This is a genomic window from Burkholderia alba (assembly GCF_034721475.1).
Taxonomy (GTDB): domain Bacteria; phylum Pseudomonadota; class Gammaproteobacteria; order Burkholderiales; family Burkholderiaceae; genus Burkholderia; species Burkholderia alba.
Genome location: NZ_JAWJWL010000019.1, coordinates 1 through 162821, shown reverse-complemented (window position 1 = coordinate 162821; position 162821 = coordinate 1). Strand labels below are relative to the sequence as shown.

General features: G+C 68.0%; 140 protein-coding genes, 1 tRNA gene, 2 pseudogenes and 1 riboswitch. Of the genes and pseudogenes, 70 read left to right on the top strand and 73 right to left on the bottom strand.

Annotated features, from left to right (window positions below; all coding sequences use genetic code 11):
- Positions 1–440, bottom strand: a 440-nt coding sequence (locus tag RZR99_RS21820; protein WP_323121853.1) for a paraquat-inducible protein A, incomplete at its 3' end; no start/stop codon positions are given.
- A gap of 258 nt (positions 441–698) precedes the next feature.
- Here RZR99_RS21820 and RZR99_RS21815 point away from each other — a divergent pair.
- From RZR99_RS21815 to RZR99_RS21800, 4 genes are all read left to right on the top strand, one after another.
- The gene (locus RZR99_RS21815; RefSeq protein WP_323121852.1) at positions 699–1256 is read left to right on the top strand and encodes a cytochrome b; all 558 of its coding nucleotides are present in this window, start codon (positions 699–701) and stop codon (positions 1254–1256) included.
- Between the two features lie 8 nt (positions 1257–1264).
- Positions 1265–1825 carry a YceI family protein gene (locus tag RZR99_RS21810; RefSeq protein WP_323121851.1) on the top strand — a complete coding sequence of 187 codons (561 nt, stop codon included), beginning with the start codon at positions 1265–1267 and terminating at the stop codon, positions 1823–1825.
- A gap of 57 nt (positions 1826–1882) precedes the next feature.
- Positions 1883–2461, top strand: coding sequence for a YceI family protein (locus RZR99_RS21805; protein ID WP_323121850.1), 579 nt, complete (start codon positions 1883–1885; stop codon positions 2459–2461).
- A 203-nt stretch (positions 2462–2664) separates the two neighbouring features.
- Positions 2665–3945: an MFS transporter gene (locus tag RZR99_RS21800; protein WP_323121849.1), complete on the top strand. Its 1281-nt coding sequence runs from the start codon at positions 2665–2667 to the stop codon at positions 3943–3945.
- Positions 3946–4186: 241 nt separating this feature from the next.
- Here the strand turns inward: RZR99_RS21800 and secF are convergent, their stop codons facing one another.
- From secF to queA, 5 genes are all read right to left on the bottom strand, one after another.
- Complete coding sequence (gene secF, locus RZR99_RS21795; RefSeq protein ID WP_323121848.1) at positions 4187–5137, bottom strand: protein translocase subunit SecF; 951 nt, start codon at positions 5135–5137, stop codon at positions 4187–4189.
- A 15-nt stretch (positions 5138–5152) separates the two neighbouring features.
- The gene (gene secD / locus RZR99_RS21790) at positions 5153–7186 is read right to left on the bottom strand and encodes a protein translocase subunit SecD (protein ID WP_323121847.1); all 2034 of its coding nucleotides are present in this window, start codon (positions 7184–7186) and stop codon (positions 5153–5155) included.
- Positions 7187–7294: 108 nt separating this feature from the next.
- Entirely contained in the window at positions 7295–7621 is a 327-nt protein-coding gene (gene yajC, locus RZR99_RS21785) for a preprotein translocase subunit YajC (RefSeq protein ID WP_323121862.1), read from the bottom strand.
- A gap of 272 nt (positions 7622–7893) precedes the next feature.
- Positions 7894–9075, bottom strand: coding sequence for a tRNA guanosine(34) transglycosylase Tgt (gene tgt, locus RZR99_RS21780; protein ID WP_323121846.1), 1182 nt, complete (start codon positions 9073–9075; stop codon positions 7894–7896).
- A 166-nt stretch (positions 9076–9241) separates the two neighbouring features.
- The gene (gene queA / locus RZR99_RS21775) at positions 9242–10294 is read right to left on the bottom strand and encodes a tRNA preQ1(34) S-adenosylmethionine ribosyltransferase-isomerase QueA (protein WP_323121845.1); all 1053 of its coding nucleotides are present in this window, start codon (positions 10292–10294) and stop codon (positions 9242–9244) included.
- A 156-nt stretch (positions 10295–10450) separates the two neighbouring features.
- Here queA and recG point away from each other — a divergent pair, with 156 nt between their 5' ends.
- The 8 genes from recG to ubiA all read left to right on the top strand — a co-directional run bounded on the left by recG (position 10451) and on the right by ubiA (position 18177).
- On the top strand, positions 10451–12700 hold the full coding sequence (recG, locus tag RZR99_RS21770) for an ATP-dependent DNA helicase RecG (RefSeq protein WP_323121844.1): 2250 nt from the start codon (positions 10451–10453) through the stop codon (positions 12698–12700).
- A gap of 146 nt (positions 12701–12846) precedes the next feature.
- Positions 12847–13806 (top strand): hydrogen peroxide-inducible genes activator, encoded by a 960-nt coding sequence (locus RZR99_RS21765; RefSeq protein ID WP_323121843.1) that lies wholly within the window; start codon positions 12847–12849, stop codon positions 13804–13806.
- Positions 13807–13985: 179 nt separating this feature from the next.
- Positions 13986–14123: a hypothetical protein gene (locus RZR99_RS21760; RefSeq protein ID WP_323121842.1), complete on the top strand. Its 138-nt coding sequence runs from the start codon at positions 13986–13988 to the stop codon at positions 14121–14123.
- A gap of 68 nt (positions 14124–14191) precedes the next feature.
- On the top strand, positions 14192–15634 hold the full coding sequence (locus tag RZR99_RS21755) for a catalase (protein WP_323121841.1): 1443 nt from the start codon (positions 14192–14194) through the stop codon (positions 15632–15634).
- A 96-nt stretch (positions 15635–15730) separates the two neighbouring features.
- Positions 15731–15886 (top strand): hypothetical protein, encoded by a 156-nt coding sequence (locus RZR99_RS21750; RefSeq protein ID WP_323121840.1) that lies wholly within the window; start codon positions 15731–15733, stop codon positions 15884–15886.
- A 163-nt stretch (positions 15887–16049) separates the two neighbouring features.
- Positions 16050–16538, top strand: coding sequence for a non-specific DNA-binding protein DpsA (gene dpsA / locus RZR99_RS21745; RefSeq protein ID WP_323121839.1), 489 nt, complete (start codon positions 16050–16052; stop codon positions 16536–16538).
- A 229-nt stretch (positions 16539–16767) separates the two neighbouring features.
- On the top strand, positions 16768–17232 hold the full coding sequence (locus RZR99_RS21740) for a winged helix-turn-helix transcriptional regulator (RefSeq protein WP_323121838.1): 465 nt from the start codon (positions 16768–16770) through the stop codon (positions 17230–17232).
- A gap of 81 nt (positions 17233–17313) precedes the next feature.
- The gene (gene ubiA, locus RZR99_RS21735) at positions 17314–18177 is read left to right on the top strand and encodes a 4-hydroxybenzoate octaprenyltransferase (protein ID WP_323121861.1); all 864 of its coding nucleotides are present in this window, start codon (positions 17314–17316) and stop codon (positions 18175–18177) included.
- Positions 18178–18519: 342 nt separating this feature from the next.
- Here the strand turns inward: ubiA and proC are convergent, their stop codons facing one another.
- The 6 genes from proC to RZR99_RS21705 all read right to left on the bottom strand — a co-directional run bounded on the left by proC (position 18520) and on the right by RZR99_RS21705 (position 25563).
- Complete coding sequence (gene proC, locus RZR99_RS21730) at positions 18520–19335, bottom strand: pyrroline-5-carboxylate reductase (protein WP_323121837.1); 816 nt, start codon at positions 19333–19335, stop codon at positions 18520–18522.
- A 31-nt stretch (positions 19336–19366) separates the two neighbouring features.
- Entirely contained in the window at positions 19367–20065 is a 699-nt protein-coding gene (locus RZR99_RS21725) for a YggS family pyridoxal phosphate-dependent enzyme (protein WP_323121836.1), read from the bottom strand.
- A 108-nt stretch (positions 20066–20173) separates the two neighbouring features.
- Positions 20174–21400, bottom strand: a complete 1227-nt coding sequence (gene glcF, locus RZR99_RS21720; protein ID WP_323121835.1) for a glycolate oxidase subunit GlcF — start codon at positions 21398–21400, stop codon at positions 20174–20176.
- Positions 21401–21407: 7 nt separating this feature from the next.
- Entirely contained in the window at positions 21408–22496 is a 1089-nt protein-coding gene (glcE, locus tag RZR99_RS21715; protein WP_323121860.1) for a glycolate oxidase subunit GlcE, read from the bottom strand.
- Between the two features lie 90 nt (positions 22497–22586).
- Complete coding sequence (locus RZR99_RS21710; RefSeq protein ID WP_323121834.1) at positions 22587–24080, bottom strand: FAD-linked oxidase C-terminal domain-containing protein; 1494 nt, start codon at positions 24078–24080, stop codon at positions 22587–22589.
- Positions 24081–24147: 67 nt separating this feature from the next.
- The gene (locus tag RZR99_RS21705; protein WP_323121833.1) at positions 24148–25563 is read right to left on the bottom strand and encodes an FAD-binding oxidoreductase; all 1416 of its coding nucleotides are present in this window, start codon (positions 25561–25563) and stop codon (positions 24148–24150) included.
- A 143-nt stretch (positions 25564–25706) separates the two neighbouring features.
- Between RZR99_RS21705 and RZR99_RS21700 the strand changes: the two genes are divergently transcribed.
- Positions 25707–26258 carry a cob(I)yrinic acid a,c-diamide adenosyltransferase gene (locus RZR99_RS21700; RefSeq protein WP_323121832.1) on the top strand — a complete coding sequence of 184 codons (552 nt, stop codon included), beginning with the start codon at positions 25707–25709 and terminating at the stop codon, positions 26256–26258.
- A 115-nt stretch (positions 26259–26373) separates the two neighbouring features.
- Complete coding sequence (gene hmpA / locus RZR99_RS21695; RefSeq protein WP_323121831.1) at positions 26374–27582, top strand: NO-inducible flavohemoprotein; 1209 nt, start codon at positions 26374–26376, stop codon at positions 27580–27582.
- Positions 27583–27730: 148 nt separating this feature from the next.
- Here the strand turns inward: hmpA and aroG are convergent, their stop codons facing one another.
- From aroG to RZR99_RS21675, 4 genes are all read right to left on the bottom strand, one after another.
- Positions 27731–28804 carry a 3-deoxy-7-phosphoheptulonate synthase AroG gene (gene aroG / locus RZR99_RS21690; RefSeq protein WP_323121830.1) on the bottom strand — a complete coding sequence of 358 codons (1074 nt, stop codon included), beginning with the start codon at positions 28802–28804 and terminating at the stop codon, positions 27731–27733.
- Positions 28805–29208: 404 nt separating this feature from the next.
- Positions 29209–30675, bottom strand: a complete 1467-nt coding sequence (gene tldD, locus RZR99_RS21685) for a metalloprotease TldD (protein WP_323121829.1) — start codon at positions 30673–30675, stop codon at positions 29209–29211.
- A gap of 102 nt (positions 30676–30777) precedes the next feature.
- Positions 30778–31605 (bottom strand): carbon-nitrogen hydrolase family protein, encoded by an 828-nt coding sequence (locus RZR99_RS21680; protein WP_323121828.1) that lies wholly within the window; start codon positions 31603–31605, stop codon positions 30778–30780.
- Positions 31606–31654: 49 nt separating this feature from the next.
- A complete protein-coding gene (locus RZR99_RS21675) occupies positions 31655–35857 on the bottom strand; it encodes a YhdP family protein (RefSeq protein ID WP_323121827.1) in 4203 nt (1400 codons plus the stop codon).
- Between the two features lie 181 nt (positions 35858–36038).
- Here RZR99_RS21675 and glnE point away from each other — a divergent pair, with 181 nt between their 5' ends.
- A complete protein-coding gene (gene glnE / locus RZR99_RS21670) occupies positions 36039–38819 on the top strand; it encodes a bifunctional [glutamate--ammonia ligase]-adenylyl-L-tyrosine phosphorylase/[glutamate--ammonia-ligase] adenylyltransferase (protein ID WP_323121826.1) in 2781 nt (926 codons plus the stop codon).
- A gap of 39 nt (positions 38820–38858) precedes the next feature.
- Here glnE and recN read toward each other — a convergent pair whose 3' ends face one another.
- Together recN and RZR99_RS21660 are read right to left on the bottom strand one after the other, a co-directional pair.
- Positions 38859–40508, bottom strand: coding sequence for a DNA repair protein RecN (recN, locus tag RZR99_RS21665; RefSeq protein WP_323121825.1), 1650 nt, complete (start codon positions 40506–40508; stop codon positions 38859–38861).
- A 22-nt stretch (positions 40509–40530) separates the two neighbouring features.
- Positions 40531–41433, bottom strand: coding sequence for an NAD kinase (locus RZR99_RS21660; RefSeq protein ID WP_323121824.1), 903 nt, complete (start codon positions 41431–41433; stop codon positions 40531–40533).
- Between the two features lie 127 nt (positions 41434–41560).
- Between RZR99_RS21660 and hrcA the strand changes: the two genes are divergently transcribed.
- From hrcA to pabB, 8 genes are all read left to right on the top strand, one after another.
- On the top strand, positions 41561–42583 hold the full coding sequence (gene hrcA, locus RZR99_RS21655) for a heat-inducible transcriptional repressor HrcA (RefSeq protein WP_323121823.1): 1023 nt from the start codon (positions 41561–41563) through the stop codon (positions 42581–42583).
- A gap of 128 nt (positions 42584–42711) precedes the next feature.
- A complete protein-coding gene (hemH, locus tag RZR99_RS21650; RefSeq protein WP_323121822.1) occupies positions 42712–43779 on the top strand; it encodes a ferrochelatase in 1068 nt (355 codons plus the stop codon).
- A gap of 5 nt (positions 43780–43784) precedes the next feature.
- The gene (locus RZR99_RS21645; RefSeq protein WP_323121859.1) at positions 43785–44192 is read left to right on the top strand and encodes an RNA-binding S4 domain-containing protein; all 408 of its coding nucleotides are present in this window, start codon (positions 43785–43787) and stop codon (positions 44190–44192) included.
- 508 nt (positions 44193–44700) lie between these two features.
- Complete coding sequence (gene grpE / locus RZR99_RS21640) at positions 44701–45237, top strand: nucleotide exchange factor GrpE (RefSeq protein WP_323121821.1); 537 nt, start codon at positions 44701–44703, stop codon at positions 45235–45237.
- Between the two features lie 7 nt (positions 45238–45244).
- On the top strand, positions 45245–45649 hold the full coding sequence (locus RZR99_RS21635) for a thioredoxin family protein (protein ID WP_323121820.1): 405 nt from the start codon (positions 45245–45247) through the stop codon (positions 45647–45649).
- 144 nt (positions 45650–45793) lie between these two features.
- Complete coding sequence (dnaK, locus tag RZR99_RS21630; protein ID WP_323121819.1) at positions 45794–47740, top strand: molecular chaperone DnaK; 1947 nt, start codon at positions 45794–45796, stop codon at positions 47738–47740.
- Between the two features lie 250 nt (positions 47741–47990).
- Complete coding sequence (dnaJ, locus tag RZR99_RS21625; RefSeq protein WP_323121818.1) at positions 47991–49127, top strand: molecular chaperone DnaJ; 1137 nt, start codon at positions 47991–47993, stop codon at positions 49125–49127.
- 24 nt (positions 49128–49151) lie between these two features.
- Complete coding sequence (gene pabB / locus RZR99_RS21620; RefSeq protein ID WP_323121817.1) at positions 49152–51020, top strand: aminodeoxychorismate synthase component I; 1869 nt, start codon at positions 49152–49154, stop codon at positions 51018–51020.
- Between the two features lie 85 nt (positions 51021–51105).
- Here pabB and panB read toward each other — a convergent pair whose 3' ends face one another.
- The 7 genes and pseudogenes from panB to RZR99_RS21585 all read right to left on the bottom strand — a co-directional run bounded on the left by panB (position 51106) and on the right by RZR99_RS21585 (position 57300).
- The gene (gene panB, locus RZR99_RS21615; RefSeq protein WP_323121816.1) at positions 51106–51921 is read right to left on the bottom strand and encodes a 3-methyl-2-oxobutanoate hydroxymethyltransferase; all 816 of its coding nucleotides are present in this window, start codon (positions 51919–51921) and stop codon (positions 51106–51108) included.
- Positions 51922–51964: 43 nt separating this feature from the next.
- Positions 51965–52648 carry a deoxynucleoside kinase gene (locus tag RZR99_RS21610; RefSeq protein WP_323121815.1) on the bottom strand — a complete coding sequence of 228 codons (684 nt, stop codon included), beginning with the start codon at positions 52646–52648 and terminating at the stop codon, positions 51965–51967.
- Positions 52645–53190, bottom strand: a complete 546-nt coding sequence (gene folK / locus RZR99_RS21605) for a 2-amino-4-hydroxy-6-hydroxymethyldihydropteridine diphosphokinase (protein ID WP_323121814.1) — start codon at positions 53188–53190, stop codon at positions 52645–52647. The genes RZR99_RS21610 and folK overlap by 4 nt, the downstream gene beginning before the upstream one ends.
- 36 nt (positions 53191–53226) lie before the next feature.
- Positions 53227–54783, bottom strand: coding sequence for a polynucleotide adenylyltransferase PcnB (gene pcnB / locus RZR99_RS21600; protein WP_323121813.1), 1557 nt, complete (start codon positions 54781–54783; stop codon positions 53227–53229).
- Positions 54780–55466, bottom strand: a complete 687-nt coding sequence (locus tag RZR99_RS21595) for a histidinol-phosphatase (protein WP_323121812.1) — start codon at positions 55464–55466, stop codon at positions 54780–54782. Before RZR99_RS21595 ends, pcnB begins: the two co-directional genes overlap by 4 nt.
- Before the next feature lie 21 nt (positions 55467–55487).
- A complete protein-coding gene (hda, locus tag RZR99_RS21590) occupies positions 55488–56213 on the bottom strand; it encodes a DnaA regulatory inactivator Hda (protein ID WP_323121811.1) in 726 nt (241 codons plus the stop codon).
- Positions 56214–56221: 8 nt separating this feature from the next.
- Positions 56222–57300 (bottom strand): annotated as a pseudogene (locus RZR99_RS21585) (AI-2E family transporter).
- A gap of 92 nt (positions 57301–57392) precedes the next feature.
- On the opposite strand from RZR99_RS21585, the gene purM reads away from it, so the two are divergent.
- Entirely contained in the window at positions 57393–58448 is a 1056-nt protein-coding gene (purM, locus tag RZR99_RS21580) for a phosphoribosylformylglycinamidine cyclo-ligase (protein ID WP_323121810.1), read from the top strand.
- Between the two features lie 293 nt (positions 58449–58741).
- Here purM and miaA read toward each other — a convergent pair whose 3' ends face one another.
- On the bottom strand, positions 58742–59716 hold the full coding sequence (miaA, locus tag RZR99_RS21575) for a tRNA (adenosine(37)-N6)-dimethylallyltransferase MiaA (protein ID WP_323121809.1): 975 nt from the start codon (positions 59714–59716) through the stop codon (positions 58742–58744).
- On the bottom strand, positions 59713–61704 hold the full coding sequence (gene mutL / locus RZR99_RS21570; protein ID WP_323121808.1) for a DNA mismatch repair endonuclease MutL: 1992 nt from the start codon (positions 61702–61704) through the stop codon (positions 59713–59715). Before mutL ends, miaA begins: the two co-directional genes overlap by 4 nt.
- 183 nt (positions 61705–61887) lie before the next feature.
- Here mutL and RZR99_RS21565 point away from each other — a divergent pair, with 183 nt between their 5' ends.
- Positions 61888–62577 carry a VTT domain-containing protein gene (locus tag RZR99_RS21565; protein WP_323121807.1) on the top strand — a complete coding sequence of 230 codons (690 nt, stop codon included), beginning with the start codon at positions 61888–61890 and terminating at the stop codon, positions 62575–62577.
- A 90-nt stretch (positions 62578–62667) separates the two neighbouring features.
- On the opposite strand, the gene RZR99_RS21560 is transcribed toward RZR99_RS21565, so the two are convergent.
- The 5 genes from RZR99_RS21560 to RZR99_RS21540 form a co-directional block, all read right to left on the bottom strand.
- The gene (locus tag RZR99_RS21560; protein WP_323121806.1) at positions 62668–63480 is read right to left on the bottom strand and encodes a mechanosensitive ion channel family protein; all 813 of its coding nucleotides are present in this window, start codon (positions 63478–63480) and stop codon (positions 62668–62670) included.
- 173 nt (positions 63481–63653) lie between these two features.
- Positions 63654–64490 carry a class II glutamine amidotransferase gene (locus RZR99_RS21555; RefSeq protein ID WP_323121805.1) on the bottom strand — a complete coding sequence of 279 codons (837 nt, stop codon included), beginning with the start codon at positions 64488–64490 and terminating at the stop codon, positions 63654–63656.
- A gap of 113 nt (positions 64491–64603) precedes the next feature.
- Positions 64604–65413, bottom strand: a complete 810-nt coding sequence (locus tag RZR99_RS21550) for a phytanoyl-CoA dioxygenase family protein (RefSeq protein ID WP_323121804.1) — start codon at positions 65411–65413, stop codon at positions 64604–64606.
- 8 nt (positions 65414–65421) lie between these two features.
- Positions 65422–66000, bottom strand: a complete 579-nt coding sequence (locus RZR99_RS21545) for a class I SAM-dependent methyltransferase (RefSeq protein ID WP_323121803.1) — start codon at positions 65998–66000, stop codon at positions 65422–65424.
- A gap of 53 nt (positions 66001–66053) precedes the next feature.
- Positions 66054–66746, bottom strand: a complete 693-nt coding sequence (locus tag RZR99_RS21540) for a class I SAM-dependent methyltransferase (RefSeq protein ID WP_323121802.1) — start codon at positions 66744–66746, stop codon at positions 66054–66056.
- Positions 66747–67467: 721 nt separating this feature from the next.
- Here RZR99_RS21540 and RZR99_RS21535 point away from each other — a divergent pair.
- The 4 genes from RZR99_RS21535 to RZR99_RS21520 all read left to right on the top strand — a co-directional run bounded on the left by RZR99_RS21535 (position 67468) and on the right by RZR99_RS21520 (position 69909).
- Positions 67468–68145, top strand: a complete 678-nt coding sequence (locus tag RZR99_RS21535; RefSeq protein ID WP_407655486.1) for a CsgG/HfaB family protein — start codon at positions 67468–67470, stop codon at positions 68143–68145.
- Positions 68146–68241: 96 nt separating this feature from the next.
- Complete coding sequence (locus tag RZR99_RS21530; protein ID WP_323121857.1) at positions 68242–68595, top strand: DUF4810 domain-containing protein; 354 nt, start codon at positions 68242–68244, stop codon at positions 68593–68595.
- Positions 68596–68605: 10 nt separating this feature from the next.
- Entirely contained in the window at positions 68606–69280 is a 675-nt protein-coding gene (locus RZR99_RS21525; protein ID WP_323121801.1) for a DUF799 domain-containing protein, read from the top strand.
- A 302-nt stretch (positions 69281–69582) separates the two neighbouring features.
- Complete coding sequence (locus RZR99_RS21520) at positions 69583–69909, top strand: H-NS histone family protein (protein ID WP_323121800.1); 327 nt, start codon at positions 69583–69585, stop codon at positions 69907–69909.
- A 282-nt stretch (positions 69910–70191) separates the two neighbouring features.
- Here RZR99_RS21520 and RZR99_RS21515 read toward each other — a convergent pair whose 3' ends face one another.
- The 10 genes and pseudogenes from RZR99_RS21515 to RZR99_RS21470 all read right to left on the bottom strand — a co-directional run bounded on the left by RZR99_RS21515 (position 70192) and on the right by RZR99_RS21470 (position 77119).
- On the bottom strand, positions 70192–70422 hold the full coding sequence (locus tag RZR99_RS21515; RefSeq protein ID WP_323121799.1) for a hypothetical protein: 231 nt from the start codon (positions 70420–70422) through the stop codon (positions 70192–70194).
- 190 nt (positions 70423–70612) lie between these two features.
- Positions 70613–70688 (bottom strand) — tRNA-Lys (locus tag RZR99_RS21510).
- A gap of 58 nt (positions 70689–70746) precedes the next feature.
- Entirely contained in the window at positions 70747–71496 is a 750-nt protein-coding gene (gene ybgF / locus RZR99_RS21505) for a tol-pal system protein YbgF (RefSeq protein ID WP_323121798.1), read from the bottom strand.
- A 25-nt stretch (positions 71497–71521) separates the two neighbouring features.
- Positions 71522–72034: a peptidoglycan-associated lipoprotein Pal gene (gene pal, locus RZR99_RS21500; protein WP_323121797.1), complete on the bottom strand. Its 513-nt coding sequence runs from the start codon at positions 72032–72034 to the stop codon at positions 71522–71524.
- A gap of 17 nt (positions 72035–72051) precedes the next feature.
- On the bottom strand, positions 72052–73347 hold the full coding sequence (gene tolB / locus RZR99_RS21495; protein WP_323121796.1) for a Tol-Pal system beta propeller repeat protein TolB: 1296 nt from the start codon (positions 73345–73347) through the stop codon (positions 72052–72054).
- A gap of 97 nt (positions 73348–73444) precedes the next feature.
- Positions 73445–74428, bottom strand: a complete 984-nt coding sequence (tolA, locus tag RZR99_RS21490; protein WP_323121795.1) for a cell envelope integrity protein TolA — start codon at positions 74426–74428, stop codon at positions 73445–73447.
- Complete coding sequence (tolR, locus tag RZR99_RS21485) at positions 74425–74874, bottom strand: protein TolR (protein ID WP_323121794.1); 450 nt, start codon at positions 74872–74874, stop codon at positions 74425–74427. The genes tolA and tolR overlap by 4 nt, the downstream gene beginning before the upstream one ends.
- A 10-nt stretch (positions 74875–74884) precedes the next feature.
- Positions 74885–75562: a protein TolQ gene (tolQ, locus tag RZR99_RS21480; protein WP_323121793.1), complete on the bottom strand. Its 678-nt coding sequence runs from the start codon at positions 75560–75562 to the stop codon at positions 74885–74887.
- Between the two features lie 192 nt (positions 75563–75754).
- A pseudogene (gene ybgC, locus RZR99_RS21475) lies at positions 75755–76246 on the bottom strand (tol-pal system-associated acyl-CoA thioesterase).
- A 126-nt stretch (positions 76247–76372) separates the two neighbouring features.
- Positions 76373–77119 (bottom strand): SDR family NAD(P)-dependent oxidoreductase, encoded by a 747-nt coding sequence (locus RZR99_RS21470; protein WP_323121791.1) that lies wholly within the window; start codon positions 77117–77119, stop codon positions 76373–76375.
- Positions 77120–77302: 183 nt separating this feature from the next.
- Positions 77303–77402: riboswitch (ZMP/ZTP riboswitch) on the top strand.
- Between the two features lie 139 nt (positions 77403–77541).
- Between RZR99_RS21470 and glyA the strand changes: the two genes are divergently transcribed.
- The 7 genes from glyA (at position 77542) to RZR99_RS21435 (ending at position 82231) form a co-directional block, all read left to right on the top strand.
- Positions 77542–78789, top strand: coding sequence for a serine hydroxymethyltransferase (glyA, locus tag RZR99_RS21465; protein ID WP_323121790.1), 1248 nt, complete (start codon positions 77542–77544; stop codon positions 78787–78789).
- 12 nt (positions 78790–78801) lie between these two features.
- Positions 78802–79281 carry a transcriptional regulator NrdR gene (nrdR, locus tag RZR99_RS21460; RefSeq protein ID WP_323121789.1) on the top strand — a complete coding sequence of 160 codons (480 nt, stop codon included), beginning with the start codon at positions 78802–78804 and terminating at the stop codon, positions 79279–79281.
- A 152-nt stretch (positions 79282–79433) separates the two neighbouring features.
- On the top strand, positions 79434–79991 hold the full coding sequence (locus RZR99_RS21455) for a GspH/FimT family protein (protein WP_323121788.1): 558 nt from the start codon (positions 79434–79436) through the stop codon (positions 79989–79991).
- Positions 79988–80386, top strand: a complete 399-nt coding sequence (locus RZR99_RS21450) for a type IV pilus modification PilV family protein (protein WP_323121787.1) — start codon at positions 79988–79990, stop codon at positions 80384–80386. Before RZR99_RS21455 ends, RZR99_RS21450 begins: the two co-directional genes overlap by 4 nt.
- A gap of 5 nt (positions 80387–80391) precedes the next feature.
- On the top strand, positions 80392–81168 hold the full coding sequence (locus tag RZR99_RS21445; protein ID WP_323121786.1) for a PilW family protein: 777 nt from the start codon (positions 80392–80394) through the stop codon (positions 81166–81168).
- 56 nt (positions 81169–81224) lie between these two features.
- On the top strand, positions 81225–81752 hold the full coding sequence (locus tag RZR99_RS21440) for a hypothetical protein (protein WP_407655487.1): 528 nt from the start codon (positions 81225–81227) through the stop codon (positions 81750–81752).
- Between the two features lie 32 nt (positions 81753–81784).
- Positions 81785–82231 (top strand): type IV pilin protein, encoded by a 447-nt coding sequence (locus tag RZR99_RS21435; protein WP_323121785.1) that lies wholly within the window; start codon positions 81785–81787, stop codon positions 82229–82231.
- Between the two features lie 60 nt (positions 82232–82291).
- On the opposite strand, the gene RZR99_RS21430 is transcribed toward RZR99_RS21435, so the two are convergent.
- From RZR99_RS21430 to RZR99_RS21420, 3 genes are all read right to left on the bottom strand, one after another.
- Entirely contained in the window at positions 82292–82687 is a 396-nt protein-coding gene (locus tag RZR99_RS21430; protein WP_323121784.1) for a DUF3318 domain-containing protein, read from the bottom strand.
- A 97-nt stretch (positions 82688–82784) separates the two neighbouring features.
- Positions 82785–83174, bottom strand: a complete 390-nt coding sequence (locus RZR99_RS21425) for a phage holin family protein (protein ID WP_323121783.1) — start codon at positions 83172–83174, stop codon at positions 82785–82787.
- A 116-nt stretch (positions 83175–83290) separates the two neighbouring features.
- Complete coding sequence (locus RZR99_RS21420; protein WP_323121782.1) at positions 83291–83593, bottom strand: DUF883 family protein; 303 nt, start codon at positions 83591–83593, stop codon at positions 83291–83293.
- Between the two features lie 317 nt (positions 83594–83910).
- Here RZR99_RS21420 and RZR99_RS21415 point away from each other — a divergent pair, with 317 nt between their 5' ends.
- Positions 83911–84549: a peroxiredoxin gene (locus RZR99_RS21415; RefSeq protein ID WP_323121781.1), complete on the top strand. Its 639-nt coding sequence runs from the start codon at positions 83911–83913 to the stop codon at positions 84547–84549.
- Between the two features lie 365 nt (positions 84550–84914).
- Here the strand turns inward: RZR99_RS21415 and RZR99_RS21410 are convergent, their stop codons facing one another.
- Positions 84915–86102 carry an acyl-CoA dehydrogenase gene (locus tag RZR99_RS21410; RefSeq protein WP_323121780.1) on the bottom strand — a complete coding sequence of 396 codons (1188 nt, stop codon included), beginning with the start codon at positions 86100–86102 and terminating at the stop codon, positions 84915–84917.
- Between the two features lie 76 nt (positions 86103–86178).
- Between RZR99_RS21410 and RZR99_RS21405 the strand changes: the two genes are divergently transcribed.
- Both RZR99_RS21405 and RZR99_RS21400 read left to right on the top strand, forming a co-directional pair.
- Positions 86179–86970: an IclR family transcriptional regulator gene (locus RZR99_RS21405; protein WP_323121779.1), complete on the top strand. Its 792-nt coding sequence runs from the start codon at positions 86179–86181 to the stop codon at positions 86968–86970.
- A gap of 102 nt (positions 86971–87072) precedes the next feature.
- Complete coding sequence (locus RZR99_RS21400; protein WP_323121778.1) at positions 87073–87483, top strand: GFA family protein; 411 nt, start codon at positions 87073–87075, stop codon at positions 87481–87483.
- Between the two features lie 72 nt (positions 87484–87555).
- On the opposite strand, the gene RZR99_RS21395 is transcribed toward RZR99_RS21400, so the two are convergent.
- Positions 87556–88365: an EAL domain-containing protein gene (locus RZR99_RS21395; RefSeq protein WP_323121777.1), complete on the bottom strand. Its 810-nt coding sequence runs from the start codon at positions 88363–88365 to the stop codon at positions 87556–87558.
- 260 nt (positions 88366–88625) lie between these two features.
- Here RZR99_RS21395 and RZR99_RS21390 point away from each other — a divergent pair, with 260 nt between their 5' ends.
- The 6 genes from RZR99_RS21390 to fahA all read left to right on the top strand — a co-directional run bounded on the left by RZR99_RS21390 (position 88626) and on the right by fahA (position 95595).
- A complete protein-coding gene (locus tag RZR99_RS21390; protein ID WP_323121776.1) occupies positions 88626–89582 on the top strand; it encodes an MBL fold metallo-hydrolase in 957 nt (318 codons plus the stop codon).
- A gap of 18 nt (positions 89583–89600) precedes the next feature.
- Entirely contained in the window at positions 89601–91268 is a 1668-nt protein-coding gene (locus RZR99_RS21385; RefSeq protein WP_323121775.1) for an FAD-dependent oxidoreductase, read from the top strand.
- 77 nt (positions 91269–91345) lie between these two features.
- Positions 91346–91576: a DUF2783 domain-containing protein gene (locus RZR99_RS21380; protein ID WP_323121774.1), complete on the top strand. Its 231-nt coding sequence runs from the start codon at positions 91346–91348 to the stop codon at positions 91574–91576.
- A 77-nt stretch (positions 91577–91653) separates the two neighbouring features.
- Positions 91654–92928: an MFS transporter gene (locus RZR99_RS21375; protein WP_323121855.1), complete on the top strand. Its 1275-nt coding sequence runs from the start codon at positions 91654–91656 to the stop codon at positions 92926–92928.
- Between the two features lie 16 nt (positions 92929–92944).
- Positions 92945–94279, top strand: coding sequence for a homogentisate 1,2-dioxygenase (gene hmgA / locus RZR99_RS21370; RefSeq protein WP_323121773.1), 1335 nt, complete (start codon positions 92945–92947; stop codon positions 94277–94279).
- Complete coding sequence (fahA, locus tag RZR99_RS21365) at positions 94276–95595, top strand: fumarylacetoacetase (RefSeq protein WP_323121772.1); 1320 nt, start codon at positions 94276–94278, stop codon at positions 95593–95595. Before hmgA ends, fahA begins: the two co-directional genes overlap by 4 nt.
- A 217-nt stretch (positions 95596–95812) precedes the next feature.
- Here fahA and RZR99_RS21360 read toward each other — a convergent pair whose 3' ends face one another.
- Positions 95813–96982, bottom strand: coding sequence for an MFS transporter (locus RZR99_RS21360; protein WP_323121771.1), 1170 nt, complete (start codon positions 96980–96982; stop codon positions 95813–95815).
- A 471-nt stretch (positions 96983–97453) separates the two neighbouring features.
- Here RZR99_RS21360 and RZR99_RS21355 point away from each other — a divergent pair, with 471 nt between their 5' ends.
- The 5 genes from RZR99_RS21355 to RZR99_RS21335 all read left to right on the top strand — a co-directional run bounded on the left by RZR99_RS21355 (position 97454) and on the right by RZR99_RS21335 (position 107578).
- Positions 97454–98668, top strand: a complete 1215-nt coding sequence (locus RZR99_RS21355) for an efflux RND transporter periplasmic adaptor subunit (RefSeq protein ID WP_323121770.1) — start codon at positions 97454–97456, stop codon at positions 98666–98668.
- 18 nt (positions 98669–98686) lie between these two features.
- Entirely contained in the window at positions 98687–101803 is a 3117-nt protein-coding gene (locus RZR99_RS21350) for an efflux RND transporter permease subunit (RefSeq protein WP_323121769.1), read from the top strand.
- Entirely contained in the window at positions 101800–105111 is a 3312-nt protein-coding gene (locus RZR99_RS21345; RefSeq protein ID WP_323121768.1) for an efflux RND transporter permease subunit, read from the top strand. The genes RZR99_RS21350 and RZR99_RS21345 overlap by 4 nt, the downstream gene beginning before the upstream one ends.
- Positions 105108–106568: an efflux transporter outer membrane subunit gene (locus RZR99_RS21340; RefSeq protein ID WP_323121767.1), complete on the top strand. Its 1461-nt coding sequence runs from the start codon at positions 105108–105110 to the stop codon at positions 106566–106568. The genes RZR99_RS21345 and RZR99_RS21340 overlap by 4 nt, the downstream gene beginning before the upstream one ends.
- Positions 106569–106636: 68 nt before the next feature.
- The gene (locus RZR99_RS21335) at positions 106637–107578 is read left to right on the top strand and encodes a hypothetical protein (RefSeq protein WP_323121766.1); all 942 of its coding nucleotides are present in this window, start codon (positions 106637–106639) and stop codon (positions 107576–107578) included.
- A gap of 155 nt (positions 107579–107733) precedes the next feature.
- On the opposite strand, the gene RZR99_RS21330 is transcribed toward RZR99_RS21335, so the two are convergent.
- The 4 genes from RZR99_RS21330 to RZR99_RS21315 all read right to left on the bottom strand — a co-directional run bounded on the left by RZR99_RS21330 (position 107734) and on the right by RZR99_RS21315 (position 112172).
- On the bottom strand, positions 107734–108903 hold the full coding sequence (locus RZR99_RS21330) for an MFS transporter (protein ID WP_323121765.1): 1170 nt from the start codon (positions 108901–108903) through the stop codon (positions 107734–107736).
- A 490-nt stretch (positions 108904–109393) separates the two neighbouring features.
- On the bottom strand, positions 109394–110068 hold the full coding sequence (gene bluB, locus RZR99_RS21325) for a 5,6-dimethylbenzimidazole synthase (protein ID WP_323121764.1): 675 nt from the start codon (positions 110066–110068) through the stop codon (positions 109394–109396).
- 91 nt (positions 110069–110159) lie between these two features.
- Entirely contained in the window at positions 110160–111161 is a 1002-nt protein-coding gene (locus RZR99_RS21320; RefSeq protein ID WP_323121763.1) for a 2-hydroxyacid dehydrogenase, read from the bottom strand.
- A gap of 27 nt (positions 111162–111188) precedes the next feature.
- A complete protein-coding gene (locus tag RZR99_RS21315) occupies positions 111189–112172 on the bottom strand; it encodes a LysR family transcriptional regulator (RefSeq protein WP_323121762.1) in 984 nt (327 codons plus the stop codon).
- Positions 112173–112980: 808 nt separating this feature from the next.
- Here RZR99_RS21315 and RZR99_RS21310 point away from each other — a divergent pair.
- Positions 112981–114189: a pyridoxal-phosphate-dependent aminotransferase family protein gene (locus RZR99_RS21310; protein WP_323121761.1), complete on the top strand. Its 1209-nt coding sequence runs from the start codon at positions 112981–112983 to the stop codon at positions 114187–114189.
- Between the two features lie 165 nt (positions 114190–114354).
- Here the strand turns inward: RZR99_RS21310 and RZR99_RS21305 are convergent, their stop codons facing one another.
- Positions 114355–115569 carry an MFS transporter gene (locus RZR99_RS21305; RefSeq protein ID WP_323121760.1) on the bottom strand — a complete coding sequence of 405 codons (1215 nt, stop codon included), beginning with the start codon at positions 115567–115569 and terminating at the stop codon, positions 114355–114357.
- A 261-nt stretch (positions 115570–115830) separates the two neighbouring features.
- Between RZR99_RS21305 and xdhA the strand changes: the two genes are divergently transcribed.
- The 9 genes from xdhA (at position 115831) to RZR99_RS21260 (ending at position 127168) form a co-directional block, all read left to right on the top strand.
- Positions 115831–117369, top strand: a complete 1539-nt coding sequence (xdhA, locus tag RZR99_RS21300; protein ID WP_323121759.1) for a xanthine dehydrogenase small subunit — start codon at positions 115831–115833, stop codon at positions 117367–117369.
- 30 nt (positions 117370–117399) lie between these two features.
- Complete coding sequence (gene xdhB / locus RZR99_RS21295) at positions 117400–119763, top strand: xanthine dehydrogenase molybdopterin binding subunit (RefSeq protein WP_323121758.1); 2364 nt, start codon at positions 117400–117402, stop codon at positions 119761–119763.
- A 4-nt stretch (positions 119764–119767) separates the two neighbouring features.
- Positions 119768–120316: a xanthine dehydrogenase accessory protein XdhC gene (xdhC, locus tag RZR99_RS21290; protein WP_323121757.1), complete on the top strand. Its 549-nt coding sequence runs from the start codon at positions 119768–119770 to the stop codon at positions 120314–120316.
- A gap of 250 nt (positions 120317–120566) precedes the next feature.
- The gene (locus tag RZR99_RS21285; protein ID WP_323121756.1) at positions 120567–121349 is read left to right on the top strand and encodes a substrate-binding domain-containing protein; all 783 of its coding nucleotides are present in this window, start codon (positions 120567–120569) and stop codon (positions 121347–121349) included.
- 82 nt (positions 121350–121431) lie between these two features.
- A complete protein-coding gene (locus RZR99_RS21280) occupies positions 121432–121836 on the top strand; it encodes a nuclear transport factor 2 family protein (protein WP_323121755.1) in 405 nt (134 codons plus the stop codon).
- Positions 121837–122085: 249 nt separating this feature from the next.
- Positions 122086–124308: a TonB-dependent receptor gene (locus RZR99_RS21275; RefSeq protein WP_407655485.1), complete on the top strand. Its 2223-nt coding sequence runs from the start codon at positions 122086–122088 to the stop codon at positions 124306–124308.
- Positions 124309–124332: 24 nt separating this feature from the next.
- Positions 124333–125124 (top strand): ABC transporter ATP-binding protein, encoded by a 792-nt coding sequence (locus tag RZR99_RS21270; RefSeq protein ID WP_323121754.1) that lies wholly within the window; start codon positions 124333–124335, stop codon positions 125122–125124.
- Complete coding sequence (locus RZR99_RS21265; RefSeq protein ID WP_323121753.1) at positions 125118–126110, top strand: ABC transporter substrate-binding protein; 993 nt, start codon at positions 125118–125120, stop codon at positions 126108–126110. The genes RZR99_RS21270 and RZR99_RS21265 overlap by 7 nt, the downstream gene beginning before the upstream one ends.
- A complete protein-coding gene (locus RZR99_RS21260) occupies positions 126107–127168 on the top strand; it encodes a FecCD family ABC transporter permease (protein WP_323121752.1) in 1062 nt (353 codons plus the stop codon). The genes RZR99_RS21265 and RZR99_RS21260 overlap by 4 nt, the downstream gene beginning before the upstream one ends.
- 13 nt (positions 127169–127181) lie before the next feature.
- Here the strand turns inward: RZR99_RS21260 and RZR99_RS21255 are convergent, their stop codons facing one another.
- From RZR99_RS21255 to RZR99_RS21245, 3 genes are all read right to left on the bottom strand, one after another.
- Positions 127182–128129, bottom strand: a complete 948-nt coding sequence (locus RZR99_RS21255) for a LysR family transcriptional regulator (protein WP_323121751.1) — start codon at positions 128127–128129, stop codon at positions 127182–127184.
- A gap of 85 nt (positions 128130–128214) precedes the next feature.
- Complete coding sequence (locus RZR99_RS21250) at positions 128215–128853, bottom strand: 2-hydroxychromene-2-carboxylate isomerase (RefSeq protein WP_323121750.1); 639 nt, start codon at positions 128851–128853, stop codon at positions 128215–128217.
- Positions 128854–128952: 99 nt separating this feature from the next.
- The gene (locus RZR99_RS21245) at positions 128953–130350 is read right to left on the bottom strand and encodes a TAXI family TRAP transporter solute-binding subunit (protein ID WP_323121749.1); all 1398 of its coding nucleotides are present in this window, start codon (positions 130348–130350) and stop codon (positions 128953–128955) included.
- 470 nt (positions 130351–130820) lie between these two features.
- Here RZR99_RS21245 and RZR99_RS21240 point away from each other — a divergent pair, with 470 nt between their 5' ends.
- The 3 genes from RZR99_RS21240 to RZR99_RS21230 all read left to right on the top strand — a co-directional run bounded on the left by RZR99_RS21240 (position 130821) and on the right by RZR99_RS21230 (position 135845).
- Positions 130821–131189: a BON domain-containing protein gene (locus RZR99_RS21240; RefSeq protein ID WP_323121748.1), complete on the top strand. Its 369-nt coding sequence runs from the start codon at positions 130821–130823 to the stop codon at positions 131187–131189.
- A gap of 121 nt (positions 131190–131310) precedes the next feature.
- On the top strand, positions 131311–133410 hold the full coding sequence (locus RZR99_RS21235; protein WP_323121747.1) for a D-(-)-3-hydroxybutyrate oligomer hydrolase: 2100 nt from the start codon (positions 131311–131313) through the stop codon (positions 133408–133410).
- A gap of 602 nt (positions 133411–134012) precedes the next feature.
- Entirely contained in the window at positions 134013–135845 is a 1833-nt protein-coding gene (locus tag RZR99_RS21230) for a S10 family peptidase (RefSeq protein WP_323121746.1), read from the top strand.
- Between the two features lie 176 nt (positions 135846–136021).
- Here RZR99_RS21230 and RZR99_RS21225 read toward each other — a convergent pair whose 3' ends face one another.
- The 6 genes from RZR99_RS21225 to RZR99_RS21200 all read right to left on the bottom strand — a co-directional run bounded on the left by RZR99_RS21225 (position 136022) and on the right by RZR99_RS21200 (position 141929).
- Positions 136022–136810, bottom strand: a complete 789-nt coding sequence (locus RZR99_RS21225) for a sulfite exporter TauE/SafE family protein (protein WP_323121745.1) — start codon at positions 136808–136810, stop codon at positions 136022–136024.
- Positions 136811–137218: 408 nt separating this feature from the next.
- Positions 137219–137947, bottom strand: a complete 729-nt coding sequence (locus RZR99_RS21220) for a class I SAM-dependent methyltransferase (RefSeq protein ID WP_323121744.1) — start codon at positions 137945–137947, stop codon at positions 137219–137221.
- A gap of 13 nt (positions 137948–137960) precedes the next feature.
- Complete coding sequence (locus tag RZR99_RS21215) at positions 137961–139403, bottom strand: MFS transporter (protein ID WP_323121743.1); 1443 nt, start codon at positions 139401–139403, stop codon at positions 137961–137963.
- A 117-nt stretch (positions 139404–139520) separates the two neighbouring features.
- The gene (locus tag RZR99_RS21210; protein WP_323121742.1) at positions 139521–140657 is read right to left on the bottom strand and encodes a glycerophosphodiester phosphodiesterase; all 1137 of its coding nucleotides are present in this window, start codon (positions 140655–140657) and stop codon (positions 139521–139523) included.
- A 154-nt stretch (positions 140658–140811) separates the two neighbouring features.
- Positions 140812–141348 (bottom strand): GNAT family N-acetyltransferase, encoded by a 537-nt coding sequence (locus RZR99_RS21205; protein WP_323121741.1) that lies wholly within the window; start codon positions 141346–141348, stop codon positions 140812–140814.
- Positions 141345–141929, bottom strand: a complete 585-nt coding sequence (locus tag RZR99_RS21200) for a helix-turn-helix domain-containing protein (RefSeq protein ID WP_323121740.1) — start codon at positions 141927–141929, stop codon at positions 141345–141347. Before RZR99_RS21200 ends, RZR99_RS21205 begins: the two co-directional genes overlap by 4 nt.
- Before the next feature lie 121 nt (positions 141930–142050).
- On the opposite strand from RZR99_RS21200, the gene RZR99_RS21195 reads away from it, so the two are divergent.
- Positions 142051–142965, top strand: a complete 915-nt coding sequence (locus RZR99_RS21195) for a LysR family transcriptional regulator (RefSeq protein ID WP_323121739.1) — start codon at positions 142051–142053, stop codon at positions 142963–142965.
- Positions 142966–143031: 66 nt separating this feature from the next.
- Here RZR99_RS21195 and RZR99_RS21190 read toward each other — a convergent pair whose 3' ends face one another.
- The 3 genes from RZR99_RS21190 to RZR99_RS21180 form a co-directional block, all read right to left on the bottom strand.
- Entirely contained in the window at positions 143032–144369 is a 1338-nt protein-coding gene (locus tag RZR99_RS21190; RefSeq protein ID WP_323121738.1) for a dihydroorotase, read from the bottom strand.
- 2 nt (positions 144370–144371) lie between these two features.
- Positions 144372–144932, bottom strand: a complete 561-nt coding sequence (locus tag RZR99_RS21185) for a gamma carbonic anhydrase family protein (RefSeq protein WP_323121737.1) — start codon at positions 144930–144932, stop codon at positions 144372–144374.
- Positions 144933–145105: 173 nt separating this feature from the next.
- Positions 145106–146338 carry an MBL fold metallo-hydrolase gene (locus RZR99_RS21180; protein WP_323121736.1) on the bottom strand — a complete coding sequence of 411 codons (1233 nt, stop codon included), beginning with the start codon at positions 146336–146338 and terminating at the stop codon, positions 145106–145108.
- A 230-nt stretch (positions 146339–146568) separates the two neighbouring features.
- On the opposite strand from RZR99_RS21180, the gene RZR99_RS21175 reads away from it, so the two are divergent.
- On the top strand, positions 146569–147015 hold the full coding sequence (locus RZR99_RS21175) for a winged helix-turn-helix transcriptional regulator (protein ID WP_323121735.1): 447 nt from the start codon (positions 146569–146571) through the stop codon (positions 147013–147015).
- Here the strand turns inward: RZR99_RS21175 and RZR99_RS21170 are convergent, their stop codons facing one another.
- Positions 147016–147888, bottom strand: coding sequence for a LysR family transcriptional regulator (locus RZR99_RS21170; protein WP_323121734.1), 873 nt, complete (start codon positions 147886–147888; stop codon positions 147016–147018). It abuts the gene before it with no gap.
- 157 nt (positions 147889–148045) lie between these two features.
- On the opposite strand from RZR99_RS21170, the gene RZR99_RS21165 reads away from it, so the two are divergent.
- A complete protein-coding gene (locus tag RZR99_RS21165; protein ID WP_323121733.1) occupies positions 148046–149068 on the top strand; it encodes an NAD(P)H-quinone oxidoreductase in 1023 nt (340 codons plus the stop codon).
- 26 nt (positions 149069–149094) lie between these two features.
- Here RZR99_RS21165 and RZR99_RS21160 read toward each other — a convergent pair whose 3' ends face one another.
- A complete protein-coding gene (locus RZR99_RS21160) occupies positions 149095–149955 on the bottom strand; it encodes a LysR family transcriptional regulator (protein ID WP_323121732.1) in 861 nt (286 codons plus the stop codon).
- Between the two features lie 140 nt (positions 149956–150095).
- Here RZR99_RS21160 and RZR99_RS21155 point away from each other — a divergent pair, with 140 nt between their 5' ends.
- Both RZR99_RS21155 and gloA read left to right on the top strand, forming a co-directional pair.
- Complete coding sequence (locus RZR99_RS21155) at positions 150096–150392, top strand: putative quinol monooxygenase (RefSeq protein ID WP_323121731.1); 297 nt, start codon at positions 150096–150098, stop codon at positions 150390–150392.
- Positions 150393–150408: 16 nt separating this feature from the next.
- Positions 150409–150804 (top strand): lactoylglutathione lyase, encoded by a 396-nt coding sequence (gloA, locus tag RZR99_RS21150; protein WP_323121730.1) that lies wholly within the window; start codon positions 150409–150411, stop codon positions 150802–150804.
- Between the two features lie 20 nt (positions 150805–150824).
- Here gloA and RZR99_RS21145 read toward each other — a convergent pair whose 3' ends face one another.
- A complete protein-coding gene (locus tag RZR99_RS21145; protein WP_323121729.1) occupies positions 150825–151313 on the bottom strand; it encodes an Lrp/AsnC family transcriptional regulator in 489 nt (162 codons plus the stop codon).
- 162 nt (positions 151314–151475) lie between these two features.
- On the opposite strand from RZR99_RS21145, the gene glmS reads away from it, so the two are divergent.
- Complete coding sequence (gene glmS / locus RZR99_RS21140) at positions 151476–153305, top strand: glutamine--fructose-6-phosphate transaminase (isomerizing) (protein ID WP_323121728.1); 1830 nt, start codon at positions 151476–151478, stop codon at positions 153303–153305.
- A gap of 183 nt (positions 153306–153488) precedes the next feature.
- Here the strand turns inward: glmS and RZR99_RS21135 are convergent, their stop codons facing one another.
- The 5 genes from RZR99_RS21135 to RZR99_RS21115 form a co-directional block, all read right to left on the bottom strand.
- Entirely contained in the window at positions 153489–153842 is a 354-nt protein-coding gene (locus RZR99_RS21135) for a copper-binding protein (RefSeq protein WP_323121727.1), read from the bottom strand.
- Positions 153839–157045 (bottom strand): efflux RND transporter permease subunit, encoded by a 3207-nt coding sequence (locus RZR99_RS21130; protein ID WP_323121726.1) that lies wholly within the window; start codon positions 157043–157045, stop codon positions 153839–153841. Before RZR99_RS21130 ends, RZR99_RS21135 begins: the two co-directional genes overlap by 4 nt.
- Entirely contained in the window at positions 157042–158577 is a 1536-nt protein-coding gene (locus tag RZR99_RS21125; RefSeq protein ID WP_323121725.1) for an efflux RND transporter periplasmic adaptor subunit, read from the bottom strand. The genes RZR99_RS21130 and RZR99_RS21125 overlap by 4 nt, the downstream gene beginning before the upstream one ends.
- Positions 158578–158588: 11 nt before the next feature.
- Complete coding sequence (locus RZR99_RS21120; protein WP_323121724.1) at positions 158589–159881, bottom strand: TolC family protein; 1293 nt, start codon at positions 159879–159881, stop codon at positions 158589–158591.
- Between the two features lie 91 nt (positions 159882–159972).
- Positions 159973–160338 (bottom strand): hypothetical protein, encoded by a 366-nt coding sequence (locus tag RZR99_RS21115; RefSeq protein ID WP_323121723.1) that lies wholly within the window; start codon positions 160336–160338, stop codon positions 159973–159975.
- Between the two features lie 977 nt (positions 160339–161315).
- Between RZR99_RS21115 and RZR99_RS21110 the strand changes: the two genes are divergently transcribed.
- On the top strand, positions 161316–162821 hold a 1506-nt coding region (locus RZR99_RS21110; protein ID WP_323121722.1), incomplete at its 3' end, for a DUF2957 domain-containing protein.

Sequence of the window (162821 nt, the reverse complement as noted above, 5' to 3'; positions counted from 1 at the left end):
TCGATCATCCCCCACGGCCGTACCAGCTGGATCGCGCGCAGCACCCGGTTGAAGCCGGGCGGCACGTAGCCGGCGCGCAGCGGGAACAGCACGTAGAGCAGCGCCGCCATCTCGACGAGCGGGAACAGCAGCGTCGAGCAGAACACCATCATCGCGACGATCCGCATGTCCTGATCCCACAGCGATTGGAGCGCGCCGAGCAGGGTGGTCTGCACCCGGATGCCGTTCACGTCCATTTCGAGGATCGGGAAAGCCTGCGCGATCAGAAACGTGATCAGCGCGGCGAGCGTGAGCGCGCAGATGCGTTCGATCTGCGCCGACCCGCTCCGGTAGAGCAGCGCGTCGCAGCGCGGACAGCGCGCGGTGTCTTTGCCGCTCATGCGCGGTTTGTGCAACAGTGCGTCGCACTCGTGACAGGCAATCAGGTCGTTTCGGTCCATATCGAGAGTAGTGGCACGACGTCGTGGGCGACATGCGGACAGGGCCGGAACCCGCGCCAATCTTACCAAAAGGCGATTTTTGCGGTGTCAATCCCTGCGGGACGCTGCCGGGCCGGGCCGCCGGGCGGTATGGGCCAGATGACAGATCCGTCATTTTTCAGTGCCTGCCGGGCGCCGATTGTTGCGGTAGCATGGCGGCCTTGGTCATGCGCGTTGTCCCCACGGCGCCGGCCGGCTTTTCGCTCAACTGAGGAACCCATGGCATCGAGCTCTCCGTCCCTGCCGACATCGTACACGCGCACCGCCATCGCGCTCCATTGGCTGATCGCGCTGCTGATCGTGTGCGGTTTCGCGCTGGGCTGGGTGATGACCGACATCCCCGGCTTCACGCCGACGAAGCTGAAATACTACTCGTGGCACAAGTGGATCGGCGTGACGGTGTTCGCGCTCGCGATCCTGCGGATCCTGTGGCGCGCGACCCACGTGCCGCCGCCGCTGCCGAAGGCAGTCTCGGCGCCGCAGCGATGGGCGGCGCACGGCGTGCACATGCTGCTGTATCTGCTGATGTTCGCGATTCCGATCACCGGCTATCTGTACAGCTCGGCATCGAACATCCCGGTCGTCTATCTGGGTATCGTTCCGCTGCCGCGCCTGATCGATCCGGATCCGGCGCTGAAGGACGTGCTGAAGACGCTGCACGTGACATTCAATTACGGTTTGCTGGCGCTTGTCGTGGTGCATGCGGTGGCGGCCGTCAAGCACCAATGGCTGAACCGCGACGGCGTACTGTCGCGCATGCTTCCCTTTCTCAAATAAGGACCGTTATGAAAATCTCGTTTCACCGCTCCCTGATCGCGGCGTTCGCCGCCGCCGCGCTGACCGTGTCGGGCGCCGCGCTGGCTCAGGTCGACCTGGCGAAGAGCAAGGTCTCGGCCATTTCCAAGCAGATGAACGTGCCGACCGAAGGCGTGTTCAAGAAATTCTCCGCGCAGATCAAGTTCGATCCGGCCAAGGCGGCGCAAGGCAGCGCGCAGGTGTCGATCGACATCGCGAGCTACGATCTCGGCGACAAGATGTACAACGACCAGGTCGCGGGCAAGGAATGGTTCGACGCGAAGGGTTTTCCGCAAGCAACCTTCGTGTCGTCGGCGATCGCCCCCGCGGGCGGCAACAAATATAACGTCACCGGCAAGCTGACGATCAAGGGCCACGCCGAAACCGTCACGGTGCCCGTGACCGTCACGCAAAACGGCGCGACGCAGACTTTCGACGGCGTGCTGCCGATCAAGCGCTCGGTCTACAGCATCGGGACCGGAGAGTGGAAGGATACGTCGGTCGTTGCCGACGAAGTCCAGATCAAGTTTCACATCGTCGCCGCGAAGTAAGCGCGCGGCACTCGTTCGCGCCGCTCGAGAGTGCGGCGCTGCCATAAGGAGATTGACTTGAAGAAACATCTGATGCTTGCGGCCGGTGCGCTCGCCGCCACGCTGTCGTTCCCGGCGTTCGCCGAATCCGCCACGTACCAGTTCGATCCGAGCCATACGTATCCGAGCTTCGAAGCCGATCACTTCGGCGGCCTGTCGGTCTGGCGCGGCAAGTTCGATACGTCGAGCGGCACCGTGACGCTCGACCGCGCCGCGAAGACGGGCACCGTCGACGTGACGACCAAGATCGCGTCGATCCACACCGGCAGCGCGAAGCTCGACGAGCACCTGCAGACGGCCGATTTCTTCGACGTAGCCAAGTTCCCCGACGCGAACTACAAGGGGACGATCAAGTTCGACGGCGACAAGCCGGTCGCCGTGGTCGGCAACCTGACGCTGCACGGCGTCACGAAGCCGCTGACGCTCAAGATCGAATCGTTCAAGTGCATGCCGCATCCGATGCTGAAGAAGGAAGTGTGCGGTGTCGACGCAGAGGGCGAATTCAACCGCGACGATTTCGGTCTCGACTACGGCAAGCAATACGGCTTCAAGATGAAGACCAAGCTGCTCATCACGGCCGAAGCCGTCAAGCAGTAACGGCACCGCCGGCGCGCCCGTCGCGCCGTTCGCAGGCCAGCCGCCGCGCCCGGAAACGGTCGCGGCGGTTTGTTTTTGCGGCGGCGAATTTTGGCGAGTGGACCGGCGGCGGCGCGCGCCTATAATTTTCCGCACGCGCGACCGCGGGCGGCGCTCCGAGCGGCACCGGCCCCGACAATAAATCGAATCGTGAGGAGACATCCATGCATGCTGCGCCGGCTGCCTTACCGTCCGTCGAATCCAGCCCGCGCGTCTGGCGCGCGGTCGTGGCCGCGTCGATCGGCAACGCGCTCGAATGGTTCGACCTCGTCGTCTACGGCTTCTTCGCGGTGACGATCGCGAAACTGTTCTTCCCGGCCGGCAACGATACGGTGTCGCTGCTGCTGACGCTCGGCACCTTCGGCGTGTCCTTCTTCATGCGGCCGCTCGGCGCGGTCGTGCTCGGTGCCTACGCGGATCGTGCCGGCCGCAAGGCGGCGCTCACGCTGTCGATCCTGCTGATGATGGCGGGCACGCTGATCATCACCGTGCTGCCGACCTACGCGACGATCGGCATCGCCGCGCCGCTGATCCTGGTGTTCGCGCGGCTGCTGCAGGGTTTTTCGGCGGGCGGCGAGTTCGGCAGCGCAACCGCGTTTCTCGCCGAGCACGTACCGGGGCGGCGCGGGTTCTTTGCGAGCTGGCAAGTCGCGAGCCAGGGGCTCACCACGCTGCTCGCCGCGCTGTTCGGTACCGTGCTGAACGCGCAGCTGTCGACCGGACAGATGATGGCGTGGGGCTGGCGCGTGCCGTTCTGCTTCGGGCTGCTGCTCGGGCCGGTCGCGTATTACATCCGCAGGAAAGTTGACGAAACGCCCGAATTCCTCGCGTCGGCGGGCACCGCGAATCCGTTGCGGGACACGTTCGCGTCTCACAAGGGGCGGCTCGCGGCCGCGATCGGCGTCGTCGTGCTCAGCACGGTGGCCACCTATGTCGTGCTGTACATGCCGACCTACAGCGTGAAGGAGCTGAAGCTCGCGCCGTCGTCGGCGTTCGCGGCGATCCTGGTCGTCGGCGTGATTCAGATGCTGTTCGCACCGCTCGTCGGCCACTGGTCGGACAAGCACGGCCGCGTCGCCGTGATGGTCGCGCCGGCGCTCGCGATCCTCGTGCTGATCTATCCGGCGTTCGCCTTTCTGGTCGCGCATCCGACCTTCGGCACGCTGATCGCGGTGCAGGTGGTGTTCGCGCTCCTGCTGACCGGATACTTCGCGGCGCTGCCCGGCCTGCTGTCGGAAATCTTCCCGGTGGCGACACGCACGACCGGCATGTCGCTCGCGTACAACATCGCGGTCACGCTGTTCGGCGGCTTCGGGCCGTTCATCATCGCGTGGCTGATTCGAGCGACCGGCGCGAAGACGGCGCCCAGCTTCTACCTGATGTTCGCGGCGCTGCTGAGCCTCGCGGCGCTGGCCGTGCTGCGCCGGCGGTTCGGGTTCCGGTGAGACGAAACCGCGCCGGCGGCGGGTCGGCCGAGCGTTGCGCGGGGCGATCCGGCTGCGGGTGACGGCGGAGGGATCGTGGAGGGCGGATCCGGCTTTCGCGCGGCAGCCGTCCGCGCTGCGTGTCCGGGCGCGGCCGCCCCTGGTCGCCGGCGCATGCCGCAGCGCCTGCGCCGCGCCGGCCGCCATGAAAAAAGGCCGGTTCGTATCGAACCGGCCTTCGGCGTGCCGAGGGGCAGAGCGCTTAAACCTGCGCGCCCGCGTTCGGATCGCTCGGATCGTGCGAAGACTTCTTGTCCTTCAGCAGATCCTCGCGCTTGATGCCGAGCCACATCGCCAGCGAACCCGCGACGAACACCGACGAGTAGATGCCGAACATGATGCCGACCGTCAGCGCGAGCGCGAAGTAGTGCAGCGTCGGGCCGCCGAAGAAGAACATCGACAGCACCATCATTTCCGTCGACGTGTGCGTGATGATGGTCCGCGACATCGTGCTCGTGATCGCGTGGTTGATGACTTCCTGCACCGTCATCTTGCGTTCCCGGCGGAACGTTTCGCGGATCCGGTCGAAGATCACGACCGATTCGTTCACCGAGTAGCCGAGCACCGCGAGAATCGCCGCCAGCACCGACAGCGAGAACTCCCACTGGAAGAACGCGAAGAAGCCGAGAATGATCACCACGTCGTGCAAGTTGGCGATGATGCCGGCAACCGCGTACTTCCATTCGAACCGGAACGACAGGTAGATCACGATGCCGATCACGACGCACGCGAGCGCGAGCAGGCCGTCGGTCGCGAGTTCCTTGCCGACCTGCGGGCCGACGAACTCGACGCGCTGCAGCTGCACGTTGGCGTCCTGCGCCTTGAGGCCCGCCATCACCTGGTCGCTCTGCTGGGCCGAGGTCAGGCCCTGCTTGATCGGCAGCCGGATCAGCACGTTGCGCGAGGTGCCGAAATTCTGCACCTGCGCGTCGGGGTAGCCGAGCGAGCCGAGCGTCGCGCGCACCGGTTCGAGCTGGGCCGCCTGCTGGTACTGCACTTCGATCACCGTGCCGCCCGTGAACTCGACGGACAGATGCAGCCCGCGATGGAACAGGAAGAACACGGCGGCAAGGAACGTCACAAGCGAAACCACGTTGAAGATCAACGCGTGCCGCATGAACGGGATGTCTTTACGGATGCGGAAGAATTCCATGATCGTCTCCGGGGCTTATTGGGACGAGCCCGGGTTTTTCGGGGGCTGGCCCGGCTCCGAACGGCGCCGCACCACCGGCTTGCCGGTGCGTGCAGCGGCCTTCTTGCCCGCGGCGGCAAGCGTCGTCTTGCTGATGTCGGCGGTATCGGTGTGCGCGTCCTGGCCGAGATAGGCGCTGCCGGCGCCCGCGGCATCGGCCGGCTTCCACACCTGGCCGATCGCCAGCGACTTCAGCTTCTTGCGGCCGCCGTACCAGAGATTCACGAGGCCGCGCGAGAAGAACACCGCGGAGAACATCGACGTCAGGATGCCGATACAGTGCACGATCGCGAAACCGCGCACCGGACCCGACCCGAAGGCGAGCAGCGCGAGGCCGGCGATCAGCGTGGTGACGTTCGAATCCAGGATGGTCGCCCACGCATGCGCGTAGCCCTGCTGGATCGCGAGCTGCGGCGGCGCGCCGTTGCGCAGCTCCTCGCGCACCCGTTCGTTGATCAGCACGTTCGAGTCGATCGCCATGCCGAGCGCGAGCGCGATGGCGGCGATGCCCGGCAGCGTCAGCGTGGCCTGCATCATCGACAGCACCGCGATCAGCAGCAGCAGGTTCACCGACAGCCCGATCACCGACACGATGCCGAACAGCATGTAGTACGCGATCATGAAGATCGCGATGGCAACGAAGCCCCAGATGACCGAGTGGAAGCCCATCCGGATGTTGTCTGCGCCGAGGCTCGGGCCGATCGTGCGTTCCTCGATGATTTCCATCGGCGCCGCGAGCGAGCCGGCGCGCAGCAGCAGCGCGAGGTCGGCCGCGGCCTGCGGGGTCGGCTGGCCGGTGATCTGGAAGCGGTCGCCCAGTTCGGACTGGATGGTCGCCACCGTCAGCACTTCGCCCTTGCCCTTCTCGAACAGCACCATCGCCATCGGCTTGCCGATGTTGTCGCGCGATACCGTGCGCACCGCGCGGCCGCCGGCCGCGTCGAGGCGGATGTTGACGGACGGACGCTGGTGGTCGTCGAAGCCGGCCGACGCGTCGATGATGCGGTCGCCGGTGAAGATCACCTGCTTGCGCAGCAGCACCGGCGTCTGGTTGCCCTGCATGAACATTTCGTCACCCGGCGGCACCGGGTCGGTCACGCTCTTCGGGTAGGTGTTGAGCGGATCGGCGAGGCGCGCTTCGAGCGTTGCCGTGCGGCCGATGATGTCCTTCGCCTTGGCCGTGTCCTGCACGCCCGGCAGCTCGACCACGATCCGGTCGGAACCTTGCTGCTGGAGGATCGGCTCGGACACGCCGAGTTCGTTCACGCGGTTGTGGAGCGTCGTCAGGTTCTGCTTGAGCGCCGCGTCCTCGACGGCCTTCTGCACGGCCGGCGTGAAGGTGCCTACCACCTGGTAGCCGCCGTTGCCCTGCTGGCTGGCCCACTGCAGCTCGGACACCGACGACGACAGCAGCTTGCGGGCCTGGTCGGCCGTATCCTGGTCGGAGAAATTCGCCACCACCGACTGGTCGACCCGGTTGACCCCGCCGTCGCGCAGACCCTTGTCGCGCAGCAGCGTGCGCGCATCCGACGCGTCGGAGTCGAGCTTCTTCGTGAGCGCGCCCGTCATGTCGACCTGCAGCAGGAAGTGCACGCCGCCGCGCAAGTCGAGACCGAGGTACATCGGCAGCGCGTGCAGCGCGGTGAGCCAGCGCGGCGAAGCGCTTTGCAGGTTCAGTGCGACGATGTACTGCGGATCGGTCGGGTCGGCATTGAGCGTCTTCTGCAGCAGATCCTTCACGCGCAGCTGCGTGTCGGTGTCTTTCAGGCGCACGCGGATGTTCGCGTTGTTCGCGCCGTTGTCGAACGTGATGTCGTCCGGGGTGACCTGACTGGCCTGCAGCGCGGCTTCGACCTGGGCGAGCGTGCCGGCGTCGAGCTTGATCGTGGCCTTGCCGCTCGACACCTGTACCGCCGGCGCTTCGCCGTAGAAGTTGGGCAATGTGTACAGAAGGCCGATGGCGAGCGCCACGACCATCACGACATATTTCCAGAGTGGGTAACGATTCATGAGGGGGCCGAACGGGATAGTTGGCTTGAAAGCGTCGCGTCCGGCGCTGCCGTGCCGCGAGCCTCGTGGGCGCTGGGCGGGCAGGGGGCCGGACGCTCGGGGAAGGGCTTACAGCGACTTGATGGTGCCCTTCGGCAGAATGGTCGTGACGGCAGCCTTCTGCACGGTGATTTCGGTGCCTTCGGCGATTTCGACGCCGATGTATGCGTCGGTGACCTTCGTCACCTTGCCGACCATGCCGCCGCTCGTCACGACTTCGTCGCCCTTGGCCATCGCGGAGAGCATGTTGCGGTGCTCTTTCTGCCGCTTCATTTGCGGGCGGATCATGATGAAGTAGAGCACGGCGAACATGAGGATGAGCGGCAGGAAGCTCATCAGGCTCGATTCGGCGCCGCCTGCGGCACCTTGCGCGTAGGCGTTGGAAATGAACGACAAGGACACGTTGGTCTCTCCGTTTGGGAAGATCTGAAAAATAAGCCGGTTATTCTACCACCGGCCCAAACCGCGACGACGCGGCAAATGCGCTTTCGGATCAAGCCGTTAAACCCGATCGACAGCCGTAACCGCTCGTGCAGAAAGGAAATTGTAATGCTTGGCCGGCACGGACAGATGCGCTGCCCGATTAAAAACAGGACTTGTACTATAAAAATAGGGGTGGAATTAAGTCATGTTGCGCGGCCGGCCGCCGCGCCCGCCCCGGACGCCGCCTAGTCGACGCCGCGTGCCCGCTGCTCCGCGAAGCGCTGCTGGAACGCGCTGAAAGTATGGGTCTCGATCGCCTGCCGGATCTCGCTCATCAGTTCGAGGTAGTAGTGCAGGTTGTGGATCGTGTTCAGTTGCGCGCCGAGAATCTCGCCGACCCGGTGCAGATGGTGCAGGTAGCCGCGCGAGAAGTTGCGGCACGTGTAGCAGCCGCAAGTCTCGTCGAGCGGCTTGAGCGAATTCTTGTGGGTCGCGTTGCGGATCTTCACGTCGCCGAAGCGGGTGAACAGCCAGCCGTTGCGCGCGTTGCGGGTCGGCATCACGCAGTCGAACATGTCGACGCCGGCCGCGACGCCCGCCACGAGGTCCTCCGGCGTGCCGACGCCCATCAGGTAGTGCGGCTTGTCGGCGGGCAGCTTCGGCGCGATGTGCTGCAGCACGCGCATCATGTCTTCCTTCGGCTCGCCGACCGACAGCCCGCCGATCGCGAGGCCGTGGAAGCCGAGTTCGGCGAGCCCCGCGAGCGATTCGTCGCGCAGATCCTCGAACATCCCGCCCTGCACGATCCCGAACAGCGCGTTGGGGTTGCCGAGCCGGTCGAACTCGTCGAGCGAGCGCCTGGCCCAGCGCAGCGACATCCGCATCGAATCGGCCGCTTCCCGGTGCGTGGTCGGCACGCCGTCGGTTGCGTACGGCGTGCATTCGTCGAACTGCATCACGACGTCCGAATTCAGCACCTTCTGGATCTGCATCGACACTTCCGGCGACAGGAACAGCTTGTCGCCGTTGATCGGCGACGCGAACGTCACGCCGTCCTCGGTGATCTTGCGCAGGTCGCCGAGCGAGAACACCTGGAAGCCGCCCGAATCGGTGAGGATCGGCTTGTTCCAGCCCATGAAGCGATGCAGGCCGCCGTGCTGCTCGATGGTTTCGAGGCCGGGGCGCAGCCACAGGTGGAACGTGTTGCCGAGGATGATCTGCGCGTGCATCTCGTCGAGCTCGCGCGGCTGGACCGCCTTCACCGTGCCGTAGGTGCCGACCGGCATGAAGATCGGCGTTTCGACGACGCCGTGGTTGAGCGTCACGCGGCCGCGCCGCGCATGGCCGTCCGTCGTCAGCAGCTCGAACTTGAGGCCGTTGTGCGGGCGGATGCCCGCAGCCGTATCGTGGGATGAACCTTCGGTCATCGCTGGAACTCCTTGCCACCGGGTGCTTTGCATGGAACCGGAGTATGCGCCGCAGCGCCCACTCCGGATCGATGCGTCCGGCGCATGTTGAAAACGCCGCCGAAGGATCGGCGGCGGGGAAATCAAGCGGGGCGGGCGTCGTTCGCTCCGCCCGGCGGGCCTGGGGCTACGCGTTGTCGCGACGCGTCAGCAGCATCGCGTCGCCGTAGCTGAAGAAGCGGTAGCGCTGGTCGATCGCGTGCCGGTACGCGGCGCGGATCGTGTCGACGCCCGCGAATGCGGACACCAGCATCAGCAGCGTCGATTTCGGCAGGTGGAAATTGGTCACCAGCCGGTCGACGACCCGGAAACGATAGCCCGGCGTGATGAAGATGTCGGTTTCGGCGCGGGTGGCGGCGAGCGGCCGGCCGGCCGCGTCCGCGTCGCGCGCGGCGGCTTCCAGCGCGCGCATCGACGTCGTGCCGACCGCGATCACCTTGCCGCCGCGCGCGCGCGTCGCGGCGATACGGTCGACCAGCGCCTGGGTCAGCTCGTACGACTCCCGGTGCATCTTGTGTTCGGCGATGTTGTCGACCCGCACCGGCTGGAACGTGCCCGCGCCGACGTGCAGCGTGAGCGTCGCCCGTTCCATGCCGCGCGCGTCGAGCTGCGCGAGCAGCGCGGCGTCGAAGTGCAGCCCCGCGGTGGGCGCGGCGACCGCGCCGGGGTTGCTCGCGAACACCGTCTGGTAGCGCGTTTCGTCGGTCGAATCGGGATCGTGCTCGATATACGGGGGCAGCGGCAGGCGCCCGTGGCGGTCGATCAGCGTCAGGCAATCGTCCGGGAAGTGCAGCGTGAAGAACGGCTCGACCCGCTCGCCGACCGTCACGTCGAACGCGTCGGCGAGTCGCAGCGTGGTGCCCGGCGCGGGGCTCTTGCTCGCGCGGATCTGCGCGAGCGCGGTGCGTTCGCCCGTCAGCCGCTCGACCAGCACCTCGATCCTGCCGCCGCTCGCCTTCTGGCCGAAGAAGCGCGCCTTCAGCACCTTGGTGTCGTTGAACACGAGCAGGTCGCCTGGCGCGATGCACGCGGGCAGCTCGGTGAAGCGGCGGTCGACGAGGCGCGCCGGCGCGCTCGCGGCGTCGACCTCGAGCAGGCGGCTGGCGCTGCGTTCGGGCAGCGCGGTTTGCGCGATCAGCTCGGGCGGCAGATCGAAATCGAAATCGGAAAGCGTGAACATGCGGACTGGTTCGAGGCGGCCGGCGACGCCGCGTATCGGGCGGATCAGCGTGCGCGGCACGCGCGAGCCGCTATGATGGCGGGGTTGCGCGGCTTGCCGGCGTCGCTCGTTCGGGCGACGTGAAAGCCGCTATTGTACTTGCAAGACCTCTACCCGATGCCTGTATCCGCCCGCCGTCCCGCTGCCGCTGTCGATGCCGACACCGCCGATCTCGCCGAAACCGGCGAGGCGGGCGCCGCCGCGCCGTCCCGGCCGAAGTCCGCGAAGCGGCGCCGCGCCGACGGTCGCGTCGAGCCGGCCGCCCCGGGCGCGGCCGACAAGGGCGCGAAGCCCGCCGCGAAACTCGCCAAGACCGCCGACAAGCTCGCGAAGCTCGGGCTTGCACGCGACATCGATCTGGTGCTGCATCTGCCGATGCGCTACGAGGACGAAACGACGCTCACGCCGATCGGCGAGTTGCTGCCGGGAGAGATCGCGCAGGCGGAAGGCGTCGTGTTCGACAACGAGATCGCCTACCGGCCGCGCCGCCAGCTGCTGGTCAAGCTGCACGACGACGCGGGCGCCGAGCTGGTGCTGCGTTTCCTGAATTTCTACGGCTCGCAGGTCAAGCAGATGGCCATCGGCCAGCGGCTGCGCGTGCGCGGCGACGTGCGCGGCGGGTTCTTCGGGCTGGAGATGGTCCATCCGGCCGTGCGGGTGGTCGACGAGGACGCGCCGCTGCCGCAGGCGCTCACGCCGGTGTATCCGAGCACGGCGGGCGTGTCGCAGGCGTATCTGCGCAAGGCGATCGACAACGCGCTCGCCCGCACGCCGCTGCCCGAGCTGCTGCCGCCCGAGGTCGCCGACGCCTGCCTGAAGCCGCTCGGCGTGCCGGCGCTCGCGGACGCGGTGCGGATGCTGCATCACCCCGGCGTCGACGCGGACGAAACCGCGCTGATCGACGGCACGCACCCCGCCTGGCTGAGGATCAAGTTCGACGAACTGCTCGCGCAGCAGCTGTCGCTCAAGCGCGCGCACGAAGAGCGCCGCACCCGCGCCGCGCCGGCCATGCCGCGCCGGGCGCGCGACGAGGCGGCCTCGCTGTCCGCGCGCCTGTACGCGGCGCTGCCGTTCGCGCTGACGGGCGCGCAGGAGCGCGTCGTCGCCGAGATCGCGCGGGACCTCACGCAGCCGCACCCGATGCAGCGCCTGCTGCAGGGCGATGTGGGCAGCGGCAAGACGGTGGTGGCGGCGCTGGCCGCCGCGCAGGCGATCGACGCCGGCTACCAGGCCGCGCTGATGGCGCCGACCGAGATTCTCGCGGAGCAGCACGCGCGCAAGCTGCGCGCGTGGCTCGAACCGCTCGGCGTATCGGTGGCCTGGCTCGCGGGCAGCCTCAAGGCGAAGGACAAGCGCGCGGCGATCGAGGCGGCGGCGCTCGGCACCGCGCAGCTCGTGATCGGCACGCACGCGATCATCCAGGACAGCGTCGAGTTCGCGCGCCTCGGCCTCGTGATCGTCGACGAGCAGCATCGCTTCGGCGTCGAGCAGCGTCTCGCGCTGCGCGCGAAGGCGGCCAATGCGGCCGACGGCGCGCTTGGCTTCCAGCCGCACCAGCTGATGATGTCGGCGACGCCGATCCCGCGCACGCTTGCCATGACCTACTACGCCGATCTCGACGTGTCGACGATCGACGAGCTGCCGCCGGGCCGCACGCCGGTGCTGACCCGGCTGATCGGCGACGCGCGCCGCGAAGAGGTGATCGGCCGGGTGCGCGAGGCCGCGCTGACGGGTCGCCAGGTGTACTGGGTGTGCCCGCTGATCGAGGAAAGCGAGACCTTGCAGTTGCAGACCGCGGTCGAGACCTACGAAACGCTGATCGCCGCGCTGCCGGAATTGCAGGTCGGCCTCGTGCACGGCCGCCTGCCGCCCGCCGAGAAGGCGGCGGTGATGGACGCGTTCTCGCGCAACGACGTGCAACTGCTGGTCGCGACGACGGTGATCGAGGTGGGCGTCGACGTGCCGAACGCATCGCTGATGGTGATCGAGCATGCGGAGCGCTTCGGCCTCGCGCAGCTGCACCAGCTGCGCGGCCGGGTCGGTCGCGGCACGGCCGCGTCGGTGTGCGTGCTGATGTACAGCGGTCCGCTGTCGATCACCGGCCGCGCGCGGCTCAAGACGATGCGCGAGACCACCGACGGTTTCGAGATCGCGCGCCGCGACCTGGAAATCCGCGGGCCGGGCGAATTCCTCGGCGCACGCCAGTCGGGCGCGGCGATGCTGCGCTTCGCCGATCTCGAACAGGACGGCTGGCTGATCGAGCCGGCGCGGGAGGCGGCGGCACGCCTGATCGCCGCGCACCCGCAGGTCGTCACCCAGCATCTCGCGCGCTGGCTCGGCGCGCGCGAGCAGTATCTGAAGGCCTGAGCGGCCCGCGAGGCGCCCCTGCGCGGCGGCTCGCCGCCACCCGGATGCCGCGCCGCAACAGTGCTTTTCGCGCGAGAAGGTTGGCGAATCAGCCTAACCGGTGTATAAATTAAATCTATCGTCTGCAACTTATTGATTGACCCACAATGACGCTTACTGAACTGAAATACATCGTCGCGGTTGCGCGCGAGCGGCATTTCGGCCGCGCGGCCGAAGCCTGCTTTGTCAGCCAGCCGACGCTGTCGGTGGCGATCAAGAAGCTCGAAGACGAACTGAACGTGCAGATTTTCGAGCGGGGCGCGAGCGAGGTGAGCGTGACGCCGATCGGCGATCAGATCGTCACGCAGGCGCAGCGCGTGCTGGAGCAGACCTTCGCGATCAAGGAGATCGCGAAGCAGGGCAAGGACCCGTTGATCGGGCCGTTCCGGCTCGGCGTGATCTACACGATCGGGCCGTATCTGCTGCCGACCCTGGTCAAGCAGATGATCCGCCGGGTTCCGCAGATGCCGCTGATGCTGCAGGAGAATTACACGCTGAAGCTGCTCGAACTGCTGAAGCAGGGTGAAATCGACGCCGCGATCATGGCGTTGCCGTTTCCCGAAACCGGCCTGATGGTGCGGCCGCTGTACGACGAGCCGTTCGTCGTTGCGCTGCCGTCCGGGCATCCGTGGGAAAAACGCCGCCGGATCGACGCCGCCGACCTGAAACAGGAAACCATGCTGCTGCTCGGCAGCGGGCATTGCTTCCGCGATCACGTGCTGGGCGTGTGCCCCGAGCTGATGCGCTTCTCGCAGACGGCCGACGGCATCCAGAAGACCTTCGAGGGTTCGTCGCTGGAAACGATCCGCCACATGGTCGCGAGCGGCGTGGGGATCACGGTGCTGCCGCGGATGTCGGTCACCGAAGTGCGGCCCCATGCGAACGGGCCGGACGCCGATATGCTGTCGTATGTGCCGTTCGAGGATCCGGCGCCGGACCGGCGCGTCGTGCTGGTCTGGCGCAAGAGCTTCACGCGGATGCCGGCGATCGATGCGATCAGCGATGCGATCGCCGCATGCGGCCTGCCGGGTGTCTTGAAGCTCGACATGCCCGCGACGCTCAACTGATCCGACCTTCCCGACCGGGGCACCGCCCCGGTTTTATTTTGCCTATCGCATAGATAATATTAATCAAATTATATTTATTGATAGTTTTTTGTAGAATTCATCGCATGGATCGGGCCAAAGCGCCGGTTCCGTCGGCCGCCGGATGAGGCGGCTCAATACGATATCCGAGGAGGGGCGTCATGATGAAAACAGTATCCCGAACCGCGCCGCGCAACGTCGCGCGGCGTTCGACTGTCGCGAGCCGGGTCCGGGCCGCGATCCGGAGCCTGCGTCCGACGGCCTTTGCGTTCCTCGCGGATCGCGCGCTGGCCGGCTGAGCCGCCGAGCCTCGCTTCCTCTCGCTTTCCCTTGACGTTTCGCCACCCAGCCTTATCAGGAGCACAGGATGACTGACAACAAGAAACTCTCCAGCGCCGCGGGCGCGCCCGTTGCCGACAATCAGAATTCGCTGACGGCCGGCCCGCGCGGACCGGTGGCGCTGCAGGACGTGTGGCTGCTCGAAAAGCTCGCGCATTTCGACCGCGAAGTGATTCCCGAGCGGCGGGTGCATGCGAAGGGCTCCGGCGCATTCGGCACGCTCAAGGTCGAGCACGACATCTCGACGTACACGAAGGCGACGCTGTTCGCGGAGGTCGGCAAGGAAACGCCGCTGTTCATGCGCTTCTCGACGGTGGCGGGCGAGCGCGGCGCGGCCGACGCCGAGCGGGACGTGCGCGGCTTCTCCATCAAGTTCTACACGGAAGAAGGCAACTGGGACGTGGTCGGCAACAACACGCCGGTGTTCTTCATCCGCGATCCGCTCAAGTTTCCGGATTTCATCCATACGCAAAAGCGCGACCCGTACACGAACCTGCGCAACAACGTCGCCGCCTGGGATTTCTGGACGCGTCATCCGGAATCGCTGCACCAGGTCACGATTCTGATGAGCGATCGCGGCATTCCGAAGAACTACCGGCAGATGCACGGCTTCGGTTCGCACACGTTCTCGTTCTACAACGCGGACAACGAGCGCTTCTGGGTGAAGTTCCACTTCAAGTCGCTGAACGGCATCGAGAACTACACCGACGGTGAAGCGGCGCAAGTCGTGGCGGGCGACCGGGAAAGCGCGCAGCGCGACCTGATCGCGCATATCGACCAGGGCCGGTTCCCGAAGTGGGCGTTCCGGATTCAGGTGATGCCGGAGGCGGATGCGGCGAAGGTGCCGTACAACCCGTTCGACATCACCAAGGTGTGGCCGCACAACGACTATCCGTTGATCGACGTCGGCACGATCGAGTTGAACCGCAACGCGCAGAACTATTTCGCGGACGTCGAGCAGGCGGCGTTCACGCCGGCCAACGTCGTGCCCGGCATCGGCTTCTCGCCGGATCGTCTGCTGCAGGGCCGGCTGTTTTCGTATGGCGACACCCAGCGCTACCGGCTCGGCGTCAACCATCACCAGATTCCGGTGAATGCGCCGCGCTGCCCGGTTCATTCGTTTCACCGCGACGGCGCGATGCGCACGGACGGCAACCTGGGCGGCGCGGTGAACTACGAACCGAACCGTTTCGGCGCTTTCGCGCAGGATCGCAATGCGCTCGAGCCGGTGCTGGCGGCGGGGGCGGTCGATCACTACGACCACCGTGAAGACGGCGATTACTACAGCCAGCCGGGCGCGTTGTTCCGCCTGTTCGACGCGGCGCAGCGCGAGCGTCTGTTCGCGAACATCGCGCGCCACATCGACGGCGTGCCGCAGGACATCGTGGAGCGTGCGCTCGAGCACTTCGCGAAGGCCGATCCGGCTTACGCGGCGGGCGTGCAGGCGGCGATCCGGGCGCTCGCGAAGTAAGCGCGGCGGCTCGGAACGAACCGGCGCGGCCTCCGGGCCGCGCTACCCGGCAGCGGGGCGCGGCGCGCGTCCCGCGCATTTGAAGGAGTGACGATCATGACTCAACGAGTACTCGAGATGCAGGCGCTTGCCGCCCACGCACTGCCGGCCGCGGCGTTGCGCCGCGCGCTGGGGTTTGCCGTGGCCGGCAGCGGCGCGGCCGTGATCGTCGCGCAACTGGTGCAGCATCTGGCGAAGATGCAGGGCGTCTGAGCGCCGCGCGGTGCGGTTTTTCGTCGCGCGACCTCGTTGCGAGAAAGAGCGCGGGCCGCGTCTACGCTACACTTCGCAGGCTCGAGCGTCCCCGCCGGTCGGGACGGTAGCCGTGAGTTCGACGCATTTTCGCCGGTTCAACTTATCTCAAGGAGTCCGCAAGATGGCCAAGAAGGGCAACGCAACGCAGATCAACATCGGCATCAGCGACAAGGATCGCAAGAAGATCGCGGACGGTCTCTCGCACCTGCTGGCCGATACGTACACGCTGTATCTGAAGACGCACAATTTTCACTGGAACGTGACGGGACCGATGTTCAACACGCTGCACCTGATGTTCGAGGAGCAGTACAACGAACTCTGGCTGGCGGTCGACCAGGTGGCCGAGCGGATCCGGACGCTGGGCGTCGTCGCGCCGGGCACCTATCGCGAATTCGCGAAGCTGTCGTCGATCCCCGAAGCGGACGGCGTGCCGGCCGCGGAAGACATGATCCGCCAGCTGGTCGAAGGCCATGAGGCCGTCGTGCGCACCGCGCGCGCGATTTTCCCGGCCGCGGATGCCGCGAGCGACGAGCCGACCGCCGATCTGCTGACGCAGCGCCTTCAGACGCACGAAAAGACGGCGTGGATGCTGCGTTCGCTGCTCGCGTAAGCGCGCGGTCGCTGCCGGCGGCGTTGTGCCGCTTGGGCCGGCGCGCCGCCCGCGATCCTCGCCACGAGCCGTCCGACGATCGAGCCGGGAGGCTCGTTCGCTTTCGGGCGACGCCGGCTGCGCGAGCCGCTTGCCCGGGCTTTGGCATTCCCCGTTTATAGTTTTAAAATGAAACCAATGAAATTGCGCGGCCGACCTCTGCCGCGTTCCATCGACGATCGATACCGGTATGGCACAACGTAGAGACATGAGCGGCGACGCATGCCCGGTCGCACGCACCGTGGACGTGGTCGGCGACCGCTGGTCGCTGCTCATCGTGCGCGATGCCTTCGACGGCGCGCGCCGGTTCGGCGAATTTCAGCGCAGTCTCGGGATTGCGCGCAACATGCTGACCGACCGGCTGCGCATGCTGGTTGACGTCGGCGTGCTGGCCGCGGCGCCCGCGTCGGACGGCTCCGCCTATCAGGAATACGTGCTGACGGACAAGGGCCGGGCGCTGTTCCCGGTGATCGTCGCGCTGCGGCAATGGGGCGAGGCGCATCTGTTCGCGCCCGGCGAGCCCTATGCGCCGATGGTCGAGCGCCGCAGCGGCCGGCCGATCGTCTCGATGGCGCCGCGTACGCATGGCGGCCGGCCGCTGCAGCCGGAAGACGCGGTAGTGGAAAAAATCGGGCCGGAAAAGGACGCCGATTAGCGCCCTTCTCGGTTTTGCCCCGCGCGCCGCGCGGTTCTACAATGCCGGGGTTATCTTCCCCGCGATATGTCGCCTGCTCCCATGCTCGCCCGCTTTCCCCTGTACTTGCGGCTTGTCCGAATGGACAAGCCGATCGGCAGCCTGCTGCTGCTGTGGCCCACGCTCAACGCGCTCTGGATCGCATCGAACGGCCATCCGCCGCTGTCGTACATCGTGATTTTTGCGGTGGGCACGCTGCTGATGCGTTCCGCCGGCTGCGCGATCAACGACTACGCGGATCGCGATTTCGACCGCCACGTGAAGCGCACCGCGGACCGGCCGCTCACGTCCGGCAAGATCCACGCATGGGAGGCGGTGGCGATCGCGGTGGGGCTCGCGCTGGTGTCGTTCCTGCTGATCCTGCCGCTCAACACGCTGACGAAGGAACTGTCGGTGGTGGCGGTCGTGGTTGCCGGCACCTATCCGTTCATGAAGCGCTTCTTCGCGATTCCGCAGGCGTATCTCGGGATTGCGTTCGGGTTCGGCATTCCGATGGCGTTCGCCGCCGTGCAGGACACGGTGCCGGCGATCGGCTGGGCGATGCTGGCCGCGAACGTGTTCTGGGCGATCGCCTATGACACCGCGTATGCGATGGTCGATCGCGACGACGACCTGAAGATCGGCATACGTACATCGGCGATCACGTTCGGCCGCTACGACGTGCTGGCGATCATGCTCTGCTACGCGGCGATGTTCGCGATCTACGTGTGGCTCGGCGTCACGCTCGGCTTCGGCCCGCTGTACTGGTTGGGCTGGGCGGCGGCGGCAGGGTGCGCGATCTATCACTACACGCTGATCAAGGATCGCGAGCGGATGCCGTGTTTCGCCGCGTTCAAGCACAACAACTGGCTGGGCGGCGTGTTGTTCGCGGGGATTGCCGCGCATTACGCGGCGGCGAGTTTCTGACGCGCGCCGGCGTCCAGCCGGCGCATGAGTTTCGTGACTTCCGAATCGACACCGACACCCCAAGGGGCGGACGGCAATCCGTTTCCCCGGGGTGTTTTTCATGGAGCGGGCGGGGAGCCCCGTCTTGGGCGCCGCAGATTGCCGCCGAACGGCTACGGCCGCGTCTGCCTCGCGCCGGTGCGGCAGGCCCGACCGCGATCGGGTTCGGTCGCTTGACTTCGTGGTGGAACGAGCGGGCGCTTCAGGGCGCGCGCGCCTGCCTATTCATTGCGCCAGCACGCACGGTTACGCGCTGACTGCCCGGCCGGAGCGCTGCCATGCGCAACCCGGCCGGGCGTGCGCTCACGCGTTGCCCAGCTCGTCGCCCATTTCCCGGGCACGCGCCTGCGCGGCCAGCGCGCCGCGCACGATCGCCTCCTTGACGCCCTGCGCGTCGAACGACGCCAGCGCCGCGGCCGTCGTGCCGCCCTTCGACGTCACGCGCTCGCGCAGCACGCTCGCCGGCTCGCCCGACTGCGCGGCGAGTTGCGCCGCGCCGGTGAAGGTCGCGACCGCCAGCGCGCGGCCCTGCGCGTCGTTCATGCCGAGCCGTCGTGCCGCTTCCTGCAGCGCTTCGATGAAATAGAACACGTAGGCGGGACCGCTGCCCGAGATCGCGGTGACGGCGTCGAGCTGCGCTTCGTCGTCGAACCAGACGATCTGGCCGACCGCGCCCAGTACCTGCGCGGCCAGATCGCGGCCGGCCGCGTCGACGCCCGCGAGCGCCGCGAGGCCCGTCACGCCCATGCCGATCAGCGCCGGCGTGTTCGGCATCGTGCGCACCACGCGCGGGTAGTCGCCGAGCCAGCGCGACAGATCCGCGCCGCGAATGCCGGCCGCGATGCTGATGACGAGTGGCCGCGACGTCAGATGCGGCGCGAGCGCTTGCGCGACGTCTTTCAGCACCTGCGGTTTCACGGCGAGCACGATCGCGTCGTAGCCGGCGAGCGCGGCGTCGACCGCCGCGCCGGTACGGATGCCGAATTGCGCTTCGGCGCGCCGGCGCACGTCGTCGTTCACGTCGACGGCATACAGGCCGTTCGCCGCGATGCCGCGTTTGACGAGGCCGCCGATCAAGGCGGCCGCCATGTTGCCGCCGCCGATGAATGCGATTTTCATGATGAAGGTCGGTTGAGAGGAATCGGGGAAATCAGTGCGAGTAGTCACGCGTACCGAAGATCGCGGTGCCGATCCGGACGATCGTCGCGCCTTCCAGCACGGCCGCTTCGAGATCGGCCGACATGCCCATCGACAGCGTGTCGAGCGCGAGACCCTGCGTACGCAGCTGGTCGAACAGCGCACGCAGCGCGCGGTGCGGCGCGCGCTGCGCGGCCGCGTCGTCCGCCGGTTCGGGAATCGCCATCAGCCCGCGCAGGCGCAGCGCCGGCAGCGCGGCCACCGCGCGCGCGACGTCGGCGATCTGCTCCGGGGCAACGCCGCTCTTCGACGTCTCGCCGCTGATATTCACCTGCACGCAGACGTTGAGCGGCGGCAGGTGGGCGGGACGTTGCTCGGCGAGGCGCTGCGCGATCTTCAGCCGGTCGACCGAATGCACCCAGTCGAACTGCTCGGCGACGGCGCGCGTCTTGTTCGACTGCAGCGGTCCGATGAAATGCCATTCGAGTCCGCCGCGCAGGTCGGCGAGCGCGGCGATCTTGTCGAGCGCTTCCTGCACGTAGTTCTCGCCGAATGCGCGCTGGCCGGCCGCGTGGGCGGCGCGCACGTCGGCGGCGGGGAAGGTCTTGGAGACGGCGAGCAGTTCGACGGCGCCGGGCTCGCGTCCCGCCGCGCGCGCGGCGTCGTCGATGCGGCGTTGGACGGAGGCGAGGCGGGCGGCGAGATCGGACATGGCGGAGCGGACGGAAAGCGTCGGGCGAAGGTGCCGCGGCGCGGCGGCGGATCGTTGGAATTATACGGACTGTGCGCGCGCCGCTTGCGGCGGCGCGCGGCGTGGGGCTCACCCGTACAGCAGATGCTCGACGAGCTGGATCCAGTGCGCGACCGGCAGCGGCGTGCCGCTTTGGAGGTGCGCGAGGCAACCGATATTGGCCGACAGGATCATCTGCGGTTCGAGCGCGTGCAGCTTCGCGAGCTTCTGCTTGCGCAGCTTGTACGACAGCGACGGCTGCGTCAGCGAGTAGGTGCCCGCGGATCCGCAGCAAAGGTGACTGTCGGCGGGCAGGCGCACCTCGATGCCGAGCGCCTCGAGGAGCCGCTCGACCTTGCCGCGCGATTGCTGGCCGTGCTGCAGCGTGCAGGGCGGGTGGTAGGCGACCGTGTGCACCGCCCGCCGGCGCGCGAGCGCGGCCAGCTCCGCCTCGAATCCGGCGAGCAGTTCGGAGACGTCCTTCGTCAGTTCGACGATGCGCCGTGCCTTGTCCGCATACGCCGGATCGTCGCGCAGCAGATGCGCGTATTCGAGCACCGTCGCACCGCAGCCGGACGCGTTCATCACGATCGCTTCCGCGCCCTGCTCGACGTGCGGCCACCAGGCGTCGATATTGCGGCGCGCGTCGTCGAGCGCGTCGGCGTGATAGTTCAGATGCAGGCGGATCGCGCCGCAGCAGCCGGCTTCGGGCGCGACGACGGTCTGCACGCCGAGCGCGTCGAGCACGCGCGCGGTCGCGATGTTGATGTTCGGCAGCATCGACGGCTGAACGCAGCCGGCCAGCATCAGCATCTTGCGCGGATGCTGCGCGTCCGGCCAGTCGAGCAGGCGAGTGCGCGCGGGCACCTTGTCGCGCAGCCGCTTCGGCAGCAGCGGGCGGACCTGCTGACCGAGCCGCATCACCGGCGAGAACAGCGTGCTGTTCGGCACGAAGCTCGCGAGCGCGCGGCGCATCAGGCGCTGCGATATGGGGCGCGGTACCTTCGCTTCGACGTGCTTGCGGCCGATTTCGACGAGCCGGCCATACTGCACGCCGGACGGGCAGGTCGTCTCGCAGCTCCGGCACGTGAGGCAGCGGTCCAGATGTTGCTGCGTGCTGCGCGTGACGGGCGCGCCTTCGATCATCTGCTTGATCAGGTAGATCCGGCCGCGCGGGCCGTCCAGCTCGTCGCCGAGCAACTGGTAGGTCGGGCAGGTGGCCGTACAGAAGCCGCAGTGCACGCACTTGCGCAGGATGGCTTCGGCTTCGTCGCCGTCCGGGGTGCCGCGGATGAAATCAGCGAGGTTGGTCTGCATCGCGCACTCAGAGATCGGGGTAGAGCCGGCCGCGGTTGAAGATGCGCGCGGGATCGAATGCCGCCTTCAGGCCGCGGTGGATTTTCAGCAGCGGCGCGGGCAGCGGCGTGAACACGCCCGCGCTGCGGTCGTAGGCAGTGCCGGAGCGGAACAGCGTGGCGTGGCCGCCCGCCTGCTTCGCGCTCATCCGGACCGTTTGCGCGTCGGCGTCGGTGATCCACCAGCGCTGCGCGCCGCCCCATTCCATCATCTGCGAACCGGGCAGGTGCATCGGCTCGGTGATCGACGGCAGCGACAGGCGCCACAGCGCATGGCCGGGCGGAATCCCGGCGAAGAACGGATCGCTCTGCTCGCGCACGCCTTCCCAGAAGCGCTCGGCCTCGACCGCGTCGACCACTTCGCCGCCGAGCGTCATCTTCGCGCTCTTGATCGCGGCTTCCGCGCCCGACAGCCGCAGGACCAGCGTGCCGTTGCGCCAGGCGCTCGCGCTGACGGGCAGCGGGCGGCCCGCCCATTCGTTGAGCTTGCGGACCGCGTCGGTCGCGCTCATGTCGAACTTCAGCGTGACTTCGGCGACCGGCCTCGGCAGCACCTTCACCGACAGTTCGAGGATCAGTCCGAGCGTGCCGAGCGAGCCGGCCAGCAGCCGCGACACGTCGTAGCCGGCGACGTTCTTCACGACCTGGCCGCCGAACTGCAGCGCTTCGCCGCGCCCGTTCATCAGCAGGGCGCCGAGCACGAAATCGCGCGGCGCGCCCGACGTCGCGCGGCGCGGCCCCGCGATACCGGCGGCGATCGCGCCGCCGAACGTCGCGCCGCGCCCGAAGTGGGGCGGCTCGAACGGCAGCATCTGACCGTGTTCGGCGAGCGTGGCTTCGAGCTGGGTGAGCGACGTACCCGCCCGCGCGGTGATCACCAGTTCCGCCGGGTCGTAGGACACGACGCCTTGATGGGCACGCGTCTCGAGGATGTCGCCCTCGAGCGTCTGGCCGTACCAGTCTTTCGTGCCGCCGCCGCGAATCCGCAGCGCGCGGCCGTCCGCGCTGGCTTCGCGGATGCGCTCGGCCCAGCCTGCGACGATGTCGTCCTCTTCCATGACGTTCATTCTCGTTATACGTTCGGTGCGTTCGGTCGATTGTACCGGGGCGGTGCGATCGCACATCCCGACTATCCCTAGTCCTCCCGATCAGAAGCGGGGCAGGTCGGGGTGCGGGAGCAGACTGCCGCGCACGTGCATCCGGCCGTATTCGGCGCAGCGCGCGCGGGTCGGAATGCCCTTGTCCGGGTTGAGCAGCCCGGGCGGATCGAACGCGCGCTTGACCGCGAAGAACGCGTCGCGCTCCGGCGGCGAAAACTGCACGCACATCGAGTTGAGTTTTTCGGTGCCGACGCCGTGTTCGCCCGTCACCGTGCCGCCGAATTCGACGCAGGTTTCGAGGATGTCCGCACCGAACGCCTCGGCGCGGTGCAGTTCGTCGGGATCGTTCGCGTTGAACAGGATCAGCGGATGCATGTTGCCGTCGCCCGCATGGAACACGTTGATGCAGCGCAGCCCGTAGCGCGCCTCCATCTGTTCGATCCGCGCGAGCAGCGGGCCGATCGCGCGGCGCGGCACGGTGCCGTCCATGCAGTAGTAGTCGGGGGAGATGCGGCCGGCCGCCGGGAACGCGTTCTTGCGGCCGGACCAGAAGCGCAGCCGTTCGCTCTCGTTGCGCGACACCTGGATGCGGGTCGCGCCGTGCTCGCGCAGCACGGCGGTCACGCGCACGATTTCCTCGGCGACTTCCTCGGGCGTGCCGTCCGATTCGCACAGCAGGATCGCGGCGGCGTCGACGTCGTAGCCCGCATGGGTGAACGATTCGACCGCGCGCGTGGCGGGCTTGTCCATCATCTCGAGGCCGGCCGGAATGATACCCGCGGCGATGATGGCGGCCACCGCCTCGCCGCCCTTCACGACGTCGTCGAAGCTCGCCATCACGAGCTGCGCGGTCTGCGGCTTCGGGATCAGCTTCACCGTGACCTCGGTGATGATCGCGAACATGCCCTCGCTGCCGATCGTCACCGCGAGCAGGTCGAGGCCGGGCGCGTCGAGCGCGAGCGAGCCGAACTCGACGATGTCGCCGTCGATCGTCACCGCGCGCACGCGCAGCACGTTGTGCACGGTCAGCCCGTACTTGAGGCAGTGGACGCCGCCCGAATTCTCGGCGACGTTGCCGCCGATCGTGCAGGCGATCTGCGACGAGGGATCGGGTGCGTAATAGAGCCCGTATGGCGCGGCGGCCTCGGAGATCGCGAGGTTGCGCACGCCGGGCTGGACGGTGGCGGTGCGGGCGTACGAATCGACTTCGACGATCCGCGTGAAGCGCGCGAGCGACAGCACGACGCCGTGCGCGATCGGCAACGCGCCGCCCGACAGGCTCGTGCCGGCGCCGCGCGGGACGATCGGCACATCCAGGCGGCGGCAGATCTGCACGATCCGCAGCACCTGCGATTCGGTTTCCGGCAGCGCGACGGCGAGCGGCAACCGCCGGTATGCGGACAGCGCATCGCATTCGTACGCGGCCGTGTCTTCCTCGCGATACAGCAGGCAGTGCGTCGGCAGCACGGCCATCAGCGCCTGCACGACTTCGCGCTGGCGTTGCGAGCGCATGTCGGCCGACAGTGCGGCGGGGGCGTTCATGTCTCCTCCTGGACGGGCAGCCTTGCGGCGCATCCCCCGGCCGCTCGCGCGCCCGGGCGGTGGCCGGTCATTCGCCGACAGTGAAAATCTTGCCGGGGTTCATCAGGTTGCGCGGATCGAGCGCGAGCTTGATCGCGCGCATCGCGTCGAGCGCGACGTCGCCGTGCTCCGCGGCCAGAAAGCGCATCTTGTGCAATCCGACGCCGTGTTCGCCGGTACAGGTGCCGCCCATCCGCAGCGCGCGCTCGACGATCCGCTGGTTGATCGTCTCGGCCTCCGCCAGCTCGGCCGGCTTGGCCGGATCGATCAGGATCGCGACATGGAAGTTGCCGTCGCCGACATGGCCGACGATCGGGCACGGCAGCGACGACGCGCGCAGGTCGGACTCGGTTTCCTCGACGCAGGCGGCGAGCTTCGAGATCGGCACGCACACGTCGGTCGTGACCGCGCGGCAGCCGGGCTTCAGCTGCAGCATCGCGAAGAACGCGTTGTGCCGGGCGGACCAGAGACGGGTGCGGTCCTCGGGGCGCGTTGCCCACTCGAAGCCGCTGCCGTCGTTTTGCGCGGCGAGCGCCTGCACCAGTTCCGCCTGCTCCTTGACGCCGGCTTCGGTGCCGTGGAATTCGAAGAACAGGGTCGGCGCTTCGGCGAGCGTCAGGTTCGCGTGGCGGTTGATCGAACGGATCGCGAGCGCGTCGACGAACTCGACGCGCGCGATCGGCACGCCGATCTGGATCGTCTCGATCACGGCGCGCACGGCGGCGCTCATCGACGGGAACGCGCAGACCGCGGCGCAGACCGCTTCGGGCAGCGGATGCAGGCGCAGCGTAATCTCGGTGATCACGCCGAGCGTGCCTTCCGAGCCGACGAACAGCCGTGTCAGGTCGTAGCCCGCCGACGATTTGCGGGCCCGCGTGCCGGTCTTGACGACGCGGCCGTCGGCGAGCACGGCGGTGAGGCCGAGCACGTTCTCGCGCATCGTGCCGTAGCGCACGGCGTTGGTACCGGACGCGCGGGTGGCGGTCATCCCGCCGATGCTCGCGTCCGCGCCGGGGTCGATCGGGAAGAACAGGCCGGTGTCGCGCAGCGCGTCGTTGAGCGTCTTGCGCGAGATGCCGGGCTCCACCGTGACGGTCAGATCCTCGGCGTCGATCGACAGCACGCGGTTCATCTCGGACACGTCGAGCGACACGCCGCCTTGTACCGCGAGCAGGTGGCCTTCGAGCGACGAGCCCGCGCCGTACGGGATCAGGGGGACGTCGTATTGCGCGCACAGCAGGACCACCTGCCTGACTTCGTCTGCGCTGCGCGCGAAGACCACGGCGTCGGGCGGCTGAGGATCGAAGGGCGATTCGTCGCGGCCGTGCTGGATGCGCACGGCTTCCGCCGTCGACACGCGCGTGCCGAAGGCGGCCGCGAGCGCGGCGAGCAGGGCGGCGGGGAATGGGCGGCGCAACGGGGCCGGCGGGGCGGGGTGATTCACGCAAGTCTCCTGTACAGCTCTTATGCAGGCGCCGCGTCGAGGCGGCCGGATCATTCTACGCTGGAAAGCCCGCCGCCAGCCTCGCCGGCCGCTGCGATAATGGGGATTCGCCGCGCGGCGCGGCTTCCATCACGGGGACACACATGGGCAACCGCCTCAGCAAGATCGCCACGCGCACGGGCGACGACGGCACCACCGGCCTCGGCGACGGGCGCCGGGTACGCAAGACCGACGCGCGGATCGCCGCGATCGGCGACGTCGACGAGCTGAATTCGAACCTGGGCGTACTGCTCGCGGAGCCGCTGCCGGACGACGTCCGCGCGGCGCTGGCGACGATCCAGCACGACCTGTTCGACCTGGGCGGCGAGCTGTGCATCCCGGGTCACCGGGTGATCGCCGCCGTGCACCTCGCGCGTATCGACGGATGGCTCGCCGACTACAACGCGCGGCTGTCGCCGCTGAAGGAATTCATCCTGCCCGGCGGCGCGCGCGGCGCGGCGCTCGCGCACGTCTGCCGTACCGTCTGCCGGCGCGCGGAGCGTTCGATCGTCGCGCTGGGCGAGCAGGAGCCGCTGGATGCTGCGCCGCGTCAATACGTGAACCGGTTGTCGGACCTGCTGTTCGTGCTGGCGCGCGTGCTGAACCGGGCCGCCGGCGGCAGCGACGTGCTGTGGGAGCGCGCCCGCCCGGATTGAGCGCCGATGCGCCGGCGGGCAGGATCCGGCGCTATTTCGAGATGCGACAATTTGACCAGGGTGAGTCGTGTCGTTAAAGATGTATTGTTTCAGCATGTTTAACGGAGGACGAATCATGACCCAGATCACAGCCGACCAGATGGCCCGGGTGAAAGCCACCGCCCCGGTTCTCGCCGAACATGGCGCGACCATCACGAAACACTTCTACCAACGGATGTTCGGCCGGCATCCGGAGCTGCGCAATCTCTTCAACCAGACCCACCAGAAGACGGGCAGCCAGCCGGAAACGCTCGCGAAGGCGGTGTACGCGTATGCGGCGAACATCGACAACCTCGGCGTGCTGAGCGGCGCGGTGGCGCGGATCGCGCACAAGCATGCGAGCCTCAATATCCGGCCGGAGCATTACCCGATCGTCGGCGAGAATTTGCTGGCATCGATCGTCGAGGTGCTCGGCGACGCGGTCGATCAGCCGACGCTCGACGCGTGGCGGGTCGCTTACGGACAACTGGCGAGCATCCTGATCGGCGCCGAGGCCAACCTGTACGAAGGCGCGGCATGGAGCGGCTACCGGCCGTTCAAGGTGGCCGGCAAGGTGCGCGAGAGCGACGGGATCACGTCGTTCTACCTCAGTCCGGCGGATGGCGGCGCCGCGCCCGGGTTCGAGCCCGGCCAGTACGTGACGGTCAAACGCTTCGTCGGCGAACTCGGGGTCGATCAGCCGCGTCAGTACAGCCTCTCCGACGCGCCGCACGGCAAGTGGCTGAGGATCTCGGTCAAGCGCGAGGCGGGGCAGGGCGAGGAGATTCCGGCGGGCAAGGTGTCGACCTTGCTCCATGACGGGGTCGACGAAGGCGCGATCGTCGAAGTGACGGCGCCGATGGGCGATTTCACGCTGGATCGCACGGCCGCGACGCCGGTCGTGCTGATCTCGGCGGGGGTCGGCATTACGCCGATGGTGTCGATGGCGGCGGCGCTGACCGAAGCCGGCAGCACCCGCCAGGTGCGCTTCGTGCACGCGTGTCGCAGCGGGCGCGCGCATGCGTTCCGCGAATGGCTGAACGCGCTGGCCGCACGGCATCCGAACGTCACGCGCAAGGTGTTCTACGAACTCGTCGGGCCGCACGACCGCGCGGGCGTCGACCACGACGAGGAAGGGCGCCTGACGCCGCAGCGGGTCGTGCAGCACGCGTTCGTCGCGGATGCCGATTACTACATTTGCGGTCCGGTCGCGTTCATGAAGGCGCAGCGCGATGCGCTCGTCGCGCTGGGCGTCGAGCCGGCGCGCGTGCACACCGAGATTTTCGGATCGGGCGCGATCGAGTGATCGAGCCGCGCCGACGCGGGGCGCAGTGAATGGGGTTGCCGACCGGCGGGCACGCGGGGTACCCGAGTCGACGCGAGGCAGTCGAAGGCGGCACCCCTGGATCGAGCCGGGGTGCCGTCGTCACCGTGGGGCGGGCGTGGCCCGCCGCTCAGTTCCCGCTGCCGCGCGCGACGCGGCGCGCTTTCACGGCTTCCGCGAGGCCTTCCAGCACCTTCACGCTGTCGTTCCAGTCGATGCAGCCGTCGGTGATGCTCTGGCCGTAGGTCAGTTCGCAGCCTTCCTGCAGGTCCTGGCGGCCGGCCACCAGATGCGACTCCACCATCACGCCGACGATCCGCTCGTCGCCTCCCGCGATCTGACGGCCGATGTCCGCGCAGACCGGGATCTGGTTCTCGTGCTTCTTCGAGCTGTTCGCGTGGCTCGCGTCGATCATCAGCCGCGCGGCAAGCCCGGCCTTGCTGATGTCGCTGCACGCGGCGTTCACGCTCTCGGCGTCGTAGTTCGGCGTCTTGCCGCCGCGCAGGATGATGTGGCAGTCCTCGTTGCCCGCCGTCGACACGATCGCCGAATGGCCGCCCTTCGTCACCGACAGGAAATGGTGCGGCTGCGACGCGGCCTTGATCGCGTCGACCGCGATCTTGACGTTGCCGTCCGTGCCGTTCTTGAAGCCGACCGGGCACGACAGGCCCGACGCCAGTTCGCGGTGCACCTGCGATTCGGTCGTGCGCGCGCCGATCGCCCCCCACGAGATCAGGTCGGCGATGTACTGCGGGCTGATCATGTCGAGGTATTCGGTGCCGGCGGGCAGGCCGAGCTCGTTGATATGCATCAGCAGCTCGCGCGCGGTGCGCAGGCCGTCGTTGATCTTGAAGCTGTTGTCCAGGTGCGGATCGTTGATGAGCCCCTTCCAGCCGACCGTCGTGCGCGGCTTCTCGAAGTACACCCGCATCACGATCTCAAGCTCGCCCGCGAAGCGCGTGCGTTCGTGAACCAGCCGCCCCGCGTACTCGAGCGCCGCCTTCGTATCGTGAATCGAGCACGGCCCGATGATGACGATCAAGCGGTCGTCCATCCCGTGCAGGATCCGGTGCATCGACTGGCGCGCGGTGTAGATCAGCTCGGCCGCCGTCTCGGTGCAGGCGAATTCGCGGATCAGGTGAGCGGGCGGCGTCAGCTCCTTGAGTTCGCGGATACGGACGTCGTCGGTGTTGTGCGGGGGCATGCTTGTTCTCCAGGTTCGGTGCGCCGCCCGGTCGGAGCGGGTGCGGCTATTCGGTCAATTCAACAATGCGGATGCGTGAATTCGGTTGAGCGGTCTGTCGACGGCGGCGCCGTCAGGTCGGCGCGGATCGGCAGGGCGAAAAAAAACCGCCGGGTTCGCCGGCGGTTTTTCAGGAATTTCGTTTGCGCTTGGTGCGCCATCACTCCTCTCGATCCGCCAGCGGTCTGAGATACCAAAAAAAGTAAAAGTAAAACTTGGCGGACATGACGGTGGTTCGGTTCGTCGAAAAAGTGATTTGCACTTTATACCCCGCCGGCGGCCGGCTGGCAATCCGGTGGGGTCAAAAATGCGGACAATCCGCACATCTTGTTCGATTCGTGCGAATTATCTGCGCTGAGCTGCAATCAGGCCGTGCCGCCGACCGTCATCCGGTCGATCCGCAAGGTCGGCTGGCCGACGCCCACGGGCACGCTCTGGCCTTCCTTGCCGCACACGCCCACGCCGGTGTCGAGCTTCATGTCGTTGCCGATCATGCTCACGTACTTCAGCGATTCCGGACCGCTGCCGATCAGCGTCGCGCCCTTCACCGGGTAGGTGATCTTGCCGTCCTCGATCATGTACGCCTCGGACGCCGAGAACACGAACTTGCCGTTCGTGATGTCGACCTGGCCGCCGCCGAAATTCACCGCGTACAGCCCGTGCTTCACCGATTCGATGATTTCCTGCGGATCCTTGTCGCCGTTCAGCATGTAGGTGTTGGTCATGCGCGGCATCGGCAGCGCCGCGTACGATTCGCGGCGCGCGTTGCCGGTGACGGGCATCTTCATCAGGCGCGCATTCAGCGTGTCCTGGATATAACCCTTCAGGATGCCGTCCTCGATCAGCGTCGTGCACTGGGTCGGGTTGCCTTCGTCGTCGATGTTCAGCGAGCCACGGCGGTTCGGCAGCGTGCCGTCGTCGACCACCGTCACGCCCTTCGCCGCGACGCGTTCGCCGATCCGGCCGGCGAACGCCGACGAACCCTTGCGATTGAAGTCGCCCTCGAGGCCGTGGCCGATCGCCTCGTGCAGCAGCACGCCCGGCCAGCCCGAGCCGAGCACCACCGACATCGCGCCCGCCGGCGCGGGACGCGCGTCGAGATTCACGATCGCCGCGTGCACCGCGTCGTCGACGTAGCGCGACAGCACCTCGTCGGTGAAATAGCCGTAGTCGAAGCGGCCGCCGCCGCCGCCCGAGCCGATCTCGCGGCGGCCGTTCTGCTCGGCGATCACCGTGACCGACACGCGCACCAGCGGCCGGATGTCGGCGGCCAGCGCGCCGTCGCTGCGCGCGACCAGCACGACGTCGTATTCGCCCGCGAGGCCCGCCATCACTTGCGTGATGCGCGGATCGCGGCTGCGCGCCATCTGCTCGACGCGTTCGAGGAGCTTCACCTTGGCCGTCGCGTCGAGCGACGCGAGCGGATCGGAGGGCAGGTACAGATCGCGGCCCGAGATGCCCTTGAGCGTCGACGCGACCTGGATCTTCCGCTTGCCGCCGCCCGCCTGGGCGATGGCCTTGGTCGCGGCCGCGGCCTGGCGGATCGCTTCCGGCGACAGGTCGTCGGAGTACGCGAACGCGGTGCGGTCGCCCGCCACCGCGCGCACGCCGACGCCCTGGTCGATGCTGAAGCTGCCCGACTTGACGATGCCTTCCTCGAGGCTCCACGCTTCGCTGCGGGTCGCCTGGAAGTACAGGTCGGCGTAGTCGACCCGGTGCGTGAAGATGTCGGCGAGCGTGCGCGTCAGCAGGCTTTCGTCCAGGCCGTAAGGCGTGAGCAGGATGTCCTTCGCGAGCGCGAGGTTGCGGATGCCGGGTTCGATGATGTTCATGCGGGTGTCGGGGAGTCTCTATCTAAATACGTTGATCGGGCGTGCTGTACTGACTGTATAGATGGATCGCGGCGGCCGGGTTTCAAGCGGGGCGGGCCGGTTTCAGGCCAGCACCCGGTGCCGCCATGCGGGCAGGCTCTGCCGCACGTCGGCGATGCGGGCCGCATCGAGTTCGCCGCTCACGACGCCGGGGCCTTCGTCGCGGACCGCGACCACCTCGCCCCACGGGTCGATCAGCATGCTGTGCCCCCAGGTTCGGCGGCCGTTGTCGTGCTTGCCGCCCTGGGCGGCGGCGAGCACGTAGCATTGGTTCTCGACCGCCCGCGCGCGCAGCAGCATTTCCCAGTGCGCGCGGCCGGTGGTGTACGTGAAGGCCGACGGTACGACGATCAGCGCGCAGTCGCCCAGCTGGCGGTACAGCTCCGGAAAGCGCAGATCGTAGCAGACCGACAGCCCGACCCGGCCGAACGGCGCGTCGAAGCCGCGCACGGCGTCGCCGGGGCGAATCGTGCGCGCTTCGTCAAACGACTCGTCGCCTTTTTCGAAATTGAACAGGTGGATCTTGTCGTAGCGGGCCGCTTCGCGGCCCTGCGGGTCGAACACCAGCGTGGTGTTCAGCACGCGCGACGGTTCGGGCGCCTTGAGCGGCAGCGTGCCGCCGATGACCCAGATACCGTGGCGCGCGGCGGCCTCGGCGAGAAAGCGCTGGATCGGGCCGTCCTGGTAGGGCTCGGCGAGCGCGAGCTTGTCGGTGTCCTTGAACCCCATGAAGCAGAAATATTCGGGCAGGAGCACGAGCTGCGCGCCGCCGTCGGCCGCCTCGCCGATCAACCGGCCGGCTTCGGCCAGGTTGGCGGCGACTTCGGGCGTGCTGACCATCTGCAGCGCGGCGACCCGAAAGGGCGTGGCTAAGGCGGATCGGTCGGTCATTGCAAATTCGGTTGCCTGAAAAAAGGGTGCGAGCCCAGGAGCGGCCGGATCAATGGCCCGCCGCATCGGCGGGCGCGTGGTCGTGGTCCATCTTACCGCGATCGTTGCCGACCCGCTCGATATGCGGATGCGCCCACGAACCCGTGATCGCGTAGTTCATCGCGAGTGCGTGCGACAACGTCTGCGACAGCGCGAGGTCGGCGGCCAGCACGCCGAGGCCGAGCAGCGGGTTGATCACCGCGGCCGCGATCGCCGCCGCGCCGGCGCTGACCTTCGGCGCGACGTGCGCGTGCAGGTCCTGGGTTTCTTGCGCGAGATCGACGGCGCCCGTGAGCGTCACTTTCGCGGGGGCGGTGGTCATCTCGAAGTCGCTGGTGCGGGCGGTTCCGTTCTTGATATGGCCGGTGCCGGTGATCGTCTCGAACGGCAGGCCCTTGCCGATCACGTCGCGGAAATCGAGCGTCAGAAAGCGCGCGAGACTTTGCAGGCTCAGCACGCCGAGCAGCTTCGCCGCGCCCGGATCGACCTTCAGGATCTGGCCGTGCCGCAGGTCGAGCGTGAGCGTGCCGTCGAGCGTCGGGTAGTCGATGGCGGTCGGACCGCCGCGCCAGCCGACCTTGCCCGTGAGCGTGCCCCGGCCGTCGGCGACGGTGCGCGGCAGGCCGACGCGATCGAGCAGCGCGCCCGCATTGTCGATGTCGAGCTTGAAGTCGAATACGGTGCGGCGCGGCGCCTCGTCCTCCTCGACGCCGTGCGCGAGTGCGCGGCGCGACGTGCGCCAGTTCGCGGTGGCGGTGAGCTTGGCCGCCGGGTTCGACAGTTCGAGCTTGTCGAGCGCCCACACCGGGATGCCGTGTTCGTCGTAGTTGTGCGCGTTGACTTCCAGCCGGCCGATATCGTGGCCGCGCGCGACCACCTCGTCGACGACCAGATCGATCGACGGCATCGCGCGGTCGGTGGGCGTCGGCAGGTCCATCGCGCGGCCGACCAGGTCATGCTGCGCGCTGTCCGGAATCACGAGCTTCGCGAGCCGGGCGTTCAGCACGCCCGCGCCGTTGTGGCCGCCGCCCGGCGCCCACGACAGGTAGCCCGACACCTGGTTCGACGCGATGTTCGCCTGCCACAGATCGTCGACGTGCGACGCCCCGACGATCACGTTTTCCCAGTTGCGCTTGAGCAGCTTGAGCGAACCGAAATGCAGCGCGAAGCGCTTCGGCACGAAGCTCGCGAGATCGATGCGCTCGCCGCCCGGCTGGGGCTCCTGTGTTTTCGGCGACGCGTGGAACGTCTTTGCGAACGTTTGCCATGCGTCGGCGTCGAGCTCGGGCACGTCGACCGCGGCCGTCACCCCTTCCTGCGGCAGGTCGGGCATCCGGTTCATCCCGACCGCGCCGCGCACCGCGCTGACCGGCCCGCCGCGCGGAATGTCGAGCAGGTAGGTCGCGCCGATCGGGCCGAGCTTCAGGTCGGCATGTTCGAGCGTCTTGCCGTCGGCCTGGCGCTGCGGTCCGAACGTGAAGCTGAACGGCATCGGCGTGCCCGCGGGTTTGGCGAGGGGTTCGGGAAAGTTGAGCGCGATGCCGGTCAGGTCGGAGCTGGCCGTGATGTCGGGGAGGCCGCCCTTTTCGCCGCGCACGGAAAGCCGGTAGGGCGCGTCGCCGACGACGCGCTCGAGCAGCGCGGCGGTCGGGCCGTGCAGGTTGTGGCCGCGCGCGGCGTCGACGGCGATCCGGCCGTCGACGTCGAACGCGTAGCGGCCGGTCGGTGCGAGCGAACCGCTCGCCCGCAGGTCGCCGCCGAGGAAGCGGCCCGTCAGGCGATCGACCGCGAGGGTGTGCTGCGTGAAGCGCACATTGCCGCGCAGGCGCGACAACGGCGGCACGCCGTCGCTTTCGAGCGTGTTGCCGGCGAGTCCGATGGTGCCTTCGACATCGGTGTGCGGGTGCAGGGTGTGCTGTGGGATCGTGAGCTTGAGCGCGAGCGTCGCGGGCCCCTGCGCGCGCACCTTGTCGCCGAGGTGGCCGGTCATTCCGCCGATCGCGCTGCGGTTCGCGTAGTCGAGCAGGTCGGCGAGCGGGCCGTGCGCGCGGCCTTCGATCACGAGCGGCGCGTGGGTCGGGTTGCCCAGGTCGGCGATCTTGCCGCTTACCTTGTCGAGTGCGATGCCCTTGTAGCGTGCGCGGTCGATGTCGAAGCGCAGCCGGTTCTGTTCCAGCTCGAACACGCCGTCGATGCCGTCGAGCGCGGGCCATACGTTGGGCGTGCCGTTCGCGAGCAGGTGCAGCGGCTGCGGCGTCGGCTCGAACCGGCCGCCGGTAAACGGCGCGACGATATGGAACATGCCCGCCTTCGGGTCGTGCTCGTAGGGGAAGGTCTCGAGCGGGCCTTTCGCGACGATCGTCGCGCCGCGCTTCACCTGGCCCGCCTGCAGCGCATGGCCGAGATACAGGCGCAGATGGTCCGACAGGCTGGTCGGCAGGTAGCGGGCGATGCGCGCGACGGCGGCGCGCTCGAATTCGGCCTTCAGGTCGAGCGAGCCGCGGCCGTGGCCGGGGTTCGTATAGGTGCCGGCGACCGCGATCGCCGCGTCGGGATTCTCGACATGGAATTCGGGCACCGCGACCTCGACGCGCGCATGCGGTTCGCCGTCGACGTGCGCGATGGTCCAGTTCGCGCGGCCGCGCAGGCGGTCGAACGCGAGCCGGGGCTCGTCGAACACGCCCGGCACGGTGACGGCCGCGTTGACGGTGTCGATGCTCGCCGTGCCCTGCCGTTCGTCCGCATCGACGTGGCCCCACAGGTTCTCGACGCCGGGAATCCCGGCGCGCGGATGGCCGTGGACCGACAGCCCCGGCGGCGGCTCCTGCGCTTCGACGCTGATGCCCTGCAGGTCGCCCCGGAAACGGTAGCGGATGATCGGCGCGACGCCGTTTTGCTGCTCCTCGCCCGCGAGTTCGCCGCTCGCCGGCTTGGCTCGCTCGACTTCCATGTCGTAGTTCGCGACGAGCCCGCGCGGATCGAACCGCACGAGTTCGTTGCGCAGCCGCGCGGGGAGCGGCAGGCCGCGGATGAATTCGGCGAGGATGCCGAGATCGACCTGGTCGCCCTTGACGCTCAGCAACTGGCCGCGATCGACGCTCGGCACCCGGTAGCGGGCGGTCAGCGTCGACAGCGCGAGCGAGCGGGACAGCGGCGTGCCGTCGTCGAGCGGGGGCTGGCCGAGTTCCGCGTGCAGGTGCGACAGGTGCAGCGTGTAGTCGCGCTTCGGATCGATCGCGAGGTCCCAGCCGAAGCGGGTGACCGGGATGTCGAGGCGCGGCTGGGTCGGGCGCACCCGCAGCGCGATGTCGTAGCCGTGCAGGTTGCCGCGTGCGCCCGTCAGATGGCCGTTCTTGAAGTTGGCCCAGATCGCGTTGTCGATGCGGCCCGCGTACGCGGTCAGCTGGATATTGGTGTAGCGCGCGAGCGTCGGCAGATCGACGGGGCCGGTCGACACGTACGCGTCGCCGGTCCAGTTCGCCGGCTTGCCGATCGGCGCGAGCGGCTTGTGGGTGAAGCGGGCGCGGAAATCGAGCGGACCGAGGAACAGGGTGCCGTTCGCCGGCGCCTGCAGGGCGATCCGGTGGGTCAGCCCGTCGTTCAGGACTGCCGCGCGGATGCCGGTGAGCGCGAGCTCGGGCGCGGCGTGCTGCGCGTCGCGCCAGCGCAGCGTGCCGCCGCGCAGCACGATCGCCTCCTGCTTGAGGAGCCAGGTGCTGAAGGTGTCGTCGCCGCTGCGGGTGGTGGGCACCGCGACCCCCGCGACGAACAGCGAGCCGTCCGCCTTGCGTTCCGTCAGCAGGTCGGGTTCGTCGACGATCAGGCTCGACAGCGTCGGGGACAGCCGCAGCAGCGAGCGCCAGGACAGCGCGGCGCTCGCATGCGGCACCGAGAGCGCCAACTGGCCGTCGCGGCCGCGGATCGTCAGGCGGCTGACCTCGACTCCCGGCTGCAGGCCGGACCAGGACGGCGCGAGCCGGCCGATCCGGACGTCGGCGTGGAGTTTTTGCGAGACGAAGCTTTCGATTCGGGGCCGGAATTCGTCGACCCGGGGCAGCAGCAGGTAGCGCAGTCCGAGGAACAGGCCCGCCGACACGAAATAGGCGGCAATCCCGATCGCCAGCACCCCCTTGAACACGCGACGCAGAACCGGGTGATCGTGTCGCGGAGGTCCGGCTTCGGGCGGTGCGGCGGATTCCTGGGGGTCGGACATGCGGCGAAGGGGCGGCGATATGGTAGTTTTGCGAACTGACGTTGAAATGTATCACAGGGGTCCGTGCGGGCGGCCGTTCGAGGGCTGTCGGCGCGGGCTGTCCGGCCGGCTGGCGCTGGGCGGGCGCGGAGGCCGCGCCGGGCCGCGCGTCCGGCGCCTTTCCCTCGCGCAGCGCTTTTCCATGACCGACGTTTCGTCCCGCCTCTGCACGTCCTATTCTCATTACCTTGCCCGCGCCGTCGCGGCCCGCCCGGCGCTGGCCGGACAGATCGCCGCCTGGGCGGCCGCGCCCGTCACGCGGGCGCTGCTGGACGAACGCCTGTCCGGGCTGCTGGCCGCCGCGGGCGCGCCGCCGTCCGAGGACACGCTGAAAAAGGCGTTGCGGCAGCTGCGCATCGAGGTGTTCGGCGCGGTCGCGGAGCGCGATCTGGCGGGGCGCGCCGACGTCGCGGAGGTTACCGGCGCGATGACGGAACTGGCCGAAGTGGCGGTGCAGCGTTCGCTGGCGCTCCTGTCGGCGGACCTGGAGACGCTCTACGGCGAGCCGCGCGGCCCGTCGGGCGAACGCCTCGCGCTCGGCGTGGTCGGCATGGGCAAGCTGGGCGGGCGCGAACTCAACGTGTCGTCCGATATCGACCTGATCTTCGTCTACGAGGACGACGGCGACACGGCGGGCGGCAGCCGCGCGCCGATCGCGACCCAGGATTTCTTCACCCGGCTCGGGCGGCGGCTGATCGGCGTGCTGTCGGAGGTGACGGGCGACGGTTACGTGTTCCGCGTCGACATGCGGCTGCGGCCGAACGGCGATTCGGGGCCGCTCGTCTGCAGCATCGGGATGCTCGAGGAATACTTCTACGTACAGGGCCGGGAGTGGGAGCGCTACGCGTGGATCAAGGGGCGGCTCGTGTCCGAGCACGACAGCGACGCGGCCCGGCGCCTCGCGAAGCAGCTCGACGGGATCGTCAAGCCGTTCGTCTACCGGCGCTACCTCGATTTCGGCGTGATCGGCGCGATCCGGTCGCTGCATCTGCAGATCCGCCAGGAGGCGCAGCGGCGCGCGTCGATGCGGCCCGACAAGGCCGACGACATCAAGCTCGGCCGCGGCGGCATCCGCGAGATCGAATTCAGCGCGCAGGTATTCCAGCTGATTCGCGGCGGCCAGGACGCGGGTTTCCGGATCCGCCCGACGCTCGCGGTGCTCAGGCATGCGCAAGCGCGCGGCCTGATCGCCGAGGAGGTCCGCGCGGGCCTGACCGACGCGTACCGCTTCCTGCGCGTGCTCGAACACCGGCTCCAGTACCGCAACGATGCGCAGACGCACGCGATGCCGGTCGATCCGACCGATCGCGCGGCGCTCGCGGCGTCGCTCGGCTTCGCCGATTACGGGGCGCTGATGCGGGAGCTGGACCGGCATCGCGGCTTCGTCGAAGCGCAGTTCGATCAGATCTTCGCCGACAAGGCGGGCGGCGAACACGCGTGCGGTTCGGCCGAGGACGGCGCGGCGGCCTGGATCTGGAGCAGCGCGCTGGGCGACGACAGCACCGACGACGCGCTGGCGGCGCGGCTCGCGGGGCTCGGCTTCGCCGATCCGGCCGCGGTGCTCGCGCGGCTCAGGGCGGTGTGGCAGTCGTCCCGCTATACCGGGCTGCCGGAAAAAAGCCGCCACCGCTTCGACCGGGTCGCGCAGCGCGCGCTCGAGGCCGCGCCGCGGATCGACGCCGCGCATCGCGATGAAACCGTCGTGCGGCTGTTCGACCTGCTCGAGACCGTGAGCCGCCGCGGCGTGTATCTCGCGCTGCTGACCGAGTATCCGGCCGCGCTCGAGCGCGTGCTGTCGGTGCTGGGCGCGACGCGCTGGGGCGGCGGCTATCTGATCCGGCATCCGCAGCTGCTCGACGAACTGCTCGACGACGAGGCGATCGCGAGCCCGTTCGACTGGCCGGCGTTCAAGGACGCGCTGCGCGTGCGGCTGGCTGCGGCCGACGGCGCGGAACAGCAGATGGATCTGCTGCGTCACGCGCAGCATGCCGAAGTATTCCGGATCCTGCTGATCGACCTCGCCGGCAAGCTGTCGGTCGAGCATGTGAGCGACCGGCTTTCCGAGCTCGCCGATGCAGTGCTCGACGTGACGATCGAAGTGGTCTGGTCGCAGCTCGCGAAGCGCCACCGCGACGTGCCGCGCTTCGCGGCGATCGCGTACGGCAAGCTGGGCGGCAAGGAACTCGGCTACGCGTCCGATCTCGATCTGATCTTCCTCTACGACGACCCCGACGAGCGGGCGGCCGACGTGTACACGACCTTCACCCGGCGTCTGATCACGTGGCTCACGACCGCCACGGGCGCGGGCGCGCTGTTCGACATCGACCTGCGGCTGCGGCCGAACGGCGAGGCCGGCCTGCTCGTGACGGATCTCGATGCGTTCAGGCGCTATCAGCTGCGCGAAGGCGATGCCGCCAACACCGCCTGGGTCTGGGAGCATCAGGCGCTCACCCGCGCGCGCTACAGCGCGGGCGATGCGCAGATCGGCGCGGCGTTCGAGGCGATTCGCGTGCAGGTGCTGACGACGCCGCGCGACGCGGCGGTGCTCGCGAAGGAGATCGTCGAGATGCGCGGCAAGGTGCTCGCCGGACATCCGAATCGGACCGATCTGTTCGACCTGAAGCACGATCGCGGCGGAATGGTCGACATCGAGTTCGTGGTTCAGTACTGGGTGCTGCTGCACGCGCAGCGGCACCCGGAGATGATCCGCAACACCGGCAACATCGCGCTGCTGCGCGAAGTCGCGCACTTCGGGCTGATGAGCGAGGCGGAGGCCGAGACGGTCGGCGCCGCGTACCGGATCTACCGGAAGCTGCAGCACCGGCTGCGGCTCGACGGCATGGAGAAGGCGCGGGTCGAGCCGCAACGGGTGGCGGCCGAGCGCGCGGCGGTGATCGCGCTGTGGGAGCGGGTGTTCGGTTGAGCGGGCGGCGGGCCGGGCGACCGGCTCCGGCGCCTTGCGTCAGGCCGCCAGCATCTCTTTCGCGTGCTTGCGGGTGGTGGCGGTGATTTCGAGTCCGCCGAGCATCCGCGCGACTTCCTCGATCCGGTTCGCCTTGTCGAGGGGCATGACGTTCGACACGGTGCCGCCCTGCGGGTCCTGCGCCTTCGCGACCTGGAAGTGCTGGTCGCCGCGCGCGGCGACCTGGGGCAAGTGAGTGACGCACAGCACCTGCCGCATGCGGCCGAGCTGGTGCAGGAGCCGGCCGACCACTTCGGCGACGCCGCCGCCGATGCCCGTGTCGACCTCGTCGAAGATCAGGGTCGGCGTCGGGCTGGCCGCACTCGCGATCACCGCGAGCGCCAGGCTGATCCGCGCTAGCTCCCCGCCCGACGCGACTTTCGCGAGCGGCCGCAGCGGTACGCCCGCGTGGCCGGCCACGCGGAACTCGATCTGCTCGAGCCCGTGCGCGCCGCCTTCCGGCAGGGGCGTCAGCGCGACCTCGAAGCTGCCGCCCGCCATCGACAATTCCTGCATGCCGGTCGTTACCGCCGCGCCGAGCGCCTTCGCGGCTTGCGCGCGCGCCTTGGACAGGCGTTTCGCATCGACGAGATACGCGTCCTTCGCCTTGGCAGCCGCGGCTTCCAGCGCGCCGAGATCGGCGGCCGCGTCGAGCGCGGCGAGCTGCGCGCGGCGCGCGGCGTGTTCGACGGGCAGCGTCTCGGGCGGCAGGCGGAACTTGCGGGCCGTGGAATGAAGCGCATCGAGGCGCGTTTCGACCTGGGCGAGCCGCGCGGGATCCAGTTCGAGCCGCTGCGCGTAGTGCGACAGCGAGTACGACGCCTCCTGCAGCTGGATCTCGGCGGGCTCGAGCGACGCGAGCGCGTCGTTCAGCGCGGGGTCGTATTCGGCGAGGCCGCGCAGCTTCGAGACGATCGCGCCCAGTTGCGTGAGCATGGCCTCGTCGGACTCCGACAGCGCGTCGAGCGCGCCCCGCACGCCGTCGATCAGGTTCGCCGAATGCGACAGGCGCTTGTGTTCGGTGCCGATCTCTTCCCATTCACCGGGCTGCGGCGCGAGCTTGTCGAGTTCGGCGAGCTGCCACGCGAGCTTTTCGCGTTCGAGCTGCAGCTCCCGCTCGTGCGCCTGCGCGGTTTCGATCGCCTGGGTGGCGTCGCGCCACGCGCGCCAGCCGCGCGCGACCGTGGCCGCGTCGGCGGCGAGGCCCGAGTGGGTGTCGAACAGCTCGCGCTGCGCGTCGGGACGCATCAGCAACTGGTGCGCGTGCTGGCCGTGGATGTCGACCAGCATTTCGCCCACCTCGCGCAATTGCGCGAGCGTCGCGCTGGTGCCGTTGATGAACGCGCGGGACCGGCCGTTCGCATCCACCACGCGGCGCAGCATGACGGTATCGTCGGCGTCGAACGCATGCTCGTCGAGCCAGCGCGCGACCCGGTCGTAGGGCGTGAATTCGGCGCTGATGTCGGCGCGCGTGCAGCCGGTGCGCACGACGCTGGCGTCGGCGCGTTCGCCGAGCGCGAGGGCGAGCGCATCGATCAGGATCGATTTGCCCGCGCCGGTCTCGCCGGAAAAGACGGTGAAACCGCTGTCGAATTCGAGGTCGAGCGCGGCGACGATGACGAAGTCGCGGATCGAGAGATGACGGAGCATGGACGGTAGGCGAGAGAGGGCGTCAGGACACCGGATCGTCGTCGAGCGACGGGTGTTCGTTCCAGTGCAGCTTTTTGCGCAGGGTCGCGTAATAGCTGTAGCCGATCGGGTGCAGGAACGGCACCGTGTGCTTCGAGCGGCGCACCTCGATCGTGTCGTTCAGCTCGAGCGCGGTGAACGACTGCATGTCGAAATTCACGTTGACGTCGCGCCCGGCGATGATCTGGATGCGCACCCGGGAGTCGTCCGGCAGCACGATCGGCCGGTTCGACAGCGCGTGCGGGGCGATCGGCACGAGCACGATGCCCTGCAGTTGAGGATGCAGGATCGGACCGGACGACGACAGCGCATAGGCGGTCGAGCCGGTCGGCGTCGCGACGATCAGGCCGTCCGAGCGCTGGTTGTACATGAAGCGGCCGTCCACCGATACCCGTAGTTCGGCCATCCCGGAGAAGCCGCTGCGGTTGACGACCACGTCGTTGAACGCGAGCGCGTGATAGATCGGTTCGCCGTCGCGCATGATCCGGGATTCCAGCAGCGAGCGCTCCTCGCGCTCGAAGCTGCCCGCGAGCATCATCGGCACGAGCTCCTGCATGTCGGATGCTGAAATGTCGGTGATGAAGCCGAGCCGGCCGTGGTTGATGCCGATCAGCGGCGTGCGGTAGGGGGCGAGCTGCCGGCCGATGCCGAGCATCGTGCCGTCGCCGCCCAGCACCACCGCGACGTCCGCCCGCGCGCCGATTTCGGCAGGCGTGAGCGCCGGATAGCCGGTGATACCGATTCCAGCCGCGGTATCCGCCTCGAACACGACCTCGAAGCCGCGCTTGGCGACGCAGGCGGCCAGCGTGGCGAGCGGTTCGGCGATGCCGGGGGTATTGCTGCGCCCGACGAGCGCGACCGTATGGAACTGATTACCGGTTTTCATGCCGGCATTACACCATAGCTCGATGACGAAAAGAACCGCTCGTCGACCCGGGGCGGCGGATGGTCCGGATCGGCCGGATTGCGGTGAAGCTCGCGGGCGCGGCCCGGTTGAGCTAAAATTTTTCCCCATGCTAGATCCGCGCGCACGAACCCTCCTCAAAACCCTGATCGAACGGTATATCGCCGACGGTCAGCCGGTCGGCTCGCGCACGCTGTCGCGCTATTCCGGCCTGGAGCTGAGCCCGGCGACGATCCGCAACGTGATGTCCGACCTCGAGGAGCTGGGCCTGGTGTCCAGCCCGCACACGTCGGCGGGCCGCGTGCCCACCCCGCGCGGCTACCGGCTGTTCGTCGACACGATGCTGACGGTCGAGATGCCGATCGACGCCGCCGCCGTCACCCGGCTCGTGCAGACCACGCTGCAGGCGGGCGAACCGCAGCAGCGGGTGGTGGCCGCCGCGGCCAGCGTCCTGTCGAACCTGTCGCAGTTCGCCGGGGTCGTGCTGACGCCGCGCCGCAGCCACGTGTTCAAGCAGGTCGAATTCATGCGCCTGTCGGACAAGCGGATTCTGCTCATCATCGTGACGCCGGAAGGCGACGTGCAGAACCGGATGATGGCCACCCAGCGCGACTACAGCCCGTCGCAGCTCACCGAGGCCTCGAACTACATCAATGCGCACTTCGCCGGACTGTCGTTCGACGAGGTGCGGCGCCGGCTGCGCGAGGAAATCGACCAGTTGCGCGGCGACATGACCGCGCTGATGCACGCGGCCGTCACCGCGAGCACCGAGGCGACCGACGATCAGGACACGGTGCTGATTTCCGGCGAGCGCAACCTGCTCGAAGTGGCGGACCTGTCGTCCGACATGGCGCGGCTGCGCAAGCTGTTCGACGTGTTCGACCAAAAAACCAGCCTCCTGCAGTTGCTCGACGTGTCGAGCCACGCCCAGGGCGTGCAGATCTTCATCGGCGGGGAGTCGACGCTCGTGCCGATCGAGGAAATGAGCGTCGTGACGGCGCCCTACGAGGTCAACGGCCAGATCGTCGGCACGCTCGGGGTGATCGGCCCGACGCGGATGGCCTACAACCGGGTGATCCCGATCGTCGACATCACCGCCCGGCTGCTGTCGCTGACGCTGAGCCAGCAGTAAGCGCCGGCCGTTCATCATCTTGCCGCCGCCCGTGCGCGGGCGCCATCCGCCGAACGGCCGACTGTCCTGTCCTGGCGGCCCCGCTATAATGAGACTCGTTCGATTCGGTGCCCAGGCACGCTTTCCTCATGCGTTTTGACCTCGAACCGCCTTCGCACGCCGCCGCGGCCCATCGCGTCGCGGTGTTGCTGATCAATCTCGGCACGCCCGACCAGCCGACGCCGCGCGCGGTGCGCCGCTATCTCGCGCAGTTTCTGTCCGATCCGCGCGTCGTCGAGATTCCCCAGGCGGTCTGGCAGGTGATCCTGCGCGTGTTGATCCTGCCGCTGCGCGGCCGGACCTCGGCGAAGAAATATGCGGCGGTGTGGACGCCCGAGGGCTCGCCGCTGCGCGTCAACACCGAGCGCCAGGTGGAAGGCGTGCGGCCGCTGTTCGCCGCGAACGGCTATCAGGTGATGGTCGACTACGCGATGCGCTACGGCACGCCGGACATCGGCACGGTGCTCTCTCAGCTCAAGCGGGCGGGTGCCGAGCGGGTGCTGCTGATGCCGATGTACCCGCAGTATTCGTCGTCGACCACCGCCACCGCGTTCGATGCGGCGTTCGCCGCGCTCGGACGGATGCGCAACCAGCTCGAGGTGCGCACGGTCCGCCACTACGCGGATCACCCCGCCTACATTCACGCGCTTGCCGAGCAGGTCCGCCAGTACTGGGCGGCGCATGGGCGGCCCGATTTCGCGGCGGGCGACAAGCTGGTGCTCAGTTTCCACGGCGTGCCGAAGCGCACGCTCGATCTCGGCGATCCCTACCATGACCAGTGCCAGCAGACGGCCGCGCTATTGATGGCGGCGCTCGAGCTGGGCTCGATCGAATGCCGGGTGACGTTCCAGTCGCGTTTCGGCAAGGCGGAGTGGCTGCAGCCGTATACCGAACCGACGCTGAAGGAGCTGGGCGCGGCCGGCGTGCGCCGCGCGGACGTGTTCTGCCCGGGCTTCACCGCCGATTGCCTCGAAACGATCGAGGAAATCGGCATGGAAGTGCGCGACGCGTTCCTGCATGCCGGCGGCAAGGCGTTTCACCGGATTCCGTGCCTGAACGCATCGCCCGCGTGGGTGGCGGCGCTGGGCGAAATCGTCGCGGAAAACCTGCAGGGTTGGCCGGTGCGCGCGGCAACGGTGCCGGAAACCGTGTCCTGACCGTGATGAACCGCCCGATCTCGACCGAACCGGGTGCGCGGCTGCGCATCGACAAGTGGCTATGGGCCGCGCGCTTCTTCAAGACCCGCTCGCTCGCGGCCGATGCCGTCGACAAGGGCCGGGTGCGGATTGGCGGCGCGGCCGTCAAGCCGGCGAAGGAGGTACGCGTCGGCGACCGGGTCGACATTACGATCGAGACCGCGGTCTGGCAGATCGACGTACTCGGCGTGTGCGACGTGCGAGGGCCGGCCAGCGTGGCTCAGACGCTTTATGCGGAAACGGCGGAGGGAAGGGAGCGGCGGCTGGCGGAGCAGGAGCGTCGCCGGCATTTTCGCGAGCCGGCGGCCCAGTTGCATGGGCGGCCGACGAAGCGCGACCGCCGCACTATCGACAAATTTTCGGGTGGGAGCTGAACATCTGGTCGAACGTGGCCCGCGCACTCCCGTACTCGGTCGTGCGCTCGGTCACGGCGCCGGACAAGCAGATGGTCGTGGTGCCAGCAATGAGTACCAGCGCGACCACCGATATGGCAAAGGTCAGTTTCACGGTACTCCCCTCAAGAAGACGGGTGAAAACGGGGCCTAAGGTCGATGTCAGGCGATTGTCGGCTTAGGGTAAACCTGTGCTCGAATCACCTGACTGGAGTGTAGTGCAGGCGCCATCCCCGAGCTAGTGGCCCACACGTAAGGGTTGTTACAGGCCATTTCGGCCTGGACTCGGGCCGCGAGGCGGCTGACCGAGACCGGCACCGGCGCGTCGCGCCGTTGCCCGCGAAGAGGGCGCGGATCGGCTAAAGACCCTCTTGAAATTATTGATTTGGGCCTTATTTGTACCTTTGTTGTGCGGTGTCCGGCACGCGGGGGAAATCCCGCGAATCCGGCCGCCGCTTTGGCTTTAACCTCTAAAACGACTTTCAGCGACATGGAAAACACGCAAGAGAACCCGGCGGGCCAACCGGCCGACGACATCGGCCGCGACGCGGCGGCCGCCGAAGCGGCGGCGCCGGCAGCCGACACTGCGCTCGCCGAGGCTCAAGCCAAGGTCGCCGAGCTGCAGGAAAGCTTCCTGCGGGCGAAGGCCGAAACCGATAACGTGCGCCGCCGCGCCCAGGACGATGTGTCGAAGGCTCACAAGTTCGCGATCGAAAGCTTCGCGGAAAACCTGCTGCCGGTGCTCGACAGTCTCGAAGCGGCCCTCGGCGATACGTCGGGCGACCTGGTCAAGGTGCGCGAAGGTGTCGAACTGACCTTGCGCCAGCTGCAAAGCGCGCTCGACAAGGGACGCGTCACGGCGCTGAACCCGGTCGGCGAGAAATTCGACCCGCACCGGCATCAGGCGATCTCGATGGTGCCGGCCGAGCAGGAGCCGAATACGGTCGTCACCGTGCTGCAGAAGGGCTACACGATCGCCGACCGGGTGCTGCGTCCGGCGCTCGTGACCGTCGCGCAGCCGAAGTAACGCCGCGATGGCGGGCGTGGGCGTCGACGCGACGGCGTTCTCGGTGTTCGACATGCAGGCGCTGGGCGCGGAGGATTTCGACGCCGGGCTGGAAACCGCCGGTGATGCGCTCGCGGTGGTCTTTTTCTGGGGCCTCGACTGTTTCAACTGCGAGATCGCGAAGAAGGCGATGCTTGCGCAGCCGGACGCGATCCGTGCGCTCGGGCTGAAATGGTTCCATAGCAACGTCTACGAACACCGCGCGCTGAGCCGGCGCTTCGTGCTGCACGGCGTGCCCACGTGGTTTTTCTTCCATGGCGGCAAGCGGCTCGGCCGGGCTACCGGCTGGCATGGCCTGGGTCAGTTCGAGGCCGCCGTCGCGGCGGCGCGCGCGAAGATCGCGGCGTCCGGCTCACCGGCCGGCGGCGATTGAAAAAAATTAATAGCCGCATCGCTTTCAGGGTCTTGAAAACGGCGCGGCAGCACTTATTTCGAGTGCAGAGTTGAATTTGGCGTGGGAAATCGGGTAAAAACGCCGGTTTTCCGCAGCGATCAAGGATTTCTGGAGATTAGTGACATGGGAAAGATCATCGGTATTGACCTCGGCACCACGAACTCGTGCGTGGCCGTGATGGAAGGCAATCAGGTCAAGGTCATCGAGAACTCGGAAGGCGCGCGCACCACGCCGTCGATCATCGCCTACATGGACGACAACGAAGTCCTCGTGGGTGCGCCTGCCAAGCGTCAATCGGTGACCAATCCGCGCAACACGCTGTTCGCGGTGAAGCGCCTGATCGGCCGCCGCTTCGAAGAGAAGGAAGTGCAGAAGGACATCGGCCTGATGCCCTACGCGATCATCAAGGCCGACAACGGCGACGCCTGGGTCGAGGCGCACGGCGAGAAGCTCGCGCCGCCGCAGGTCTCGGCCGAAGTGCTGCGCAAGATGAAGAAGACCGCCGAAGACTACCTCGGCGAGCCGGTCACGGAAGCCGTGATCACGGTGCCGGCGTACTTCAACGACAGCCAGCGCCAGGCAACGAAGGACGCGGGCCGCATCGCCGGCCTCGAAGTGAAGCGGATCATCAACGAACCGACGGCCGCCGCGCTCGCGTTCGGTCTCGACAAGGCCGAGAAGGGCGACCGCAAGATCGCGGTGTACGACCTCGGCGGCGGCACGTTCGACGTGTCGATCATCGAGATCGCGGACGTCGACGGCGAAATGCAGTTCGAAGTGCTGTCGACCAACGGCGATACGTTCCTGGGCGGTGAAGACTTCGACCAGCGCATCATCGATTACATCATCGGCGAGTTCAAGAAGGAGCAGGGCGTCGACCTGTCGAAGGACGTGCTCGCGCTGCAGCGCCTGAAGGAAGCCGCTGAAAAGGCGAAGATCGAACTCTCGTCGGGCCAGCAGACCGAAATCAACCTGCCGTACATCACGGCCGACGCATCGGGTCCGAAGCACTTGAACCTGAAGATCACGCGCGCCAAGCTGGAAGCGCTGGTCGAGGAACTGGTCGAGCGTACCATCGAGCCGTGCCGCATCGCGATCAAGGATGCGGGCGTCAAGGTGTCGGACATCGACGACGTGATCCTGGTGGGCGGCCAGACCCGCATGCCGAAGGTGCTGGAGAAGGTGAAGGAATTCTTCGGCAAGGATCCGCGCCGCGACGTGAACCCGGACGAAGCCGTGGCCGTGGGCGCCGCGATCCAGGGCCAGGTGCTGTCGGGCGACCGCAAGGACGTGCTGCTGCTCGACGTGACCCCGCTGTCGCTCGGCATCGAGACGCTCGGCGGCGTGATGACGAAGATGATCAACAAGAACACGACGATCCCGACCAAGCACGCGCAAGTGTATTCGACCGCGGACGACAATCAGGGCGCCGTGACGATCAAGGTGTTCCAGGGCGAACGCGAAATGGCGGCGGGCAACAAGCTGCTCGGCGAGTTCAACCTGGAAGGCATTCCGCCCGCACCGCGCGGCACGCCGCAGATCGAAGTGACCTTCGACATCGACGCGAACGGCATTCTGCACGTGGGTGCGAAGGACAAGGCCACCGGCAAGGAAAACAAGATCACGATCAAGGCGAACTCGGGCCTGTCCGAAGCCGAGATCGACCAGATGATCAAGGATGCGGAAGCGAACGCGGCGGAAGATCACAAGCTGCGCGAGCTGGCCGATTCGCGCAATCAGGGCGACGCGCTGGTCCACAGCACGAAGAAGGCGCTGACCGAGTACGGCGACAAGCTGGACGCGGGCGAGAAGGACAAGATCGAAGCCGCGCTGAAGGAGCTCGAGGATGTGCTGAAGAACACGTCGAGCGACAAGGCGACGCTTGACGCGAAGATCGAAGCGGTGGCGACGGCCTCGCAGAAGCTCGGCGAGAAGATGTATGCCGACATGCAGGCGCAGCAGGCCGGCGCGGCAGGTGCGGCGAGCGCGGCGGAAGGCGCGGCGCACAGCGGCGCGCAAGCGGCCGACGATGTCGTCGATGCCGACTTCAAGGAAGTGAAGAAGGACTGAGCCGGGTTGGTGTCGAACCCGCGCCGCGCGCAGCGCGCGGCGCGGCCGGCCCGGATCCGTTGCTTCACTGCCGGAACAGCGGATCACCCCTACGCCTGGCGGGCCTCACGGCCCTCCGGGCACATTTGTTTTATGGCGGGCATCGCGTTGCACGGTCCGAACGGCGGGCATGCGATGCTCAACAAGTCGCAAGACTTTACTGGAAGCGAGAGGAGCCGCCGCGCGCGTTGAGCGGCGGTATTGAACCGATATGGCGAAACGGGATTACTACGAGGTTCTGGGCGTCGCGAAGAATGCGAGCGACGACGAAATCAAGAAGGCATATCGCAAGCTCGCGATGAAGTACCACCCTGACCGCAATCCGGACAGCAAGGATGCCGAGGAGCATTTCAAAGAGGTGAAGGAAGCCTATGAAATGCTGTCGGACGGCCAGAAGCGCGCCGCTTACGACCAGTACGGCCACGCGGGCGTCGATCCGAACATGGGCGGTGCGGGCGCGCAGGGTTTCGGCGGCTTCGCCGATGCGTTCGGCGACATCTTCGGCGACATCTTCGGCCAGGCCGCGGGCGGTGCCGCGCGCGGCGGCCGAGGCGGTCCGCAGGTGTACCGCGGCGCGGATCTGCGCTACAGCATGGAGATCACGCTGGAGCAGGCGGCGCACGGTTACGACACGCAGATCCGCGTGCCGAGCTGGGTGTCGTGCGAAATTTGCCACGGCTCGGGCGCGAAGCCCGGCACCAAGCCCGAAACCTGCCCGACCTGTCACGGCCAGGGCACGGTGCGGATGTCGCAGGGTTTCTTCAGCATCCAGCAAACCTGCCCGAAGTGCCACGGCACCGGCACCTATATTCCGGAACCGTGCGTGCATTGCCACGGTTCGGGCAAGGTGAAGGAAACCAAGACGCTCGAAGTGAAGATCCCGGCCGGCATCGACGACGGCATGCGGATCCGCTCGGCCGGCAACGGCGAGCCCGGCGTCAACGGGGGGCCGTCGGGCGATCTGTACGTCGAGATCCACATCAAGCAGCACGCCGTGTTCGAGCGCGACGGCGACGATCTGCATTGCCAGATGCCGATCCCGTTCACGACGGCGGCGCTCGGCGGCGAGATCGAAGTGCCGACGCTCGCGGGCCGCGCGAGCTTCACGGTGTCGGAAGGCACGCAGTCGGGCAAGACGTTCCGGCTGCGCGGCAAGGGCATCAAGGGGCTGCGCTCCAGCATCGCGGGCGATCTCTACGTGCACGTGCAGGTGGAAACGCCGGTGAAGCTCACCGAGCAGCAGCGCGACCTGCTCAAGCAGTTCGAGAAGTCGCTGGCGGAAGGCGGCGGGCGCCACAGCCCGCAGAGCAAAAGCTGGTTCGATCGCGTGAAGAGCTTCTTCGAGTGATCGTTTCGGCAGAGGTGAGGCGGGATGGCTGACGGCGGTGGGAGCGCGCCTTTCGCGCTCTTCGACGATTGCGACTCGACCGCGGCAGCGCGGTCGAGTCGTTTGTATTCGGGGTTTTCGCACGAACGGGTGTGCATCGATCCCGCGCAGCTCGACACGGTTTGCGATGCCGTGGCCGACGATGCGCGGCGGGGCCTGCATCCGGTCGTGCTCGGCGACTACGAATTCGGACGCAATCTGCAACTGACGCAGCGGGGCGATGCGCCGCTGCGTTTTTTATTGTTCGAACGGCTGGACTCGCTGTCGCGCGACGAGGCCGACGCGTGGCTCGCGCGGCAGGACGGCGGGCGGGCCGAGCCGTCGGCGGCGGGTGTCGCGCACGTGCGCAGGAGCGTGACGCGCGCGGCGTTCGATGCGGCGATCGCGGCCGTGCATGACGCGCTGCGCGCCGGCGATTCTTATCAGATCAATTACACCTATCGGCTGGGCTTCGACACGTTCGGCACGCCGCTCGCGCTCTATCGCCGGCTGCGTGCGCGCCAGCCGGTGCGCTACGGCGCGCTGATCGCGCTGCCGGGCGATGCGTGGGTCGTGTCGTGTTCGCCCGAGCTGTTCGTCGAAACGGCCGGTGCGCGGCTGCGCGCGCGTCCGATGAAGGGGACCGCGCCGCGCGCGGCCGATCCGGCCGAGGACGCGGCCGCCGCCGCGTTCCTCGCGAACGACGCGAAGAACTGCGCCGAGAACGTGATGATCGTCGACCTGCTGCGTAACGATGTATCCCGCGTCGCCCGCACCGGGTCCGTGAAGGTGCCGACGTTGTTCTCGGTCGAGCCGTATGCATCGGTCTGGCAGATGACGTCGACCGTCGAGGCCGAACTGCGCGGCGACGTGCGTTTCGCCGACGTGCTGCGCGCGCTGTTTCCGTGCGGCTCGATCACCGGCGCGCCGAAGCACCGGACGCTGCAGTTGATCGACACCCTCGAGAGCACGCCGCGCGGGTTGTACACGGGGGCGATCGGCTGGCTCGACATGGCGCAGCCCGACGGGGCGCGGGCGTGCGGAGACTTCTGCCTGTCGGTGGCGATCCGCACGCTGACGCTCGACGCGGCCGATCGCCAGGGCCGCCGACGCGGCGCGATGGGGGTGGGCGCCGGCATCGTGCTCGATAGCGTTGCGGCCGACGAATTCGCGGAGTGCGAACTGAAGGCACGCTTTCTGACCGACGCCGATCCCGGCTTCCAGCTCTTCGAGACGATACGCGCGACCCGCGACGAGGGCGTTCGTTATCTTGACCGGCATGTGGCGCGGCTGGGCGAAAGCGCGGACGCATTCGGCTTCGCCTTCGACGAGGCCGATACGCGGCGGAGCATCGCCGCGAGTTGCGCGGCGCTCGGAGAGGGCGAGTACCGCTTCCGGCTCGCGCTGGCGAAGGACGGTTCGCTCGAGCTTGCGGCGGCGCCGCTGCAGCCGTTGCCGTCCGGCGCGGCGGGCGTGCTGCTGGCGTTCGAGCACGGCTTCGCGCCCGTGCCGTCCGGCGACGCGCTGCTGTTGCACAAGACCACGCGCCGCGCCGAATACGACCGCGCATGGCAGCTCGCCGAGCAGCACGGGTGCTTCGACATGCTGTTCTTCAACGAGCGTGGCGAATTGACGGAAGGCGGCCGGTCGACGGTCTTCGTGAAGCTGGGCGGGCGCTGGTTTACGCCGCCGCTGTCGTCGGGCGTGCTGCCGGGCGTGATGCGCGGTGTGCTGCTCGAGGATCCGGCGTGGCAAATCGCCGAACGCGTGCTGACGCTCGACGATGTGCTGAGCGCCGAGACGCTGCTGCTCAGCAATGCGCTGCGCGGCGCGATCGAGGTCCGTTTGCGCCGGGCGGGGCCAAATCCGACGTAGGAGCCGGGCGCCCGGCGAAACGAAAAAAAAGCGCGGCATCCGTCGGGGATGCCGCGCTTTTTTCATGGTCCGCGGGCGCGGCGGGTCAGAACGAGTGCTCGGGACCGGGGAAGCTGCCGTCCTTCACCGCGCGCACATAGGCTTCGACCGCCGCGAAGATGCTCGGCTGTCCCTGCATGAAATCCTTCACGAAACGCGGCCGCTTGCCGGGGAAGATGCCGAGCATGTCGTGCAGCACGAGTACCTGGCCCGTGCAGTCGGCGCCCGCGCCGATGCCGATCGTCGGCACCTTCAGCGACTGGGTGACCTCCGATGCGACCAGGGTCGGCACGGCTTCGAGCAGCACGATCTGGGCGCCCGCCGCCTCGACCGCGCGCGCGTCGCGCAGCAGCTGCGCCGCGCCCGCTTCGGTCTTGCCTTGCACCTTGAATCCGCCGAACGCATGCACCGACTGAGGCGTGAGCCCGAGATGCGCGCAGACCGGCACCGAGCGCTCGACGAGGAAGCGCACCGTGTCGGCCAGCCATTCTCCGCCCTCGAGCTTGACCATCTGCGCGCCGGCGCGCATCAGCCTGACCGAGCTTGCGTACGCGTCGGCCGGCGTGCCGTAGGTGCCGAACGGCAGGTCGGCCATCACCAGCGCGCGCGGCTGCGCGCGGGCGACGCAGGCGGTGTGGTACGCGACCTCGTCGAGCGTGACGGGCAGCGTGGTGGTCTGGCCTTGCAGCACGTTGCCGAGCGAATCGCCGATCAGCAGCACGTCCGCGCCCGCGCGGTCGAGCAGCGCGGCGAAGCTCGCATCGTAACAGGTGAGCATCGCGATCTTCTCGTTGGCGTCGCGCATGGCCTGCAGCTTGGGGACCGTCACGGCGGGGCGGCTCGATTCCTGGAGATAGGTCATGGAAAATCCGGTTCGATGGGTAAGGGAAGGGGCGCGCCGCCGCTTAGCGGGCGGCGCCGCCCTTGACGAAGAATTCCTTGCGGCCGCGCATCGTCTCGATGCGTTCGACGAGAAGCGCAAGGTCTTCGGGAGATTCGAGCGGATTCAGGTGTTCCGCCGCGACCGTCAGCACCGGGGTGCGGTCGTAGTGATAGAAGAATTCGTTGTAGGCGTCGCACAGCGCGCGCAGGTACGTATCGCTGATCTGCAGTTCCATCGGCAGGCCGCGCTTCTGGATGCGGGCGAACAGCACCTCCGGCGTCGCCTGCAGATAGACGACCAGATCGGGTGTCGGCGAGGGCACGTCGACATGCGAGGCGAGTGCGCGATACAGGTGCCATTCGTCGTCGGGCAGCGTGAGCCGCGCGAAGATGTCGTTCTTCTGCGTCATGAAATCCGTGACGAGCGGCGTGCCGGCCTGGTGCGCGGCGACGATCTCCTGCGCCTGCCGCGCACGCTGCAGCGCGAACGACAGCTGGGCGGGCAGCGCGTAGCGCGCGGTGTCGCGATAGAAGCGCTCGAGGAACGGATTGTCCTGCGGGCGTTCGAGCAGCGTCTGCATCGACCAGCGTTCGCCGAGCAGCCTGGCGAGGGTGGTCTTGCCGACGCCGATCGGCCCCTCGATGACGAGGTAGCGGCACGGCGGCCGCCAGTCGGGTGCGGTAACGGTGAGCGGAGCGGCGTTCATCGGCAGCGGCTCTTGACGGCGGCGGCGGCGCCGTCGGCGATCGCCTTGAGCGCGAGGCACTGGCAGGTCTGCACTTTCTCGATGCGCTGGTGCGCGAGCCCGGCGAGGAACGCGTCGGCCCGGCCGTGCGCGGGAATCTCGAGCGCCGGATCGATCTCGATCAGCGGAACCAGCGCGAACGCGCGTTCGGTGAGGCGAGGATGCGGGACGACGAGGTCCGGTTCGTCGATCGTATGCTCGCCGTACAGCAGGATATCGAGATCGAGCGTACGCGGCGCATGGCGGAACGGACGCTCGCGGCCGAAGTGGTGTTCGATCTTCTGGCACAGAGCGAGCAGCGCGCGCGCGGCGAGCGTCGTGTCGATCTTCACGACGCAGTTGTAGTAATCGTCGCCGCCCGCGTCGATCGGGGCGGTGCGATACAGGCTGGACTTGCCGCACACCGTGACGGTGTGCTGCTGCGCGAGGCACACCACCGCGTCTTTCAACGCTTGGCGCGCGTCGCCAAGATTTGCCCCCAGCCCGAGATAAGCAACCGTCATGGCATCACTTTCCTACGTCGTTCGACGGCGAACGCGTCAGTCGTCCGCGTCGGGCTCGTGGCGCGGAGCCTGCTCCGCACCGTCGTCCGGCTTGCGATTGCGCGTGCCGCCGCGGCGGCGACGCTTGCGGGGCGACTTTTCCTTGCTGCCGCCCTGCGTGAGCAACGCTTCGCGATCGGCTGCGTCGCCGTCGATGAAATCCGTCCACCACTGCCCGACCGAGCCGTCCAGCTCGCCGGATTCGCAGCGCAACAGGAGGAAATCATACCCTGCTCTAAATCTTTGGTGTTCCAGCAGCTTCATCGCACTGCGGCCGGAGCGCTTTTCGAGGCGCAGCTGCAGGCCCCAGATCTCGCGCATGTCGGCCGAGAAGCGCTTGTGGATCGCGAGCTTCCTGGTCTGCATGTCGAGCACGTCGTCCATCGCGCGGTTGAGCGCCGGCACCGGGAATTCGCCTTCCTCGGCGTATTGCTCGAAGCGCTGGCGCATGTCGTGCCACAGCAGCGTCGCGAACAGGAAGCCGGGCGAGACGGTTTTCCCCGCGCGCACGCGGGCGTCCGTGTTGTTGAGCGCGAGCGTGATGAACTTCTCGCCCTGCGGCTGTTCGAGCACGACGTCGAGCAGCGGCAGCAGCCCGTGATGCAGGCCCTCCTGGCGCAGCCGCGTCAGGCATGCGAGCGCATGGCCGGACAGCAGCAGCTTCAGCATCTCGTCGAACAGGCGCGCGGCCGGCACGTTGTTGATGAGGTCGGCCAGTTCCTGGATCGGCGCGCGGGTGTGCGGCTCGATCTCGAAGCCGAGCTTCGCCGCGAAGCGCACGACGCGCAGCATCCGTACCGGATCCTCGCGGAAGCGCGTGGCCGGGTCGCCGATCATGCGCAACAGGCGTGCGCGCACGTCGGCCATGCCGTCGTGGTAGTCGAGCACGGTCTGCGTCGCCGGATCGTAGTACATCGCGTTGATCGTGAAATCGCGGCGCGTGGCGTCCTCGTGCTGCTCGCCCCAGACGTTGTCGCGCAGCACGCGGCCGCTCGCGTCGACGGCGTGGGTGCGGCGGTCGAGCTCGTCGCGCTTCAGGCGCCTCGCCGGCGCGCCGTCCTCCGCGGAGGCGTCCTGCGGGGCGTCACCGGAAGGCGGATCGACGAGCGCGCGGAACGTCGACACTTCGATCAGCTCCTGCCCGAACTGCACGTGGACGATCTGGAAACGCCGCCCGATCAGCCGCGCGCGGCGGAACAGGCGCTGGACCTCGGTGGGCGTTGCATCGGTCGCGACGTCGAAATCCTTCGGCGCGATGCCGAGCAGCAGGTCGCGTACCGCGCCGCCGACGATGAACGCGCGGAAGCCGGCCTGCTGCAGCGTATCGGTGACGCGCACGGCGTTCTTCGAGATCAGCGCCGGATTGATGCCGTGCACGCCGGCGGGCACGACGGCCGGCTCGGTGGGGCGGGGCCTCTTCGCTGCCGGGGCGCGGGCGGGTTTCGCGCTGCGCGCGGTCTTCGGCGCGTTGGCGGGGGCCGGCGCCGGCGCGTCCTGCGCGGCGGTGTCGACGGTGTCCTGCCCGAGCAGTTTGCGGATGAGTTTTTTGATCACGACGGTTGGAATAGATCGAGGATGCGCCAGCCGTGCTCGCGTGCATGCGCGCGCAGCGTGGCGTCGGGGTTGGTCGCGATCGGGTCGGTGACTTGCTCGAGCAACGGGATGTCGTTGTGCGAATCGCTGTAGAAATAGCTGTGCTCGAAATCGCCCAGCTGCTTGCCGAGCGACGCGAGCCACGCCTGGGTGCGGACGATCTTGCCTTCGCGGTAGCTCGGCGTGCCCGTCGGTCGGCCGGTGAAGGCCGAGTCGGGATGCCCGTCGACGGTCTCGACCTCGCACGCGATCAGCGTATTCACGCCGAACGCGGACGCGATCGGACGCGTGATGAATTCGTTGGTGGCGGTGACGATGCAGCACAAGTCGCCCGCGTCCTGGTGACGGCGCACGAGCTCGAGCGCGGCGGGCAGCATCGCGGGCCGGATCACCTCGTGCATGTACTGCTCGTGCCACTGCGCGAGCTGCGCGCGCGGATACTTCGCGAGCGGAGTCAGCATCGCGCTCAGGTACGCGTGGATGTCGAGCTTGCCGGCCTTGTAATCGGCGAAGAAGCGATCGTTCTGACGCGAGAAGCTGTCCGCGTCGACGATCCCGAGTTTCACCATGAAGCGGCCCCATTCGTGGTCGCTGTCGGTGGGGATCAGCGTGTGATCCAGGTCAAAGAGTGCCAGATTAGTCATGGAGACGCATTTTACTTGAAGCTATTTGAATCGGCCGGAAGCGGCGTCGTCGCGCTCGGGCGACGCCAGCATCGCGCGCAGCAGCGGCAGCGTCACCGCGCGCTTCTGTTCGAGCGAGAAGCGGTCGAGCGCGTCGAGGAGCGCCATCAGGCTCGGCATGTCGCGGCGGAAATGGGTGAGCAGGTACGCCGGCACGTCGTCGGCAAGCGCGATGCCGCGCTCCTTCGCCGCGTACTTGAGCACGGCCGCCTTGCCCTCGTCGGTCAGCGGCGCCAGATGAAACACGAGACCCCAGCCGAGCCGGGTGCGCAGATCCTCGCGGACCTCGAGCGCGAGCGGCGCGGCCGGGCCGGTGGCGACCAGCGCGCTCGACGGGTGGGCGCGCACCTCGTTGAACAGGTTGAACATCGCGATCTGCTGGGTGTCGTTCAGCGCGTTGCAGTCGTCGACCGCGTAGAGCGACACGCGCGGATCGAACGTGAACGCGCCGAGCCCGCTCTGCGGGCTCAGGTAGCGCGCGTAGCCGTACGACGTGTCGTGCACGAGCGCCTGCAGCAGGTGGCTGCGCCCGCTGCCGGCCTCGCCCCACACGTAGAAGGTGCGGTCGGGCACCGGGCCGGCCGCGAGCGCCGCGTCCAGTTCGCGCAGGCGCGTGACGAGCTCGGCGTTCGCGCCGGCGAAAAAGTTGTCGAACGTGGCGGGCGGCGGCGTGCCGAGGTCGAGCGTCAGTTGACGGGATACAGTCACAATGCGAATCAGTTCTTGTAAAGCGCGCTGGACAGGTAGCCCTGGCGCAGTTCACGCAGCGCTACCGTCAGGATCGCGCTGACGGGCAGTGCGAGCAGGACGCCGAAAAAGCCGAACAGCTGGCCGAACGCGAGCAGCGCGAAGATCACGGCGAGCGGATGCAGGCCGATACGCTCGCCGACGAGGCGCGGCGTGAGGTAGAAGCTTTCGAGCAGCTGGCCGAAGCCGTAGATCGCCGCGACCGCGCCGAACCCGTACCAGTCGCCGAACTGCAGCAGCGCGGCGACCAGTGCGAGCACGAGGCCGGTCGCGAAGCCGACGTACGGGATGAACACGGCGAGCCCGGTGAAGATGCCCACCGGCAGCGCGATCTCGAAGCCGGCAATCGTCAACGCGAGTGCATAGTACACCGCGAGCACCGCCATCACGAGCAATTGACCGCGCAGGTACTGCGACAGCATCCGGTCCATGTCGGCGACGAGCTGCGTCGTCTTGGCCAGCCAGCGGCGCGGAATCATGTTCGAGACGCGCGCGATCATCCGGTTCCAGAGTCGTACAGCAGGTAGAACAGCACGAGCGGCACCATCACCGCGCCGCCGACGAGCGAGATCATCACGCCGCTGCTCGCGCGCAGCGAGCTCCACGCGGCCGTCGCGACCGCCTGCGTGCTGCCTTCCAGCCGGCTCGTCACGAGATCGCGCAGGGTGGCGAAGTCGAGCGCGTCGCCGAGGCCGAGGAACGCCAGCTTCGGCTGCAGCCAGCCGTGCAGGTGCGCGAAGAACCCGGGCACCTGCTGTTTCACCTGCGGCCCTTCCTTCTGTACCACGACGAGCACCAGCAGCGCGAGCAGCGTGATGAGGAGCGCGAAGAACAGCATCATCAGCAGCGCGCCCGCGCCGCGCGGCACGCGCCGCCGCTCGAGCCACGCGACGCCCGGCTGCAGGATGTACGCGACGATCGCGCCGAACAGGAACGGCGTCAGCACCGGACGCAACGCCCACAGCAGGATGCCGAGCCCGAGCGCGACAGCGAACCAGAACAGGGTCTGGCGCTGATAGGGCGTGAGAAACGGGGACGAGTGGGGCAAAATGCTTTCCCTGGTGAATCGGTGCGGGGAATTCCGGTCGCGCGGCCGGCTTCGGGTAAAATCGCATTTTACCGACCTTCTCGCATTCCCCCATGAATCCTCCGAAATCCGCTCCTGACGCCCAGGGTCTCTCCTACCGTGACGCGGGCGTCGACATCGACGCGGGCGATGCCCTCATCGACAAGATCAAGCCCTTTGCGAAGAAAACCCTGCGCGACGGCGTGCTCGGCGGCATCGGCGGATTCGGCGCGCTCTTCGAGGTGCCGAAGAAGTACCGGGAGCCCGTCCTCGTATCGGGCACCGACGGCGTCGGCACCAAGCTGAAGCTGGCCTTTCATCTGAACAAACACGACACCGTCGGCCAGGATCTCGTTGCGATGAGCGTGAACGACATCCTCGTGCAGGGCGCGGAGCCGCTGTTTTTCCTCGATTACTTCGCATGCGGCAAGCTCGACGTCGACACGGCGGCCACCGTCGTGCAGGGCATCGCGGCCGGCTGCGAGCTGTCGGGCTGCGCGCTGATCGGCGGTGAAACGGCGGAAATGCCGGGGATGTACCCGGACGGCGAATACGATCTGGCCGGCTTCGCGGTCGGCGCGGTCGAAAAGAGCAAGATCATCGACGGCAGCACGATCGTCCCGGGCGACGTGGTGCTGGGACTGGCGTCGAGCGGCATCCACTCGAACGGTTTCTCGCTGGTGCGCAAGATCATCGAGCGCGCGAATCCCGACCTGTCGGCGGATTTCCACGGCCGTTCGCTGGCGGATACGCTGATGGCGCCCACCCGCATCTACGTGAAGCCGCTGCTCGCGCTGATGCAGACCCTCGCGGTGAAGGGCATGGCGCACATCACGGGCGGCGGGCTGGTCGAGAACATTCCGCGCGTGCTGCGCGACGGTCTGACGGCCGAGCTGGATCAACAGGCCTGGCCGCTGCCTCCGCTGTTCAAGTGGCTGCAGGAGCATGGCGGTGTCGCGGATGCCGAAATGCATCGCGTGTTCAACTGCGGGATCGGGATGGCGGTGATCGTGTCGGCGGCGGATGCCGACGCGGCGGTGCGCCAGCTGACCGACGCGGGCGAACAGGTCTGGAAGATCGGCACGGTGCGCGCGAGCCGCGACGGCGAGGCGCAGACGGTGGTGGTTTGAGCCGCGATGCCTGAAGCGCGGCCGTTCGTTCGGGCGGGCTCACGCAAGCACTGAAGGTCGAAAGAACGCCCGGCTGTCGAAGCCGGGCGTTTTTTTATGCGCGGACGGAGGCGGGACGCGCGAACCCGGGAGCGGGCGGATGCCCGGCGGCGTCCGCAGTCCCGCGGCGTTTCGCCGGGGCGAGGGCGTGGTGGTCGCGCCCGTCTGGGGCGGGGTTGGGCTCAGGCCACGATCAGGCGTCCCGAGGCTGCGCTCCTGCAATCCCCGCAATCCCCGCGACGGTGGCCCGGGTCTCAGCCCGCGGAGCCCGGCGCCAGCGCCCGCTCGAGCGCCGTCACCGCACGCGCCGTCGCGTCGTCCGCGCAGCAGTCGACGGTCATGCGCTCCGGCATCGACCGCAGCCACGTCAACTGCCGCTTGCACAGCTGGCGCGTCGCGAATACCCCTTTGTCGCGCATCGTCCGATAGTCGGTCGCGCCTTCGAGATATTCCCAGGCCTGCCGGTAGCCGACGCAGCGCATCGACGGCAGGCCCAGGTGCAGCTCGGGCCGGCGGCGCAGGTGTTCGACCTCGTCGATGAAGCCGGCGTCCAGCATGGCGTCGAAGCGCTGCGCGATGCGTGCGTGCAGCACCGCGCGATCCGACGGCTCCAGTGCCACCGGCACGAAGCGATAGCGGGCGGCGGCCTCGTCCGCGCGCGGCGGCGCGGCGAGCAGCGCCGACATCGGCTGGCCGGTCAGCAGGAACACTTCGAGCGCGCGCTGGATCCGCTGCGCATCGTTGGGCGCGAGCCGCGCGGCCGTGGCCGGATCGGCCTCGGCGAGCCGGGCGTGCAGCGCGGGCCAGCCGTCGCGCGCGGCGTCCTCGTCCAGCCTCGCGCGTACCTCGGGGTCCGCGCCGGGCAGGTCGTTCAGGCCCTGCGTCAGCGCCCTGAAGTAGAGCATCGTGCCGCCCGCGAGCAGCGGGGTGCGGCCGCGCGCGACGATCTCGTCGATCAGCCGCAGCGCGTCGGCACGGAAGTCGGCGGCGGAATAGGCATCGGCCGGGTCGATGACGTCGATCAGGTGATGCGGCACCTGCGCGCGCTCGTCGCGGGTGGGCTTGGCGGTGCCGATATCCATGCCGCGATAGACAAGCGCCGAATCGACGCTGACGATCTCGACCGGCCGCCGAGCGGCGAACGCGAGCGCCGCCGCGGTCTTGCCCGATGCGGTCGGGCCGAGCAGGCAGGCAATGGGCTGCGGCACCATGCGGGACGACACGCTCATTGACCGCGCATGAACAGGCGGTCGAGATCGCCGAGCGTCAGCTGGTACCAGGTCGGGCGGCCGTGATTGCACTGATCCGCGCGTTCCGTCGCTTCCATCTGGCGCAGCAGCGCGTTCATCTCGTCGAGCGTCAGGCGCCGGTTCGCGCGCACCGCGTGATGGCACGCGAGCGTGCCGAGCAGTTCGTGCTGGCGCTCCGTCAGCACCCGCGAGCCGCCGTATGCGTGCAGGTCGGCCAGCACCGCGCGGGCGAGCGCCTGCTGGTCGGCATCCTTCAGCAGCGCCGGGACCGCGCGGATCGCGAGCGTCGTCGGCGACAGCACCGCGAGGTCGAAGCCGAGCGCATCGAGCGTGTCCCGTTCCTCCTCGACCGTGCCGATCTCGATCGGGCTGGCGGTCATCGACACGGGCAGCAGCAGTGCCTGCACGGCAATCGTGCGATCGGCGAGCGCCCGCTTGAACTGTTCGTACAGGATTCGCTCGTGCGCGGCGTGCATGTCGACGATCACGAGACCGTGCGCGTTTTGCGCGAGCACGTAGATGCCATGGATCTGGCCGAGCGCGAAGCCGAGCGGCTGCTCGTCGTGCGCGTCGAACGGAACGGCGGGATGAGGCGCGAACGCGGGCGCGCTCGCGCCGCCCGGCGGCGCCGAAAACTCGGGAAAGGCCGCGGCGGCGCCTTGAGCCGGATCCGGCGCGTCGGTTTCCGGCGCCTTGCGGCCGAACAGCGCATCGTAGAGCGCGAGCGGCTGGGCGACGGGCAGCGTGCCCTGGGTCATCCGCGCCTGACGCAGCCAGGTGTTGCCGGGCGACGGCTGCCCGCTGCCGCCCGGCTGGCCGAACCCGCCGGCGAGCCCGAGCGGCGTGGCCTGGAAGGATACCGGCCCGGCGGCCGGCTCCAGATGAGCGGCGTGGCCGCCCGCCGTGGTTTCCGGCGAGGCGCCCGCATGCCGGGCCAACGCGCGCTGCACCGCATGGAACACGAACTGGTGGATCGAACGGGAATCGCGGAACCGCACCTCGATCTTCGACGGATGCACGTTCACGTCGACCGACTCGGGCGGCAGATCGAGGAACAGCACGTACGACGGGTAGCGGTCGCCGTGCAGCACGTCCTCGTAGGCGGCGCGCACCGCGTGGGTGAGCAGCTTGTCGCGCACGAAACGGCCGTTCACGAAGAAATACTGCTGGTCCGCGCGGCCGCGGCTCGCGGTCGGCAGGCCCGCGCAGCCGTAGACGGCGAGCGGCCCGGCGCGCTCGTCGAGCGGCAGGTGCGCGGTGGCGAACGCGTCGCCGAGGATCTTCGCGACCCGCTGCGCCGGCTCGCTGGCATTCCAGTGCTCGACGGCCTTGCCGTTGTGCAGGACGGAAATCGCGACATCCGGCCGAGCCAGCGCCGCGCGGCGGATCATCTCGAGGCAGTGGCCGAATTCGGTCTGCTCGCTTTTCAGGAACTTGCGGCGCGCGGGGGTGTTGAAATACAGCTCGCGCACCTCGATTGTCGTGCCGCGCGTGCCGGCGGCGGGCGACAGCACGCCGGTCTGCGCGTCGATCCGGGTCGCGTGCGCGTCGTGCTCGGTGCGGCTCGTGATGAACATCTCGGCCACCGACGCGATCGACGCGAGCGCTTCGCCGCGGAACCCCAACGTCGCGACGGCCTCCAACTCGGCCAGCGAGCGGATTTTGCTGGTCGCGTGGCGCATCAGCGCGAGCGGCAGTTCGCCGGTCGGGATGCCGCCGCCGTCGTCGGTGATTGAGATGCGCTTCACGCCGCCTTCCTCCAGCACGATGCGCAGCGTCTGCGCGTCGGCGTCGAGCGCGTTCTCGAGCAGTTCCTTGACGACGGAGGCGGGCCGCTCGACCACTTCGCCCGCGGCGATCTGGCTGATCAGCTGATCGGGCAGGGGCTGGATCGCGCGCAGCGGGCGCGGGGCGGCGGGGGGCGCGCCGGGCAGGTCGCCCGCGGCGGTTTCGGAGAATTCTGGCATGGCGGAATTATAACGAGGCCGTGCAATTGCGGTGGCGGGGCCGGATAGGTGGGCCGCCTCGCGTTGCGCGACGATATTTCACGGCCGCGCAAGGTACTTTCGGTATGATTACGCGGTGGTTTTTCGCCGCCGGGCGTGTGGTCCGGCCGGCGTTCATGTCTCCCTGGAAAGAAGGAAACGCATTTGGAAACGCTGCTTCACTTCGTCAACCTTGTTCTGCACATCGATGCATTTCTGGGCGATTTCATCCGGCAGTACGGCGCCTGGGTCTATGTGGTGCTGTTTCTGATCGTTTTCTGCGAAACCGGGCTCGTGATCTTTCCGTTCCTGCCCGGCGATTCGCTGCTCTTCATCGCGGGGGCCTTCGCCGCGACGGGCGAGATGGAACTGGTCGGCCTCATCGCGCTGCTGCTGGTGGCGGCCATCGGCGGGAATACGGTGAACTACCTGATCGGCCGGAAAATCGGCCCGAAAGTGTTCAATACGCATATTCCGGGGCTCGAACGATTTCTCGACCGCGCCGCGTTGCAAAAGACCCACAATTTCTATGAAAAGCACGGCGGCAAGACCCTGGTGCTGGCGCGTTTCATCCCGGTGGTGCGTACTTTCGCGCCGTTCGTCGCGGGGGCGTCGTCGATGCACATTGGCCGCTTCCAGTTCTTCAATGTGCTGGGCGCGCTGGTCTGGGTGCTGCTGCTCGTGTTCCTCGGCTATTTCTTCGGCAACATCCCGTTCATCCGCCACTACCTGAACGTGATCGTGCTGGTCGGGATCGGCGCCGCCGTGATCCCCGTCGTGCTCGGCGCATTGTGGAAGCTCATGCGCGGCAAGTCGCAGGCCGGCAGCAAGACGGAAGGCAGCGGCGGCGGCTGAGCCCTGGCCGGCCGTTTTCGGCGCCCCACCCTGAAAAAGCGCGGCCCTCGGGCCGCGCTTTTTGTTTGCGGCGACCGCGCGGCGGCCGGGCTACGACGTCGTGCGGTGCGCGACCGGGGTCTCGGGGGTCGGGTACTGCGCGTCCCGGAACGTATCGAGGATCACGCGATTGGTGTCGCAGTACACCTGCCAGTAGTTCGCCGGTTGCGTCGACGGGCGCACGAACAGCATGGGGCCTTCCGGCGTGAACGACAGCACCCCGACATCGGGCGCCGGATCGGCGACCACATTCGGGATCTTCGCGATCGACACCTTGAGACGCTCGATCGCATCGACGGCATCGACGCTGTTCGCGATTTTCGCGGTCAGGTCGACGCGGCGGATCGGCGTCGCGCTGTAGTTGGTGATGTTGTCGGAGAAGATCTTGTTGTTGCCGATCAGCGTGATCACGTTGTCGGGCGTGAGGATCGTCGTGCCGAACAGGCCGAGTTCCTTGACCGTTCCCGTCACGCCGCCCGCCGAGATGACGTCGCCCACCTTGAACGGGCGCAGCACCTGCATGAATACGCCCGCGGCGAAATGCGCGAGCAGGCCGCCCCACGCGGTGCCGACCGCGAGGCCCAGGCCGGCGAGCAGCGCGGCGAACGAAGTGGTCTGCACGCCGAACACCTGCAGGATCGCCAGGATCAGCAGGACGGTGAGCAGCACGCCGGCGACCGAGGTCAGATAGTGCGAGAGCGTCGGGTCGACCTTGCCGCTGCGGCGCACCGCCTTGCCGAGCAGGTTGGTGACGATCCTGATCGCCCAGCGGCCGATGATCCACAGGGCGATGGCGGCGATGACCTTGAGGCCGAAGTCGAGGCCGCGGGTCATCAGGAATGCTTGAGCGGAAGCCAGATCCAAAATGGGGTTCTCCGAAAGGAAAGGGGAAAGGCGCGGCAGCGGTACCGCGTGCGATGAATTGACGATTATCGGCCCGGGATGCACCGGCAAGCCGGCCGCCGGTGCGTATCGGGCCATCACGGGTTCGTCAGGTCCGGGGCGCTTTCGTTCCCCTGTCGAGTGCCTGAGCCGCGTTATGCGCGATGGTGCGGTCTGAAGGCGCGTCGCACGACTTCGCCGCGGTGCGCGACGATCGCCGTGCTTTCCGGAACCTCTTCCCACGCATCCGGGAGATCGACCACCGGCTCGGACAGCACGAGGAACGCATCGTCGCCGACCGCCGCGATGCGGGGATCGTGCGGATAGAGGGCGTGCAGATGACGAAACGACGTGCTGTGGAACAGCGTGCGCGACTGCCGTTCGCTCGAATAGCGCACGGCGACGATCCGCTCGCCGTCGGTCGCGCAGACCGTCATGTTGAGCGGCGTCTCGACACCGTGCGCCGCCGCTGTTTCCTCGACCGCCGCGACCATGCGCTCGAGCGCCGGCACCGGATCCTGCGCGAGGCCGTACGTGAGCGCGAGATGGAACATCACTTCCGAATCGGTCGAGCCTTCGATCGACGAGAACAGCGCCGGATCGATCCGCATCATCAGGTCGCGGCGCAGCGTGTGATAGCGGCGGATCAGGCCGTTGTGCACGAACAGCCAGCGGCCGTGCCGGAACGGGTGGCAGTTGGTCTCCTGGACGGGCGTGTCGGTCGCGGAGCGGATGTGCGCGACGAACAGCGGCGCGCGGATCGCGCGCGCCGCCTCGCGCAGGTTGCGGTCGTTCCAGGCCGGATTGACCGAGCGGTAGCGGAACGGGATCTCGTCGGCATGGCCGTACCAGCCGAGGCCGAAGCCGTCGCCGTTGGTGGTGGTCGCGCCCATGCGCGAATGCAGACTTTGATCGATCAGCGAATGCTTCGCGCGAAACAGCACGGTTTCGAGCTGGATCGGGTTGCCTGTATAGGCGAGCCAGCGGCACATGGCGACGAGCCTCCGTGGAAGGCGCGGCGGGCGCCGCGCGCCCGCCGCGGATATCAAGGCCTGCCAAGCATAGCCGATTTCGCGCGGCCGCGATCCGCCGCGTGCCCGCGGCCCTAGTTCCCGCCGCTTGCCTGCGCCCGCTCCTTCTCGTACTTGATGAGCTTCAACACCCGAGAATTGACGAAATAGCGGATGAAGTTCTGCGGCGAATAGAACAGATCCGTCTGCCAGGTCCCGCACAGCAGCTCCTTGCCGGTCGGGTCGTCCGCGGGTTGCACGATCGTGTCGGCCAGGATCCGGTCGACGCCGGAGACGTTCGGGCCGGACTCGTGCCACAGCGCGCTGTGCATCACGACGAAGTCGCCCGGCGCCAGCTCGGGCGTGATCGCGGGCCACTTGAAGTCGAAGCTGTCGGGATTGATCTCGCCCGCGTCGCCGAGCACGCCGAGTTTGTGCGAACCCGCGTGGAACGTCATGCCGCCGTTGTCGCGGTTCACGATGCTGAGCGGCACGAACAGGCTGCACTTGTTCAGATTGCCGGCGTGATAGCAGCTGTCCTGGTGGAGGAACACCTTGCCCGGGCTGAACCGGTCCTTGATCACGAAGCGGTGGTTGTACAGCGCGACGTGCTCGCCGAAGATGTGCCGCAGCGTGTGCGCGAAGACGGGCTCGCGATACATCCGCGCGAGCCCCTCCGGCAGCTCCTCGCTCAGCGACACCGGGTTCGCGCGATTGACGTCCCGGCCGTCGCGCAGACGCGCATCGTAGAACGTCCGCCACTCGTCCTGCCACGCCCGTACGACCTGCTCGGGAATCGCTCGGCGCATCACGAATACGCCGGTTTGCCGGAATACGTCCGGGTCGAAGGTCTCGGAGGACATCCGGTCGACGAGCGCCGCGACGGCCGAGAGCGTCTGGTTCATGGCGGTCATCAGATATAGCGGAACGTGAGGTCGCTGTCCTGGCTCTGCTTGAACTTGTTGCAGCGGGCGAGGACGTTGTAGCGGATCGGGAACAGCTCGCGACCCGGCGATTCGAGGATGTCGATCTCGACGATGTCGAAGTCGCGCAGCAGCGCGTTCCAGCCGTGTTCGGTGATGCGCCAGCAGTCCGGCGTCGGACCGTGGATGCGCCAGTTGAGCGGCGCGGAGATCAGCAGGTGGCCTTCGTGCCGGAGCATGCGGCGGATTTCCTTCACCGCGTCGAACGGGTTCAGCGTGTGTTCGACCACCTCCATGCAGACGATGCAGTCGTATGCGCTGTCGGGGATGTCCCCGTTGTGTTTCGTGATGTCGCCGACGATCGTCGGCCGATACGTGTCGACGATGTCGAACGTATCCACAGCGAAGTTCCGGAAGCGCTCCCTGACGAGCGAGCGGTCCTGCGGGCCGACTTCGAGCAGCCTGCCGGTTTCCTCGGCGAGCCGGCCGGCGGTTTTCTCGACGAAGGCGGCGAGATGGTCTCGGGCGAGCGAGAAGGTGTCGTTGTCGAACTGGGACGGTACGGCCATGGCGTGTTCCTGCCTGTCGGTGCGGTGAGTGCGTGGGAAATGAAGGCGGCGCGTCAGGCTCGGCGCTCGGGCACGTCGATGCCGGCGAGGTGGAACACGAGCATGGTGTTCTCGACGTGATAGAGCGGCAGGTCCGATGCGAGATCGTCCAGGTATTGCGTGAGCTCCGGGAACTGGCGGTTGCCGTAGTCGTGCCAGATGACGCAGGCGGGGGCGTCGGCGAGCATCTGCAGCGCATGCTCGGTATCGCGGCGGACGTAGCTCAGCTCGTGATTGGCGTCGATGAAGATGTACTGGAATCGCTTCAGGTACGGCTGCGGATCGAGCGCCATCGAATCCTGCAGGAGCTGCTTGACCAGGTGCCTGCGCTCCGATTTCAGGTACTTGCGCTGGAAGCCGAGCGCGTCGAGCGCGAGGCGCTTGTCGTCGCCCTGGAACACCACGTCGTCGAGCGCGGGCAGATCGAGCGTCAGGATGCGCTCGGTGCCGAGGTCGAGATCCGGCAGGTTCTCGAGCAGCAGGCGGGTGGTGTAGCCCTTGTAGGTGCCGAACTCGAACAGGAAATCGGGCTCGACGCAGCGCATCAGCTTGAGCAGCGCCACCGATTCGAGCGTCGTCAGCGAACCCGCGCCCTCGGCCGGCGGCATGAAGAACTTGATTTCCTCTTCGAAGCGGTCCGGGATCGACAGCAATTGGGTCGGGCGGATATGGATCATGCGCGATGCCGCTGCGGACTGTGGAGTCATGGATGTCAGGATCGGTTGAGGTGGAGAGAACCGGTGCGGCCGGGCAGCGGGCCGGGCGTCGTGGGCTTCGCGTCGCCGAAGCGGGCGCGTCGACACGAATCGCAACGTTTTGGCGGCAACGCCGGCGCGGCGGCCCGCCGGCTCCGAGGGGCGCCGGAGCCGCTTGGGCTGGCGCCGGGGCGCCGCGCGGCCGTTCGAGACGCGGCCGTTCCGCCGCCCGGCAAGCGGGTGGGACGGGGACGGCGGGCGGACGAAGCGGGCATGATCGAGCACGGCAGGTTGAGTCGGGGAAATTATCCGGGCGGCGGCCCGGCCGCCATGCGTGAAGCTGAAACCAAAATGCCCCGCAATTTTCGAAATGGCCCGGCGCGGGACGGCCGCCGAGGCCGGTGTGTTTCGTCGTTCCCGGCGGGGAATTTATTTCAACCCTAAATATTGCTCCGTCGTCGGCCGTAAACACGCGGAGCGGTCGCTTTGCGGGCGCGGTTCGTCGTGCGGCGCCAGGCGGGTGCCGCGTCCGTCGGCGGGCCTCGGCGTCGTGTGCCGTTGCTTGGCGAAGCGATGCGTGCGCGACGGCTGGGACCGGCACGCGATCCGTTCGCGCGCGCCGGGCTGTCGGCTTACACCGGCGCGAATGAAGTGCCTGCATGTCTCCGCCCTTGCCGCGCGTTCGGCGCGCGGCAAGGGCGGATTTCTTGTCTCAACGAAGGGGGTTCACGGTTTGAACGTATCGAAGCAAGTCAGTCTCCTGATGGCCGCGATTGCCGCCGCCGGCCTGAGCGGTTGCGCGACCGAATCGTCGCAAGCGCTGCCGGTGCCGGTCGTCAGCAGCGCGCAGACGCCGTATGCCGGCAAACGGGTCGAAATCGCGATCGGCAAGTTCGACAATCGATCGAGCTACATGCGCGGCATCTTCTCTGACGGCATCGACCGTCTGGGCGGCCAGGCGAAGACCATCCTGATCACCCGTCTGCAGCAAAGCCGGCGTTTCAACGTGCTCGATCGCGACAATCTCGACGAGATCAAGCAGGAAGCCGCGTTCATGAAGAAAGGGCAGGCGGTGAAGGGTGCCAATTACGTCGTGACGGGCGACGTGACGGAGTTCGGCCGCAAGGAGGTCGGCGATCAGCAATTGTTCGGCATTCTCGGTCGCGGCAAGAGCCAGGTTGCGTACGCGAAGGTCAACCTGAACATCGTCGACACGACGACGTCGGAAGTCGTGCTGTCGAGCCAGGGCGCGGGCGAGTACAGCCTGTCGAATCGCGAGGTCATCGGCTTCGGCGGGACCGCGAGCTACGACTCGACGCTGAACGGCAAGGTGCTCGATCTGGCGGTCCAGGAAGCGGTCAACCATCTGGTCGAGCAGGTCGACGGGGGCGCGCTGGCCGCGGCCAAGTAAAGCCGGCGCGACAGCCGGCGGAATCACTGAGAGTAAGGCGCGCGTGCGCGCTGCATCAACATAACAAGCCATTCGACCATGAAAAAAACCAGGACCATCAATGGGGGTGTCTGGCTGCCGCTCGCGGCTGCCGCGGCGCTGCTGACGGGGTGCGCGGCCCGAACCACGCCGCCGCTGTATCAATGGGACGGCTATCAGCCGCAGGTCTACGAGTACTTCAAGGGGCAGAAAAGCCCGCAGGAACAGATCGACGCGCTCGAGAAGTCGCTGCAGGTGATCCGGGCGAAGGGCAACACGCCGCCGCCGGGCTTCCATGCGCATCTCGGCATGCTGTACGCCAGCATCGGCCAGGACCAGCAGGCGCAGCAGGAACTGTCGGCAGAGAAGCAGCTGTTCCCGGAATCGTCGACCTATATGGACTTCCTGATGAAGAAGTCCAAGCAACAGTAAGCGTGCCGCCATGTTCAAATTCATTTCCCTGAAACTGCTCGGCGCGGTGTCCGTGCTGGGCCTGCTCGCGGCCTGCGCGGCACCGGTGCAGCATGCGGACTACACCGCGTTCAAGAACAGCAAGCCGCGCTCGATCCTCGTGCTGCCGCCCGTCAACGATACGGCGGACGTGAAGGCCACCTACGGCGTGCTGTCGCAGATGACCTTGCCGCTCGCGGAAACGGGTTATTACGTGATTCCCGTCGCGGTGATGGAAGAGACGTTCAAGCAGAACGGGCTGACCACGCCGGTGGATATTCAGCAGGTCGACGCGGCGAAGCTGCGTCGGATCTTCGGCGCGGATGCGGCGTTGTACACGCAAGTGACGCAGTACGGGTCGGTCTATACCGTGCTCGACAGCACGACCGTCGTGGCCGCGTCGTCGAAGCTCGTGGATCTGAAGACGGGCGACGTGCTGTGGCAGGGAACGGGGCGCGCGACGGGCAAGGAGGTCGGCGCCAACTTCGACGCGGGCGGCTTCGGCCTGATCGGCATGCTGGCCCAGGCGGCCGTCAAGCAGATCGCGCACACGCTGATGGACGACGGCGTCGACGTGGCCGGACTGGCGAGTCAGCGGCTGCTGTCGTCGGGGCCGCCGAACGGGCTGCTGTACGGGCCGCGCTCGCCGAAGTACGGTACCGATTGACGCAGACCGCCGGCGTGCGCGCCTGACACGCGGGAGGATCCGTACTGTCGGGTAACGGGAAAGGGGTTACAGTAATCGACTGTAACCCCTTTTTGCATGCCGCGTGCCCAGGCCCGGTTCCCCGCGCGCCAAGCCGAGCCGGCGCGCGGAAGGGGCAGATATCGCATCCGGTGATAGGATGCTCACGAAATGTGTTGCGCGATGTGATAGCAATGCGCAGCGCGGTTCATATTGACCTTCGTTGTCGCGAAGGATACCGGCCGGCACGGTAAAATCCCGCCAATATCCTCCACTGAAACACTATGAGTACCGACAAAATTCGCGAGCTCCAGAAGCAGCTCGGCCAGGTCAACCTGTTGCTGAGCGAAGCCAAAAAGAAAGAACGGGCGGCCGCACTGGCCGCGATCAAGGAACTGGTCGGCGAGCACGGCATCAGCGAATTGGAACTGCTTCGCGCGGGAGGCTTTCTGAAGGAAAAGAAAAAGCGCTTGCCCGCCAAGTATTACGATCCGTCGTCCGGCAAATCGTGGTCGGGGCAGGGCGCGTGCCCGAAGTGGCTGGAAGGCAAGAACCGCGACGACTATCTGATTCGCGAAGAGCCTCAGCCCTGGTGGCCGGAAAAGGCTTAAATCCGCGGTTGTTCGATGGTTGCTGGGTGTCGTGCCGATTAGGGGCGTGCGGCCCGATTGCATCGGCGACATGGATGCCGGCGGGCCGCAGCGCGACGATCCGGAAAATATCGGGAGAGGCGAGAAGCGTTGCGTCGGCATTCGATGGAAAGGCATCGCGCATACGGCCGGTGCATTTTCGCGGGGCGCTTGCGAGACCCGGGTTCGGGGCGGGCGCATCCGCGTTCGATGGGGCGATACGGCGATACCGGAGCCGCTCGATGGCGGAACTGCCGCGACCGTTCAATCGTCCGCATCGATTTCTCGAGTCAGCGAAACAGCCGGCAAGTTGCCTGCTGTGCCGATCTCCATGCGGATGGGTGCTTTGCGGGAACGCCGCTGCTTACCCAGGTATTCACGAGAATCGCTGCCGGATGGCAAGAGAAGATCAACGTGAACGGTGAACGGAAGCATCGCGTGGCAGAGCGGATAGCCTGTCGCGAACTCGAGCGCGAATGTAAATGCCGATGACACGCGCGTGCGTCATGTGGTGCAAGTCGGCCGCGCGTTCGGCATCGAGTGTGAGGCTGAGGGCCGCGCGGATGTTGCTGCCGCGGGTCGCGTGGCCATGCCGCCGCAAGGTATGCGGCGATGTCGCACGATGCGCGACGGCGGCCCGGGCAAATGAAAAGGGCCTAGCCGAAGCTAAGCCCTTTGAATTCTTTGGTAGGCCGTACGGGATTCGAACCTGTGACCAACGGATTAAAAGTCCGCTGCTCTACCAGCTGAGCTAACGACCCAAAGAAGCGCGATTATAGCGGACGGCTTTTTTACCTGTCAACCACCCGACAGCCGCGCCTACTTGATCGTGCCGAGCTTGTTCTGGGCCGTTTGCGCGGCGCTCGAACCCGAGAACTGTGCAAGCACCTGTTCGAAGGTTTTCTTCGCCGCGGCCTTCTGGCCTTGCTCAAGCTGGTTGGTACCGATCGCCACCAGTGCGTCCCCGGCCCGCGGATGCTGCGGGAAGTTCTTCACCAGGCCCTGCCATGTCGCCGTCGAACCCTTGTAGTCGCGCAGGGCGTATTGCGCGTTGCCGAGCCAGTATTGCGCGGTCGGCTGGTAGGGGCTCTGCGGATACTTGGAGATGAACGTGCGGAACGAAGCCGCGGCGCCCTTGAAGTTGCCGTCGCGGAACTGCTGCGACGCCGCGTTGAATGAGTCCGTTTCCCCCGGCTGTACGGTGCCCTCGACGCCATCCACCGTCTTTTGCTGCGGCTCGAACTTCTTAAGACGCGTATCCAGATCGGTGTAGTACTCCTTCTGCTGGCGCTCCAGCGTCGTGAGACGGTTCGTCAGGTCCTCGTTCTCGCCGCGCAGCGTCGCGACCTGCTGGTTGAGCTGGTCGAGACGGCCGGATTGATCGAGGATCGTCCGTTGCGCGGCGGAGAGCTGGTTCGACAGGCTGTCGGACTTGCTGCGCAGATCGAGCACGGCTCGGCGCGCCTCGTCATCGTCGAACAGACCGGCATGAGCAGGGGCGGCCGACAAGGCCGCCCCTGCGATGCAGAGGGCGGCGGCTGCGCGCAGCCAGGGAAAACGGTGAGTCATTCAGCGGATCATCCGTTACGGTTGCTTACTGTTGATAGACGAGATCGGCACGGCGGTTCTGCGCCCACGATGCTTCGTCGTGGCCGCTCGCGAGCGGCTTTTCCTTGCCGAGGCTCACGGCTTCCATTTGCGAATCCGGCACGCCGAGCAGCGACATCGCGCGACGCACGGCTTCGGCACGCTTCTGGCCCAGCGCCAGGTTGTACTCGCTCGTGCCGCGTTCGTCGGTGTTGCCCTGGATCAGCACGTGACGCTGCGGGTGGCTCTTCAGGTATTGCGCGTGTTGCTGCAGCAGCGGCTGGTACTGGTCCTGCACCGAGTAGCTGTCGAAATCGAAGTAGATGCTGCGCTTCGCGAGCGGGCTGTTCGGATCGTTCAGCGGATCGACCGTCACCTGGGCGACGTTGTCGGCGCTCGGTTGCGTGCTGACCGCGCCAGCCTGGTTGCCCTTGTCTTCAAGCTTCGGGCTCGACGAACAGGCGGCGAGCGCACCGATCATCAGTACAGCCAGTGCCAGACGAATTTTTTGCGACATCATGGTAACTCTCCTTTTGGTTATTGCATGAACGGTCCCCAGGACGGTTCGCGAACCGAACCGCCCTGCACGGACAGAATCTGCGGCGGCGCACTGCCATCAGACGGAACGGCAGCGAGCACACCGCGTCCGTTCGCCTGCGTAGCGTACAGAATGTACTGGCCGTTTGCCGCGAAGCTGGGCGATTCGTCACGCGTCGTATTGGTGATCGCGTTGGCGGCGCCCGTCTGCAGATCCTGAACGTACAGCTTGAAACCCCCACCGGTGCGCGAGATGTACGCGAGGAGCTTGCCGTCCGGGCTGACGCGCGGGCTCGTATTGTAGCTGCCGGTGAAGGTGACGCGTTGCGCCGCGCCGGCGCTTTCGCCCTGCGCCGGCATGCGGTAGATTTGCGGCGCGCCGCCCCGGTCGCTCGTGAAGTAGATCCAGCGGCCGTCGGGAGAGTAGAACGGTTCGGTATCGATCGAGCTGCTTTGCGTGAGGCGGCGCAAGCCGGTACCGTTGGCATTGACCGCGAAAATCTGCGTATTGCCGGTGAGCGAGAGCGCCACGGCGAGCGTCTGGCTGTCCGGCGACCACGCGGGCGCGCTGTTGTTGCCCTTCTGGTCGGAGACCATGTAGCGGCGGCCCGTCGGCAGATCGTGGATGTAGACGATCGGCTTCTTGCGCTCGAAAGACACGTAAGCCACCTTGGTGCCGCTCGGCGACCACGCGGGCGAGATGATCGGTTCGGTGCTCGACAGCGCAATGCGCGCGTTCTGGCCGTCCGAATCGGAAATCTGCAACTGGTAGCGGCCGCCCGTCTTGATCACGTACGACAGCCGGGTCGCGAACACGCCGCGCACGCCGAGCAGTTTCTGGTAGATGTAGTCGGCGATCTTGTGGCCGGCCATCCGCAGCGTGCCGTCGTTGGCGGTCAGCGACAGGCCGCCGAGGCTTTGCTGCTTGATGGTGTCGTACAGGATGAAGTTCACCTTGTACTGGCCGTTCGCGTCGCGGTTCACGCTGCCCGCGACGAACGCGTTCGCGCCTTTCGCCTTCCATGCGCCGAGATCGACCGATGCGGTCTCGGGCACGGGCGTGCTGCCGGCGTCGATATTGGTGAATTTGCCGGTGCGCGCCAGGTCGGCGCGCACGACCGACGAGACCTGCTGGGGCAGGCCGCCTTCGTTGGCGAAATTGGCGGTGGCGATCGGGAACTGGATCGACCCGACGCCGGTGATCAGAACGTCCACCTGTGCGTGTGCGGCGCTGCCCGCCGCGATGAGACACGAGGCAACGAGTGCCTTGAAACCTAGCTTCGTCATCAAACTCATGCTTCCTGATTCCCGTATATAACGCTGCGCAACGGCAGAGACTCAAAAATACCCGATTCGTTCCCGTCGCGACGGCGGAGTGTAAGCGCAAAAGCGCTCATTCCGCCGCCTTGAAGGTAATCGTAATATCGGCCGGAGTACGACCGTTGGTATCGGGCGGCAACGGCACCGATGCCTGGATCGCATTGACGACTGCCTGATCCCACCCCGAATTCCCGCTTGAGCGCCGGATCGACACGCTCAGCACGTCGCCTGACGGTGTGCAACGTATCGCCACGACCGTGACGAGGCCGGCGCGCTCGCCGGGCCAGGAGATATTGGGCTTGACGCGCCGCTTCACCTTATCGGCGTAGCCCGGCGACGCGGCGTTGCCGCCCGAGCCGGTGCCCGTGCCGCTCTTCGCGAGGCCTTCGCCGCCGCCCGTTCCGCCCCCGACCTGGCCCTGCAACTGGGCGAGGCGAGCCTGGCGTTCCTTGTCGAGTTTAGCCTTCGATGCGGCGTCGGCCTTGGCTTTCGTCGCCGTCTTGGCGGCTTCGGCCTTCTTCTGCGCGTCGAGCTGCGCCTGGGCGTCCTTCTTCTGCTGTTCGAGCTTTTGTTGTTCGAGCTTCTTCTGCTGGTCGGCCAATTGCTGCTGCTTGAGCTTGTCCGCCTGTTTCTGCTGCTCGCGCTCCGCGGCTTTCTGGGCGGCGAGCTGAGCGGCCTGCTGGGCCGCGAGCTGTTGCGCCTTCAGTTGCTGCCGGCGCTGTTCCTCGAGCTGGGCTTCGCGGGCGGCGGCTTCCTGCTGCTGCTTCTTTTTCAGCTGCAATGCGATTTCGGCGTCGTCGTCCTTCGCGGGCGGCGGAGCAGGGGCGACCTTCACGGGCGGCACGACGACGGGCTGCGGCGTCTGCAGATCCGGCACCGACGACCACAGCTCGGCTTCGGCGCCGGCCGGCGTGCTGTTCTGCCACTGCACGCCGTGATACAGGAACAGCGCGAGCAACACGTGCATCAACGCGGCAAGCGCGAACGCGCGGCCCGTGCCGCGCTCGCGCGGCGGCTGCAGCGGGGAGGCGGTGCGCTGCTGGGTCCGTTGGTTCATTGCGATTTGACGAGGAGACCGACGCGTTTCACGCCGCGCGCCTTCAGATCGGACATCACCGTCATCACGGCGTCATACTGGACCGTCTTGTCGGCGGCGATCACGACGGGCTGATCCGGGTGATCGGCCTGGCGCGACGCGATGAAGCCGTCGAGATCGGCCTTCGTCATCGTGTCTTCCTGCGACGCGCCCGCGTCGTTCTTGTAGCGGACGCTCATCTTGCCGTTCGCCTGGATGTTGACCACCACGGGCGGCGTCTGCTCCTGCGGCGCGGCGTTGCCGACCGTGGGCAGATTGACGATCGACGGAGCGACGAGCGGTGCGGTCACCATGAAGATGACGAGCAGCACGAGCATCACGTCGATGTAGGGCACGACGTTGATGTCGGCCATCGAGCGGCGCGAGCGGCCGCCGCGCATGCTGGATCGAATGGGAGTGCCGGCCATCGCGTGCTCCTTATTGCGCCTGGCGCTGCAGGATGTTGGAGAACTCTTCGATGAAGGTCTCGAAGCGGATTGCCAGGCGGTCGATGTCGTGCGCGTAGCGGTTGTACGCGACTACCGCGGGGATGGCGGCGAACAGGCCGATCGCGGTGGCGACCAGTGCTTCCGCGATGCCGGGCGCGACGTTCGCGAGGGTCGCCTGCTGCACGTTGGCGAGGCCGCGGAACGAATTCATGATCCCCCAGACGGTGCCGAACAGACCGATATACGGGCTCACCGAGCCGACGGAGGCGAGGAACGACAGGTTGGCCTCGAGCACGTCCATTTCACGCTGGAACGACGCGCGCATCGCGCGGCGGGCCCCGTCGAGGATCAGCCCCGGGTCGTTCAGGCGTTTTTCCTTCGCCTTCAGGAACTCGCGCATCCCCGACTCGAAGATACGTTCGAGCGCGCCGATCGTGTGGCGGTTGTTCGCCGCGCTCTGATAAAGCGCCTGCAGGTCGCCGCCCGACCAGAAATCGCGTTCGAATCGCTCGGTTTGCGCGCGCGCGCGGCGGATCGCGAACCATTTGCGGAAGATGAACGTCCACGACATCAGCGACAACAGCAGGAGCAGCCCCATCACGGCCTGGGCCAGCACGCTCGCGTTGAGGATGAGGGAAATGATCGACAGGTCTTGAGTTGAGTTCATAGAAGTTTGAGTAACGTCCCATCGGGGGCGCCCGGCTTGGGGACGCCCGGCCGGGACACCCAGCGGAGCGGACCGGCTCGTGCGCCCGGCGGGGCAAAGCGCGCAGTGTGCCGTCGGACGGAGCGCTGCCTGACAGCTTTCCGCCAAACCTTGCTTAGTAGCGTTTCAGGGGGGCGAGTTCATCGGCCTAGTCTAAACGGTGCTCAGGCGTGCACCGTTGACACGGTTTGTTGCGGATCGGCGGCCGGCCCGCACTGCAGCGCGGCGAGGACGGGGGGGCGGGATCGCGGCGGGCCGGACGGCGGCGCGATCGACGCAGCCGATGCGGATGCGCCCGGTGACCAGCAGCGTATCGCCGCGCCAGGCCTGCTGCTCGAATTCCACCGACGCGTGGCCGAGGCGCTCGATCCGGGTCACGACCGTGAGCAGCTCGTCGAGCCGGGCGGGGGCAAGATAGTCGAGCGCCGTGCCGCGCACCACGAAGATCACGCCTGCGTCGTCGAGACGGCGCTGGTCGACGCCGCACGCACGCAGCCATTCGGTACGCGCGCGTTCGAAGAATTTCAGGTAGTTCGCGTAGAAGACGATGCCGCCGGCATCGGTATCCTCGTAATACACGCGAACGGGCCAAGCGAAGCCGGGTGCTGCTTCGGGCGATCGGTTGGACGGAGTCATGGCGCGCATTCTACCGGAACGGGACGTCACGATTCGTAACGGAATGTAGCCCGCCCCGGCGCCCGCCGGGCCGTGTTTCGACGGGCGCGGCGGCCGCTTCGCCGGCCTCGCCGAAGCGGGCCGGCCGGGGTGCCGTCAGCCCCGGTGGACGGTCAGTCCGGCGGGGGCCTGCGCGACCGGCATCATTTCGACCGTATTGATGTTGACATGCGCGGGGCGGGTCGCGATCCAGTAGATCGTGTCGGCGATGTCCTCGGCGGTGAGCGGCGCGACGTTCGTGTAGACGTTCGCTGCTTTCGCGTCGTCGCCCCGGTAGCGGACGTTCGAGAACTCGGTGCCGCCGCACAGGCCGGGCTCGATGTCGGTGACGCGCACCGGCGTGCCGATCAGGTCGGCGCGCAGGTTCAGGCTGAACTGGCGCACGAACGCCTTGGTCGCGCCGTAGACGTTGCCGCCCGGATACGCGTAGCTGCCCGCGACGGAGCCGAGGTTGAAGACATGCCCGCGGCCGCGCTCGACCATGCCCGGCAGCAGGGTGCGGGTGACCGTGACGAGACCCGAGCAGTTGGTGTCGATCATGGTCTGCCATTCGTCGAGACTGGCCTTGTGCGCGGGTTCGACGCCGAGCGCGAGGCCCGCGTTGTTGACGAGCACGTCGATCGCGGCGAATTCGGCCGGCAGCGCCGCGGGCGCGGCCTCGACGGCGGCGCGGTCGCGCACGTCGAGCTCGATCGGCAGCAGCGCGTCGCCGAGTTCGGCGGCGAGCGCGTCGAGGCGGTCCTTGCGGCGCGCGGTGGCGACGACGCGATGGCCGCCCTTGACGAAGACCCGCGCGATGGCTGCGCCGAATCCTGCGGACGCACCGGTGACGAACACGATCATTGCTGCTGCTCCTGGTCGGTAGTGAGGCTGGGATGGGGATCGCGTTAGCGTACTGGCATTGCCGCGGCGCGGCAAGGCGGGAAGGGCCGGCAGGGCGGCGTCGCTGGACCTGACCCCGATTAAATCGACGGCCCCGCCAGGCGGTTGCCTATTCAGGACGCATCCAATAAACTAACGCGCTCATCACCCCTGCGTGACTGGCGATAGAACCTCCGGGTTCAAGGTGGAGCATCCCACCGTGAAGCGCAGGGCGCCGTTTTTGCCGTTCGCCTGGGCAGCCGTAGTGCACCGTCGCGTGCATCGCCGGTGGCTGTCCTGCCTCGCGTCTCCCGGAATCTTCCGTTGCGCCGGGCTGGCCGTCTGCCAGCGCCGCATGCTATCCGGTCACCCCGGTCCACCTGTACACACTTAACGGAACCCGTATGTTTGACAGAGCCCAAAGCACCATCGCGAACGTCGATCCTGAAATCTGGCAAGCGATCCAGCAGGAAAACGGCCGTCAGGAAGAGCATATCGAACTGATCGCATCGGAAAACTACACGAGCCCGGCCGTGATGGCCGCACAGGGTTCGCAGTTGACCAACAAGTATGCGGAAGGCTATCCGGGCAAGCGCTATTACGGCGGCTGCGAGTATGTCGACGTCGTCGAGCAGCTCGCGATCGAGCGGGTGAAGCAGCTGTTCGGCGCGGAAGCGGCGAACGTGCAGCCGAATTCGGGTTCGCAGGCGAACCAGGGCGTGTTCTTCGCGATGCTGAAGCCGGGCGACACGATCATGGGCATGAGCCTCGCGCACGGTGGTCACCTGACGCACGGCTCGCCCGTCAACATGTCGGGCAAGTGGTTCAACGTCGTGAGCTACGGCCTGAACGAGGGCGAGGACATCGACTACGACGCGGCCGAGCGGCTCGCGCACGAGCACAAGCCGAAGCTGATCGTCGCGGGCGCGTCGGCGTTCTCGCTGAAGATCGACTTCGAACGTCTCGGCAAGATCGCGAAGGCGGTCGGCGCTTACCTAATGGTCGACATGGCTCACTACGCAGGCCTGATCGCCGCGGGCGTGTATCCGAATCCGGTGCCGCACGCCGATTTCGTGACGACCACCACCCACAAGAGCCTGCGCGGCCCGCGCGGCGGCGTGATCCTGATGAAGGCCGAGTACGAGAAGCCGATCAACTCGGCGATCTTCCCGGGCATCCAGGGTGGTCCGCTGATGCACGTGATCGCTGCGAAGGCTGTGGCGTTCAAGGAAGCGCTGTCGCCGGAATTCAAGGAATACCAGCAGCGCGTGGTCGACAACGCGCGCGTGCTCGCCGAGACGCTGGTCAAGCGCGGCCTGCGGATCGTATCGGGCCGTACCGAAAGCCATGTGATGCTCGTCGACCTGCGCGCGAAAAACATCACGGGCAAGGCCGCCGAAGCTGCACTGGGCGCCGCGCACATCACCGTCAACAAGAACGCGATTCCGAACGATCCGGAAAAGCCGTTCGTGACGAGCGGCGTGCGCCTCGGTTCGCCGGCGATGACGACCCGCGGCTTCGGCCCGCAGGAAGTCGAGCAGGTGGGCAACCTGATTGCCGACGTGCTCGACAATCCGGAGGACGCGGCGACGATCGAGCGCGTGCGCGCGCAGGTCGCCGAGCTGACCCGGCGGTTCCCGGTCTACCGCTGATCCCGGCCGGTCATGCGCTGCCCGTTCTGCCGGCATGACGACACGCAAGTGGTGGATTCGCGCGTGTCGGAAGACGGCGCCACGATCCGCCGGCGCCGCCGCTGCTCGGCCTGCGACAAACGTTTTACGACGTACGAGCGGGTCGAGCTGGCGTTGCCGGCCGTCGTGAAGAAGGACGGTAGCCGGACGGAATTCGACCGCCGCAAGATCGTCGCGAGCATGCAACTGGCACTGCGCAAGCGGCCGGTGGCGGCCGACGCGATCGACGCGGCGGTCGCCCGCATCGAATATCAGCTGCTCGCCACCGGCGAGCGCGAAGTCCGCAGCGACAAGCTCGGCGAACTCGTGATGAACGAGTTGCGCGAGCTCGATACGATCGCTTACGTGCGCTTCGCTTCTGTTTACCGCCGCTTCGAGGATGTGTCCGAATTCGCGGACGTCATCGAGGAATTCCGTCGCGCAGCGCCTTCCAAGCAGCCGCGCAAGCGCTGACGATTCGCGCCGCATCGCACACTCCCTGATTCGTTGATTTCCCGCTGCCATTGTCATGATGGCGGCCGGGTCGCGCCATTCGGCCGTTCGGCCGATGGTGCGCGTGCGCGCACGCCGCTAGAGTCGACGCATCGGATAGCGGGGGACAGGCGATGCGGGGATCGGGCGGAACGCGGTTCGCAACAGGCTTTGTATTGATGGAATGGATGGTCGCGCTTGCGTTGATCGCGGGCGCCGCCGCGCTGGCCGCGCCGTCGCTGGCGGGATGGCGCGTGCGCGACCGGGTCGACGCAAGCGCACGCGCGTTGCTGGCGTCGCTTGCGTATGCCCGTGGGGAAGCGGTGCGGCTCGGTGCGCGCGTCACGGTGTGCCGCGGCGATTCGCCGGTGGGGTGCGGCGCCGCGTCCGCGCGTTGCCCGGGCGGCGACGCCGATTGGTCGTGCGGCTGGGTGGTGGTGAGCGGGAGCGCCGAGCGTCCGCTTGTCCTGCGGCGTTTCGCGGGCGATGCGCAGGTGGTCGTGAAGGGCGCGGGCAGCGAGCTGGCGTTCACGCCGCCGGCGGGTCAGGTGATCGGCGGCTTCCGCCGTTTCGAGTTCGCGCCGCGCGCGGCAGCCTCCGGGTTCGACGGTGAACGCTGGCGGCGCTGTGTCCGGATCGCCGCGGGAGGGCGTGCGCGAGTGACGCCGCGGGCTTGCGGAGCGCAAGGATGATGCGGCTGTCGTCGACTCGGGGTGGATCGCTGCTCGAAGTCATGGTCGCGATGATGGTGCTGGCGAGCGCCGCATTGGGCGTGATCGGTGCGCAGTTGTCGATCGTGCGTGCCGAACGGCAGGCGGCGTGGCGCGCGCATGCACTGTGGATTGCCGACTCGCGTGCCGAGGCGGAGCGGTCGGGTGCCGGGACGCGGGCCGACTGGGATTCGGCGGTGGCTGTGTTGCCGGCGGGCCGGCTCGTCACCGTGGATGCGATGCCCGGCGTGCGGACCGTGACGATTCGGTGGAACAGTCCGGAGCGGGAGGCGCCGGTCGACGCGCGGTGCGCGACCCGTTTCAGGGCGGGGGTACGGTGCGTCGCGCTGGCCTTCGCGAGCGGGGGGCATCCGTGATGCCGGTGAAACGATCGTCGGGCCATACGCTCGTCGAGGTGCTGATCGCCATGGCGCTTGGCCTGATGATCGTGGGTGCCGCGTTTTCTCTGTATCGCTCGCAGCGAATGGCCTATACGCTGGCCGCCGATGCGGCGCGGCTTCGCGATGCCGGCCATGCGTCGCTGATGCTGATCGCGCCGCAGATCCAGATGGCGGGGTTCGCGCCGCTCGACGCGCCCACTGCACGGGCTGCACCGGGGCTGTTCGGTTGCGCGAGGGGGCGTCCGGGCGGGCCGGATGCGAATCCGGTCTGCGATCCGCTCGCGAGCGGATCGGATGGGCTGCTGGTCCGCTATGTCGGCGATTCCATCTCGACGTGGCCGACAGCTGCCGGGCAGGCATCCGACTGTCTCGGACAGGGCGTCGGCGGCGCGGATGCCGGGACGCTGATCGTGAACCGCTATTACGCACGGACGAGCGCGTCGACAGGCGAGCCGGAGCTTTACTGCGAAGGCAACGGCAGGCCGGGTGTCGCGCAGCCGCTTGTCGAAGGCGTCGAACGACTGCGGCTGCGCTATCGGCTGCATGGCGGTGACGGGTGGATGGATGCGGCGCTGCTGCCTGCCGGCGGCTGGGCCGACGTCGTTGCGGTGGAGCTGTGCGTGCAGGTGCGAGGCGCACCGACCGGGCGTCCGGTGCGCTATGTCGATTGCCTGGGACGAGCGGTCGCAGCGCCTGATACGCGGCCACGGCTCGTATTGCGCCGGCAGGTCGCGATACGCAATCAGGGGCGGACATGATTGCGTCGATCGCTCGCGGGTCGCGCGACCAACGCGAACGACGTCCGCGCGGCGGAATGACCGGCGGCGGACGTCGCTTGCTCCGGATGCGTGCGTCGGGCGCCGCTCTGCCCGGGGTGCTGGCCGTGACGGTGGCGTTGCTGGCAACGACGGCGGCCTGGTTCGAGACATCGCTCATCGAGACACGCCGAGCCACCGGCACACACGGCCGATTGATCGCGTTCCGGGCGGCGGATGCCGCGCTTGATGCATGCGCGGACGCCTATCTGCGCCGTGGTCCGGCGTCAGACTTCGCAACGCCGCTTCCGATCCGGGAGCCTGCACTCTGGCGGCAGCCGGGCGCGTTCGATGGCGCGAGCGCAGTCACGCCGTTCGCCGCATGGCCGGGCGCGGCGCGGCCGCCGAACTGCTTGATCGAGCGCTGGCAGGTACCCGCGAAGCCCGACGCGCGGGCGTATCTGGTGACGGCGCGCGGCTTCGGCGCGACCGATGCGACCGTCGAGTGGCTGCAGTTGCAGGTTCTGGTGGACGATGGTGTTGTCGTGCGTCGCTGGCGGCGCGTCGTCGGACGGCCTGACCGATGAAGGCCCGACCGATACGTGTCGGCCACCCGCGCATGCCGCCTGAACGGAAGCGGCTTGGCGCAGGTCGCGCAGGCTTCACGCTGGTCGAGTTGATGGTCGTGCTGGCCATTGCCGCCGTGGTTGCCGCGTTCGCCGTGCCGTCGTATCGGCATCATGTCGAACGAGGCCATCGGCTGGGCGCCGTGGCCGGGCTGTATCGCGCTGCGCAGTACGTCGAGACGTTCGGCGACGGGTTACCCGCGACATTGCCCGACGGCCTGGATCGCGTGCCCGGACAGGGCGCGCCCGCGTATCGGCTACGGCTGCGGACGACGGGCGATGCGCGGGGCGGCTATGCGCTCGACGCGAGCCCGTCGAGCGACGGTGCGATGCGGGGCGACGCGTGCGGAACCTATGTGCTGCATGCGGACGGCACGCACGAGAATATCGCCGCCGCCGATTCCGATCCGATGGCCCAACCCTGTTGGCCGGCGCATTGAGCGTGCCGCCGGAGCGTGCCGGCTCGCACGAGGTCAGTCGCTCAATGCGTCACGCGCCCGTCATGCATCCCTGTCGGAGGAAGACGCCGGCGCATCGCTGCGGATCTGCTTCCAGAACTGGTAGACCCCCCAGCCGGTCAGCCCGAGCGCGCCCCACTTGAGCACGGGCTTCGCGCCCGCGCCGAGCAGCGAGCGCACCGGCTTGGCCAGCGCAGCCGAAACGAGCGAGCTCAACAGCGGATACTGGCCGACGAGCGTGCTGAGGCTCGCGTTCAGCCCCTTGGCGGACTTGCCGAGCGAGCCGCCCGAGAAGCCCGGCACCAGCAGCTTCAACCACTTGAAATGGGTGACGGTCTGCCGCAGTTCCGCGCCGGCCTGCGCGAGCTCCAGGCGTTCGACGTCGGAGCGCAGGATCAGCAGTTCCTTGCGCAGCGCGCGGTGTTGCGCCGCGCTCATCGGTCGCTTGGAGGAGGGCGGGCGGAATTGATGACCTGAAGCGGATTGACTCATGGCACGTTGACGGAGTGGGTTGGCGAGGATCGAACGAATGCGTTCAGGACTTGCCGCGGAACAGCTCGCGGTCTTTTTCCAGTTCGTTCAACGTGGCTTCGAACACGCTCGGCGCGTCGCGCAGCCCGGCGCGGGCCTTCAGCGCACAGACGAGCCCGCCCACCGCATACAGCACGGTGATCCCGGCAAGCGACTGCCAGCGGTACGTATCCCAGAAGGCGATCGCGATCAGCACGGTCAGGCTGATCAGCGCCATCGTCGCGAGCATCATCGCGGCGAGGCCGAGGAACAGCACGCCCATCAGGCGTTCCTTTTCCTCGGCGAGCTCGATGCCGACGAGTTCCAGCCGGGTTTGCAGCAGCGCGAATACGGAGCCGAGCAAACGGCGCAGCGGTCCGTGCGCTGACTGGGGCGATGAGGTATCTGTCGTCATGAATGATGCAGTGGCACGTACTGGAGACGGCTGGGTCAAGGCCGACCGGAGCACGAGGCACCGGTCGAATCCCGAGCAGGCGGGCCGCAGGCCCTGGCCTGCGCGGAGCGTGCGTGTTACTTGCGGTTGATCAGGAGACCGATCAGCACGCCGACGCCGGCAGCGATGCCGATCGACGTCCACGGGTGCTCATGCACGTAGTCGTCCGTGGCGCGCGCTGCCTTCTTGCCCTTCTCGACCACGACGACCTGGACGTCGGCCGCTTTTTCCTTCGCTTGCTTGAGACGCGACAGCGCCTTTTCGCGCAGCTCGGTGGCACGGTCGCCCGTGCTGCTCGCAGCCTGCTTCAACAGATCTTCCGCATCCGCGAGAACGGTTTTGATATCCGACATCAGTTTCTCCTTGTTGACTGCTGACATTGCAACTCCCTTCGTGCTGAAGCGTTGCGCACACCCGACATCCTAGCGAAACCCGTGCCTGCTGGCGAGCGCGATGCGCCCACGGGCGCCGGGCGGTGCTCGGCCGCGTGGTAAACGGTCTGTAATATCCTAGGGAGTTGATTCGGAACGAAAAAGTTTCCGGAATGGGTTACCCGCACGGCAAAAATGACAAAAAGTTATGAATATCGGACGGAATAATCGTTCGCATCGCCGGCGCATTCCCGTAAGCTCAAAGCTTGTCCGCGCGCATTCGGCGCGCGGATACCCGACCCATGCACCGTTCAAGGAGCCGCACTATGAGTCTACGTCTTGGCGACACCGCACCGGATTTCGAGCAGGATTCGAGCCTCGGCCGCATCAAGTTTCATGAGTGGCTTGGCGACAGTTGGGGCGTGCTGTTTTCGCACCCGGCCGACTACACGCCCGTGTGCACGACGGAACTGGGTCTGACCGCGAAGCTCAAGGACGAATTCGCGAAGCGCAACGTGAAAACGATCGCGTTGTCGGTCGACAGCGTCGAGTCGCACAAGGGCTGGATCAGCGACATCAACGAAACCCAGGCGGCAAGCGTCGGCTTCCCGATCATCGCCGACGGCGACCGCAAGGTCTCGCAGTTGTACGACATGATTCATCCGAACGCGAGCGAGACGTTCACCGTGCGTTCGCTGTTCGTGATCGACCCGAACAAGAAGGTACGCCTGACGATCACCTATCCGGCCAGCACGGGCCGCAACTTCGACGAAGTGCTGCGCGTGATCGATTCGCTGCAGCTCACCGACAACTACAAGGTCGCGACGCCCGGCAACTGGAAGGACGGCGACGACGTCGTCATCGTGCCGTCGCTGAAGGACGAGGACGAGATCAAACAGCGCTTCCCGAAGGGGTACAAGGCGCTGCGTCCGTATCTGCGTCTCACGCCGCAGCCGAACAAGTAAGCGCGCACCCGCCGCGCACCCGACCCGCCCCGGCATGCCGGGGCTTTTTTCATGCGCGTTCGGCTGAGCGCCGGGCGAACGGCACCGGCTAACCCGGCGCGCGGAAAGAGAGCGGTGCCACGGAATCTGGTTCAACAGCCGGCATCGGCCGTGGTGCCGATCCCGAATCGGGCGGGAAGCCGCCCCCGCCTCCGGACAACGGCGTCGCCGGCGGGTGCGTGTACGGTCCCGTGGCCGTTTTCCGGCAATCGGTTGCAATCCGATCGCCCAAACGCAAACCGGCCGAACGATTCGGCCGGTTGCTGTGTCGGCCGGCAACCGGCCGAGGATCTCGCGGAGCGTACGCCACGCCGCCGCGAAGCGTGTCAGAAGAACGCCTGGATGCCCGTTTGCGCGCGACCGAGGATCAGTGCGTGGATGTCGTGCGTTCCCTCGTAGGTGTTGACCACTTCGAGGTTCACGAGGTGGCGCGCGACGCCGAACTCGTCGGAAATTCCGTTGCCGCCGAGCATGTCGCGGGCGAGCCGTGCGATGTCGAGCGCCTTGCCGCACGAGTTGCGCTTCATGATCGACGTGATCTCGACGGCGGCTGTGCCGTCGTCCTTCATCCGCCCGAGCCGCAGCACGCCCTGCAGGCCGAGCGTGATTTCGGTCTGCATGTCGGCGAGCTTCTTCTGGATCAACTGGTTCGCGGCGAGCGGCCGGCCGAACTGCTGGCGGTCGAGCACGTACTGCCGCGCGGTGTGCCAGCACGACTCCGCCGCGCCGAGCGCACCCCACGCGATGCCGTAGCGCGCCGAGTTCAGACAGGTGAACGGGCCGCGCAGCCCGGAGACGTTCGGCATCCGGTTCTCCTCGGGAACGAATACCTCGTCGAGGACGATCTCGCCGGTGATCGACGCGCGCAGGCCGACCTTGCCATGAATCGCGGGCGCGCTCAGGCCTTTCCAGCCCTTTTCGAGAATGAAGCCGTGGATGGCATCGCGGCCGTCTTCTTCGAGCTTTGCCCAGACGACGAACACGTCGGCGATCGGCGAATTCGTGATCCACATTTTCGCGCCCGACAGCGTGTAGCCGCCCGGCGCCTTCTTCGCACGGGTCACCATGCTGCCCGGGTCGGAGCCGTGATTCGGCTCGGTCAGCCCGAAGCAGCCGATCCATTCGCCGCTCGCGAGCTTCGGCAGGTATTTTTCCTTCTGCGCGTCCGAGCCGAATTCGAAGATCGGCACCATCACGAGCGACGATTGCACCGACATCATCGAGCGGTAGCCGGAGTCGACGCGCTCCACCTCGCGCGCGATCAGTCCGTAGCTGACGTAGTTGAGGCCCGGGCCGCCGTACTGCTCGGGAATCGTCGGGCCGAGCAGGCCGATCTCACCCATTTCGCGGAAAATCCCGGCGTCGGTACGCTCGTGGCGGAACGCTTCGGTCACGCGCGGCGCCAACTTGTCCTGCGCATACGCGCTCGCGGCGTCGCGCACCATGCGCTCGTCTTCGGTCAGCTGCTGGTCGAGCAGCAGCGGGTCGTCCCAGTGGAAGCTTGCAGCGGCCATCGTGTCATCTCCTCGCTTGACTCTGGTTCCGCAGTGCGGAACAATGTTTTGCAAATTGTTCTCAGTGTAGCACCACATGAATTTTTCAACCATTGACGACGAGACCCTCGACGAGCGCAAGTTCGTCGTCGCGCTGGCTCGCGGTCTCGACCTGCTCCGGGCGTTCCGGCCCGGCGAGACGATGCTCGGCAACCGCGATTTCGTCGAGCGGACCGGTCTGCCGAAAGCGACGGTCAACCGGCTGGCGTACACGCTCGCCGTGCTGGGCTATCTGCGCTACGACGAAGCGTTCGGCAAGTACGCGCTCGACGCGGGCGTGCTGTCGCTCGGTTACGCGCTGTTGTCCGGCACCGATACGCTCGAACTTGCGCGCCCGCACATGCAGGCGCTCGCGCGCGAGATCGGCGCGGCCGTGTCGCTCGGCTGCCGCGACGGCCTCGACATGATCTACCTCGACACGATCCGCAGCGAAACCGCGTTGACGCTCGGCCTTGCCTCCGGCTCGCGATTGTCGATGCTGACGAGCTCGATGGGGCGCGCGTATCTCGCGGTGCAGCCGCTCGACGTGCGCGCGGCGCTGTTCGCCGAACTGCGCAAGGGCGCGGGCAAGGGGCGCGCGGGGGCGGCACGGGTGGGCGCGGCCGAGCGGGCGGTGGCCGAGTTCGCGGCCACGGGGTGCTGCTACTCGTTTCGCGACTGGCACGAGGATGTGAACGCGGCGGCGGTGCCGTTTCGCGAGCCGCGCGAAGGCCGCTGGCTGATTCTGAGCTGCAGCGGCCCGGCGTCGTCGATGAACGAGGCGGTGTTCCGCACCGGGGTCGGGCCAAAATTGCGGGCGCTCGCGAAACGGCTCGGCCAGACGGCCTGAGGGTGCGCGGTCGCATGCCGCGGACGCCGGCCGTTGCGGTATCGTAGGCGAGCTGCCGCCGGTCAGGCGGCAGCTTCCCAACAGGTCAGCGGGAGGGGCGCGATGTCGGATGCCGAAGTGCTGGAGGGCGGTTGCGCGTGCGGCGCGATCCGCTATCGGATCACCGGCGTGCCGGTCGACGCGGGTTTCTGCCATTGCCGTCTGTGCCAGCGGACGACAGGCGCCGCGGTGCTGGCGTCCGCGTCGGTGCCGCTCGACGCGTTCGCCTATCTGCGCGGCGAGCCGCGCGAGTACGCGTCGAGCGCGTGGGGCGTGCGCCGCTTCTGCGGGCAGTGCGGCACGCAGCTCGAGTATCGGCTGATCGACGCGCCGCCGACGGTCGAGATCAATTACGCGACGCTCGACGAGCCGGAGCGGGTGCGCCCCGCCTGGCACATCTGGTATGCGGACCGGTTCCCGGGCATCGAGATCGGGGACGACCTGCCGAAGTACGACGACGGCGACGAGCGCTGATCCGTCGCGTGCGCCGCCCCGCCCGTGAGCGGCTCGACGCGGCGGCCGCGTTCATGCGACGCGGCGCGTGCGTCAGGTAGCCGTTGCCGGATGCGAGAACACCGGCCCCTGCATCAGCCGCACGTCGTACTGCCGCAGCAGTTCGAACTGTGCCTCGTCGGTCACCTGATCGAAGATCAACGGAATGTGCACGCGCTGCGCATAGCCGACGAGCGCTTTCACCATGCCGTCACGCAGCGCGGTCGCCGCGTCCATCTTGATGTAGTCGGGCCGCGCCATCTCCGATTCGACCGCGAGGATCCGCCCCGGATCCGGCAGCTTGTCGGCCACCTTGAAGCCGTGGTGCTGATAGCTCTTCGTCAGGTAGCCGAGGAAGGTCTTGTGCGCGACCGCCGCGGCCGGCAGCTCGATCACGATCCGCTCCGGATGCAGGCCGAAGCCTTTCAGCACCGACGAGAAATGCTTGCCGTGATCGTATTTCACGCTCTTCAGCAACCGCTCGTGCACGCGCAGGAACAGCAGGCCGTGCCGTTGCGCGCCGAAGAAGTTGATCGCGTGCAGCCCGCGCGCGAGACGGTCGAGCGCGACGAGCGATTGATCGTCGGCCACCGCGTCGAACGGATCGAACGGCATGCCGTCGACCTGGGTGACGGCCTGGAAACCCAGCTCGTCGCCGAACCGCTCGATCGCGTCCGCGAGCGACGCCGATTGCGGCGCGCCCGGCATCGTCACGTCGTAGATCGGCTCATACGCGCTGTTGAGCGTCAGACCGCGCAGGCGGGCGCAGGCGCTCCGCGCCCCGGCATCGAGTACGAGGTGCTCCCGCAGGAACGGCAGCGCGCCGGCACGGGCGACCAGCTCCGGGATGGTGAGCGGAATCATGGGCTCCGGAAGGAAGAAAGGCGGCCGAAGCGGCCGCCGTATACAACTGATAGTAGCAGCGCAAATCGTCCGCGGCGCGGCGATTTGCTCATAACGATATCGGACCGCGGCGGGACCGCTCAGGGTTTACGTTTATTTCACTAATCGTAATTCGTTTTACCATGCGTAAATTCCTGGTGTTGTCGTAGATCAAAAAAGCAGCAGCGCGGCCTCGGCTGACGGACGCCGCATTCCCCTCAATACGGAGCAAGGAGCGAGACATGGCGGGTGAGAAGAAATTTGCATCGCAGGCGGATCTGGCGGAAAAGAAGGTGACGTTCGAGCGCCTCTCCGAGCATGCCTATGCGTATACGGCGGAGGGCGACCCGAACACGGGGATCATCGTCGGCGACGACGCGGTGCTCGTCGCCGATACGCAGGCGACGCCCGTGATGGCGCAGGACGTGATCCGCCGGATCCGCGAAGTCACCGACAAGCCGATCAAGTACGTGCTGCTCACCCACTATCACGCGGTACGCGTGCTGGGCGCGTCGGCCTATCAGCCGGAACATGTGATCGCGAGCCAGGACACCTACGACCTGATCGTCGAGCGCGGCGACGCGGACATGAAGAGCGAAATCGGCCGCTTCCCGCGCCTGTTCCGTTCGGTCGAGTCGGTGCCGGGCCTGACTTGGCCGACGCTGACCTTCAAGGGCGAGATGACGCTGTGGCTCGGCAAGCTCGAAGTGAAGATCATGCAGCTCGGCCGGGGCCATACGAAGGGCGATACGGTGGTGTGGCTGCCTCAGGACAAGGTGCTGCTGTCGGGCGATCTGGTCGAGTACGGCGCGACGCCGTATGCGGGCGACGCGTACTTCCAGGACTGGCCGCACACGCTCGACGCGATCGCCGCGCTCAAGCCGGAGAAGCTGGTGCCGGGCCGAGGCGCCGCGCTCAAGACGCCGAAGGAGGTCGAGCAGGGGTTGGCCGGCACGCGGGCGTTCATCAGCGAGCTGTACGCGAAGGTGAAGGCGGGCGTGGCCGAGGGCAAGGATTTGAACGCGATCTACAAGGACACCTTTGCCGCGCTGAAGCCGAAGTTCGGCGAATGGGTGATCTTCGACCACTGCATGCCGTTCGACGTGACCCGCGCGTTCGACGAGGCGACCCAGTATCCGGATCCGCGCATCTGGACCGCCGAGCGCGACAGGGAGATGTGGAACACCCTCGAAGGCTGAGCGGCGCGGGCGGCGATCATGACCATCGATTACCAGACGCTGAAATTCGACTACCGTCCGCGCGCCGCGCGGCCGGCGGGCGCGGCCGACGCGCCGCATCCGGTGATCGTCGTCGGCGCGGGCCCGGTGGGGCTCGCGGCGGCGATCGATCTCGCGCAGCAGCGCGTGCCGGTCGTGCTGCTCGACGAGGACGACACGCTCTCCACCGGCTCGCGCGCGATCTGCTTCGCGAAGCGCACGCTCGAGATCTTCGACCGTCTCGGCTGCGGCGAGCGCTTCGTTGAGAAGGGCGTGCGCTGGAACGTCGGCAAGGTGTTCCTGCAGGACGAGCTGATCTACACGTTCGATCTGCTGCCCGAGGCGGGGCATGCGCGGCCCGCGTTCATCAACCTGCAGCAGTACTACGTCGAAGGCTATCTGGCCGAGCGCGCGCTCGAACTGCCGGATCTCGACATCCGCTGGAAGCACAAGGTCACGGGCATCACGCAGACGGCGGACCATGCGGAAGTCGCGATCGACACGCCCGAAGGCGCGCAGACCCTGCGCGCGCGCTACGTGATCGCGGCCGACGGCTCGCGCAGCCCGCTGCGCGCGATGCTGGGTCTCGACAGCCCCGGCCGCACCTTCAAGGATCGGTTCCTGATCGCCGACGTGAAGATGAAGGCGGAGTTTCCGACCGAGCGCTGGTTCTGGTTCGATCCGCCGTTCCATCCCAATCAGTCGGTCCTGCTGCATCGTCAGCCCGACAACGTGTGGCGGATCGATTTCCAGCTCGGCTGGGATGCCGATCCCGTCGCAGAGAAAGCGCCGGAGCGCGTGATGCCGCGGGTGCGCGCGCTGCTCGGACCGGATGTCGAATTCGAGCTGCAATGGGTGAGTGTCTATACGTTTCGCTGCCAGCGGATGGAGCGCTTCCGGCACGGCCGGGTGCTGTTCGCGGGCGATGCGGCGCACGGCGTGTCGCCGTTCGGCGCGCGCGGCGCGAACAGCGGCGTGCAGGATGCGGACAACCTCGCGTGGAAGCTGCGGCTGGTGCTCGACGGCCTCGCGCCCGAGCGCCTGCTCGACACCTACGCGAGCGAGCGCGAATTCGCGGCCGACGAGAATATTCGCCACTCGACCCGCGCCACCGATTTCATCACCCCGAAGAGCCCGATTTCCCGGGTGTTCCGCGATGCGACGCTGAAGCTCGCGCGCAACTGCGAATTCGCGCGCAGGCTGGTGAACAGCGGGCGGCTGTCGGTGCCCGCCGTGCTGTCGGGCTCGCCGCTCAACACGCCCGATCGCGCAAGCGACGCCTTCGGCGGCGCGATGACGCCGGGTGCGGCGGCGGTCGATGCGCCGGTGCGCGCGAGCGGCTCTCCCAGCTGGCTGCTGCGGCACCTGGACGGGGGCTTCACCGCCGTGCTGTTCGGCTCGCTTGCCGATGCGCCGGCGCTCGCGACCGCGACGCGCGGCCACTCGCTGCCCGTGGCGCCGGTGCTGGTGGTGCCGCGCGGCGAGGCGGGCGAGGCGCCCGGCGTCGAGGTGCTCGAGGATATCGACGGGCTTGCCGCGCAGCGCTACGACGCGCGGCCCGGCACGTTCTACCTGCTGCGGCCGGATCAGCACGTGTGCGCGCGGCTGCGCGGGTTCGACGCAGCGGCCGTGCGGGCGGCGCTCGCGCGCGCGGTCTGCGCCGCGTGACCCGCGACCGGCGCAACGGAACCGACCGACACACAGACACGACAGCACCATAAAACACACAAGACAGGAGACACCCCATGCACCTCGACACCCGTTTGCGTCTGCCCGATCCCGATGCGTTCTATGAAGCGCTGATCGACATGCATCGCGACCTGCCCGACAGCGAGAGCCAGCTCGTCAATGCGAAGCTGATCCTGCTGCTCGCGAACCAGGTCGGCGATCTCGACGTGCTGCGCGAAGCCATGGCGCTCGCGCGCGGCGGCGCGACCGGCGTCGAGCGCGACGCCGCCGCGGAGCGTCTGCAGTGAGCGCGCCGAACGGGGCTGCCCGGGTGCTCGAAGTCGAGCGCGTGATCGACGAAACGCATCGTCCCGCGTTTCACTGGATGCTGCTCGCGCTGTGCGGGCTGTGCCTCGTGATCGACGGTTTCGACGCGCAGGCGATGGGGTATGTCGCGCCCAGCGTGATCGCCGAATGGGGCGTGCCGAAACAGGCGCTCGGGCCGGTGTTCAGCGCGAGCCTGTTCGGCATGCTGCTGGGCGCGCTCGGCCTGTCGGTGCTGGCCGACCGGATCGGCCGGCGGCCGGTGCTGATCGGCTCGACGCTGTTCTTCGCGCTGACGATGCTCGCGACGCCGTTCGTCACGACGATTCCCGCGCTGATGGCGCTGCGCTTCGTGACCGGACTGGGGCTCGGCTGCATCATGCCGAACGCGATGGCGCTGGTCGGCGAGTTCAGTCCCGCCGCGCATCGCGTGAAGCGGATGATGATCGTGTCCTGCGGCTTCACCGTCGGCGCGGCGCTCGGCGGCTTCGTCAGCGCCGCGCTGATTCCGGCGTTCGGCTGGCGCTCCGTGTTCTTCGTCGGCGGCACGGTGCCGCTCGTGCTGACGGTCGTGATGATCGCGCGCCTGCCCGAGTCGCTGCAGTTTCTCGTGCTGAAGGGGCGCGAGGCGCGAGCGCGCCGGTGGCTCGCGGCGTTCGCGCCGGGCATCGCGCTCGACGCCGGGACGAAGCTCGTGGTCCGCGAGCCGGCGGCGGGCGGGGCGCCGGTCGCCGAACTGTTCCGCGCGGGCCGCCTGCCGGTCACGCTGCTGCTCTGGGCGATCAGCTTCATGAACCTGATCGATCTGTACTTCCTGTCGAACTGGCTGCCGACCGTGATGCGCGACGCGGGCTATTCGCCGGGCACCGCGGTGATCGTCGGCACGGTGCTGCAGACGGGCGGCGTGGTCGGCACGCTGTCGCTCGGCTGGTTCATCGAGCGCCACGGCTTCATGCGCGTGCTGTTCGCGTGCTTTGCGTGCGCGGCGGTCGCGGTCGGCCTGATCGGCACCGCGTCGGCCGCGCTGCCGTGGCTGCTGGTGGTGGTGTTCGTGGGCGGATTCTGCGTCGTCGGCGGCCAGCCGGCGGTGAATGCGCTCGCGGGCCAGTATTACCCGACCGCGCTGCGCTCGACGGGCATCGGCTGGAGTCTCGGCATCGGCCGGATCGGCTCGGTGCTCGGGCCGCTCGTCGGTGGGCAACTGATTGCGCTCAACTGGTCGAACAGCGCGCTGTTCCATGCGGCGGCGGTGCCGGTGCTGTGCTCGGCGCTGTTCGTGATTGTCCTGGCGAGCGTGACGCGGCGACGCGGCGTAGAGGCGCCGCATGCCGCTTGAATGGAGAACGACAACAATGAAACTTGACCTCTCGAAGCAGGGCGAAGCCGGCTACCTCAGCGGTTTCGCGAACGAATTCGCCACCGAGGCGCTGCCCGGCGCGCTGCCGCAGGGGCACAACTCGCCGCAGCGCGCGCCGTACGGGCTGTATGCGGAGCAGCTGTCCGGCACGGCGTTTACCGCGCCGCGCGGGCACAACCGCCGGTCGTGGCTGTACCGGATCCGGCCGGCGGCGATGCACAAGCCGTTCGAACGGCTCCCCGGCGAGCGCCGGCTGGTCGCGGACTTCGCCGATTCGCGCGATGTGCCGCCGACACCGCCGAACCAGCTGCGCTGGGATCCGCTGCCGATGCCCGAGCCGCCGACCGATTTCGTCGACGGCTGGGTGACGATGGCGGGCAACGGCTCGGCGGCCGCGATGAACGGCTGCGCGATCCATCTGTATGCGGCGAACCGATCGATGCAGGACCGCTTCTTCTACAGCGCCGACGGCGAGCTGCTGATCGTGCCGCAGGAAGGGCGGCTCTTCATCATGACGGAGCTGGGCCGGCTCGACGTCGAGCCGTTCGAGATCGCGGTGATTCCGCGCGGCGTGCGCTTCGCGGTGACGCTGCCCGACGGGCAGGCGCGCGGCTACATCTGCGAGAACTTCGGCGCGCTGCTGCGCCTGCCGGATCTCGGGCCGATCGGCTCGAACGGCCTCGCGAACCCGCGCGATTTCCTGACGCCGCAGGCGTCCTACGAGGATCGCGAAGGCGCGTTCGAGCTGGTCGCGAAACTGAACGGCGTGCTGTGGCGCGCCGCGATCGGCCACTCGCCGTTCGACGTCGTTGCGTGGCACGGCAATTACGCGCCCTGCAAATACGACTTGCGGCGCTTCAACACGATCGGATCGATCAGCTACGATCACCCCGATCCGTCGATCTTCCTGGTGCTGCAGGCGCAAAGCGACACCCCCGGCGTCGATACGATCGACTTCGTGATCTTTCCGCCGCGCTGGCTCGCCGCCGAGGATACGTTCCGTCCGCCGTGGTTCCACCGCAATGTCGCGAGCGAATTCATGGGACTCGTGCACGGCGCATACGACGCGAAGGCGGAAGGCTTCGTGCCGGGCGGCGCGAGCCTGCACAACTGCATGTCGGGCCACGGCCCGGACGCGGATACCTTCGAGAAGGCTTCCGCGAGCGATACGACCCGGCCGCACAAGGTCGACGCGACGATGGCATTCATGTTCGAGACCCGCATGCTGATCCGTCCGACCCGGCATGCGCTCGACACCGCGCAATTGCAGGCGGACTACTTCGAATGCTGGCAGGGCATCCAGAAACATTTCAATCCGGAGCAACGATGAGCGTGACCCCCGAACTGCGCGCGACGCTCGACCCTGCGCGCAAGAGCTGGCTTGAAACGGCGAACGACGCCGCGTGCGATTTTCCGATCCAGAACCTGCCGTTCGGCATTTTCAGCGACGCGCGCAATCCGGCGCGGCGCGCGGGCGTCGCGTTGGGCGACGCGATCGTCGATCTGGCCGAGTTGCAGCGCGCCGGCTTGCTGAAGCTGCCGGTAGCGGCGGACGCCGCCGCGAAGAGCGCGTTCGAGCGGCCCGCGCTGAACGATTTCATCGCGCTCGGCCGCGACGCGTGGCGCGGCGTGCGCATCCAGCTGAGCACGCTGTTCGAGGCGAGCCACGCGCGGCTGCGCGACGATGCCGCGCTGCGCGACAGGGTGCTGGTCGCCCGGCGGGACGCGACGCTGCATCTGCCCGTCGAGATTCCCGGCTATACCGATTTCTATTCGTCGAAGGAGCATGCGACCAACGTCGGTTCGATGTTCCGCGATCCGAAGAACGCGCTGTTGCCGAACTGGTCGGAGATGCCGATCGGCTACAACGGCCGCGCGTCGTCGGTGATCGTCAGCGGCACGCCGGTACGCCGCCCCAACGGCCAGCTGAAGCTGCCGGACCAGGAGCGGCCGGTGTTCGGCGCGTGCCGCAAGCTCGATATCGAACTGGAGACGGGCTTCATCGTCGGCCGCGGCAACGCGCTCGGCGAGCCGGTCGCGTGCGAGGAGGCGGAGGCGCACATCTTCGGGATGGTGCTGCTGAACGATTGGAGCGCGCGCGACATCCAGCAGTGGGAATACGTGCCGCTCGGGCCGTTCAACGCGAAGACGTTCGCGACCACGATCTCGCCCTGGATCGTCACGCTCGATGCGCTGGAACCGTTTCGCACGGCGCAGCCCGCGCAGGAGCCGCAGCCGCTCGCCTATCTGCGCCATGCGGGAGAGCATGCGTTCGACGTCGAACTGGAAGTGCGGCTGAAGCCGGACGGCGCGCAAGCCGCGACGACGATTTCGCGGACCAATTTCAAGCACATGTACTGGACGATGGCGCAGCAGTTCGCGCATCACACGGTCGCGGGCTGCAACACGCGGGTGGGCGACCTGATGGGTTCGGGCACGATCAGCGGGCCGGCGAAGGATGCGTTCGGCAGCCTGCTCGAGCTGACCTGGAACGGCAAGGAGCCGGTCGCGCTGGACGGCGGCGGCACGCGTGCGTTCATCGAGGACGGCGACGAGCTGACGCTCGCGGGATGGTGCCAGGGCGACGGCTATCGCGTCGGATTCGGGACGTGCAGCGGCGTGATCGTGCCTGCGTTGAAGGGGTGACGTGGCCGGTTCGGGCTCGGGCCCGGGCGGCATCGCGGTCGGGATGCCTTGCACCGAAGCCGGGCCGACACGCCGCGGGTAGCAGGTAGCCTGCTGCGCTTGCTCGTTCGAATGTCGGAGAGAAGTGCGAGGTCATGAAACGGCCGGGCGTGTCCCGGCCGTTTTGTCGTGAGTCACGCGGCAATGGCCGCCGAGTCCGTCGCCCCGATCCGTTCGCCTATCGTCCCGCCCGCGCGCCCGCCTGCGTCATCGTCCGCCGCTCCCACAGCGCGGCGGCGAGGAAGGCGAGCACGCCGGCGAGCAGCACGCCGACCAGCGCGTTGCTGCCCGAGCTTTCCATCAGCGCGCCCGCGACCAGCGGCCCGCCGAAGCTGGCCGCGCTCCAGGATGCGGACACCAGCGAGCTGGCCGTCACCAGCGCCGCGCCGCGAAAACGCTCGCCGCACGCGACCAGCGACAGCGTATAGATGCTGCCTGCCGCCGCGCCGAGCACGAACAGCAGCGGCCAGCACAGCCACGGCGTCGCGACGACGAACGGCAGCAGCGGCAGCAGTGCCAGCACCACGATCCCCGCGCCGAGATGCACGCGCTCGCGGCCGAGCCGGTCGGCGAGCCAGCCGATCGGAAACTGCATCGCGGTGTCGCCGAACAGCATGATCGACGCGAACAGGATCGCGGCTTCGCTGGCCACGCCGTGATTCATCGCGTAGATCGGCAGCAGCGACAGCGCGAGCGTGTCGAACAGCGCGAAGAACGCGGTGCCGATGATCAGCGCGGGCATCATCGGCATCACGCGCCGCCATTGGTCGTGCTGCTCGTGATGCGGCTCGCCGGTGAGCGGCGCGCGGCGGATCGACGCGAGCGACGGCAGCGCGAGCAGGAACAATGCACCGCACAGCGCGAAGCGCACGCCCGTCCAGCCGGCGATCTGGCTGACCAGCACGGGGCCGGCCATCTGGAACAGCGTGAAGTTGGTCGCGTAGATCGCGACGACGCGGCCGCGCGTCGCATCGTCGGCGAGCTGGTTCACCCAGGCCTCGCCGATCGTGAACAGCAGCATCAGCGCCGCGCCGCAGATCACGCGCAGCACGCCCCATGCGACGAGGTTCGACGTGAACTGCATCAGCGCGGTGGCGGCGGCGAGCAGCAGCACCGAGACGACGATCACCTGGCGCGCGCCGTGGCGGCGCGTGATGCGCGGCACGAGCGGCACGATCAGCAGGCCGCCGCCCGCTTGCGCGGCGGTGAGGAGGCCGACGATGTCGGTGCCGTGACCGGCCTGGGTCAGCGCGAGCGCGGTGAGCGGCAAGGTGGCGCCGGTGCCGAGCCCGACGACGGCGACGCTGAGAATGAGCGCGAGGAAATCGCGGGTGAGGATCGTTTTCATCGGCCGAGATGGTACACCGGCGTGTCCGGCGAGGTCTGACGCGGATCGGATCGCGTGTCCGCGCAAGCACGGAGAAATCTGTCATGACCGGTGAAATTTTTCAGTAAGGATGCGCGTTGCAAATCGTCAGATTCAGACGTGCGGCGCGACACGTGCATGACACGCGGGGGGCCCGATCCTTCTCGGCTCGCCGGATTATTACAACTTGCTACAGGCAGTCCTGTCGTAACGCGCCAGAATTTTTGCGGCGGCTTTTTTTGCAAAAAGTGCGCGGCAGTTGAATAGACTTTCGGGCAAAGTCCTGCATTGCCATCGACACCGTCGCTGACGCCATCCAATCGTGGGAGCGGTCATGCATCTCTGCTTGAGCGGTCGACACACCTGCATCAACGCGTTGCAACCTCGGCGGACCGGGTGTCCGCTGCCGTGGAACCTGTTTCATGCGAGCCGTGCCCGCGCCGGGAGGCCGGCATGAGCGATCTCGAGGCCGAGCCGCCGAAAAAGCGCATGAAACGCGGGCCGCTGGTGCTCGTCGCGATCGCCGTGGCGCTCGTCGCGCTGATCGTCGTACACCTGCTGCGCGGCAAGCAGACGGAGCACGGCGCCGCGCCGCAGGTCGTCACCACGGCGGTCGCGGCGCTCGGCGACATGCCGGAGACCCTGAGCGAGCTGGGCACGGTGACGCCGGTCGCGACGGTCACGGTGCTGCCGCAACTGAGCGGCTATCTGACGGCGGTCGGCTATCGCGAAGGCCAGGATGTCGAGAAGGGGCAGTTCCTCGCGCAGATCGATCCGCGCCAATACGAGATCAGCAAGCAGCAGGCCGAGGCGCAGCTCGCGAAGGACGAGGCGCTGCTCGCGCAGGCCCGCGCCGATCTCGCGCGCTACACGCTGCTGAACGCGCACAAATCGATCGCCGAGCAGACCTATGCCGACCAGCAGTTCCTGGTCCAGCAGGACGAGGCGGCGATCAAGGCGGACCAGGCCAGCATCGCGCAGTACGTGCTCGATCTCGCCTATTGCCGCATTACCGCGCCGGTGTCCGGACGGGTCGGGCTGCGTCTCGTGGATCCGGGCAACTACGTGACGGCGTCCAGCAGCCCCGGCATCGTCGTGATCACGACGATGAAGCCGACCACGGTGGAGTTCACGGTGCCGCAGAACGCGCTCGGCGACGTGCTGAAGCGCTTCAACACGGGCGCGAAACTGCCCGTCACCGCGTACAGCAGCGACAACGCCAGCGAAGTCGCCACCGGCACGCTCTATGCGATCGGCAACCAGATGGCGACCGCCACCGGCACGGTCTCGCTGCGCGCCACGTTCCCGAACGACGACGAGGCGCTGTTCCCGAACGAGTTCGTGAACGTCCGGCTGCTGGTCGACACGCTGCACGACGCGGTGCTGGTGCCGACGCCCGCGGTGCAGAGCGGCGCGCCGGGCAACTACGTGTATCTCGTCAATGCGAACCGCACGGTCTCCGTGCACAAGGTGACGCCCGGGCCCAGCGACGGCAAGCATACGGCGATCGTGTCCGGCCTCGCCGCGGGCGACACCGTGGTGACCGACGGGATGGACCGCTTGAGCGACGGCGTGAAGATCGCGCTCGCGGGTGCCCGCCCGGCGGGTGCGTCCGCGGCGTCCGGCGCGCATGCGCGGGCGTCCGGCGCCGCGAATCCGGCCTCGTAGGCGGCGGGCGTCCGGCCGATGAATATTTCCCGCCTGTTCATTCTCCGCCCGGTGGCGACGTCGCTGCTGATGATCGCCATGGTGATGGTGGGGCTGCTCGCCGTGCGTTTCCTGCCGGTGTCGTCGCTACCCGACGTCGACTACCCGACCATCCAGGTGCAGACCTTCTATCCGGGCGCGAGCCCGGACGTGATGGCGACCACCGTGACCGCGCCGCTCGAGGTGCAGCTGGGCGAGATCCCCGGCCTGCAGCAGATGACCTCCTCCAGCTCGGAGGGGGCGTCGGTGATCACGCTGCAGTTCGACCTGTCGCTGAATCTCGACGTCGCCGAGCAGAACGTCCAGCAGGCGATCAACGCGGCGAATAGCTTCCTGCCGAGCGGGCTGCCCGCGCCGCCGACCTATGCGAAGGTCAATCCGGCGGACCAGCCGATCCTCACGCTCGCGGTGACGTCGAAGTCGATGTCGCTCACGCAGCTGCAGGACGTCGCGAACAACCGGCTCGCGACCAAGATCTCGGAGGTGCCCGGCGTCGGGCTCGTCACGACGGCGGGCGGCAACGTGCCGGCCGTGCGCGTCGAGGCCGATCCGCAGAAGCTGGCCGCCTACGGACTGAACATCGACGATCTGCGCAGCCTGCTCAGCAACGTCAACGTCAGTCAGCCGAAAGGCAATTTCGACGGCCCGGAGCTCGACTACACGATCAACGCGAACGACCAGATCGCCGATCCGCAGGATTACCTGAACACCGTGGTCGCGTATCAGAACGGCGCGCCGGTGTTTCTGCGCGACGTCGCGCGCGTGAGCCAGGCGGCGCAGGACGTCGAGCGCGGCGCGTGGTACAACCACGCGCCCGCGATCGTGCTGAACGTGCAGCGCCAGCCGGGCGCGAACGTGATCGCGACGGTCGGCCAGATCATGAGGACGCTGCCGGCGCTCGAAGCCACGCTGCCCGCCGGCCTCGACGTGACGATCGTGTCCAACAGCACCGGGGTGATCCGCGCGTCGGTCGGCGACGCGGCGTTCGAACTGGTGCTGTCGATCGTGCTGGTCGTGCTGGTGATCTTCGTGTTCCTGCGCAATGTGCCCGCGACCCTCATCCCGAGCATCTCGGTGCCGGTGTCGCTGATCGGCACGCTCGCCGTGATGTACGAGCTGAACTACTCGATCGACAACCTGTCGCTGATGGCGCTGATCATCGCGACCGGCTTCGTGGTCGACGATTCGATCGTGATGATCGAGAACATCGTGCGCTACCTGGAGGAGGGCAAGCGCCCGCTCGAGGCGGCGCTGGAAGGCGCGGGGCAGATCGGTTTCACGATCCTGTCGCTGACGGTCTCGCTGATCGCGGTGCTGATCCCGCTGCTGTTCATGGGCGGCGTGATCGGCCGGCTCTTCAGCGAATTCGCGGTCACGCTCGCGGTCACGATCGTGCTTTCGGCGGTGGTGTCGCTGACCGTTGTGCCGATGATGTGCGCGCGGATCCTGCGCGCGCAGGCGCAGCGTCGGCCGAGCCGCTTCGAGCGCGCGAGCGAGGCGCTGTTCGACAAGACGCTCGGCGCGTACGAGCGCGGGCTGCGCTGGGTGCTCGGCCACCAGACCTTCACGCTGCTGGTCGCGGTGGCGACGGTCGTGCTTACCGCGGTCCTGTACGTGGCGATTCCGAAGGGCCTGTTCCCGGTGCAGGACGTCGGCGTGCTGCAGGGCATCAGCGTGGCCGACAATTCCGTGTCGTACCGGGCGATGGTCGCGCGCCAGGCGGCGCTCGCCGACGTGCTGCTGCAGGATCCCGACGTGGTGTCGCTGACGTCCTACGTGGGCATCGACGGGATCAACACGACGCTCAACCACGGCCGATTCCTGATCAACCTGAAGCCGCGCGACGACCGCTCGCAGAGCGCCGAGCAGATCGCGCGGCGGCTGCAGGACGAGGTCGCGAAGGTGCCCGGCATCCGGCTCTACCTGCAGCCCGAGCAGGATCTGACGCTCGACACCACCGTGTCGCCCAGCCAGTACGATTTCGTGCTGCGCGGGCCGAGCCAGCAGGCGTTCAACCAGTACGTGCCGGCGCTCGTCGAGCGGATGAAGAAGATCGCGTCGATCACCGACGTGTCGAGCGACCTGAACACCGACGGGATGAGCGTCGACGTCGAAGTGAACCGCCAGCTCGCGGCGCGCTACGGCATCACCGCCGCGACCATCGACAACGCGCTCTACGACGCGCTCGGCCAGCGCATCGTATCGACGATCTTCCAGCAGTCGTCGCAGTACCGGGTGATCCTGGTCGCGAAGCCCGAGGCGCTGCCCACCGTGCAGTCGCTCGGCAATCTGTATCTGCCGACCCAGACGGGCAGCAGCGGGCAGGTGCCGCTCAGCGGCATCGCGACGATCCGCATCACGCACTCGCCGCTCGTGATCAGCCACCTTGCGCAGTTTCCGGCGGTGACCCTCTCGTTTAATCTCGCGAAGGACGCGTCGCTGAGCGCGGCGGTGAAGGAGATCCGCGCGGCGGAGCAGGCGGTCGGGCTGCCGCCGTCGATCACGTCGTCGTTCCAGGGCGCCGCGCAGGCGTTCGAGGATTCGCTGTCGAGCGAGGTGTTCCTGCTGATCGCGGCGCTGGTCGCCGTCTACATCGTGCTGGGGGTGCTGTACGAGAGCTACATCCACCCTGTGACGATCCTGTCGACGCTGCCGTCGGCCGGCATCGGCGCGCTGCTGGCGCTGATGCTCGCGGGTAGCGATCTCGATGTGATCGGCATCATCGGCATCGTGCTGCTGATCGGCATCGTCAAGAAGAACGCGATCATGATGGTCGACTTCGCGCTCGAAGCCGAACGGGTGCACGGCAAGACGCCGCGCGACGCGATCTTCGAGGCGTCGCTGCTGCGCTTCCGGCCGATCCTGATGACCACGCTCGCCGCGATGCTCGGCGCGCTGCCGATGCTGCTCGGCACCGGCACGGGTTCCGAGCTGCGCCGGCCGCTCGGCCTCGCGATCATCGGCGGCCTGACCCTGAGCCAGATGCTCACGCTGTTCACGACGCCCGTGATCTATCTGTTCTTCGACCGGCTCGCGCAGCGCGTGCGCAGCCGGCGGCCGGCGGAGCCCGCCGAGCCCGCCGGGGACGCGCCGTGAACCTCTCCGCGCTGTTCATCCGCCGCCCGGTCGCGACGACGCTGCTCGCGCTCGCGATCGTGATCTCCGGGCTGCTCGCGTATTTCCGGCTGCCGGTCGCGCCGCTGCCGAACATCGCGTTTCCGGTGGTGGTCGTGCAGGCGAACATGGCGGGCGCGAGCCCGGACATCATGGCGGCGACGGTGGCCGCGCCGCTCGAACGGCGGCTGGGGACGATCGCGGACGTGAGCGAGCTGACGTCGATCAGCAACGTGGGATCGTCGTTGATCGTCATCGTGTTCGGCCTGAACCGCGACATCAACGGCGCGGCCCGCGACGTGGAGGCCGCGATCCAGGCCGCCCGCGCGGATCTGCCGAGCACGCTGCGCAGCAATCCGAGCTACCGCGAGTACAACCCGGCGGACGCGCCCGTGATGGTGCTGGCGCTGACCTCCGACACGCTGACCAAGGCGCAGCTGTACGACTCCGCCGATTCGGTGATCCAGCAGCAGCTGTCGCAGATCGACGGCGTCGGGCAGATCACGCTGGGCGGCGGCGCGCTGCCGTCGGTGCGCGTCGAGCTGCAGCCGGGCAAGCTGAACAGCTACGGCATCGGACTCGAGGACGTGCGCGCGGCGATCGGCGCCGCGAACGCCAACAGCGCGAAAGGACACATCGACCAGGGCGACCAGCGCTACGAAGTGATCTCGAACGACCAGATCAGCAAGGCCGCGCCGTACCGCGACCTGATCGTCGCGTACCGCGACGGCGCGCCGGTGATGCTGCGCGACGTCGCGGAAGTGCGCGACTCCAACGAGAACATCCGCAATGCGGGCCTCTACAACGGCAAGTCGGCGGTGCTCGTGATCGTCTATCCGATGCCGGGCGGCAACGTGGTCAAGACCGTCCAGCAGATCCGCGCGCGGCTGCCGGCGATCGAGGCGGCGCTGCCGAGCGGCATTCGCGTGGGCGTCGCGATCGACCACTCGGAGTCCGTGCGGGCGTCGGTCGGCGATACCGAGCGCACGCTGTTCATCGCGGTGCTGCTGGTGGTCGGCGTGGTGTTCCTGTTCCTGCTGTCGCCGCGCGCGACGCTGGTGCCCGCCGTGGCGCTGCCGCTGTCGATCATCGGCACGTTCGGGCCGATGTATCTGCTCGGCTACAGCATCGACAACCTGTCGCTGATGGCGCTGACGATCGGCACGGGCTTCGTGGTCGACGACGCGGTCGTGGTGCTCGAGAACATCGTGCGCCATCTCGAGGCCGGACTGACGCCGTACGAGGCCGCGCTACGCGGCAGCGCGGAGGTCGGCTTCACGGTCCTCTCGATGAGTCTGTCGCTGATCGCGGTGTTCCTGCCGATCCTGCTGATGCCGGGCATCGTCGGGCTGCTGTTCCACGAGTTCGCGGTGACGCTGTCGATCGCGATCCTGTTCTCGCTGCTGATCTCGCTGACGGTCACGCCGATGATGTGCGCGTACGTGCTGAGCCGCGAGCAGGCGCAGCACTCCGGCGCGCGCTGGGCAAGATGGATCGAGGCGCAGTTCGAGCGCGGCAAGCGCGCATACGCGCGCTCGCTCGCCGCGGTGCTCGATCACGCGCTGCTGGTCGGGCTGTTGCTGATCGGCATGCTGGTGCTGAACGTATTCCTGTTCGCGCAGCTGCCCGCGACGTTCGTGCCCGAGCAGGACACGGGCATCCTGATCGGCCAGATCATCGCCGACCAGAGCATCTCGTTTCCGGCGATGGAGAAGAAGCTCGAGCAGCTGCAGGCGATCGTGCAGAGCGATCGCGCGGTGTCGGCGGTGGCGGGATTCACCGGCGGCCGCGCGCTCAATACCGCCAACGTATTCATTCAGCTGAAGCCGCTCGCCGAGCGGCACGTGTCGGCGGACGAGGTCGTCAACCGGCTGCGGCCGGCGCTGAGCCAGGTGTCCGGCGCGCGGCTGTTCCTGCAGGCGCAGCAGGACCTGCGCATCGGCGGCCGGCAGTCGGCGGCCGAGTATCAGTACACGCTGACGAGCGACGATGCCGCGGCGCTCTTCAAATGGGTGCCGCGGCTCGTCGCCGAACTGAACAAGCATCGCGGCCAGCTGCTCGACGTCAATTCGGACCTGCAGCAGAACGGCCTGCAGACCTACGTCAGCATCAACCGCGCGACGGCGATGCGCTACGGCTTCCAGCCCAACCAGATCGACAACGTGTTGTACGACGCGTTCGGCCAGCGTACCGTCTCCACCATCTACAACCCGCTGAACCAGTATTTCGTGGTGATGGAGCTGGCGCCGCCGTACTGGCAGTATCCGCAGGCGCTGAACCAGATGTACCTGAGCGCCGCCGCCGGCAACGCGAGCGGCACCAACCAGACGCAGATGCCCGGCGGCACCGTGAGCGGCGTCACCCTGCCGTCGGCCGTGAGCGCGTCGCAGGGCAGCGCGTCGGGCACCAACGCGCTCAATGCGAACGCCGTGGCGAACCAGCTGACCAACAGCATCTCGAACAGCAAGGGCGGCAATTCGAGCGGCAGCGCCGACAGCACGGCGGCCGAGACCATGGTGCCGCTGTCCGCGCTGGTGACCTACGCCAACAGCCACACCGCGACCCAGGTCAACCACCAGAGCGGGCTCGTCGCGGCGACCGTGTCGTTCAACCTGCCGGCGGGCGGCTCGCTCAGCCAGGCGGGACAGATCATCGCGCAGGCCGGCCGGGACATCGGCATGCCGGCGTCGATCCACGGCGCGTTCGCGGGCGCCGCGCAAGCCTATTCGCAGTCGATCGGCACCGTGCCGCTGCTGGTCATCGCGGCGCTGGCCGTCGTCTACATCGTGCTCGGGGTGCTGTACGAGAATACGATCCATCCGCTGACGATCCTGTCGACGCTGCCGTCGGCCGGCATCGGCGCGACGCTCGCGCTGCTGATCTTCGGCACGCCGTTCTCGGTGATCGCGCTGATCGGCATGATCCTGCTGATCGGCATCGTGAAGAAGAACGGCATCATGATGGTCGACGTCGCGATCCGCCTGCAGCGCGACGAGGGCCGGGCGGCACGCGAAGCGATCCACGAGGCGGCCGTGATCCGCCTGCGGCCGATCCTGATGACGACCGCCGCCGCCGTGCTCGGCGCGGCGCCGCTCGCGATCGGGATCGGACAGGGCGCGTCGCTGCGCCAGCCGCTCGGCGTCACGGTGATGGGCGGCCTGATCCTCAGCCAGATTTTCACGCTGTACACGACTCCCGTGATCTACCTGTATCTCGACCGCGTGCGCGCCCGGCTGGCCCGCTGGGCGGCCGGGCTGCCGTGGAGCCGCCGAACGGACACGCGCGCATGAAGACGACCCGCACACTCTCGATCACTCTCGCCGGTGCGCTGGCGGCGCTCGCCGCCGGCTGCACGGTGGGGCCCGACTATCACCGGCCGGCCGTCGCCGTGCCGGCGACCTACCAGGAGCTGGCGGGCTGGACCGAGGCCCGGCCCGAGGCCGATGGGCCGAAGGGCGACTGGTGGACGGGCTTTCACGATCCGCTGCTCGACCAGCTCGAACCGCAGGTGTCGGTATCGAACCAGACCGTCCGGCAGGACTACGCGAACTACCAGCAGGCGCTCGCGGAAGTGCGGGAGGCCCGCAGCGGGCTGTTTCCGACGCTCGGCGTGACCGGCTCGTCGACGCGCGCGCGCAGTGCGGCGAGCGCGCTGGGCGGCGCGGGGCATCTCGTGAACAATGCCGGCACGCTGGAGGGGACGGCCAGCTGGGCGCCCGATCTGTGGGGACAGGTGCGCCGCACGCTCGAGGAGAGCCGGGCGACTGCGCAGGCGAGCGAGGCGACGCTCGCCAATGCGACGCTGTCCGAACAGATCGCGCTCGCCAACGCGGTGATCGACCTGCGCGTGACCGATGCCAACATCGATCTGCTGACCCGTACCGTCGACGCGTACCGCGCGTACCTGCGCGTGGTCGCGGATCAGGACCAGGCCGGCACGGTGCCGCCGTCGGATCTCGTCAACGCGCGCACGCAGCTCGAAAGCGCGCAGTCGAGCCTGATCGCGCTCGGGGTGTCGCGCGCGCAGTACGCGCACGCGATCGCGGTGCTGGTGGGCAAGAATCCCGAGGCGCTCGACATCCCGCACAGTACCGCGCTGCCGGTCCTGCCGGCGATTCCGGTCGGCGTGCCGTCGGTGCTGCTGCAGCGCCGGCCCGACATCGCGACGGCGGAGCGGCAGATGGCGGCGGAGAACGCGTCGATCGGCGTCGCGGTGGCCGCGTACTACCCGACCGTGTCGCTGTCCGCGCTCGACGGCTTCACCCAGTCGCCGCTGTCGGGGCTGCTGCATATCGGCAATTACGTGTGGTCGCTCGGCGCGAGCGCGAGCGAAACGATCTTCGACGGCGGCGAGCGCAGCGCGCAAGTGGCCGCGGCGAAGGCGGCCTACGACGCGGCCGTCGCCAATTATCGCGGCACGGTGCTGGGCGCGTTCCAGAACGTCGAGAACGATCTGGCCGGCCTGCGCATCCTCGCCGATCAGGCGCAGGTGCTCGATGCCGCCGTGCGGGATGCGGCGCGCGGCGCGGAGATCGCCCGCAACGAATATCAGGCGGGGACGGTCGATTACACCACTGTCGCGACCGCGCAGGCTACCGAGCTGAGCGAGCGCCAGAGTGCGCTCGGCGTGCAGCAGCAGAGGCTGCTCGATGCCGCGTCGCTGATCGGGGATCTGGGCGGCGGCTGGCGCGATGCCGCGCTGCACGATCCGCTGCATCCGCAGCGGCCGGCCGGCGCGTCGCAATAGGGCGATTCGCCGGCCGTGGATTCGCGCGGCAGGACGGAAGGGTCGGGCGGGTTGCGCGCGAACGAGCGGTGCGCAACGACAAGCGCAACGACAAGCGCAACGACAAGCGCAACGACAAGCGCAACGACAAGCGCAACGACAAGCGCAACGACAAGCGCAACGACAAGCGCAACGACAAGCGCAACGACAAGCGCAACGACAAGCGCAACGACAAGCGCAACGACAAGCGCAACGACAAGCGCAACGACAAGCGCAACGACAAGCGCAACGACAAGCGCAACGACAAGCGCAACGACAAGCGCAACGACAAGCGCAACGACAAGCGCAACGACAAGCGCAACGACAAGCGCAACGACAAGCGCAACGACAAGCGCAACGACAAGCGCAACGACAAGCGCAACGACAAGCGCAACGACAAGCGCAACGACAAGCGCAACGACAAGCGCAACGACAAGCGCAACGACAAGCGCAACGACAAGCGCAACGACAAGCGCAACGACAAGCGCAACGACAAGCGCAACGACAAGCGCAACGACAAGCGCAACGACAAGCGCAACGACAAGCGCAACGACAAGCGCAACGACAAGCGCAACGACAAGCGCAACGACAAGCGCAACGACAAGCGCAACGACAAGCGCAACGACAAGCGCAACGACAAGCGCAACGACAAGCGCAACGACAAGCGCAACGACAAGCGCAACGACAAGCGCAACGACAAGCGCAACGACAAGCGCAACGACAAGCGCAACGACAAGCGCAACGACAAGCGCAACGACAAGCGCAACGACAAGCGCAACGACAAGCGCAACGACAAGCGCAACGACAAGCGCAACGACAAGCGCAACGACAAGCGCAACGACAAGCGCAACGACAAGCGCAACGACAAGCGTGACGGGCGGCCCGCACGGGGAGGTGTCGCCGCGTCGCGCCAGGGACGATGCACCGGTAGCGGGTTCGCGAGAAAGCGGGGGAAGGATCGGGCGACGTGCGGGCCGACGAGCGGCGCGTAACGATGCAGGGAGAGTGCTTGCCTTTGCGACGGGCTGCGCAAGCGGCCTGACCTGCGTGAAGGCGTTTCGAGCGGCCCGAGCCGGGGCCGCGAACGAACGGACGGGTGCCCGCTCGCCCGTCATCGCTTCCCGCAGGCCGCTGCTGCGGCCGCGCGTCACGCGCCGACGGTCGGTCCGGAGAGCGGGCGCCGTTCGAGCGACGCCGACCACAGCGTGAGCGCCAGCGCGGCCGCGGCCATCACGACGCCGACCCAGGGCAGCTGGGTGAGCGGGATGCCCGCGCCGATCGCCATGCCGCCCATCCACGCGCCCGTCGCATTGCCGAGATTGAACGCACCCTGGTTCAGCGTCGACGCCAGGTTCGGCGCGTGGCTCGCGCGATCGACGATCAGGATCTGCAGCGGCGGCACGATCGCGAACGCGAGCACGCCCCAGACGAAGATGGTCGCGAGCGCCGGGAACGGCATGTGCATCGTCGCGGAGAACAGCGCGAGCACGACGCCGATCAGCGCGAGTGTCGCGATCAGCGACGGCATCCGGCGCCAGTCGGCGAGCTTGCCGCCCGCCGTCCCGCCCACCGTCAGTCCGAGACCGAACAGCAGCAGCACGAGCGTAACCTGGTGCGGGTTGAAGCCCGTCACGTCCTCGAGGATCGGCGTGATGTAGGTGAACACGGTGAACAGGCTGGCCGATGCGAGCACGCTGATGCCGAGCACCATCAGCACCTGCGGGTTCTTCAGCACGCTGAATTCGCGCGTGATGCTGGTGGTCGGCATCTCCAGGTGTTTCGGCAGACAGGCCGCGAGCGCGAGCGCGGCGGCGATGCCGATGCCCGTCACCGCCCAGAACGTCGCGCGCCAGCCGAACGCCTGGCCGAGCGCGGTGCCGAGCGGCACGCCGAGCACGTTGGCGAGCGTGAGGCCGGTGAACATCAGCGCGATCGCCTGCGCGCGGCGGTTCGGCGCGACGAGGCTGCTCGCGACCACCGAGCCGATGCCGAAGAATGCGCCGTGGCAGAACGCGGTGACGACGCGCGCGGCCATCAGCACGGTATAGCCGGGCGCGATCGCGCACAGCAGGTTGCCGGCGATGAAGAGTCCGATCAGCCCCATCAGCGCCTGCTTGCGCGGCATCTTCGCGGTGACGATCGCGAGGATCGGCGCGCCGATCGTTACGCCCAGCGCGTAACCGGATACCAGCATCCCGGCGGCCGGAATCGACACGCCGAGGTCGCGCGCGACGTCAGGCAGCAATCCCATGATGACGAATTCGGTGGTACCGATACCAAAGGCGGCAACGGCAAGGGCGAAAAGAGGCAGAGGCATCGCGGGAGCTTTCGGCAGAGCCGCGCGCCATCGGCCACGGGATGCGGCGGACAGGCGAACGGCGGGGGAACACCCGCGATTCTACCCAAGTGGAAACCCTTATGTTTAGGGCCAAATCAGATGTTGCGGGCAGGCGACGACGCGGGGCGGCGGGGTGTCGGCAAGGGCGCGCGATGGGGCTGAATTGTCCTGGGCCGTGCCGAGTGGCCGGTCGGTGGAGGAGTTTGAGTCGCTCGAGAGGTCGGGCCGGATGAGGCCGGCCCAGGCATGTGGCACCGCGCGGCCCGGCGTGGCGTCGGGCGATGCGGATGCGCGAGGAGGGTAAGCGACCCTGGGGCCGGTCCGGCGGGGGCGACGCGGATTGTGACGAGCGGCGTGTCGAGCGGCGCCGGGCTGCAGCGGGTGCGACCGGTGTAGACCTTGGCGGGGTTTTCCGAATCCTGGCCGCTCAGGGCCGCGCCGGCACCGACGCGCGACGCGCCGGAAAGCCCTAGAGCGCATCGGGCGGGATGGACCCCGCGGGCGCCGGCGCGAGATCCCAGCCGTTTTCGAATACGCAGGCCTCGAGCGGCATCCGGGCCGCCCAGCGTTCCTCTTCGAGCATCGGCTTTGCGTAGAACGCGTCGACGTGGCCGAGGCACAGCACGGCGATCGGCAGCGCGTCGGCGGGCATCGCGAACAGCGTGCGCAGCGCGTCGACGTCGAACAGCGACACCCAACCCATCCCGAGCCCTTCGGCGCGGGCGGCGAGCCACATGTTCTGGATCGCGCATGCGGCGGACGCGAGATCCATTTCCGGCAGCGTGCGGCGGCCGAAGACATGCCGCTCGCGCTGGTCGGTCAGCGCCACGACCAGCAGTTCGCCGCATTCGCGTACCCCTTCGACCTTGAGCTGCATGAACGTGTCGCGTCGTTCGCCGAGTGCGTCGGCGGTGGCGCGCCGCTCGGCGTCGACCAGCGCGTGGATCCGCGCCCGAAGCGCCGGATCGGTCACCCGGATGAAGCGCCACGGCTGCATGAAGCCGACGCTCGGCGCGTGATGCGCGGCGCGCAGCAGCCGCTCCAGCAGCGCGGGATCGACCGGGTCGGAGGTGAAATGGCGCATATCGCGCCGCTCGAAGATCGCCCGGTAGACGGCGGCGATCGCGGGATCGTCGAAACGCATGGATCGGCCCGCGGTGACGCGCGGGAGAAAGGGAGCCTGGAAGTCCGCCACGATAGCAGACCTGTGCGCCGCGCCGCGGATCGGGTCCGGCTCAGGGCCGGCCGGCTTCGACCCGGTTGCACGGCGCGCCGTCGTGCCACGCGCGGATGTTGGCGAGGGTGGTCTGCGCGATTTCGGCGAGCGCCTCGCGCGTGAAGAACGCCTGATGGGACGTGACGATCACGTTCGGGAACGTGAGCAGCCGCGCGAGGACGTCGTCCTGCAGCGGATGGTCGGAGTGATCTTCGAAGAACAGCCCGCTCTCCTCCTCGTAGACGTCGAGCCCGAGGTGGCCGAGCTGGCCGCTTTTCAATGCGCCGATCAGCGCGTGGGTGTCCACGAGGCCGCCGCGTCCGGTATTGATCAGCATCGCGCCGCGCTTCATTCGCGCGAGCGTCCGCTCGTTGATCAGGTGGTGGGTCGCGGGCAGCAGCGGGCAGTGCAGGCTGACGATGTCCGCGTCCGCGAGCAGCGCGTCGAGCGGCACGTAGCGGGCGCCGAGGGCGATCAGCGTATCGTCGTGCGGCGGCGGCGAATGGGCGAGCACCCGCATGCCGAAGCCCGTCATGATCCGCGCGAACACGCTGCCGATGATGCCGGTGCCGATCACGCCGACCGTCTTGCCGTGCAGGTCGAAGCCGAGCAGGCCGTTCAGCGAGAAGTCGCCTTCGCGGGTGCGGGCGACGGCGCGCGGCAGACGCCGGTTGAGCGCGAGGATCAGCGCGACCGCGTGTTCGGCCACCGCGTGCGGCGAGTACGCGGGGACGCGCACGACGGCGAGCCCGAGACGCTCGGCCGCCGCGAGATCGACGTGGTTGAAGCCCGCCGAGCGCAGCGCGATCAGCCGGGTGCCGCCGTCGGCGAGACGTTCGAGCACGCCCTTGTCGACCGTGTCGTTGACGAACGGACACACGACGTCGTAGCCGTGCGCGAGGATCGCGGTTTCCGCGTCGAGATGCGACGGCTGGAAATGCAGCCGGTAGCCGAACGATCGATTCGCCGCGGTGAACGCATCGTCGTCGTACTGTCGGCTGCTGAACAGGATCACGCGCACGGCTGGCCTGCTGTCGGCGCGCGGGGCTTACTGCAGCCCGGTGACGATGTCCGGACGCTCCACCGCGCCGGATTCGCGCATGAACGCGAAGTGGCCGTTCGATTCGAGCTTCTGGCCGCCGAAGTGGTACAGCGCGTGCTCGACGAAGCTGCGGGTGCGCGCGGGCAGGAACTGGCGGTTCGGGTAGACGATCGACAGTTGCGTCTCGGGATCGTCGATCCGGTATTCGCCGAGGATGCGCACGAGTTCACCGCTTTCCAGCGCATCGGCGACGAAGCTCTCCGGCAGCATCGCGATACCGGTGCCCGCCAGCGCGGCGGCACGCACCATCCACGTGCTGTTGACCGCATAGGTCGGGTGCAGCGTGACGAGATGCGTGAAGTGCTCGGGATCGACCAGACGCCAAGTGGTCCGGTGCTGGTCGGCGGCCAGCGAGATGAACGCGTGACGGGCCAGGTCGTCGGGGCGGTGCGGCTCGCCGTGCCGTTCCACGTAATCGCGCGACGCGCAGAGCGCGAGCGTGTTCGGCGCGAGGGCGTGGCCGATCAGCGCGGGGTTGCCGTCGAGCCGGCTGCCGGTGACGATGCCCACGTCGTAGCCCGCGTCGAGCACGTCGACCGGCCCTTCGGCGATCGTCAGCTGCACGAACACCTTCGGATACTGGCGGCGGAAGCTGTCGACGAGCGGCGTGATCTTGACGGGACATAGCGACCCGGAGATCACCACGCGCAGCGTGCCGACCGGTTCGCGCACCGCATGCGCGACCGAGGCTTCGAGATGATCGAATTCCTCCAGTAGCGCCCGGCAGCCGTCGAGGTAGCGGGTTCCGGCCTCGGTCAGCGCCAGATTGCGCGTCGTTCGATGGATGAGGCGCGTGTTCAGGTGCGCCTCGAGCATCGCGATCGAGCGGGTGACGAGCGCGTTGGACACGCCCAGCTTGCGCGCGGCCCGCCGGAAGCTTTGCAGTTCGGCGACGCACACGAAAACACGCATGGTTTGAATTTGGTTCATAGGTTTGTTTCGGCCCGTTTGAATGATTTATGTTGTGTTTTTACTTCTACCTCTACCTCTAAGACATGCCCGCTGCTGTCGGATCAGCCGCGGACATACCTTAATATCAAAATATCGATTACTGGGCAAATTGTTCAATGAGGCAGCCGGCTTAGTCAATAGAATAATTCATCCGCTGCGCATGAAATAAGGTGAAAGCAGAATGAAATAGCGTGTTTTCACGACCGATCGACGACAAGGCGAATTTGATCGGATAACAGGGGAAATTTAGAATAATTTGATAGTGCGGGTCGCGTACTAATTTCTTCGGACCTGTCGCCGGCGGGTGTAGATCATTGATTTTGAGATCGTTTTTATTATTTCTCTATATTTGCATATGCATTTGATTGAGCGCGTCGGCCAAATTTTTATGGACGGTCGATTGGCGTCGCGATGGATTTCGCACGCACGTTCGTGATTTGTTGCAGTGCATCGAACGCTTGATATTTGTCATCGGGATGAATTATTTGTTTGAGTCTCGTGAATCCCGGCCGAGCGCTTTCCGGTCTGGAACCGTTTCGGCGAAATGGGCGGAGCCGGGCGAATTGGGGCGTGCGGAGATCGACGCGGATGTGAAACCGGATCCACGCGCTTATCGGGAGCGGCCGGCAAGCCCGGCGACGGCGGCGAGCGCCGGCCCGGCCCGCGAACGCGCGCCGGCGGGGCGTTCCGGTTGTCCGAAGGGCTTGCGCATCGTGACCGTTCGGGGAATGATCGATCCCTTCGCCGTCGTGTTTCCGGCCCGTCCAACCTGCTTCGTTTCCGATCCATGTCCACCGATTACTCGCCGATTCCCTGTCCCGTTGTCGTCTCGCTCGATGCGATCCTGCCCGAAGAACCGCTGCTGATGATGGGGGCCGGCCCCGTGCCGATTCCCGCCGCGGTCGCGAAGGCCAACACGATCGTGATCAACCACCTGGGCGCGACGATGTCGAAGGTCATCGAGCAGGTGAAGGAAATGGGCCGCTACGTGTTCCAGACCCGCACGAAATGGGTGCTGGGCGTGGCCGGCCCCGGCTCGGCGGCGATGGAAATGGCGATTTCGAACCTCGCCTGGCGCGGCACCCGGGTGCTGTCGATCAAGAACGGCTTCTTCAGCGCGCGGATGGCCGAGATGGCGACGCGCGTCGGCGCGGAAGTCGCGCTGCTCGATGTGCCGGATCGCGCGGTCGCCGGTCTCGACCAGATCGCGGCCGAGATCGCGCGCACCCGCCCCGAGATCGTCACGATCGTGCACGGCGAGACGTCGAACACCGTATGGAATCGCCATCTGAAGGAGATCGCCGCGCTGGCGAAGGCGGCGGGCGCGCTGGTCGTGGTCGACGCCGTGTGCACGTTGTCGACGATGCCGCTCGAGATGGATGCGTGGGGCATCGACGCGGTGATCACGGGCGGGCAGAAGGGCCTGTCGTCGATCCCGGGCGTGTCGCTGATCGCGTTCTCGGATGCCGCCTGGGAGCGGATGAAGAGCCGCCCGGAGCCGAATGCGCACTGGTGCCTCGATATGGCCCTGGCCGAGAACTTCTGGCACAACGCCGGCTACCACTACACGGCGCCGGTGTCGGGCGTGCTCGCGCTGCACGAGGCGCTGAGGCTCGTGTGCGCGGAAACGCTCGAGAGCCGCTATGCGCGCCATCAGCGCTGCTCGATGGCGCTGCAGGCCGGCATTGCCGCGATGGGGCTCGAGTTGTACGCGCCCGAAGCGTGCCGGCTGAATTCGGTGGTCGGTATCGAGGTGCCCGCGGGGCTGACGCCGGGGCTCATCTGCGGGCACATCTCGAAGCAGTATCAGGTCGAGATCTCGGGCTCGTTCGGTCTGCCGATCGTGCGGATCGGCCAGATGGGCGAGCAGTGCCGCGAACACAACCTGTTCCGCACGCTGCACGCGTTCGGCCGCACGATGGTCGAGCTCAGGGTGCCGGTGGACCTGCCCGCCGGGGTTGCCGCTCTCGAACAGGCACTGTCCGGGCGGGGCTAGGCGCGCATCCGGCGGCGGGGGGGTCCGGGCGATGCCTGCCGGGCGGATGGGGCGGCGAGGCATGGCGCCGGAGGGCAGCCTCCCCGATCGCTCGGGCGCGTCCGGCGTCGAACGGCAGCGCCGACGGCGCGACGACGCCGCGCGGAGCGGCGTCCGGCGGGCGGCTTACGCCGTCGCGCCGCTGCCGCTCAAGCGCGTCTGCCGCCGATACAGCAGCGCGGACAGCGCGACGCCCGACGCCGCGGCCACCGCCGCGAACAGGAACACCTGCGGATAGCCGAACGCGCCGGCCACGTAGCCGGCGAGCGGTCCGGTGATGCCGAGCGACAGATCCAGGAATACCGAATAGGCGGACAGCGCGGCGCCGCGGCTCGCCGGCGGCACCAGCGCGACCGCCTCGACGCCGAGCGCGGGGAAGATCAGCGCGAAGCCGAACCCGGTCAGCGCCGCGCCGATCAGCGCGACGTGCGGGACGGGCGCGAGCCACAGCAGAAGCAGGCCCGCGCACTCGAACGCGAACGACACGATCGCGACGCGGAAGCCGCCGTAGGTCTTGATCGTATTCGCGAACAGCAGGCGCGCGCCGATGAACAGCGTGCCGAACACGGTCAGCGACAGCGCGGCGTTCGGCCAGTGTCGCGCCGCGTAGTAGAGCGCGATGAAGGTCGCGATCGAGCCGAACCCGGCCGAGCCGAGCGCGAGACCCAGGCCGTGCGGCAGCACGCGGGTGAACACGCTTGCATACGACATCCGTTCGCCGTGCACGACCGGCACGGACGCGATCAGGCGGGCGAGATAGAAGCCCGCGGCGGCAAGCGCGATCGCCAGCACGCCGATCAGCGCGGGGTTCAGCGCATGCGCGATCGCCACGCCGAGCGGCGCGCCGAGCGCGAGCGCGCCATAGGTCGCGATGCCGTTCCACGAGATCACGCGCGCATTGTTCGCGATGCCGACTCGCCCGATGCCCCACAGGATCGCGCCCGTGCCGACCAGGCTCTCGCCGACGCCGAGCACGAGGCGGCTCGTGACCAGCAGCGCGATGCTCGCGGCCGGCCAGCGCGCGAGCAGCAGCGCGACCAGCAGGAACACGCCGCTGATGCCGCAGCCCACCAAGCCGCGCAGCACCGTCCGTTTCGGACCGAGCGTATCGGCGAAGCGGCCGGCGAGCGGCCGCGACGCGAGCGTCGCGAAGTACTGCACGCTGATCGCCGCGCCCGCGACGATGGCGCTGAAGCCGAGTTCGTCATGCACGAAACCCGGCAGCACCGCGAGCGGCAGGCCGATGGTGAGGTAGCAGATGAAGGTGAACGAGACGACGGAGACGATTTGCAGCGTCGTGGCGTACGCGCTGCTGGAAGTAGGGGCGGAATCGGAGGACATGGGGGACAGATCGAAGGGGCGGCAGGTACGTATACGAAGCTCGAATTCTCACATGGAACCGGTTTTCATGCAGGTACCGCTTAGTTAACCTGGGGCGCGATGCCCATATCGCCTCAGCAATATGACCCGCATGTGTCGCCCGCTATGGGATCCGAAATTTGACGGTGATAGCGTGCGAATCATCAGTAGAACGCCGGTCCGGGGCCGCTGCGCGCCGCCGCCGTACCCGGCCTCCCCGCCTATCTCCGAGAACGACGACAGATGAGTCAGCCGATCCGCTTCTATCACCGTCATGCGATTCGCGAAGTCAGCGACGCGAACGTCACCCGCACGGTGCTCCAGTATCTGCGCGAGGACGCGCATTGCACCGGCACCAAGGAAGGCTGCGCCGAAGGCGACTGCGGCGCGTGCACCGTCGTGGTCGGCGAGCTGAACGCCGTGGGCGGCGTCGATTTCAAGGCGGTCAACGCGTGCATCCAGTTCCTGCCGACGCTCGACGGCCGCGCGCTGTTCACGGTCGAGGATCTGCGTCAGCCGGACGGTTCGCTGCATCCGGTGCAGGATGCGATGGTCGAATGCCACGGTTCGCAATGCGGCTTCTGCACGCCGGGCTTCGTGATGTCGATGTGGGCGCTGTACGAGAAGCACGGTCACGAACGCTGCGCGAACGCGAACGCAAGTCCATGCGCGCCGCGCAGCACGCCGTCGCGCGCCGAGATCGCCGATGCGCTGACCGGCAACCTGTGCCGCTGCACCGGCTACCGGCCGATCGTCGATGCGGCGGTGCGGATGTTCGATGCTCCCGCCCCGAAGGCGCCCGTCGATACCGAGGCGCTCGCGCGCACGCTCGCGTCGCTGCGGCGCGACGACACCTTCCACTACGCGCACGCGGGCCAGGCGTTCGACGCGCCGCGCACGCTCGACGCGCTCGCGCGGCTGAAGGCCGCGAGGCCGGACGCGCGGATCCTCGCCGGCAGCACCGACATCGGCCTGTGGGTGACCAAGCAGATGCGCGAACTGGGCGACCTCGTCTACGTCGGCCAGATCGGCGAGCTGCGCCGGATCTCGGCCGGCGCGGACTGGATCGAGATCGGCGCGGGGGTGACGGTCGAGGCCGCCTACGCGGCGCTGGCGCCGCACTATCCGGAGCTGACCGAGATGTGGAAACGCTTTGCGTCGCTGCCGATCCGCAACGCGGGCACGCTCGGCGGCAACATCGCGAACGGTTCGCCGATCGGCGATTCGATGCCGGGCCTGATCGCGCTCGGCGCGCGGGTGCTGCTGCGCGGCGCCGAGACGACGCGCGAACTGGCGCTGGAGGATCTATATCTGGCGTACCAGAAGAAGGACATGGCGCCGAACGAGATCGTCGCGGGGCTGAAGGTGCCGACGCGCACCGGCGCGCGCGCGAACCTGCAATTCCGCACCTACAAGCTGTCGAAGCGTTTCGACTCGGACATCTCCGCGGTTTGCGCGGCGTTCGCGTTCATCGCCGACGGCGACATGCTGCGCGAGCCGCGCATCGCGTTCGGCGGGATGGCGGCGACGCCGAAGCGCGCCGCGCACGCGGAAGCGGTGCTGCGGGACGCGGTCTGGCACGAGGCCAGCGCGCAGGCGGCGATGCAGGCGCTCGGCAACGACTACGCGCCGCTGTCCGACATGCGCGCGACCGACGCCTACCGGCTCGACGCCGCGAAGAACCTGCTGTACCGCTTCTGGCTCGAAACGCGTTCGCAGGATCCGCTGCCGCCCGAGGCGCTGAACGTGCGCAATGTCGCCGCCGAATCGGCGGCGACCTGATCGAGCCGGCACCGAGAGAGTCTTGAGAACATGAATCAGCAAGCCGAACCCTTCCTGCAGGATCTGCGGAACGCCGACGCATTCACCCAGGTCCACGTGTCGCGTCCGCACGAGTCCGCGCATCTGCACGTGAGCGGCCGCGCGACCTACACCGACGACATCCCGATCGTCGCCGGCACGCTGCACGCGGCGCTCGGCCTCAGCGCGAAGGCGCACGCGAGGATCGTGTCGATGGATTTCGACGCGGTGCGCGCGACGCCGGGTGTCGTCGCGGTGTTTACCGCCGACGACATTCCGGGCGTGAACGATTGCGGTCCGATCGTCCACGACGATCCGGTGCTCGCGCAGGGCATCGTGCAGTTCGTCGGCCAGCCTGTTTTCATCGTGGTCGCGACGTCGCACGAAGCCGCGCGGCTCGCCGCGCGCCGCGCGCGGATCGAGTACGACGAGCTGCCCGCGATCCTCACGCCGCAGCAGGCGCGCGCCGCCGAGTCGTACGTGATTGCGCCGCTGAAGCTCGCGCGCGGCGACGCGGCCGCGAAGCTCGCGCAGGCCGCGCATCGCGACGCGGGCGAGATGACGCTCGGCGGCCAGGAGCAGTTCTATCTCGAAGGCCAGATCGCGTACGCGGTGCCGAAGGACGACGACGGCATGCACGTCTACTGCTCGACGCAGCATCCGAGCGAGATGCAGCACCTGGTCGCGCATGTGCTGGGCGTCGCGTCGCACAACGTGCTGGTCGAGTGCCGGCGGATGGGCGGCGGCTTCGGCGGCAAGGAATCGCAGTCGGGCCTGTTCGCGTGCTGCGCGGCGCTGGCCGCGTGGAAGCTGCTGTGTCCGGTCAAGCTGCGCCCCGACCGCGACGACGACATGATGATCACGGGCAAGCGGCACGACTTCCATTACCGGTACGACGTCGGCTACGACGCGGCCGGCCGCATCGACGGCGTGTCGCTCGACATGACGTCGCGCTGCGGTTTTTCCGCGGACCTGTCGGGGCCGGTGATGACGCGTGCGGTCTGCCATTTCGACAACGCATACTGGCTGTCCGACGTCGCGATCGCGGGCTATTGCGGCAAGACCAACACGCAGTCGAACACCGCGTTCCGGGGCTTCGGCGGCCCGCAGGGCGCATTCGCGATCGAGTACATCCTCGACGACGTCGCGCGCTCGCTCGGCCTCGATCCGCTCGACGTGCGCTACACCAACCTGTACGGCAAGACCGAGCGCAACGTCACGCCCTACGGGCAGGTCGTCGAGGACAACGTGCTGCCCGAACTGCTCGCCGAACTGGAGGCGACGAGCGCGTACCGCGAGCGCCGCGCGAAGGTGCGCGCGTTCAACGCGAACAACGCGGTGCTGAAGAAGGGCATCGCGATCACGCCGGTCAAGTTCGGCATCGCGTTCAACGTCACGCACTTCAACCAGGCGGGCGCGCTGGTCCATATCTATACCGACGGGTCGCTGCTCGTGAATCACGGCGGCACGGAGATGGGGCAGGGGCTCAATACGAAGGTCGCGCAGGTGGTCGCGCACGAGCTGGGCATTCGCTTCGAGCGGATCCGCGTGACCGCGACCGACACCAGCAAGGTCGCGAACACGTCGGCGACGGCCGCGTCGACCGGCTCGGACCTGAACGGCAAGGCCGCGCAGGACGCGGCGCGCCAGCTGCGCGAGCGGCTCGCGGCATTCGCGGCCGAGCGCTTCGGCAACGGCACCGTGGGCGCCGGCGAGGTGCGCTTCGCCGACGACAGCGTGCGGGTCGGCGACACGGCGGTGCCGTTCGACGAAGTGATCGCGAAAGCGTATCTCGCGCGCGTCCAGCTGTGGTCGGACGGTTTCTATGCGACGCCGAAGCTCTATTGGGATCAAGCGAAGCTGCAGGGCCGGCCGTTCTTCTACTACTCATACGGCGCGGCGGTGGCGGAAGTCGTCATCGATACGCTGACGGGCGAGATGCGCGTGCTGCGCGCCGACGCGCTGCACGACGTGGGCGCGTCGCTCAATCCGGCGCTCGACATCGGCCAGGTCGAGGGCGCGTTCGTGCAGGGGATGGGCTGGCTCACGACGGAGGAGCTGTGGTGGAACGCGGGCGGCAAGCTGATGACGCATGCGCCGTCGACCTACAAGATCCCGACCGTCAACGATTGTCCGCCGGACTTCCGCGTGAATCTGTTCGACAACCGCAACGCGGAAGACAGCATCCATCGCTCGAAGGCGGTCGGCGAGCCGCCGCTGCTGCTGCCGTTCTCGGTGTTCTTCGCGGTGCGCGATGCGGTGGCGGCGGTCGGCGACTACCGCATCAATCCGCCGCTCAACGCGCCGGCGACGGGCGAGGCGATCCTGCGCGCGGTGCAGACGGTGCGCGCGGCGCGCGCCGGGCTCGGAGCATGACGCGATGACGATCACGGTCGGCCGCCGAGGCGGCGCGCCCGCGCCGCCGCCGATGCACATCGTGCTGTTCGGCGCGGGGCACGTCGGCCACGCGCTGGTGCCGCTGTTCGGGCGCCTGCCGTGCGTCGTGCAGTGGGTCGACGAGCGCGACGAGCTGTTTCCGGACGAGGTGCCGGCGAACGTCCAGCCGGAGCCGACCGATATTCCCGCCGCGCTGGTCGACGCGGCGCCCGCCGGCGCGTACTTCCTGGTGATGACGCACAACCACGCGCTCGATTTCGCGCTGGCCGAGCGGATCATGCGGCGACGCGATTTCCGCTACTTCGGGATGATCGGTTCGCAGACCAAACGGGTGAAGTTCGAGCGCCGGCTCGCCGAACGCGGTGTCGATCCGGCGCGGATGCGGGACATGGTGTGCCCGATCGGCGTCTCCGGCATCGTCGACAAGGCGCCGGCCGCGATCGCGGTGGCGGTGTGCGCGGAGCTGCTGCAGGTGCGTTCCGGCGCGCCGCTCGCGAAGCGCGCCGCCCTTGGGCTGGCCGCGCAGGACTGAGCCGGCGGCGGGCGGCATCCTGAACGGCCTCGCGCGGAGGGGGCGCCGGCTCCGCCCGCGGCGCGATACGCGTGCAAACGCAGGCGGGCCGTGCGGCAGCGTGTCCCCGGGCGTACCGGACGTATCGGGCGCTGGGCCGATCGATGGCCACCACGCCCCGATCGATTCGAAAAAGCTCCTTCCCAAAAGAGCCGGGTTTGCCGAAGATGAGCATCGTCGTTCCCCCGATGCAACCCATCCCCCTCACACCATGCGACTTCTCCTGACAAAAACCATTGCCTGCGGCGTGCTGCTCGGCGCGGCGGCGCTCGCGCATGCGGACGCCGTCGAACTGCACGTGCTGAACTCCGGCGGCTTCACCGCCGCCTACAAGCTGCTTGCGCCGAAGTTCGAGGCGGCCCGAGGCGACCGGCTCGACATCGCGTACGGGCCGTCGATGGGCACGACGCCCGAGGCGATCCCGAACCGCCTCGCGCGCGGCGAGCCCGCCGACGTCGTGATCATGGTGGGCTACGCGCTCGACCGGCTGATCCGGGAAGGCAAGGTCGATCCGGCGTCGCGCGTCGAACTGGCCGATTCGCGGATCGGCGCGGTCGTGCGCGACGGTGCGCCGAAGCCCGACATCAGCACGCCGGACGCACTGAAGGCGGCGTTGCTGCGGGCGTCGTCGGTGGCGTACTCGGACAGCGCGAGCGGCGTCTACGTGCAGAACGAGCTGTTCGGGAAGCTCGGCATCGAGGCCGAGATGAAGCCGAAGGCGACGATGATCCCGCGCATCCCGGTGGCGTCGAAGGTGGCGGACGGTACCTATGCGCTCGGGTTCCAGCAGGTGAGCGAACTGCTGCCGGTGCCGGGCGCGACGTTCATCGGCAAGGTGCCGGAGTCGCTGCAGTCGGTGACGCGTTTCGCGGGCGGCGTGCCCGTCGGCGCGCGCCATCCGCGCGAAGCGAAGGCGCTGCTGGATTTCCTCGCGTCGCCGGATGCGGCGGCGGACGTCGAGCGCACCGGCCTCGATCGAGTGCCCGCGCGCTGACGAGCGACGCCGCCGCGCGACTTGCGTACACTCGGGGATCCCGCGCGGCAGGGGCCGCGCGGCTGACCCAATGGAGCGACGGATGCAAGGGCATCAGGCCTATCTCGACGAGGTGGTCGCGGGCTGCGACGCGATTCAGGACTGGCTGGCGGGCGTGAGCGCGTCCGACGCGGCGCTCGATGCCGTGATGGCGCATTTCGCGCCGCACTTCACGATGATCGGCACCGACGGCGGCCTTTACGACCATGCGGCGATGCGCGCGCTGTTCGTGCGCATCGCGGGGCGCAAGCCGGGACTCAGGATCACCTTCTCCGACACCCGCGTGCTGGCCGCGTATCCGGCAGGCGCGGTCGTGAGCTACTGCGAGCACCAGACCGACGCCAGCGGCGTGCTGCCCGCGCGGCGCGCGACCGTCGTATTCGAACGCGACGCGGCGACGGGCACCGTGCACTGGGCGCATTTGCAGGAAACCTTCTGCGTGGCCTGACTTCGCACGCATCGGCGTACGGCGGGCGTTTATCGGGAAGGTGATATGTTATATCATCTGCGCCGGCATGTAGGTGAACTGTAAAGTGCGCGCCGGGGGGCGCGCGGTTCGGCCGGCATGCTCCGATCAACACGGGAGTCGGGACGAAGTGAAGCGGGACGCAATGGAATGGGCCGGAGCAGTACCGGCGGCGGGGCGCGCGGCGGGGTCGCGCGACGGCGGGGATGCGATGCGCGGGGCGGGAGGGAGATGAGCGGTTCCCGACTGAAACGCGCGGCGCGCCGCCGCGTTGCACGCCGCCCGGCGGCGCCGGCCGGCCCGGCCGCATTCGCCGGGGTCCGGCGCGGCTGCATGATGGCGCTGACCTGCGCGGTCGCGGCATCCGGCGCGCTTGCCGTCGAGACCGATCCACCCGTCGCGCCGCGCGACGATCGCCACGTGCTGCCGACCGTGCGGGTGGCCGCCGCGGCGGAACGCGAGCCCGCGCCGCTGTCCACGCCGCTGCAGACCGGCTCGCGGCTCGGACTCGCGAGCCTCGATACGCCCGCGAGCGTCGAGACCATCACCGCGCAGCAGATGACGGCGCGCGGCGATCGCACGGTGCTCGACGCGGTGACCCGCGCGACGGGCTTCGTCAACAGCGCGTCGCCGGGCAACGGCGGCACGGCGCTGTCGGTGCGCGGCTTCGCCGGACAGGAGTCGGTGATGACGCTGTACGACGGCGTGCGCCTCTACCCCGGCGCGGGTACGGTCACGTTCCCGTTCGATACCTGGTCGGCCGAGCGCATCGAGGTGCTGCGCGGTCCGGCGTCGGTGCTGTACGGCGAAGGGGCGATCGGCGGCGTCGTGAACGTGGTGCCGAAGCGCCCGAAGCGCGAGCGGGAGACCACGCTGCAGGCGGGCATCGGCACGCACGGCGAGAAGCGCGTCGCGTTCGACACGACGGGCGCGCTCGGGCCGCTGCTGTCGTACCGCTTCTACCTGAGCGACACGCGCTCGCACGGCACGGTCGAGCGCGGCGACGCGCATGCGACGGCCGTCGGCGGGTCGCTGCGGCTCGACGTCAATCCGCGCCTGTCGTTCTCGCTCGACTACGACTACGGGCGCCAGAAACCCGCGACGTACTTCGGCGTGCCGGTGACGGACGGCGTGTTGGATGGCGCGCTGCGCAAGAAGAACTACAACGTCGGCAACGCGACGATCGGCTACTACGACCAGTGGACCCGCCTGTCCGCGCGCTATCGCCCGGCGCCCGGCGTCACGATCGACAATCAGCTGTACTACCTGGCCACCCACCGCCACTGGCGCGACGCGGAAGCCTACGCGCTCGATCCGGTCGCCGGCGTGGTGACGCGCAGCGACTACATCGAGATCTTCCATCGCGAACGGCAAGTCGGCGACCGCCTGAGCGTGCGTGTCGACGGGCAGGTGTTCGGCCGCGCGAACCGCCTCGTGGTCGGCACCGAGTTCAACCGGATCACTTTCGACGGGTCCAACAACGCGCCCTACGGCGGCGAGTCGACGGTCAATGCGTACGGCTTCGATCCGGGCGTGTTCGCGAGCCCCGATCCGACCGGGCTGCGGTTTCGCACCCGCACCAATCAGGCGGCGGTGTTCGTCGAGAACCGGCTCGAGATCCTGCCGCGCGTCGCGTGGGTGAGCGGGCTGCGCTACGACCACATCGCGTTCCATCGCGACGATCTGGCGTCCGGCACCGGCTTCGACAAGACGCTCGCGCACACCGGCTGGCGCACCGGCTTCGTATTCGAGGTCACGCCGTCGCTGTCCGTGTATGCGCAGTACACGACGGGCGCGGAAGGCGTGGGGTCGCTCGTGACGATGGCGTCGTCGCAGGCGAAGTACACGCTCGCGACCGGCGAACAATGGGAAGCGGGCCTCAAGCAGGAATGGCTCGACGGCCGCGCGTACTGGACCTTCGCCGCCTACGACATCGTCAAGCGCGACCTGCTCAGCACCGATCCGCTGAATCCCGCGATCCGCCAGCAGGTCGGCCGGCAATCGTCGCGCGGCATCGAGCTGACGGGCGGCGTGCAGCTCGGCGGCGGCTGGACGATCGACGCGAACGCGGCGCTGCTGCGCGCGCGCTACGACAACTTCAGCCAGACGGTGGGCGGCGTCAGCTACCCGCGCGCCGGCAACGTGCCCAACGGCATTGCGCAGCAGATGGCCAACCTGTGGCTGGGCTGGGCGTTCGCGGCGGACTGGAAGGCCAACGCCGGCGTGCGCTACGTCGGGCGCCGTTACGGCGACGACGCGAACCGTGTGCCGGTGCCGTCGTACACGGTGTTCGACGCGTCGCTGCAATGGCGCGCGACGCGCAACACCGATGTCGCGCTGTATCTGCGCAACCTGGCGGATCGCAGCTATGCGGCGAGCACGTCGAACAACGGCGCGCAATGGCTGCTCGGCCCGGCACGCTCGGCGGAGCTGGTCGCGACCATGCGCTTCTAGCCGCTCACCGGAGAAGCGCACACGATGTCCGTCACACTCGAGATCGAACGCCTGAGCTGGGCGCCCGCGGGCGCGCCGGCCGTGCTGAATGCGCTGTCGCTGACGATCGGCCCGCGCGAGTTCGTCGGGCTGATCGGCCCGAACGGCAGCGGCAAGACGAGCCTGCTGCGCTGCGCGTTCCGCTTCGCGCAGCCGCAGGCGGGCGCGGTGACGCTCGACGGGCGCGACATCTGGCGCGCGTCGCCGCGCTGGAGCGCGCAGCGCGTCGCGGTGCTGCAGCAGGAGGCGCCCGACGATTTCGGACTGACCGTCGAGCAGGTCGCGCGCATGGGCCGCACGCCGCACAAGCGGCTGCTCGACGGCGACACGGCCGACGATGCGCGCTGCGTCGAGGCCGCGCTGCGCGACGTCGGCCTGTGGGCCCGCCGCGCGCGGCTGTTCGCGTCGCTGTCGGGCGGCGAGAAGCAGCGCGCGCTGCTGGCGCGGGCGCTGGTCCAGCAGCCCGAAGTGCTGATGCTCGACGAACCCACCAACCATCTCGACCTGCGCCACCAGCTGGAGCTGATGACGCGCGTGCGCCGCCTCGGCGTCGCGACGCTCGCGGCGATCCACGACCTCAACCTTGCCGCCGCGTATTGCGATCGGCTCTACGTGCTGGCGGCCGGCGCGCTGGTCGCGGCCGGCCCCCCCGCCGAGGTGCTGACCGAGGCGTTGCTGAAGGACGTGTTCGGGGTGGCCGCGCTGGTCGACCGGCATCCGTTGTCAGGGTGCCCGCGCATCACGTTGATGCATCCGGAGGACGCCGACCCATGCTGAACCGAACGACCTGGGCCCGCGCGTGGCGCGCGCGCGCGGGCTGTGTGCTGGCACTGACCGGCGCGGCGGCGCATGCCGCCGCGTATCCGGTGACGGTGCGCAGCTGCGATCGCGACGTGACGTTCGAGCGCGCGCCGGCGCGCGCGGTGAGCAACGACGTCAACCTGACCGAGATGATGCTCGCGCTCGGCCTCAAGGACCGGCTCGCGGGCTACACCGGCATCGCCGGCTGGAAGACCGGCAACGCGCGCCTGCGGGCCGCGCTGGCGGGCGTGCCGGAGCTGGCGATCCAGTATCCGTCGCTGGAGGTGCTGATCGGCGCGCACGCGGATTTCTACTTCGCGGGCTGGAACTACGGGATGCACGTGGGCGGCCCGGTCACGCCGGCATCGCTCGAACGCTTCGGCATCCGGAGCTACGAACTGACCGAATCGTGCTCACACGTGATGCCGCGTCCGCCCGCGTCGTTCGACGACGTGTACCGCGACTTGCGCAATCTCGGCCGGATTTTCGCGGTCGAGGCGCGCGCGGAGCAGGTGATCGCCGCGATGCAGCGCCGCCTCGCGGCGGTGCGCGCCGCGCTGGCCGGCGTCGCGACGCCGCTGCGCGTGTTCGTCTACGACAGCGGCAACGACAAGCCGATGACGGCGGGCGCGATGGCGATGCCGACCGCGCTGATCGCGGCGGCGGGCGGCCGCAACGTGATGGACGACGTGCCGCGCAGCTGGACCCAGGCGAGCTGGGAAAGCGTCGTCGCGCGCAATCCGCAGGCGATCGTGATCGTCGACTATTCGGCGGTGACGGCCGAGCAGAAGAAGCAGTTCCTGCTGAGCCAGCCCGCGCTCGCGCAGGTCGACGCGATTCGTGCGCGGCGCTTCGTCGTGCTGCCGTACGATGCGGCGACGCCCGGCACCGAGAATGCGGACGCGGTCGAAACGCTCGCGCGCGGCTTGTATCCGGCCGCGTTCGCGAAGGCGGCGCGATGAGCCGCGCCGCGGCGTCCGCGCCGTCCCGGGCCGGCTTCGCGCGCTGGCGCGGGCGGCTGGCGGTGCCCGTGCTGGCCGTGGCGCTCGCGTTGTCGATCGTCGTCGCGACCGGGTTCGGACCGGCGTCGATCGCGCCCGGGCAGGCATGGCGGATCGTCGCCGCGCACCTCGCGCCGGGGCTGCAGGGCGCGGCCGCGCCCGCGTGGAGCGTCGGCGACGACAGCATCGTCTGGCTGATCCGCCTGCCGCGCTCGCTGCTGGCAGCGCTGGTCGGCGCGACGCTCGCGCTGGTCGGCGTCGCGCTGCAGGCGGTGACCGCGAACCGGCTCGCCGATCCGCATCTGCTCGGCGTGAGTTCCGGCGCCATGCTGGGCGCGGTCGCGGCGACGCTGTGGCTCGGCGCGGCGTTCGGGCCGTTCACGCTGTCGTTCGCCGCGTTCGGCGGCGCGCTGGCCGCGACCGGCTGCGTGGTCGCGCTCGCGCACCGGCGCGGCCGGCTGGAATCGGACCGGCTGCTGCTCGCGGGCGTGGCGGTGTCGTTCGTGATGACGGCGGCCGCGAACCTGCTGCTGTACCTGGGCGACCAGCGCGCCGCGTCGTCGGTGCTGTTCTGGATGCTCGGCGGCGTGGGCCTCGCGCGCTGGGATCTGCTGATGGCGCCCGCGTGCTGCGCGACGCTCGCCGCGCTCGCGCTGTACGCGCGCCGCCGCGAGCTGAATGCGCTGATGTCCGGCGATCTGGCGGCGGTGGCGCTCGGCGTGTCCGTCGCCGGAATGCGGCGCGAGGTATTCGTGATCGCGTCGTTCGCGACGGGCGCGATGGTGGCGGTCAGCGGCGCGATCGGCTTCGTCGGGCTCGTGACGCCGCACCTGTGCCGTCGTTTCGTCGGCGCCGAACACGGCCGGCTGCTGCCGGTGGCGGGGCTGTGCGGCGCGATCCTGCTGATCTGGGCGGACGTCGCGGCGCGCACGCTGATCGCGCCGGAGGATCTGCCGATCGGGATCGTCACCGCGCTGCTGGGCGGCGTGTTCTTCGTCGGACTGATGCGCCGGCGCTGAAGCGGGCGCGCGGTCAGCGCCGCTTGACGCGCGCGGTCAGCTCGGCCGACACCTCCGCCATCAGCGCGCCCAGCCAGGCGACGTCGGTCGGCCGGTCCGGCTGCGGATGCCGGAGCTGGTAGCAGCGGATGCGCGGGAACGGCACCGGCGGCTCGACGACGACGAGCGGCAGCAGCTGCGCGTAATGCGTGGCGAAGCGGCGCGTCGTCGTGAAGATCAGGTCGGATTGCAGCAGCACCTGCGGCACCAGCCCGAAGTAGGGCAGCGTCGTCACGACGCGGCGTTCGAGGCCCGCGCGGGCGAGGCCGATCTCGATCGCGTTGCGCTTCGCGCCGGTGTACGGCGTGGGCGCGAGATGCGCGGCGGCCGCATAGGCGTCGCGGGTGAGCGGCGCGCCGGCGAGCGGGTGCGCGGCGCGCATCATGCAGACCACCGTGTCCGCGAACAGATCGTCGCGGACGAAATGCGGGTCGGGCTTCGGCCAGTTGCCGATCACCAGGTCGAGCGCGCCCGAGTCGAGCGCGGCGGCGTGATCGAGCGCCGGGTTCAGCGAATCGATGTCGAGGTGGGCATGCGGCGCGGCCGCGCGAAAGCGCGCGATCAGCGTCGGCATGAAGAAGTCGTTCAGGTAATCGGGCGCGACGACCCGGAACGTGCGGCGCGCGTGAGCGGGATCGAATTCGCCGTGCGGGGTCGCGATGAAATCCACGTCGCGCAGCGCGCGCTGCGCGGCGTCGAGCAGCGACGCGCCGTATTCGGTCGGCACCATGCCGGCCTTGCCGCGCACCAGGATCGGATCGTTGAGCGTCTCGCGCAGCTTGCGCAGCGCGGTGCTGATCGCGGGCTGGGTCTGGTTCAGGCGCAGCGCGGCCTGCGTGACGCTGCGCTCGAGCAGCAGCGTGCGCAGCACGCGCACGAGCCAGATGTCGAGCGAGGCGGTACGGTCTTCTTCGGGTTCCATCGGAATAGCGGGCAAGCGGGTGCGTCGGGTCGTCACGTTACCCGCGCGCGGCGGGTTTGCGCGCGCGGGTGCGAAATAGCCGGTATCACGGGCGCCCGGACGGCAGCGCGCTGATCCGTTTCACTTCCTTCGATTCGAGCCAGTTCGGCGTGCGCGCGCAATACAGCACCATCGGCAGCGCGTCCTCGCCCCAGAACAGCTGTGTGTTCAGCCAGAAGGTCGGCACGCCGAACACGCCGAGCGCGATCGCGTCCGCCGTGTTGCGGCGCAACTGCTCGCGGGTTTCCTCGAAATCGATCAACGATTCGCCGTGCTCGACGCCGAGCCGGGCGCACAGCGCGGCGAAGCCGTCCGGCGTCGACGGATCGCGGCCGTCGCGCCAGATGAAGCGGAAGATCTCGCGCACGGTGACGAGGTCGGCCTGCAGCGCGATCGCGAGCCGCAGCGCCTTGCTCGAATCGAACGGATGCGCGGGCGGCATCTTGAACGGAATACCGAGCTGTTCCGCGCGAAACAGCGCGTGCCGGTAGGTGAAGACGCGCTTCGCGGGCACCTCGGCGGCGGGGCGCTGGCCCCAGTGGCGGTGCAGATCCGGCAGCGACACGGGAACCAGCGCAAACGGCATGTTCGGCCACTTGTCGTGCTGTTCGAGCAGCAGGTACGTGAACGGCGACAGGAAGTCGTAGAACCACACCGGCTGGGAAGCGTCGAGGCCGACGGTCATAAGTATGTGTCTCCTGAGGAAAGGGCGCGACGAGCGGCTGTGTCGCGCCATGTTACGCGGCGGCGTCGGCAAATGCAGCAAACGCGGCGGATCGTCCGTTCAGGCGGCATCGGGCGGCGCGGCGGCCGCCGGCGCGGCGCGCGCGGCCGGGGCCGGGTCGTGGGCCAGCAGGCGCTCGCGCACGAAGCCGATATGTTCGCGCAGCACGTAGAACTGGCCCGCGTACGCGAGCGGCATCTTCATCCGGTTGACCGCTTCCTCGACCTCGTCGAGCCGGTCGAGCAGCACGACCCGCTCCTCCGCGGTGTGCTCGCCGAGCGCGTTGCGCTCGAGCGCGATCAGCGCGCCGTACCAGCGGTAGATGCGCGAGCGCACGCGCCAGCCGTACAGCGACGGCACGAGCCGCAGCCCCGGAATCAGCACGACGACGAGCGGTACGACGATCACCAGCAGCCGGTCGACGAGGCTCGCGACCCAGAACGGCAGCTGCCGGTACAGGAACGTCTTGCCCGATTTGTAGTAGCGCGCCGCGTCGTCGGACAGCGGGAAGCTGCTGTGCGTGACGGGCGACGGGAATTCGCCCGCGCGCTGGAGGATCGTCGCGCGGCCGTGCACTTCGCGCGCGGCCTCGATCAGCAGGTCGGACAGCGCGGGATGCAGCGTGTCGCGCGCGATCAGCTCGACCGTCGGGGACAGCGTGTGGATGTCGGTCGACGGCAGGTTGGTGCCGGGATCGTAGACGCCCATCGGCAGCGTGATGTCCGTCAGATACGGAAAGCGCCGCGCATAGGCTTCCGCCTGCGTGAACGAATAGAAGTGCACGCCGGGCGCGCGGAACAGCTTCGCCATCACCGGGATCTGGGTCGAGTCGCCGGACAGGAACGCCGCGTCGATTTTGCCGTCGACCAGCGCGCGCGCCGCATCCTCGCCCGCCGTCGGCAGGATCGGCGTCTCGCCGCCGGGCGCGATGCCGTTCATCTTGAGCAGCGCGAGGCCCAGCTCGCGCGCGCCGCTGCCCTCCGCGCCGAGAGCGAGCCGCTTGCCCTTGAACTGCGACAGCCGCTCGATCACCGGCCCCCGGTACAGGATCGCGAGCGGCACGTAGCCGATGCTGCCGAGCGACACCAGGTGTTCGTCGCGGCCCTTCTGGCCGAGCCCGCTCTGCACGAAGCCGACGTCGACCTTCTCGCGGGGATCGTCGAGCCGCTGCAGGTTGGTCGCCGATCCTTCGGACGCCAATACGTTGAGCGTCACGCCGTTTTTCGCGAGGATCTGCTTGTATCGCTGCGCGGCCATCCAGTTGGTGCTGCCGGGCGGCCCGGCGCTGATCGTCAGCGCGGTCGGCGGCGCGGGCCGGATCAGCGCGATCGCGAGCCAGATCGCGGCGGCGGCGAGCACCACGGTCGGGCCGAACGACATCGCGAGATCGCGCCACGACACGGCGACGAAGCGGGCGAGGATGCGATGCGGCCGGTGGGGCGGTGGCTGTGGCGTCATGGTGCGGGTTCGGGGGCGCGGGCGGCCCGGCGGCGGACGGTCTCTGTTCGCGGCGATGGTACCCGAGTTCCGCGCCGGTGCGGCGAAGCGAGGGTATTCCACGGCCGCGTCCGGCGCGGCGGGCCGCGCCGGACGGGCCGCCGGCCGCCGGGCGGGCATGTAAAACCTTTGCGAATCCCCGCGCTGTGGATTAAATTGTGCGACGCAGCCGCGCATCCAGCCCGCGCGGCGCGACCCGGCTGCCCGACAAGACCGGGCGCGTCACGGGCATCGGCGCGGCCGCCTGGCAGGCGGATTCGGTCATGTGCCCGTCATCTGCACGCGGCATCGCCAGGCCATCGTATCGCCTCTCTCGCATCGCCGTGGAAAGCTCCGGCCGGGTCCGCGCGTGCGCTGCACGCGCCGCCGGCCGTTTGGGGTAAGGTAGCCGCGGACTGTTGCGGTTCACATCGAAGTCACAAGGAGAAAGTATGAAGTCGATCGTATGGAAGGCGTTGGGTGGCGCGCTGGTCGCGGCGCTGGTGAGCGGCCAGGTCTATGCGCAGGCGAGCGACGCGGCGGCGGGCACGGAAGCGCCGGCCACGGCGCAGGCCGCATCGAAGGCGGCCGCGAAAACGGCCAAGAAAGCAAATCGTAAGCTCGGCTACGCGGTGCGCAAGGCGATTTCGAAAGTGAACGGCGTCGACGTGTCGAACATCACGGTGCGCACGAAGGGCGGCGTGGTGTCGCTGGAAGGTTCGGTGCCGGATGCGTCGCAGATCGACAAGGCCGTCGAAGCCGCGAAGGGCGTGGACGGCGTGACCTCGGTGAGCAACAAGCTGAGCGTGCAGCAGCAGTAAGGCCGGCGCGGACCGCGCGGCGCGCTGTGCGCCGTCCGGTCCGCCCGTGCCGGACGGGCCGCGGAATCTGCCGCGGCCCGTTTTTTCACGATCGAACACGGTCATCGACTGAGGGGCGGCAATGACGAGGGGCAGGGGCGGATCGATGCGCGCGGCGGCCGCCGTGGCGCTCATCAGCTGCGCGGGATTGCTCGGCGCCTGTAACGGCGACGACGGCGCATCGACCAATGCGCTGCCGGCGTTCGTCGCGGGCAGCGTGCGCACGACGGCGTATGACGGCATCAGCGACGATCTGCTGACCGCGGGCCTCGGCAAGACCGGCCTCGCGAGCGCGACGCGTCCGGCGTTCGCGAACCCGGCCCGGCCGAGCGCCGCCGAACTGCGGCGGCTGGCGATCTACACGAATTACCGCGCGCTCGTCGACATGACCGCCAACGGCGGCTACGGCCGCTTCTGGGGGCCGAACATCGACCTGGCCGGCAACGACACGCTCGGCGAGGGCAAGATCGCCGGCACCGAATACCTCGCCTATTCCGACGACGGCCGCGGCCGCAAGAACGTCACGCTGCTCGTGCAGGTGCCCGCCGGCTTCGATCCCACCCATCCGTGCATCGTGACCGCGACCTCGTCGGGCTCGCGCGGCGTGTACGGCGCGATTTCCGCCGCCGGCGAATGGGGCTTGAAGCGCGGCTGCGCGGTCGCCTACAACGACAAGGGCGGCGGCAACGGCGCGCACGAGATCGCGAGCGGCACCGTCACGCTGATCGACGGCACGCTCGCCGGCGCGTCGGGCGCCGGCAGCCTGAGCCAGTTCAGCGCGAGCGAGACGCCGGGCGAGCTGGCCGCGTTCAATAGCGCGTATCCGAACCGTTACGCATACAAGCACGCGCATTCGCAGCAGAATCCCGAACAGGACTGGGGGCGCGTGACGCTGCAGGCCGTGCAGTTCGCCTACTGGGCGCTCAACGAGCAGTTCGCGCCGACGGTCGGCGACGGACATCACGGCATCCGCTACCGGCCGGGCGACATCACGACGATCGCGGCGTCGGTCAGCAACGGCGGCGGCGCGGCGCTCGCGGCGGCGGAGCAGGACAACCAGGGCTGGATCACGGCCGTCGTCGTCGGCGAGCCGCAGATCAACGTACGGATGGCGCCGAACGCGGTGGTGCGGCAGAACGGCGTGGCGGTGCCGTCGTTCGGCCGGCCGCTCGCCGACTACGCGACGCTCGCGAACCTGCTGCAGCCGTGCGCGGCGGCGGCGGGCGCGGCGGCCGCCGCGCCGTATCTCGGCTCGCTGCCGCTCGCGCAGACGCAGGCGATCCGCCAGCAGCGCTGCGCGACGCTCGCGGCGGCCGGGCTCGTGGCGGGCGCGGATCTGCCGAGCCAGGCGAACGATGCGCTGAACCAATTGCACAACGCCGGCTACCTGGCCGATTCCGACCTGCTGCAGGCGCCGATGTGGGATTCGCAGGCGATTCCCGCGATCGCCGTCACCTATGCGAACGCGTACACGAAATCGCGGGTCAGCGACAATCTCTGCAACTTCAGCTTCGCCACCACCCATCCGGCCACGGGCGCGGTCGCCGCGCCGTCGGCGTCGCCGATGAGCGATCTGTTCGGCTCCGGCAACGGCGTGCCGCCCACCAACGGCATCAATCTCGTGTTCAACGGCGCGGCGGGCGGCGTCGATCATCGGCTCGCGACGCCCGACGCGAGCTTCGCGGGCGCGCTGTGCCTGCGCCAGCTGTGGACCGCGAATCAGCTCGGGATCGGCGCGAATGTCGACGCGGTGCGCGTGAACGCGAACCTGCAGCACAAGCCCGCGATCATCGTGCAGGGCCGCAGCGATACGCTCGTGCCCGTCAATCACGCATCGCGCGCGTATGTCGCGCAGAACAGCATCAGCGAAGGCGGCGCGAGCCAGCTGTCGTTCTACGAAGTGACGAACGGGCAGCATTTCGACGCATTCCTGCCGGTCGCGGGTTTCGACAGCCGCTACATTCCGGTGCACTACTACGATCTGCAGGCGCTCAACCTGATGTGGAGCCACCTGAAGAACGGCACGCCGCTGCCGCCGTCGCAGGTGATTCGCACGACGCCGCGCGGCGGCGTGCCGGGCGCCGCCCCCGCGCTGACGACGTCGAACCTGCCGCCGATCGAGCCGTCGCCCGGCGCGAACGCGATCCGCTCGGGCGCCGGCGTGGTCGACGTGCCGCTCTGATCGGCGGCGGTCCGCCGCCGTCGCCCCGACCGGCCGCATCCGCCATGCGGACGGTCGTTTTATTTTATTGCGCCGCATAAATCCATCCCGTCCCCGTTCCTTCTCTGTAACAAATTCTTACTTTACGTTACCGTCTGGCGCTTCTAATATGCGCCCGTATTTGTCCACATTTTAAAAATTACGCAGAAACTCCAATTCTTTCTGTTTAATTAGATAATCCTTTCGTTTTGTTTTTTCGATTCTCAATGAGCGTGCTTGTTAGCGAAAAAGCGCTGCATTGACGATCGGGGGGATTCTTTTGCTTCGTGAAAAGATGCGTGCGGCGCGGCCGCTGGCGCAGGGGGCGGGCTTGTCCGTTCGGAACGCGGGGTGGGGTGGCGCATGTCGCGCCGAATTAAATATCCGTCTCGAATCTGGAATTGATTCCAGAAAATTCATATTGGGAGGCGGGCGGAATAAATAAGGCCCGGCCGATATCGAATCGCCGGGTGAGCAAATACTCGGGGCGCGAATCGCATAACGATGGCGTCTAGAGTGCGGAACGCCGAATGGGATCAAATATTTCAATCGGCGAAATTCATCGTTCTGTTCGAGAGGCAATAATGAAGACTCAGAAGTCCTTGAAAGACGGTTTCGCGCTATTTTTCGGCAGGGCGGGCCGCCCGGTCGCGGCGGCGGCGGTGGCCGCGCTGCTGCTCGCCGGCTGCGGCGGTGACGACGGCGGTGGCGGTAGCCCCTCCGTCGCGGCTGCTGCGGTCGCCAACAACACGGTCGCCAACACGGCGGCCACCCCGGACGCGACGAGCGCCACGCCGCCCGACCAGCCCTATGTCGACAACGACGTCTACGGCACCGGCCCGACCGATTCGGTCAGCGATGCGACGGAAGGGGCGTCGGTGGTGCACCGGCAGGTGCGGATCAACGGCCAGGTCGTCAAGTACACCGCGACGGCGGGCCACCTGACCACGATCGACCCCGTGACGTCGAAGCCGAACGCGAAGATGTTCTACGTCGCGTATACGCAGGACAACCCCGATCCGTCGAAGCCGCGTCCCGTCACGTTCTTCTACAACGGCGGCCCGGGTTCGTCGTCGGTGTACCTGCTGCTCGGCTCGTTCGGTCCGAAGCGCCTGCAATCGTCGTTCCCGAACTTCACGCCGCCCGCGCCGTACAAGCTGCTCGACAATCCGGACAGCCTGCTCGACCGCTCGGACCTGGTGTTCATCAACCCGGTCGGCACCGGCTACTCGGCGGCGATCGCCCCGGCGAAGAACAAGGACTTCTGGGGTACCGACCAGGACGCGCGCTCGATCGACCGTTTCATCCAGCGCTACCTGACCAAGTATTCGCGCTGGAATTCGCCGAAGTTCCTGTACGGCGAATCCTATGGCACGGCGCGCAGCGCGGTGGTGTCGTGGGTGCTGCATGAAGACGGCATCGAACTGAACGGCATTACGCTGCAGTCGTCGATCCTCGACTACTCGAACTCGTTGAGCGCGGTCGGCACGTTCCCGACGCTCGCGGCCGACGCGTTCTACTGGAAGAAGACGACGGTCAGCCCGACCCCGACCGATCTCGACGCGTACATGGCGCAGGCGCGCACCTACGCGGACACGGTGCTCGCGCCGCTCGCGCAGGCCCCGAATCCGCAGGACGGCGGCTTCGTCAACGTTCGCCTGAACCTCAACCTGCAGTCCGCGCAGCAGATGGGGGCGTACATCGGCACCGATCCGGTTTCGCTGATCCAGACCTTCGGCAATCCGGCCGCGCTCGGCAACGTGCCGTCGTCGGACAACAACCCGCCGTACACGTTCTTCCTGACGCTCGTGCCGAACGTCCAGATCGGCCAGTATGACGGCCGCGCGAACTATACCGGCCTCGGCATCGCGCCGTTCATCCTGCCGAACTCGGGCGGCAACGATCCGTCGATCAACAATGTCGGCGGCGCGTATACGGTGTTGTGGAACAGCTACCTGAACACGGACCTGAAGTACACGTCCACGTCGTCGTTCGTCGACCTGAACAACCTGGTGTTCACCAACTGGGACTTCAGCCACACGGATCCGACGGGCGCCAACGCGGGCGGCGCGAACACGCTGTACACGGCCGGCGACCTGGCGGCGACGATGAGCCTGAATCCGGACCTGAAGGTGCTGTCGGCGAACGGCTATTTCGATGCGGTCACGCCGTTCCACCAGACCGAGCTGACGCTGCAGCAGATGGCGCTCGATCCGACCTTGAAGGCGAAGAACCTGACGCTGAAGTTCTACCCGTCGGGCCACATGATCTACCTGAACGATCCGTCGCGCGTCGCGCTGAAGGGCGACCTGGGCACGTTCTACGACGGCATCCTCGCGAACCGCTCGGCACTGCAGCGCGTGCTGAAGCTGCAGCAGAAGGCGTTGCAGCTCAAGCAGCTCAAGCAGGGATCATGATGTGATCTCGCGCTCGAGATGAACGAAAACCGCCCGGCTTGCCGGGCGGTTTTTGCATGGAGGGCTCGACGGGTGACGGAGGGCGCGAGGGCCGGCGCGCATCGCGCACGCGCATGCGCGGGAAAGGAACGATGCCGGTGTCGCGGGGCGGGCGCCGCGCGGGATGCGCCGCCGCGTCAGGACAGCACCAGCTTCGCGCCGACCGCGACGAGCGTCGCGGCCAGCACCCGGCGCAGCAGCCCCTCGGGGGCGCGCGTCGACAGATGGCTGCCGATCACGATGCCGGGCAGGGAGCCGACCAGCAGCGACAGCAGCAGCGACCAGTCGACCGAGCCGAGCAGCCAGTGTCCCATGCCGGCCACCAGCGTGAGCGGCACCGCGTGCGCGATGTCCGAGCCAACGATCCGGGTGGTCGCGAGCGTCGGGTAGAGCAGCAGCAGCACGGTCACGCCGATCGCGCCGGCGCCGACCGACGTCAGCGACACCAGCACGCCGAGCACCGCGCCCGTGAGGACGGTGGCGGCCAGCGTGCGCGCCGGGCTCGCGGAGAACGAGCGCCGCGCGGCGAGCGCCGCGAGCTGCGGGCGAAACAGCAGCGCGACCGACGTCAACAGCAGCGCGCAGCCGAGCACGAGCTGGATCAGCCGGTTGGTGCCGTGCGAATTCATCCCGTGCGCGTGCAGGATCCACAGCGTGATCGCGGCGGCCGGCACGCTGCCGGCGGCGAGACGGCCGGTGATGCGCCAGTCGACGGTGCCCTTGAGCCCGTGCACGAAGGTGCCGGTCGCCTTGGTCGCCGCCGCGTACAGCAGGTCGGTGCCGACCGCCGTCGCCGGGTGGACGTTGAACAGCAGGACCAGGATCGGCGTCATCAGCGAACCGCCGCCGACGCCCGTCAGGCCGACGAGAAAGCCGACGAACAGGCCGGACAGGGAGTACAGCAGATCGATATGGGGGAGCGTCATCGGCGGGGCGGTCGGGCGGCCGCGAGCGGCGGCGCGTGGATCAAAGTCCGCCATTGTCGCAAAACTGGCGCATCGGCGCGGGAATGCGCAAAAAAGTCGAGGCGGGCGCCCGAGCGGCGCAGGTTCTCTGGGGCGGTCGATCGCGCCATGAGGACGCCCGGCCGACGATTGCCCGAGGGCCACCGCGATACCGCGCGTTATCGACGCCGGGTGCATGCCGTGCGGATGCCGCCGGAACGGAACCGCGGCCGCTGACCAGCCACCGCGGGCTCGGCGGCGATATCGGCTTCGATTCGACGATCGCCTTTCGTCACCCGTGCGCCGCCGCCTTCAGCCGCGCCGCCAAGCGTTCATCCGCTGGCGATCGACGCACGCCGGCTCGCCCACTGCCGTCACGAACCGGAGGGGTCAGCGTTGCGCGCGCACCAGCAGCATCATGGGCCGTTCGCGTTCGTCGGCGAGCGCGGGCATCGCGTCGATCTGGGCTTGCGTGGGGCCCCATTCGTCGAGATGGGCGAGCGTGAAACCTTGGGCGATCAGCAGGTTGACCAGCGTGGCGAGCGTGCGGTGCTGCTTGACGACGCCTTCCGCGAGCCAGTGCGTGACGCGTGGCCCTTCGACCTGATAGCGGTCGATCGGCCAGGTCCGGCGGCCGTCGGCGCCGGTGACGAACCCCGGCTGTGCGGGCGCCATGAAAATCGGGTGCTCGATCGAGAACAGCAGCGTGCCGCCCGGCGCGAGCGCGCGATGCAGCGTGGCGAACAGCGCGGGCAGGTGCTCGATGTAGTGGAACGCGAGCGAGCTGTACACGAGGTCGAACGCCGCATCGGGCAGGTCGAGCGTCTCCAGGTCGGCCCGGCGATAGCGGACCGACGTGTGCGGCGTGGTGGCCGCCGCGCGCGCGAGCATCTTCTCTGATACGTCGATGCCCAGTACGCTGGCCGCGCCGTGTTCGGCCGCCCAGCGGCAGAACCAGCCGTAGCCGCAGCCGAGATCGACGACGTCGGCACCGCGCAGGTCCGGCAACTGCGCGCGCAGCGCCGGCCATTCCGGCGCGCCGTCGAGGCCGTGCATCGAGCGGTTCAGACGGCTGTAGCCGTCGAAGAACGCGGGATCGTCGTAGATGTTCTGGGTCATGGCCGTCGCGGCTTCAGTGGGTTGCGCCGTTCAGCGAGGCGGAGGCCGCCGGCATCGCGCCGACGCGCAGCGCCATGGCGACCAGCGCCGCCACGACGGCGAAGCCCGCGCCGAACATGAACGCGACGTGATAGCCGCCGTTCAGCGCGGCCGGCAGCGGCGCGTGCCCGGCGAGCAGGTCGCCGGTGCGCGCGGCGGCGAGGCTCGCGAGCACCGCGAGGCCCAGTGCGCCGCCCATCATGAACGACGTGTTGACGATGCCCGACGCGAGCCCCGATTCGTGCTGTTCGACGTCGTTCATCGCGGCGAGCAGCACCGGATTGAACGCGATGCCCGCACCCAGGCCGAGCAGCAGCATGCCGGGCAGCACGTGCGGTACGAAGCCGCCGTCGGCCGGCGCGCAGGCGAACAGCAGGAGGCCGGCCGCCGCGAACAGCAGGCCGGCCGCGATCGGGCCGCGAATGCCGAAGCGCATCACGATCTTCGCGGATACGCCGAGCGAGCACGCGGCCATGATCAGGTTGGCGGGCAGGAACGCGAGCCCGACCTGCAGCGGACCGTAGCCGAGCACGCGCTGCAGGTAGAGCGCCGTCAGGAAGAACCACGCGAACATCGCCGCCGCCCACAGCACGGCGACCACGTTCGCGAGCGCGACGTTGCGTTTCACGAACAGCGACAGCGGCATCAGCGGATGCGCGACGCGCGCCTCGATCGTGACGAACGCCGCGAGCAGCGCGGCCGCGCACGCGAGCAGCCCGAGCGTCTGCGCCGACAGCCAGCCGGCCTCGTTGCCGTTGACGATGCCGTACACCGCGAGCATCAGCGACGCGGTGACGGCGACGGCGCCCGCCACGTCGAGCCGCGCGTCGCCGGCCGGCGGCGCCACCTTCGGCATCAGCGCGGCGGAGACCGCGTAGACCGCGATGCCGATCGGCAGGTTGACGAGGAAGATCCAGTGCCAGCTGAGCGCGCTGGTGAGCAGCCCGCCCAGCAGCACGCCGATGCTGCCGCCGCCCGCGCAGACGAATGCGTACACGCCCATCGCCTTCGCGCGTTCGCCGGTTTCGGTGAACAGATTCATGATCAGCGACAGCGAGACCGCCGACACGAGCGCGCCGCCGAAGCCCTGCAACGCGCGCGCGGCGATCAGCACGAACTGCGTCTGGGCGAGCCCGCACGCGAGCGACGCGAGCGTGAAGAGCGTGAGACCGAGCAGGAACATCCGGCGGTGGCCGAACAGATCGCCGAGCCGTCCGGCAAGCAGCAGGCAGCCGCCGAACGTCAGCATGTACGCATTGACCACCCAGACGAGCGCGGTCTCGGAGAAGTGCAGCGCGGCGCTGATCGACGGCAGCGCGACGTTGACGATGGTCGAGTCGAGCACGATCATCAACACGCCCAGACATAGCACGATCAATGCATACCAGCGTTTTTCGCCGTGAATGCCGTGTGTCATGGAACAAGGGCCTCGAGGAGGTTTGACGAGGCAGCATTGTAAGCGTGCCGAGAGACGAAATGCTGACGCTTCCTGACTGCCGGCGCGCCACGGCGGGGCCCGCGCCGGCTCGCGGCGTCAGCGCTTGAAGGTGTCGACCGCCTGGCGACCGACGGCGGGATCGTCGGTGAAGAAACCGTCGATGCCCGCGCGCAGGTAGGCCTGGATTTCCTGCACCGATCCGGCCGGGTTGCGCGTGTCCGGCGTGCCGGCGCCCTTGAGCGATTTCGGCAGGAAGTTGTTTTCCGGACGGAAGGTGTACGGGTGCACGAGCAGCCCCGCCTGATGCGCGTCGCGCACGTAGCGGGTCGGCTTTTGCAGCGTGCCGTCGCCGGCGACCGCGATGATCGACGTCTTGTACGGACCGACCGCGTTCGCATACTTCGCGATCTCGCGCATGCCGTTTTCCGTCGACAGGTCGCCGTAGGTGCGCCGGTCGCCCGCGACGACGAAATCGTACGGGCGCTGCTGCGCCTCGTCCATCAGCTGCACCAGCTTCCAGTTCGGCCGGGTCGCGCCGATCCGCGCGCGGATCGCCTTCAGGTTCGCGACCTCGAACGACTGGATGTACACGGTGGCCTGGCGGGCCGTGTAGCTGTCCTTGTTCAGCGCGTCGACGAGGCGGTTCTCGAGCGGCAACCCGATCGACTGGAAATAGGTCGGGTGCTTGGTTTCCGGATACAGGTGGATGGTGCGGCCGACCCGACCCGACATCTCCTTCGCGAGCGCGACGATCTCGTCGAAGGTCGGGATCTCGAACTGGTCGTTGTACGCGGCGTTCGCCGGGCGGAATTGGGCAATCCGCTCGCGGGCGCGCAGCGTCTTCAGCTCGGCGAGCGTGAAGTCCTCGGTGAACCAGCCGGTCAGCGCGGTGCCGTCGATCGTCTTGGTGGCCTTGCGGCTCGCGAACTGCGGCAGCGTCGCCACGTTGGTCGTGCCGGAGATCTCGTTTTCGTGGCGGGCGACCAGCACGCCGTCGCGGGTCGATACCAGGTCCGGCTCGATCACGTCCGCGCCGTCCTCGATCGCCTTCCGGTACGACGCGAGCGTGTGCTCCGGGCGCAGCGCGCTGGCGCCGCGATGGCCGACCACCTGGACTTTCGCGGCGATCGGCTGGGTGACGTCGGGGTTGTCGTCGCCGCCGCAGGCAGCAAGCGACAGGGCGGCGGCACAGGCGAGGACGACGGGGGAAACGGCGAACGGGCGCTTGAACATGGCGGTCCTGAATGCATGAGTCGAAGGAGAGGCGACACCGCGCGGCGCGTAGCGCATCGCGCGGACGGTCCGACATGCGTGGCCGGCCGGGAGGCGATCCTCGCAGCGAATCATTACATATGTATTACTTTGGCCTGTCTATTTTTGTACAGCGTCAATCCGCGTGCAGCCGTTTGCAGAAGAAGGTCGTCGAGCAGAGCGCGCCGTCCGGCATCAGCGCGTAGTCCGGCACGATGCCGACCCGTTGCCAGCCCGAGCCCGCGTACAGCGGCTCCGCCGCGCCGCCGGTGACCGTATCGAGGACGAGCACGGTCCTGCCGGCGTCGCGCGCGGCGGATTCCAGCACGGCCAGCAGGCGCTGCGCGACGCCTTGCCGGCGCGCAGCGCGGTGCACGAGCAGTTTCGCGACGTCGGCGCGGTGCGGCTGGTTCTCGGGCAGATCGGTTAGCAGCTGCACGGTGCCGACGATGCGGCCCGCCGTATCCTCCGCGACGAACAGCATCCGCTCGCCGCGCGCGACGCTTGCCGCGACGCCGCGCCAGAACGCCAGCGCCTTGTCGCGCGCGAGCGGCCACATGAAGCTCACCGACGCGCCGCCGTCGACGCAATCGATCAGCACGTCGGCCAGCGCGTCGACGCATGCCGCCGCTGCGGCGGCATCGAGCCGGCGTACCGCGATCGCGCTGCTCATGGCGTGCGCCTCGCGGGGTGCGGCGTCACGATGGTCAGCGCGACCAGATAGCGCGCGGCCTTGCGGGTCGGATTGAAGAACAGGGTGGGGCGGTCGAGCCGCATCGCGAGGCAGTCGCCCGGCGCGACGCGCCAGGTGTCGCTGCCGCTCGTGATGTCCATTTCGCCTTCGAGCATCCAGATCTGCTGGTGGATGTCGGTGTCGCGCTCGCCGGTGTCGTATGCGACCCGCTCGCCGGCGGGAAAACGCACCTCGACGAGCTGCAGCGGCGATGCGACCGCGGGCGACAGGTTGCGGCGGACGTAGCCCGACGCGGGATCCCGCCATTGCGGCTGATCGGTGGCGCGCGACAGCGGAGACGCCGCCTCCGACGCGGGTTCCTCGAACAGCGACGCGAGCGACGCGCCGAGCGCGGTCGCGAGCCGTTCCAGTACGGCGGCCGTCGGGCTGCTCTGCGCGCGTTCGATCAGCGAGATGGTCGAGCGGCTCACCTTGCTGCGTTCGGCGAGCGCGTCGAGGGAGTAGCCGGCGCGGTCGCGCAGTTCGCGAACGCGCCGGGCGATCAGTCGATTGATGTCCATGGGCTCTACTTTACTGGAAAATAATTCCAGTAAAGTAGAATTTGACGGCCGGGGCGAGGGCTGCTCGACACGGACATTTTCGCTGCCGGTGCTACGCTTTATTCCACGGAGGAATGCCGCCATGGATCGTTTGACTGCGATGGAAACATTCGTCAGCGTGATCGAGGCCGGTTCGTTCTCGGGCGCCGCGCGTCGCCTGAAGGTGGGGCAGCCCGCGGTATCGAAATCGGTTGCGCAGCTGGAGACCCGGCTCGGCGTGCGCCTGCTCGCGCGCTCGACGCGCGGCCTTGCGCCGACCGAGGCCGGCCGGAAGTTCTACGAGCGCGCGAAGCGGGCGATCGACGAGGCCGACGAGGCGGAGTTCGCGGCGCGCGGCGCGGGGGCGGGGCTGAACGGCACGCTGCGCGTCTGCGCGGCGGTGACGTTCGCGCGCTTGCACGTCGTGCCGCACATGCAGGCGTTTCTCGACGAGCATCCGGATTTGTCGGTGGAATTCGTGCTCGACGACCGGCAGATCGATCCGGTGGGCGAGGGCATCGACGTCGCGTTGCGAATGGGGACGGGGTTGCTCGACTCGAGCATGATCGCGCGCAAGATCGGCGCGAGTCCGCGACGGGTGATCGGCACGCCCGCCTATCTCCGGCGAGCGGGCGTGCCGCGCGAGCCGGAGGATCTGGTCGCGCACCAGATGCTCGTCTACGATCCGCGCGGCGCCGGCGCGGCGTGGAAGTTTCGGCGCGAGCATACCGAGGTGGCGGTCGAGACGTCGGGCCGGCTGCGCGTGCACGCGGCGGAAGGGGTGCGCGCCGCGGTACTGGCCGATCTGGGTCTTGCCGTCGCGTCCGAGTGGATGTTCGCCGACGTGCTGCGCAGCCACGCGGTGCAGGCGGTGCTGACCGACTGGACGCTGCCGGGCGTCGAGCTGTGGGCGGTGTTTCCGGGCGGCCGCATGGCGAGCGCGAAGGCGCGCACCTTCGTCGCGTTCGTCGAGACGATGCTGAGCCTCGCCGAGGCCGGGCGCGAAGCGGACGGTTGAGCGGTCGAGGGCGCCGCGCCGGGTCGCGCGTCGCATCGCGCGTGCGGGGTTATTCCGCCCGGCGCGTCAGCGCGCGAAACGAAGCGGCAGGCCCTGGCAGTCGTCGTGCAGTCGGCCGTCGAGCCAGGCGATCTGCCCGGACACGATCGTCGCGCGCACTGCATGACGGAAGCCGTGATGCTCGAACGGCGTCCAGCCGCAGCGCGCGAGCACCGGCAGATCGCGGACGGGACGCGGCTGCGCGAGCCGTTCGACCAGCGCGAGATCCGCCCAGTAGCCTTCGCGCAGATAGCCGCGCTGTTCGATCGAGAAACGGTCGGCGACCGCATGGCTGGTCTTCGCGACGAGCGTCGCGAGCGGCACGACGCCGTCGGCCGCGAGTTCGAGCAGCGCGGGCAGCGCATGCTCGGCGAGCGGCAGCCCCGCCGATGCGTCGAGGTACGCGCGCTGCTTGTCGGCGAGCGTGTGCGGCGCGTGATCGGTGCCGATCACGTCGATCCGGCCGCTCGACAGCGCGGCGCGCAGTGCGTCGCGATCGGCGCGGGTCTTGATCGCCGGATTGCATTTGATGCGGTGGCCGAGGCGCGCGTAGTCGCGATCGTCGAACAGCAGATGATGGATGCAGGCTTCGGCGGTGATCGCCTTGCCCGCGCTCGGGGCGGGTTCGAACAGTTCAAGTTCGCGCGCCGTCGTGATGTGCAGCACGTGCAGCTGGGTGCCGAAGCGCTTCGCAAGCGAAACGGCCAGGCTCGACGATTGGTAGCACGCTTCGCCGTCGCGGATCAGCGGATGCTGGTCGGGCGGGATCTCGGCGCCGAACCGCGCGCTCCATTCGGCTTCCCGCGCGCGGATGCGCGGCGTGGCTTCGCAATGCGTGAGCAGCGGCAGCCGGCATACGGCGAACAGCCGCTCCAGTACGGCGGGGTCGTCGACCAGCATGTCGCCGGTGCTCGCGCCCATGAACACCTTCACGCCGGCGGCGCGGCACGGATCGAGCGCGGCGATCGTGTCGAGATTGTCGCGGCTCACGCCCACGTGGAAGCCGTAGTTCGCGACCGAGTGCAGCGCCGCGCGCCGCTCCTTGTCGGCGAGCGCGTCGAGCGTCAGCGTCGGCGGCGACGTGTTCGGCATGTCCATGAAGCTCGTGATGCCGCCCGCGACGGCCGCGCGCGATTCCGTCGCGATCGTCCCCTTGCGCGGCGCGCCCGGTTCGCGGAAATGCACCTGGTCGTCGATCATGCCCGGCAGCAGCCACGCGCCGCGCGCATCGAGCGCGTGCTCGCCCGGCCGGCCGTCGAGACTGCCGGCGATCTGCTCGATGCGGCCGTTCCGGACGCGCAGGTCCGCGTCGAACTCCCGCCCTTCGTTGACGAGCCGCGCATGCCGGATCAGCAGGGTCGTCATCGTCAGAACTCGTTCTGCAGCGCTTTGTAGCCGCGTACCAGGTCGACGTTGGTGCGCGCGACGTCCTCCGAGAATTCGGTCGCGGAGACGCTCACCTTCGGCAACTGCGCGAGGTCGGTGCGCGGGCCGATGCGTTCGGTCGAGGCGACATAGAAACCGGGCGGCAGCGAGCAGCCGTCGACGACGGCGTTGTGCCGCACCACGCAGCCGGCGCCGACCGCGCAGTTGAACAGCACGCTGTTGAAGCCGATGAACACGCGGTCGCCGACCTCGCATGGACCGTGGATGATCGAGCGGTGCGCGATCGACGTATGTTCGCCGATGGTCACGGCCGCGCCCGATTTCGAATGGATCACGACGCCGTCCTGGATGTTCGAGTTCGCGCCGATCACGATCGGCTGCATGTCGCCGGACGCATCGACCTCGTCGGCACGGATCACCGCGTACGGGCCGACGAATACGTTGTCGTGGATCACGACCTTGCCGCAGATGATCGCGGTCTGGTCGACGTAGGCGGACTGGGCGATCGTCGGCAGATGGCCGGACGGGTTTTTGCGAATCATCGGAGGACCCGGCGAGGAGCATAGGATTCGAAACAATATAACATATCATTTCTGCAAGCAAGGCCGGCATGACGGGCGAGGCGGGGCGAGGCTGGATGGGGAGGCGGGACCGCGCGCGGCTCGCGCACGGTCCGGCGCCCCGTCGTCGCTTGACGCCGGGGCGACCGGGGAGGTTACTGCGCGGTGTCGAACTGCAGCGTGCCCTTCAGGTGCAGCGTCTCGCCGTTCGAATGCACGATGTTCGAGTAGACGATGCCCTTCTCGAAATCTTCGACATGCACGACGTTGTCGCCGGTATGCGGCTCGTGCCAGTACACCATGTAGATCTGCGGGCGCAGCAGGGTCGCGTGGTATTCCACGGTGTCCGTCAGGCCGGTGAACTGGCCGTCGAGACCGGTGAACGTCATCGTGCGGTCGTTCTTGAAGTCGAGCAGGAAGCCGGTGTCGCCGAAGCGGACGCGCACCTTCTTGCCCGCGGCGGGGAACGCGGGCGCGGCGGCGCTGACCGGCCACTGCATCTCGCCCTTGATGACCTTCGCGCTCAATTCGAGCGACGACACGTCGGCGAGGCCGGGATAGCGGGCCTTCATCGCGGCGATCAGCGCGGCGGAATCCGGCGCCTTCGCGGCCTCGGCTTCGAACGCCTTCAGATAGTCGCGGGTGAAGCGCACCGAGGCGAGCGTGAACGGCTCGCTGCCGTCGGGGTTCGGCAGGTAGTGGCCCGGCACGACGCGGCGCGGGTTCAGCGCGTCGATGCGCTCGAGCGTCTTGAGCCAGTTCGCGCGCGATTGGGGCGTTTGGGTATCCGCGATCCACACGTGGATGTTCGCCGCCACCGGAATGCCGCCGACCACGGCGTGCGCCGACGGAATCGATACGAACGTGCGGTCCGGCGACGGGCCGTCGAGGCCGACGATGCGCAGCGTCTGGCCGTCGAGCGTGAGCGTGTCGCCCGCGAGCGGCTCGGGCACGACGAGCGCGCGCGGTGCGTTGTCCTTCAGGATCGGCCCCCAGTACGCGAGCTTGTCGTCCTTGTTCGCGCGGATCGCGGCAACCGTCTGCGGCGTCGCGACGATCTTCGCGTCGGGGAAGGTGGCCTTGATCGTGTCGAGCCCGAAGTAGTAGTCCGGGTCGCTGTGGCTGATGTAGACGAGCTTCAGCGGCTTGCCGGTCGCCTTGATCTTGCGTACCAGCGCCTCGGCGTCGTTGCGCTGGAACTGCGCGTCGATGAGCAGCGCGCCGGTCTTGCCGGTGACGATTTCGGACGACACGGGGAACGTGCTTTTCTCGCCCGGGTTGTAGACGTCGATGTGCAGCGGGGCGGCGGCAGGGGCCGCATGGGCGGCGGCCGCGCCGAACAGCGCGGCGACGGTGGCGGCGAAAGCCGCGAGAGATCGCAGGGTCATGAGGATTCCATTGAGAGCGGTGGGTGCCGGGCGCGCCGGAACAGGACCGGCCGGGCGCGGCGAATGGCTGAGTACGACGGGTCCGATGCGCGATGAAGGCGCGCGGCCACCTCTTGCTGAATGCTTTGCTTAACTAAGGAAGCAGCGGGGGCCGCGTGCGGTAAAGCGGGCTTCGGCGCAAGTGCTAGTATCTCCGGGTCAGGTAGTTACTGGCGGAAACTATAGTCCGGATGGGAGTCATGGGGAAGAACGCACCGCAAAGTGAGTTGGTTACCGGCAGGAAACCTTCGTTGCTCGACGTGCCGCAAAAAGGCAACGTCTACGCATCCGAATGCCCGACGCGGCTCGTGCTCGACCGGATCGCCGACAAATGGACCGTGCTGATCCTCGCGCTGCTGATTCATCAGCCGCTGCGGTTCAACGCGCTGCTCAGGCAGGTCGAGGGGCTGTCGCAGAAGGTGCTGTCGCAGACGCTGAAGCGCCTCGAGCGCGACGGGCTGCTGAGCCGGACCGTCTACGCGACGGTGCCGGTGTCGGTCGAATACGCGCTGACGCCGCTCGGCGCGACGCTCGCCCGTTCGCTGACGCCGATCATCGCGTGGGCGGAGACCCACATCGACGCGGTGGTCGCGGCGCGCGACGCGTACGACGCAAGGCAGGACGCCCCGGCCGCCTGATCAGGCGGCCGGGGCGAATGCGGCGACGATTCCGTCGATCGTCGCGCGGATGCGTGCGGTGTGGCGGAGATCCTGATGCGTGACGAGCCACACCTCGTACGGCGATTCGTCCGTGCGCGACGGCCAGATCCGCACGAGCCCGTCGCGCTCGCCGAGATGCACGGGCAACGCGCCCAGCCCGATACCGAGCCGGATCGATGCGCGCAGCATCAGGTTCGAATTGACGCCCGCGACGATCCGTCCGCCGTGAATCGGCTCGCCGCACAGCGTCGGCGCGCGGGACAGACCGAGATGAGGCTGATAGACGGCGAGATCGTGGCCCGCGAACGCGGTGCCCGGCGCCGGTTCGCCGCGCCGGGCCAGATAGCCGGCCGATGCGTACAGCCCGACCGGCCAGCGCGCGAGACGGCGTGCGAGCAGATCCGGGTTGTCCGGCTTGACGGTGCGCACCGCGATGTCCGCTTCGCGCTTCGCGAGATTGAGCACGTGGGTGGACGTGTTGAGCTGAAACCGCAGATCGGGATGGGCGGCGTGCAGCTTCTCCAGCGTGGGGATCAGGAATTCCAGCGCGATCGAATCGGTGGTGGTGATCCGCACGTCGCCCGCCAGCTTCCTGTCGATGCCGTGCATCTGCCGCACGAAGTCGTGCGCGGATGCCTCCATGCTCTCCGCCGCGCGCAGCGCGAGCTGGCCGGCGGCAGTCGGGACATAGCCGCCCGACGTGCGCAGGAACAGCGTCGCGCCGAGCGTGTGCTCCAGCGCCGCGATGCGGCGGCCGACCGTGGCCTGATCGAGCTTCAGCGTACGCGCCGCCGCGCGCAGTGTCCGGTCGCGCTGCACCGCGAGAAAAATCCGCGCGTCATCCCAGTTCATCGTGTTCCTTCGCCGATGCAAATTTGCATGATTCGATCGGCAAATTGCAGCACAGATTCCGGCGCGGCGAAAGCTACACTCGATTCACTCCTTGCAGCCGCGATTCAAGATTCCATTCCGGCGTCATCGCGGCCGCGGCCTGTTTCGAGGTGAAGCGATGCATGCGCGCAGCCAGACCCTGCCGTCGACCATGACGGCCATCGAGATTACCCGCCCCGGCGGCCCCGACGTGCTCGTGCCCGCCGCCCGGCCGGTCTCGGCGCCCGACGCCGAACAGATCCTGATCCGCGTGCACGCGGCCGGCGTGAACGGACCGGACGTCCTGCAGCGCAAGGGCCTGTACGATCCGCCGCCGGGCGCTCCCGATATTCCCGGGCTCGAAGTGGCGGGCGAGGTGGTCGCGGTGGGCGCGCGGGTTACGCGCTTCGCGCCGGGAGACCGGGTCTGCGCGCTGATTCCGGGCGGCGGCTATGCGCAGTACGCGGTCGCGCACGAAACCAACGCGCTGGCGATCCCCGACCGGCTGAGCTTCGCCGAGGCGGCGGCGGTCCCCGAGACCTTCATGACGGTGTGGCTGAACCTCTTCCAACGCGGCCGCCTGGCGGCGGGCGAGACCGTGTTGATCCACGGCGGCGCGTCGGGGATCGGCACGACCGCGACAATGCTCGCGAAGGCCTTCGGCGCTTCGACCGTCATCACGACGGTCAGCTCCGATGCGCAACGCGAGGCCAGCCTGCGGCTCGGCGCCGATCACGCAATCAACTACCGGGACACGGACTTCGTGGAAGCGGTGCTGGGCATCACGGCCGGCCGGGGCGCCGACGTGATCGTCGACATCGTCGCGGGCGACTATGTCGCGCGCAACTACCGGGCTGCCGCGATGAACGGACGGATCGTGCAGATCGGCGTGATCAAGGGGCCGGCGCAGAACGTCGATCTCTTTCCGATGTTGACCAAACGCCTGACGCACATCGGCTCGACGCTGCGCTCGCGGTCGTATGCGGAGAAGGCGGCGCTGATCGACGAACTGCAGCGTCAGGTGTGGCCGCTGTTCGAGAAGGGCGAGCTGAAGCCGCTGGTCCATGCGCGCTTCGCGCTGGCCGATGCGTGCGGCGCGCACGAGATGCTGGAAGCGAGCCGCCACATCGGCAAGGTGGTGCTCGACGTCGCGCACGCCTGACGGCCTCGCGCGGCGCTCCCGCGGCGTCAGCCGCGCGGGGGCGCCGCGACGATGTCGATGAACTCCGCGATCAGCGTCGAGCGCTGCTGCTTGCGCCAGATGAAGTAGAGATGGCTTTCGCCGATCGCATCGAGCGCATGCGCGCGCAGGCCGGCGGCATCGACGCTGGCGCGGATGAAGCTCTCCGGCGCGCACGCGATGCCGTGACCCGCCGCGACGCACGCGAACATGACCGGATACGACTCGACCTCAAGCAATGCGCGCGGCGCGGCGCCGGTGCGCGCGAGCCACTCGTCGACCTGCTGGCGGTAATAGCAGTCGGTGCCGAACACGTACATTTCGAATTCGGCGAGCCGGGCGGGCGACGGCGTGCGCAGCGCGCGCGGCGTGACGAGCTTCAGGGTTTCGCGAAACGCGAGCGAACTCGCGAGCAGCGGATGTTCGATCGGGCCGTCGGATACGATCAGGTCCAGCTCGCCGTCGATCAGCCGGCGTTCGAGCGCGAACGAATGGCCGGGGTGGACGTGCAGTTCGACGCCGGGCATCGCACGCCGGTATTCGGCGATCCGTTTCGGCAGATGGCTGCCGAGCGCGACGTCGAGCGCGCCGAGCCGTAGCGCGCCGGCACGCCGCTCGCCCGCGAACAGCTGCCGCGTGTCGTCGGCCGCGCCGAGCAGCGCCTTTGCCCGGTCGTACAGCAGCCGCCCTTCGGGCGTGACCAGCAGGCGATTCCGTTCGCGGCTGAACAGCGTCACGCCGAGCAGCGCTTCCAGTTCGCGCAGGCGCGTCGTGATGTTCGACGGGACGCAATGGAGTTGTTCGGCCGCGGCGGCGATCGTGCGCTGCTCCACGACCGCGCAGAAGAACCCGAGCTGGGACAGTTTCATGATCGTCACTTTATGTCAGCGATTGAATCATTATAAGTTACTTTTTTTCAGCATCAGGCGGTCGTATCGTGCGACTCGGGGTGCAGCCGGGCAGGTGTTCCGACGGCCGCTGCACCGTGTTGACTCCACGAGGAAAGATCATGACCTATCACGTTCTGGTGCAGTTCGACGTACCGTCCGAGCGGCGCGACGATTTCGCGAAAGCCGGCCTGTTCGATGCGGCCGAGTCGCTGGCCCGCGAGCCGGGCACGTTGCGCTTCGAGGTGATCCGCGACGAGCACAACCGCAATCGTTTCTATCTGGACGAGGTGTACGAGGACGAGGCGGCCTTCGCACAGCACTGCCGCAACGACACGATCAAGCGATTCTACGAACTGATCGACCACTATGCGTTCGGTCCGGTATTCCTGTTCAAGGGCTACCGGGTCGACGCGTGAGCGGAGGGGATACGCCATGCGCATGCTGCACACGATGCTGCGCGTCACCGACCTGAATGCGTCGCTCGAGTTTTACCATCGGGCGCTCGGCATGCGGGTGCTGCGCCAGCAAGCGTATCCGGAGGGGCGTTTCACGCTCGCGTTCGTCGGCTATCGCGACGAGCGCGAAGAGGCGGCGCTCGAACTGACGTGGAACTGGGATCGCGATGCGTACACGCACGGCGACGCGTACGGCCATATCGCGATCGAGGTCGACGATGCGGCACGCACGTGCGTCGACGCCAAGGTGCTCGGCTACCGGGTCGTGCGAGAGGCGGGCCCGATGCAGCACGGCCGGACGGTGATCGCGTTCATCGAAGACCCGGACGGCCACCGGATCGAACTGATCGAGAAAGGCACGCAGTTCGACTGAGCGCCCGGACCGGTGGCGCGCTATGCGCCGCGCGCGGCGGCCGGCACGGGCGCGTTGGCTTCGAATTTCGCGCGATAGGTCGAGAAGAACGTCCGCACGTTGCGGACGTTCGCCGCGTGCGTGAAGAGCCGCCGGGCAAGCGCGTCGTAGGCGTCCATGTCGGAGAGGTCGGCGATCACGACGAAGTCCGGCCCCGGCGACACGCGATAGCACTGCGTGACGGCCGGTTCCGCGCAGATATACGTTTCGAAGGCCGCGTGATCCTCGGCCGTCTGCCGGTCGAGCGTGATCTCGATGATCGCGGTCAGGGTCGGGCCGAACGCGAGCGGATCGAGGATCGCGATCTCGCGCACGATCACCCCCAACTCGCGCAGGCGGCGCACGCGGCGCAGGCAGGTGGGCGGCGACGCATGCGCGAGCTTCGCGAGATCGACGTTCGTCAGCGACGCATCGGTTTGCAGCAGGCGCAGCAGGCGCAGGTCGAGATCGTCGAGAGAGACCTGAGTCACGAAGATGCCTCCGGAAACGCGGAAGAGATGAAATAAAATTTCAACATGAATTTTGATTCGCTGATTATTTCATTGATAAATATATTATGAAATAAAATTCCACATCAACGCTTTTAGTATCGCAAGCACGGACACAAACAGAACGACGTGTGGAGAAGCGATATGTGTGGAATTGTCGGAGCGGTAGCGCAGCGGGACATCCTGCCGGTGCTGGTTGACGGTCTGAAGCGGCTTGAATATCGCGGCTACGATTCGTGCGGCGTCGCGCTGTATCAGGCGCGCAAGCTGGTCCGCGCGCGCAGCGTCGAGCGGGTCGCGCAGCTGCAGGAGGCGATCGCGCGCGATGGGTTGAGCGGCTATACCGGCATCGCGCATACGCGCTGGGCGACGCACGGGCGGCCCGTGACCGGGAACGCCCATCCGCATGTGTCGCCGGACGGCGAGCATCCGCGCATCGCGTTGTCGCACAACGGCATCATCGAAAACCACGAGACGCTGCGCGCCGAACTCGAACGGCTCGGCTACGTGTTCGCGAGCCAGACGGACAGCGAGGTGATCGCGCACCTGATCGACAGTCTCTACAGCGGAGACCTGTTCGAAGCGGTCCGCGATGCGGTCGCGCGCCTGCGCGGCAGCTACGCGATCGCGGTGCTGTGCCGCGACGAGCCGCACCGGCTGGTCGGCGCGCGCGACGGCATGCCGCTGGTCGTCGGGGTGGGCGACGGCGAGCACTTTCTCGCCTCGGATGCCATCGCGCTCGCGAACGTCACGGACCGGATCGCCTACCTGGAAAACGGCGACGTGGTCGACGTGCAGCTGCATCGCCACTGGATCGTCGATGCGCAAGGGCAGCGGGTCGAGCGGGCCGTGCATCGCGTGGCCACGCATAGCGGCGCGGCCGATCTCGGGCTCTACCGCTACTACATGCAGAAGGAGATCTTCGAGCAGCCGCGCGCGGTGGCGGATACGCTGCAGGACGTCACGTCGGTGATGCCGGAGTGGTTCGGCGACAGCGCGTGGCGCGTGTTCAACGCGGTCGACTCGGTGCTGCTGCTCGCGTGCGGCGGCAGCTATCACGCGGCGCTGACCGCCAAGTACTGGATCGAAAGTCTTGCGCGGCTGCCGGTGAACGTGGAGATCGCGAGCGAGTACCGCTATCGGGACAGCGTGCCGAACCCGCGCACGCTGGTGGTCGCGGTGTCGCAGAGCGGCGAGACCGCCGACGTGCTCGGCGCGCTTCAGATGGCGCGGCGGCAGGGGATGCCGCATACGCTCGCGATCTGCAATGTCGCCACCAGCGCACTGGTGCGCGAATGCGCGCTGAACTTCATCACGCGGGCGGGCGTCGAGATCGGCGTCGCGTCGACCAAGGCGTTCACGACGCAGCTGGTCGCGCTGTTCATGCTGGCGCTCGCGCTGGCGCAGGTGAAACAGCGGCTGCCGGAACAGGACGAGCAGGCGCATCTGCGCGCGCTGCGCCATCTGCCCGATGCGATGACCCGGGTGCTGGCGCTCGAACCGAACATCATCGCGTGGGCCGAGCTGCTGACGCGGCGCGAGAACATCCTGTTCCTCGGGCGCGGCATGCATTTTCCGGTGGCGCTCGAAGGGGCGCTGAAGATGAAGGAGATTTCGTACATCCACGCCGAGGCGTATGCGGCGGGCGAGCTGAAGCACGGGCCGCTCGCGCTGGTGAGCGGCGAAATGCCGGTGGTCGCGGTCGCGCCGAACGACAGCTTGTTCGAGAAGCTCAAATCCAACATGCACGAAGTCAGCGCGAGGAGCGGGCGGCTGTTCGTGTTCGCCGACAGCGACTGCGGGATCGCGCCGAGCGACGGCGTCGATGTGATCCGGTTGAACGAGTATTACGGGCCGTTGTCGCCGATTCTCCATACGCTGCCGATGCAACTGCTCGCGTTTCATGCGGCGCTCGCGCGCGGGACGGATATCGATAAGCCGAGAAACCTGGCGAAGTCGGTGACGGTGGAGTGAGGGGGCGTCGAGCGACGGTGCCGGCAAGGCAGCGGGTCGTTCGATGGCGGCGAAAGGCAGCGTCCGCCCGCCGTCGAACCGGCGCAACGATTCGCCCGTGCCCGCCGCGAGCGGAATTCCACTCATCCGATCGACATCGGCGGCGCGCGGGCCGATACCCGCGCGCCCGACGTCAGCTCCGCATCAAGGCCGTTTTTCGAGCTTCACGATGGTCAGCGTGCCGTCGATCTCCTCGACGCGCACCCGGACCTTGTCGCCTTCCCGGATCTGCTTGAGCATCGCGGCATCCCGCGCTTTGAACGCCATCGTCATCGCCGGCATACCGACGTTCGCCAGCGCGCCGTGCTTCAGCGTCACCATGCCGGTCGCGGCGTCGACCTTCCTGACTTGCGCATCGGTCAGCGCGGCGCTCGACGCGGCGTTCGTCGGCGATGCGCCGGACGACATGTCCATGCCGGCCATGTCGTTGCCCGCCCAGGCGGACGGGGAAGACGCGGCGGCCAGGACGACGGACACGACAACAATCAGCTTCTTCATCGGATTTCTCCAGTGGGGTTGACCGGCGCGTTCGCGCCGGAAGGGACTGCATCGGGGGAAGGGAGCGCACCGGCTCGCGCCGCGCGGCGGCGCTGCAACAGGAACCAGGCGGCCGGAATCACGAACATCGACAGGAGCGGGGCGGTCACCATGCCGCCGACCATCGGCGCGGCGATGCGCTGCATGACTTCGGAGCCCGCGCCGTGTCCGATCATGATGGGGACGAGGCCGGCCAGCACGACGGCCACCGTCATCGCCTTCGGCCGCACGCGCAGCACCGCGCCCTCGCGAATCGCGTCGAACAGCCGCGCCTCGGTGAGCGGTTCGCCGTCCGCCAGGCGACGATCGAGCGCCGCCTTCAGGTACAGCAGCATCACGACGCCGAACTCCGCCGCGACGCCCGCGAGCGCGATGAACCCCACCGCGGTCGCCACCGACACCGAGTGACCGAGCATCCAGATCAGCCAGAAGCCGCCGACCAGCGCGAACGGCACGGTCGACATCAGCAGCAGCGCATCGGCCACCGAATCGAAGGTCAGGAACAGCAGCACGAAAATGACGACGAGCGTCACGGGAATCACCGTGCGCAGCCTGGCCGCCGCGCGCTCCAGATACTCGAACTGACCCGACCATGCGATCGAGTAGCCGGGCGGCAGCCGGACCTGACGGGACACCGCGGTCTGCATGGCCTTCACGGCGGACTGCAAATCGGTGTCGCGGATATCGACGTACACGTACCCGGCGGGCCGCGCATTCTCGCTGCGGATCATCGGCGGCCCGTCGGCAATCGCGACGCGCGCGACGTCGCCGAGCCGGATCTGCGCGCCGCGCTCCGTGACGATCGGCAACTGCCGGAGCTGCTCGAGCGAGTCGCGGATCTCGCGCGGATAGCGCAGGTTGATGGGAAAGCGCTCGCGGCCCGCGACGACTTCGCCCACGTTCTCGCCGCCCACCGCCGACGACACGACCGACTGGATATCCATGACGGCCAGCCCGTAGCGCGCGGCCGCGAGCCGGTCGATGTCCACGTCGATGTAGCGGCCGCCGTTCAGCCGCTCCGCCAGCGCCGAACTCACTCCGGGCACGCCTTTGACCGCCGCCTCGACCTGGGTCGCGATGCGATCGATCTGCGTGAGATCCGGCCCGGAAATCTTGACGCCCACCGGCGTCTTGATGCCGGTGGACAACATATCGAGCCGATTGCGGATCGGCGGCACCCAGACGTTCGACAATCCGGGCACCTTCACGGTCCGGTCCAGTTCGTCGACCAGCTTCTCCGGCGTCATGCCCGGCCGCCACTGGCTGCGCGGCTTGAACTGGATGGTGGTCTCGAACATCTCGAGCGGCGCGGGGTCGGTGGCGCTGTCGGCGCGGCCGGATTTGCCGAACACCGTGGCGACCTCGGGCACCGTCTTGATGAGCCGGTCGGTCTGCTGCAGCAGTTCGCTCGCCTTGTCGGCGGAAATGCCCGGCAGCGCGGTCGGCATGTACAGCAGATCGCCTTCGTCGAGCGGCGGCATGAATTCGCTGCCCAGGCGCGAGACGGGCACGATCGTGACGGCCAGCGCGACGACCGCGAGACCGATGGCCGCCCACGGCCGGCGCAGCGTCGCTTCGAGCAGCGGGCGGTACAGCCGGATCAGCGCGCGGTTGATGGGATTCGCGTTCTCGTGCGGAATCCTGCCCCGGATGAGGTAGCCCATCAGCACCGGCACGAGCGTGACCGACAGGCCGGCCGCCGCCGCGATCGTGTAGGTCTTCGTGAAGGCGAGAGGCGAGAACAGCTTGCCTTCCTGGCCCTCCAGCGAGAACACCGGGATGAACGACAGCGTGATGATGAGCAGCGAGAAGAACAGCGCGGGGCCGACCTCGGCGGCGGAGGTCGCGATGAGTTCCCAGCGCTTCGCGGCCGTCATCCGCAGGTCCGGAAATTCATGCTCGAACGCCTCGAGATGCTTGTGCGCGTTCTCGATCATCACGATGGCCGCGTCGATCATCGCGCCGATCGCGATCGCGATGCCGCCCAGCGACATGAGGTTCGCGTTGACGCCTTGATAACGCATCACGATGAACGCCGCGAGCACGCCGAGCGGCAGCGACAGGATCGCGACGAGCGCGCTGCGCAGATGAAACAGGAACACCGCGCAGACGAGCCCGACGATGATGAACTCCTCGACGAGCTTGTCCTTCAGGTTGTCCACCGCGCGCTCGATGAGTGTCGAGCGGTCGTAGGTCGTGACTACCTCGACGCCGGGAGGCAGCGACCGCTTCAGGTCCGCCAGCTTCGCCTTGACGGCCTCGATGGTCGTCAGCGCGTTCTTGCCCGAGCGCATCACGATCACGCCCCCGGCGACTTCGCCCTGGCCGTTCAGCTCGGCGATACCGCGCCGCATCTCGGGGCCGATCTGGATGCGCGCCACGTCGCCGAGCAGTACCGGCGTGCCGGCCTCGTTCGTGCGCAAGACGACGTTGCGGAAGTCGTCGAGCGTATGCAGGTAGCCGGACGAGCGCACCATGTATTCGGATTCGGCCAGCTCCACGACCGCGCCGCCCGACTCCTGGTTCGCGCGGCCGAGCGCGTCGGCCACCGCGGCCTGCGTGATGCCGTACGCGCGCAGCCGGTCCGGGTCGAGCACGACCTGGTACTGGCGCACCATGCCGCCGATGCTGGCCACCTCGGACACATCCGGCACCGACTTCAGCTCGAACTTCAGGAACCAGTCGTTCAGCGCGCGCAGCTGACCGAGGTCGTGTTGCCCGGTCCGGTCGACCAGTGCGTACTCGTACACCCAGCCGACCCCGGTCGCATCCGGTCCGAGCGAAACCGTCGCGCCCGGCGGGAGGCGGCTCTGTACCTGGTTCAGGTATTCGAGCACGCGAGAGCGCGCCCAGTACTGATCGGTCTTGTCGTCGAACAGCACGTAGACGAACGCATCCCCGAACGACGAGTACGCGCGGATGGTTTTCGCGCCGGGCACGCCGAGCAGCGTCGTGGTGAGCGGGTACGTGACCTGGTCCTCGATCACCTGCGACGCCTTGCCGGGATACGAGGCCTTCACGATCACCTGCGTGTCGGACAGGTCGGGCAGCGCGTCGAGCGGCGTCTCGGCAACGGAGTACACCCCCCAGCCGGCCACGAGCACGGTGGCGAGCAGCACCAGAAAGCGATTGTGGATGGACCATCGAATCAGCCGGGCGATCATTGCGCACCTCCGGCCGGCTCGGCCTTCGTCAACAGGTAGCCGTCGTCCGACTGCGTGAAGGCGAAGCGCACGGTCTGCCCGACCCTGACCTGCGGGAAGGCGTCGGGCGAGGGCTTGCGGAACGTCATCGTCATCGCCCCCCAGCCGAGCGCCGGCACGGGTTGATGGGAGAACGTGATGTCCGCGGCGGTCACCTTCTCGACCTTGCCGACGGTGCTGTAGGCCGGGGTGGAGGCGGCCGGCGCGGACGCGGATGCGGGTGTCGCGGCGCTCGCGCCCTGGCTGTCTTCGAGGCGGGGCAGCACCGATTTCAGGCTCGCTTCGGAGTCGATCAGGAACTGGCCCGACGCGACGACCGTGTCGCCGTCGCGCAGGCCGCCGAGCACCTCGGTTTCGTTGCCGACGTCGCGGCCCACGGTCACGGTCGCCGGCTGAAGCCGGCCGTCGCCGTTCCTCACGATGACGATCGAGCGCTTGCCGGTCGTGATGACGGCCTCGGCAGGCACCAGCAGTCGCGATACCGGGTCGCGTCCGCCGACCCGAACGCGCATCAGCATGCCGGGCGTCAGCCTGAGCGCGGCGTTGTCGATTTCCAGCCGCGCCTGCAGCGTGCGGCTGGTGGTGCTGATGCCCGGCAGGATTTCGCGGATGCGCCCGGTGAAGTGCCGGGTCGGGTCGCCGGAGAACGTCGCGTCGACCGTCATACCCGGCTGCACGCTCAGCGCGGACGATTCGGGAATCTCGACGACGAGCCAGAGCGTCGACAGGCCGGCGATCTTCGCGAGGGTTTGCCCCGGCGCGACCATCGCGCCGTCGCGAACGTTCAGTTCGCTGACCACGCCCGTTTCCGGCGACGTCAGGACGACGTGCGTCTGTGCGCGACCGGTCCGGTCGAGGCTCGCGACGATGCCGTCCGGAATCGACATCGCCCGCATCCGTGCGCGCGACGCGTCGAGCAGGCCGGCATCCATCCCGCCTCGCTTGAGCGCGAGGTACTCCTCCTGCGGGGCGAGCCAGTCGGGCACGAACAGCGAAGCGATCGGCGCGCCCCGGGCGATCCGCTGCAGCGGCGCGCTCGCATACAGGCGGTCGATATAGCCGGTGACGCGCGATTGGACGACGTCCGAGCGCGATTCGTCGAATTGCGTGGTGCCGACGGCATCGAAGCCTTCCGTCGTGTCCCGCCGCCGCACGGTCGCGTAGCGAATGCCGAGATTCTGCTGCAGGCCGGGGTCGATCCTGATGCCGGTCGCGCCGCCGCCTTCATCCGCATAGACGGGTTCGAGCGGCATGTTCATGAAGGGCGATTTGCCCGGTTTGTCGAAGTGCTGCTTCGGCACCATCGGGTCGTGCCAGTACAGCACCTTCCTGCCGGTGGCGGCATCGGTCCGGCCGTTGGACGACGGGAGGCCGGCGGGCGCCGAGGCGGCGCCCGCCGGAGCATGGCGGGTTCCCGCGAAGTAGCCCGCGCCGAGCAGCGCGGCAGCGGAGAACAGCGCCGCCGCCGCGCGCATCAGAGGTTTGCGTGTCATGGCGTGTTCCATCATTGAGCGGCGGCCATCGTCGACGGCACGACCTGATATTCGAGTTGGGCCCAGGTCTGCGATACCTCGCGCTTGAGGTCGAGTACCTGCAGCCGGGCTTCCAGCTGCGCGCGGCGTGCCGCGAACGTGTCCGCGAGCGAGCCGGTGCCGGCCCGATACGCGGCGTTCGCGAGTTGCACGCGCTGGTCCGACGCGGGCAACAGGGACTGGCTCAGGCCGGCGATGCGCTCCCGTCCGTTGGCGAGGCGCGCGGATTGCGCGCGGATGTCGGCCTGGACCTGTCGCAGCGTGTCCTCGTACGTCAGCCGCGCCTTCGTCGCGAGCTCGGTTTTCTCGGCGACGTCGCGGTTCTGGCGATTCTTCCGGTTGAGCGGCAGCGGGATCGAGACGCCCACGGACACCATGTTCGAGTACGCGCCGCCGCGCTGCTGGTAGGCGATTTCCCAGGTCCAGTTCGGGCTGCGCTCGCTGTCGGCGACCGCGGTGTCGGCATCGGCGACCGCGATATCGTCCGCCGCGGCCACGAGCGTCGGCTGCGACAGCCGCAACTCGTCGGGCGGGAGCGACGACACGAAGGACTCGGGCGCCGGCGGCTCGCCGCCGACCTCGGCGACGGGCGCGGCGGTCCAGCGGGACAGGCCGATGAGCGCGGTCTGATAGACCTGCTGCGCTTTCAGCACCTGATCCCGGGTCTGCGCCAGCATCGCCTGCGCCTGGATCACGTCGGCGGCGCTCGCGCGGGCGCCGCGATACGACGCCCGGGTCGCGGCAAGCTCATGGTTCATGTGATCGAGCAAGGCTTGCTGCAACGCGAGCGCTTGTTTGGCATACGCGGCGTTCAGCCACGCGGCGGCGGTTTGCTGGCGGACGTTCGCGAGCTGGATCAGGTAAGCGGCGCGCTCGCGGCCGACTCGCTCGTCGGCGAGCGAAGCGCGCAGCCGGCGCTTGTCGCCGGACACCCACTCCTGCTCGATGCCGATGCGCCGCATCGTCATGAAATCCTGGCCGGCGGTGAAGCGCTGCGCGCCGTTGATCGGCAGGTTGTCGATGCCGGCCTTGAGCATCGGGTCCGGCAGCTGGCCGGCCTTGACGGCCGCCTCCGAGCTGGCGCGCACGGACGCCTGCGCGGCCTGCATCGAGGCGGAGCGGTCCGTCGCCGAGCGTAGCGCGGCGTCGAGTGTGAAAGGGGCTTGCTGGGCGTGAACGACGCCCGCGACGAAAAGCGCGGCAACCAAGACGGGCGCGCGCAAGGCAGCACGCCGGCGCAGCGGCGTGCCTGGAATGAATGGCATGTTGGACCCCAACGGCGGAACCCCATAGGGATTCCACGTCCTGTCATAGGACGAACCTCACCGCGATCGCGGTGAACCTGTCAGATCGGGATCAGAGGCTGCGAGGCGGACGCCACAACCCGTTCGGGTCGCGGACCGGGAGAGACTGGACGTAGCGGAAGACGACCGGGCTGGCGAGCGCCGCCGGACGGCTGACGTCGGCCGTGGCGGTCGGATGGTAAAGACTGCCGAACTGGCACTGGGCGCTCAGCTTGCAGAACGCGCCCTTGGTCTTCGCCTTGTCGACCGATGAGGGCTTCACGACGTCGCAGCCGGGCATGTCGGCGGGCGAATCGGCCATGTTCGTGGACATCGCCTGCTGCATCGGACATTCGCCGACCAAGCCGCTCGCCGCCAGCCCCGTGAGGGGCAGCGTCGCGCAGATCAGCAGCAGGATGAAGGTCCGAAGCAGTTTCATGGGGCGGATTATAGCGTGGCATCGCGGCCGCGGATTTCCGGGCGATGCGTTGTTCCGGGACAAGGCGTGCGAGGAGGCCATGCATTCGCCTGCCGCCGCGCCGATGGAGATCCCGCGCACACGAAGGCGGAAGCGATGCGTTGTGGGCCCGATACCCGACAAGAAAAAACCTTGATAGACCGTCGCCGTCCAAAATCGGACAGACGATTGATTTTTTAAAAGACTCGTATGCGCTTCAAGCGCCGCGAGTATTCACATGCAATCCATCCCGATCGGCGCGATTGAGTGCCGCTTATGCCGCGCTCGATGCGCACGCCCGAAAACGCCCCGCAGCATGCGGTGCCGCGGGCATCCATTGATGCATATTTCGTCGCGAAATCCGGTATCGCTGACTTGTACGAAATTGACGCGTCGCATCATCTTGGGGACGGCGTTCGAAAGTCGTCGGAAAGCCCCCGCAAGTCCATTTGATATGAGAAAGTATGGCGTTTGAAAAAACGTCAAAAGCCTTTATCGGACAAGCCTGAGCGAGGTTCATATGTTTGGAACTCTGCATCAATTTACTTGTTCGATTCATCGGATCATAGTCATGAAAAATAAAGCAGCACGATAACTATGAGCGCGTACTACGGAGACTAGGATGATACGCACATACGAGGGGTCTTCAGGACCGTCACTGGCATCTTTCCCCATTCGTGCGGCGGAACGTTCACCGTTTCCGTACGATCGCATGACCGACTAACCATCGATTTCTTCAGATTCCGTTGCCTGCAGGTGCCGCGTTGACACGCCGCGCCGCGGATCGGCTCGCGCCTCGAAGCGCGCGGCGTGTCCGTGTGTCCGTGTCCGGTATCGGCCCGCTCCGGCGGATCTGTTGCGTGTGCAACTGCTTCACCGCCTGGCGACAGGCGCGATACAAACCGGCGCGCCGTTGAGCGACGCCGGAGGAGATGAGTTTTCCCACAAAGGAGGGGGTAATGCTTCGCATTCCTAATATGAGCACGACCATGCTGTCTTGCGTGGTGCTCGCCATGCCGTTTTTTTCGGGTTGCGGCGGCGGAGACGATCCGGGCCCGATCAATGTCGCCCAGTGCTCCGGCAGCAGCTGCCCGCCGAGCGGATCGAACACGACACCCGCCACGCCGACCGTCCTGTGTCCGGCGGTGCTCGACTACACCACCACCTTTACCGGCGGATCGGGCAGCGGCGAATACGTGAAGGTCAAGTTCGATTCGACCAAGAAGACCTACCAGATGCAGTTCATCGAGTCGTCGGTGCCGACTTCGGCCGGACAGATCAACACCACGCGCGCGGGCCTGACGATCAACGGGACCTTCCACAATCCGACCACGCTGCCGACGGCCGAGCAGAACCGCTGCGCGGCGGTGCTGGATAACGGCGTCACCGCCGACGGCACCTACGCGGTCACGATCAACCGCGCCGATCCGCCGATGCTGTTCATCGGCCAGGGCGTGGTGGGCGGCGGCATCCCCGGCGCGACGATCGCGTTCGCCGGCATCGACTTCTTCGGCGTGAAACTCGGCGTGGTGCCGTCGCGCACCTTCGACTTCTACCCGTTCATCGGCTTCACCAACACGCAGACGGATTTCACGAAGGTCGCGGGGAATTACAACGAGGTCGGCGTGCACGTCAATCCGGCCGGCGGCAATTACCAGAGCAGCACGAATCCGCTGGGCTGGGAGCCCGACGTCGTCAACTGGAACCAGACACTCAATGCGGACGGTTCCTGCACGATCACGTCGGGCAGCGACTACTCGTGCCAGACGACCGGCACGCCGTGGACGCTGCGCAAGAACGCCGACGGTTCCGCGGACAACGTGTTCGTGAGCCAGCCGCAGACGGGCTCCGCCTATCCGATCGCGGGGCAGTCGCAGACGATCGTCATCGCCACGCCCAGCCAGGCGAAGGGCATCATGATCGTCGGGCAGCTCAACGGGGTGCTCGTGCCGATCGTGATCCGCGTGGGTTACTCGTCGGTCGACGCGAACAATCCGCTCGCTTCGGTCGCGGATCCGGAAATCGGCATCTCGGTGCTCGCGCCTTCGACGGCCATTGCCGCCAATTCGCTGCAAGGCGGCTACATCGGCGCGACCAGCGCGTCGGCCTGCGGCATCGTGAGCTTCCCCGGCAATGCGGGCTCGCCCGCGACCCCGGGGCCGGCCTTCAATCCCAACATCCCCCACCCGGAACTGCCGGGCGTGTTCTCGGGCAACTTCTTCCAGCCCTGGGCGGGCAACTGCCTCGTCGGCACGGCGGTTTCGACGCCGTCCGCCAACTACACGTCGACGTTGTTCCAGGGCGCGACCGCCGCGCTGATCGATCCGCAGACCTCGCGAGTGAGCTCGCAGCTGTCGCTCGACTATTCGCAGGCCACGCCGGGCAAGGTCAAGGTGACCGCCAACAGCAATTTCTCGGCACAGGGCAGCTCGGGGACGACCGCGATCTTCCAGAAGGGCGATACC

Coding starts and splice junctions, on each gene's coding strand:
- RZR99_RS21340 (WP_323121767.1), top strand. CDS start 105,108: ATGAAGACGACCCGCACACTCTCGATCACTCTCGCCGGTGCGCTGGCG.
- RZR99_RS21310 (WP_323121761.1), top strand. CDS start 112,981: ATGTCCACCGATTACTCGCCGATTCCCTGTCCCGTTGTCGTCTCGCTC.
- RZR99_RS21425 (WP_323121783.1), bottom strand. CDS start 83,174: ATGACGACAGATACCTCATCGCCCCAGTCAGCGCACGGACCGCTGCGC.
- hmgA (WP_323121773.1), top strand. CDS start 92,945: ATGAAACTTGACCTCTCGAAGCAGGGCGAAGCCGGCTACCTCAGCGGT.
- RZR99_RS21700 (WP_323121832.1), top strand. CDS start 25,707: ATGGGCAACCGCCTCAGCAAGATCGCCACGCGCACGGGCGACGACGGC.
- aroG (WP_323121830.1), bottom strand. CDS start 28,804: ATGCCCCCGCACAACACCGACGACGTCCGTATCCGCGAACTCAAGGAG.
- RZR99_RS21275 (WP_407655485.1), top strand. CDS start 122,086: ATGAGCGGTTCCCGACTGAAACGCGCGGCGCGCCGCCGCGTTGCACGC.
- RZR99_RS21440 (WP_407655487.1), top strand. CDS start 81,225: ATGACCGGCGGCGGACGTCGCTTGCTCCGGATGCGTGCGTCGGGCGCC.
- RZR99_RS21710 (WP_323121834.1), bottom strand. CDS start 24,080: ATGAACGCCCCCGCCGCACTGTCGGCCGACATGCGCTCGCAACGCCAG.
- RZR99_RS21675 (WP_323121827.1), bottom strand. CDS start 35,857: ATGTCCGACCCCCAGGAATCCGCCGCACCGCCCGAAGCCGGACCTCCG.
- RZR99_RS21525 (WP_323121801.1), top strand. CDS start 68,606: ATGTTCAAATTCATTTCCCTGAAACTGCTCGGCGCGGTGTCCGTGCTG.
- RZR99_RS21170 (WP_323121734.1), bottom strand. CDS start 147,888: ATGAACTGGGATGACGCGCGGATTTTTCTCGCGGTGCAGCGCGACCGG.
- RZR99_RS21235 (WP_323121747.1), top strand. CDS start 131,311: ATGACGAGGGGCAGGGGCGGATCGATGCGCGCGGCGGCCGCCGTGGCG.
- RZR99_RS21385 (WP_323121775.1), top strand. CDS start 89,601: ATGACCATCGATTACCAGACGCTGAAATTCGACTACCGTCCGCGCGCC.
- RZR99_RS21315 (WP_323121762.1), bottom strand. CDS start 112,172: ATGAACCAAATTCAAACCATGCGTGTTTTCGTGTGCGTCGCCGAACTG.
- hrcA (WP_323121823.1), top strand. CDS start 41,561: ATGCTAGATCCGCGCGCACGAACCCTCCTCAAAACCCTGATCGAACGG.
- RZR99_RS21350 (WP_323121769.1), top strand. CDS start 98,687: ATGAATATTTCCCGCCTGTTCATTCTCCGCCCGGTGGCGACGTCGCTG.
- purM (WP_323121810.1), top strand. CDS start 57,393: ATGAATCCTCCGAAATCCGCTCCTGACGCCCAGGGTCTCTCCTACCGT.
- folK (WP_323121814.1), bottom strand. CDS start 53,190: ATGACGGTTGCTTATCTCGGGCTGGGGGCAAATCTTGGCGACGCGCGC.
- RZR99_RS21420 (WP_323121782.1), bottom strand. CDS start 83,593: ATGTCAGCAGTCAACAAGGAGAAACTGATGTCGGATATCAAAACCGTT.
- RZR99_RS21270 (WP_323121754.1), top strand. CDS start 124,333: ATGTCCGTCACACTCGAGATCGAACGCCTGAGCTGGGCGCCCGCGGGC.
- panB (WP_323121816.1), bottom strand. CDS start 51,921: ATGACCTATCTCCAGGAATCGAGCCGCCCCGCCGTGACGGTCCCCAAG.
- RZR99_RS21200 (WP_323121740.1), bottom strand. CDS start 141,929: ATGGACATCAATCGACTGATCGCCCGGCGCGTTCGCGAACTGCGCGAC.
- ybgF (WP_323121798.1), bottom strand. CDS start 71,496: ATGACTCACCGTTTTCCCTGGCTGCGCGCAGCCGCCGCCCTCTGCATC.
- RZR99_RS21595 (WP_323121812.1), bottom strand. CDS start 55,466: ATGACTAATCTGGCACTCTTTGACCTGGATCACACGCTGATCCCCACC.
- glmS (WP_323121728.1), top strand. CDS start 151,476: ATGTGTGGAATTGTCGGAGCGGTAGCGCAGCGGGACATCCTGCCGGTG.
- RZR99_RS21265 (WP_323121753.1), top strand. CDS start 125,118: ATGCTGAACCGAACGACCTGGGCCCGCGCGTGGCGCGCGCGCGCGGGC.
- RZR99_RS21285 (WP_323121756.1), top strand. CDS start 120,567: ATGCGACTTCTCCTGACAAAAACCATTGCCTGCGGCGTGCTGCTCGGC.
- RZR99_RS21430 (WP_323121784.1), bottom strand. CDS start 82,687: ATGAGCGCGGCGCAACACCGCGCGCTGCGCAAGGAACTGCTGATCCTG.
- RZR99_RS21680 (WP_323121828.1), bottom strand. CDS start 31,605: ATGACCGACCGATCCGCCTTAGCCACGCCCTTTCGGGTCGCCGCGCTG.
- RZR99_RS21815 (WP_323121852.1), top strand. CDS start 699: ATGGCATCGAGCTCTCCGTCCCTGCCGACATCGTACACGCGCACCGCC.
- RZR99_RS21185 (WP_323121737.1), bottom strand. CDS start 144,932: ATGATTCGCAAAAACCCGTCCGGCCATCTGCCGACGATCGCCCAGTCC.
- mutL (WP_323121808.1), bottom strand. CDS start 61,704: ATGCCAGAATTCTCCGAAACCGCCGCGGGCGACCTGCCCGGCGCGCCC.
- RZR99_RS21765 (WP_323121843.1), top strand. CDS start 12,847: ATGACGCTTACTGAACTGAAATACATCGTCGCGGTTGCGCGCGAGCGG.
- tgt (WP_323121846.1), bottom strand. CDS start 9,075: ATGACCGAAGGTTCATCCCACGATACGGCTGCGGGCATCCGCCCGCAC.
- RZR99_RS21130 (WP_323121726.1), bottom strand. CDS start 157,045: ATGATCGCCCGGCTGATTCGATGGTCCATCCACAATCGCTTTCTGGTG.
- RZR99_RS21125 (WP_323121725.1), bottom strand. CDS start 158,577: ATGACACGCAAACCTCTGATGCGCGCGGCGGCGGCGCTGTTCTCCGCT.
- glcE (WP_323121860.1), bottom strand. CDS start 22,496: ATGGAAGAGGACGACATCGTCGCAGGCTGGGCCGAGCGCATCCGCGAA.
- RZR99_RS21555 (WP_323121805.1), bottom strand. CDS start 64,490: ATGTGCCGCTGGCTCGCCTATACAGGCAACCCGATCCAGCTCGAAACC.
- queA (WP_323121845.1), bottom strand. CDS start 10,294: ATGTTCACGCTTTCCGATTTCGATTTCGATCTGCCGCCCGAGCTGATC.
- RZR99_RS21750 (WP_323121840.1), top strand. CDS start 15,731: ATGACTCAACGAGTACTCGAGATGCAGGCGCTTGCCGCCCACGCACTG.
- hemH (WP_323121822.1), top strand. CDS start 42,712: ATGCGTTTTGACCTCGAACCGCCTTCGCACGCCGCCGCGGCCCATCGC.
- glyA (WP_323121790.1), top strand. CDS start 77,542: ATGTTTGACAGAGCCCAAAGCACCATCGCGAACGTCGATCCTGAAATC.
- gloA (WP_323121730.1), top strand. CDS start 150,409: ATGCGCATGCTGCACACGATGCTGCGCGTCACCGACCTGAATGCGTCG.
- tolR (WP_323121794.1), bottom strand. CDS start 74,874: ATGGCCGGCACTCCCATTCGATCCAGCATGCGCGGCGGCCGCTCGCGC.
- nrdR (WP_323121789.1), top strand. CDS start 78,802: ATGCGCTGCCCGTTCTGCCGGCATGACGACACGCAAGTGGTGGATTCG.
- RZR99_RS21155 (WP_323121731.1), top strand. CDS start 150,096: ATGACCTATCACGTTCTGGTGCAGTTCGACGTACCGTCCGAGCGGCGC.
- dnaJ (WP_323121818.1), top strand. CDS start 47,991: ATGGCGAAACGGGATTACTACGAGGTTCTGGGCGTCGCGAAGAATGCG.
- pabB (WP_323121817.1), top strand. CDS start 49,152: ATGGCTGACGGCGGTGGGAGCGCGCCTTTCGCGCTCTTCGACGATTGC.
- miaA (WP_323121809.1), bottom strand. CDS start 59,716: ATGAGCGTGTCGTCCCGCATGGTGCCGCAGCCCATTGCCTGCCTGCTC.
- RZR99_RS21545 (WP_323121803.1), bottom strand. CDS start 66,000: ATGGCCGTACCGTCCCAGTTCGACAACGACACCTTCTCGCTCGCCCGA.
- RZR99_RS21725 (WP_323121836.1), bottom strand. CDS start 20,065: ATGTCCGATCTCGCCGCCCGCCTCGCCTCCGTCCAACGCCGCATCGAC.
- RZR99_RS21360 (WP_323121771.1), bottom strand. CDS start 96,982: ATGAAAACGATCCTCACCCGCGATTTCCTCGCGCTCATTCTCAGCGTC.
- RZR99_RS21245 (WP_323121749.1), bottom strand. CDS start 130,350: ATGACGCCACAGCCACCGCCCCACCGGCCGCATCGCATCCTCGCCCGC.
- RZR99_RS21800 (WP_323121849.1), top strand. CDS start 2,665: ATGCATGCTGCGCCGGCTGCCTTACCGTCCGTCGAATCCAGCCCGCGC.
- RZR99_RS21205 (WP_323121741.1), bottom strand. CDS start 141,348: ATGAGCAGCGCGATCGCGGTACGCCGGCTCGATGCCGCCGCAGCGGCG.
- RZR99_RS21240 (WP_323121748.1), top strand. CDS start 130,821: ATGAAGTCGATCGTATGGAAGGCGTTGGGTGGCGCGCTGGTCGCGGCG.
- recN (WP_323121825.1), bottom strand. CDS start 40,508: ATGCTCCGTCATCTCTCGATCCGCGACTTCGTCATCGTCGCCGCGCTC.
- secF (WP_323121848.1), bottom strand. CDS start 5,137: ATGGAATTCTTCCGCATCCGTAAAGACATCCCGTTCATGCGGCACGCG.
- grpE (WP_323121821.1), top strand. CDS start 44,701: ATGGAAAACACGCAAGAGAACCCGGCGGGCCAACCGGCCGACGACATC.
- pal (WP_323121797.1), bottom strand. CDS start 72,034: ATGATGTCGCAAAAAATTCGTCTGGCACTGGCTGTACTGATGATCGGT.
- RZR99_RS21520 (WP_323121800.1), top strand. CDS start 69,583: ATGAGTACCGACAAAATTCGCGAGCTCCAGAAGCAGCTCGGCCAGGTC.
- RZR99_RS21120 (WP_323121724.1), bottom strand. CDS start 159,881: ATGCCATTCATTCCAGGCACGCCGCTGCGCCGGCGTGCTGCCTTGCGC.
- fahA (WP_323121772.1), top strand. CDS start 94,276: ATGAGCGTGACCCCCGAACTGCGCGCGACGCTCGACCCTGCGCGCAAG.
- RZR99_RS21190 (WP_323121738.1), bottom strand. CDS start 144,369: ATGACGACCCTGCTGATCCGGCATGCGCGGCTCGTCAACGAAGGGCGG.
- RZR99_RS21400 (WP_323121778.1), top strand. CDS start 87,073: ATGTCGGATGCCGAAGTGCTGGAGGGCGGTTGCGCGTGCGGCGCGATC.
- secD (WP_323121847.1), bottom strand. CDS start 7,186: ATGAATCGTTACCCACTCTGGAAATATGTCGTGATGGTCGTGGCGCTC.
- ubiA (WP_323121861.1), top strand. CDS start 17,314: ATGCTCGCCCGCTTTCCCCTGTACTTGCGGCTTGTCCGAATGGACAAG.
- RZR99_RS21330 (WP_323121765.1), bottom strand. CDS start 108,903: ATGCCTCTGCCTCTTTTCGCCCTTGCCGTTGCCGCCTTTGGTATCGGT.
- RZR99_RS21810 (WP_323121851.1), top strand. CDS start 1,265: ATGAAAATCTCGTTTCACCGCTCCCTGATCGCGGCGTTCGCCGCCGCC.
- RZR99_RS21435 (WP_323121785.1), top strand. CDS start 81,785: ATGCCGCCTGAACGGAAGCGGCTTGGCGCAGGTCGCGCAGGCTTCACG.
- RZR99_RS21220 (WP_323121744.1), bottom strand. CDS start 137,947: ATGACCCAGAACATCTACGACGATCCCGCGTTCTTCGACGGCTACAGC.
- recG (WP_323121844.1), top strand. CDS start 10,451: ATGCCTGTATCCGCCCGCCGTCCCGCTGCCGCTGTCGATGCCGACACC.
- RZR99_RS21135 (WP_323121727.1), bottom strand. CDS start 153,842: ATGAAGAAGCTGATTGTTGTCGTGTCCGTCGTCCTGGCCGCCGCGTCT.
- glcF (WP_323121835.1), bottom strand. CDS start 21,400: ATGCAGACCAACCTCGCTGATTTCATCCGCGGCACCCCGGACGGCGAC.
- RZR99_RS21410 (WP_323121780.1), bottom strand. CDS start 86,102: ATGGCCGCTGCAAGCTTCCACTGGGACGACCCGCTGCTGCTCGACCAG.
- RZR99_RS21225 (WP_323121745.1), bottom strand. CDS start 136,810: ATGACGCTCCCCCATATCGATCTGCTGTACTCCCTGTCCGGCCTGTTC.
- glnE (WP_323121826.1), top strand. CDS start 36,039: ATGACCGACGTTTCGTCCCGCCTCTGCACGTCCTATTCTCATTACCTT.
- RZR99_RS21250 (WP_323121750.1), bottom strand. CDS start 128,853: ATGACCGTCGGCCTCGACGCTTCCCAGCCGGTGTGGTTCTACGACTTC.
- proC (WP_323121837.1), bottom strand. CDS start 19,335: ATGAAAATCGCATTCATCGGCGGCGGCAACATGGCGGCCGCCTTGATC.
- dpsA (WP_323121839.1), top strand. CDS start 16,050: ATGGCCAAGAAGGGCAACGCAACGCAGATCAACATCGGCATCAGCGAC.
- tolB (WP_323121796.1), bottom strand. CDS start 73,347: ATGAGTTTGATGACGAAGCTAGGTTTCAAGGCACTCGTTGCCTCGTGT.
- xdhB (WP_323121758.1), top strand. CDS start 117,400: ATGAATCAGCAAGCCGAACCCTTCCTGCAGGATCTGCGGAACGCCGAC.
- RZR99_RS21540 (WP_323121802.1), bottom strand. CDS start 66,746: ATGACTCCACAGTCCGCAGCGGCATCGCGCATGATCCATATCCGCCCG.
- RZR99_RS21635 (WP_323121820.1), top strand. CDS start 45,245: ATGGCGGGCGTGGGCGTCGACGCGACGGCGTTCTCGGTGTTCGACATG.
- dnaK (WP_323121819.1), top strand. CDS start 45,794: ATGGGAAAGATCATCGGTATTGACCTCGGCACCACGAACTCGTGCGTG.
- RZR99_RS21280 (WP_323121755.1), top strand. CDS start 121,432: ATGCAAGGGCATCAGGCCTATCTCGACGAGGTGGTCGCGGGCTGCGAC.
- RZR99_RS21470 (WP_323121791.1), bottom strand. CDS start 77,119: ATGATCGTGTTCGTCACCGGTGCGTCCGCAGGATTCGGCGCAGCCATC.
- RZR99_RS21395 (WP_323121777.1), bottom strand. CDS start 88,365: ATGATTCCGCTCACCATCCCGGAGCTGGTCGCCCGTGCCGGCGCGCTG.
- bluB (WP_323121764.1), bottom strand. CDS start 110,068: ATGCGTTTCGACGATCCCGCGATCGCCGCCGTCTACCGGGCGATCTTC.
- RZR99_RS21760 (WP_323121842.1), top strand. CDS start 13,986: ATGATGAAAACAGTATCCCGAACCGCGCCGCGCAACGTCGCGCGGCGT.
- RZR99_RS21755 (WP_323121841.1), top strand. CDS start 14,192: ATGACTGACAACAAGAAACTCTCCAGCGCCGCGGGCGCGCCCGTTGCC.
- RZR99_RS21660 (WP_323121824.1), bottom strand. CDS start 41,433: ATGAAAACCGGTAATCAGTTCCATACGGTCGCGCTCGTCGGGCGCAGC.
- RZR99_RS21195 (WP_323121739.1), top strand. CDS start 142,051: ATGGATCGTTTGACTGCGATGGAAACATTCGTCAGCGTGATCGAGGCC.
- RZR99_RS21160 (WP_323121732.1), bottom strand. CDS start 149,955: ATGAAACTGTCCCAGCTCGGGTTCTTCTGCGCGGTCGTGGAGCAGCGC.
- RZR99_RS21455 (WP_323121788.1), top strand. CDS start 79,434: ATGCGGGGATCGGGCGGAACGCGGTTCGCAACAGGCTTTGTATTGATG.
- RZR99_RS21165 (WP_323121733.1), top strand. CDS start 148,046: ATGCATGCGCGCAGCCAGACCCTGCCGTCGACCATGACGGCCATCGAG.
- RZR99_RS21355 (WP_323121770.1), top strand. CDS start 97,454: ATGAGCGATCTCGAGGCCGAGCCGCCGAAAAAGCGCATGAAACGCGGG.
- RZR99_RS21180 (WP_323121736.1), bottom strand. CDS start 146,338: ATGACCCTGCGATCTCTCGCGGCTTTCGCCGCCACCGTCGCCGCGCTG.
- RZR99_RS21210 (WP_323121742.1), bottom strand. CDS start 140,657: ATGTTCAAGCGCCCGTTCGCCGTTTCCCCCGTCGTCCTCGCCTGTGCC.
- RZR99_RS21740 (WP_323121838.1), top strand. CDS start 16,768: ATGGCACAACGTAGAGACATGAGCGGCGACGCATGCCCGGTCGCACGC.
- hmpA (WP_323121831.1), top strand. CDS start 26,374: ATGACCCAGATCACAGCCGACCAGATGGCCCGGGTGAAAGCCACCGCC.
- xdhC (WP_323121757.1), top strand. CDS start 119,768: ATGACGATCACGGTCGGCCGCCGAGGCGGCGCGCCCGCGCCGCCGCCG.
- RZR99_RS21550 (WP_323121804.1), bottom strand. CDS start 65,413: ATGAACCAGACGCTCTCGGCCGTCGCGGCGCTCGTCGACCGGATGTCC.
- RZR99_RS21255 (WP_323121751.1), bottom strand. CDS start 128,129: ATGGAACCCGAAGAAGACCGTACCGCCTCGCTCGACATCTGGCTCGTG.
- tldD (WP_323121829.1), bottom strand. CDS start 30,675: ATGAACATCATCGAACCCGGCATCCGCAACCTCGCGCTCGCGAAGGAC.
- RZR99_RS21175 (WP_323121735.1), top strand. CDS start 146,569: ATGGGAGTCATGGGGAAGAACGCACCGCAAAGTGAGTTGGTTACCGGC.
- RZR99_RS21375 (WP_323121855.1), top strand. CDS start 91,654: ATGCTGCTCGCGCTGTGCGGGCTGTGCCTCGTGATCGACGGTTTCGAC.
- RZR99_RS21115 (WP_323121723.1), bottom strand. CDS start 160,338: ATGAAACTGCTTCGGACCTTCATCCTGCTGCTGATCTGCGCGACGCTG.
- RZR99_RS21415 (WP_323121781.1), top strand. CDS start 83,911: ATGAGTCTACGTCTTGGCGACACCGCACCGGATTTCGAGCAGGATTCG.
- RZR99_RS21305 (WP_323121760.1), bottom strand. CDS start 115,569: ATGTCCTCCGATTCCGCCCCTACTTCCAGCAGCGCGTACGCCACGACG.
- RZR99_RS21405 (WP_323121779.1), top strand. CDS start 86,179: ATGAATTTTTCAACCATTGACGACGAGACCCTCGACGAGCGCAAGTTC.
- RZR99_RS21450 (WP_323121787.1), top strand. CDS start 79,988: ATGATGCGGCTGTCGTCGACTCGGGGTGGATCGCTGCTCGAAGTCATG.
- RZR99_RS21260 (WP_323121752.1), top strand. CDS start 126,107: ATGAGCCGCGCCGCGGCGTCCGCGCCGTCCCGGGCCGGCTTCGCGCGC.
- RZR99_RS21645 (WP_323121859.1), top strand. CDS start 43,785: ATGAACCGCCCGATCTCGACCGAACCGGGTGCGCGGCTGCGCATCGAC.
- RZR99_RS21380 (WP_323121774.1), top strand. CDS start 91,346: ATGCACCTCGACACCCGTTTGCGTCTGCCCGATCCCGATGCGTTCTAT.
- RZR99_RS21215 (WP_323121743.1), bottom strand. CDS start 139,403: ATGACACACGGCATTCACGGCGAAAAACGCTGGTATGCATTGATCGTG.
- xdhA (WP_323121759.1), top strand. CDS start 115,831: ATGAGTCAGCCGATCCGCTTCTATCACCGTCATGCGATTCGCGAAGTC.
- RZR99_RS21390 (WP_323121776.1), top strand. CDS start 88,626: ATGGCGGGTGAGAAGAAATTTGCATCGCAGGCGGATCTGGCGGAAAAG.
- tolQ (WP_323121793.1), bottom strand. CDS start 75,562: ATGAACTCAACTCAAGACCTGTCGATCATTTCCCTCATCCTCAACGCG.
- tolA (WP_323121795.1), bottom strand. CDS start 74,428: ATGAACCAACGGACCCAGCAGCGCACCGCCTCCCCGCTGCAGCCGCCG.
- RZR99_RS21610 (WP_323121815.1), bottom strand. CDS start 52,648: ATGAACGCCGCTCCGCTCACCGTTACCGCACCCGACTGGCGGCCGCCG.
- RZR99_RS21230 (WP_323121746.1), top strand. CDS start 134,013: ATGAAGACTCAGAAGTCCTTGAAAGACGGTTTCGCGCTATTTTTCGGC.